The 222596-nt window shown below is 71.7% G+C and carries 232 protein-coding genes, 4 tRNA genes and 1 riboswitch (2 of these 237 only partly in view); of the genes, 166 read left to right on the top strand and 70 right to left on the bottom strand.

Annotated elements, in window-relative coordinates:
* The 13 genes from BM288_RS03580 to BM288_RS03520 all read left to right on the top strand — a co-directional run.
* A protein-coding gene (locus tag BM288_RS03580) for a hypothetical protein (RefSeq protein ID WP_092915898.1) crosses the window boundary here: on the top strand, positions 1–98 show its final stretch. Its footprint begins 1144 nt before the window's first position; 98 of the gene's 1242 nt are visible here — the last part of the coding sequence; the start codon falls outside the window, past its left edge; the stop codon is at positions 96–98.
* Between the two features lie 27 nt (positions 99–125).
* Positions 126–803 carry a hypothetical protein gene (locus BM288_RS03575; protein ID WP_092915896.1) on the top strand — a complete coding sequence of 226 codons (678 nt, stop codon included), beginning with the start codon at positions 126–128 and terminating at the stop codon, positions 801–803.
* Positions 800–1486 (top strand): hypothetical protein, encoded by a 687-nt coding sequence (locus BM288_RS03570; protein WP_092915894.1) that lies wholly within the window; start codon positions 800–802, stop codon positions 1484–1486. The genes BM288_RS03575 and BM288_RS03570 overlap by 4 nt, the downstream gene beginning before the upstream one ends.
* Entirely contained in the window at positions 1483–2217 is a 735-nt protein-coding gene (locus BM288_RS03565; RefSeq protein ID WP_092915892.1) for a hypothetical protein, read from the top strand. The genes BM288_RS03570 and BM288_RS03565 overlap by 4 nt, the downstream gene beginning before the upstream one ends.
* Before the next feature lie 233 nt (positions 2218–2450).
* Positions 2451–2825: a 30S ribosomal protein S12 gene (gene rpsL, locus BM288_RS03560; RefSeq protein ID WP_055787040.1), complete on the top strand. Its 375-nt coding sequence runs from the start codon at positions 2451–2453 to the stop codon at positions 2823–2825.
* On the top strand, positions 2825–3295 hold the full coding sequence (gene rpsG / locus BM288_RS03555; RefSeq protein ID WP_092915890.1) for a 30S ribosomal protein S7: 471 nt from the start codon (positions 2825–2827) through the stop codon (positions 3293–3295). The genes rpsL and rpsG overlap by 1 nt, the downstream gene beginning before the upstream one ends.
* Before the next feature lie 78 nt (positions 3296–3373).
* Entirely contained in the window at positions 3374–5488 is a 2115-nt protein-coding gene (gene fusA, locus BM288_RS03550; RefSeq protein ID WP_092915888.1) for an elongation factor G, read from the top strand.
* Positions 5489–5641: 153 nt separating this feature from the next.
* Positions 5642–6835 (top strand): elongation factor Tu, encoded by a 1194-nt coding sequence (tuf, locus tag BM288_RS03545; protein WP_092915886.1) that lies wholly within the window; start codon positions 5642–5644, stop codon positions 6833–6835.
* A 121-nt stretch (positions 6836–6956) separates the two neighbouring features.
* Positions 6957–7388: a DUF1801 domain-containing protein gene (locus tag BM288_RS03540; protein WP_092915884.1), complete on the top strand. Its 432-nt coding sequence runs from the start codon at positions 6957–6959 to the stop codon at positions 7386–7388.
* Positions 7381–7608, top strand: a complete 228-nt coding sequence (locus BM288_RS03535; protein WP_092915882.1) for an SCO4848 family membrane protein — start codon at positions 7381–7383, stop codon at positions 7606–7608. Before BM288_RS03540 ends, BM288_RS03535 begins: the two co-directional genes overlap by 8 nt.
* Positions 7609–7720: 112 nt before the next feature.
* Positions 7721–8083 carry a hypothetical protein gene (locus BM288_RS03530; RefSeq protein WP_092915880.1) on the top strand — a complete coding sequence of 121 codons (363 nt, stop codon included), beginning with the start codon at positions 7721–7723 and terminating at the stop codon, positions 8081–8083.
* Positions 8084–8354: 271 nt separating this feature from the next.
* Positions 8355–8612, top strand: coding sequence for a hypothetical protein (locus BM288_RS03525; RefSeq protein ID WP_092915878.1), 258 nt, complete (start codon positions 8355–8357; stop codon positions 8610–8612).
* A complete protein-coding gene (locus BM288_RS03520; protein ID WP_092915876.1) occupies positions 8605–8883 on the top strand; it encodes a hypothetical protein in 279 nt (92 codons plus the stop codon). Before BM288_RS03525 ends, BM288_RS03520 begins: the two co-directional genes overlap by 8 nt.
* Before the next feature lie 18 nt (positions 8884–8901).
* Here the strand turns inward: BM288_RS03520 and BM288_RS03515 are convergent, their stop codons facing one another.
* On the bottom strand, positions 8902–9693 hold the full coding sequence (locus BM288_RS03515) for an IclR family transcriptional regulator (protein WP_318255306.1): 792 nt from the start codon (positions 9691–9693) through the stop codon (positions 8902–8904).
* A gap of 52 nt (positions 9694–9745) precedes the next feature.
* On the opposite strand from BM288_RS03515, the gene hutH reads away from it, so the two are divergent.
* From hutH to rplQ, 40 genes are all read left to right on the top strand, one after another.
* Entirely contained in the window at positions 9746–11356 is a 1611-nt protein-coding gene (gene hutH, locus BM288_RS03510) for a histidine ammonia-lyase (RefSeq protein ID WP_092916233.1), read from the top strand.
* Positions 11356–12624 carry an imidazolonepropionase gene (hutI, locus tag BM288_RS03505; RefSeq protein WP_092915872.1) on the top strand — a complete coding sequence of 423 codons (1269 nt, stop codon included), beginning with the start codon at positions 11356–11358 and terminating at the stop codon, positions 12622–12624. Before hutH ends, hutI begins: the two co-directional genes overlap by 1 nt.
* A gap of 72 nt (positions 12625–12696) precedes the next feature.
* Positions 12697–13842 (top strand): type III polyketide synthase, encoded by a 1146-nt coding sequence (locus BM288_RS03500; protein WP_092915870.1) that lies wholly within the window; start codon positions 12697–12699, stop codon positions 13840–13842.
* Between the two features lies 1 nt (position 13843).
* The gene (locus BM288_RS03495; RefSeq protein WP_092915868.1) at positions 13844–14557 is read left to right on the top strand and encodes a methyltransferase domain-containing protein; all 714 of its coding nucleotides are present in this window, start codon (positions 13844–13846) and stop codon (positions 14555–14557) included.
* Positions 14554–15693 carry an FAD-dependent oxidoreductase gene (locus BM288_RS03490; protein WP_177220232.1) on the top strand — a complete coding sequence of 380 codons (1140 nt, stop codon included), beginning with the start codon at positions 14554–14556 and terminating at the stop codon, positions 15691–15693. Before BM288_RS03495 ends, BM288_RS03490 begins: the two co-directional genes overlap by 4 nt.
* Before the next feature lie 109 nt (positions 15694–15802).
* On the top strand, positions 15803–16009 hold the full coding sequence (locus BM288_RS03485; protein ID WP_092915864.1) for an antitoxin: 207 nt from the start codon (positions 15803–15805) through the stop codon (positions 16007–16009).
* Positions 16010–16383: 374 nt separating this feature from the next.
* A complete protein-coding gene (gene rpsJ / locus BM288_RS03480) occupies positions 16384–16692 on the top strand; it encodes a 30S ribosomal protein S10 (RefSeq protein ID WP_021010896.1) in 309 nt (102 codons plus the stop codon).
* 8 nt (positions 16693–16700) lie between these two features.
* On the top strand, positions 16701–17351 hold the full coding sequence (rplC, locus tag BM288_RS03475; RefSeq protein ID WP_092915862.1) for a 50S ribosomal protein L3: 651 nt from the start codon (positions 16701–16703) through the stop codon (positions 17349–17351).
* A 2-nt stretch (positions 17352–17353) separates the two neighbouring features.
* Complete coding sequence (gene rplD / locus BM288_RS03470; RefSeq protein WP_092915860.1) at positions 17354–18325, top strand: 50S ribosomal protein L4, sunset domain variant; 972 nt, start codon at positions 17354–17356, stop codon at positions 18323–18325.
* Positions 18325–18624: a 50S ribosomal protein L23 gene (gene rplW / locus BM288_RS03465; protein WP_092915858.1), complete on the top strand. Its 300-nt coding sequence runs from the start codon at positions 18325–18327 to the stop codon at positions 18622–18624. The genes rplD and rplW overlap by 1 nt, the downstream gene beginning before the upstream one ends.
* 18 nt (positions 18625–18642) lie before the next feature.
* Positions 18643–19482: a 50S ribosomal protein L2 gene (rplB, locus tag BM288_RS03460; protein ID WP_092915856.1), complete on the top strand. Its 840-nt coding sequence runs from the start codon at positions 18643–18645 to the stop codon at positions 19480–19482.
* A 12-nt stretch (positions 19483–19494) separates the two neighbouring features.
* Positions 19495–19776: a 30S ribosomal protein S19 gene (rpsS, locus tag BM288_RS03455; RefSeq protein ID WP_092915854.1), complete on the top strand. Its 282-nt coding sequence runs from the start codon at positions 19495–19497 to the stop codon at positions 19774–19776.
* A 27-nt stretch (positions 19777–19803) separates the two neighbouring features.
* Entirely contained in the window at positions 19804–20172 is a 369-nt protein-coding gene (rplV, locus tag BM288_RS03450) for a 50S ribosomal protein L22 (RefSeq protein ID WP_092915852.1), read from the top strand.
* The gene (gene rpsC / locus BM288_RS03445) at positions 20172–20915 is read left to right on the top strand and encodes a 30S ribosomal protein S3 (protein WP_092915850.1); all 744 of its coding nucleotides are present in this window, start codon (positions 20172–20174) and stop codon (positions 20913–20915) included. Before rplV ends, rpsC begins: the two co-directional genes overlap by 1 nt.
* Complete coding sequence (gene rplP / locus BM288_RS03440; RefSeq protein WP_092915848.1) at positions 20915–21334, top strand: 50S ribosomal protein L16; 420 nt, start codon at positions 20915–20917, stop codon at positions 21332–21334. The genes rpsC and rplP overlap by 1 nt, the downstream gene beginning before the upstream one ends.
* A complete protein-coding gene (gene rpmC, locus BM288_RS03435) occupies positions 21334–21651 on the top strand; it encodes a 50S ribosomal protein L29 (RefSeq protein WP_092915846.1) in 318 nt (105 codons plus the stop codon). The genes rplP and rpmC overlap by 1 nt, the downstream gene beginning before the upstream one ends.
* Positions 21651–21935, top strand: coding sequence for a 30S ribosomal protein S17 (gene rpsQ, locus BM288_RS03430; RefSeq protein ID WP_092915844.1), 285 nt, complete (start codon positions 21651–21653; stop codon positions 21933–21935). The genes rpmC and rpsQ overlap by 1 nt, the downstream gene beginning before the upstream one ends.
* A 26-nt stretch (positions 21936–21961) precedes the next feature.
* Positions 21962–22330: a 50S ribosomal protein L14 gene (gene rplN, locus BM288_RS03425; protein ID WP_092915842.1), complete on the top strand. Its 369-nt coding sequence runs from the start codon at positions 21962–21964 to the stop codon at positions 22328–22330.
* Between the two features lie 3 nt (positions 22331–22333).
* A complete protein-coding gene (gene rplX / locus BM288_RS03420) occupies positions 22334–22705 on the top strand; it encodes a 50S ribosomal protein L24 (RefSeq protein ID WP_092915840.1) in 372 nt (123 codons plus the stop codon).
* On the top strand, positions 22698–23258 hold the full coding sequence (gene rplE / locus BM288_RS03415; protein ID WP_092915838.1) for a 50S ribosomal protein L5: 561 nt from the start codon (positions 22698–22700) through the stop codon (positions 23256–23258). Before rplX ends, rplE begins: the two co-directional genes overlap by 8 nt.
* Before the next feature lie 82 nt (positions 23259–23340).
* Positions 23341–23739, top strand: a complete 399-nt coding sequence (gene rpsH, locus BM288_RS03410; protein WP_092915836.1) for a 30S ribosomal protein S8 — start codon at positions 23341–23343, stop codon at positions 23737–23739.
* Between the two features lie 6 nt (positions 23740–23745).
* Complete coding sequence (gene rplF, locus BM288_RS03405) at positions 23746–24282, top strand: 50S ribosomal protein L6 (protein ID WP_092915834.1); 537 nt, start codon at positions 23746–23748, stop codon at positions 24280–24282.
* Entirely contained in the window at positions 24282–24653 is a 372-nt protein-coding gene (rplR, locus tag BM288_RS03400; RefSeq protein ID WP_092915832.1) for a 50S ribosomal protein L18, read from the top strand. Before rplF ends, rplR begins: the two co-directional genes overlap by 1 nt.
* On the top strand, positions 24650–25375 hold the full coding sequence (rpsE, locus tag BM288_RS03395) for a 30S ribosomal protein S5 (RefSeq protein ID WP_092915830.1): 726 nt from the start codon (positions 24650–24652) through the stop codon (positions 25373–25375). Before rplR ends, rpsE begins: the two co-directional genes overlap by 4 nt.
* A complete protein-coding gene (gene rpmD / locus BM288_RS03390) occupies positions 25372–25560 on the top strand; it encodes a 50S ribosomal protein L30 (protein WP_092915828.1) in 189 nt (62 codons plus the stop codon). Before rpsE ends, rpmD begins: the two co-directional genes overlap by 4 nt.
* The gene (gene rplO / locus BM288_RS03385; protein WP_092915826.1) at positions 25553–26017 is read left to right on the top strand and encodes a 50S ribosomal protein L15; all 465 of its coding nucleotides are present in this window, start codon (positions 25553–25555) and stop codon (positions 26015–26017) included. The genes rpmD and rplO overlap by 8 nt, the downstream gene beginning before the upstream one ends.
* A 61-nt stretch (positions 26018–26078) precedes the next feature.
* On the top strand, positions 26079–27410 hold the full coding sequence (gene secY, locus BM288_RS03380; protein ID WP_092915824.1) for a preprotein translocase subunit SecY: 1332 nt from the start codon (positions 26079–26081) through the stop codon (positions 27408–27410).
* Positions 27411–27992 (top strand): adenylate kinase, encoded by a 582-nt coding sequence (locus BM288_RS03375; protein WP_092915822.1) that lies wholly within the window; start codon positions 27411–27413, stop codon positions 27990–27992.
* Positions 27992–28822, top strand: a complete 831-nt coding sequence (map, locus tag BM288_RS03370) for a type I methionyl aminopeptidase (protein WP_092915820.1) — start codon at positions 27992–27994, stop codon at positions 28820–28822. The genes BM288_RS03375 and map overlap by 1 nt, the downstream gene beginning before the upstream one ends.
* A gap of 71 nt (positions 28823–28893) precedes the next feature.
* Positions 28894–29148, top strand: coding sequence for an HPr family phosphocarrier protein (locus BM288_RS03365; RefSeq protein WP_092915818.1), 255 nt, complete (start codon positions 28894–28896; stop codon positions 29146–29148).
* Between the two features lie 31 nt (positions 29149–29179).
* The gene (locus BM288_RS03360; RefSeq protein ID WP_092915816.1) at positions 29180–30730 is read left to right on the top strand and encodes a PTS mannitol transporter subunit IIBC; all 1551 of its coding nucleotides are present in this window, start codon (positions 29180–29182) and stop codon (positions 30728–30730) included.
* Positions 30731–30737: 7 nt separating this feature from the next.
* Positions 30738–31169 (top strand): PTS mannitol transporter subunit IIA, encoded by a 432-nt coding sequence (locus BM288_RS03355; protein WP_092915814.1) that lies wholly within the window; start codon positions 30738–30740, stop codon positions 31167–31169.
* Positions 31169–32296 carry a mannitol-1-phosphate 5-dehydrogenase gene (locus BM288_RS03350; protein WP_092915812.1) on the top strand — a complete coding sequence of 376 codons (1128 nt, stop codon included), beginning with the start codon at positions 31169–31171 and terminating at the stop codon, positions 32294–32296. Before BM288_RS03355 ends, BM288_RS03350 begins: the two co-directional genes overlap by 1 nt.
* An 85-nt stretch (positions 32297–32381) precedes the next feature.
* The gene (locus BM288_RS03345) at positions 32382–33326 is read left to right on the top strand and encodes a BtaA family protein (RefSeq protein WP_143103000.1); all 945 of its coding nucleotides are present in this window, start codon (positions 32382–32384) and stop codon (positions 33324–33326) included.
* A gap of 77 nt (positions 33327–33403) precedes the next feature.
* Entirely contained in the window at positions 33404–33625 is a 222-nt protein-coding gene (gene infA, locus BM288_RS03340; RefSeq protein WP_092915808.1) for a translation initiation factor IF-1, read from the top strand.
* Positions 33626–33689: 64 nt separating this feature from the next.
* Positions 33690–33803, top strand: coding sequence for a 50S ribosomal protein L36 (rpmJ, locus tag BM288_RS03335; protein ID WP_092915806.1), 114 nt, complete (start codon positions 33690–33692; stop codon positions 33801–33803).
* A 151-nt stretch (positions 33804–33954) separates the two neighbouring features.
* Complete coding sequence (rpsM, locus tag BM288_RS03330; RefSeq protein ID WP_092915804.1) at positions 33955–34332, top strand: 30S ribosomal protein S13; 378 nt, start codon at positions 33955–33957, stop codon at positions 34330–34332.
* A 21-nt stretch (positions 34333–34353) separates the two neighbouring features.
* Entirely contained in the window at positions 34354–34752 is a 399-nt protein-coding gene (gene rpsK, locus BM288_RS03325; RefSeq protein WP_092915802.1) for a 30S ribosomal protein S11, read from the top strand.
* A gap of 99 nt (positions 34753–34851) precedes the next feature.
* Complete coding sequence (locus tag BM288_RS03320; protein ID WP_092915800.1) at positions 34852–35841, top strand: DNA-directed RNA polymerase subunit alpha; 990 nt, start codon at positions 34852–34854, stop codon at positions 35839–35841.
* A gap of 36 nt (positions 35842–35877) precedes the next feature.
* Positions 35878–36534, top strand: coding sequence for a 50S ribosomal protein L17 (gene rplQ, locus BM288_RS03315; RefSeq protein WP_092915798.1), 657 nt, complete (start codon positions 35878–35880; stop codon positions 36532–36534).
* 52 nt (positions 36535–36586) lie between these two features.
* On the opposite strand, the gene BM288_RS03310 is transcribed toward rplQ, so the two are convergent.
* A complete protein-coding gene (locus BM288_RS03310) occupies positions 36587–38515 on the bottom strand; it encodes a glycoside hydrolase family 15 protein (RefSeq protein WP_092915796.1) in 1929 nt (642 codons plus the stop codon).
* Positions 38516–38618: 103 nt separating this feature from the next.
* Between BM288_RS03310 and truA the strand changes: the two genes are divergently transcribed.
* The gene (gene truA / locus BM288_RS03305; protein ID WP_092915794.1) at positions 38619–39446 is read left to right on the top strand and encodes a tRNA pseudouridine(38-40) synthase TruA; all 828 of its coding nucleotides are present in this window, start codon (positions 38619–38621) and stop codon (positions 39444–39446) included.
* A 33-nt stretch (positions 39447–39479) separates the two neighbouring features.
* Here truA and BM288_RS03300 read toward each other — a convergent pair whose 3' ends face one another.
* Positions 39480–40124: an HAD hydrolase-like protein gene (locus tag BM288_RS03300; RefSeq protein WP_092915792.1), complete on the bottom strand. Its 645-nt coding sequence runs from the start codon at positions 40122–40124 to the stop codon at positions 39480–39482.
* 106 nt (positions 40125–40230) lie between these two features.
* Between BM288_RS03300 and BM288_RS03295 the strand changes: the two genes are divergently transcribed.
* The 4 genes from BM288_RS03295 to glmM all read left to right on the top strand — a co-directional run bounded on the left by BM288_RS03295 (position 40231) and on the right by glmM (position 44121).
* A complete protein-coding gene (locus BM288_RS03295) occupies positions 40231–41661 on the top strand; it encodes a DivIVA domain-containing protein (protein ID WP_092915790.1) in 1431 nt (476 codons plus the stop codon).
* 157 nt (positions 41662–41818) lie between these two features.
* A complete protein-coding gene (gene rplM, locus BM288_RS03290; RefSeq protein ID WP_092915788.1) occupies positions 41819–42265 on the top strand; it encodes a 50S ribosomal protein L13 in 447 nt (148 codons plus the stop codon).
* A gap of 20 nt (positions 42266–42285) precedes the next feature.
* The gene (gene rpsI / locus BM288_RS03285; RefSeq protein ID WP_092915786.1) at positions 42286–42765 is read left to right on the top strand and encodes a 30S ribosomal protein S9; all 480 of its coding nucleotides are present in this window, start codon (positions 42286–42288) and stop codon (positions 42763–42765) included.
* A 3-nt stretch (positions 42766–42768) separates the two neighbouring features.
* The gene (glmM, locus tag BM288_RS03280; protein WP_092915784.1) at positions 42769–44121 is read left to right on the top strand and encodes a phosphoglucosamine mutase; all 1353 of its coding nucleotides are present in this window, start codon (positions 42769–42771) and stop codon (positions 44119–44121) included.
* Between the two features lie 7 nt (positions 44122–44128).
* On the opposite strand, the gene BM288_RS03275 is transcribed toward glmM, so the two are convergent.
* Complete coding sequence (locus BM288_RS03275) at positions 44129–44674, bottom strand: CGNR zinc finger domain-containing protein (RefSeq protein ID WP_177220231.1); 546 nt, start codon at positions 44672–44674, stop codon at positions 44129–44131.
* A gap of 103 nt (positions 44675–44777) precedes the next feature.
* Between BM288_RS03275 and BM288_RS03270 the strand changes: the two genes are divergently transcribed.
* A complete protein-coding gene (locus BM288_RS03270; protein WP_092915780.1) occupies positions 44778–45731 on the top strand; it encodes an EamA family transporter in 954 nt (317 codons plus the stop codon).
* Positions 45732–45734: 3 nt separating this feature from the next.
* On the opposite strand, the gene coaA is transcribed toward BM288_RS03270, so the two are convergent.
* Entirely contained in the window at positions 45735–46667 is a 933-nt protein-coding gene (gene coaA, locus BM288_RS03265) for a type I pantothenate kinase (RefSeq protein WP_092915778.1), read from the bottom strand.
* 33 nt (positions 46668–46700) lie between these two features.
* Here coaA and glmS point away from each other — a divergent pair, with 33 nt between their 5' ends.
* The 8 genes from glmS (at position 46701) to BM288_RS03225 (ending at position 54667) form a co-directional block, all read left to right on the top strand.
* Positions 46701–48548 carry a glutamine--fructose-6-phosphate transaminase (isomerizing) gene (gene glmS, locus BM288_RS03260; RefSeq protein ID WP_092915776.1) on the top strand — a complete coding sequence of 616 codons (1848 nt, stop codon included), beginning with the start codon at positions 46701–46703 and terminating at the stop codon, positions 48546–48548.
* Between the two features lie 42 nt (positions 48549–48590).
* A complete protein-coding gene (locus BM288_RS03255) occupies positions 48591–48956 on the top strand; it encodes a holo-ACP synthase (RefSeq protein ID WP_092915774.1) in 366 nt (121 codons plus the stop codon).
* Positions 48956–50875, top strand: a complete 1920-nt coding sequence (tsaE, locus tag BM288_RS14555) for a tRNA (adenosine(37)-N6)-threonylcarbamoyltransferase complex ATPase subunit type 1 TsaE (RefSeq protein ID WP_092915772.1) — start codon at positions 48956–48958, stop codon at positions 50873–50875. Before BM288_RS03255 ends, tsaE begins: the two co-directional genes overlap by 1 nt.
* Positions 50872–51483, top strand: a complete 612-nt coding sequence (gene tsaB, locus BM288_RS03245) for a tRNA (adenosine(37)-N6)-threonylcarbamoyltransferase complex dimerization subunit type 1 TsaB (RefSeq protein WP_318255305.1) — start codon at positions 50872–50874, stop codon at positions 51481–51483. Before tsaE ends, tsaB begins: the two co-directional genes overlap by 4 nt.
* Entirely contained in the window at positions 51483–52073 is a 591-nt protein-coding gene (gene rimI, locus BM288_RS03240) for a ribosomal protein S18-alanine N-acetyltransferase (RefSeq protein ID WP_318255304.1), read from the top strand. The genes tsaB and rimI overlap by 1 nt, the downstream gene beginning before the upstream one ends.
* Positions 52070–53128: a tRNA (adenosine(37)-N6)-threonylcarbamoyltransferase complex transferase subunit TsaD gene (gene tsaD / locus BM288_RS03235; RefSeq protein ID WP_092915770.1), complete on the top strand. Its 1059-nt coding sequence runs from the start codon at positions 52070–52072 to the stop codon at positions 53126–53128. The genes rimI and tsaD overlap by 4 nt, the downstream gene beginning before the upstream one ends.
* Positions 53129–53273: 145 nt before the next feature.
* Positions 53274–53570, top strand: a complete 297-nt coding sequence (locus tag BM288_RS14395; RefSeq protein ID WP_177220230.1) for a DUF4190 domain-containing protein — start codon at positions 53274–53276, stop codon at positions 53568–53570.
* A gap of 98 nt (positions 53571–53668) precedes the next feature.
* On the top strand, positions 53669–54667 hold the full coding sequence (locus BM288_RS03225) for a DUF4190 domain-containing protein (protein ID WP_092915766.1): 999 nt from the start codon (positions 53669–53671) through the stop codon (positions 54665–54667).
* A 56-nt stretch (positions 54668–54723) separates the two neighbouring features.
* Here BM288_RS03225 and BM288_RS03220 read toward each other — a convergent pair whose 3' ends face one another.
* A complete protein-coding gene (locus tag BM288_RS03220) occupies positions 54724–55902 on the bottom strand; it encodes a class I SAM-dependent methyltransferase (RefSeq protein WP_092915764.1) in 1179 nt (392 codons plus the stop codon).
* Between the two features lie 162 nt (positions 55903–56064).
* On the opposite strand from BM288_RS03220, the gene groES reads away from it, so the two are divergent.
* The 3 genes from groES (at position 56065) to BM288_RS03205 (ending at position 58771) form a co-directional block, all read left to right on the top strand.
* Positions 56065–56361, top strand: coding sequence for a co-chaperone GroES (gene groES / locus BM288_RS03215; protein WP_092915762.1), 297 nt, complete (start codon positions 56065–56067; stop codon positions 56359–56361).
* A gap of 64 nt (positions 56362–56425) precedes the next feature.
* A complete protein-coding gene (gene rarD / locus BM288_RS03210) occupies positions 56426–57337 on the top strand; it encodes an EamA family transporter RarD (RefSeq protein WP_092915760.1) in 912 nt (303 codons plus the stop codon).
* Between the two features lie 162 nt (positions 57338–57499).
* The gene (locus BM288_RS03205) at positions 57500–58771 is read left to right on the top strand and encodes an ABC transporter substrate-binding protein (protein ID WP_092915758.1); all 1272 of its coding nucleotides are present in this window, start codon (positions 57500–57502) and stop codon (positions 58769–58771) included.
* A 275-nt stretch (positions 58772–59046) separates the two neighbouring features.
* Here BM288_RS03205 and BM288_RS03200 read toward each other — a convergent pair whose 3' ends face one another.
* From BM288_RS03200 to BM288_RS03185, 4 genes are read right to left on the bottom strand one after another with little or no spacing between them, the layout of a single operon-like run.
* Complete coding sequence (locus BM288_RS03200; protein WP_092915756.1) at positions 59047–59841, bottom strand: ABC transporter ATP-binding protein; 795 nt, start codon at positions 59839–59841, stop codon at positions 59047–59049.
* Positions 59838–60833 (bottom strand): ABC transporter ATP-binding protein, encoded by a 996-nt coding sequence (locus BM288_RS03195; protein ID WP_092915754.1) that lies wholly within the window; start codon positions 60831–60833, stop codon positions 59838–59840. Before BM288_RS03195 ends, BM288_RS03200 begins: the two co-directional genes overlap by 4 nt.
* Positions 60826–61842: a branched-chain amino acid ABC transporter permease gene (locus BM288_RS03190; protein WP_092915752.1), complete on the bottom strand. Its 1017-nt coding sequence runs from the start codon at positions 61840–61842 to the stop codon at positions 60826–60828. Before BM288_RS03190 ends, BM288_RS03195 begins: the two co-directional genes overlap by 8 nt.
* A gap of 1 nt (position 61843) precedes the next feature.
* Positions 61844–63220, bottom strand: coding sequence for a branched-chain amino acid ABC transporter permease (locus BM288_RS03185; RefSeq protein WP_092915750.1), 1377 nt, complete (start codon positions 63218–63220; stop codon positions 61844–61846).
* Between the two features lie 242 nt (positions 63221–63462).
* On the opposite strand from BM288_RS03185, the gene guaB reads away from it, so the two are divergent.
* On the top strand, positions 63463–64971 hold the full coding sequence (gene guaB / locus BM288_RS03180) for an IMP dehydrogenase (RefSeq protein ID WP_092915749.1): 1509 nt from the start codon (positions 63463–63465) through the stop codon (positions 64969–64971).
* A 234-nt stretch (positions 64972–65205) separates the two neighbouring features.
* On the opposite strand, the gene BM288_RS03175 is transcribed toward guaB, so the two are convergent.
* Positions 65206–66105, bottom strand: a complete 900-nt coding sequence (locus BM288_RS03175) for a hypothetical protein (protein WP_092915747.1) — start codon at positions 66103–66105, stop codon at positions 65206–65208.
* Positions 66106–66393: 288 nt separating this feature from the next.
* On the opposite strand from BM288_RS03175, the gene BM288_RS03170 reads away from it, so the two are divergent.
* The 14 genes from BM288_RS03170 to BM288_RS03105 all read left to right on the top strand — a co-directional run bounded on the left by BM288_RS03170 (position 66394) and on the right by BM288_RS03105 (position 79462).
* On the top strand, positions 66394–67332 hold the full coding sequence (locus BM288_RS03170; RefSeq protein WP_092915745.1) for a DUF4097 family beta strand repeat-containing protein: 939 nt from the start codon (positions 66394–66396) through the stop codon (positions 67330–67332).
* A complete protein-coding gene (locus BM288_RS14725; protein WP_177220229.1) occupies positions 67329–68123 on the top strand; it encodes a PadR family transcriptional regulator in 795 nt (264 codons plus the stop codon). Before BM288_RS03170 ends, BM288_RS14725 begins: the two co-directional genes overlap by 4 nt.
* 67 nt (positions 68124–68190) lie before the next feature.
* A complete protein-coding gene (locus tag BM288_RS03160; protein WP_092915743.1) occupies positions 68191–69315 on the top strand; it encodes a GuaB3 family IMP dehydrogenase-related protein in 1125 nt (374 codons plus the stop codon).
* Between the two features lie 38 nt (positions 69316–69353).
* Positions 69354–71138 carry a glycerol-3-phosphate dehydrogenase/oxidase gene (locus tag BM288_RS03155; protein WP_092915741.1) on the top strand — a complete coding sequence of 595 codons (1785 nt, stop codon included), beginning with the start codon at positions 69354–69356 and terminating at the stop codon, positions 71136–71138.
* Between the two features lie 24 nt (positions 71139–71162).
* Positions 71163–72005 carry an SURF1 family cytochrome oxidase biogenesis protein gene (locus BM288_RS03150; RefSeq protein WP_092915739.1) on the top strand — a complete coding sequence of 281 codons (843 nt, stop codon included), beginning with the start codon at positions 71163–71165 and terminating at the stop codon, positions 72003–72005.
* A gap of 54 nt (positions 72006–72059) precedes the next feature.
* Entirely contained in the window at positions 72060–72596 is a 537-nt protein-coding gene (locus BM288_RS03145) for a DUF3817 domain-containing protein (RefSeq protein WP_318255303.1), read from the top strand.
* Positions 72596–74167: a glutamine-hydrolyzing GMP synthase gene (gene guaA / locus BM288_RS03140; protein WP_092915737.1), complete on the top strand. Its 1572-nt coding sequence runs from the start codon at positions 72596–72598 to the stop codon at positions 74165–74167. The genes BM288_RS03145 and guaA overlap by 1 nt, the downstream gene beginning before the upstream one ends.
* Positions 74168–74217: 50 nt before the next feature.
* A complete protein-coding gene (locus BM288_RS03135) occupies positions 74218–74898 on the top strand; it encodes a hypothetical protein (protein ID WP_092915735.1) in 681 nt (226 codons plus the stop codon).
* Between the two features lie 93 nt (positions 74899–74991).
* On the top strand, positions 74992–75438 hold the full coding sequence (locus BM288_RS03130) for a YciI family protein (RefSeq protein WP_092915733.1): 447 nt from the start codon (positions 74992–74994) through the stop codon (positions 75436–75438).
* Positions 75439–75463: 25 nt separating this feature from the next.
* Positions 75464–75826, top strand: a complete 363-nt coding sequence (locus BM288_RS03125; protein ID WP_092915731.1) for a YciI family protein — start codon at positions 75464–75466, stop codon at positions 75824–75826.
* Positions 75823–77121 (top strand): RNA polymerase sigma factor, encoded by a 1299-nt coding sequence (locus BM288_RS03120; RefSeq protein ID WP_318255302.1) that lies wholly within the window; start codon positions 75823–75825, stop codon positions 77119–77121. Before BM288_RS03125 ends, BM288_RS03120 begins: the two co-directional genes overlap by 4 nt.
* 46 nt (positions 77122–77167) lie before the next feature.
* Complete coding sequence (locus tag BM288_RS03115) at positions 77168–78454, top strand: aminotransferase class V-fold PLP-dependent enzyme (RefSeq protein ID WP_318255301.1); 1287 nt, start codon at positions 77168–77170, stop codon at positions 78452–78454.
* A complete protein-coding gene (sufU, locus tag BM288_RS03110; protein ID WP_092915727.1) occupies positions 78454–78909 on the top strand; it encodes a Fe-S cluster assembly sulfur transfer protein SufU in 456 nt (151 codons plus the stop codon). The genes BM288_RS03115 and sufU overlap by 1 nt, the downstream gene beginning before the upstream one ends.
* Positions 78910–79000: 91 nt before the next feature.
* Positions 79001–79462, top strand: a complete 462-nt coding sequence (locus tag BM288_RS03105) for a DUF4395 domain-containing protein (RefSeq protein ID WP_092915725.1) — start codon at positions 79001–79003, stop codon at positions 79460–79462.
* Positions 79463–79520: 58 nt separating this feature from the next.
* On the opposite strand, the gene BM288_RS03100 is transcribed toward BM288_RS03105, so the two are convergent.
* Entirely contained in the window at positions 79521–80303 is a 783-nt protein-coding gene (locus BM288_RS03100) for an acetoin reductase (RefSeq protein WP_092915723.1), read from the bottom strand.
* A gap of 120 nt (positions 80304–80423) precedes the next feature.
* Here BM288_RS03100 and BM288_RS03095 point away from each other — a divergent pair, with 120 nt between their 5' ends.
* A complete protein-coding gene (locus BM288_RS03095; protein WP_092915721.1) occupies positions 80424–81413 on the top strand; it encodes a bile acid:sodium symporter family protein in 990 nt (329 codons plus the stop codon).
* An 83-nt stretch (positions 81414–81496) separates the two neighbouring features.
* Here BM288_RS03095 and BM288_RS03090 read toward each other — a convergent pair whose 3' ends face one another.
* Both BM288_RS03090 and BM288_RS03085 read right to left on the bottom strand, forming a co-directional pair.
* Positions 81497–81886 (bottom strand): iron chaperone, encoded by a 390-nt coding sequence (locus BM288_RS03090; protein WP_092915719.1) that lies wholly within the window; start codon positions 81884–81886, stop codon positions 81497–81499.
* An 82-nt stretch (positions 81887–81968) separates the two neighbouring features.
* Entirely contained in the window at positions 81969–82997 is a 1029-nt protein-coding gene (locus BM288_RS03085; protein WP_092915717.1) for a Bax inhibitor-1/YccA family protein, read from the bottom strand.
* Positions 82998–83090: 93 nt separating this feature from the next.
* On the opposite strand from BM288_RS03085, the gene BM288_RS03080 reads away from it, so the two are divergent.
* From BM288_RS03080 to BM288_RS03065, 4 genes are all read left to right on the top strand, one after another.
* Positions 83091–84125: a glycerophosphodiester phosphodiesterase family protein gene (locus BM288_RS03080; protein WP_092915715.1), complete on the top strand. Its 1035-nt coding sequence runs from the start codon at positions 83091–83093 to the stop codon at positions 84123–84125.
* A gap of 76 nt (positions 84126–84201) precedes the next feature.
* Complete coding sequence (locus BM288_RS03075; protein WP_092915713.1) at positions 84202–86589, top strand: ATP-dependent helicase; 2388 nt, start codon at positions 84202–84204, stop codon at positions 86587–86589.
* A gap of 66 nt (positions 86590–86655) precedes the next feature.
* Positions 86656–87111: an LpqB family beta-propeller domain-containing protein gene (locus BM288_RS03070; protein ID WP_092915711.1), complete on the top strand. Its 456-nt coding sequence runs from the start codon at positions 86656–86658 to the stop codon at positions 87109–87111.
* Positions 87108–88724 carry a DUF5671 domain-containing protein gene (locus BM288_RS03065; protein WP_092915709.1) on the top strand — a complete coding sequence of 539 codons (1617 nt, stop codon included), beginning with the start codon at positions 87108–87110 and terminating at the stop codon, positions 88722–88724. Before BM288_RS03070 ends, BM288_RS03065 begins: the two co-directional genes overlap by 4 nt.
* A gap of 15 nt (positions 88725–88739) precedes the next feature.
* Here BM288_RS03065 and BM288_RS03060 read toward each other — a convergent pair whose 3' ends face one another.
* The 5 genes from BM288_RS03060 to BM288_RS03040 all read right to left on the bottom strand — a co-directional run bounded on the left by BM288_RS03060 (position 88740) and on the right by BM288_RS03040 (position 92813).
* Positions 88740–88928 (bottom strand): hypothetical protein, encoded by a 189-nt coding sequence (locus BM288_RS03060; protein WP_092915707.1) that lies wholly within the window; start codon positions 88926–88928, stop codon positions 88740–88742.
* Between the two features lie 20 nt (positions 88929–88948).
* Positions 88949–89329: a VOC family protein gene (locus BM288_RS03055; protein WP_092915705.1), complete on the bottom strand. Its 381-nt coding sequence runs from the start codon at positions 89327–89329 to the stop codon at positions 88949–88951.
* A gap of 225 nt (positions 89330–89554) precedes the next feature.
* The gene (locus BM288_RS03050) at positions 89555–91225 is read right to left on the bottom strand and encodes a tripartite tricarboxylate transporter permease (protein ID WP_092915703.1); all 1671 of its coding nucleotides are present in this window, start codon (positions 91223–91225) and stop codon (positions 89555–89557) included.
* Entirely contained in the window at positions 91225–91770 is a 546-nt protein-coding gene (locus tag BM288_RS03045; protein WP_092915701.1) for a tripartite tricarboxylate transporter TctB family protein, read from the bottom strand. Before BM288_RS03045 ends, BM288_RS03050 begins: the two co-directional genes overlap by 1 nt.
* A complete protein-coding gene (locus tag BM288_RS03040) occupies positions 91767–92813 on the bottom strand; it encodes a Bug family tripartite tricarboxylate transporter substrate binding protein (RefSeq protein ID WP_092915699.1) in 1047 nt (348 codons plus the stop codon). Before BM288_RS03040 ends, BM288_RS03045 begins: the two co-directional genes overlap by 4 nt.
* Before the next feature lie 160 nt (positions 92814–92973).
* On the opposite strand from BM288_RS03040, the gene BM288_RS03035 reads away from it, so the two are divergent.
* Genes BM288_RS03035 through BM288_RS03020 form a run of 4 tightly spaced genes read left to right on the top strand, consistent with a single transcriptional unit; the run spans position 92974 to position 96801 of the window.
* Positions 92974–94569, top strand: coding sequence for an ATP-binding protein (locus BM288_RS03035; RefSeq protein ID WP_092915697.1), 1596 nt, complete (start codon positions 92974–92976; stop codon positions 94567–94569).
* Positions 94566–95255 carry a response regulator gene (locus BM288_RS03030; RefSeq protein ID WP_318255299.1) on the top strand — a complete coding sequence of 230 codons (690 nt, stop codon included), beginning with the start codon at positions 94566–94568 and terminating at the stop codon, positions 95253–95255. The genes BM288_RS03035 and BM288_RS03030 overlap by 4 nt, the downstream gene beginning before the upstream one ends.
* A gap of 44 nt (positions 95256–95299) precedes the next feature.
* Positions 95300–95809 (top strand): transporter substrate-binding domain-containing protein, encoded by a 510-nt coding sequence (locus tag BM288_RS03025; protein WP_318255298.1) that lies wholly within the window; start codon positions 95300–95302, stop codon positions 95807–95809.
* Positions 95806–96801 (top strand): cation diffusion facilitator family transporter, encoded by a 996-nt coding sequence (locus BM288_RS03020; protein ID WP_092915693.1) that lies wholly within the window; start codon positions 95806–95808, stop codon positions 96799–96801. Before BM288_RS03025 ends, BM288_RS03020 begins: the two co-directional genes overlap by 4 nt.
* A 16-nt stretch (positions 96802–96817) precedes the next feature.
* Here BM288_RS03020 and BM288_RS03015 read toward each other — a convergent pair whose 3' ends face one another.
* On the bottom strand, positions 96818–97540 hold the full coding sequence (locus BM288_RS03015) for a VIT1/CCC1 transporter family protein (protein WP_177220228.1): 723 nt from the start codon (positions 97538–97540) through the stop codon (positions 96818–96820).
* A 187-nt stretch (positions 97541–97727) separates the two neighbouring features.
* Here BM288_RS03015 and sucC point away from each other — a divergent pair, with 187 nt between their 5' ends.
* The 4 genes from sucC (at position 97728) to BM288_RS02995 (ending at position 100967) form a co-directional block, all read left to right on the top strand.
* Positions 97728–98894 carry an ADP-forming succinate--CoA ligase subunit beta gene (gene sucC / locus BM288_RS03010; protein ID WP_092915691.1) on the top strand — a complete coding sequence of 389 codons (1167 nt, stop codon included), beginning with the start codon at positions 97728–97730 and terminating at the stop codon, positions 98892–98894.
* A gap of 11 nt (positions 98895–98905) precedes the next feature.
* The gene (gene sucD, locus BM288_RS03005; protein ID WP_092915689.1) at positions 98906–99805 is read left to right on the top strand and encodes a succinate--CoA ligase subunit alpha; all 900 of its coding nucleotides are present in this window, start codon (positions 98906–98908) and stop codon (positions 99803–99805) included.
* A gap of 146 nt (positions 99806–99951) precedes the next feature.
* Positions 99952–100134: a hypothetical protein gene (locus BM288_RS03000; RefSeq protein ID WP_092915687.1), complete on the top strand. Its 183-nt coding sequence runs from the start codon at positions 99952–99954 to the stop codon at positions 100132–100134.
* The gene (locus tag BM288_RS02995) at positions 100134–100967 is read left to right on the top strand and encodes an MBL fold metallo-hydrolase (RefSeq protein WP_092915685.1); all 834 of its coding nucleotides are present in this window, start codon (positions 100134–100136) and stop codon (positions 100965–100967) included. The genes BM288_RS03000 and BM288_RS02995 overlap by 1 nt, the downstream gene beginning before the upstream one ends.
* Positions 100968–101058: 91 nt before the next feature.
* Here BM288_RS02995 and BM288_RS02990 read toward each other — a convergent pair whose 3' ends face one another.
* On the bottom strand, positions 101059–103278 hold the full coding sequence (locus tag BM288_RS02990; RefSeq protein ID WP_092915683.1) for an NADP-dependent isocitrate dehydrogenase: 2220 nt from the start codon (positions 103276–103278) through the stop codon (positions 101059–101061).
* A gap of 152 nt (positions 103279–103430) precedes the next feature.
* Between BM288_RS02990 and BM288_RS02985 the strand changes: the two genes are divergently transcribed.
* The 6 genes from BM288_RS02985 (at position 103431) to BM288_RS02960 (ending at position 112296) form a co-directional block, all read left to right on the top strand.
* Complete coding sequence (locus tag BM288_RS02985; protein ID WP_092915681.1) at positions 103431–105176, top strand: cell division protein PerM; 1746 nt, start codon at positions 103431–103433, stop codon at positions 105174–105176.
* A 10-nt stretch (positions 105177–105186) separates the two neighbouring features.
* Entirely contained in the window at positions 105187–105810 is a 624-nt protein-coding gene (purN, locus tag BM288_RS02980) for a phosphoribosylglycinamide formyltransferase (RefSeq protein ID WP_092916219.1), read from the top strand.
* Positions 105807–107603: a bifunctional phosphoribosylaminoimidazolecarboxamide formyltransferase/IMP cyclohydrolase gene (purH, locus tag BM288_RS02975; RefSeq protein ID WP_092915679.1), complete on the top strand. Its 1797-nt coding sequence runs from the start codon at positions 105807–105809 to the stop codon at positions 107601–107603. The genes purN and purH overlap by 4 nt, the downstream gene beginning before the upstream one ends.
* A gap of 34 nt (positions 107604–107637) precedes the next feature.
* The gene (locus tag BM288_RS02970; RefSeq protein WP_092915677.1) at positions 107638–108189 is read left to right on the top strand and encodes a P-loop NTPase family protein; all 552 of its coding nucleotides are present in this window, start codon (positions 107638–107640) and stop codon (positions 108187–108189) included.
* 385 nt (positions 108190–108574) lie between these two features.
* Positions 108575–110491, top strand: a complete 1917-nt coding sequence (locus BM288_RS02965) for an ABC transporter ATP-binding protein (protein WP_092915675.1) — start codon at positions 108575–108577, stop codon at positions 110489–110491.
* The gene (locus BM288_RS02960; RefSeq protein ID WP_092915673.1) at positions 110488–112296 is read left to right on the top strand and encodes an ABC transporter ATP-binding protein; all 1809 of its coding nucleotides are present in this window, start codon (positions 110488–110490) and stop codon (positions 112294–112296) included. The genes BM288_RS02965 and BM288_RS02960 overlap by 4 nt, the downstream gene beginning before the upstream one ends.
* A gap of 26 nt (positions 112297–112322) precedes the next feature.
* Here BM288_RS02960 and BM288_RS02955 read toward each other — a convergent pair whose 3' ends face one another.
* From BM288_RS02955 to BM288_RS14220, 3 genes are read right to left on the bottom strand one after another with little or no spacing between them, the layout of a single operon-like run.
* Entirely contained in the window at positions 112323–113813 is a 1491-nt protein-coding gene (locus BM288_RS02955; RefSeq protein ID WP_092915671.1) for an alpha-amylase family glycosyl hydrolase, read from the bottom strand.
* A 21-nt stretch (positions 113814–113834) separates the two neighbouring features.
* Positions 113835–114281, bottom strand: coding sequence for a GNAT family N-acetyltransferase (locus tag BM288_RS02950; protein ID WP_092915669.1), 447 nt, complete (start codon positions 114279–114281; stop codon positions 113835–113837).
* A 58-nt stretch (positions 114282–114339) separates the two neighbouring features.
* Positions 114340–115278 (bottom strand): 1-phosphofructokinase family hexose kinase, encoded by a 939-nt coding sequence (locus BM288_RS14220; protein ID WP_177220227.1) that lies wholly within the window; start codon positions 115276–115278, stop codon positions 114340–114342.
* A gap of 212 nt (positions 115279–115490) precedes the next feature.
* Here BM288_RS14220 and BM288_RS14215 point away from each other — a divergent pair, with 212 nt between their 5' ends.
* From BM288_RS14215 to BM288_RS02925, 5 genes are all read left to right on the top strand, one after another.
* A complete protein-coding gene (locus BM288_RS14215; protein WP_143102997.1) occupies positions 115491–116198 on the top strand; it encodes a hypothetical protein in 708 nt (235 codons plus the stop codon).
* Between the two features lie 104 nt (positions 116199–116302).
* The gene (locus tag BM288_RS02940; RefSeq protein ID WP_092915667.1) at positions 116303–117310 is read left to right on the top strand and encodes a hypothetical protein; all 1008 of its coding nucleotides are present in this window, start codon (positions 116303–116305) and stop codon (positions 117308–117310) included.
* Positions 117311–117387: 77 nt separating this feature from the next.
* Positions 117388–118851: a collagen-like triple helix repeat-containing protein gene (locus BM288_RS14390; protein ID WP_177220226.1), complete on the top strand. Its 1464-nt coding sequence runs from the start codon at positions 117388–117390 to the stop codon at positions 118849–118851.
* A 147-nt stretch (positions 118852–118998) separates the two neighbouring features.
* On the top strand, positions 118999–120582 hold the full coding sequence (locus BM288_RS02930) for a DNA polymerase Y family protein (protein WP_092915665.1): 1584 nt from the start codon (positions 118999–119001) through the stop codon (positions 120580–120582).
* A 151-nt stretch (positions 120583–120733) separates the two neighbouring features.
* Positions 120734–124150, top strand: a complete 3417-nt coding sequence (locus BM288_RS02925; RefSeq protein ID WP_092915663.1) for an error-prone DNA polymerase — start codon at positions 120734–120736, stop codon at positions 124148–124150.
* A gap of 27 nt (positions 124151–124177) precedes the next feature.
* Here the strand turns inward: BM288_RS02925 and BM288_RS02920 are convergent, their stop codons facing one another.
* The gene (locus BM288_RS02920) at positions 124178–124720 is read right to left on the bottom strand and encodes a TetR/AcrR family transcriptional regulator (protein ID WP_092915661.1); all 543 of its coding nucleotides are present in this window, start codon (positions 124718–124720) and stop codon (positions 124178–124180) included.
* A 58-nt stretch (positions 124721–124778) separates the two neighbouring features.
* Here BM288_RS02920 and BM288_RS02915 point away from each other — a divergent pair, with 58 nt between their 5' ends.
* Both BM288_RS02915 and nagB read left to right on the top strand, forming a co-directional pair.
* A complete protein-coding gene (locus tag BM288_RS02915) occupies positions 124779–125123 on the top strand; it encodes a VOC family protein (protein WP_143102996.1) in 345 nt (114 codons plus the stop codon).
* A gap of 40 nt (positions 125124–125163) precedes the next feature.
* Positions 125164–125943 (top strand): glucosamine-6-phosphate deaminase, encoded by a 780-nt coding sequence (gene nagB / locus BM288_RS02910; protein WP_318255297.1) that lies wholly within the window; start codon positions 125164–125166, stop codon positions 125941–125943.
* On the opposite strand, the gene BM288_RS02905 is transcribed toward nagB, so the two are convergent.
* The 4 genes from BM288_RS02905 to BM288_RS14210 all read right to left on the bottom strand — a co-directional run bounded on the left by BM288_RS02905 (position 125944) and on the right by BM288_RS14210 (position 131760).
* Positions 125944–127074 carry an N-acetylglucosamine-6-phosphate deacetylase gene (locus tag BM288_RS02905; RefSeq protein WP_092915657.1) on the bottom strand — a complete coding sequence of 377 codons (1131 nt, stop codon included), beginning with the start codon at positions 127072–127074 and terminating at the stop codon, positions 125944–125946.
* Between the two features lie 127 nt (positions 127075–127201).
* A complete protein-coding gene (locus BM288_RS02900; RefSeq protein ID WP_092915655.1) occupies positions 127202–130486 on the bottom strand; it encodes an ExeM/NucH family extracellular endonuclease in 3285 nt (1094 codons plus the stop codon).
* A gap of 123 nt (positions 130487–130609) precedes the next feature.
* Complete coding sequence (gene purU / locus BM288_RS02895; protein ID WP_143102994.1) at positions 130610–131458, bottom strand: formyltetrahydrofolate deformylase; 849 nt, start codon at positions 131456–131458, stop codon at positions 130610–130612.
* Between the two features lie 20 nt (positions 131459–131478).
* Complete coding sequence (locus BM288_RS14210; protein ID WP_143102993.1) at positions 131479–131760, bottom strand: DivIVA domain-containing protein; 282 nt, start codon at positions 131758–131760, stop codon at positions 131479–131481.
* A gap of 54 nt (positions 131761–131814) precedes the next feature.
* Here BM288_RS14210 and BM288_RS02890 point away from each other — a divergent pair, with 54 nt between their 5' ends.
* A complete protein-coding gene (locus tag BM288_RS02890) occupies positions 131815–133029 on the top strand; it encodes an MFS transporter (protein WP_092915651.1) in 1215 nt (404 codons plus the stop codon).
* Positions 133030–133053: 24 nt separating this feature from the next.
* Here the strand turns inward: BM288_RS02890 and BM288_RS02885 are convergent, their stop codons facing one another.
* Positions 133054–134187 (bottom strand): AI-2E family transporter, encoded by a 1134-nt coding sequence (locus BM288_RS02885; RefSeq protein ID WP_092915649.1) that lies wholly within the window; start codon positions 134185–134187, stop codon positions 133054–133056.
* Positions 134188–134296: 109 nt separating this feature from the next.
* Entirely contained in the window at positions 134297–135193 is an 897-nt protein-coding gene (locus BM288_RS02880) for a LysR substrate-binding domain-containing protein (protein WP_092915647.1), read from the bottom strand.
* A 182-nt stretch (positions 135194–135375) separates the two neighbouring features.
* On the opposite strand from BM288_RS02880, the gene BM288_RS02875 reads away from it, so the two are divergent.
* Complete coding sequence (locus BM288_RS02875; RefSeq protein ID WP_092915645.1) at positions 135376–138954, top strand: proline dehydrogenase family protein; 3579 nt, start codon at positions 135376–135378, stop codon at positions 138952–138954.
* Between the two features lie 173 nt (positions 138955–139127).
* On the opposite strand, the gene BM288_RS02870 is transcribed toward BM288_RS02875, so the two are convergent.
* Together BM288_RS02870 and BM288_RS02865 are read right to left on the bottom strand one after the other, a co-directional pair.
* On the bottom strand, positions 139128–139643 hold the full coding sequence (locus tag BM288_RS02870; protein ID WP_092915643.1) for a mycothiol transferase: 516 nt from the start codon (positions 139641–139643) through the stop codon (positions 139128–139130).
* A gap of 46 nt (positions 139644–139689) precedes the next feature.
* Entirely contained in the window at positions 139690–140460 is a 771-nt protein-coding gene (locus BM288_RS02865) for an SDR family NAD(P)-dependent oxidoreductase (RefSeq protein ID WP_092915641.1), read from the bottom strand.
* Positions 140461–140568: 108 nt separating this feature from the next.
* Positions 140569–140647: riboswitch (ZMP/ZTP riboswitch) on the top strand.
* Between the two features lie 38 nt (positions 140648–140685).
* Here BM288_RS02865 and glyA point away from each other — a divergent pair.
* Positions 140686–142032 carry a serine hydroxymethyltransferase gene (gene glyA, locus BM288_RS02860; protein WP_177220225.1) on the top strand — a complete coding sequence of 449 codons (1347 nt, stop codon included), beginning with the start codon at positions 140686–140688 and terminating at the stop codon, positions 142030–142032.
* The gene (locus tag BM288_RS02855) at positions 142029–142916 is read left to right on the top strand and encodes a bifunctional methylenetetrahydrofolate dehydrogenase/methenyltetrahydrofolate cyclohydrolase (RefSeq protein ID WP_092915637.1); all 888 of its coding nucleotides are present in this window, start codon (positions 142029–142031) and stop codon (positions 142914–142916) included. Before glyA ends, BM288_RS02855 begins: the two co-directional genes overlap by 4 nt.
* A 19-nt stretch (positions 142917–142935) precedes the next feature.
* On the opposite strand, the gene BM288_RS02850 is transcribed toward BM288_RS02855, so the two are convergent.
* Positions 142936–143430, bottom strand: a complete 495-nt coding sequence (locus BM288_RS02850) for an SRPBCC domain-containing protein (RefSeq protein ID WP_092915635.1) — start codon at positions 143428–143430, stop codon at positions 142936–142938.
* 64 nt (positions 143431–143494) lie between these two features.
* Positions 143495–144031, bottom strand: a complete 537-nt coding sequence (locus BM288_RS02845) for a gamma carbonic anhydrase family protein (RefSeq protein ID WP_092915633.1) — start codon at positions 144029–144031, stop codon at positions 143495–143497.
* Positions 144032–144199: 168 nt separating this feature from the next.
* On the opposite strand from BM288_RS02845, the gene BM288_RS02840 reads away from it, so the two are divergent.
* Positions 144200–145189, top strand: coding sequence for a carbohydrate ABC transporter permease (locus BM288_RS02840; RefSeq protein ID WP_404799681.1), 990 nt, complete (start codon positions 144200–144202; stop codon positions 145187–145189).
* Positions 145186–146127, top strand: a complete 942-nt coding sequence (locus BM288_RS02835; protein ID WP_092915629.1) for a carbohydrate ABC transporter permease — start codon at positions 145186–145188, stop codon at positions 146125–146127. Before BM288_RS02840 ends, BM288_RS02835 begins: the two co-directional genes overlap by 4 nt.
* Before the next feature lie 75 nt (positions 146128–146202).
* Here BM288_RS02835 and BM288_RS02830 read toward each other — a convergent pair whose 3' ends face one another.
* A complete protein-coding gene (locus BM288_RS02830; RefSeq protein WP_092915627.1) occupies positions 146203–147573 on the bottom strand; it encodes an ABC transporter substrate-binding protein in 1371 nt (456 codons plus the stop codon).
* A gap of 116 nt (positions 147574–147689) precedes the next feature.
* Between BM288_RS02830 and BM288_RS02825 the strand changes: the two genes are divergently transcribed.
* Complete coding sequence (locus BM288_RS02825; protein WP_092915625.1) at positions 147690–148073, top strand: A1S_2505 family phage non-structural protein; 384 nt, start codon at positions 147690–147692, stop codon at positions 148071–148073.
* A gap of 22 nt (positions 148074–148095) precedes the next feature.
* Positions 148096–148169, top strand: a tRNA-Leu gene (locus BM288_RS02820).
* Positions 148170–148202: 33 nt separating this feature from the next.
* Here the strand turns inward: BM288_RS02820 and BM288_RS02815 are convergent.
* Positions 148203–149039: an SDR family oxidoreductase gene (locus tag BM288_RS02815; protein ID WP_092916211.1), complete on the bottom strand. Its 837-nt coding sequence runs from the start codon at positions 149037–149039 to the stop codon at positions 148203–148205.
* Positions 149040–149199: 160 nt separating this feature from the next.
* On the opposite strand from BM288_RS02815, the gene BM288_RS02810 reads away from it, so the two are divergent.
* Positions 149200–150132 carry an aldose 1-epimerase family protein gene (locus tag BM288_RS02810; protein ID WP_092915623.1) on the top strand — a complete coding sequence of 311 codons (933 nt, stop codon included), beginning with the start codon at positions 149200–149202 and terminating at the stop codon, positions 150130–150132.
* 36 nt (positions 150133–150168) lie between these two features.
* On the opposite strand, the gene BM288_RS02805 is transcribed toward BM288_RS02810, so the two are convergent.
* Genes BM288_RS02805 through BM288_RS02795 form a run of 3 tightly spaced genes read right to left on the bottom strand, consistent with a single transcriptional unit; the run spans position 150169 to position 154819 of the window.
* The gene (locus BM288_RS02805) at positions 150169–152958 is read right to left on the bottom strand and encodes a multicopper oxidase domain-containing protein (protein WP_092915621.1); all 2790 of its coding nucleotides are present in this window, start codon (positions 152956–152958) and stop codon (positions 150169–150171) included.
* A complete protein-coding gene (locus BM288_RS02800; RefSeq protein WP_177220224.1) occupies positions 152955–154154 on the bottom strand; it encodes a hypothetical protein in 1200 nt (399 codons plus the stop codon). The genes BM288_RS02805 and BM288_RS02800 overlap by 4 nt, the downstream gene beginning before the upstream one ends.
* Positions 154151–154819, bottom strand: coding sequence for a helix-turn-helix transcriptional regulator (locus BM288_RS02795; RefSeq protein WP_206448400.1), 669 nt, complete (start codon positions 154817–154819; stop codon positions 154151–154153). The genes BM288_RS02800 and BM288_RS02795 overlap by 4 nt, the downstream gene beginning before the upstream one ends.
* A gap of 26 nt (positions 154820–154845) precedes the next feature.
* Here BM288_RS02795 and BM288_RS02790 point away from each other — a divergent pair, with 26 nt between their 5' ends.
* Entirely contained in the window at positions 154846–155163 is a 318-nt protein-coding gene (locus tag BM288_RS02790; protein WP_092915619.1) for a DUF2249 domain-containing protein, read from the top strand.
* A gap of 190 nt (positions 155164–155353) precedes the next feature.
* On the opposite strand, the gene BM288_RS02785 is transcribed toward BM288_RS02790, so the two are convergent.
* Both BM288_RS02785 and BM288_RS02780 read right to left on the bottom strand, forming a co-directional pair.
* Positions 155354–156046: a GyrI-like domain-containing protein gene (locus BM288_RS02785; protein ID WP_092915617.1), complete on the bottom strand. Its 693-nt coding sequence runs from the start codon at positions 156044–156046 to the stop codon at positions 155354–155356.
* Positions 156047–156062: 16 nt separating this feature from the next.
* Positions 156063–156135 (bottom strand) — tRNA-Lys (locus BM288_RS02780).
* Between the two features lie 297 nt (positions 156136–156432).
* Between BM288_RS02780 and BM288_RS02775 the strand changes: the two genes are divergently transcribed.
* The 10 genes from BM288_RS02775 (at position 156433) to pstB (ending at position 165756) form a co-directional block, all read left to right on the top strand.
* Complete coding sequence (locus BM288_RS02775) at positions 156433–157767, top strand: aspartate kinase (RefSeq protein ID WP_092915615.1); 1335 nt, start codon at positions 156433–156435, stop codon at positions 157765–157767.
* A complete protein-coding gene (gene ectA / locus BM288_RS02770; RefSeq protein WP_092915613.1) occupies positions 157764–158303 on the top strand; it encodes a diaminobutyrate acetyltransferase in 540 nt (179 codons plus the stop codon). Before BM288_RS02775 ends, ectA begins: the two co-directional genes overlap by 4 nt.
* Entirely contained in the window at positions 158300–159586 is a 1287-nt protein-coding gene (gene ectB / locus BM288_RS02765) for a diaminobutyrate--2-oxoglutarate transaminase (RefSeq protein ID WP_092915611.1), read from the top strand. Before ectA ends, ectB begins: the two co-directional genes overlap by 4 nt.
* A 40-nt stretch (positions 159587–159626) precedes the next feature.
* Positions 159627–160019 (top strand): ectoine synthase, encoded by a 393-nt coding sequence (locus BM288_RS02760; protein WP_092915609.1) that lies wholly within the window; start codon positions 159627–159629, stop codon positions 160017–160019.
* An 84-nt stretch (positions 160020–160103) separates the two neighbouring features.
* Positions 160104–160733 (top strand): hypothetical protein, encoded by a 630-nt coding sequence (locus tag BM288_RS02755; RefSeq protein ID WP_092915607.1) that lies wholly within the window; start codon positions 160104–160106, stop codon positions 160731–160733.
* An 84-nt stretch (positions 160734–160817) separates the two neighbouring features.
* Complete coding sequence (locus BM288_RS02750; protein WP_092915605.1) at positions 160818–161414, top strand: hypothetical protein; 597 nt, start codon at positions 160818–160820, stop codon at positions 161412–161414.
* 309 nt (positions 161415–161723) lie between these two features.
* Entirely contained in the window at positions 161724–162839 is a 1116-nt protein-coding gene (gene pstS / locus BM288_RS02745; RefSeq protein ID WP_092915603.1) for a phosphate ABC transporter substrate-binding protein PstS, read from the top strand.
* 108 nt (positions 162840–162947) lie between these two features.
* Complete coding sequence (gene pstC / locus BM288_RS02740) at positions 162948–163886, top strand: phosphate ABC transporter permease subunit PstC (RefSeq protein WP_092915601.1); 939 nt, start codon at positions 162948–162950, stop codon at positions 163884–163886.
* A 3-nt stretch (positions 163887–163889) separates the two neighbouring features.
* Positions 163890–164972, top strand: a complete 1083-nt coding sequence (gene pstA / locus BM288_RS02735; protein ID WP_092915599.1) for a phosphate ABC transporter permease PstA — start codon at positions 163890–163892, stop codon at positions 164970–164972.
* A gap of 4 nt (positions 164973–164976) precedes the next feature.
* Positions 164977–165756 carry a phosphate ABC transporter ATP-binding protein PstB gene (gene pstB, locus BM288_RS02730; RefSeq protein ID WP_092915597.1) on the top strand — a complete coding sequence of 260 codons (780 nt, stop codon included), beginning with the start codon at positions 164977–164979 and terminating at the stop codon, positions 165754–165756.
* Between the two features lie 195 nt (positions 165757–165951).
* On the opposite strand, the gene BM288_RS02725 is transcribed toward pstB, so the two are convergent.
* Genes BM288_RS02725 through BM288_RS02710 form a run of 4 tightly spaced genes read right to left on the bottom strand, consistent with a single transcriptional unit; the run spans position 165952 to position 170767 of the window.
* Positions 165952–166908, bottom strand: coding sequence for an NUDIX hydrolase (locus BM288_RS02725; protein WP_092915595.1), 957 nt, complete (start codon positions 166906–166908; stop codon positions 165952–165954).
* Positions 166905–169178 (bottom strand): RNA degradosome polyphosphate kinase, encoded by a 2274-nt coding sequence (locus BM288_RS02720; protein WP_092915593.1) that lies wholly within the window; start codon positions 169176–169178, stop codon positions 166905–166907. The genes BM288_RS02725 and BM288_RS02720 overlap by 4 nt, the downstream gene beginning before the upstream one ends.
* A gap of 60 nt (positions 169179–169238) precedes the next feature.
* Positions 169239–170096, bottom strand: coding sequence for a mycothiol synthase (mshD, locus tag BM288_RS02715; protein WP_092915591.1), 858 nt, complete (start codon positions 170094–170096; stop codon positions 169239–169241).
* Between the two features lie 29 nt (positions 170097–170125).
* Complete coding sequence (locus tag BM288_RS02710; RefSeq protein WP_092915589.1) at positions 170126–170767, bottom strand: winged helix-turn-helix transcriptional regulator; 642 nt, start codon at positions 170765–170767, stop codon at positions 170126–170128.
* Between the two features lie 130 nt (positions 170768–170897).
* Here BM288_RS02710 and BM288_RS02705 point away from each other — a divergent pair, with 130 nt between their 5' ends.
* The 5 genes from BM288_RS02705 to BM288_RS02690 are packed head-to-tail and all read left to right on the top strand — an operon-like array spanning position 170898 to position 173820.
* On the top strand, positions 170898–171170 hold the full coding sequence (locus BM288_RS02705) for a hypothetical protein (RefSeq protein ID WP_092915587.1): 273 nt from the start codon (positions 170898–170900) through the stop codon (positions 171168–171170).
* Between the two features lie 39 nt (positions 171171–171209).
* Positions 171210–171332, top strand: coding sequence for a hypothetical protein (locus BM288_RS14545; protein ID WP_274606950.1), 123 nt, complete (start codon positions 171210–171212; stop codon positions 171330–171332).
* A 3-nt stretch (positions 171333–171335) separates the two neighbouring features.
* A complete protein-coding gene (locus tag BM288_RS02700) occupies positions 171336–171953 on the top strand; it encodes a heme-binding beta-barrel domain-containing protein (RefSeq protein WP_092915585.1) in 618 nt (205 codons plus the stop codon).
* A gap of 8 nt (positions 171954–171961) precedes the next feature.
* Positions 171962–173047: a CAF17-like 4Fe-4S cluster assembly/insertion protein YgfZ gene (gene ygfZ / locus BM288_RS02695; RefSeq protein WP_092916207.1), complete on the top strand. Its 1086-nt coding sequence runs from the start codon at positions 171962–171964 to the stop codon at positions 173045–173047.
* Positions 173048–173073: 26 nt separating this feature from the next.
* Positions 173074–173820: a phosphoglyceromutase gene (locus BM288_RS02690; protein ID WP_092915583.1), complete on the top strand. Its 747-nt coding sequence runs from the start codon at positions 173074–173076 to the stop codon at positions 173818–173820.
* Positions 173821–173903: 83 nt separating this feature from the next.
* On the opposite strand, the gene phoU is transcribed toward BM288_RS02690, so the two are convergent.
* Positions 173904–174611 (bottom strand): phosphate signaling complex protein PhoU, encoded by a 708-nt coding sequence (gene phoU, locus BM288_RS02685; RefSeq protein ID WP_092915581.1) that lies wholly within the window; start codon positions 174609–174611, stop codon positions 173904–173906.
* 164 nt (positions 174612–174775) lie between these two features.
* On the opposite strand from phoU, the gene BM288_RS02680 reads away from it, so the two are divergent.
* Together BM288_RS02680 and BM288_RS02675 are read left to right on the top strand one after the other, a co-directional pair.
* Positions 174776–175924 carry a sensor histidine kinase gene (locus BM288_RS02680; RefSeq protein ID WP_092915579.1) on the top strand — a complete coding sequence of 383 codons (1149 nt, stop codon included), beginning with the start codon at positions 174776–174778 and terminating at the stop codon, positions 175922–175924.
* Complete coding sequence (locus tag BM288_RS02675) at positions 175921–176604, top strand: response regulator transcription factor (RefSeq protein ID WP_092915577.1); 684 nt, start codon at positions 175921–175923, stop codon at positions 176602–176604. The genes BM288_RS02680 and BM288_RS02675 overlap by 4 nt, the downstream gene beginning before the upstream one ends.
* A gap of 14 nt (positions 176605–176618) precedes the next feature.
* Here the strand turns inward: BM288_RS02675 and BM288_RS02670 are convergent, their stop codons facing one another.
* The gene (locus BM288_RS02670) at positions 176619–177083 is read right to left on the bottom strand and encodes a hypothetical protein (protein ID WP_092915575.1); all 465 of its coding nucleotides are present in this window, start codon (positions 177081–177083) and stop codon (positions 176619–176621) included.
* Positions 177084–177296: 213 nt separating this feature from the next.
* Between BM288_RS02670 and BM288_RS02665 the strand changes: the two genes are divergently transcribed.
* Positions 177297–177785: a CarD family transcriptional regulator gene (locus BM288_RS02665; protein ID WP_092915573.1), complete on the top strand. Its 489-nt coding sequence runs from the start codon at positions 177297–177299 to the stop codon at positions 177783–177785.
* Positions 177786–177958: 173 nt separating this feature from the next.
* Here BM288_RS02665 and BM288_RS02660 read toward each other — a convergent pair whose 3' ends face one another.
* Positions 177959–178441 (bottom strand): DUF1648 domain-containing protein, encoded by a 483-nt coding sequence (locus BM288_RS02660; RefSeq protein ID WP_092915571.1) that lies wholly within the window; start codon positions 178439–178441, stop codon positions 177959–177961.
* Positions 178442–178481: 40 nt separating this feature from the next.
* Between BM288_RS02660 and ispD the strand changes: the two genes are divergently transcribed.
* Positions 178482–179666, top strand: a complete 1185-nt coding sequence (ispD, locus tag BM288_RS02655) for a 2-C-methyl-D-erythritol 4-phosphate cytidylyltransferase (protein WP_092915569.1) — start codon at positions 178482–178484, stop codon at positions 179664–179666.
* A 97-nt stretch (positions 179667–179763) separates the two neighbouring features.
* Here ispD and BM288_RS02650 read toward each other — a convergent pair whose 3' ends face one another.
* A complete protein-coding gene (locus BM288_RS02650) occupies positions 179764–181293 on the bottom strand; it encodes an HNH endonuclease signature motif containing protein (protein WP_092915567.1) in 1530 nt (509 codons plus the stop codon).
* A 230-nt stretch (positions 181294–181523) separates the two neighbouring features.
* Here BM288_RS02650 and cysS point away from each other — a divergent pair, with 230 nt between their 5' ends.
* A complete protein-coding gene (gene cysS / locus BM288_RS02645) occupies positions 181524–182948 on the top strand; it encodes a cysteine--tRNA ligase (RefSeq protein ID WP_092915565.1) in 1425 nt (474 codons plus the stop codon).
* Positions 182945–183916 (top strand): 23S rRNA (guanosine(2251)-2'-O)-methyltransferase RlmB, encoded by a 972-nt coding sequence (rlmB, locus tag BM288_RS02640; protein WP_092915563.1) that lies wholly within the window; start codon positions 182945–182947, stop codon positions 183914–183916. The genes cysS and rlmB overlap by 4 nt, the downstream gene beginning before the upstream one ends.
* Here rlmB and BM288_RS02635 read toward each other — a convergent pair whose 3' ends face one another.
* Both BM288_RS02635 and BM288_RS02630 read right to left on the bottom strand, forming a co-directional pair.
* A complete protein-coding gene (locus BM288_RS02635) occupies positions 183917–185224 on the bottom strand; it encodes a DUF4032 domain-containing protein (RefSeq protein ID WP_092915561.1) in 1308 nt (435 codons plus the stop codon).
* Positions 185225–185350: 126 nt separating this feature from the next.
* A complete protein-coding gene (locus BM288_RS02630; protein WP_092915559.1) occupies positions 185351–186424 on the bottom strand; it encodes an ABC transporter ATP-binding protein in 1074 nt (357 codons plus the stop codon).
* 192 nt (positions 186425–186616) lie between these two features.
* On the opposite strand from BM288_RS02630, the gene BM288_RS02625 reads away from it, so the two are divergent.
* The 5 genes from BM288_RS02625 (at position 186617) to BM288_RS02605 (ending at position 191929) form a co-directional block, all read left to right on the top strand.
* Positions 186617–187516, top strand: a complete 900-nt coding sequence (locus BM288_RS02625) for a DsbA family protein (protein WP_092915557.1) — start codon at positions 186617–186619, stop codon at positions 187514–187516.
* Positions 187516–188544: a DsbA family protein gene (locus tag BM288_RS02620; protein WP_092915555.1), complete on the top strand. Its 1029-nt coding sequence runs from the start codon at positions 187516–187518 to the stop codon at positions 188542–188544. The genes BM288_RS02625 and BM288_RS02620 overlap by 1 nt, the downstream gene beginning before the upstream one ends.
* A 228-nt stretch (positions 188545–188772) precedes the next feature.
* A complete protein-coding gene (locus BM288_RS02615; protein ID WP_177220223.1) occupies positions 188773–189108 on the top strand; it encodes a hypothetical protein in 336 nt (111 codons plus the stop codon).
* A complete protein-coding gene (locus BM288_RS02610) occupies positions 189054–190199 on the top strand; it encodes a flavin-containing monooxygenase (protein ID WP_092915553.1) in 1146 nt (381 codons plus the stop codon). The genes BM288_RS02615 and BM288_RS02610 overlap by 55 nt, the downstream gene beginning before the upstream one ends.
* A 101-nt stretch (positions 190200–190300) precedes the next feature.
* Positions 190301–191929 carry a response regulator transcription factor gene (locus BM288_RS02605; RefSeq protein WP_092915551.1) on the top strand — a complete coding sequence of 543 codons (1629 nt, stop codon included), beginning with the start codon at positions 190301–190303 and terminating at the stop codon, positions 191927–191929.
* On the opposite strand, the gene BM288_RS02600 is transcribed toward BM288_RS02605, so the two are convergent.
* Positions 191929–192000: transfer RNA gene (locus BM288_RS02600), tRNA-Thr, on the bottom strand. The genes BM288_RS02605 and BM288_RS02600 overlap by 1 nt on opposite strands.
* Positions 192001–192044: 44 nt before the next feature.
* On the opposite strand from BM288_RS02600, the gene BM288_RS02595 reads away from it, so the two are divergent.
* Together BM288_RS02595 and BM288_RS02590 are read left to right on the top strand one after the other, a co-directional pair.
* The gene (locus BM288_RS02595) at positions 192045–192620 is read left to right on the top strand and encodes a GNAT family N-acetyltransferase (RefSeq protein ID WP_318255296.1); all 576 of its coding nucleotides are present in this window, start codon (positions 192045–192047) and stop codon (positions 192618–192620) included.
* Positions 192621–192638: 18 nt separating this feature from the next.
* Positions 192639–193637: a DMT family transporter gene (locus BM288_RS02590; RefSeq protein ID WP_092915549.1), complete on the top strand. Its 999-nt coding sequence runs from the start codon at positions 192639–192641 to the stop codon at positions 193635–193637.
* 3 nt (positions 193638–193640) lie between these two features.
* Here the strand turns inward: BM288_RS02590 and msrB are convergent, their stop codons facing one another.
* Positions 193641–194042: a peptide-methionine (R)-S-oxide reductase MsrB gene (gene msrB / locus BM288_RS02585; RefSeq protein ID WP_092915547.1), complete on the bottom strand. Its 402-nt coding sequence runs from the start codon at positions 194040–194042 to the stop codon at positions 193641–193643.
* 72 nt (positions 194043–194114) lie between these two features.
* Here msrB and BM288_RS14540 point away from each other — a divergent pair, with 72 nt between their 5' ends.
* The 3 genes from BM288_RS14540 to groL all read left to right on the top strand — a co-directional run bounded on the left by BM288_RS14540 (position 194115) and on the right by groL (position 196896).
* Complete coding sequence (locus tag BM288_RS14540; protein ID WP_318255295.1) at positions 194115–194567, top strand: DUF3263 domain-containing protein; 453 nt, start codon at positions 194115–194117, stop codon at positions 194565–194567.
* Positions 194564–195115, top strand: a complete 552-nt coding sequence (locus BM288_RS02575) for a LytR C-terminal domain-containing protein (RefSeq protein ID WP_092915545.1) — start codon at positions 194564–194566, stop codon at positions 195113–195115. The genes BM288_RS14540 and BM288_RS02575 overlap by 4 nt, the downstream gene beginning before the upstream one ends.
* 161 nt (positions 195116–195276) lie before the next feature.
* Positions 195277–196896 (top strand): chaperonin GroEL, encoded by a 1620-nt coding sequence (groL, locus tag BM288_RS02570; RefSeq protein WP_092915543.1) that lies wholly within the window; start codon positions 195277–195279, stop codon positions 196894–196896.
* 282 nt (positions 196897–197178) lie between these two features.
* Here groL and BM288_RS02565 read toward each other — a convergent pair whose 3' ends face one another.
* From BM288_RS02565 to BM288_RS02540, 6 genes are all read right to left on the bottom strand, one after another.
* Positions 197179–197469 carry a WXG100 family type VII secretion target gene (locus BM288_RS02565; protein WP_092915541.1) on the bottom strand — a complete coding sequence of 97 codons (291 nt, stop codon included), beginning with the start codon at positions 197467–197469 and terminating at the stop codon, positions 197179–197181.
* Between the two features lie 60 nt (positions 197470–197529).
* On the bottom strand, positions 197530–199140 hold the full coding sequence (locus BM288_RS02560; RefSeq protein WP_318255294.1) for a sensor histidine kinase: 1611 nt from the start codon (positions 199138–199140) through the stop codon (positions 197530–197532).
* Positions 199141–199836, bottom strand: a complete 696-nt coding sequence (locus BM288_RS02555; RefSeq protein WP_092915539.1) for a response regulator transcription factor — start codon at positions 199834–199836, stop codon at positions 199141–199143.
* A gap of 55 nt (positions 199837–199891) precedes the next feature.
* On the bottom strand, positions 199892–201544 hold the full coding sequence (locus tag BM288_RS02550; RefSeq protein WP_092915537.1) for a DNA repair helicase XPB: 1653 nt from the start codon (positions 201542–201544) through the stop codon (positions 199892–199894).
* Between the two features lie 303 nt (positions 201545–201847).
* Entirely contained in the window at positions 201848–203497 is a 1650-nt protein-coding gene (locus BM288_RS02545; protein ID WP_092915535.1) for a helicase-associated domain-containing protein, read from the bottom strand.
* A 24-nt stretch (positions 203498–203521) separates the two neighbouring features.
* A complete protein-coding gene (locus tag BM288_RS02540) occupies positions 203522–203839 on the bottom strand; it encodes a hypothetical protein (RefSeq protein WP_092915533.1) in 318 nt (105 codons plus the stop codon).
* Between the two features lie 94 nt (positions 203840–203933).
* On the opposite strand from BM288_RS02540, the gene BM288_RS02535 reads away from it, so the two are divergent.
* Complete coding sequence (locus BM288_RS02535; RefSeq protein ID WP_092915531.1) at positions 203934–204308, top strand: cold-shock protein; 375 nt, start codon at positions 203934–203936, stop codon at positions 204306–204308.
* Positions 204292–205122 (top strand): DUF3027 domain-containing protein, encoded by an 831-nt coding sequence (locus BM288_RS02530; protein ID WP_318255293.1) that lies wholly within the window; start codon positions 204292–204294, stop codon positions 205120–205122. The genes BM288_RS02535 and BM288_RS02530 overlap by 17 nt, the downstream gene beginning before the upstream one ends.
* Before the next feature lie 26 nt (positions 205123–205148).
* Here BM288_RS02530 and BM288_RS02525 read toward each other — a convergent pair whose 3' ends face one another.
* The 4 genes from BM288_RS02525 to serC form a co-directional block, all read right to left on the bottom strand.
* Positions 205149–205487, bottom strand: a complete 339-nt coding sequence (locus BM288_RS02525; RefSeq protein WP_092915528.1) for a HepT-like ribonuclease domain-containing protein — start codon at positions 205485–205487, stop codon at positions 205149–205151.
* Entirely contained in the window at positions 205487–205939 is a 453-nt protein-coding gene (locus BM288_RS02520) for a helix-turn-helix domain-containing protein (RefSeq protein WP_318255292.1), read from the bottom strand. Before BM288_RS02520 ends, BM288_RS02525 begins: the two co-directional genes overlap by 1 nt.
* 89 nt (positions 205940–206028) lie before the next feature.
* Positions 206029–206559, bottom strand: coding sequence for a GNAT family N-acetyltransferase (locus BM288_RS02515; protein ID WP_318255291.1), 531 nt, complete (start codon positions 206557–206559; stop codon positions 206029–206031).
* A 36-nt stretch (positions 206560–206595) separates the two neighbouring features.
* A complete protein-coding gene (gene serC / locus BM288_RS02510; protein ID WP_092915526.1) occupies positions 206596–207726 on the bottom strand; it encodes a phosphoserine transaminase in 1131 nt (376 codons plus the stop codon).
* A 70-nt stretch (positions 207727–207796) separates the two neighbouring features.
* On the opposite strand from serC, the gene BM288_RS02505 reads away from it, so the two are divergent.
* The 4 genes from BM288_RS02505 to BM288_RS02490 all read left to right on the top strand — a co-directional run bounded on the left by BM288_RS02505 (position 207797) and on the right by BM288_RS02490 (position 210469).
* The gene (locus BM288_RS02505) at positions 207797–208468 is read left to right on the top strand and encodes an iron-dependent transcriptional repressor DtxR (RefSeq protein WP_092915524.1); all 672 of its coding nucleotides are present in this window, start codon (positions 207797–207799) and stop codon (positions 208466–208468) included.
* A gap of 273 nt (positions 208469–208741) precedes the next feature.
* The gene (locus BM288_RS02500) at positions 208742–209434 is read left to right on the top strand and encodes a C40 family peptidase (protein ID WP_143102992.1); all 693 of its coding nucleotides are present in this window, start codon (positions 208742–208744) and stop codon (positions 209432–209434) included.
* Positions 209435–209535: 101 nt separating this feature from the next.
* Complete coding sequence (locus BM288_RS02495; protein ID WP_177220222.1) at positions 209536–210312, top strand: NlpC/P60 family protein; 777 nt, start codon at positions 209536–209538, stop codon at positions 210310–210312.
* A gap of 85 nt (positions 210313–210397) precedes the next feature.
* Positions 210398–210469, top strand: a tRNA-Arg gene (locus tag BM288_RS02490).
* 52 nt (positions 210470–210521) lie between these two features.
* Here BM288_RS02490 and BM288_RS02485 read toward each other — a convergent pair.
* On the bottom strand, positions 210522–210863 hold the full coding sequence (locus BM288_RS02485; protein ID WP_092915518.1) for a YciI family protein: 342 nt from the start codon (positions 210861–210863) through the stop codon (positions 210522–210524).
* A gap of 48 nt (positions 210864–210911) precedes the next feature.
* Here BM288_RS02485 and BM288_RS02480 point away from each other — a divergent pair, with 48 nt between their 5' ends.
* Positions 210912–211202: a DUF4287 domain-containing protein gene (locus BM288_RS02480; protein ID WP_092915516.1), complete on the top strand. Its 291-nt coding sequence runs from the start codon at positions 210912–210914 to the stop codon at positions 211200–211202.
* A 71-nt stretch (positions 211203–211273) separates the two neighbouring features.
* The gene (locus BM288_RS02475) at positions 211274–211669 is read left to right on the top strand and encodes a PNPOx family protein (RefSeq protein ID WP_092915514.1); all 396 of its coding nucleotides are present in this window, start codon (positions 211274–211276) and stop codon (positions 211667–211669) included.
* Positions 211670–211696: 27 nt separating this feature from the next.
* On the opposite strand, the gene BM288_RS02470 is transcribed toward BM288_RS02475, so the two are convergent.
* Positions 211697–212164: a DUF4870 domain-containing protein gene (locus tag BM288_RS02470; RefSeq protein WP_092915512.1), complete on the bottom strand. Its 468-nt coding sequence runs from the start codon at positions 212162–212164 to the stop codon at positions 211697–211699.
* Between the two features lie 208 nt (positions 212165–212372).
* Here BM288_RS02470 and BM288_RS02465 point away from each other — a divergent pair, with 208 nt between their 5' ends.
* The gene (locus BM288_RS02465) at positions 212373–212945 is read left to right on the top strand and encodes a hypothetical protein (protein ID WP_143102990.1); all 573 of its coding nucleotides are present in this window, start codon (positions 212373–212375) and stop codon (positions 212943–212945) included.
* Positions 212946–212968: 23 nt separating this feature from the next.
* Positions 212969–213604, top strand: coding sequence for a hypothetical protein (locus BM288_RS02460; protein ID WP_143102989.1), 636 nt, complete (start codon positions 212969–212971; stop codon positions 213602–213604).
* On the opposite strand, the gene BM288_RS02455 is transcribed toward BM288_RS02460, so the two are convergent.
* Positions 213585–214070: a nitroreductase family deazaflavin-dependent oxidoreductase gene (locus BM288_RS02455; RefSeq protein ID WP_092916193.1), complete on the bottom strand. Its 486-nt coding sequence runs from the start codon at positions 214068–214070 to the stop codon at positions 213585–213587. The two genes, BM288_RS02460 and BM288_RS02455, sit on opposite strands and share 20 nt — an antisense overlap.
* 130 nt (positions 214071–214200) lie before the next feature.
* Between BM288_RS02455 and BM288_RS02450 the strand changes: the two genes are divergently transcribed.
* The 3 genes from BM288_RS02450 (at position 214201) to BM288_RS02440 (ending at position 219512) form a co-directional block, all read left to right on the top strand.
* Positions 214201–215262 (top strand): lipid II:glycine glycyltransferase FemX, encoded by a 1062-nt coding sequence (locus BM288_RS02450; protein ID WP_177220221.1) that lies wholly within the window; start codon positions 214201–214203, stop codon positions 215260–215262.
* 105 nt (positions 215263–215367) lie between these two features.
* Positions 215368–219204 carry an ATP-binding protein gene (locus BM288_RS02445; RefSeq protein WP_092915504.1) on the top strand — a complete coding sequence of 1279 codons (3837 nt, stop codon included), beginning with the start codon at positions 215368–215370 and terminating at the stop codon, positions 219202–219204.
* Entirely contained in the window at positions 219201–219512 is a 312-nt protein-coding gene (locus BM288_RS02440; protein WP_092915502.1) for a hypothetical protein, read from the top strand. Before BM288_RS02445 ends, BM288_RS02440 begins: the two co-directional genes overlap by 4 nt.
* A 169-nt stretch (positions 219513–219681) precedes the next feature.
* On the opposite strand, the gene mscL is transcribed toward BM288_RS02440, so the two are convergent.
* From mscL to BM288_RS02425, 3 genes are read right to left on the bottom strand one after another with little or no spacing between them, the layout of a single operon-like run.
* Positions 219682–220077 (bottom strand): large conductance mechanosensitive channel protein MscL, encoded by a 396-nt coding sequence (gene mscL, locus BM288_RS02435; RefSeq protein ID WP_092915500.1) that lies wholly within the window; start codon positions 220075–220077, stop codon positions 219682–219684.
* Positions 220078–220127: 50 nt separating this feature from the next.
* A complete protein-coding gene (locus BM288_RS02430; RefSeq protein WP_092915498.1) occupies positions 220128–220472 on the bottom strand; it encodes an FmdB family zinc ribbon protein in 345 nt (114 codons plus the stop codon).
* A gap of 4 nt (positions 220473–220476) precedes the next feature.
* A complete protein-coding gene (locus tag BM288_RS02425; protein ID WP_092915496.1) occupies positions 220477–221076 on the bottom strand; it encodes a 5-formyltetrahydrofolate cyclo-ligase in 600 nt (199 codons plus the stop codon).
* A gap of 183 nt (positions 221077–221259) precedes the next feature.
* Here BM288_RS02425 and BM288_RS02420 point away from each other — a divergent pair, with 183 nt between their 5' ends.
* Positions 221260–222596, top strand: partial view of an LLM class flavin-dependent oxidoreductase gene (locus tag BM288_RS02420; protein ID WP_092915494.1) — the 5' portion only. The gene runs 937 nt beyond the window's last position; the window shows 1337 of its 2274 coding nt (coding positions 1–1337); its start codon is at positions 221260–221262; the stop codon falls past the right edge of the window.

Raw genomic sequence — 222596 nt, 5'->3', positions numbered from 1 at the left:
AGATCGAGGGCTGGGGCAACACCATCTACAACCAGGTGACCGGCGACGACCGCGAGAGCCTCCGCAACCGCAACCCGGTCGTCAAGACGGTCTGGTGATCGACCACGGCTGGTAGGGTCGCCGCCGTGACTGGATCCATCGAGCTGGCGACGACGGAGCCGGGCTGGCTGGCGATCCCGGACGAGCTGCCGCAAGCGGATCGCGCGAAGTGGGTCGATGAGTGCGTCGACGAGCTGCAGACCGCCTGGGGCGAGTTGTGGACGCCCGAGGCGGAGGGGCGAGTGCGGCAGATGCTGCTCGCGGGGCTCGAGGAGCGGCCGGATGCGGAGTTCGTCTTCGACGTCTGGCCGGTGTTCCGCACGGTGCGGGTGCGCGTGCAGATCGACATGTTCGCCTCTGCCACCCTGCCCGACTGGCAGGCGGAGGACTTCACCGTCCTCGCCTACGAGGATGCCCCCGTCGGTCCCGGCACCATGTGCGTGCGCATGCACGACCTGGGGACGGGCGACGGGGTCGAATCCACGCTGGTCGACTGGTGCGCGGTCTTCGACGACGGCGAGCGCGCGCTGGTGGTGCTGGTGGAGTCGACGCTGCCGCATCTGCTCGGCCAGATCCTGCCCGGACTCCACGGCATGATCAGCACGCTCAAGGTCACGCTGCCCGATGGCGCGCCCTTCCGGGCCGCCTCGCCCGCTGCGGTGCTCATCGATGACGACGCGATCTGGATGTCGCTGCAGCTCGAGGCCGCACGGCGCGCGGACGATGAGGCATCGTCCGCCGGCGACGGCGGCGAGGAGCGATGAGCGAGCGCGTGCACCGCGCTGAGGCGGTCGAGGACCCGCGCCCGCAGGAGGCTCGCCGCGAGCGCGTCTCCCTGCGTGCGGAGCTCGGTGCGGCCGCGGAGCCCGACTTCGCCCTCACGCTGCCGCGAGGGTGGGCGAGGACGGCGGTCGACGAGGCGGCTGAGGCGATGCTGGCGAAGCAGCTGCGCCAGCGGATGATGCAGGCGGGCCGACCCGACATCGAGGTCGCTGTCCGCCGCATGCTCCGTGAGAGCTTCGCGGCCATGCGCGGCAACGGCGCGGTCGCGGCCTTCATGCCGCTCGACAGCAGCGGCGACGGGCTCTTCGTGCCGGCCTCGATCATCGCCGTCATCCGTCGGGGAACAGCCGAGTCGCCGATCGATGCGTACGCGCAGTTCGCCATCCGCCAGTACGGTGCAGAACCGCTGATGGGCGACACGCGCACGATGCGCTTCGAGACGGAGTCGGAGCAGGAGGTCGAGGGCGAGCAGGTCGTGATCAGCACGACGCACTACCTCACGCCAGTACCCGGCACGCGACGGCGGCGGGCGCTCGAGCTGATGGCCACATACGGCCGGCCGCAGCACCTCTCCCGCGAGGCCGAGAACCCCAGAGCGCTGCATGCGCTGTTCGACATGTGCGCGTCCACCCTGCGGTGGGTGCGCCCGGAGGGAGACCATTGAGCGAGTCAGCGGAGCGGACCAGCGATGCGGTTCGGCATGCCCAGGAGGGCGACTTCAGCAAGGGGGTCGACTACGGGATCCTCGAGTGGCGGCAGCTGCGGCTGACGCCCTCGCTGCGCGGCGGGGCACGCGGGAAGCTGGCCCTCGGCGCGCTGAAGGCGATCGCGATGGTCGCGCCGCCCGCCGCGCTGCTGCTGCCGCTGGGCGGCGACGACTTCGGGAGCATGATGTCGGGCGACGGCTTCGTCGGCGACCAGCTGCAGACCATGGTGCTCGTGACGTTCTGGATCGGCGCGATCGGCCAGGCATGGGTGCTCGTCGACTGGTGGCGTCGCGGACGCGAGCGGAGCGGCGCGGCTGTTGCGATGGGCGTCCTCGCCGTGCTCTCTGCCGTGCTCGCGGTGCCGTGGTTCTCCGGCATGCTGCCGCCCACCTCGTTCGCAAGCCTGATGGCGCCGATCGTGGTGACCGGGCTGCTGGGGCTGGTCGTGGTCATCGCCCAGCTCGCGGCTTCGCGGCCCACGGTGCGCGACCGCAAGGAGATCGCACTGGCGAAGCGGGTGCAGGCGCTGCCCAGCGATGAGCAGCAGGCGCTGCGCGACGAGCGGGAGTCGATCCTGCAGGTGCTGCAGGAGCGGCAACTGGTGGACGCCGTCGGCGCGGAGCGTGCTCGCGCGACGCCGCTGGGGGAGTGGTGGACCCTCGATCGGGACGCCGCGCCGCACGGCTGACGCCCCTGCTTGACCAGATTTCCCCACACCGGTAGCATCGAGCGGGTGTGCGCACATGCGCGCCCTGCGTCATGCGCAGGAAGCGTACGAGTTCACTCGGGCTGCGGAGCCTATCCGCAGACCCCCACGGCATATCCGGGAGCGCGCGAGAGCGTGCGACGGATCACCGATGGAGCCGGCCCAGCCGGACCACCACATCGAAGAGCTGTCACCGTGCAGCAGGAAGAAGCAACGTGCCCACAATCCAGCAGCTGGTCCGCAAGGGTCGGTCGCCGAAGGTCACCAAGACCAAGGCGCCGGCACTGAAGGCGAACCCCCAGCAGCGCGGCGTCTGCACCCGCGTCTACACCACCACGCCCAAGAAGCCGAACTCGGCGCTCCGCAAGGTCGCGCGCGTGAAGCTCTCGAACGGCACCGAGGTCACCGCCTACATCCCCGGTGAGGGCCACAACCTCCAGGAGCACTCGATGGTGCTCGTCCGCGGCGGTCGTGTGAAGGACCTCCCCGGCGTGCGCTACAAGATCGTGCGCGGCGCGCTCGACACCCAGGCCGTGAAGAACCGCAAGCAGGCTCGTAGCCGCTACGGCGCGAAGATGGAGAAGAAGTAATGCCTCGCAAGGGACCCGCACCCAAGCGCCCGGTGGTTGCTGACCCCGTCTACGGCGCACCGATCGTCTCGCAGCTCGTCAACAAGATCCTGCTCGACGGCAAGAAGGGCCTCGCCGAGCGCATCGTCTACGGCGCGCTCGCCGGCGTCGGCACCAAGTCGGGCGAGGACGCCGTCGTCGTGCTCAAGAAGGGCCTCGACAACATCCGTCCGACCCTCGAGGTCAAGTCGCGCCGCGTCGGTGGCTCGACCTACCAGGTGCCCGTCGAGGTCAAGCCGCACCGCGCGAACACGCTCGCGCTGCGCTGGCTCGTCTCGTACGCCAAGGCTCGTCGCGAGAAGACCATGACCGAGCGCCTCATGAACGAGATCCTCGACGCATCCAACGGCCTCGGCGCCGCTGTGAAGCGCCGCGAGGACACGCACAAGATGGCCGAGTCGAACAAGGCCTTCGCGCACTACCGCTGGTGACCTTGATGCGGGCCGCCGTCCAAGGCGGCCCGCATCCACCAATACCAAACGCATCCATCCACTCATCGGAGGAACCCTGTGGCACAGGACGTGCTCACGGACCTGAAGAAGGTCCGCAACATCGGCATCATGGCGCACATCGATGCCGGCAAGACCACCACGACCGAGCGCATCCTGTTCTACACGGGCGTCAACCACAAGATGGGCGAGACGCACGACGGCGGCGCGACGACTGACTGGATGGAGCAGGAGCAGGAGCGCGGCATCACGATCACGTCTGCCGCCGTGACCTGCTTCTGGGACAACAACCAGATCAACATCATCGACACCCCCGGCCACGTCGACTTCACGGTCGAGGTCGAGCGCTCGCTCCGCGTGCTCGACGGCGCGGTCGCCGTCTTCGACGGCAAGGAGGGCGTCGAGCCCCAGTCCGAGACGGTGTGGCGCCAGGCCGACAAGTACGACGTGCCGCGCATCTGCTTCGTCAACAAGATGGACAAGCTGGGTGCCGACTTCTACTTCACGGTCGACACCATCATCAACCGCCTCGGCGCTCGCCCGCTGGTGCTGCAGCTGCCGATCGGCGAGGAGAGCTCCTTCGAGGGCATCGTCGACCTGGTCGAGATGAACGCGAAGACCTGGCGAGGCGACTCCAAGGGTGACGTGAAGATGGGCGCCGAGTACGCCATCGAGGAGATCCCGGCCGAGCTCAAGGAGAAGGCCGACGAGTACCGCACGGCCCTCATCGAGACCGTCGCCGAGACCGACGACGCCCTGATGGAGAAGTTCTTCGAGGGCGAGGAGATCACGGTCGCCGAGATCAAGGCCGCCATCCGCAAGATGACGGTCAACTCGGAGATCTACCCCGTGCTCTGCGGCTCCGCGTTCAAGAACCGCGGCGTGCAGCCGATGCTCGACGCGGTCGTCGACTACCTCCCCAACCCGCTCGACGTCCCGGCCATCCCGGGTCGCGACGTGCGCGACGAGGACGTCATCATCGAGCGCCACGCCGACCGCGACGAGCCCTTCGCGGCACTCGCGTTCAAGGTCGCCGTGCACCCGTTCTTCGGTCGCCTGACCTACGTGCGCGTCTACTCGGGCCACGTGGACTCCGGCGCCCAGGTCGTGAACTCGACCAAGGGCAAGAAGGAGCGCATCGGGAAGATCTTCCAGATGCACGCCAACAAGGAGAACCCCGTCGAGTCGATGAGCGCGGGTCACATCTACGCGGTGATCGGCCTCAAGGACACCACCACCGGCGACACGCTCAGCGACCCCGCCAACCAGGTCGTGCTCGAGTCGATGACCTTCCCGGCCCCCGTCATCGAGGTGGCCATCGAGCCGAAGACGAAGGCGGACCAGGAGAAGCTCTCCATCGCCATCCAGAAGCTCGCCGAGGAGGACCCGACCTTCCGCACCGAGAACAACCCGGAGACCGGTCAGACGGTCATCAAGGGCATGGGCGAGCTGCACCTCGACATCCTGGTCGACCGCATGAAGCGCGAGTTCAACGTCGAGGCGAACGTCGGCAAGCCCCAGGTCGCGTACCGCGAGACCATCAAGGGCACCGTCGAGAAGTACGACTACACCCACAAGAAGCAGACCGGTGGTTCCGGTCAGTTCGCGAAGGTGCAGATCAAGCTCGAGCCGATGGAGGTCACCGCGGAGACCACCTACGAGTTCGTGAACGCCGTCACCGGCGGTCGCGTGCCTCGTGAGTACATCCCCTCGGTCGACGCCGGCATGCAGGATGCGATGCAGGTCGGCGTGCTCGCCGGCTACCCGACGGTCGGCGTCAAGGCGACGCTGCTCGACGGTGCTGCGCACGACGTCGACTCCTCGGAGATGGCGTTCAAGATCGCCGGATCGATGGCGTACAAGGAGGCTGCCCGCAAGGCCCAGCCGATCCTGCTCGAGCCGCTCATGGCGGTCGAGGTGCGCACGCCCGAGGAGTACATGGGCGATGTCATCGGCGACCTCAACTCGCGCCGCGGGCAGATCCAGTCGATGGAGGACGCGCAGGGCGTGAAGGTCGTCAGGGCCGACGTGCCGCTGTCGGAGATGTTCGGCTACGTCGGAGACCTGCGGTCGAAGACCTCGGGCCGCGCCGTCTACTCGATGGAGTTCTCGAGCTACGCCGAGGTGCCCAAGGCCGTCTCGGACGAGATCGTCCAGAAGAGCAAGGGCGAGTGAGGCGCCGGGGCGGCCACGGCGGCGCCCCGGTCCGCACGCCAGCGACTTCGGTTTTCCCTGCAACCGCGGTCGAAGTACGATAGATCAACACCACCCCGAAGGATCGCCGCGGATGCGGCGGTGCACTCATGAGAACAGTCCTAGGAGGACATAGTGGCTAAGGCCAAGTTCGAGCGGACCAAGCCGCACGTCAACATCGGAACGATCGGTCACGTCGACCACGGCAAGACGACGCTCTCGGCAGCGATCTCGAAGGTCCTGGCCGACAAGTACCCGTCGGCGACCAACGTGCAGCGCGACTTCGCAACGATCGACTCCGCTCCTGAGGAGCGCCAGCGCGGCATCACGATCAACATCTCGCACATCGAGTACGAGACGCCGAAGCGCCACTACGCGCACGTCGACGCTCCTGGTCACGCTGACTACATCAAGAACATGATCACGGGTGCGGCCCAGATGGATGGCGCGATCCTCGTGGTCGCCGCGACCGACGGCCCCATGGCGCAGACCCGCGAGCACGTGCTGCTCGCCAAGCAGGTCGGCGTGCCGTACCTGATGGTCGCGCTCAACAAGTCCGACATGGTCGACGACGAGGAGATCCTCGAGCTCGTCGAGCTGGAGGTCCGCGAGCTGCTGTCGAGCCAGAACTTCGACGGCGACAACGCTCCGGTCATCCGCGTCTCGGCGCTCAAGGCGCTCGAGGGCGAGCAGAAGTGGGTCGACTCGATCATCGAGCTCATGGAAGCCGCTGACGAGAACATCCCGGACCCGGTCCGCGACCGCGACCGCCCGTTCCTGATGCCCGTCGAGGACGTCTTCACGATCACCGGCCGTGGCACGGTCGTCACGGGTCGCGCCGAGCGCGGCACGCTGAAGATCAACTCCGAGGTCGAGATCGTCGGCATCCGCCCGACGCAGAAGACGACGGTCACCGGCATCGAGATGTTCCACAAGCAGCTCGACGAGGCATGGGCCGGCGAGAACTGCGGTCTGCTCCTGCGCGGCACCAAGCGCGAGGACGTCGAGCGCGGCCAGGTCGTCGTGCAGCCGGGCTCGGTCACGCCGCACACGAACTTCGAGGGCACGGCGTACATCCTCGCGAAGGACGAGGGCGGCCGCCACAACCCGTTCTTCACGAACTACCGCCCGCAGTTCTACTTCCGCACCACCGACGTCACCGGCGTCATCTCGCTCCCCGAGGGCACCGAGATGGTCATGCCCGGCGACACCACCGACATGACGGTCGAGCTGATCCAGCCGATCGCCATGGAGGAGGGCCTCGGCTTCGCCATCCGTGAGGGCGGCCGCACGGTCGGCGCCGGCACGGTCACGAAGATCAACAAGTAGGACCAGCACGACACACGGAAGGGGCCCCGCGCACTGCGGGGCCCCTTCTGCGTGCGCGGACGGATGCGGCGGAGGGCCGGCCGATCTGGACGCCGCCCCCGATCCGGCAGAGGATGGTCGCATGGCAGAGCAGAAGACCAAGCCCACCGACGCATCCGTCGAAGCATTCCTCGATGCGGCCGAGCCGCCCCGGCGCGTCGAGGAGGGGCACCGGCTGGTCGCGATCATGCGCGAGGAGACCGGCGAGGAACCGGTGCTGTGGGGTCCGTCGATCATCGGCTTCGGCAGCTACCACTACGTGTCGCCCTCGAAGACTTCGCGTGCCGAGGGCGACTGGCCGAAGGTCGGCTTCTCGCCGCGCAAGGGGGCGCTCTCGCTCTACGGACTGAAGGATCTGCCTGAGGGCGCGGCGCTGCTGCCGCAGCTGGGCGGCTACACGGAGGGCGCCGGCTGCGTGTACGTGAAGCGGCTCGAGCAGGTCGACGAGGCCGTGCTGCGGCAGCTGATCCGCATCGCGCACGCGCGCGGCGAGGATCCGGCCCGAGATGCCTGACGCGGTCGGCATCGTCGGGGCCGTGCTGCTGCTGGTCGGAGCCGCCTTCAGCCTGCTCGTCTGGCCGACATTCCTGCGTCGTATCGCGAAGGATGAGCGAGCGAGGGATGCGCACGGCAGGCCGACGCGGTTCCTGACCGTGCACGTGGTGCTGATCACGATCGCACTGCTGATCGCGATCGCGCAGGCGGTGGCCGGCATCTGGTGGCTGATCGACTGACGGTCGCACCCGTGGGCGCCGCTTCGCTTTGGGGGCTGGCGGGTGACGGCAGGATCGGCTTGGCTGGCAGGTGCGCGGGCGACCGCCGCCCGCTCGGCACAGGAGGTGCGAGATGCCCGGGACCGACGACATCGCCGACGCAGGGCTCGCGGCGTTCGATCAGGAGCACGAGCTGGTGCAGCAGCCGGGCGAGCGACCCGACCGGGCTGCCGCCGAGGAGGCGGAGGCCGGCGGCGCCGCGGATGACGTCGCCGACGACTCGGTCGCCCCCGGCACCCAATCGCCCGCCAATGAGCCGGTCGGCTCCGAGGCTGGCGGGCCCGATGCCTTCGGCGTCGGCCCCACCGACACCGACCGCACGGGCGGCAACTGGGCCGACGCCGACGACGCGGGCGCCAGCGATACCGGCATCGCGCCGCCTCCCGGAGCGCAGCCGGGCAATGACGACCCGGCCGACGGGCGTGCTGAGCCATGAGCGGCATCGAGACCGCGGCCGCATCGGATCCGCCGGAGCAGGACCCTCCGGTGCGCGTGGATCCCACTGCGCCCGGTGCGCCGAGCGCGCCGGAGGCGCCGGTGGGGCCGCCGCCCGAGGCGCCCGAATGGCCCGCCGACCCTACGCAGCCGCCAGGTGGCTGAGCAACGCTGCCACGCCGCGTGACGGGGCGTGACGATCGACGACGCGGTGGGCTGCCGGGCCCGCCGCGTCGCCTCGTAACCTGTGGTCTGGCGACCCGAGGAGACCCATGAGCATCGCCACCGCATCCGCCGCCGCACCCGCCGTCGACGTCACCGCCGACGAGCGCACGGAGCGACTCGAGCAAGCCGAGCAGGCCTGGGGCGAGCGCCTCGCCGCCGACGCCGCGAACGGCCGCTGGCCTTCGCCGCCGCCGGCATCGCCCCGCAGCTCCGAGCGTCACCATTGCCCAGCGGCGCTCGGCATGGTGTGCTGTCAGAGGGCGGCGCACCGCCGCCGGGTCACGAGAGGGGTGCGAGATGGCTGAGCACGAACCGCAGGGCGACGACCGCCGCGACGACCGCCGCGATGAGGACCAGCCGGATGTCGAGCTGCCCGGTGCCGACGTCGACGGCAGCCAGGACTTCGTCGAGGACGCGACCGGCGCCTCCTACGACGAGCAGGCCGACCGAGCGCAGGCGGTCATCGACAGGACGCACGCGATGGATAAGCCCGAGCTGCAGCCCGACGACGCCTCCGAGGCTGCGCTGGCGGACGCTCCGCCGTCCGGACCCGACGCCGACGAGCGGCCCGTCTGAGTCGCGCGGCAGTCGAGCTCAGCCGCCGCCGAGCCGGCGGGTGAGCTCGGCTGCCGCGGCTGCGCACTGCGCGCCCAGCCCCTCCCAGTCGTCGGGCTCGAGTGCCGCCAGCCGGAAGGTCAGTCCGACGGCCGCGGCGGGATAGCCGGCGGCGTCGCGCGCGGCGGCCGCGACCGAGCCGTAGGCCGCATCCACCTCGCCGTCCTCCCTCGCCCAGCCGCGCCGCCGCACCCCGGCGAGCAGCGTCGTCAGGGCCGAGCGCGTCGCCGGACGCTCGCCCGCCAGGTCGCGGTCGTGGGGGATGAGCGCGCGCACCTGCTCGTCGCCCAGCGCTGCCAGCATCGCGCGGCCGGTCGCCGTGCGCACCGCGGGCAGCCGCACCCCGACGTTCGAGACGGTCGCGGGGGAGCGGCGCGCCTCGCCCCGCCCGGCGTAGGCGACATCGCTGCCGGCCAGCACCGCCAGGTGGCTCGTGGTCGGCACCGGCGCGGCGCGCACGAGGCCGTCGAGCAGGGGCTGCGCGAGCCGCTCGAGCCTGGTCGCCGCTGCCACCCGCGAGCCGATCTGCTGCACCCGGGCGCTCGCGCCCCACGCGCCCAGCTCCGGGTAGTGCACGAGGAAGCCCTCGTCGCGCATCACCTGCAGCAGCTGGTACGCGCTCGACCGGGGCAGCCCGAGCTCGCGCGCGATGGTCGCCGCGCGCACCGGGCCGGCCTGCTCGGCGAGCAGCGCCAGCACCCGCAGCGCGCTCCGGGCCGCCGGCATCCGTGCCATCCCCACGATCGCCTCCGAGTCTGAGATCTCAGACACGAGTATGACGCAGGCGGATGCGCGTGTCCGGTGCCGCAGGTGGAATGGGGGCATGACTGTGGTTCTCGGAGACTCCCCCCTCACCCGGCACGAGGTCGTGCAGGTCGCCCGCTTCGATGCGCGCGTCGAGCTGAGCGCCGCGGCGCTCGCGGCGCTCGACGCCTCGCGCGCCGTGATCGACGGGCTCGCCGCCGACACGAGCCCGCACTACGGCATCTCCACCGGCTTCGGCGCGCTGGCCAACACGGCCATCGCGCCGGAGGACCGCACCCGGCTGCAGCAGTCGCTGATCCGCTCGCACGCGGCCTCGAGCGGCGAGGAGATCGAGCGCGAGGTGGTGCGCGGCCTGATGCTGCTGCGGCTGCAGACGCTCGCGACCGGCCGCACCGGCATCCGTCGCGCGACCGCAGAGCTCTACGCCGGCATGCTGAACGCCGGCATCCACCCGGTCATCGGCGAGTACGGCTCGCTGGGCTGCTCGGGCGACCTCGCGCCGCTGTCGCACATCGCGCTCGCGGCGATGGGGGAGGGCACCGTGCGCGTGGACCGCCAGGGAGATGGCCCGCTCGAGCTCTCGACCGAGCTCCTCGACGCCTCCGAAGCACTCAGCAGGGCGGGCCTCACGCCCGTCGTGCTGGCCGAGAAGGAGGGGCTCGCCCTCGTCAACGGCACCGACGGCATGCTGGCGATGCTGTGCCTGGCGCTGGCCGACCTCGACAAGCTGCTCGACACGGCCGATCTCGCCGCCGCCATGAGCGTCGAGGGGCTGCTCGGCACCGACGCCCCCTTCGCGCCCGAGCTGATGGCGCTGCGCCCGCACCCGGGCCAGGCCGCCAGCGCCGCGAACATCGCCGCGCTGCTGGCCGACAGCCCCATCGTCGCCAGCCACAAGGGGCCGGAGGACACGCGCGTGCAGGACGCCTACTCGCTGCGCTGCGCCCCGCAGGTGCACGGCACCGCGCGCGACACCGCCGCGCACGCCGCCCGCGTCGCCGAGATCGAGCTGGCGAGCGCGATCGACAATCCGGTCGTGCTGCCCGATGGCCGCGTGGTCTCGAACGGCAACTTCCACGGCGCGCCCGTCGCCGCCGTGCTCGACTTCCTCGCCATCTCGATCGCCGACGTCGCCTCGATGAGCGAGCGCCGCAGCGACCGCTTCCTCGACCCGGCGCGCTCCTACGGCCTGCCGCCGTTCCTCGCCCACGACCCGGGCGTCGACTCGGGCCTGATGATCGCGCAGTACACGCAGGCCGGCATCGTCTCCGAGCTCAAGCGCCTCGCGGTGCCCGCCTCGGCCGACTCCATCCCCTCGAGCGCCATGCAGGAGGACCACGTCTCGATGGGCTGGGGCGCCGCCCGCAAGCTGCGCCGCGCCGTCGACGGCCTCGGCAGGGTGCTCGCGATCGAGATCATGACGGCAGCGCGCGGCATCGAGCTGCGCGACGACGCTCCCGGGCCCCGCACCGGGCGGGTCATCGAGGCGCTGCGCCGGCTGGTGCCGGGCGTCGGGCCCGACCGCTTCCTCGCCCGCGACATCGAGGCATCCGTCGCCTTCGCCGTCGGCGGCGGCGCCCTCATCGAGGCGGGGCTGGTCGACCGCATCGAGGCGTGGTCGGCGCGCGAGGGCGAGAGCTTCCAGGTCGGCATCGAGCGGGGTCAGTGATGGCGACCCTCATCACCGGCATCGGCGAGCTGACCACCAACGACGACGAACGCGGGCGGATGCGCGACGCGGCCGTCGTGGTCGACGGCGACGTGATCGCGTGGGTGGGTGAGGCATCCGCAGCACCGGCCGCCGACGAGCGCGTCGACGTCGACGGTCGCGCGGTGCTGCCCGGCTGGGTCGACAGCCACACGCACCTGGTGTTCGCCGGCGACCGCACCGCCGAGTTCGAGGCGCGGATGGCGGGCGAGGCGTACGCGGCCGGCGGCATCGGCGTGACCGTGGGTGCCACCCGCGCCGCGACCGACGACGAGCTCACCGCCAACCTCGACCGGCTCGCCGACGAGCTGCTGCGCGGCGGCACGACCGCCTTCGAGACCAAGACCGGCTACGGCCTGACCGTCGCAGACGAGCTGCGCAGCGCGCGCATCGCAGCCACCCGCGCCGACTCGGTCACCTTCCTGGGCGCGCACCTGGTGCCGCAGGACTGGGCCGAGCGCGGCGGGCCGGACGCCTACGTCGACCTGGTGACGGGCGAGATGCTGGCGGCGGTCGCGCCGCACGTCGAGGCGATCGACGTCTTCTGCGAGCGCGGCGCCTTCGACGAGGCGCAGTCGCGCCGCGTGCTCGAGGCGGGCAGGGCCGCGGGACTCGCGCTGCGCGTGCACGGCAACCAGCTCGGCCCCGGCCCGGGCGTGCGGCTCGCGGTCGAGCTCGGCGCCGCGAGCGTCGACCATGTCGCCTTCATCGACGACGAGGAGGTGCGGATGCTCGCGGAGACCTGGCACGGCGGCACCGGCACCGTCGCCACCGTGCTGCCAGCCTGCGACCTCTCGACCCGCATGCCGCTCGCCCCCGCGCGGCGGCTGGTCGACGCGGGCGCCGTGATCGCGATCGCGACGAACTGCAACCCCGGCACGAGCTACACGACCTCGATGGCGTTCTGCGTCGCGACCGCCGTGCTGCAGATGGGGCTGACAGTCGAGGAGGCCGTGCGCGCCGCGACGCTCGGCGGCGCCGTCGCCCTCGGGCTCGACGGCGACGAGTCCGCGGCCGCGCCGGTGCGCGCCGCCGGCTCCGGTGAGCGCGGCGTGCCCGACCCGGCCGCCTCGCGGGCCGGGCGTGCCCGCCTGCCGCTGGGACGCATCCGCCCCGGTGCCCGCGCCGACCTGCAGGTGCTCGATGCCCCGTCGATCACGCACCTCGCCTACCGGCCGGGCGTGCCGCTGACGAGCGCGGTCTGGCGCGCGGGCGCGCGGGTGGTCTGAGCGGAGCCGGGTCGAGCTGCGCTGCGCGCTTACGTCCGGCGAACCCACAGTGTGCCCCATTAGCCTCGGGCCATGACGGTGACGATGCGAGGCCTGTCCACAGCGGTGCCGTCGACCGAGCTCCTTCAGCCGCAGGTCGCCGAGGTCTTCGCGTCGCAGCCGGGTCTGAGCCGGCTCGCGCAGCGCATCGTGAGCACCTCGTTCGGGGTGTCCGGCATCGAGCGCCGCTACACCGTGATCGACGAGCTCACCCTCGATGGCCCGGCGCCGGCCGAGCCCGAGTTCTTCGACCGCGACTCCGGCCTGCTGCTCGACCCCGGCACCAGGCTGCGCAACGACCGCTACGAGACGCACGCGAGCCGGCTGTACGTCGAGGCCGGCCGGGCCGCGCTCGACGCGGTCGACGGCCTCGAGCCGGAAGACGTGACGCACGTCGTCACCGTCTCGTGCACGGGCTTCTACGCGCCGGGACCCGACTTCGTGCTGGCGCGCGACCTCGGGCTGCGAGCCGGCGTGCAGCGCTACCACCTGGGCTTCATGGGCTGCTACGCCGCGGTGCCCGCGCTGCGGCTCGCGAAGCAGCTGTGCGAGGCGGACGCGGACGCGGTCGTGCTGGTCGTGAGCGTCGAGCTGTGCACGCTGCACCTGCGCACCTCGAACGACCCCGACACGATCGTTGCGACCTCGCTGTTCGGCGACGGGGCGGGGGCGGCGCTCGTGACGGCCCGGCCGCCTGCCGAGGGTGAGCGCGCGCTGCAGCTCGACGCCTTCGCGACGCGCACGACACCGCAGGGCGAGGGCGACATGGCCTGGCGCATCGGAGACCACGGCTTCGAGATGGTGCTTTCGAACGCGATCCCCTCGATCATCGGCGAGCACGTCACGGGCGCGATCGCGCCGCTGCTGGCGAGCGAGCCGGCGCTCGGCGATGCGCTCGCTGAGGAGCGCGCCGGCTCGGCGATCGAGCACTGGGCCATCCACCCGGGCGGCCGCAGCATCCTCGACCGGGTCGAGTCGACGCTCGTGCTGAGCGAGGCGCAGCTCGCGCCCGCGCGCGAGACGCTGCGCGACTACGGCAACATGTCCAGCGCCACGGTGCTGTTCGTGCTCGAGCGCATCCTGCGGGATCCCGCGGCGGCCGACGGCGACCGGGTGGCGGCAATGGCCTTCGGCCCGGGGCTGACGGTGGAGTCGGCGCTGCTGACCATCCGCGGCTGAGATGCTGCTGAGCGGGCTGCGGCGGCGCGATCCCGACGCGCGCGAGACCATGGACGACCCGGCATGCGACCCCGTCATGCTCGCCCGCACCTACTCCCGCTTCGACCTCGTGAACGCGATCGTCTCCGGCCGCGGCGCGATGTACCGCCGGTGGATCCGCCCTCGGCTGCGCGCCGGATCGCGCGTGCGGCTGCTCGATGTCGGCACGGGCGGTGCCGATCTGCCCCGGCGCCTGCTGCGCTGGGCCGCGCGCGAGCCGGGCACGCTGGAGGCGGTCGCGATCGACCCCGACCCGCGCGCGATCGCCTTCGCGGCCGGGCTCCCGGCCATGCGGGGGCTGGAGCTGCGGCAGACGACGACGCGCGAGCTCGCCCTGGCTGACGAGCGCTTCGACGTCGTCATCTCCGGCCACGTGCTGCACCACCTCGCGCCGCGCGAGCTCGGCGCGATCCTCGCCGACTCCGAACGGCTCCTCGCACCGGGAGGCGTGGCCGTGCACGGCGACATCGCGCGATCCGCCATCGGCTACCTCGCATTCGCCGCCGGCACGCTGCCGTTCGAGGGCACGCTGCTGCGCCACTCGTTCATCCGCGCCGACGGCCTCGCATCCATCCGCCGCAGCCACACGGTCGCCGAGCTCGCCCGGGCGGTGCCGTCGGGCTGGCGCGTGCGCGGCGGCCATCCCTGGCGGCTGGAGCTCGTGTGGCCCGCGTGACCGAGCGTGTCGAGGTCGCCATCGTCGGTGCCGGCGCGGTCGGGCTGCTGCTGGGGTGCCTGCTGGCGCAGCGCGGCGTCGACCTGATCGTGCTCGAGCGCAGGCCCGCGGTCTCGCGCGCCTCGCGAGCCATCGGCATCCACCCGCCCGGCCTCGCGGCGCTCGATGCCGCCGGTGTCGGTGACGCGGTTCGGCGCGAGGCGGCGGGCGTCGAGGTGGGCATCGCGCTGGGCGGCGGGCGGGAGCTCGCGCGCGTCCCCTTCGGCGACCGGCGGATCCTCTCGCTGCCGCAGCACCGCACCGAGGCACTGCTGCGGGAGCGCCTCGCGCAGCTGGCACCTGGAGCCCTGCGGACTGGCGCCGAGCTCGTCGGCCTGCAGCAGTCCGTGTCGGGACAGGTCGAGCTCGAGCTCGCGGACGGCGCCCGGGTCGCGGCCCGCTGGGCGGTGGGCGCCGACGGCGTGCGCAGCACGGTGCGGCGGCTGCTGGGCATCGCGTGGCAGCCGCGGCCCGGCGTCGCGGCCTACGCGATGGCTGACGCGCCGGATCGCACCGGCGCGCCGGGCGCGGCCCTGCTGTGCCTCGAACCCGACGGCATCGTCGAATCGTTCCCGATGCCGGACGGGCAGCGACGCTGGGTCGCGCGGCTTCCGGGACCGAGCGGGCCGACGCGGATGGAGCCGCTGTCGCTGGCCGCGCTGCAGCGACTGCTGCGGGAGCGCCTCGGCGTGGCGCCCGAGCTGCCGGCCGCGGCGAAGCCGAGCAGCTTCGTGGCGCGGCAGCGGGTGGCGACCGAGTTCACGCGTGGTCGCGTCGCCCTCGTCGGCGACGCCGCGCACGAGATCAGCCCGATCGGCGGGCAGGGCATGAGCCTCGGATGGCTCGACGCCGTCGCCTTCGACCGAGCCCTCGCGAGCGCGGCCCCGCACGAACGCGACGGAGCAGCGCTCGAGGGCTACGCCCGCGAGCGGGGGCGCGCTGCTGCGCGCGCCGTGCGCCGGGCAGCCTGGAACATGCGCATGGGTGCGCCTGCACACGGGGCCGCTCGCGTCGCCAGGCTCGCGCTCGTGCGGATCCTCGGGCTGCCGCCGGCCCGGTCTCTGCTCGTGTCCTCGTTCACGATGCGCGGCCTGTGACCCGCAGTCGCAGCTGCGGTCGTCGATCGGGTCTGGTGCCCCTCGGGCGAGTGTGGTTCTGTGTGCGCGGAGGCCGCGAACAGCGCGGCGACGACCGAAGGAGTTGCACATGGGGTTCGAAGACCTCGTCAACAAGGGCAAGGACGCGCTCAACAGCGAGCAGGGCGAGCAGCAGAGCGACCAGGCCATCCAGGGAGCCGGCGACGGCTTCGACAAGCTGACCGGCGGCAGGTTCGCCGAGCACACCGACGGCGTGCAACAGCACGCCGACGGCTTCGTCGGCCAGCAGGACCAGCAGGACCAGCAGCAGCAGTAGTCGCGGCCACCGGAGGGGGACAGGACTACGGCCCCGTCCCCCTCTGCTGTGCCGGCACACGCCCGGCCGACCCGCGCGAACACGGGCGAGGAAGCGCGACACGCCCGGGTTGCACGAACATCCGCATCCGTGCGAGAATCGTCAGGTTGCAAACGCGGCGGTTCACGTCGCTCACTGCTCTGGCTGTGCACAGGTCGATCACGAACCTGGGCCGCGGGCAGCCCCAACAAGAACTTCACTGAATTCGAGCGCGGCACGGCCGTGCTCGGCATCGGTGCGCGCCCCTCGTGGGCATTGACAGAAGAACAGCGGTGCACTCGAGCAGTGCGTTGCGAGCAGCCTGAACGGCTGCGTCGACAGGAAGAGAGTCAGCCATGGCGGGACAGAAGATCCGCATCCGACTGAAGTCGTACGACCACGAGGTCATCGACTCTTCGGCGCGCAAGATCGTCGACACCGTGACCCGTGCGGGCGCGACGGTGGTGGGCCCTGTGCCGCTGCCGACCGAGAAGAACGTGGTCGTCGTGATCCGTTCGCCTCACAAGTACAAGGACAGCCGCGAGCACTTCGAGAAGCGCACGCACAAGCGACTCATCGACATCATCGACCCGACGCCGAAGGCTGTCGACTCGCTCATGCGCCTCGACCTGCCCGCTGACGTCAACATCGAGATCAAGCTCTAAGGAACGCCATGTCGAAGATCATGACGACTCGCGGCCTGCTCGGCAAGAAGCTCGGGATGACCCAGGTCTGGGATGAGCAGAACAAGCTCGTCCCGGTCACGGTGCTCGAGATCACGCCGAACGTGGTCACGCAGATCCGCACGCCCGAGAAGGACGGCTACGCAGCCATCCAGATCGCCGCCGGCCAGATCGACCCGCGCAAGGTCAACAAGCCCGCTGCCGGCCACTTCGAGGCCGCCGGCGTCACGCCGCGTCGCCACATCACCGAGGTCCGCACGGACAACGCCGCTGAGTACGAGCTCGGCCAGGAGCTGGCGGTCGACCTGTTCGCCGTCGGCCAGAAGGTGGATGTCGTCGGCACGTCCAAGGGCAAGGGCTTCGCCGGTGTCATGAAGCGTCACAACTTCGCCGGCGTCTCCGCCTCGCACGGTGCGCACCGCAACCACCGCAAGCCCGGCTCCATCGGTGCCTCGGCAACGCCGAGCCGCGTCTTCCGCGGCAAGCGCATGCCCGGCCGCATGGGCACGGACCGCGTGTCGGTGCTGAACCTCACGATCCACTCGGTCGATGCCGAGCAGGGTCTCATGCTCGTCAAGGGCGCCGTCCCCGGCGCTCGCGGCCGTCTTGTGTACGTCCGCAACGCTGTGAAGGGAGCCTGAGCATGACTGCACAGGTCGCCATCGTCAACGCCGAGGGCAAGCAGGCAGGCTCGATCGAGCTGCCCGCGAGCATCTTCGACGTGCAGACGAACGTTCCGCTCATCCACCAGGTCGTCGTGGCGCAGCTGGCTGCCGCCCGTCAGGGCACGCACGCGGTCAAGGGTCGCGGCGAGGTCTCCGGCTCCGGCGCCAAGCCGCACAAGCAGAAGGGCACCGGCCGCGCCCGTCAGGGCTCGATCCGCATGCCCCAGCACCGCGGCGGTGGCATCGTCCACGGCCCCGTGCCGCGTGACTACTCGCAGCGCACCCCCAAGAAGATGATCGCCGCGGCTCTGCTCGGCGCGCTCTCCGACCGAGCCCGCGGCGGCAAGCTGCACATCGTCGAGGCATTCGCCGGCGAGACGCCCAAGACCCGCGTCGCCGTCGAGATGCTCGGCGCGCTCGGTGTCGTCAAGAACGTGCTGGTCGTGCTCGACCGCTCGGAGGAGACCGCGTTCACCTCGGTGCGCAACCTCCCCGAGGTGCACGTGCTCACGTGGGACCAGCTCAACGCGTACGACGTGCTCGTGAGCGACGACATCGTCTTCTCTCAGCCGGCCTACGAGGCGTTCGTCGCCGCGAAGTCGGGCGGGAAGGCAGAGGTCGCAGCGGCACCCGTGGCCGAGCAGCCCGCCAAGGCCGAGAAGGCTGAGAAGCCGGCCAAGGCCAAGGCTGCGGACGTCGAGGAGGCGCCGGCTGCTGCCGCCGCTGACTTCGGCACCGACTCGCACGCCGCGCTGGAGGACGGCTCGGCACCCGAGGGCTTCGAGATCAAGGGCAACGCCAGCTCGATGAAGTTCCACCTCCCCGGCGGTCGCTGGTACGAGCAGACCGAGGCCGAGGTGTGGTTCCGCACCGCAGCGGCCGCTGAGGCCGCAGGCTTCACCGAGGCCGGCAAGGCCTCGAAGGCTGACAAGGCAGAGAAGGACAACTGATGAGCGGCTACAACAAGGACCCTCGCGACGTCATCATCCGACCGATCGTGTCGGAGAAGAGCTACGCGCTCATCGACATGGGCAGCTACACCTTCGAGGTCGACCCTCGTGCCACGAAGACGGAGATCAAGCTCGCCATCGAGAAGATCTTCGGCGTCAAGGTGGAGCGCGTCAACACACTGAACCGCGTCGGCAAGTCGCGCCGCACCCGCTTCGGCACCGGCAAGCGCAAGGACACCAAGCGCGCCATCGTCAAGCTGAAGTCCGGCTCGATCGACATCTTCACGGCTGTCGGCTGAGACTGAAGGAACGAGAACATGGCTATTCGCAAGTACAAGCCGACGACCCCAGGTCGTCGAGGCTCGTCCGTCGCCGACTTCGCTGAGATCACCCGGTCGACGCCCGAGAAGTCGCTGCTTCGCCCGCTGCCCAAGACGGGCGGCCGCAACAACACCGGTCGCATCACCACGCGGCACATCGGTGGCGGTCACAAGCGCCAGTACCGCGTCATCGACTTCCGTCGCAATGACAAGGACGGCGTGAACGCCCGCGTCGCGCACATCGAGTACGACCCCAACCGCACGGCGCGCATCGCGCTGCTGCACTTCGAGGACGGCACGAAGCGCTACATCCTGGCGCCGAACAAGCTCGGGCAGGGCGACGTCGTGGAGTCGGGCGCAGGCGCCGACATCAAGCCGGGCAACAACCTGCCGATGCGCAACATCCCCACCGGTACGGTCATCCACGCAGTGGAGCTCCGCCCCGGCGGCGGCGCCAAGATGGCTCGTTCGGCGGGCGCCTCGGTGCGTCTGGTCGCCAAGGACGGCCCCTACGTGCAGCTCCGCCTGCCGTCGGGTGAGATCCGCAACGTCGACGCGCGCTGCCGAGCGACGATCGGCGAGGTCGGCAACGCCGAGCAGTCGAACATCAACTGGGGCAAGGCCGGCCGCAAGCGCTGGCTCGGGGTCCGCCCGACCGTCCGCGGTGTCGCGATGAACCCGGTCGACCACCCGCACGGTGGTGGCGAGGGCAAGACGAGCGGTGGCCGCCACCCCGTCAGCCCGTGGGGCCAGGCAGAGGGCCGCACCCGTCGGCCCAACAAGCCGAGTGACAAGCTCATCGTCCGTCGCCGTTCGACCGGCAAGAAGAAGCGCTAGTAGGAGAGTCCGATGCCCCGCAGCCTCAAGAAGGGTCCGTTCGTCGACGACCACCTCCTCACCAAGGTGGTTCGCCAGAACGAGGCCAGCAGCAAGAACGTCATCAAGACGTGGTCGCGCCGTTCGATGATCGTGCCGGCCATGCTCGGTCACACGATCGCCGTGCACGACGGTCGCAAGCACATCCCGGTCTTCGTCACCGAGACGATGGTCGGCCACAAGCTGGGCGAGTTCGCGCCCACCCGTACCTTCCGTGGACACGTGAAGGACGACAAGAAGGGCCGTCGCCGCTAAGCGCGGTGACGGAAGAAGGAGAAGGCAATGGTTGAGTCGATCGCTCGCGTTCGTCACATCCGCGTGACCCCTCAGAAGGCCCGCCGTGTCGTCGACATGATTCGCGGCAAGCAGGCCGAGGAAGCCCTCGCGATCCTGAAGTTCGCCCCGCAGGGCGCCTCGGAGCCGGTGTACAAGCTCGTCGCCTCGGCGATGGCGAACGCCCGGGTCAAGGCCGATGCGACGAACGAGTTCCTCGACGAGCAGGACCTCTACGTGTCCCGCATCTTCGTCGACGAGGGCACCACGCTCAAGCGGTTCCAGCCGCGTGCACAGGGTCGCGCGTTCCGCATCAACAAGCGGACGAGCCACATCACCGTCGTGCTCGCGACGCCGACCACGGAGGACGAGAAGTAATGGGACAGAAGGTCAACCCGTACGGCTTCCGCCTCGGCATCACCACCGACCACGTGTCGCGCTGGTTCGCCGAGTCGACGAAGCCGGGACAGCGCTACGCCGACTACGTGGCTGAGGACGTCCGCATCCGCAAGATGCTGATCACCAGCCTCGACCGCGCCGGCGTCGCCCGCATCGAGATCGAGCGCACCAAGGACCGCGTCCGCGTCGACATCCACACCGCCCGGCCGGGCATCGTGATCGGTCGCCGTGGCGCCGAGGCCGAGCGCATCCGCGCCGACCTCGAGAAGCTCACCGGCAAGCAGATCCAGCTGAACATCCTCGAGGTCAAGAACCCCGAGGGCTCGGCCCAGCTCGTCGCACAGGGCATCGCCGAGCAGCTCAGCGCTCGCGTGGCGTTCCGCCGCGCGATGCGCAAGGGTCTGCAGTCGGCGCAGCGCGCCGGCGCCAAGGGCGTCAAGATCAAGGTGTCGGGTCGTCTCGGCGGCGCCGAGATGAGCCGCAGCGAGCAGTACCGCGAGGGCCGCGTGCCCCTGCACACGCTGCGGTCGAACATCGACTACGGCTTCTACGAGGCACGCACCACCTTCGGCCGCATCGGCGTGAAGGTCTGGATCTACAACGGTGAGCTCACCAACCGCGAGCTGGCTCGCGAGCAGGCGAACCAGAAGCCGCAGCAGCGCGAGCGTCGGGGTCCCCGTCGCGACGCAGCTCCGGCCGCAGCAGGAGCAGAGGCGAAGTAATGCTTATTCCCCGTCGAGTCAAGCACCGCAAGCAGCACCACCCGAACCGTCGTGGCCAGGCCACAGGCGGCACGGCCGTGTCGTTCGGTGACTACGGCATCCAGGCGCTCACGCCTGCGTATGTCACGAACCGCCAGATCGAGGCCGCACGTATTGCCATGACGCGTCACATCAAGCGCGGTGGCAAGGTGTGGATCAACATCTACCCCGACCGTCCGCTCACGAAGAAGCCTGCCGAGACCCGCATGGGTTCCGGCAAGGGTTCGCCCGAGTGGTGGGTCGCGAACGTCAAGCCGGGCCGCGTCCTGTTCGAGGTCGCCGGTGTCGAAGAGGAGCTCGCCCGCGAGGCGATGACGCGAGCCATTCACAAGCTGCCGCTCAAGGCACGCATCATCAAGCGCGAGGAGGCTGACGCATAATGGCGATCGGTTCCAAGGAGCTCATGCCCGCCGAGCTCGCCACCCTCGATGACGAGCGACTCGTCGTCGAGCTGAAGCGGGCCAAGGAAGAGCTGTTCAACCTGCGCTTCCAGTCGGCCACCGGCCAGCTGGAGTCGCACGGCCGCCTGCGCGCCGTCAAGCGCGACATCGCGCGGCTCTACACCGTGATCCGTGAGCGCGAGCTCGGCATCAGCGCCTCCCCGGCGCCCGTCGAGAAGCCTGCGGACAAGAAGAAGTCGAAGAAGGCCGACGAGGCCAAGGCTTCTGAGAATGACGAGAAGGCTGAGGACAACTGATGGCTACTGAGCAGCCCAAGGACGAGACCGTCCAGCGCGGCTACCGCAAGTCGCGCATCGGCTACGTCACCTCCGACAAGATGGACAAGACCGTCGTCGTCGAGGTCGAGGACCGCGTCAAGCACGCCCTGTACGGCAAGGTGCTCCGCAAGTCCTCGAAGGTGAAGGCACACGACGAGCAGAACGCAGCCGGCATCGGTGACCGCGTGATGATCGCCGAGACCCGCCCGATGAGCGCCACCAAGCGGTGGCGCGTCGTCGAGATCCTCGAGAAGGCCAAGTAGGCCTCGGCCTCGAAGGAGATCCAGACATGATTCAGCAGGAATCCCGCATCAAGGTTGCCGACAACACCGGCGCCAAGGAGCTCCTGACCATTCGCGTGCTCGGCGGCTCCGGCCGTCGCTACGCCGGCCTCGGTGACACCATCGTGGCCACGGTCAAGGACGCCATCCCCGGCGGCAACGTCAAGAAGGGCGACGTGGTCAAGGCCGTCGTCGTCCGCACCGTGAAGTCGACGCGCCGCGCCGACGGCTCGTACATCAAGTTCGACGAGAACGCAGCAGTCATCCTGAAGACGGACGGCGACCCCCGCGGCACTCGCATCTTCGGACCCGTCGGTCGCGAGCTCCGCGACAAGCGCTTCATGAAGATCGTGTCGCTCGCACCGGAGGTGATCTGACCCATGGCCAGCATCAAGAAGGGCGACCTCGTCCAGGTGATCGCCGGCGCGCGCGAGTCGCGCGGCGGTGACCGAGGCAAGACCGGTCGCGTCATCCGGGTCCTCACCGAGCAGGACCGAGTGGTCGTCGAGGGCGTCAACCTCGTCACCAAGCACATCAAGGTCGGCCAGACCAACCGCGGCACCCGCACGGGTGGCATCGAGACCCACGAGGCCCCGATCCACGTGTCGAACGTCGCGCTCGTCGACCCCGAGTCGAAGAAGCCCACGCGCGTCCGCAGCGAGGTCAAGACCGTCGAGAAGAACGGCGCGTCGATCCCGCAGAAGGTTCGCGTCTCGAGCAAGTCGGGCAAGGAGATTAAGAGCAATGACTGACACCGCTGTGCGCCTGCCCAGGCTCAAGCAGCAGTACCGCGAGACGATCGTGAAGCAGCTCCAGGAGGAGTTCGGCTTCACGAACGTCATGCAGGTGCCTGGCCTGACCAAGATCGTCGTCAACACGGGTGTCGGCGAGGCCGCACGTGACTCGAAGGTGATCGATGGCGCGATCCGCGACCTGACGCTGATCACCGGACAGAAGCCGAAGGTCACCGCTGCCCGCAAGTCGATCGCTCAGTTCAAGCTGCGCGACGGCATGCCGATCGGCGCGCACGTCACGCTGCGCGGCGACCGCATGTGGGAGTTCCTCGACCGTCTGCTGACGCTCGCGCTCCCGCGCATCCGCGACTTCCGCGGCCTCGAGCCCAAGCAGTTCGACGGCAACGGCAACTACACCTTCGGCCTCACGGAGCAGTCCGTGTTCCACGAGATCGACCAGGACAAGATCGACCGCGTCCGCGGCTTCGACATCACCGTCGTCACGACGGCGAAGACGGATGACGAGGGTCGCGCGCTGCTCAAGGCGCTCGGCTTCCCCTTCAAGTCCTGACCCCATCGGCGCCGCCGGCGCCGAGCTGAATTCAAGGTCGCTGTCCGCGGAACGGGCAGCGAAACCAGAACGGAGAACATCCATGACGATGACCGACCCGGTCGCCGACATGCTGACGCGTCTGCGCAACGCCAATACGGCGATGCACGACGAGGTCACGCTGCCGTCGTCGAACCTCAAGGCGAACATCGCTGAGATCCTCGAGCGCGAGGGCTTCATCTCGGGCTGGAAGGTCGAGGACGCACGCGTCGGCAAGACGCTGACGCTGAGCCTCAAGTACGGCACGAACCGCGAGCGCGCGCTCGCTGGCCTCAAGCGGGTCTCGAAGCCCGGTCTGCGCGTCTACGCGCGATCAACCGAGATCCCCCAGGTGCACGGCGGCCTCGGCGTCGCCATCCTGTCCACGAGCTCGGGCCTCCTCACTGACCGTGAGGCCGAGCAGAAGGGCGTCGGCGGGGAAGTCCTCGCCTACGTGTGGTGAGCTGACATGTCACGAATCGGACGTCTCCCCATCGACATCCCCTCGGGTGTCGAGATCTCGGTGAACGACGGCGTCGTCACCGTCAAGGGCCCCAAGGGCGAGCTCACGACCCGCATCGCGCAGCCGATCGAGGTCGAGGTCGCCGACGGCCAGGTGCAGGTCACCCGGCCCGACGACGAGCGCGAGTCGCGCTCGCTGCACGGCCTCACCCGCACCCTCATCGCCAACGACATCGTCGGCGTCACCGAGGGCTACTCCAAGTCGCTCGAGGTCGTCGGCACCGGCTACCGCGTGCAGGCGAAGGGCACGGGCCTGGAGTTCGCGCTCGGCTTCTCGCACCCGGTGAACATCGAGCCGCCCGCCGGCATCACGTTCGCCGTCGAGGGCAACAACAAGGTCACCGTCAGCGGCATCTCCAAGCAGGCCGTCGGCGAAGTGGCCGCGAATCTCCGCAAGCTGCGCAAGCCCGAGCCCTACAAGGGCAAGGGTGTGCGCTACGCAGGCGAGCAGATCCGCCGCAAGGCTGGAAAGGCTGGTAAGTGATGGGCATCGGTACCCGAGGCAAGAGCAAGTCGGCTGCCCGCGGCCGTCGTCACGCACGCCTCCGCAAGAAGATCGTCGGCACCGCTTCGGTGCCGCGCATGGTCGTCACCCGCTCGGCACGCCACGTGTTCGTGCAGATCGTCGACGACTCGCAGGGCATCACCGTCGCCTCGGCGTCGACCATGGAGGCAGACCTCCGTGCGCTCGACGGCGACAAGACGGCCAAGGCCAAGCGCGTCGGCGAGCTGCTCGCTGAGCGTGCGAAGGCTGCAGGCGTCGAGTCGGTCGTGTTCGACCGCGGCGGCAACCGCTACGCCGGTCGCGTCGCAGCGATCGCCGACGGCGCACGAGAGGCAGGGCTGGGACTGTGAGCGAAGAGAACAAGGACACGCAGGTGACGGACACCACGCAGCAGGCTGCAGCCGGTGCTCCCGCGGCTGAGGCCGGCCAGTCGGCCGACCACCGCGACGAGCCCCGCGAGCAGCGTCGCGGCAGCCGCGACCGCGGCACGCGCAACGAGCGCGGGCGTCGCGACGACCGCACGGAGAACCAGTTCCTCGAGCGCGTCGTGACGATCAACCGCGTCTCGAAGGTCGTCAAGGGCGGCCGCCGCTTCAGCTTCACGGCGCTTGTCGTCGTGGGTGACGGCGACGGCATGGTCGGCGTCGGCTACGGCAAGGCGCGCGAGGTCCCCACCGCGATCTCCAAGGGCGTCGAGGAGGCGAAGAAGAACTTCTTCCGCGTCCCCCGCATCGCCAAGACGATCCCGCACCCCGTGCAGGGCGAGGCCGCAGCCGGCGTCGTGCTGCTGCGTCCCGCTGCCGCCGGTACCGGCGTCATCGCGGGTGGACCGGTGCGCGCCGTCCTGGAGTGCGCTGGCATCCACGACGTGCTGAGCAAGTCGCTCGGCTCGTCGAACTCCATCAACATCGTCCACGCGACGGTCGCGGCACTGCGCATGCTCGAGGAGCCCCGCGCAGTGGCAGCCCGTCGTGGTCTCGACGTGGACCGCGTCGTGCCGGAGCGCCTGCTCCGTGCCGAGGCGGAGAACACCAAGCACGAGGCCGAGATCGCGAAGGCGGCATCCAAGTGAGCAAGCTGAAGATCACGCAGACGAAGTCTGTGATCAGCGAGAAGCAGTACCAGCGCGACACGCTGCGCTCGCTCGGGCTCAAGCGCATCGGCCAGTCGGTCGAGCGCGAGGACAACCAGCAGAACCGTGGGTACGTCAACACGGTTCGGCACCTCGTCAAGGTCGAGGAGATCCAGAATGACTGACAAGAACGAGTCGGCCGAGCTGCCGTCGCTCAAGGTGCACCACCTCCGGCCCGCGCCGGGCGCGAAGACCGCCCGCACGCGTGTCGGCCGCGGTGAGGCGTCGAAGGGCAAGACGGCCGGTCGAGGCACGAAGGGCACCAAGGCCCGCTACCAGGTGCGTCCCGGATTCCAGGGCGGCCAGCTCACGAGTGTCATGCGCACTCCGAAGCTGCGCGGCTTCAAGAACCCGTTCCGCACGGAGTACCAGGTCGTCAACGTGGGCCAGCTGGGCGAGTTGTTCCCCGAGGGCGGCGACGTCACGGTGGCCGCTCTGGTCGCCAAGGGCGCGGTCCGCAAGAACGAGCTGGTCAAGGTGCTCGCCGGTGGCGAGCTCTCGGTCGCGCTCACGATCGCGGTCGACAAGGTCTCGGCTGCGGCTGAGCAGAAGATCGTGGCCGCTGGCGGTTCGGTCAAGTAAGTAGGCTGAGGGGCGGTCCGTGCGCGGACCGCCCCGATTGCCATTCTCTGGAAGGCTGCACGTGTTCAGTGCCATCGCACGCATCTTCAAGACGCGAGACCTGCGTCGGAAGATCTTCTTCACGCTCGCCATCGTGGCGGTGTTCCGGTTCGGGTCGTTCATCCCCGCGCCGTTCGTCGACTACGGCAACGTGCAGGAGTGCATCGCCGCCAACCAGACCGCGCAAGGGCTGTACCAGCTCGTCAACCTGTTCTCAGGTGGCGCGCTGCTGCAGCTAAGCATCTTCGCGCTGGGCATCATGCCCTACATCACCGCGGCGATCATCACGCAGCTGCTGCGCGTCGTCATCCCCCACTTCGAGGCGCTCCAGAAGGAGGGCCAGCAGGGGCAGGCGAAGCTCACGCAGTACACCCGCTACATGACCATCGCGCTCGCCGTGCTGCAGTCGACCACGCTCATCACGGTCGCCCGCTCCGGCGCCCTGTTCTCGCAGACCGGCGGCCCCGCGCTGCCGCAGTGCCAGAACCTGCTGACGAACGACTCCTGGTGGTCGATCACGCTGATGATCTTCACGATGACGGCCGGCACCGGCCTCATCATGTGGTTCGGCGAGCTCATCACCGAGCGCGGCATCGGCAACGGCATGTCGCTGCTCATCTTCGTCTCGATCGCCGCGACCTTCCCCGGCGCGCTCGGTCAGATCTTCCAGACGCAGGGCCCGAACACCTTCGCGATGGTGCTGGTCGTCGGCATCATCATCATGGCGCTCGTCGTCTTCGTCGAGCAGTCCCAGCGGCGCATCCCTGTGCAGTACGCCAAGCGCATGGTCGGTCGCCGCATGTACGGCGGGCAGTCGACCTACATCCCGATCAAGGTCAACATGGCCGGTGTCATCCCGGTCATCTTCGCGTCCTCGCTGCTGTACCTGCCGATGCTGGTCGCGCAGTTCAGCACCCCGAACGACGGCACCGCGCCGCCCGAGTGGGTGCTGTGGGTGCAGGCGAACCTCACCTCCGGTGACGCGCCGCTCTACATGCTCGTGTTCTTCCTGCTCACGGTGGGCTTCACCTACTTCTACGTCGCGATCACCTTCAACCCCGAAGAGGTCGCCGACAACATGAAGAAGTACGGCGGCTTCATCCCCGGCATCCGCGCCGGCCGTCCGACGGCCGAGTACCTCGACTACGTGCTCACCCGGATCACGCTGCCGGGCTCGCTCTACCTGGGCATCGTCGCGCTCATCCCGCTGATCGCGCTCTCCACCGTGGGTGCGAACCAGAACTTCCCCTTCGGCGGCGCCTCGCTCCTGATCATCGTCGGCGTCGGTCTGGAGACCGTGCGGCAGATCGACGCGCAGCTGCAGCAGCGCCACTACGAAGGGCTCATCCGCTAGATGTCGAATCTCCTCATCGTGGGCCCGCCCGGTGCGGGCAAGGGCACCCAGGCAGCACGCATCGCCGAGGCGCTCGGGATCCCGGCCGTCTCCACCGGAGACATCTTCCGTCAGAACATCAAGGACCAGACCGAGCTCGGGCAGCGCGTCTCCGCGATCCTCGACGCCGGCGAGTACGTGCCCGACTCCCTCACCAACGAGCTGATCGACGACCGGCTCGCGCAGGCCGACGCCGAGCAGGGCTACCTGCTCGACGGCTACCCGCGCACCGCAGGCCAGGTCGAGTTCCTCGACGGCGTGAACCTCCGCCGCGGCGAGCAGATCGACGCCGTCATCCGCCTGGTCGCCGACACCGACGAGGTCGTCCGGCGGCTGGCTGCGCGTGCGCAGGAGCAGGGCCGCAGCGACGACACCGAGGATGTCATCCGGCACCGCCAGGAGGTCTACGAGCGCGAGACCGCACCGCTCATCGCGATCTTCGCCGAGCGCGGCCTAGTGGTCGAGGTCGACGGCATGGGCGCCGTCGACGACGTGACCGAGCGCATCCTCGCCGGCCTGGCCGAGCGCGCCATCACGGCCTGATGCGAGGCCGCGGTCACTCCAAGTCGCGGCGCGAGCTCGCCGCGATGCGTGAGCCGGGTCGCATCACCGCGCTCGCGCTCGCCGCAGTCGCGCAGGAGATCCGGGCGGGCGTCACCCCGCTCGAGCTCGACCGCCTCGCCGAGGGCGTCATCCGCGAGCACGGGGCCGTGCCCAACTTCCAGCTCGAGCCCGGCTACGAGCACACGCTGTGCGTCGGTGTCAACGACGTCGTGGTGCACGGCATCCCGGGCACCGCTCCGCTCGAGCCGGGCGACCTGGTCACCGTCGACTGCGGCGCCACCATCGGCGGCTTCCACGGCGATGCGGCGATCACGGTCGTCGTGCCCGGCGGCGAGCCGGAGCGCACCGCGGCCCGCCAGCGGCTGAGCAACGTCACCGAGGGGGCACTCTGGGCCGGCATCGCGGCGCTCGCCTCCGCGAAGCAACTCGGCGAGGTCGGCGCCGCCGTCGAGGACCACATCGAGGCCCACAGCGACTACGGCATCAACGACGACTACATCGGCCACGGCATCGGCACCGCCATGCACGAGGATCCGCCGGTGTTCAACTACCGCACGCGCGTGCGCGGGCCTGCGGTGAAGCCGGGGCTGTGCGTCGCGATCGAGCCGATCATCCACGCCGGGTCGACCGGCACCACCGTGGACGACGACGGCTGGACGGTGCGCACCGCCGACGGCACCGACGCCTGCCAGTGGGAGCACTCGGTCGCGGTGCACTCCGCAGGCATCTGGGTGCTGACGGCGCTCGATGGCGGGGCAGCGGGTCTGCAGCCGTTCGGCGTCGTGCCGGTGCCGATCGCGGATCGCTGACGGCGGGCAGTGCCCGGTGGTAGCGTGTTGCCACCTCGGGCCGACCCCGGCCCTGATCTCGAAGGAGCACCATGGCCGAGCGCACCGTCACCGTCGAGTCAGCGCACGGGCTGCACGCCCGTCCGGCCTCGCTCTTCGCCCAGGCCGCGGCCAAGGCCAGCAGCGCGGTCACGGTCACCAAGGGTGAGAAGCAGGTCAACGCGGCCAGCATCCTCTCGGTCATCTCGCTCGGCGTGAACAAGGGCGACTCGATCACGATCGCCTCCGACGACGAGAGTGTCCTCGACGAGCTCGAGCAGCTCCTCGCCACCGATCACGACGCCTGACCACCCAACCCGACGCAGCACGGAGTCGACGATGACCACCACGCAAGCAGCCTCGAAGTCCGGCGGCGCGCGCGTCGCAGTGCAGAAGTTCGGCACGTTCCTCTCCGGCATGATCATGCCGAACATCCCCGCGCTCATCGCCTGGGGCATCCTGACCGCGCTCTTCATCGAGGTCGGCCCGTTCCCGAACGCCGACCTGGCCACCATGGTGGGCCCGATCATCCACTACCTGCTGCCGATCATGATCGCCGGCACCGGCGGCCGCATGGTCTACGAGACCCGAGGCGCGGTGGTCGGCGCATTCGCGGTGATGGGCGCGATCGTCGGCTCCGACCTGCTGATCGACCGCATCAACGCCGAGGGCGAGGGCGGCCTCGGCTACGTGCACATGTTCATCGGCGCCATGATCCTCGGACCGCTCGCAGCCTGGGTGATGAAGCAGCTCGACAAGCTGTGGGACGGCAAGGTCCGCGCCGGCTTCGAGATGCTCGTCAACATGTTCTCGGCGGGCATCGTCGCGTTCCTGATGGCGCTGCTGGGCTTCTACCTCATCGCCCCCATCGTGAACTGGATCATGTCGGTCGTCGGCGGCGCCGTCGGCTGGCTGGTCGACACGGGCCTGCTCTGGCTCGCATCGTTCCTCATCGAGCCGGCGAAGGTCTTCTTCCTCAACAACGCCATCAACCACGGCGTGCTCACGCCGCTGGGCACCACCGAGGTGGCGACCGACGGCAGCTCGATCCTGTTCCTGCTCGAGGCGAACCCCGGTCCGGGCCTGGGCCTGCTGCTGGCGTTCTCGTTCTTCGGCGTCGGCGCCGCGCGCGCCACCGCACCGGGTGCCGCGATCATCCAGTTCGCCGGCGGCATCCACGAGGTCTACTTCCCCTACGCGCTCATGAAGCCCACGCTCATCATCGCGCTCGTGCTCGGCGGCGCGTCGGGCGTGGCCACGAACATGCTGCTCGGCACCGGCCTCGCCGGCCCGGCGGCTCCCGGCAGCATCTTCGCCGTCGCCGTCCAGGCAGGGCTGGTGGGCATCGGCAACCTGGTCGGCGTGCTGCTCTCGGTGGTGGTCGCGGCCGCGGTCACGTTCCTGGTGGCCGCGGTCATCCTGCGCGCTTCGCGCAAGCGCGACCTCGCGCGTGAGGACGCGGGCGACCTGTCTGCGGCCATCGCGAAGACCGAGGCGGCGAAGGGCAAGAAGTCCGAGCACCTCTCGAACCTCGCCGCCGGCGGCGCGGCGGCCGGCACCGCGGCCGACGCGGGCGGCACCGCGGTCGTGAGCGAACCCATCCGCAAGATCGTCTTCGCCTGCGACGCGGGCATGGGCTCGAGCGCGATGGGCGCGAGCGTGCTGCGCAACAAGCTCAAGAAGGCCGGCATCGAGGGGATCGAGGTCAAGAACGTGGCCATCGCGAACCTCGACGGCAGCGAGGATCTGATCGTCACGCACCAGGACCTCACGGCCCGCGCGCGGCTGCAGAACGACCGCGCGACCCACGTGTCGGTCGAGAACTTCATGAACAGCCCGAAGTACGACGACGTCGTCACGCTGGTCGGCGACTCGAACGCGACCGAATAGGAGCATCATGCCCGTTCTCTCCCTCGAGCAGATCACCACGACACCGACGGCCACCTCGAAGGATGAGGCGATCCAGGAGGCGGCCGACATCCTGGTCGCCGCGGGTGCGGTGACGCCCGACTACGCCGACGCCATGCGCGAGCGCGAGACGAGCGTGTCGACCTACATGGGCAACCTGCTGGCCATCCCGCACGGCACGAACGAGTCGAAGGAGTCGATCCTCGACTCCGGGCTGTCGGTGGCCCGCCACGACACCCCGATCGACTGGGACGGCAATCCGGTGAAGTTCGTCATCGGCATCGCCGGCAAGGATGGCGGGCACCTCGAGATCCTGTCGAAGATCGCCATCGTGTTCGCCGACGAGGACGAGGTGGCGAAGCTCGAGGCGGCGCCGGATGCCGCGGCCATCCTCGAGCTGCTCGGCGACGTCAACGAGTGATGCGCGCCGTCCACTTCGGCGCGGGCAACATCGGCCGCGGCTTCGTCGGGCTGCTCCTGCACCGAGCCGGCTACGAGGTGACGTTCGTCGACGTCAACCCCGAGCTGATCGGCATGCTGCAGACGGCGGATGCGTACCAGGTGCGCGAGGTCGGGCCCGACGCGGTCGTGCACACGGTCACCGGCTTCACCGGCATCGACTCGAAGGCTGACCCGACCGGCGCGGCGCAGGCGGTGGCGGATGCGGATGTCGTCACGTGCGCGGTGGGCCCGACGGTCATGCGGTTCATCGCCCCCGTGATCCGCGAGGGGCTCGCGCTGCGCTCGGGCGATCCGCTGGTGGTGATGGCGTGCGAGAACGCGATCGGCGCGAGCGACACCCTGCGCGAGCACGTGCTCGAGGGCGCCGAGGAGCTCGCGGCGAAGGCCGTGTTCGCCAACACCGCGGTCGACCGCATCATCCCGCCGCAGGATCCCGCCGGTCTCGACGTGGTGGTGGAGGACTTCTTCGAGTGGTCGATCGACCGCTCGCCGTTCGCCGGCTCGGGCGCAGCCCAGCCGGCCATTCCGGATGCGCACTTCGTCGACGATCTCGCGCCGTTCATCGAGCGCAAGCTGTTCACGGTCAACACCGGGCACGCGACCACCGCCTACGCCGGGTGGAACGCCGGCATCGCGACGATCGCGGAGGCGCTCGAGGACCGGGCCATCCGCGCCGCCGTCGAGGCGGCGCTCGCCGACACCTCGAGGCTGCTGCTGGCGAAGTTCGGGTTCGACGCCGACGAGCACGCCGCGTATGTCGCGCGCGCGATCGAGCGCTTCGAGAACCCGGCGCTGCCAGACACCTGCGAGCGCATCGGGCGCCAGCCGCTGCGCAAGCTCTCGCGTCACGAGCGCTTCGTGCAGCCGGCCGTCGAGCTGGTGGAGCGCGGCGAGCGCGCCGATGGCCTGGTCGCCGCGTACGCCGCCGCGCTGCGCTTCGACGCGGAGGGCGACGAGCAGGCGGTCGAGCTGCAGCGGCTGCTGCACGAACTGGAGCCGGCGGACTTCGTCGCGCACGTGAGCGGCATCGAGACGGGCCCGCTCGCCGAGACGCTCGCGGAACGCGTGGCGGCAGCGCGGAGCTGAGGCCCGCAGCGCTCCCAGCCGAGATGCGGCAGGATCGGAGCCATGGGGATGAGGCAGGCGCGCGCATGAGGCGGACGCGATGCTGATGCGCGGCACGCGCCGGCGCGGCCGCTCGAGCGCCAACCCGCGGCAGCGGCTGCTGCACGGCTGGGACTGGTCCGACCCCGGCATCGAGCTCGAGGAGCTCGCCCCCGCCAGCCGTGTGCTGGTCTCCGGCGGCGCCGGCGAGATGATCGCCGTGCTCGCCGACGCGGGCCATCGCGTCACCGTGATCGGCTCGAACCGGAACCAGCTGGAGTACGCGCGCCGACGCGTGGCAGGCGGAGCGTTCGAGCCCGGCGCCGCGGAGCGCCTGTTCGATCTGGGCCGCGGCATGATCCGCGCGGCGAGCCCCGCCTGGAGCCGCCGTCGCGTGCGGCAGTTCCTGCAGGAGAACGATCCGATCAGGGCGTCGCAGGCCTGGAAGGACCGGCTCGACAACCGCACCCTGGCATCCATCCTGAAGACGATGCTCGGGCCGGCCGGCGCGCTGTCCGCGCTGGTCCTGCGCGACTTCTCGACGCCCATCCCGCCCCACTTCGATGAGGCGATCCGCGGCCGTATCGCGCGTGCGCTGCGCAAGCATGCCCCGCGCGACAACCCCTACGCCTGGCGGCTGCTGCTGGGGGAGGAGCTGCCGGGCCATCGGCTGCCGCGCGTCGACGCCGATGCGATCGGCTGGGTCGATGCGCCGCTGCTCGACCATCTCGAGCGCGTCGAGCCCGGCACCTACGACGCCATCACGCTGTCGAACGTGATCGACGGGGCCGACGAGCGATGGGTGCGCGACCTTCGCAAGGCGGCGGTGCGGGCGGTCGTCCCGGGCGGCCCGATCATCGCGCGCTCGTTCGCCACCACCATGGACGACGACGCCGCCAAGCGTGCGCGGCGAGATCGTGCGATGCTGTGGGGCAGCATCGTGGTGCACCGGTCCGACGTCGCTGAGCGCCCCGACACGCCCGGCTTGCAAGTTCACTCACCTTCCGCGTAGAGTTGACCGTTGGTGTCGCGCGCCCTCTGCGCGCGTCACTCGCATGACCGGCAACCAGAAACTTGCAGAAGAAGGCTATGGCCAAAAAAGACGGCGTCATCGAGATCGAAGGAACGGTCGTCGAGGCACTCCCGAACGCGATGTTCCGCGTCGAGCTCTCGAACGGCCACATCGTGCTCGCACACATCTCCGGAAAGATGCGGCAGAACTACATCCGCATCCTCCAGGAGGACCGAGTGATCGTGGAGCTCAGCCCCTACGACCTCACCCGCGGCCGCATCGTCTACCGCTACAAGTAATCAGGCTGCTGGAAAGGAACGGCCCGCGCACCCGCGCGAGCACGAGGCCAGCGAGGAAGCAAACATGAAGGTCTACCCCAGCGTCAAGAAGATCTGCGACAAGTGCAAGGTGATCCGCCGGCACGGTCGCGTGATGGTCATCTGCGACAACCCCCGCCACAAGCAGCGCCAGGGCTGAGCCCCGGCGCTCGCGCTCCTCGGAGCGCGGCGCACAACTGCACAACAGCACCCAGCAGCGGTAAGAGCCCTCTCACGATGGCGACACCTTGGGGAGAGGCCCAGGCACCTCCGCTGCTCCATACCTCTCACCACTCCCTAGGAGACACACGATGGCACGCATCGCAGGTGTCGACATCCCGCGCGAGAAGCGCGTGGAGATCGCACTGACGTACATCTTCGGCGTCGGCCGCACCCGGTCGATCCAGACGCTCGAAGCCACCGGCATCGACCGCAACATCCGCGTGAAGGACCTCACCGACGAGCAGCTGCTCGCGCTCCGCGAGCACATCGAGGCTGCGTTCAAGGTTGAGGGTGACCTCCGCCGCGAGGTGACCGCCGACATCCGTCGCAAGGTCGAGATCGGCTCGTACCAGGGCATCCGCCACCGTCGCGGTCTCCCCGTGCACGGTCAGCGCACCAAGACGAACGCGCGCACCCGCAAGGGCCGCAAGCAGACGGTCGCCGGCAAGAAGAAGGCCGGCCGCTAGGCCGCGTGGAGGTAGAAGAACATGGCAGCTCCCAAGTCCGCGGTCCGCAAGCCGCGCAAGAAGGACAAGAAGAACATCGCAGCGGGCCACGCCCACATCAAGTCGACGTTCAACAACACGATCGTCTCCATCACCGACACCACCGGGGCCGTCGTCTCGCAGGTCTCCGGTGGCGGCGTCGGCATGAAGGGCTCGCGCAAGTCGACCCCGTACGCCGCACAGCTCGCCGCTGAGTCGGCCGCGCGCCAGGCGCAGGACCACGGCATGAAGAAGGTGGACGTGTTCGTCAAGGGCGCCGGTTCGGGCCGCGAGACGGCGATCCGCTCGCTCCAGGCCGCCGGCCTCGAGATCGGTGCGATCCACGACGTGACGCCGCAGGCGCACAACGGCGTTCGCCCGCCGAAGCCCCGCCGCAACTAAGTCGCTCCAGCCGGGCAGGCACCTTCTGCCTGCCCGGCCATCCGCCGTCACTGAACACGCGAGTCATATAGCGGACTCGCGACCGAAAGGAACCGACACGTGCTGATCGCCCAGCGCCCCACTGTCACCGAGGAGACCGTCTCCGAGCACCGCTCGCGGTTCACGATCGAGCCGCTCGAGCCTGGCTTCGGCTACACCCTCGGCAACTCACTCCGCCGCACCCTCCTCTCGTCGATCCCCGGCGCTGCTGTCACCAGCATCCGCCTGGACGGCGTGCTCCACGAGTTCTCGACGATCGCGGGGGTGAAGGAGGACGTCACCGAGATGATCCTCAACATCAAGCGCCTCGTCGTCTCCTCCGAGCACGACGAGCCCGTCGTCGCCTACCTCTCGCGCCAGGGCGCGGGCACGGTGACCGCGGCTGACATCACGGCGCCCGCCGGCGTCGAGATCCACAACCCCGAGCTGGTGCTCGCGACGCTGAACGACTCGGCGAAACTGCAGCTCGAGCTGACGATCGAGCGTGGCCGCGGCTACGTCTCGGCCGCGCAGAACCGCGACGAGTTCGCTGAGGCCGGGGTCATCCCGATCGACTCGATCTACTCGCCCGTGCTCAAGGTCACCTACCGCGTCGAGGCGACCCGTGCCGGTGAGCGCACCGACTTCGACTCGCTCGTCGTCGACGTGGAGTCGAAGCCGGCGATCTCGCCGCGCGACGCCATCGCGTCGGCCGGCCGCACGCTCGTCGAGCTGTTCGGCCTGACGCGCGACCTGAACGCGGAAGCAGAGGGCATCGAGATCGGGCAGGCACCCGCCGAGGCCATCGGCTCGGGCGAGCTCGCCACGCCGATCGAGGAGCTCGACCTGTCGGTCCGCTCGTACAACTGCCTCAAGCGCGAGGGCATCAACACGGTGTCCGAGCTCGTGGCACTGAGCGAGACGCAGCTGATGAACATCCGCAACTTCGGCCAGAAGTCGGTCGACGAGGTGAAGGACAAGCTCGTCGAGCTGGGCCTCTCGCTCAAGGACGCGGTGCCCGGCTTCGACGGCGCCCACTTCTACAGCGGTTACGACGAGGACGCTCGCTGAACGCGGGCCGACTGAACAACTAGAGGGATACGAATCATGCTCAAGCCCACGAAGGGACCCCGCCTCGGAGGCGGCCCCGCCCACGAGCGCCTGCTGCTGGCGAACCTCGCGGCCGCGCTGTTCACGCACAAGTCGATCAAGACGACCGAGACGAAGGCCAAGCGCCTCCGCCCCGTCGCTGAGCGCCTGATCACGTTCGCCAAGCGCGGCGACCTGCACGCGCGTCGTCGTGTGCTCGGCGTCATCGGTGACAAGGGCGTCGTGCACGAGCTCTTCACCGAGATCGCTCCGCTGGTCGCTGAGCGCGAGGGCGGCTACACCCGCATCACGAAGCTCGGCTTCCGCAAGGGCGACAACGCCCCGATGGCGCAGATCGAGCTCGTGCTCGAGCCGGTGCAGAAGAAGGCCTCGAAGTCGAAGGCGTCCGCTGCCGCCAAGTCGGCCGCCGCCGACCAGGAGGCCTCGGAGGCGAAGGCTGCAGAGGCCAAGGCCGCTGACGCCGAGGCCGAGGCCGAGGAGACCACCGAGGCCGCGGAGGCGACCGACGAGTCGCCCGCGCAGGACGCTCAGGTCGAGGCTGACGAGGCCGCCGCCGAGGCTGCGGACGCCGAGGCCGCCGAGGCGCAGGACGTGGCGCAGGACGCCGCGACCGGTGCCGCGTCGAAGGAGAACACGCAGCGCGACGGCAAGTAGTCGCAGCACGCACGGGGAGGGGCATCGCAGCACGCGGTGCCCCTCTTCTGCGTCAGCGCTCCGGCGTCGCCTCGTCCTGAGGCTGCGGCGAGACCGCGGGATCCGGCTCGCCCGGCTCGCTGAGCGAGCCGTGGGCCTGCTCGCGCTCGGCCTCCTTCTGCTCCGCCTCAGCCGACTCGGCCTGCGCGGCACCGGCCTGCTGCCGCTCGGCCTTCGCGATCTCCGTCGCCGCCAGCACGAGGCCGAGGTGCGAGAACGCCTGTGGGAAGTTGCCCCAGTGGCGACCGGTCGCGGGGTCGATCTCCTCGGCCAGCAGCCCGACGTCGTTCCGCATCGACACCAGCTGCTCCATCAGCCGCTCCGCGTCGTCGACCCTGCCCGCCTGCGCGTAGGCGGTTACGAGCCAGAAGCCGCACAGCACGAACGGGAACTCGTGGCCCTCGAGGCCGTCGACGCCGGTGGTGCGATATCGCAGCGGGACGCCCTCGACGAGCAGATCCTGCTCGATGCGCGCGATCGTGCCGAGGAAGCGCGGATCGGTCGCCTCGACGATGCCGATCGTCGGCAGCTGCAGCAGCGAGGCGTCGACCTCACTGGTGCCGTAGTGCTGGCGGAACGAGCCGGTGGACTCGTCGAAGCCGCGCGTCAGCACCTCCTCGCGCAGCGCATCCCGCAGCGCGATCCAGCCGGTCGGGTCGCCCTCGCAGCCGTCCTCCTCGATGGCCCGGACGCCGCAGTCGAAGGCAGCCCACATCATCGCCCGCGAGTGGGTGAAGAAATGCGGCTCGCCGCGCATCTCCCACAGCCCCTGGTCGGGCTCTTCCCAGTGGGTGGCGAGCTCGTTGAGCAGTGCCCGCTGCATGCGCCACGAGTCCTGGGTGTCGTCGAGGCCGATCTCGCGCAGCCGCTGCAGGGTGAGCATGACCTGTCCGAGCACATCGTGCTGCCGCTGGTCGGCCGCGCCGTTGCCGATGCGCACGGGTGCGGCGCCGCCGTAGCCCGGCAGGTGCGGGAGCTCGCGCTCGACGAGGTCGCGGCCGCCGTCGCGCCGGTACATGATGCGCATGTCCTGCGGGTCGCCCGCGATCGCCCGCAGGAGCCAGTTGCGCCAGAGGTCGACCTTCTCGGAGAGCCGCACGGCGAGCATCGCGTCGACGGTGAGCGACGCGTCGCGCAGCCAGGTGAAGCGGTAGTCCCAGTTGCGCTCGCCCCCGGGGGCCTCCGGCAGCGAGGTCGTGGGCGCGGCGAGAATGCCGCCGGTCACCCCGTCGGTCAGCGAGCGCAGCACCAGCACGCTCGTCTGCACCGCCTCGAGGTACGGCCCCTCGTAGTCGAGCTCGCGCAGCCACTCAGCCGACTCGGCGACCGTCGTCTCCACGATCTCCGACTCGCCCACCGGGCCGGCGAAGGGCCGCCACGAGTGGCGCCAGCAGAGGTCGAGCACGATCCGGTCGCCCTCCCGCACCGTGAAGGTCGAGCGGTGCCGGTGGCCGTCGGCGCGCGGCAGCTCCGGTCCGCGCAGCACCAGCCGGTCGGGGCCGGCGATCGCGACCAGGATCTCCGTGCCGTCCTCCCGCAGGCGGCGGAACCACGGCGGCACGCTGCCGTAGCCGAAGCGCACGACGAGCTCCTGCTCGAGCTCGACCTCGCCGGCGATGCCCTCGATGATGCGCACCACGTCGGCCCGGTCGTCGCCGGTGGGCATCGCATCCGTCACCGTGACGCTGCCGGTCGCCGTCGCGTGCGTCGTCTCGAGCACGAGGCTTCCCGGCAGGTAGCGGCGAGTCGACTCCGCCTCGGCGCTCGGCCCGATGCGCCAGTGCCCGTGCTCGGGGCCGCCGAGCAGCGCCGCGAAGCACGCGGGCGAGTCGAAGTGCGGCAGGCACAGCCAGTCGATCGAGCCGTTCCGGCCGACGAGCGCGGCCGTCGTCCGGTCGCCGATCAGTGCGTAGTCCTCGATGGCCAGGGTGTCGTTCGGCATGCCGCGAGGCTATCGGGACGCCTCGGCGGCGGGGGCAGGTCGCGTTCAGGATCGGCGCATCCCGTGGGCCGGCAGAGCGCTGCAGCGCACGTAGGCTGACGGCATGCCGCGCATCCGCCTCGACCTCGCGTACGACGGCGGCGGCTTCGCAGGCTGGGCCGCGCAGCCGGGTCTGCGCACCTGTCAGGGCGAGCTCGAGCGGGCGCTGACGACCATCGCGCGGGAGCCGGTGCGCGTGGCTGTCGCGGGCAGGACGGATGCGGGCGTGCATGCGAGCGGGCAGGTCGCGCACGCCGACGTGCCCGACGCACTGGTGCCCGGCGACCCCGACGCCGCGCAGCGGCTGGCGCTGCGCCTGTCGCGCCTGGCCGCGCGCGGGGGTGATCTCGTGGTGCGCGCCGTCTCGCCCGCGCCCGCGGGCTTCGACGCACGCTTCTCGGCCGTCTCGCGCTCGTACCGCTACCGCATCATGGCGAGCGCAGCGGCCGACCCGCTCGAGCGGCACACCGCCGCGCACGTGCCGCAGCCGCTCGATGTCGACGCGATGCAGCGCACCGCGGAGGCACTGGTGGGGCTGCGCGACTTCGCCGCCTTCTGCAAGCCGCGCGAGGGCGGGACGACGATCCGCGAGCTGCGCGCGTTCACGTGGCAGCGGGAGGGCGCGCTGCTCACCGCGGCACTGACGGCGGATGCGTTCTGCCACTCCATGGTGCGCGCGCTCGTGGCCGCATGTGTGCGGGTGGGGGAGGGCAGGCTCGGGCTCGCCCAGGCGGCCGCGCTGCTCGACGAGCGCAGCCGCTCTCCGCTCACCGGCCTCATGCCCGCGCACGGGCTGACGCTGGTCGCGGTCGGCTACCCGCCCGACGACCTGCTCGCACAGCAGGCCGAGCGCGCCAGGGCACGGCGCAGCGCATCCGACCTGGACGCCTGAGCGCTCTCCGGCGCTTCGCGCGAGCCGGCGGAGTCAGGCCGCGAGCACCAGCGCCAGCTCGTCGACCGACTCGACGATGCGGGTCGCGCCGGCGGCCTCGAGCTCGGCGCGGCCGCCGTAGCCGTAGGCGACCCCGATCGAGCGCATGCCCAGCTCGTGCGCCGAAGCGATGTCGTTGACGCGGTCGCCGACCATCACCAGCTCGGCGGCGGGCAGGCCGATGGAGCCGACAGCGCGCGCGATCACGCTCGCCTTCGAGTGGCCGACCTCGCCGTCGACGCGGCCGTGCACCCCGCGGAAGCGGTGGCGCAGCGCGTAGTGGTCGATGACGGTCTCGGCATCCGGCTGCAGCTTGTGGGTGGCCACCGCGAGCGGCCGGCCCGCGTCGTCGAGGGAGGCGATCAGCCCCTCGACGCCCGGGTAGAGCGTCGAGTCGACCAGACCGCCGGCAGCCTGGCGGGCGCGAAAGGCGAGCAGCGCCGCCTCGATCTCGGCGGGCGTCCGGCCCGCCTCGCCGAGCACGGTCACGAGCGGCGGCCCGAGCCATTCGAGCAGCTCGGCCTCGCCGGGCACCTGCCATCCGACCGACACGTGCATGTGCCGCAGGCTCGCGAGGAGCCCCGGCTTGGAGTCGGTGAGGGTGCCGTCGAGGTCGAAGATGATGCCGCTGGGAGTCATGTCCCACCATGATCTCAGGTATCTGATCGGGCTCGCCGGCTGTTCGCGCGCGGCTTAGACTGGAGCACGGTTGCCGAGGCGTTCGGCGGGAGTCGAGAGGCACGGCATGGCGGAGCAGCAGCAGGCGTTCGATCAGGTCTTCCGGGGCTACGACCGCGAGCAGGTCGATGCTGCGATGGCATCGCTGCGCGGCGAGCTCGATGAGCTGCGCGGCCAGGGCGAGACCGCCGCACTCGCGACCGAGGCGCGCGTGCAGCACCTGAGCGAGGACCTCGACGCCGCCATCGCGCGCGCCGATCAGGCGGAGGCCCGCATGCTGCGCCTGGCGCAGCAGGTGCAGACGCTCGACGAGGAGGGCGCCGACGACACCACCCCCGAGGGCGACGGCGAGGAGGGCCGGCAGACGCGCGTGCGCTTCGCCGAGATCCTCCGCGTCGCCGAGGATCAGGCCTCGACGCTCGTCACCAACGCCTCGACCTCGGCCGAGCGCATCCTCGACGACGCGAATGCCGAGCGCGACCGCATCCGCAAGGAAGCCCAGGAAGAGGCAGCCCGGGTGCTGCAGGAGGCGCAGCACGAGGCCGAACTCGCGCGCCGCCGCAGCGAGACCGAGCAGACCGCGCACCGTGCGCGCATCGAGACAGAGCTCGGATCACTCGGCGAGAAGGTGTCGCAGGCCGACCGTGAGGCGCAGGTGCTGCTGGGCGAGGCCGAGCGTGCCGCCGCGGCGATGCGCGCTCAGGCGCAGCGAGAGACCGACGACCTGAAGCTCGATGCAGACCGCATCGTGCGAGAAGCCAAGGCGCGCAGGGTCGAACTCGACGCCGCCATCACTCGCCGCCAGGACGACGCCCAGCAGGAGTTCCTGCGCCTGCACAGCCAGGCCGTCGCCCACGCCGAGCGCATCACGAGCGACGCCAACGACAAGGTCGCCTCCGCGCTCGCGCACGCCAAGCACGTGGCCGAGCAGTCGGAGGCCTACGAGCAGCTCTCGAAGGCGCAGGCCGCGCAGATCGAGGCGAGCGCGAAGGCCCGAGCGTCCTCGATGCTCGATGAGGCCCGGCAGCGTTCGCAGTCGATCGTCGACACGGTCACGAAGCACACGAAGGACGTGCTGCGCGACGCCGAGGACCGCACCCGCTCGCTGCGCTACCAGCAGACCCAGCTGAACGGCTTCATGGCAGAGGTGCAGTCGCTCATGCACGTCGCCGACGCCGCGGACCCGCGCACCTGGAGCGCTGCGGGCTCCGAGGCGGCCGCCGGCCCCGACGATGCGGTGGCGGATGCCTCCACGGCGTCGAGCGCGCCGGCCGCGGTGCCGTCCGTGGCCGCGGAGGACCGTGTGGTCGTACCCGACTCGCACACCGCATCCGCCCCTGACACCGACCCGCTCGCAGACCTCGCCATCGAGGTGGACGAGCCCGTCGAGGGCGAGCCGCTCGAGGACGGCGCCGAGCCGTCGACCACGAGCGAGCAGGTCGTCGACGTCGTCTGGCACGAGGAGGACGAGGAGTACGACCCGGCGATCGACCGCTGAGGTTGACCGACGGGGGATCGGGCGACTATGCTCGATCCTTGGTGCGCACAGCCTGTGCGCTCCCGAATGAGCCCTCCACCGGATCGTTCCCGCAGCATCGCTGCCGGAACACCTCGGAGTGGGATTCACGACCATCCATTCGATCAGTGAGGCATCAATGACTCGCACGTATTCGCCCAAGGCGGCGGACGTCCAGCACAACTGGATCGTCATCGACGCCACCGACGTGGTGCTGGGCCGTCTGGCCAGCCACGCAGCCGCCATGCTCCGCGGCAAGCACAAGCCGACCTTCGCCCCGCACATGGACATGGGTGACTTCGTCATCGTCGTCAACGCGGAGAAGGTCGCCCTGACAGGCCAGAAGCTGGCCAAGAAGGTCGCCTACAGCCACTCCGGCTACCCGGGCGGCCTCCGCGCGGTCGGCTACGAGGAGATGCTCGACCGCTACCCGGTCCGCACCGTCGAGAAGGCCATCCGCGGCATGCTGCCGAAGAACTCGCTCGGCCGCGCCCAGATCAAGAAGCTCAAGGTCTACGCAGGCCCCGAGCACCCCCACGCGGCGCAGCAGCCCACCCCCTACACGTTCGACCAGGTCGCCCAGTAGGGCGCGAGGAGACACCAGACATGGCGAAGATCGCAGACTCCATCGAGGCTCCTGAGAGCTTCTCGACCGAGACGCCGGCAGCTGAGGCTCCCAAGGCTCCTCGCGTCGTCAACATCGGCGGCCAGGCCGTCGGCCGTCGCAAGCAGGCAATCGCCCGCGTGCGACTGATCCCCGGCTCCGGCTCGTACACCGTGAACGGCCGCACGCTCGAGGACTACTTCCCGAACAAGCTGCACCAGCAGCTGATCAACGACCCGTTCACGCTCCTCGAGCTCGCGGGCAGCTACGACGTGATCGCCCGCATCTCGGGCGGCGGCCCCTCGGGCCAGGCCGGCGCGCTGCGCCTCGGCATCGCTCGTGCGCTGAACGAGATCGACGTCGAGAACAACCGTCCGGAGCTCAAGAAGGCCGGCTTCCTCTCGCGTGACGCTCGCGTCATCGAGCGCAAGAAGGCCGGTCTCAAGAAGGCCCGCAAGGCGCCGCAGTACTCGAAGCGCTGATCCATGTCGCGCCTGTTCGGCACGGATGGAGTTCGAGGCCTCGCGGGGCTCGACATCACGGCAGAATCGGCGCTGGCGCTTGCACAGGGCGCCGCACTCGTGCTCGGGCGACATGCCCGGCAGGAGGGGCGGCGCCCTGTCGCAGTCGTCGCGCGCGACCCCCGCGTCTCGGGTGAGTTCATCGTCGCGGCCGTCTCGGCAGGCCTGGCCTCCAGCGGCATCGACGTGCTCGACGCCGGCGTCATCCCGACGCCGGCTGCCGCCTACCTGGTGGCCAGCATCGGCGCCGACTTCGGCGTGATGGTCTCGGCGTCGCACAATCCGGCGCCGGACAACGGCATCAAGTTCTTCGCCACCGGTGGACGCAAGCTGCCCGACGCGGTCGAGGACGAGATCGAGACCGCGCTCGGCGGCGCCCCGCTGCGCCCCATCGGCGCGGAGGTGGGCACCGTGCGCCGCTTCGCCGACGCCGAGGACCGCTACCTCGTGCACCTGCTGGGCACGCTCGACGTGAGCCTCAAGGGCCTCCACGTCGCGCTCGACTGCGCGCACGGCGCGGCCGCCGGCGTCAGCCCGCAGGCGTTCGCCGACGCCGGCGCGACGGTGACCGTGATGGGCAACGACCCCGACGGCATCAACATCAACCGCGAGGTCGGCTCGACCCACCTCGAGCAGCTGCGCGAGCTGGTGGTCGCATCGGGCGCCGACCTGGGCATCGCCCACGACGGCGACGCCGATCGCTGCCTCGCGATCGATGCGGCAGGCAACGTCGTCGACGGCGACCAGATCATGGCGCTGCTGGCGCTGTCGGCCAAGCGCCGCGGGCTGCTCACCGACAACACGCTCGTGGCGACCGTCATGTCGAACCTCGGCCTGAAGGTCGCGATGGACGAGCACGGCATCGCGCTCGTGCAGACCGCCGTCGGCGACCGCTACGTGCTGGAGGCGCTCGGCGAGTACGGCCTCTCGCTCGGCGGCGAGCAGTCGGGCCACATCATCTTCTCGGCGCACGCCACCACCGGCGACGGCATCCTCACCGGGCTGCAGATCGCCGCGGAGATGGCGCGCACCGGCCGTTCGCTGCAGGAGCTCGCCGGCGTGATGCAGGTCTACCCGCAGGTGCTCATCAACGTCACCGGCGTCGACCGGCTGGGCCTGCGCGGCAATCAGCAGATCGCCGACGCCGTCTCGAAGGCGGAGACCGAGCTGGGGGAGCAGGGCCGCGTGCTGCTGCGCCCCTCGGGCACCGAGAAGATCGTGCGCGTCATGGTCGAGGCGAACGAGCAGCACCGCGCGCAGTCGATCGCCGACGAGCTCGCCGACCTGGTGCGCGCCGAGCTGAGCGTCTCGGCATAGCGACGGGCTAGCCGAGGTGCGCCGTGTGGCGCGCCCGGAACGCGGCGACGTTGGTGCGCGACTGGCAGGTGGTCGAGCAGAAGCGCCGGGAGCGGTTGCGCGACTGGTCGAAGAACATCCGCTCGCACCGCCCGTCGCCGCAGCGCTTGCAGCGGGAGGTGTCGTCGGTGCGCACGAGGTCGACGAAGGCCATCGCGGCGTGCACCGCGACGGCACTGTGCAGCGGCGCGCCGGGTGGCACGCCGTGCAGGTGCCAGTCGAAGGGTCCGTGCCGCACGAGCCTCGGCCGCGCCTCGTTCGCGTCGAAGATCGCATTCGCCATCCTGGCGGCCTCGTCCCGATCGGCATCCCAGAGCGCCTCGATCGTTGGCAGCTGCGCCCACGTGCCCTCCGCATCCGCCTTCGTGGCACCGCTGGCGCCCGGGAACGACCACTCCGAGCACAGCCGGCGAAGCTGCGACGCCGTCTCGAGGGCGCCCTCGCGATGCCGGTTGCAGAGCTCGGCAATGAAATCGAGCGTGTGCATGAGCTCTTGCGGGTGGTGCAGCGGCACGGTGCGTTCCTCTAGGCTCACGACTGTCAGGGCCCACGGTCGTGACACCCGTGCCCCGTCGTGGTGAGCACGATCGTAGCCCTTGAACTGCAAGCTGGTGGTCATGCCATCTCGTCGCCCGGTCGGGCTCGCCCTCGCGCTCGCGAGCGCTGCCTCCTTCGCGCTCTCGGGCATCTTCGCGTCTGCGCTGCTCGATGGCGGCTGGAGCGCCGGCGCGGTCACGCTCGTGCGCATCGCCGGCGGCGCGCTCGTGCTGCTGGTGCCGACCCTCTGGATGCTGCGAGGCAGATGGGATGCGGTGCTGCGGTCGTGGCGGGAGGTGGTGGTGCTCGGCGTGCTCGCCGTCGCGGTGTGCCAGCTCGCGTTCTTCAGCGCCGTCGCCTACATCGACCCCTCGCTCGCCCTGCTGATCGAGTTCCTCGGGCCGGTGCTGCTGGTGTTCTACAGCTGGGCCAGGACGCGTCGCGCGCCCGCGGGGCTGACGTTCGCCGGCGCCGCGGTCGCGCTGCTCGGCCTCGGCCTGATCTCGGGGATCGGCGGCGAGGCGCTGCATCCTGTGGGCGTGCTGCTCGCGCTCGGCGCGGCCGTCGGCAACGCGGGCTACTGGGCCTCGGCGTCGAAGGCCGACTCCGAGCTGCCGCCGGTCGCGCTCGCGGGCCTCGGGCTGATCGTCGGCGCCGTCGTCCTCGGCCTCGCCTCGGCGACCGGCCTGCTGCCCTTCGTCGCGACCGCCGCGCCCGTCGTGCTCGCGGGCTCGACGATGCCGTGGTGGCTGGCCATGGGCATGCTCATCCTGCTCGCGACCTCGCTCTCCTACGTGCTGGGCATCCTGGGCGCGCGCCGGCTGGGCGCCACGCTCGCGAGCTTCGTCGGCTACTCGGAGCCGATGTTCGGCATCCTCTGGACGGCGCTGCTGCTGGCCATCCTGCCCACCGGCATGCAGTGGGTGGGCGCCGCGGCGATCATCGCCGGGGTGCTGCTCGTGCGGTTCGGCCAGGTGCGGCGGCCGCGGCCCACGAGGGGGCCGGCGATCGTCGAGGGCATCCCGAGTCCCTGAGCCTCAGAGCTTGCGCAGCAGCACCGAGCGGATGGTGTGGTCGTCGGCCTTCCGCAGCACCAGGTCGGCGCGCGGCCGGGTGGGCAGGATGTGCTCGACCAGGTTGGGGCCGTTGATCGAGTCCCACACGTCCTCCGAATACATCCGCGCCTGCGTGCGCGTCATGTCCGCGAAGCGGTGGAAGTACGACTGCGGGTCCTGGAAGGCGCTCTGCTTCAGCGCCCAGAACCGGTCGATGTACCACTCGCGGATCGCGCTCGTGCGCGCATCCACGTAGATCGAGAAGTCGAACAGGTCGCTCACGGCGAGGTGCGAGCCGGCGGGCGGCGGCTGCAGCACGTTGAGGCCCTCGACGATGAGGATGTCGGGCCGGCGCACCACGACCTCCTCGCCGGGCACGATGTCGTAGGTCAGGTGCGAGTAGACCGGTGCCCGCACCTCGGCCTCGCCGGCCTTCACCCGCGAGACGAAGCCCAGCAGCGCCCGCCGGTCGTACGACTCGGGGAAGCCCTTGCGCTCCATCAGCCCGCGCTCCTCGAGCACCCGGTTGGGGTGCAGGAAGCCGTCGGTGGTGAGCAGCTCGACCCGGGGCGAGCCCTCCCAGCGGCGCAGCAGCTCCTCGAGCAGCCGCGCGGTGGTCGACTTGCCCACCGCGACGCTGCCGGCGACGCCGATGACGAAGGGGGTCGGATGCGCGGCCGTGCCCAGGTAGGCGTGCGTCTCCCGGTGCAGACGGGCGGCGGACTCCTGGTACAGGCTCACCAGGCGCGAGAGCGGCAGGTAGACCTCCGCCACCTCGCGCAGCTCGAGCCGGTCGCCGAGGCCGCGCAGTCGCCGCACCTCGTCCTCGGTGAGCGGGTTCGGCATGCGGGGGGCGAGCCGAGCCCAGTCGGCTCGCTCGATCTCGACGAACGGCGACTGGATCGGGTGCGACACGAGCGCGAGCCTACCGCCGGTACGATTGTCGCCATGTGTGGAATCGTCGGGTACACCGGGCAGCGCAGCACCGTCGAGGTGCTGCTCGAGGGGCTCAGTCGGCTCGAGTACCGCGGCTATGACAGCGCCGGTGTCTCGGTGCTCGACGGCGACCGCGTCGCGCTGCGCAAGAAGGGCGGCAAGCTGGCCGTGCTGCGCAGCAGCCTCGAGGATGCGCCGCTGCCCGACGAGGGCGCCGGCATCGGGCACACCCGCTGGGCGACGCACGGCGGCCCGACCGACGAGAACGCCCACCCGCACCTGGGCGACGACGGCAGGCTCTCGCTCATCCACAACGGCATCATCGAGAACTTCGCCGCGCTGCGCGCGGAGCTCGAGGCCGACGGCGAGACCTTCCTGAGCGAGACCGACACGGAGGCCGCCGCCAAGCTCGTCGGCCGCGCCTTCCGCGAGACCGGCGACCTCACGACGGCGATGCAGCAGGTGGTCGCGCGCCTCGAGGGCCAGTTCACGCTGCTCGCGGTGCACGCCGAGCAGCCCGGCGTGGTCGTCGGCGCCTGCCACAACTCGCCGCTGCTGCTGGGCTACGGCGAGGGTGAGCACTTCCTCGGCAGCGACGTGAGCGCCTTCGTGAAGTTCACGCCCGACGCCGCGGCCCTCGACAACGACCAGATCGTCACCATCACCGCCGAGGGCGCATCCGTCACCGACTTCGACGGCAACCCGGTCGAGCCCAAGCGCTTCGAGGTGAGCTGGGATGCGTCCGCCGCCGACAAGGGCGGCTGGTCGTCGTTCATGGCCAAGGAGGTCGCGGAGGGCCCCGAGGCCGTCGCGAACACCCTGCTCGGCCGCCTCACCGACGACGGCGTCGACCTGGGCGAGCTCGGCGTGCTCGACGAGGAGACGCTGCGGGGCATCCAGCGCATCGTCATCGTCGCCTGCGGCACCGCGAACTACTCCGGCCTGGTCGGCAAGTACGCCATCGAGACCTGGGCGCGCGTGCCGGTCGAGGTCGACCTGGCGCACGAGTTCCGCTACCGCGACCCGATGCTCGGCGAGCACACGCTGGTCATCTCCATCTCGCAGTCGGGCGAGACCATGGACACGAAGATGGCGGTGCAGCACGCGAAGGCGCAGGGCGCCCGCACGCTGTCGATCTGCAACACGCAGGGCGCCACCATCCCGCGCGAATCGGAGGCGGTGCTCTACACGCACGCCGGCCCCGAGGTCGCCGTCGCCTCCACCAAGGCGTTCCTCGCGCAGGTGATCGGCCAGCTGCTGTTCGGCCTGCACCTGGCGAAGGTGCGCGGCACCATGACCGACGAAGCCATCGCCGAGGTGGTGCGCGAGCTCAAGGAGCTGCCGGACGAGCTGCGCCAGGTGCTCGCCGAGCAGGCGTCGGTGCACGAGCTGGCGCACTGGATGAGCGACACCCGCGCGGTGCTCTTCCTCGGCCGCCACGTCGGCTACCCGGTCGCGCTCGAGGGTGCGCTGAAGCTCAAGGAGATCAGCTACATCCACGCCGAGGGCTTCGCCGGCGGCGAGCTCAAGCACGGCCCGATCGCGCTGATCGAGCCCGGCCAGGTCGTCTTCGTCGTGGTGCCCAGCCCCCGCAACCAGCCGGTGCTGCACTCGAAGATCATCAGCAACATCCAGGAGATCCGCGCCCGCGGCGCGCGCGTGATCGCGGTCGCTGAGGCCGGCGACGCGGCGGTCATGCCCTACGCCGACGTGGTGCTGCGGGTGCCGCTGACGCTGCCGATGCTCGAGCCGGTGCTGCAGGTCGTGCCGCTGCACATCTTCGCGCTCGAGCTCGCGACCGCGAAGGGCCTCGACGTCGACCAGCCGCGCAACCTGGCGAAGTCGGTCACGGTCGAGTGATGCGGATGCGGTCGGTCGCGTCATGATCGTCGGGGCTGCGCCGTGATCGTGGGCCTGGGCGTCGACGTGGTCGACCTGGCGCGCTTCGAGCGCGCCGTCACCCGCACCCCGAAGCTGCTCGAGCGGCTGTTCGACGCCGAGGAGCTCACCGCCGACGGCCAGCCGCGCTCGATCCACTCGCTCGCTGCCCGCTTCGCCGCGAAGGAGGCAGCGCAGAAGGCGATCGGCACCACCGCCGGCACCCGCTGGGTCGACTACGTCGTGCTGCAGGCCGCCGACGGCAAGCCGTCGCTCGAGCTGCGCGGCACCGCCGCGGAGCGCGCCGCCTCGCTCGGCATCGCGCGCCTGCACCTGTCGATGAGCCACGACGCCGGCATCGCCATCGCGACGGTCATCGCGGAGTCCTGATGCGCGTCGACGTCGACAGCGCGGCGATCACCGCGAACGTCCGCGCGCTGCGGGCGATCATCGGTGTGCCCGTCTGCGGCGTCGTGAAGGCCGACGGCTACGGCCACGGGGCGCTGCGCTCGGCGACCGCCATGCTCGACGGCGGTGCGGCGATGCTGGGCGTCGTCGACCTGCAGGAGGCGCTGGCGCTGCGCCGCGCCGGCATCGACGCGCCGCTGCTGGCCTGGCTGCACGGCGCGGGCACCGACTTCCGGGTCGCCGCCGCGCACGAGATCCAGGTGGCGGTCTCGTCGATCGCGCAGCTGGAGGCCGCGGCTGCCGCGGGCGCCACCATCCACCTGAAGCTCGACACGGGCCTGGGCCGCAACGGCATCGCCCGCGGCGATCGCGCGCGGGCGATCGCCCGCGCGATCGAGCTCGCGCGCGGCGGCGCGCGCATCCGCGGCGCCATGTCGCACCTGGCCGGCAGCAGCCGCGAGGCCGACCTCGCGCAGGTCGCCGACTTCGCGGCCGCGCTCGAGCAGGCGGCGCCGCTGGGCCTCGAGGTGCGGCACCTCGCGAACTCGCAGGGCGCGCTGGCGCTGCCCGAGGCCCGCTTCGACCTGGTGCGCATCGGCATGGCCGCGTACGGCATCGACCCGAACGGCCCGGCCGGTGGCGATGGCGCGGCCGCAGCTTCCCTGGGGCTGGTGCCTGCGATGCGGGTGACCGCCGCGTTCGTCGACGGCGTCGCGAGCTGCGGCCTCGACGACGGCCTGCTGCCCGCGCTCGGCGCACCGGTGCGCATCGGCGGGGAGACTGCTCGCGTCGTGGCGATCGACCCGTGCCGGCTGCGCATCGAGCCGGCGCTCACCGGCGAGGGCGTGCTGTGGGGCGATCCGGCGACAGGGGACCCGAGTGCGGATGCGTGGGCCGCGGCCGCGGGCACGATCGGCTACGAGACGGTCACCAGGATGGCCGCCGCGCGCCGCGGCAGCGCCGCTGCCGCAGATGCCGGCACCGCCGTCACCGCGGACGCCGCCACCGCGCCGCGCCGAGTGCTCGAGCTCGGCCTCGACGGCGAGCCCCAGCGGCTGCTGGGCGAGGTGATCGGCGTCAAGCGCGCCGAGGCGGGGCTCGGCATCTCCTACGGCGGCGAGTACGTGACCCCTGGCGAGACGACCCTCGCGCTCGTCGGCCTCGGCTACGCCGACGGCGTCACCCGCTCGGCGAGCGGCCGGCCGGCGGTGCTCGCGGGCGAGGCGCACCCGATCCGCGGGCGGGTGGCCATGGACCAGGTCGTGCTCGACATCGGCGACCGCCTCGCGAGCGTGGGCGACCCGGTCGAGCTCGCCCACGCATCCGCCCCCGAGCTCACCGGCATGATCGGTGCTCGTGTCGCGGTCGAGCTGGCCGGCTCGATCGCCGACGCCGACGAGATGGAGTCGCTCGGCTTCGCGATCGGCGCGCGGCTGCGCGCGGGCGACGCCGTGCTGCTGATCGGCCCGCTCGGCGCCGGCAAGACCACCCTCACCCGTGGCATCGGGGCCGCGTTGGGCGCGCGCGGCACGGTGCAGAGCCCCACCTTCGTGCTCGCCCGCACGCATCGCACCGCCGCCGGGCCCGCACTGCAGCACGTCGACGCGTACCGGCTGCTGACGGACGACGACGAAGAGGCCGAGCTCGACGACCTCGATCTCGACCTCGAGGGCGCCATCACGGTGGCGGAGTGGGGCGCGCCGCTCGAGCACGCGCTGGAATCGTGGCTCCGGGTGGAGATCGAGCGGCCCGTCGCCGGTGACGACGACGACGGCGACGGCGACGTCTCGCCCCGCACGGTGCGGCTCAGCGGGCACGGGCCGGCGTGGCCCGCCGGACGCGTGCGCGGCCTCGCGGCTGATCGCGCCGCTGATGACGACGAGAGGCAGGAGCGGGCATGACGCAGCAGGGCATGACGCAGCAGGGCATGACGCAGCAGGGCATGGTGCTGGCGATCGACACCTCGCTCGGCACCTCCGTGGCGGTGGTCGACGGCGATGCGGTCATCTTCCGCGAGCACGCCGCCGACACCCGGCGCCACGCCGAGCACCTGGGCGGCATGCTCGAGCGAGCGCTCGAGGGCCGTCGCGAGCGCATCGGGCTGGTCGTCGCCGGCATGGGTCCCGGCGCGTTCACCGGACTGCGGGTCGGCATCGCCGCGGCACGTGCGGTCGCGCTCGGGCTGGGCGTGCCCTGCCGCGGCGTGGCGAGCCACGCGGGCGTGACGAGCGGCAGCGCTCAGGTGACGACGGATGTGCGGCGCAAGGAGCGCGCCTGGAGCATCGTGATCGACGGGCTGGTCGCCGATGGCCCGCACCTGGCGCCGGCCGACGAGGTGCCGCCGCCCGCCGGCGAGCACGCGGGGCTCGAGCGCATCGATGCGGCGGCGGTGGACGCCGCCCTTCTCGTGCTGGGGGTGGCGCGCGGCGCCGCCGAGGTGGGGCAGGCGCTGTACCTGCGCGACGCCGATGCCGTGCCCTCCGCCGGCCCGAAGCGGGTGAGCCAGTGATGCCCGGCCAGGAGAGCGGTGTACCCGAGGACGCGATGACGCAGCATGCCGACCAGTCACCCCCCGCGACGTTCCGCATCAGGACGGCCACCGCATCCGACCTCGACGCCATCATGGCCATCGAGCGGGCGTCGTTCGGCGCCAGCGCCTGGGAGGCCGAGACCATGCGGGCCGAGATCGGCAGCGAGTGGGGCCGGTACATCGTGGCCGAGGAGATCGCCACGGATGGGTTCGCTGGCGAGCGGACAGCTGCCGAGAGCGCTGTCGCCGAGGGGGCCGACGCCGCGGACTCGCACCGGGCGCTCGGCTACGCGGGGCTGCGCTCGGTGGGTGTGGAGGGCGACGTGCAGACGATCGCGGTCGTCGAGGAGGCGCGCGGGCGCGGCATCGGGCGCGCGCTGCTGGCCGAGCTGCTCATCGAGGCCGAGCGGCGGGGCGTGCGCGAGCTCTTCCTCGAGGTGCGGGCCGACAACCCCGTCGCGCGCGCGCTCTACGAGTCGGTCGGCTTCGGCGAGATCGGTGTGCGCCCGCGCTACTACCAGCCGGAGGACGTCGACGCCGTCGTCATGAAGAAGGAGATGCTGCGATGAGCGCATCCGCTGCCCCGGTCGTGCTGGGCATCGAGACGAGCTGCGACGAGACGGGCGTCGGCATCGTGCGCGGCACCGCGCTGCTCGCCAACCGCATCGCCTCGTCGATGGAGCTGCACGCGCGCTTCGGCGGCGTCGTGCCCGAGATCGCCGCCCGCGCGCACCTCGAGGCGATGGAGCCGACGATCCGCGCGGCGCTCGTCGACGCGCAGCTGACGCTCGACGACATCGACGCGGTGGCCGTCACGGCGGGTCCCGGCCTGGCGGGCGCGCTCATGGTCGGCATCGGCGCGGCCAAGGGCCTCGCGACCGCGCGCGAGCTGCCGCTCTACGGTGTGAACCACCTGGTCGGGCACGTCGCGGCGGACGTGCTCTCGGGCGAGCCGCTCGAGCTGCCGACGATCGCGCTGCTGGTCTCCGGCGGCCACACCTCGCTGCTCCTCGTGCGCGATCTCGCGGGCGACGTCGAGCTGCTGGGCGAGACGATCGACGACGCCGCGGGCGAGGCCTTCGACAAGACCGCCCGGCTGCTCGGCCTCAGCTACCCCGGCGGGCCCTCGATCGACGCCGCTGCCGTCGGCGGCGACCCGCGCGCGATCGCCTTCCCACGCGGTCTCACCGCGCCGAAGGACCGCCAGAAGCACCGCTGGAACTTCTCGTTCTCGGGCCTGAAGACCTCGGTCGCGCGCCATGTCGAGCGCGCCCAGGCCGCCGGGGAGGCGCTGCCGACCGCCGACGTCGCCGCGAGCTTCCGCGAGGCCGTCGTCGACGTGCTGATCGCGAAGGCGCTCGACGCGTGCCAGGCGCACGGCATCCCGCGGCTGCTGCTGGGCGGCGGCGTGGTCGCCAACGCTCGGCTGCGCGACGTCGCGATCGAGCGCTGCGAGGCCGCGGGCGTGACCCTGCGCATCCCGCCGCTCGAGCTCTGCACCGACAACGGCGCGATGATCGCTGCGGTCGGCGCGATGCTCGTCGCGCGTGGCGATGCTCCCAGCCCCGCAGGCTTCGCCGCCGAGTCCACGCTCGAGGCGAACGTCGTGCAGGTCGTGGAGTGAAGCGCATGCCCAGGTCGGGCTGGCAGGATCGGTTGCGGAGCGTCGGGAGAGGCGGAGCCTGAGTCAGGCAGGATGGCAGCAGCCCGCGTGGCAGCAGCCCGCATGGGGCACAGCCCCGGCGGCCATGCCCGCGCAGCCGCACCCGATGCAGTGGACAGCACCGACGCATCCGGGACCGAGGACCGATCTGCTGGCTCTGCTCGCGATCGGTGCTGCGGCGCTCGGCACCACCGTCTTCGTCGGGCTCGGCTCGCTCGCGGCGATCGTGCTGGGCTTCATCGCGCTGGGCCGCATCAAGCGCACGGGTGACGACGGCAGGCTGCTGGCGATCTGGGCGATCGTGCTCGGCATCGTCACGATCGTGGCGCTCGTCGCCAGCACGATCATCGGCATCGGCGCGTTCATGACGATCGTCGAGCGGTTCGGCTCGCTGGGCGTCTGACGGCGTCCACCTCGCGCGCACGATTCATCCAGACTTCGCCTGCGCGCCGCGCGATACGGTGGTGCTCGCGCACCCGCGCGCCGCAAGGAGGTATCCCCGTGAGCGACCAGTTCCCGCCGGCCGACGACCGTTTCCGTCGACCCGATCAGGATCAGCCTGAGCAGCCGAGCGCCGCGTCGGCAGATGGTGCGCAGGCGGGCGACCCCGCGAGCGCGCCGCCGGCCGCCGACTTCGGCCAGCAGGCCGAGCAGGCGCCCTCGTTCGGCCAGTCGCAGGATGCCCCTGCCGCTCCGGCGGCGCCGTCATACGGCGATCAGAGCCAGTCGCAGGCGCCGTCCTACGGCCAGCCGCAGGAGGCGCCGGACTACGCCCAGCAGCAGCCGCACGGGCAGCCGGCCGCGCAGCAGGGCTACGGTCAGCCCTCCGCGCAGGAGCCGCCCGCCTACGGCCAGCAGTCCGCCTACGGCCAGCAGCCCGCCTCGGCCCCGTACGGCCAGCAGTCCGCCTACGGGCAGCAGCCCGACGTGTCGCAGCAGCCGTACGGTCAGCAGCCCGACGTGGCGCAGCAGGCCTACGGGCAGCAGCCCGGCTACGGCACCAGCGCCCCCTCCTACGGTCAGCAGCAGTACGGCCAGCAGGAGTACGGGCAGAGCGCCCCGGCCGACCAGGGCTACGGCCAGCAGCCCGCCGCCTACGGCCAGCAGCCCGCCGCCTACGGCCAGCAGCCGGCGTACGGCCAGCAGACCTCCTACGGCGATCCGGCGGCCGCCGGCTACGGCCAGCAGGCCGCGTACGGCCAGCAGCAGGGCTTCGCGCAGCCGGGCGAGAAGAAGTTCAGGGGCATCACGATCGCCGCCCTGATCTTCTCCGGCCTCGGCGTGCTCTTCACCTTCGTCAGCGGCTTCGGCACCCTGCCCGGCATCGTCGGCGCGATCCTCGGCTTCGTGGCGATGAAGAAGAACCCCGAGGCGAAGCCATGGCCGCTCATCGCGGCCATCGTGGGCATCGTGGCAGCGATCGCATCGCTCGTGGTGTTCACGGTGCTCGCGGTGCAGTGGATCAACTACTTCACGGCCCTCGGACAACTCGGCGTCTAGCGCTCCGGCACCGTCGACGCCCCTGCCAGCCGTGCTGGGCGGGGGCGTCGTCGCGTCTACGCCCGATCGGCGAGGATGGCCCGGTGCCGCCCGCCGACGCGCGTCGCGAAGAGCGTCGCGCGCTCGTCGCCGGCGAGCTTCAGCCGCTTGCGCAGGGTGGCCGGGTCGATGTCGGCGCCGCGCTTCTTGATCTCAAGCTCGCCGATGCCGAGCTCCCGCAGCCGCTGCGCGATGCGGCGCTCGTCCAGCGGCAGGGTCTCGCGCACCCGGAACGCCTGCGCGAGCGGCGTCGAGGCCTGCCGAGGCCCGCTCAGGTAGGCGATGCCGTCGCTGATGCTCGTCGCACCCAGCTGCTCGGCGAGCGTGCCGATGAGCTCGGCCCTGATCACCGCACCGGCCGGCTCGTAGAGCCACTCGGCGAGCTCACCGGGCTCGGGGTGTGCGGGCTCGCCGGAGAGCTCCGCCGCACCGCCGTCGCCGAGCACGAGCGCGCTGCGGGCGACGCCCTGCCGCGCGAGCGACCCCGTCCACACCACCGCCTCGACCGTCTCCAGCCCATCGGTCACCCACTGGTGCTCGGCCTCCGCGGGCAGCAGCGCGCGGTCGATGCCGGGCGCGAGCTTCACTCCCGCCGGCCGCTCGGCCGCGCGCGCGAAGACCCGATCGAGTGGCGGCGACCAGTCACCCGGGTCGCTCAGCCGCCTGCGCCCGTCGCGGCGTGCGGGGTCGAACCAGAGCGCCTCCCCGTCGACGGGTGTCTCGAGGGCGTCGCCGTGCACGACGGATGCGTGCCAGGCGGCCAGGTTGTACGTCGCGATCGCGGCCGTCACCTCGTCCCGCTCGACCGCGGTGACCTCGAGCCCGAGGGTGGCGAAGGCGAGCGAGTCGGCACCGATGCCGCACCCCAGGTCGGCCACCGAGACCATGCCGGCCGAGCGCATCCGCCCCGCATGGTGCGCGGCGACGCGCAGCCGCGTCGCCTGCTCGAGCCCCGCCTCGGTGAAGAGCATCTCGGTGGCGAACTCGCCGAACTTCGCGCGCGCCCTGCGGCGCAGCTTCGCCTGCGTGAGGACGGCGGCGACCAGCCGGGGGTCGTGCCCCTCGGCCCGCAGCCGGGTCACCTCGCGCACGACGTCGCGATCGTCGAGCCCGGTGCCGTCGGGACCCGCCTCGACGCGCTCGAGCAGCGCCAGCCCGTCGGCGGACAGCAGCGCGCGCAGCTCTTCGGCATCCATGGCTCCAGTGAAGCACCGCGGGCGCGTGCCGCGCCGCCCTGGCGTGCGCGGCACGCGAGCGATTGGCACTCATGTTGACCGAGTGCCAATCGAGCGCCTAGGCTTGGGCTGTTGTCCGGTGCATCCGGGCAGACCCCAAAGACTGAGAAGAAAGAGGCAACCGTGTCGGTTTCCATCAAGCCGCTCGAGGACCGCATCGTCATCCAGCAGGTCGAGGCTGAGACGACCACTGCAAGCGGTCTCGTCATCCCTGACACCGCCAAGGAGAAGCCCCAGGAGGGCGAGGTCGTGGCTGTCGGCCCCGGTCGCATCGACGACAACGGCAACCGCGTCCCGATGGACGTCTCCGTGGGCGACCGCGTGCTCTACTCGAAGTACGGCGGCACCGAGGTGAAGTACGGCGCCGACGAGTACCTGGTGCTCTCGGCGCGCGACGTGCTCGCCATCGTCGTCCGCTGACGCAGCACTGACATCTCGGCGGCGCCCCCTCGGGGGCGCCGCCTTCAGTCTTCCCGGAGGGACGATGGGCGAGCACGCCAAGGCAGGCCTCGGATACGCGCTGTTCGCGTACCTGTTCTGGGGCTTCCTGCCCGCCTATCTGCAGCTCACCCGCGGCATCGACGGCTTCGAGCTCATCGGCTGGCGAGTCATCTCCTCGGTCGTGGTGGCCTTCGCGCTCGTCGCCGCGACGCGTGGCTGGCCGCGCATGCGCACGGTGCTGCGCAGCCGCCGCGACACCTGGACGCTCGTGATCGCCGGCCACGCGGTGCTCATCAACTGGACGGCGTTCGTCGTCGGCGTGCTCAGCGACAAAGTGCTCGAGACCAGCCTCGGCTACTTCCTCAACCCGCTCGTGAGCGTCGTGTTCGCCGTCATCTTCCTCGGCGAGCGGCTGCGGCCCCTGCAGTGGGTGGCGGTGGGCCTTGGCGCGGTCGGCGTGGGCGTGATGATCGTCGGCTACGGCCAGGTGCCGTGGATCGGGCTGCTGGTGGCGTTCTCGTTCGGCACCTACGGCCTGATCAAGAAGCGCGTCAGCGGGTCGGTGGATGCGCTGTCGGGATTCACGATCGAGACCACAGCCGCGCTGCCGGCGTCGATGGTCATGCTCGGCGTGGCCTTCGCCGTCAACGGCGTGACCGTGGGTGCCAACGGCGCGACCGGGATCCTGGGCGCCGCGGGCTTCGGCATCGTCACCGCCATCCCGCTGCTCGCATTCGCGGCCGCGACCCGACGCATCCCGCTCACCTGGGTCGCCTTCGTGCAGTACCTGACGCCGATCATGACCTTCCTGTTCGGCGCGTTCATCATGCTCGAGCCGATGCCGCTCGAGCGCTGGATCGGGTTCATCCTCGTCTGGGCGTCGCTGGTGCTCTTCACCGCCGACATCGCCCGGCACCGCTTCCGCAGGCCCCGGCCGATCCCGCCGGCCGCGTAAGCGGGGCTGGCCTCAGGTCTCGCCCAGGATCAGCCCAATAGGGCTCGCGTGCGCCAAGACCGTTACCAGGACGTAACGCAGAACGCCGGAAATCGGCCCGTTCCTCGCCTACTGTTGCAACAACGCCCGCGTCAGCGAGCTACTCAGCAACCGAGGAGAACAATGCAGTCCTTCCTTCGCACCAAGGGGCACAGCCCCCGCCGGTACGCCGCGCTCGGCGCAGCGACCGCGGGCGTGCTGCTGCTCGCCGCCTGTGCAGGCGGCGGCACCCCCGCACCGTCCGGCTCCAACGGCCCCGACGAGGGCGCGTCCGACGACACGCTCTACGTGGGCACCGTGCTGCCGCAGACCGGCAACCTCGCCTTTCTCGGCCCGCCCGAGTTCGCGGCCGTCGATCTCGCAGCGCAGGAGCTCGAGGCAGCCGACTACCCGTACACGATCGAGGTCGACCACCAGGACTCCGGTGACACGCAGACCGACATCGCCACGCAGTCGGTCGGCACGCTGGTCTCCGCCGGCGCAGACGTCATCATCGGCGCCGCATCGTCGGGTGTCTCGTTCACCTTCATCGACCAGGTGATCGACGCGGGCGTCGTGCAGATCTCGCCCGCGAACACCTCGCCCGACTTCACCGACTACGAGGACGACGGCTACTACTGGCGCACGGCTCCCTCTGACGTGCTGCAGGGCCGCGTGCTCGGCAACCTGATGGTCGCCAACGGCGCCGCCTCGGTGGGCTTCATCACGATCAACGACCCGTACGGCACCGGTCTGCAGGAGAACGCCACTGCGGCGATCGAGGCAGCCGGCGGCACGGTCACGCACAGCGAGCTGTACAACCCGGGTGACACGAACCTCGCCACCCAGGTCGCAGCGGTGATGGCCGACAGCCCCGACGCGATCGGCATCCTCGCCTTCGCCGAGACGGCGCAGATCGTGCCCGAGCTCGTCACGCAGGGCTTCGACCCGGCCGGCATGTACTTCGTCGACGGCAACCTGTCGAACTCGTACAACTTCCCCGAGGGCACCCTTGACGGCGCGATGGGCACCCTGCCCGGCAACCCGGCCGACGAGACCTTCCGCGAGCGCCTGCTCGAGGTCGACCCCGAGCTGGAGGACTACTCGTACGCGCCTGAGTCGTATGACGCAGTCGTGCTCGCGGCGCTCGCCGCGGTGCAGGGCGGCAGCCCCGACTCCGACACCATCCGCGACAACATGCAGTCGGTCTCCGAGGGCGGCACGAAGTGCACGGCCGTCGCTGACTGCCTGCAGCTGCTCGCCGACGGCGAGGACATCGACTACGACGGTGTCTCCGGCCCGATCACCTTCTCCGATCAGGGTGACCCCACTGAGGCGTACATCGGCATCTACCAGTACGGTGCCGACAACCAGTACACCTTCGTCCGCACGGAGTTCGGCTCGCTCAACGAGTGATCTGACCCAGCACGCGAGAGGGCCCTGCTCCGGCAGGGCCCTCTTCGCTGTCTGCACGCGGGATGAGCCGAGCAGTTCATGGAGCATCCCGCAGTCCGGAACGCTCCGCAGCGGCCGCTGGAGCGACAGATGCGGCCGAGCGCGCACCATGCAGGCAACACCGCCACAACGCCACCAAGGCCGCACGGGCACTCGTGCACCCTCCCCAGCCAGCCCGCACGCAGCAGCGCCCCGCTCGCGGTGAGCGGGGCGCTGCTGCGATCAGGCGGTGCGGCTTACTCGGCCTTGGGCTCGACGGTCGCGTTCGAGGCCGTCTTCGCCTTCTCCTCGACGTCGGTCGCGAGTGTGCCGAGGTAGAGCTGGATCACCTTGGGGTCGTTCAGCATCTCGCGGCCGGTGCCCGTGTAGGCATCCTTGCCGTGATCGAGCACGTACGCGCGGTGCGAGATCTGCAGGCAGCGTCGGGCGTTCTGCTCCACCATCACGATGGTCACGCCGTGGCTGTTGATCTCGGCGACGCGCAGGAACGTCTCGTCCTGGCGCACCGGGCTGAGCCCGGCACTGGGCTCGTCGAGCAGCAGCACCGAGGGGTCCATCATGAGCGCGCGGCCCATGGCGACCATCTGCCGCTCGCCGCCGGAGAGGCTGCCGGCGCGCTGCTTGCGGCGCGAGACGAGTTCCGGGAAGAGCGCTCCGACGAACTCGAAGCGCTCCTTGAACATCTTCGGCTGCTGGAAAAGGCCCATCTCGAGGTTCTCCTCGATCGTGAGCGAGGGGAACACGTTGTTGTTCTGCGGCACCATGCCGACGCCCTTGCCGACCAGCTTGTCGGCTTTGAGCCCCGAAATGTCCTCCCCGTGCAGCAGGATCTCGCCGCCGCGCACGTTGACCTGCCCGAAGACGGCCTTGAGCAGCGTCGACTTGCCGGCGCCGTTCGGGCCGATGATGCCGATCAGGTCGCCCTGGTTGGCGACGATCGAGCAGCCGTTGAGGATGTTGACGCCGGGCAGGTAGCCGGCGACGAGCTCCTTGGTCTCGAGCACCGGGGTGCTCGTGGCGCTGTCGGTCATCGCTTGCCCTCCTCATCGTGGGCGTCTGCGCCCGGGTCAGCCGGCGCATCCGTAGTCGTCTGCTGACGGGCGGATGCGTCGACGTCGACGGGCACCTCGTCCCCGGCGTCCTCGTGGATCTGGGCGACCTGCTGGTTGGTCAGCGTGCCCAGGTCGGTGTCGTGGTGCGCGCCCAGGTAGGCGTCGACGACGGCCTGGTTCTGCATGATGGTCTCGGGCGGGCCCTCCGCGACGATCCGGCCCTCGGCCATCACGATCACCCAGTCGGAGATGTGACGCACCATGTGCATGTCGTGCTCGACGAAGAGCACGGTCATGCCGTCGTCCTTCAGGCCCTTGACGTGGTCGAGCAGCGACTGGGTCAGAGCGGGGTTGACACCGGCCATCGGCTCGTCGAGCATCACCAGCGTCGGCTCGCTCATGAGCGCGCGCGCCATCTCGAGCAGCTTGCGCTGGCCGCCGGAGAGCGAGGCGGCGTAGTCCTCGCGCTTGGCGTCGAGCTTGAAGCGCGCCAGCAGGCTGTCCGCCCGCTCGATGTTGGCCTCCTCCTGCGCCTTCCACAGCGGCCGCACGAGCGCGGCGAAGATGCCCTCCCCGCGCTGGTCGCGGGCGCCCAGCAGCATGTTCTGCAGCACCGTGAGGCGGCCGAGCGACTTCGTCAGCTGGAAGGTGCGCACCATGCCGCGGCGCGCCACCTTGTGGCTGGGCACGTGCGCGAGCGACTGGCCCTCGAACGACCAGGCGCCCTTGTTGGGGCGGTCGAAACCGGTGAGCAGGTTGAAGAAGGTGGTCTTGCCCGCGCCGTTCGGCCCGATCAGCGCCGTGATGGCTCCGCGCGGGATCTCGGCGTGCTCGACGTCGACGGCCGTGAGGCCGCCGAACTGCCGCACGACGCCGTCGGCGATGACGATCGGGTCGACCTTCTTGCAGCCGGGGCCGACCTCGCCGTCGACGAGCGGGTGCGTCGTCGGGGGAGTGGTGGTCTCAGACATGGAACGACAGCTCCTTCTTGTTGCCCAGGATGCCTTGCGGTCTGAATACGACGATCGCTATCAGCGCGAGGCCGACGAGCACGAAGCGCAGCTGGCCGGCCTGGGTGCCGGTCATGTCGCCGAAGGCGCCGATCGACTGCAGCCCGCTGAGCAGACCGCCGGTGAACGACAGCAGCACCCAGAACAGGATCGAGCCGAGCAGCGGGCCGATCACGGTGGCCGCACCGCCGAGCAGCAGGGCCGTCCAGATGTAGAAGGTCATGGCGGTGGCGAAGTTGTCGGGCTGCACCGCTCGGGGCAGCACGAACATGATGCCCGCGAGCCCGCCGATGACACCGCCGAGGATGAGGGCCTGCATCTTGTAGCCGTAGACGTTCTTGCCCAGCGACCGCACCGCATCCTCGTCCTCGCGGATGCCCTTGATGACGCGGCCCCACGGGCTGCGCATGAGCAGCCAGACGAGGATGAGCGCCACGATCACGAGGCCCCAGGCGAGGATGCGCACCCAGGTGTCGTAGGCGGTGGCGGTCCACGGGCCGAAGCCGTAGGTGCTGCCGGTGAGCGGGTTCAGCGCGTCGATGTCGCCCTTGTAGTCCTGCCCGCGAAGCCCCTGCGAGCCGCCGGTGACCGTGGAGTACTCGGAGGTGCGCATCGTGAAGCGGACGATCTCGGCCGCGGCGATCGTCACGATCGCCAGGTAGTCGCCGCGCAGCCGCAGCGTGGGGATGCCGAGCAGCAGGCCGAACGCCACCGCCGCGAGGATCGCGACGAAGACGGCGGCCAGGAACGACAGCCACACCGGCCAGCCGAGGCTTGCGGTGGGGTCGACCTGCATCGTGAAGATGGCGAAGGCGTAGGCGCCCACGGCCATGAACGCAGCCTGACCGAAGTTGAGCAGGCCCGCATAGCCGAAGTGCACGTTGAGGCCGATCGTGGCGAGGGCGAAGGCCGCCGTGGTGGGGGAGAGGATCTCGCCCGCGGCGTTGCTGAGAATCGCGAGGAAGTCCATGTCAACCAACCCTTTCCCTGCGACCGAGGATGCCCTGCGGTCGGAACAGCAGCACCAGGATCAGCACCAGCAGCGCCACCGCGTAGCGGAGGTCGGCGGCGATCCACAGCGTCGAGAGCTCGGTCACGAGCCCGACCACCACGGCGCCGACGAGGGCGCCGAACGCGCTGCCGAGGCCGCCGAGTGTGACGCCGGCGAACAGCAGCAGCAGCACGGTGAACCCGACGTCCCACTTGATGTTCGCGCCGATGAAGTACGTGTAGAGGATGCCGGAGCCGCCGGTGAGCAGGGCGCCGAGCACCCAGACGATGCGGATCACCCGGTCGACGTCGATGCCAGAGGCCGAGGCCAGCGAGGCGTTGTCGCTCACCGCGCGCGTGGCCTTGCCGAGCCGCGTGCGGGTGAGGAAGAGGCCGACGGCGACGAGCACCACGATCGCGATGACCATGCTGACGACGTCGCCCGTGCGCATCACGATCGGACCGACGTTCAGGATGTCGCCGCGCGGGACCGACAGGCCGAGGATGCCGCCGCCGATGAGGAACTGGAAGAAGTAGCGCAGCGCGATCGAGAGGCCGATCGTCACGATCAGCACCTGGACCAGGCCGACACCGCGCTTGCGCAGCGGCTTGAAGATCGCCCAGTCGTGCATATAGCCGAGTGCAGCCGACGCCACCAGGGTGATGATCACCGCGATCCAGACCGGCCAGTTGACCAGCGTCGTGGTGGCGTAGAAGACGATGCCGCCGAAGGTCAGCAGCTCGCCGTGCGCGAAGTTGCTGACGCCGGTGGTGCCGTAGATCAGCGTGATGCCGATGGCGCCCAGTGCCATGAGCAGGCCGAAGCCGAGACCCGAGACGGCGCGAGCCAGCACGGTCGACCAGAAGCTGTTGTCGGTGGTGCCGGTCGCGGCAGAGCCGCCGCCCGGATCGGCCGCGTCGCCGCCCGTGCCGCCGGTGTCGCCCGTGCCGGTGTCGCCGCCGGTGCCGGTGTTGCCGGTGTCGCCGGTGTCGCCGCCGGTGCTGCCGCCGCCGCCTGAGGCGGCGAAGGGGAAGAGGACGCCGATCTGCGAGGTGCTGGCCGTGGTGAACTCACGGCTCTCGAACTCCGGGCCGCGCAGCGTGACGCCGTCAGGCAGCGTCGCGGTGTCGATGGAGACCGTGTAGGTGCCGGGATCGGCCACGCCGACCGACCAGGCGCCGCTCGCGTCGGTCGCGACGGTCTCTTCGACGCCGTTGCCGGTGACCGTGATCTCGACGCCTTCGAGCGGGGTCTGCCCGTCGCGGATGATGCCCTGGAACGTGAACTGGTCGGTCGATTCGGTGGCCGGGAGCTCAGCAGCGGCGACAGCTGTCGCACCGCCTGTCGCCAAGGCCATGCCGGCGAGGGCGACGGCGATCGTTCGCCACAGCCCTCTCCGTCGAGGTCTGCTGGACGTCTTCACATGTCCTCCATGTCGTGGGGCAGCGCTGCCCGGGGAATGCCGCGTGCATCTTGCCCGTTACATCGGTGGTGACACAGTAGCGGCCACGCGAGCCGCTCCGCGTCCATTTGAGCGACACCTGAGGCGAGATTGCCTGCATGCGGCGGGACCGTTACCGAATAGATACGATGGAAGCGATGGAAATGCGCAACCCCTTCGGCCCGATCGGCCTGACCTACGACGACGTCATGCTGCTTCCGGGCCGCACGGATGTGATCCCCTCCGAGGCCGACACGGGCACCCGTCTGTCGCGCCGCATCCGCATTTCCATGCCGCTCATCTCGAGCGCGATGGACACCGTGACCGAGGACCGCATGGCGATCGCCATGGCTCGCCAGGGCGGCATCGGCATCGTGCACCGCAACCTCTCGATCGCCGACCAGGCCGCGATCGTCGATCGGGTGAAGCGCTCGGAGTCGGGCATGATCACCGACCCGCTCACCACCACTGCCGACGCGACGATCGAAGAGGTCGACCGCATCTGCGGCGAGTTCAAGGTCTCCGGGCTGCCGGTCGTCGACGCCGAGGGCATCCTCGTCGGCATCATCTCCAACCGCGACATGCGCTTCGTGGCGCGCGACGAGTTCGCGACGACGCTCGTGCGCGACGTCATGACGCCGGCGCCCCTGCAGACCGCGAAGGTCGGGATCTCCCGCGAGGAGGCGTTCGACTTCTTCGCCCGCACGAAGCTCGAGAAGCTGCCGCTCGTCGACGACGACGGCCGCCTGCACGGCCTGATCACCGTCAAGGACTTCGACAAGGTCGAGCAGTACCCGAACGCGACCAAGGATCCGCACGGCCGGCTGCGCGTCGGCGCCGCCATCGGCTTCTTCGGCGACGCCTTCGAGCGGGCCGTCGCGCTCGCGGCGGAGGGCGTCGACGTGATCGTGGTCGACACCGCCAACGGGGAGAGCCAGGGCGTGCTCGACATGGTCGCGAAGCTCAAGGGTGACTCGCGCTTCGACGAGATCGACATCATCGGCGGCAACGTCGCCACCTACGAGGGCGCCGCGGCGCTCATCGAGGCGGGCGTCGACGCCGTCAAGGTCGGCGTCGGCCCGGGCTCCATCTGCACCACCCGCGTCGTCTCCGGCGTCGGGGTGCCGCAGGTCTCGGCCATCTACGACGCCGCGCGCGCCGCGCACGACGCCGGCACCGACATCCCGGTGATCGCCGACGGCGGTCTGCAGTACTCCGGCGACATCGCGAAGGCGCTCGTCGCCGGCGCCTCGTCGGTCATGCTCGGCTCGCTGCTGGCCGGCACGAGCGAGAGCCCGGGCGAGCTGGTGCTCGTGAACGGCAAGCAGTACAAGGCCTACCGCGGTATGGGCTCGCTCGGCGCGATGCAGACGCGCGGGAAGAAGACCTCGTACTCGCGCGACCGCTACTTCCAGGCCGACGTGCCCAGCGACGAGCAGCTCATCGCCGAGGGCATCGAGGGCCAGGTGCCCTACCGCGGCCACCTCGGCACCGTCGCCTACCAGCTGGTCGGCGGCCTGCGGCAGTCGATGTTCTACACCGGCGCGCGCACGATCGCCGAGCTGCAGCAGAAGGGCCGCTTCGTGCAGATCACCGCTGCCGGCCTCAAGGAGTCGCACCCGCACGACATCCAGATGGTGGTCGAGGCACCCAACTACCGTCGCTAGCCCGTACCGTCAGAGGCCGGACGTGCTCGCGCGCGTCTGGCTTCTGCTCTCCCGGCCGCGCCGGCGCTCGGCGGGACCTGCCGTGAGCCCATCGCACACTCCGAGCGGTGGAAGTGCCCGCCGAGCGGTGGAGGTGCCTGCGAGGAGTGGCCTCGCGGAGCCCCCCCCGTCGCGGGCAGGTCCACCGCTCACCGGGTTCGCGTCCCACGAGGACCGCGCCGCTCCGCGCCGGGGCTACCAGCCAGGCAGGAGCGCACCCCGCACGGGCACGCGCGCGCCAGCGAGCATCCGCATCAGCCGCTCGGGGTGCTGCACGGAGTCCCACATCCAGTGGAGCGTGTCGATGTGCTCGCGCAGCGCATCCTCGCGCTGCTTCTCGCGGATCACCGCATCGACGGGCTGCACCCCGTTGGCCGCGGCGAGCACGCCGTACTTGACGGCGCCGTCGAACTCGCCGCCGAGCGGCCGCATCCCGGGCCGCTCCCAGAGGAAGTCGGGGAACCGCGGGCCGAGTCGCGTCATGACTCGAACCTGCAGCTGCGGGCTGGGTGCGCCCATGCGGTGGAAGGCGACCCGACTCCAAGATTCGCCCACGGACTCGGCGAGCGGGTCTGCGAACGCGACCACCCATGCCGCCCGCCGTTGCCCTCGCCGCCCCTGCCGCGCGAGGGCATCGGTGACCGCCTCGCGCCCGACGGCACCCGTTCGCAGCGCCCAGTCGAGGGCGCTCACCGCATCGACCTGGCGCCCGCGTCGCGCGATGTCTGCGAGCGCGTACGCGGGGGAGCAGTGGGCGATGCCGTCCGTCTCGACGACATCAGCGTCGTCGATCGCTGCATGCGAATGGCGGACGCCGTTCGCATACCCCGAGGTGGCGGTGCGCCCGATGGTGAACACGTCCTGCGGGATCCCGGCGGGGAGTCCAGCGAGGACGAGCGCGGACTCCCTCGCGAAGATCGCTCTCGGACGGGCGGCAGCGACGGCGCGCACGTCGAGCAGGTGCCGCTGGTGCTGCGGCAGGGCTTCGAGCGCCGCTCGGTCGACGTACCAGCCACGGCGGATGCGCGCGAAGGCGGGGTCGTGGAAGTGCCTGTGCTCAGCGTCGTCGTGAGCATCGAACAGGGGGAGCGTCATGCCGTGGAGGGTGCCCGAACGGGCCGGCGCGCGCTCGAGCGAGGAGCACTCCTGTGGATGGAGCGCATCCGGGTAACCGGCGGGAGGGGCCGCCTTCGACCGGTGGAGCTGCCCGCCAGCGGTGCAGCCGCGAGGGGCCCGCTCGCGGGCAGCTCCACCGCTCGAGCCGCGAGTTGCGCGGAGAAAGGGGTTGCGCTCGCGGAAGACGCGATATAGCGTGACTTGCCAAGAACGCGATATATCGCGAGTGGCGGCCAGCGGGGCCAGCGCGCAGGGCAGGAGAGCACGATGAACGAGCAGTGGGGCGGCGAGGCCGAGGGCTCGCAGTGGAGCGGCGGGGCCGACGGCTTCGGCGCGCAGGGGAGCGGCGACACGAAGCCGCGCAGCGCCTCGGGCGCGACAGCGTCGGGCGCCGACACGATCACCGAGCGCTGGACGATCGGCGAGGGTCAGAGTCGGGTCATCGACATCGACGCGGTGACCGCGCTGCGCGTGGGCATCGTCGGCGGCAGCGTCGACATCGTCGGCCACGACGAGCCGACCGCGCGGGTCGAGGTGCACCGCGTCGAAGGCCGCGACCTCACGGTCACGCTCGAGCAGGGCCGCCTCTCGATCTCCCACCCAAAGATGAGCTGGGACGACGTGTGGCAGTCGGTGAAGGCCCTCGTCGGCGTGCGCGCCCGAGTGGAGCTGAGCATCGTCGTACCTCGGCACGTGGCGCTCTCGCTCGGCCAGGTCAACGCATCCGCACTGGTCACCGGGCTGCGCTCGCGCGCGAGCCTCAGCACCGTCTCGGGTGCGATGCAGGTCGAGTCGCACGAGGGCGACCTCGACCTGAACACCGTCTCCGGCGACATCGAGGTCTCGGGCGGCTCCGGCCGGCTCTCGGTGCACGGCGTCTCGGCCGACGTGACGGCGTCCGGCGCGCTCCAGGTCATCGGCGTCGACACCGTCAGCGGCGACGTCGTGCTCGACGTTCACGGCTCGCCCCGCGGCATCACCGCGAACTCGGTCTCGGGCGACGTGACGGCGCGGCTCGACGCCGGTCAGGGCATCGCCGCGACCACCCGCACGGTCTCGGGCCGCAGCTCGATCGCCGGCATCGCGCTGCCGAGGCGCGGTGGCCGCCAGGTGGTCGACGGCACGAACGCCTTCGATTTCAGCGCCAACACGGTCTCGGGCGACGTCACCGTGGTGCTGCGGGACGCGCCGAGGGGGGACGCATGACCCCCGTCTTCGGCCACGGCGCGCTGCGGCTCTACCTGCTGAGCCTGCTGGCCGAGGCGCCGCGCCACGGCTACGAGCTCATGCAGGCGCTCGAGCACCGCTTCGGCGGCACCTATTCGCCCAGCGCCGGCACCATCTACCCGCGGCTGGCGAAGCTCGAGGAGGAGGGGCTGGTCACCAAGACGGCTGACGGGCGCAGGACCACGTACGAGATCACCGACACCGGCCGCGCCGAGCTGCGCGGGCGCGAGGGGGAGCTGCACGCGCTCGAGGGCGAGATCACGGATTCGGTGCGGCGGATGGCCGCGGACGTGCGGGCGGGCGTGAAGTCGGCGATGGAGGCGCTGCGCGCCGACCTCGCCGTGGCCGAGCGCGACGCGCGCGCGAGCGCACGCGCCTCGGCGCCCGGCACGAGCACGCCCGGTGCGCCGAGCGCGCCGAGCGCGCCGCGATCGCCAGCCGCCGGCCGGGGCAGCACATCGGCACCGCCACGACCCGGCGCACCCGACTCGACCGACGAGGCCACGCAGGCGTGGCTCGACGCCGCCGCGCACGCGGACGACGTGTGGCCGCGGAGGTCGGAGGGGGCGACTGCCTCGCACACGAGCGCGAAGGCCGCGGCGCGGATGGCGGTTCACGACGTCGACCTGGCGCTGAGCGACTTCCGGCAGCAGGTGCGCGAGGCGGCCAGGCGGGAGCGCGGCGAGCACATGACGAGCGAGCGCGCGGCGGCCGTGCGGCGCGAGCTGGAGGCGGCGCTGCTGCGCATCAAGAGCGCGCTCGGCGGCTGAGGGCGCCGATCGCCCGGCGGCCGCGAACCTGGGCGGCCGCCCGGATCGGCGGCGATAGGCTGAAGGAGTGACGGAGATCGAGATCGGCCGCAGCAAGCGCGCTCGTACGGGCTACGGGTTCGACGACATCAGCATCGTGCCGTCGCGGCGCACGCGCGACAGCGATCTGGTCTCGCTGCAGTGGCAGATCGACGCGTTCAAGTTCGAGATCCCCGTGCTGGGCGCCCCGACCGACTCGGTGATGAGCCCCGCGACCGCGATCGCGCTCGGGCGTGCCGGCGGCCTCGGCGTGCTCAACCTCGAGGGCGTCTGGACGCGCTACGACGACCCCGAGCCGCTGCTGGCCGAGATTGCCGGCCTGCCCGCCGACCTCGCCACCAACCGCATGCGCGAGATCTACGCCGAGCCGATCAAGCCCGAGCTGATCCGCGATCGGCTGGCGCAGATCCGCGACGCGGGCGTGGTGGTCTCCGGCAGCCTCAGCCCGCAGGCCGTGCAGGAGCACTACGAGACGGTGCTCGCCGCCGGCGTCGACCTGATGGTCATCCGCGGCGCGACCGTCAGCGCCGAGCACGTCTCCGCAGAGGCCGGCACGCCCCTCAACCTCAAGCGGTTCATCTACGAGCTCGACGTGCCCGTGGTGGTCGGGGGCGTGGTCACCTACACGGCCGCCCTGCACCTGATGCGCACGGGCGCGGCCGGCGTGCTGGTCGGCTTCGGCGGGGGAGCGGCCTCGACGAGCGAGCGCGTGCTCGGCGTCGCGGCTCCCATGGCGACCGCGGTCAGCGATGTCGCCGCCGCGCGCCGCGACTACCTCGACGAGTCGGGCGGGCGCTACGTGCACGTCATCGCCGATGGCTCGCTCGGCACCTCCGGCCAGATCGTGAAGGCGCTCGCGTGCGGCGCCGACAGCGTGATGCTGGGCACCGCGCTGGCGCGGGCGACGGATGCGCCCGGTCGCGGCTGGCACTGGGGCCCGGAGGCGCACAACCAGAAGCTGCCGCGCGGCAACCGCGTGCAGGTCGACCAGATCGGCCAGCTCGACGTGGTGCTGAACGGTCCATCGCCCGTCGCCGACGGCACGGCGAACATCATGGGCGCTCTGCGCAAGGCCATGTCGACGACCGGCTACAAGGATCTCAAGGAGTTCCAGCGGATCGACGTGGTCGTCGAGGCGAACCCACCGCGCTAGAGAAGCCCCGATCGGGGCGACGTACCGAAGGAGGATCCATGGCTGAGACCACCAACAGCGTGAGTCGGTCGAGGAAGCTCGGCCCCGAGGAGCGAGCGGACGCGATCGCGTCGATGCGCGACCGCGAGGTCGACGTGCTCGTGATCGGCGGCGGCATCGTCGGCACCGGCGCGGCGCTCGACGCCGTCACCCGCGGCCTGCGGGTGGGGCTGATCGAGGCGCGCGACTTCGCCTCCGGCACCTCGAGCCGCTCGTCGAAGCTCATCCACGGCGGCATCCGCTACCTCGAGCAGATGAACTTCGAGCTCGTGCGCGAGGCGCTCGTCGAGCGCGGCCTGCTGCTGCAGCGGCTCGCCCCGCACCTGGTGAAGCCGGTGGAGTTCCTCTACCCGCTCGAGACGCCCGTGATCGAGCGCGCCTACATCGGCGCCGGCATGGCCATGTACGACGCGTTCAGCTACACGGGCTTCATGAAGCCCGGCGTGCCGCTGCACCGCCACCTGTCGAAGAAGCGGCTGCAGAAGGAGCTCCCCTCCCTCGACACCGACAAGGTCATCGGCGGCCTCTCCTACTACGACGCGCAGATGGACGACGCCCGCTACGTCGCCACCGTCGCCCGCACCGCCTCCTTCTACGGCGCTCACGTCGCCAGCCGCGTGCGGGCCGAGGGCTTCCTCAAGGTCGGCGAGCGGGTGGTGGGCGTGCAGGCGCACGACTACGAGACCGGCGAGCAGTTCGAGATCCGCGCGAAGCAGGTCGTCAACGCCACCGGCGTCTGGACGGGCGACACGCAGGCGATGGTCGGCGCTCGCGGCGAGATCAAGGTGCGCGCCTCGAAGGGCGTGCACCTGGTGGTGCCGCGCGACCGCTTCCACTCGACGATGGGCATGATCCTCCGCACCGAGAAGAGCGTGCTGTTCGTCATCCCGTGGGGCCGGCACTGGATCGTCGGCACCACCGACACCGACTGGCAGCTCGACAAGGCGCACCCGGCGGCGACCGCCGCCGACATCGACTACATCCTCGACAACGTCAACCGGGTGCTCGCGACGAAGCTCACGCGCGCCGACGTCGAAGGCGTCTACGCGGGCCTGCGCCCGCTGCTGGCGGCGGGCGACGGCTCGTCGACCGCGAGCCTCTCGCGCGAGCACCACGTCGGCCACACGGTGCCGGGCCTGGTGATCATCGCGGGCGGCAAGTTCACCACCTACCGCGTGATGGGCAAGGACGCGATCGACGAGGTCGCCACCTCGCTCGATGGCAAGGTGCCCGAGTCGTGCACGGCCGACATCCCGCTGCTGGGCGCGGAGGGCTACAAGGCGGCCTGGAACAAGCGCTCCAAGATCGCGCGCGCCTTCGGCCTCCACAAGCACCGCATCGAGCACCTGCTGAACCGCTACGGCACGCTCACCGACGAGCTGCTCGACATGATCCGCAAGGACGAGTCGCTCGCCGAACCGCTGCCGGGTGCCGACGACTACATCGGGGCAGAGGTGCGCTACGCCTGCACCCACGAGGGTGCGCTGCACCTCGACGACGTGCTGGCCCGCCGCACGCGCATCTCCATCGAGGCGTGGGACCGCGGCGTCGCCGCGGCTCCGATCGCCGCGAGGATCATGGCGGATGCGCTGGGCTGGGACGACGCGCGCGTCGAGCAGGAGGTCAACACGTACAACAAGCGGGTGGCCGCCGAGCTGCAGAGCCAGGAGCTGCCGGACGACGAGTCGGCCGACCGCGCGCGGCTGGAGGCCCCCGACATCGTGCCGCTGAGCGCGCTGCCGACGGCCGACACCGTGCGCACCCGGCCGGAGCCCGCCGCCTGATCCGCCGATAGGCTGGGGGTGCCCATGAGCACCCCTCGCCCCACCTTCAAGCAGGTCGCCAAGCGACCCCGGTGGATCGGCGTGCTCGCGCTCTGCATCCTGGTCGCCGGCGTGTTCGCGCTGCTCGGCCAGTGGCAGATCGAGCGCGCCGTCGAGCAGGGCCAGAGCGACGAGCGCGACACCGAGACGGCCGTGCCGCTCACGCAGGTCGCCGAGCCTGCCGCGACCCTCACCACCGAGGCGGGCGGCCGCACGGTCGGCTTCTCGGGCACCTGGGTGGCGGAGGACTTCGACACCCTCGTCGGCCGCAAGCAGGATGACCGCACCGGCGCATGGGTGATCGGCCGCATGCTGATCGAGCAGCCAGACGGGCAGCCGGCCTCGCTGCCGGTGGCGATGGCCTGGTTCGCGGACGCCGCCGCGGCCGAGGCCCGCGTCGCTGAGCTCACGGCTGCTGCCGGTGCGGCGGATGCCTCCGGTGAGCTGGTCGGGCGCCTGATGCCCACCGAGGCACCCACGCAGGGCGACATCCGCGAGGGCTCCAGCGAAGCCATGTCGGTCGCCGCGCTCATCAACCGGTGGAGCGACTACAACGGCCTGGTCTACCGGACGTACGCGATCCTCGACGAGCCGTCGGCAGCCGCATCCGGAGCCCTCACCGCGAGCGCGCAGCCGATCATCTCGATGCGGCCGGTGAGCGACACGCAGCTGAACTGGCTGAACGTGTTCTACGCGGTCGAGTGGGTCGCGTTCATGCTGTTCGCCTTCTACCTCTGGTATCGGCTCGTGAGGGATGCGCACGAGCGCGAGATCGAGGCGATCGAGGATGCCGAGGCCGCGGCTGCCGCCGCATCCGCCGGTCGCTGAGCCGCTCCGCCCGAAGCGCAGAGCGCGTCGAAGGGCGCCGATAGACTGGCACCCGTGCCCCGCCCTATCGAACAGCTGCCGCAGATCCGCACCGCCATCACCTTCTACCGCGTCATGTCGTGGGTGACGGGAACGTTCCTGCTGCTGCTGGTGGCCGAGATGGTGCTGAAGTACTCGCCCACGCACGTCGAGGTGTTCGCCTTCGGCGCCAGCGGGCCGCTCGCGCTCGAGGCCGTCGTGCCCGGCGCCGGCTGCCAGTGGTACTCGCTGTTCGTGCCCGGCGGCATGGGCTGCGAGATCGTCTCGCTCGGCGAGGGGGGCATCAACATCTCGCTGATGATCCTGATCGTGCACGGCTGGATCTACGTCGTCTACCTGCTCGCGTGCTTCCGCCTCTGGAGCCTGCTGCGCTGGCCCTTCCCGCGCCTGCTCGCCATGGCGGCCGGCGGCGTCGTGCCGCTGCTGTCGTTCTTCGTCGAGCACCGCATGCACCGCATCGCGCTGGCCGACCTCGCCCGTCTCGAGGTCGAGAAGGCCGGCCGCGACAGCGCATCCGTCTCCACCTCCGCCCCCACCCCGAAGGAAGCCTGATGTCCGACACCGCTCAGCGGCCCGTGCTCGTGGTCGACTTCGGCGCGCAGTACGCGCAGCTCATCGCGCGCCGCGTGCGCGAGGCCGACGTCTACAGCGAGATCGTGCCCTCCACCATCACGGCCGACGAGGTGCGCGCGAAGGACCCGGCGGCGATCGTGCTCTCCGGCGGCCCCTCGAGCGTCTACGCCGAGGGCGCGCCGCGGCTCGACGAGGGCATCCTCGAGCTCGGCGTCCCCACCTTCGGCATCTGCTACGGCTTCCAGGTGATGGCCGCGCAGCTCGGCGGCACCGTCGCCCACACCGGCCGGCGCGAGTACGGCTCGACGGCGATGACGGTGGATGCTGCGGGCGCGCTGCTCGACGGGCAGCCGGGTGCGCAGACGGTGTGGATGAGCCACGGCGACTCGGTCTCGCAGGCACCGGAGGGCTTCACGGTGCTTGCCACCACCGCCGATACTCCGGTCGCCGCCTTCGAGGACCGCGAGCGGCGCATGGCCGGCGTGCAGTGGCACCCGGAGGTCAAGCACTCCGAGCACGGCCAGCAGGTGCTCGAGTCGTTCCTGCACGACATCGCAGGGCTGCCGGGCGACTGGGATTCGGGCTCGATCATCGAGGAGCAGGTCGCGCGCATCCGCGAGCAGGTCGGCACCGACCGCGTCATCTGCGGGCTCTCGGGCGGCGTCGACTCGGCGGTCGCGGCGGCACTCGTGCACGAGGCGGTCGGCGACCAGCTCGTCTGCATCTTCGTCGACCACGGCCTGCTGCGGCAGGACGAGCGCGAGCAGGTCGAGCAGGACTACGTCGCCTCCACGGGCGTGCGGCTCGTGACCGTCGACGCGCGCGAGCGCTTCATGTCGGCGCTCGCCGGCGTCACCGATCCCGAGACCAAGCGCAAGATCATCGGCCGCGAGTTCATCCGCGCCTTCGAGCAGGCCGAGCGCGACCTCGCGCTCGAGGCGGCGGAGGAGGGCGAGCCGATCCGCTGGCTCGTGCAGGGCACCCTCTACCCCGACGTGGTCGAGTCGGGCGGCGGCTCCGGCACCGCCAACATCAAGAGCCACCACAACGTCGGGGGCCTGCCCGACGACCTGCAGTTCCAGCTCATCGAGCCGCTGCGGGCGCTGTTCAAGGACGAGGTGCGCGCCATCGGCCGCGAGCTCGGCCTGCCCGAGGCCATCGTCGGCCGCCAGCCCTTCCCCGGGCCTGGCCTGGGCATCCGCATCATCGGCGAGGTCACCGAGGAGCGGCTCGACATCCTGCGGCGAGCGGATGCGATCGCTCGCGCCGAGCTCACGGCCGCCGGCCTCGACGGCGAGATCTGGCAGTGCCCCGTGGTGCTGCTGGCCGACGTGCGCTCGGTGGGTGTGCAGGGCGACGGCCGCACCTACGGCCACCCGGTGGTGCTGCGCCCGGTCTCCTCCGAGGATGCGATGACCGCCGACTGGACGCGCGTGCCCTACGACGTGCTCGCCCGCATCTCCAACCGCATCACCAACGAGGTCGCCGAGATCAACCGGGTCGTGCTCGACGTCACGTCGAAGCCGCCGGGCACCATCGAGTGGGAGTGACCGGGCAGTAGAGCGCCGGTCGCCGCCGCCGGGTCGGGCATCATGGCTCCATGGCGGGGCAGATGGAGCGCGAGCGAGCGGCGCGCGCTGCGGCCCTGTGGACGCTGCTCATCGGGCTCATCGCAAGCGCACTCACCGGCCTCTCGGGCGCGAGCTGGCTGCAGGGCGCGCTGCGCTTCGGCTGCGCGCCGGCGGCCTCCGGCGGCGGCCGCGCGGTCTGGCGCTGCGACGACACCATGGCGCTGCTCGTGCCCGCCATCGCGACCACCGTTCTCGGCGTGATGGCGGCGGCCGCCATGCTGCTGATCGTGCGTGCGAGCTGGCAGGATCCGCGCGGGCACGCCGCGGCGCTCGCCACGGCAGGGATGCTCGCCGTGGTGCCCGCGATCGTGCTGAGCGCCGCCCTCCTGTGGGACGCATCCGCGTGGGATGCCGCCTTCGCCTCCATCGAGGCGAGCCGCACGGTGCTGTGGCGCGAGTACGCGCTCCCGGCGCTGCTGGCGCTCGCCGCCGCAGGCATCGTGGCTGCGGTCGGGCTGCGGATGCGCGCCCGTGGCCGCCCGGGCAGGCTCGGGGTCGTGCTGGTCGCCGCCGCGCTCGCGCTGCTGCTGCTCGCGGCGGCGCTGACGAGCCTCGGGACCCTCTCGACGGGGCTGATCGCGGCTGGCGTGATCGGGTCGGCCTGGTACCTCGCGGCGGCCACCCCGCAGGGGCCGCGGGAGATGCACTGAACAAGTCTCGCCGCGATGTCGATCGAGGGGATTCCCGATCGACGTCTTGAGTGAGAGGGTCGAGCAGCGACCCCGCACACTAGGAGTAGGACCATGCAGTACATGCTGATCATGCGCTCGGACGACGCAGCCGTCGAGGCGTTCAAGGAGATGCCCTTCGAGCAGGTCATCGAGGCGATGGGGAAGTACAACGAGTCGATGATCAACGCCGGGGTGCTCGTCGCCGGCGAAGGCCTCAGCGACGCGAGCGAAGGCTTCGTCGTCGACTTCACCGCCGATCCGCCGCTCGTCACCGACGGCCCCTACGGCGAGACGAAGGAGCTGTTCAACGGCTTCTGGATCCTCGAGGTCGCCTCGAAGGAGGAGGCCGCGGAATGGGCGAAGCGCTGCCCGCTCGGCCCCGGCGCCAAGCTCGAGGTGCGCCGCGTCCACGGCGCCGAGGACTTCCCGGCCGACAACGAGTGGATCCAGAAGGAAGAGGGCTGGCGCGCGGAGCAGACCGCGAAGCAGGCTGCGCAGGCGCCCGGCGGCTCGGACTGACGCGCGGACAGCGAAGGAGCAGACCATGCAGTACATGCTGATCATGCGCGACGAGGATGCCGCCGCCGTCGAGCGCCGCGACGCCCCCTTCGAGCCGATGCTCGAGGCGATGGGTCGCTACAACGACGCGCTCGCCGAGGCCGGCGTGTTTGTCACCGCACACGGGCTCGCGAAGCCGGGCGAGGGCGTCGTGGTCGACTTCACGGCCGACCCGCCGCTCATCACCGACGGACCCTACGGCGAGACGAAGGAGCTCTTCAACGGCTTCTGGATCATCGACACCGACTCGATCGGAGTCGCAGCCGAGTGGGCCGCGCGCGCACCGCTCGGACCGGGCACAAAGCTCGAGATCCGTCGCGTGCACACGGAGGCGGACCTGCACCGGTGACCGAAGCGAGCGACGAGACGGCGCGCCGAGCGGAGGAGTCCGCCCGGCGCGCCGTCGTCGCCGTCTGGCGCATCGAGTCGGCGCGCATCGTCGCCACCCTCACCCGGTACACCGGCGACTTCGCGCTCGCCGAAGACCTGGCGCAGGATGCGCTGACGGATGCGCTGGACCAGTGGCCGGCGCAGGGCGTGCCCCGCAACGGTGCGGCCTGGCTCACCTCGGTCGGCAAGCGCAAGGCGATTGACGCCTGGCGACGGCAGGAGCGCTTCGCCCAGCGGGTCGCGGCGATGGGGCTCGACCTCGAGCAGGAGCAGGACCGGGCGGCGGATGCGGTGCCCTGGGATCCGGACGAGATCGACGACGACGTGCTGCGGCTCGTGTTCACCGCCTGCCACCCGGTGCTCAGCCAGCAGGCTCGCGTCGCCCTCACCCTGCGCGTGGTCGCGGGCCTCGAGACCACCGAGATCGCCCGCGCGTTCCTCGTGCCGGTCGCGACGATCCAGCAGCGCATCGTGCGCGCCAAGCAGGCGCTCGCCGACGCGAACGTGCCCTTCGAGACGCCGCCGCGCGCCGAGCGGCAGCAGCGCCTTGGCGCGGTGCTGGGTGTCATCTACCTGATCTTCACCGAGGGACACGCGGCAACCGCGGGCGAGGACTGGTTGCGACCAGAGCTCAGCCGCGAGGCGATCCGGCTCGCTCGGCAGCTTGTAGCCCTGCAGCCCGAGGAGCCGGAGGTGCACGGGCTGCTGGCGCTCATGGAGCTCACCGCCGCGCGCTTCCCGGCGCGCGTGGACGCGCACGGCGAGCCGGTGCTGCTCGCCGACCAGGATCGTCGCCGCTGGGATCGCGGCGCGATCCGGCGCGGCAAGGCGGCGCTCGCCCGGGCCGAGAGCTTCGGCCGCGGCCTCGGCCCGTACGCGCTCCAGGCGACCATCGCGCAGGCGCACGCCGACGCATCCGATCTCGCATCCACCGACTGGGCGCGCATCGTCGCCGCCTACGAGGGGCTCGAGCGGGTCGCTCCCTCGCCGATCGTGACCCTCAACCGGGCGGTGGCGGTGTCGATGGCGCCCGAGCCAGAGGGTGGGCCGGCGGCGGCGCTCGCGATCGTCGACGGGCTGGCAGGGGAGAAGGCGCTCGCCATGGGTCACCTGTTGCCCTCGGTGCGCGGCGAGCTGCTCGCCAGGCTCGGCCGCGCCGACGAGGCGCGCGACGCGTTCGCGCTCGCCGCCGAGCGCACGCAGAATGTCCGCGAGCGCGCGGTGCTGCTCGCGAGGGCCGCCGCCGGCCGCTGACAATCGCGCATATGGCAGCGACAGGCGCGGCTACTACCCTTGATGCGTGACGACCGCGATCGAGACTGCCCTGACCGAGGAGCGCGTGCAGCAGCTGCGCGCCGATTTCCCGATCCTCGCCGAGCAGCCCGGCGGCGTGCCGCTCATCTACCTCGACTCGGGTGCCACGAGCCAGCAGCCGCGCCAGGCGCTCGAGGCCGAATGGGCCTTCCGCACGCAGCGAAACGCCGCCGTGCACCGCGGCGCCCACACGCTCGCGGCGCTCGCGACCGACGACTACGAGAGCGCCCGCGAGCGCATCGCCCGCTTCGTCGGCGCCCGCCCGACCGAGATCTCGTGGGCCATGAACGCCACCGACGCGCTCAACTCCGTCGCGCTCTCGCTCGGCGAGGCGAACCGGGCATCCGCTGTCGACCCGGCCTTGGCGCTCCGCGAGGGCGACGAGATCCTGGTCACCGAGGCCGAGCACCACGCCAACCTGCTGCCCTGGCAGCGCCTTGCCGACGAGACCGGCGCGACGCTGCGCTGGGTGGAGGTCGACGACGACGGAGTGTGGACGACGGATGCGCTGCTCGCGCTGATCACGGAGCGCACGCGCGTCGTCGCGATCGCCCACGTCTCGAACGTCACGGGGCAGATCGCCGAGGTCGAGCCGATCGTCGCCGCAGCCCACGCGGCGGGCGCGCTCGTGGTGCTCGACGCCTGCCAGTCGGTGCCGCACCGTCCGGTCGACTTCCGCGCCCTGGGCGTCGATGCGGCCGCCTTCTCGAGTCACAAGATGCTCGGCCCCGGCGGCATCGGCGTGCTCTACCTGGCCGAGGCGCTGGGAGCGGCGCTGCCGCCGGCGCGCGTCGGCGGCTCGATGATCACCACCGTCACGATGACCGAGCACGAGCTCCTCCCGGCGCCCCAGAAGTTCGAGGCCGGCACGCAGCCGGTCGCGTCCATCGTGGGCCTCGCCGCCGCCGTCGACTACCTGGAGGCCGTCGGCATGCCGGCGATCGAGGCCCACGAGGTGGCACTCGGCGAGCGGCTGGCGGCCGGCGCCGCGGCCATGGACCGCATCCGTCTCGTCGGCCCGCGCCCCGGCGCCGAGCGCGCCGGCCTCGCGAGCGTCATCGTCGACGGCGTCCACGCGCACGACGCCGGCCAGCTGCTGGATGCCCACGGCATCGCCGCGCGCGTCGGGCACCATTGCGCCCAGCCACTCCACCGACGGCTGGGCACCGCGGCGACGACCCGCGCATCCGCCTACCTGTACACGACCGAGGCGGAGGTCGACCGGTTCCTCGACGTGCTCTCGGGCGTGCGCGCCTACTTCGGGGCGGCGTGATGGCAGACCCGCTCGCCGGCCTCTACCAGGAGCTCATCCTCGAGCACGCGAAGCTGCGCTCGGGGGAGGGCGAGATCGACCCCTTCGACGCCGAGCGGCACCTGAAGAACCCCACGTGCGGCGATGAGGTGACGCTGCGGGTGCGCCTGAGCGAGACGCACGGAGAGGCACGAGTGGATGCGCTCGGCTGGATCGGGCAGGGCTGCTCGATCTCGCAGGCCTCGGCCTCGGTGCTCGCCGAGCAGGCGCCCGGGCTGGCCGTCGCCGCGGTGCGGGAGCGCATCGAGGCGATGCGCGAACTGCTGCGCTCACGAGGCGCCGTCGAGCCCGACGAGGCGCTGCTGGGCGACGCGGTCGCCTTCGCCGGTGTCGCGAAGTTCCCGATGCGCGTCAAGTGCGCGATGCTCGCCTGGGTGGCGCTCGAGGAGGCGCTCGACGAGCTCGACCGCCATTGAGCGGGCTGAACAGACCCCTCTGGCACTGGTCGTGCGGGCCGAGTACCCTCATGACGATCGGACTCGTTGGCAGTCCTCTGGGGAGAACCTCATGGCCAGCAGCATCGGCGCGTGCCCGTTGCGCGCGCGAGTCGACCCGCGCCTGATTCGATTCAGCGCCGGGGCCACGGCCATCGTGCTCGTGGTCGTGCTGCTCCTGGTCGAGATCGCTCGGCCGCTGGCGCTCTTCCTCCTCGCCACGCAGGTCGCGGTGTTCGGGTTCACCGCGTTCGTGAGCTTCCAGTGGTCGGTGTGGGCGCAGCTGTTCGCACGCGTCATCTGGCCGCGGTTGACGGCACCGGCCGAGCTGCGGGACGCCAAGCCGCCGCGCTTCGCGCAGCTCGTCGGCTTCGTGCTCACCGCGGTGGCACTGATCGCGTTCGCGGTCGGCCTGGACGTCGCCGGCTACGTCCTGACCGCGATCGCCGTGGGCGGCGCAGCCCTCAACGCGGGCACGGGACTGTGCGTGAGCTGCCGGCTCTACGTGCGGATGCGCCCCGGTCGACCTGCCTGAGCAGGCGCCCGAGGCGCTCGCCAGATGGAGGCCGACGACGCGAGCCTCCACGCGCGGATCAGCGGAAGACCATGCCGCCATCGATGAGCGGCGTCTGGCCGGTCATGTAGTCGGAGTCCGGGCCCGCGAGATACGACACGAAGTTCGCGACGTCCTCGGGGGTGGACGCGCGGCCCATGGTGATGCCCTCGACGTACTTCTTGTAGGTGGCGCCGATCTCGGCCCCGGTGAGCTCGGCGAAGCCGCGGTCGATCTCCTCCCACATGCCGGTGCCGACGATGCCGGGGGAGTAGCCATTCACGGTGATGCCGTGCGCGCCGAGCTCCTGCGCGGAGGCCTGGATGAGCGCCCGCACCGCGAACTTCGTCGACGAGTAGAGGCCCAGCATCGGGAACGAGTCGTGTGCGGCGATCGACGTCGCGGCGATGATCTTGCCGCCCTTGCCCAGCTCCTTGAACTTCGCAGCGGCCACCTGGATGCCGAACAGCACGCCCTTGACGTTGATGGCGTAGATCTTGTCGAAGTCGGCCTCAGTGATGCCCTCGACCGGTGTGATCGGCCCGGCGATGCCCGCGTTGTTGACGATGATGTCGAAGCCGCCGAGCTCGTCCGCGGTGCGGTTGACGGCCGACTCGAGGCTGGCCTTGTCGGAGACGTCGCCGGCGATCGTGATGGTGCGGCGGCCGAGCGCCTCGACCTTCGCCTTGGTCTCCTGCAGTGAGTCCTCCGTCAGATCGAGCAGCGCGAGGTCAGCGCCATCCTTCGCCAGGCGCTCGGCGATGCCCTGCCCGATGCCCTGCGCAGCACCCGTGATGAGTGCGATCTTCCCGTCGATTGCCATGATTCCTCCTTGTGAGTGGTCCCGAGCGTCAGGCTACGCGCGGGGTCTCGTGCGAGCCAGGATCCATCGGGGCATGAACATTGTGGTTTGGTATCAGATAACAACGAGAGAGGCCGTTCTATGCCCAAGTCCGCCCCCGTCGGCGAGCGCGTCGGTCGCATCGCCGGCACCTGGTTCCCCGTCGTCGTGCTCATCGCGGGCGCGATCGCGCTGTTCGCCCCGCAGCCGTTCCTGGCACTCGGCGCGTGGATCAACCCGCTGCTGGGCATCATCATGCTCGGCATGGGCCTGACGCTGCAGCCGGTCGACTTCAAGGTGATCGCCAAGAAGCCCAAGGCGTTCGTCATCGGTGTCGTCGCGCAGTACGTGATCATGCCGCTGGTGGCCATCGCCCTCGCCACGGTCTTCCAGCTGCCGCCCGCGCTGCTCGTCGGGGTCGTGCTGGTCGGCTCGGCGCCCGGCGGCACCTCGTCGAACGTGATGGTCTACCTGGCCAAGGGCGACACGGCCCTGTCGGTCGCGATGACCACCGCCTCGACGCTGCTCGCGCCGGTGCTGACGCCGCTGCTGGTGCTCTGGCTCGCCGGCTCCTACCTGCCGGTCGACGCGTGGGGCCTGTTCCAGTCCATCATCTTCATCGTGCTGCTGCCGGTCATCGCCGGCCTGGTGCTGCGCATGCTGCTGCCGAAGGTCGTGCAGGCGATCCTGCCCTGGCTGCCGCTCGTGTCGGTCACCGGCATCACGCTGGTCATCCTCGCGGTCGTCGCGGCATCGGCCGCCACGATCCTCTCCGTGGGCCTGCTGGTCGCGCTCGTCGTCATCCTGCACAATGGCTTCGGCTACGGCCTCGGCTTCCTGGCCGCCAAGTCGGTCGGCCTCGATTCGAGCGCGCAGCGCGCCGTGGCGATCGAGGTGGGCATGCAGAACTCCGGCCTCGCCGCGGGTCTGGCGAAGACGCACTTCACGCCCGAGGCGGCTCTGCCGGGCGCCATCTTCTCGGTCTGGCACAACGTCTCCGGTGCCCTGCTGGCCTCCTTCTGGTCGCGCCGCCCCACGAAGGACGCGCAGCCGCAGGTGACCGAGGCGACTGAGGACGCCCCCGTCAGCTGACCCGCCGCAGCCCGAACGACCCTCGCCTGCGCTGGGCGGGGGTCGTTCGCGTCGTGGTGCCGGGCAGCGTGTGCGTCGTGTTGTCAGGACGCGTGCGGCTGGCCTTCCTCGAGGCGCAGGGCGACGATCGCTGCGGTGACCCTGCCCACCAGCTCGATCGGCAGCGGCAGCGCATGCTTGAGGACCACCGTGTCCTTGGCTTGCCGCAGCGGCGCGACCTCGGTCTCCAGCGCCTCCGGCAGCGTCGGCACCGGATAGAGCCCGATGTGGTGCTTCCAGCCCGCGAAGTGCAGGGCGTAGCGGCCGCCCAGCATGACCGCTGCGATGCCGTAGCGCATCCGCTCCTCCGGCACCTGCCCCTCGGGTGTCGGCACCCCGGCCAGGATGGCCGCGCGCACCTGCAGCAGCCGCTCGGCGACGTCCGGCGGGAAGCCGGCGATGTAGTCGTCGACGGAGGCAGGCTGCTCGCTCATGCGCACAGTGTGCCGCATGGAGGAGGGACAGCAGAAGGGGCTCCGGCCGAAACCGGAGCCCCTCCTTCGTGCAGTCGAGCTGCTAGTTGTTGCCGCGCAGGATCGCGATGATGCGCAGGATCTCGACGTAGAGCCAGATGATCGTCAGCACCAGGCCGAACGCCGCCGACCAGCCGTACTTCTTGTGCACGCCGCGCTTGACGCCCATCTCGATGCCCTCGAAGTCCATCACGAGGGAGTAGGCGCCGAGCAGCACCGCGAGGCCGCCGAGCAGCACGCCCCACGGGATGCCGAACAGCGGGCTGGGCGCGGAGCGCATGCCGAAGGCGAGGTCGGTCGCGCCGAAGAGCATCATGCCGAAGTTGACCAGCGAGAACAGTCCGTAGCCGATGATGGCGATGAAGAAGATCTTGTTCAGCTTCGGCGAGGTGCGGAAGACGCGGAAGACGTAGCCCGCGAGGGTCACGCCGATCACGCACGCGGTCGCGAGCAGCGCCTGGAAGATGATGCCGTCGAGCTGCATGCCGAACTCGAGCATGCCCGAGAAGCCACCGAGGAAGAGGCCCTGTGCCGCGGCGTAGCTGAGGATGAGCGCGGGGCTCGGCTCCTTCTTGAAGATGTTGACGAGGGCGAGCACGAAGCCGACCAACGCACCGCCGTAGGTCAGCACGAAGAAGGGCATCGAGGTGCCGCCCAGCCAGAGCATCGCGAGTGTGATCACGAAGCCGACCGCCGTCACGCCGAGCGTGAGCACCGTCTTCATGATCACGCCGTCGTACGTCAGCCGCTCGGTCTCGACCGGGCCGGCCGCGGGCGCGTTGAACTGCTGGTTCAGCTGCTCAGGGGTCGGTACGCCGGGCTGCTGGCCGTACGGTGTGCCGCCGTACTGCTGCGGCTGCCCATACTGCTGCTGGCCGTAGGGGGCCTGGCCATAGGGGGCCTGGCCATGCGGAGCCTGCCCGTACGGGGCCTGGCCATAGGGAGCCTGCTGCCCACCGGGCGTCGCCTGCGCGGCGCGCTGGGAGTTCTCGGTGAACGCGGGCGAGTTGCGGAACGCCGGGTTGCCTGCCAAGGGAGTTGCTCCTTCAGAAAGAATCGCGGCCGCCACCATGGGCGGACTGCGCTCAGACTACCGACAGATCCCCGGTTTTCGCTGTGGATGCGGGTCGTTCGCTGACGGCGTGCCGACGGATAGCCTGGCGCCGTGGACACCACGCGCGTGATCGCCCACCGCGGCGCCTCCGGTTGGGCTCCCGAGCACACCGAGACGGCCGTGCGCCTCGCCGCGCAGCTCGGTGCCGACGCCGTCGAGCCCGACCTGGTCGCGAGCCGCGACGGCGTGCTCGTCGTGCGGCACGACAACGAGCTGGGCGAGACGACCGACATCGCGAGCCGCCCCGAGTTCGCCGATCGCCGGCGCACGCAGACGATCGACGGCACCGAGCTCACCGGCTGGTTCGTCGAGGACTTCACGTGGTCCGAGCTCGCCACCCTCCGCACGCGCGAGCGCCTGCCGCAGCTGCGCCCCGCGAGCGCCCGCCGCGACGGCGCAGACCCCATCCTGCGCTTCACTGACCTGCTCGCCATCGCCGACGAGACCGGCCTCGACGTGGTCGCCGAGCTCAAGCACCCCAGCCATCACGCCGCGATCGGCCTCCCGCTCGATGCGATGCTGGCGGATGCGCTGGCGCGCACCCGCTGGATCGCACCGGGAGCGCTGACGGTCGAGTCCTTCGAGGAGAGCGCGCTGCACCAGGTGCGCGCGCTCGGCGTCGACGCCCGCCTGGTCTACCTGATGGAAGCCGACGGAACGGCACCCGACCTGCGCCTTGCCGACGATGCGGCCGGGCCCGACGCATCCGCCCCCACCTACGCCGCCCCCACCTGCGCCGCCCCCACCTACGCCGGTCCCACCTACGCCGAGCAGCGCACCGACACCGCGCTCGCGCGGCTGGCCCGGCGGGTCGACGCCATCAGCGTCGCGAAGTCCGTGCTGTTCGAGCCCGGCAGCGGCGGCCTGCGCACGAGCGACCTGGTCGAGCGGGCGCGCGCGGCAGGGCTGGGCACCATCACCTGGACGCTGCGGCCCGAGAACGCCTTCCTGGAGCCCGCGCACCGGCTCGGCGAGCACCCGGCCGCATGGGGCGACTGGCAGCGCGAGTGGATGCTGCTGGCAGAGCTCGGGCTGGAGGCGGTGTTCGTCGACCACCCCGAGCTGTGGCGGCGGATCGAGCGGTAGCGGAGCGGTCACGAGCGCCTCCACCGGCGCCCTCGGCCGACCGCGCGTGTGCGCGCTCGCCTAGAATCGAACCCATATGAACGATCTGTGGGGGTTGCACGATGACGGCTTCGGGGACGTCGCGAGGCCGAGCCCGATCGGCCCCCGCGGCGACGGCATCCCCGAGCATCTGCTCGCCGGGCTGAACCGGCCGCAGCGCGAGGCCGTCGAGCACCGCGGTCCCGCGCTCCTGATCGTCGCCGGTGCCGGCTCGGGCAAGACACGCGTGCTCACGCATCGGGTCGCCGGCCTGCTCGCCACCCGCGAGGCGTGGTCGAGCCAGATCCTCGCGATCACCTTCACGAACAAGGCTGCGGCCGAGATGCGCGAGCGCGTCGAGCACCTCGTGGGGGAGGAGGCGCGCGGCATGTGGATCCGCACGTTCCACTCCGCGTGCGTGCGCATCCTGCGGCGCGAGGCCGAGGAGTTCGGCTTCAAGGAGTCGTTCACGATCTACGACTCCGGCGACGTGCGCGCGCTCATCAAGCGGCTCATCAAGCAGCGCGGCGCCGACATCCAGGGCCTCACCCCCGGCAGCGTCTCGGCCCGCATCTCGAAGCTGAAGAACGAACTGCACGACGTCGACTCGTGGGCGCGCACCGTCAGCCTCGAGAACCCGCTCGATGCCGCCTTCCTCGAGCTCTGGCGCGACTACGACGCCGAGCTGCGGCGTGCCAATGCCTTCGACTTCGACGACCTCATCTCGCAGACCGTCTTCCTGCTGCGCGCCTTCCCGAGGGTGGCGGCGCAGTACCGCAAGCGCTTCCGCCACATCCTGGTCGACGAGTACCAGGACACCAACGCCGCCCAGTACGCCCTCATCCGCGAGCTCACGAAGCCGGTCACGCGTGCCGAGCTGCCCGAGCTTCGCGGCGACCTGCCGGGCGCCTCCTTGACGGTCGTGGGCGACTCGGATCAGTCGATCTACGCCTTCCGGGGTGCCGACATCCGCAACATCACCGACTTCGAGCGCGACTTCCACGATGCGCGCGTCATCATGCTCGAGCAGAACTACCGCTCGACCCAGAACATCCTCTCGGCCGCCAACGCCGTGATCGGCAACAACTTCGACCGGCGCGCGAAGAACCTCTGGACCGACTCCGGCGACGGCGCGAAGATCATCGGCTTCACCGGCTACTCCGGCCACGACGAGGCGCAGTTCGTCGCCGACGAGATCGTCGAGCTCACCAGCGGCGGCAGCATGTCCTACAGCGACGTCGCGGTCTTCTATCGCACGAACGCGCAGACCAGGGCGCTCGAAGAGGTGCTCATCCGCACCGCCATCCCGTACAAGGTGATCGGCGGCACGAAGTTCTACGAGCGGGCCGAGATCAAGGATGCGATGGCGTACCTGATCACGGTGGCCAATCCCGACGACGCGCTCAGCCTGCGCCGCATCATGAACGTGCCCAAGCGCGGCATCGGCCCCGCCACCGAGGCGGCGCTGCAGGCGCACGCCGACGAGCACCGGATCTCGCTGCGGGATGCGATGCGTCGCGTCGACGAGATCGCTCTCGGCCCGAAGGTCGCTGCGGCGATCAAGGACCTCGCAGCGCTGCTCGACGAGTTCAGCGCCCGGCCCGAGGCAGACCCCGGCGAGGTGCTGCGCGAGCTGATGAGCCGCTCGGGCTACACCGATCAGCTGCGGCGCTCGCCCGACCCGCAGGACGCGGCGCGGCTCGAGAACGTCGAGGAGCTCGTCGCGGTGACGCGCGAGTTCCGGCGGCAGAACCCGGCGGCCACCCTGCTCGACTTCCTCACCGAGACCTCGCTGGTCGCTGCCGCGGACGAGCTCGACGACTCCGGCGGGCAGGTCTCGCTGATGACGCTGCACACGGCGAAGGGGCTCGAGTTCGACGCTGTCTTCATCACCGGCATCGAGGAGGAGCTGCTGCCGCACCGCATGGCGGCGCAGGAGCCCGGCGGCGAGGCCGAGGAGCGGCGCCTGTTCTATGTCGGCATCACGCGCGCCCGGCAGCGGCTGCACCTCTCGCTCGCCATGACGCGGGCGCAGTTCGGCGAGGTCAACCCGGCGGCGCCGAGCCGCTACCTCGAGGAGATCCCAGCGGGTCTGATCGATTGGCGCACGCCGCCGTCGACCATGCGGGCGCCATCGGGGCAGCGCGCCGTGGGGCGGTGGCGCGACGAGCCGCGCGAGTCGTTCGTGACCGGGTACCGCGACAGCCCCAAGCCGTTGCCGAAGGCTCCGAAGAAGGAGTTCGCCAACATGATCACCGAGGTGCGCGACAACAGCGCCATGGTGCTCGAGCCCGGCGACCGCATCCGCCACAAGGACTTCGGGGAGGGCCGCGTGCAGGCGGTGACCGGCCTCGACAAGAAGCGGGTCGCCGAGGTGCTCTTCGACGGCGCCGGCCGCAAGCGGCTGCTGATCAAGATCGCGCCCATCGAGAAGCTGAGCCCCTAAGCGCGCTCGCGCACGCGCAGCAGCCCCGAGACTGGCGCACCGGTCGGTTCGGGGCCACAATGAGCCATGGACACCGCTTCCGGAAGACCCGACCGCACCGTGCTGGTCGCGATCGTCGCCGTGGTGGCGCTCGTCGTCGTCGCCCTGGTCGTGGTGTTCACGCGCGGCGGTGCGGCGCCGATCGACGAGGCCGCCCCCGCTGGCGTCGTGCAGCGCTACACCGAAGCCGTCATCGCCGGCGACGAGGAGGCCGCGCGCGCCTACCTGGTCCAGGAAGTGCGGGACGACTGCGAGCGGATCGAGGCCGGCATGCTCGACGAGATGCGCGTGACGCTGACGTCGACCACGGAGCGCGAAGACACCGCCGACGTCGACGTCTCGATCGTCACGACCAGCGGCGGGCTGCTCGGTCCCTCGGAGTATCGCGAGGACGCGAGCTTCGACCTGGTGCGTGAGGGCTCGGACTGGGTGATCGCGACGACCCCCTGGCAGTTCACCATCTGCACGCAAGCGGCGCCGTGAGCGCCGTCCAGGCTCCGGTGGCGCCGGCGCCCCGCAGTGCGCAGGGCACGGTGCGGCGGCTGATCGTCTACAGCATTCTGTTCGTGCTGGTGGTGATCGCCGCGACGGGCATCAGCGGCCTCATCGGACGGCTGCTCGAGACGCGGCCCCAGTTCGCCGAGGGCGCGGGCGGGCTGGCGCTCTCGCTCGCCTTCTCACTCATCGCCGGCCCACTCGCGGTGGTGCTCTGGTGGTTCCTGTGGCGACGGCTCGACGGCCCGGACCGCTCGTCGGTGGCCTGGGGCCTCTACCTCAGCGCCATCGCGGTCGTCTCGCTCGTCACCTTCACCACCGCGCTGCTGGGGACGGCGGCCGACCTGGTCAGGGGCACCTGGTCGCCCGAAGCGCTCGCGACCGGCATCAGCTGGCTCGTCGTCTGGGTGCTGCACCGCATGATGTGGGGCAACGACCGCAAGGGGCCGCTGCGCCTGACCGCCGTGCCGCTCGTGCTCGGCGCCGCCTACGGGCTCGTGGTCGCGGTCACCGGGGCGGTGCGCACGCTGGAGCCGGTGTTCGGCGAAGCGCTGCTGCCCGCGGATGCGCAGATCGGCTCGCGCTGGTGGTCGAGCGCGCTGCAGGCGCTCGTGTGGGCGGTCGGCGGCGCCGCCATCTGGTGGTGGCACTGGGTGCGGGAGCGCGCGCGCATGCTGCGGGACGGCTTCGCCGCTGTCGTGCTCGTGATCGTCGGCGTGCTCGGCGCGGCTGCCGTCACGCTGGGCGGGCTCGGCGCCTCCCTGTTCGTCGCGCTGCGCGCCGCGTTCGACCGGAGCGACCCGTGGCCCGTGCTGCTCGACCCCCTGCCCCTCGCCGTCGCGGCGGCCTCGGTGGGCGGGATCGTCTGGCTCTACCACGGCCGGATCGCGCAGCAGCGCTCCGATGCGGTCCGCAGCGCCGCGCGCCTCGTGGAGGCGGGCATCGGGCTGATTGCCGCGGCCTCCGGCATCGGTGTCGTCGTCAACGCCCTGCTCGCCTCGCTCACCGCACCGCTGGCCGGCGATGATGCGCGCACGCTGCTGCTGGGCGGCATCGCCGCGATCGTCGTGGGCGCGCCGATCTGGTGGGTCGCGTGGCAGCCGCTGCGGGTCGCGGCGGATGCGGGCACGACGGGTCGACGGGTCTACCTGGTCGCGGTGTTCGGCGTGAGCGCCGTGGTCGCGATCGTCGCGCTGCTCGTCGTCGGCTACCGGATCTTCGAGTTCGTGCTGGACGGCGGCGGAGGGGGACTGATCGAGCGCATCAGGGCGCCGTTCGGCCTGCTGCTCGCGACCGCGCTGGTCGCGGCGTACCACTTCGCCATCTGGAGGCGCGACCGCGGGACGGCACCGCCGAGCGCTCGCGCACGCATGATCGATCGCGTCATCCTCGTCAGCGCGGGTGAGGCCGGAGCGCTCGCCGAGGCGATCGAGTCGGCCACGGGCGCATCCGTCACCCGTTGGACGCGCGCCGGTGATGAGGCGGCCGCTGCTGCCGCGCCCGCGACCGTGGTCGAGGCGCTCGCGGGCGTGACCGGGCGGCGCGTGCTGGTCGTGGCCGGGCCCGGCGACCGGGTCGAGGTCATCCCGCTCGCCGAGTGAGCGGTCGCGCGAGGGCTACAGCCCCGGCGTCACGAGCAGCACCATCGCCACGAGCGTGACCGCGCCCACCAGCCAGATGACCGGCTGCAGGCGACGCCGCATCGTGCGCGGCGGCCGCTCGTCGTCGAAGCGCTCGAAGTACGGGTCGAGCTCCGCCGGGATGCGGTCGTGCTCTCGTGCTCGCTCGTCCCGCTGCTCCTGCATGCTCACCAGCCTGGCACAGCTCAGGTCTGCGCGCTGTAGTCCGGCAGCTCCTGCAGCGTCCAGCGATTGCCGTCCGGGTCGGCGAAGGTGACGAAGCGGCCCCACGACTGCTCGTCGACCTCGCTCGCGCCGACGCCGTTCGCGAGCAGCTCGGCACGCGCGGCGTCGGCGTCGTCGATCACCAGCTGCACGTTGTGCAGGCTGCCCGGCTCGCCCTCCAGCAGCCCCTCGCCGAACGCGATCGAGCAGGCCGAGCCCGGCGGCGTGACCTGCACGAATCGCAGCTCGGGGGAGACTCTGCGGTCGTGGTCGACGTGCCAGCCCAGCTGCTGCTCGTAGAACGCCTTCGCCCGGTCGGTGTCGCTCACCGGCACGAAGATCAGCTCGATGCGGTAGTCCATGCTCGCTCCCATCGTGGTGCGCGGTCGCCGTCGGCCGCGTCGTGCCCGACGCTACGCCGGGCCGCCCACGCGCGCGCGGGGGCTGAGACCGGAGGTCCTTTCGGGCCTTCGGTGCGACTCCAGTGCCGGCGCCCGTCTCGGGCGCCGGGCCCCGCAGACGACGGATGCCGCCCCGGGTGTCCGGGACGGCATCCGTCGTGTGGCCTCGATGCGGCCATCGTGGCATCAGCGGGACGGCGCCGGATCGTCGGGGTCGTCGTCCTCGCCGTCGCGCCGCACCCGCGGCAGCGCGGTGGTGGAGAGCCGGCCGCGGTCGAGCTCGGGGTGCGGCTCGTGCGACTCGATGTCCTCATCCAGCGCGCTGATGGCGACCGTGTCGACCGCCGGCAGGGATGCCTCGTAGCGCGCGCGGCGGCGCTTGAGCCACAGCGACAGGGCGATGATGACCACCATCAGGCCGTAGGCGATCCACGAGAACGGGCTGTGCACGAGGTAGGCGGGGTCCCCCTGCGAGATCTGCATGGCCTTGCGCAGCTGCTCCTCGGCCATCGGCCCCAGGATCGCGCCCACCACCAGCGGCGCGACCGGGAAGCCGAGCCGCCGCATGAAGAAGCCCAGCACACCCAGCACCAGCAGCACGCCGATGTCGAAGGTGGTGAAGTTCGCCGCGTAGGCGCCCAGCCCCGCGAACACCAGGATGCCCGCGTACAGGTAGGGGCGGGGGATCTGCAGCAGCTTCACCCACATGCCCACCAGCGGCAGGTTGAGCACCAGCAGCATCGCGTTGCCGATGAACAGCGAGGCGATGAGCGCCCACACGAGCACCGGCTGCGTCTCGAACAGTCGCGGCCCGGGCGCGATGCCGTAGGTCTGGAACGCGCTCAGGATGATCGCGGCCGTCGCCGAGGTGGGGATGCCGAGCGTCAGCAGCGGCACCAGCACACCCGCAGCCGCGGCGTTGTTCGCCGCCTCCGGCCCCGCGACGCCCTCGATGGCGCCCTTGCCGAACTGCTTGCGGTACTCCGGCTTCGCGAGGCTGCGCTCGGAGGCGTACGACAGGAAGGTGGCGACGTCGGCACCGCCAGCGGGGATCGAGCCGATCGGGAAGCCGATCGCCGCGCCACGCAGCCACGGCTTCCACGAGCGCGCCCAGTCGCTGCGGCGCATCCAGGTGCGCCAGCCGCGCGTGATCGGGATGATCGGCAGCTCGCCGCCGCGCAGCCGCGAGCCCACGTAGAGGGCCTCGCCGAGCGCGAAGAGGCCGACCGCGACCAGCACCACGTCGATGCCGTCGCCGAGCTGCGGGATGCCGAGCGTGAAGCGCGTCTGCCCGGTGAGCGTGTCGACGCCGATCAGGCCGATGAACAGGCCGATCGAGAGCGAGACCATGCCGCGCCAGGCGCTGTCGCCCAGCAGGGCGCCGACCGTCAGGAACGCGATCACCATCAGGGCGAAGTAGTCGGATGGGCCGAGGCTGACCGCGAAGCGGGCGACGGTGGGTGCCAGCAGCGTGAGCAGCACGGTGGCGATCGTGCCGGCCACGAAGGAGCCGATGGCGGCGGTGGCGAGGGCGGCGGCGCCGCGGCCGGCGCGGGCCATCTTGTTGCCCTCGAGCGCCGTGACGATGGACGCGGATTCGCCGGGTGTGTTCAGCAGGATCGAGGTTGTCGAGCCGCCGTACATGCCGCCGTAGTAGATGCCGGCGAAGACGATGAACGCCGCGGTCGGCTCGAGCGCGTAGGTGATCGGCAGCAGCAGCGCCACCGTCATCGCCGGGCCGATGCCGGGCAGCACGCCGACGGCGGTGCCCAGCAGCACGCCGAGCAGCGCGTAGAGCAGGTAGATGGGCTGGAGCGCGGTGGCGAAGCCGTCGAGCAGCAGGGACCAGGTGTCCATCAGAGGCCGATCCAGGAGGTGAGGGTGCCGGTGACGGGCATCGAGAGCCCGAGCAGCGTGCCGAAGAGGAACTGGGTCACGGCGCCGAGGCCGAGGCCGATGAGCGCAGAGACCCACCAGCGCTTCGCGCCCAGCGCCAGCGAGGCGCCCGTGAACAGCACGACCACGCCGAGCGGCCATCCCAGCCACGGGATCGTGATGATGAGCGAGAGGAACGCGAGCACGACGATGCCCGTCGAGCCCCACGAGGTGCCGTGCTCGAGGTCGACGTCCTCGCCGGCCTCGGAGGCGCCGAAGTGGCCGCGCAGCTGCTGGATGAGCACGGCGAGCGAGCTGAGCAGCAGCAGGCCGCCGACGACGTAGGGCACCACGCGTGCGCCGAGGGTGCCCGTCGAGCCGGGCGGCTCGCGGATGGTGGTGGTCGCGATCAGCACGGCGACCGACAGCACCACCAGGAGCCCGACGAAGACCATCGCCTCGATGCGGGCGGCGCGCGCCCGGGCCGACGCAGCCTGCGAGGCTGCGTCGGCCGGGGCGGTGCTCATTCGATCAGGCCGATCGTGCGCAGGGTCTCCTGGGTGAGCGTGATCTCGTCCGTCACGAACGAGTCGAACTCGTCACCGGCCATGAACGCATCCGTCCAGCCGTTGGTGGCGAGCAGCTCGGTCCAGGCCTCCTGCTCGTGCAGCTGCGTCACCAGGTCGATGAGGGCCTGGCGCTCCTCGTCGGAGATGCCGCCCGGGGCGATGACGCCGCGCCAGTTGGTGAGCGTCACGTCGATGCCCTCGTCCTGGATCGTCGGTGCGTCGGGCAGCAGCTCGGCGGGCTCGGCGCTCGAGACGGCCAGCGCGCGCAGGTCGCCCGAGAGCACCGACTCCGAGAACTCGCCCACGCCGGAGATGCCGGCCTGAACGGTGCCGCCGAGCAGCATCGTCAGCGCCTCGCCGCCACCGGAGTTGGCGATGTAGTTGAGCGTGTTGGGCACCTCTTCGGGCGCGACGCCCGCCTCGGTCAGCAGCAGGCCGGCGAGGATGTGGTCGATGCCGCCGGCCGAGCCGCCCGTGACGGCGACGCCCTTGCCCTCGGCGACGATCGCGTCGACGAGGTCCTGCAGCGTCTCGAACTCCGAGTCGGCGGGCACGACGATGACGAGCGGCTCCTCGGTGAGGGCAGCGATCGGCGTGGTGTCCTCGACGCGGTTGTCGGAGGCGTTGGTCTCCACCGCGCCGATCATCACGGAGCCCGTGATCATGAGCGTGTTCGGGTTGGTCTCGGTGGCGAGGCTCGCCAGGCCGACGGTGCCGCCGGCGCCGCCGATGTTCGTGACCGGGGCGCTGCCGACCAGGTCGGAGTCGGTCAGCACCTGGCCGATGGCGCGAGCGGTGGCGTCCCAGCCGCCGCCCGGGTCGGCCGGGGCGATGACGTTGACGGCGTCGATCGCGGCCGGAGCCGCCTCGCCGTCGGGGGCGTCAGAGCCGGCCGGTGCGCCGCTCGACGAGCAGGCGGCCAGCGTGAGGGCGGCGACGCCCGCGATGCCGATGCGGGCGATGGACTGCAGACGCGTGCTGCGCGTGGTGCGTGGGTGCATGGATCGCACTTCTCCTCCTTGAGCGCCCGGCACCATGCCGGGTCGCGATCACCGGCGACGCTAACTCGAACGAGACCGGCAGGTGCCGTTGTGGTCGATTCGGCCGTTTCGGTCGTTCTGGTCAGTGATCGGTCGGCCGCGCGCCGCCTAGCATTGAGGCATGCGACGGGGGATGACGCTGCGCACGCAGCTGGTGGTGCTGCAGAGCGCCATCATGCTCGTCGTCATCGTCGCCTCCGGCATCGCCGCCGCTTGGCTGCAGGAGCGCTCGCTGCGCGACGCCTACCTCGACCGGATGATCGGCGTCGCCTACTCGGTCGCGCAGCTGCCCACCGTGATCGACGCGTTCGACGACCGCTTCCCCTCCGAGGTCATCCAGCCGATCGCCGAGACCGTCAGGGAGGCATCCGACGTCACCTACGTCGTCGTCTCCGATCGGGGCGGCGTGCGCTTCTCGCACCCGAACGTCGAGCGCATCGGCGAGGTGGTCTCGACACCGCCGAACGCGGTGCTCACGGGCGAGCTGTTCGTCGACACGCAGACCGGCACGCTCGGCGAGTCCTGGCGCGCGAAGGTGCCGGTCTTCGGCCGCGACGGCGAGATCATCGGCCAGGTCTCCGTCGGCATCCTCGAGTCGGAGCTGCAGGCCGACTGGCTGAACAACATCTGGATCCTGGCGCTGTTCCTGGTGGTCGCCGCGGTCGTCGGCGTCGTGCTCGCCAGCTGGGCGGCCTCGCTCGTGCGCCGCCGCATCTACGGACTCGAGCCCGACGAGATCAAGTCGATGCTCGAGACCCGCAACGCCACGCTGCACGGCATCGGCGAGGGCCTCGTGGTGCTCGACGAGCGCGGCGCGATCGTGCTCTGCAACGATGCTGCGCTGCGGCTGCTGGGGCGCGAGGGCGATGACCTCGCCGGTGTGCCTGTGGCCGACGTGGTCGACGCTCGGATGGACGCGCTGCTGAACGACGCGGGCGAGCAGCAGCTGGTCCTCGCGGGCGAGCGCATGCTGGTGGTGCGCGCCGACCCGGTGGTCGTCGACGGCCGCGCGGTCGGCACCGTGCTCATCCTGCGCGACCGCACCGAGCTCGACGCGGCGCTGCGCGACCTCGCCGGCGCGCAGGGCATGACCGAGACGCTGCGCGCGCAGCAGCATGAGTTCGCCAACACCCTGCACACGCTCGGCGGGCTGCTCGAGCTGGGCGAGACCGACGCCGCGATGGCCGTGATCGAGCGCGCGGGCGCCGGGGGTGCGCTCGCGGCGCTCGAGCCGGCGTCGGGCATCCTCGAGCTCGAGGTGGCGGCACTGCTGCTGGCGAAGCGGGCGCAGGCGCGCGAGCACGGCGTCGAGCTGCTGGTGGCCCCGGATGCGTCACTGCGGCCCGCGCCGTCGCTCTCGGTCGCGGGCGACTGGCTGACGGTGCTGGGCAACCTGGTCGACAACGCGGTCGACGCCTCGCCCGCCGGACGCATCGAGGTGTCGATCGACGACGCCGACACCGACGCCGGCCGGGTCGTGACGATCGTGGTCGACGACGACGGGCCGGGTGTGCCGCGCTCGCAGCGCGAGTCGATCTTCGCCGTCGAGGTCTCCAGCAAGCAGCGCTCCGGCGGCCTCGTGCGCGGCTACGGGCTCACGCTCGTGCGCCGCGTCGCGCAGCGCCTGGGCGGCTCGGCCGTCGTCGAGGACTCTCCGCTCGGCGGCGCGCGCTTCGTCGCGCGGCTGCCGGTGGTGCCGAGCGAGGTGCTCGCGTGAGGCCGCTGCGCGTGCTCATCGTCGAGGACGACAAGGCCGTCGCGCTCGTCACCCGCGGCTTCGTCGAGCGGCACGGAGCGTTCGCGGTGGTGGGCGAGGCCGGCACGGGTCGCGATGCCCTGGAGGCGATCGAGGCCGTGCGGCCCGATCTCGTGCTGCTCGATGTGCACCTGCCCGACGCATCCGGCATCGAGGTGCTGCGCGTCGCACGGGCGCGCGGGTTCTCGGGCGAGGTGGTGGCAGTCACCGCCGCCCGCGACCTCGAGACGGTGCGAGCGGCACGCTCGTTCGGCGTGCGCCACTACCTGGTGAAGCCCTTCGGCATGGAGGCGATGCGCGAACGGCTCGAGTCGATCCGCGCCGAGCTCGTGCAGGCGCAGAGCCTCTCGACGCAGCCGCTCGACCAGCGGGCGGTCGACGCCATGCTGCAACCGAGCGAGCGGCCGGGGGGCGAGCGGCAGAAGCCGCCGTCCGCGGGATCGCAGCTCACGCTCGACCGTGTCGCAGCACTGCTGGAGACGGCCGACGGCAGCGTCAGCGCCACGGATGTGGGACAGGAGCTCGGCATGTCGCGAGTGAGCGCCCGTCGCTACCTCGAGCGGCTCGTCGTCGACGGCCGCGTGGAGGTCTCGCCGCGCTACGGCGGCACGGGCAGGCCGGAGCTGCGCTACAGCGCTCGGCGTTGAGTCTGCCGGATGCCTCGGTGTGCACCCGGGCGTACCCTGCAGGCATGCCAGGAGCACGGATGCGGCCGACGCGTCCGCGGCGCGTCGGCGCTGCCGTGGTCGCGGTCGGGATCGCGGGGGCGCTCGCGGCCTGCGGCATCACGATCCCCTCCGACGTCGAGGGCACGCTCGATGCCGTCACCGGCGGCGTGCTCGAAGTGGGCGTCACGCCCAACCCGCCGTACGTCGATGCGAGCGAGGAGCAGCCCACGGGCAGCGAGGTCGAGGTGGTGACCTCGTTCGCCGACTCGATCGGCGCGACGGTCGAATGGACCGAGGGCAGCGAGCAGACCCTCGTCGGGCTGCTGGAGGCCGGCGAGATCGATCTCGTCATCGGCGGACTCACCGACGACACCCCGTGGAGCGACCGGGTCGCCCTGACGCGCGCCTACGCGCAGGCGGAGCAGGCGGACGGTTCGAGCGCTGGGCTCGTGATGCTCGCGCCGATGGGCGAGAACGCCTTCCTCTCGGCGCTCGAGCGCCACCTCGACGCAGAGGCGCAGGGGGAGAGATGAGCCGGACCGGCAGGCTGGAGCTGCCCGAGCAGCAGGAGCGGTTGCTGCGCAAGGCGCGCAACCTCGAGTGGGCTGTGCTCGCGTACACGGCGGTCACGATCACGGTCGTCGCCCTGGTGATGGGCAACTCCCAGGCGATGCAGACGGCCTGGGTGGAGGACATCCTCTCGACGCTGCCGCAGATCGCCTTCCTGGTCGCCCTGCCGATCATCCGCCGCAAGCCCACGGCAAAGCATCCGTACGGCTACCACCGGGCGATGGGCGTCGGTCACCTCGTCGCGGGCGTCGCGCTGCTCGCCGTCGGCGCCAACCTCTGCTTCGAGGCGATCAGCGGCCTCGTGAAGCAGGAGCATCCGCCGATCGGCACGATGCAGCTGTTCGGCATGACGATCTGGCAGGGCTGGGTCATGATCGCGGTGATGGCGCTCATCGTGATCGGCCCGCTCATCTACGGCCCCATGAAGATGAAGCTCGCCAAGCAGCTCGACAACAAGCTGCTCTACGCCGACGCGGCGATGGCGAAGGCCGACTGGACGACGAACGCCGGCTCGATCGTGGGCGTGCTCGGCATCGGCCTCGGCATCTGGTGGCTCGACGGTGCGGCGGCGCTGTTCATCTCCGCCAGCATCCTCTGGGACGGCATCACGAACACCCGCGGCTCCGTGCTCGACCTGATGGACATGCGAGCGACGACCTACGACCAGAAGCAGCCGCATCCCGTGCACGGTCGCGTCGATGAGGTGCTGCGCGGTCTGCGCTGGGTGCATCACGCCGCGAGCCGCATCCGTGACGAGGGGCAGGTCTTCCACGTCGAGGCCTACGTCGTGCCGAAGCGCGCGAAGGTGAAGGTCTCGGATCTCGACCGCGCGGTCGACGACATCCTGGCGCTCGACTGGCGGGTGCAGGACGTGTCGGTCTCGGTGGTGTCGCAGCTCGATGTGCCGGACGAGGAAGAGGAGCGCGAGGAGCAGCGCGGACGCGGCAGCCCCTAGCGATCCGCGATGCCCGCTAGTGCACGGGGGTGTCGAGCAGCGACCCGATGGACCAGGTCGCGGCGAGCGCGATCACCCCGCCGATCAGCACGCGCAGCATCGCAGCACGCTTGCTCGAGGCGCCGATGCGCGCCGAGACGATGCCGGTCAGCAGCAGGGCGGCGACCGTGGCGGCCGCGATCGACCACGGCATCCAGGCGGCGGGGGCGAGCAGCGCTGCCAGCAGCGGGATGAGCGAGCCGAGCGTGAACGCCACCGCTGAGGAGGCGGCTGCCGCCCACGGGTTGTTGAGATCGTCGGGGTCGAGGTTGTACTCGACGTCGAGGTGCGCGCGTAGCGGATCCGCGTGCGTGAGCTCGACGGCGACGCGGTGCGCGGTGGCCGGCTCGAGTCCGCGCTCCTCGTACATGTGCGCGAGCTGATCGATCTGCCCGTCGGGGTTCGCCTGCAGCAGCGCCTGCTCGCGCCGGATGGCTGCGCGCTCGCTGTCGCGCTGCGAGGAGACCGAGACGTATTCGCCCACGGCCATCGAGAAGGCACCGGCGACCATGGCCGCGACGCCTGCGGTGAGCACGCCGCCGATCGCGGTGCCGGCGCCGGCGACGCCGACCATCAGCGCCGAGGTCGAGACGATGCCGTCGTTCGCGCCCAGCACCCCGGCGCGCAGCCAGTTGAGCTTCGACATCATCGACGCGACGGGCGGCGGCAGGTCCGGCCGGCGCTGCAGAGCGGGATCCATGGAAGTTCCTCCTGACCCCCATCGTCGGCTGTCGCACGGCCCGCCGCAAGCAAGGCGAGGCTCGTACGAAAGCCGCAAGAAAGCCGAATCTTGGCCCTTCGGCAGCCCGAAAGCGGGCGGGGAGGCATGCGCCGGGCGGCTAGGCTTGCCACGGCGAATCCCCCCAAACACACGGATTGGATGACGCGTGGATCTCTACGAGTACCAGGCAAGAGACCTGTTCGAGCAGCACGGGGTCCCCGTGCTGCGCGGCATCACGGCCGACACCCCCGAGCAGGCCGAGGCAGCAGCCACGGAGCTCGGCGGCGGTGTCGTCGTCGTGAAGGCACAGGTCAAGACCGGCGGACGAGGCAAGGCAGGCGGCGTGAAGCTCGCCAAGAGCCCCGCCGAGGCGAAGACCGCAGCGGAGGCGATCCTCGGCCTCGACATCAAGGGGCACACGGTGCGCCGCGTGATGGTGGCGGAGGGCGCCGCGATCAAGGAGGAGTACTACTTCTCCGTGCTGCTGGACCGCGCGAACCGCTCCTACCTCGCCATGTGCTCCTTCGAGGGCGGCATGGAGATCGAGCAGCTGGCCGAGGAGCGCCCCGAGGCGCTCGCGAAGATCGAGGTCGACCCCGCCGTCGGCATCGACGCCGCGAAGGCCGAGGAGATCGTGCGCGCCGGCAAGTTCCCGGAGGAGCTCGTCGCCAAGGTCGCGCCCGTGATCGTGAAGCTCTACGACGTCTTCGTCAAGGAGGACGCCACGCTCGTCGAGGTGAACCCGCTCGTGCTCACCGAGGGCGGCGACATCATCGCGCTCGACGGCAAGATCTCGCTCGACGAGAACGCCGACTTCCGTCAGGAGGGCCACGCGGCCCTCGAGGACAAGGACGCGGCCGACCCGCTCGAGGCGAAGGCCAAGGAGTCCGACCTCAACTACGTCAAGCTCGACGGCCAGGTCGGCATCATCGGCAACGGTGCGGGCCTCGTTATGTCCACGCTCGACGTGGTCGCCTACGCAGGCGAGAAGCACGGCGGCGTGAAGCCGGCCAACTTCCTCGACATCGGCGGCGGCGCATCTGCCGAGGTCATGGCTGCCGGCCTCGACGTCATCCTGAACGACACGGACGTCAAGAGCGTCTTCGTCAACGTCTTCGGCGGCATCACCGCGTGCGACGCGGTCGCCACGGGCATCGTCAAGGCGCTCGAGATCCTCGGCGACGAGGCCTCGAAGCCGCTGGTCGTCCGACTCGACGGCAACAACGTCGAGGAGGGTCGGAAGATCCTCGCCGACGCCGCGCACCCGCTGGTGACGGTCGTCGACACGATGGACGAGGCAGCCGACAAGGCCGCCGAGCTGGCTGCGGCGTAAGGGAGCAAGAGATGTCGATCTACCTCAACAAGGACAACAAGGTCATCGTCCAGGGCATCACCGGGGGCGAGGGCTCGAAGCACACCGCGCGGATGCTCGCGGCCGGCACCCAGATCGTGGGCGGCGTGAATGCACGCAAGGCCGGCACGACCGTCTCGCACACGGCGCAGGACGGCTCGGCCGTCGAGCTGCCCGTGTTCGGCTCGGTCGCCGAGGCCATGGAGGCCACCGGCGCCGACACCTCGATCGTGTTCGTGCCGCCGGCATTCGCCAAGGACGCCGTCATCGAGGCCGTCGACGCGGGCATCGGCCTGCTCGTGGTCATCACCGAGGGCATCCCGGTGCAGGACTCGGCCGAGTTCTGGGCGCACGCGAAGGCCAAGGGCACCACGCGCATCATCGGCCCGAACTGCCCCGGCATCATCACGCCGGAGGAGTCGCTCGTGGGCATCACGCCCGCCAACATCACCGGCAAGGGCCCGATCGGCCTGGTCTCGAAGTCGGGCACGCTGACCTACCAGATGATGTTCGAGCTGCGCGACCTCGGGTTCTCGACCGCCATCGGCATCGGCGGCGACCCGGTCATCGGCACGACGCACATCGACGCGCTCGAGGCCTTCGAGGCCGACCCCGAGACCAAGGCGATCGTCATGATCGGCGAGATCGGCGGCGACGCCGAGGAGCGGGCAGCCGACTACATCAAGGCGCACGTCACGAAGCCGGTCGTCGGCTACGTCGCAGGCTTCACCGCTCCCGAGGGCAAGACGATGGGCCACGCGGGCGCGATCGTCTCCGGCTCGTCGGGCACGGCTGAGGCGAAGAAGGAGGCCCTCGAGGCCGCCGGCGTCAAGGTCGGCAAGACGCCGACGGAGACCGCCCGCCTGATGCGGGAGATCATCGAGTCGCTCTGAGCTGATTCGTCCACGATGGGTCCCGGCCGCGGCCGGGGCCCATCGTCGTGTCCGGAGCCTGCACCCAGCCGTCGCCAGGCTCTGCCGACTACGGTTGCTGCACGATCCGACGAGCCGTCGTCGGTCGCGACGTCGAGGAGGCTGTCATGAGCGACCAGCACGAGCAGCAAGGGAACGAGGACGAAGGCACGAAGAAGCCCGGCGGCCTCGGCGAGGACGGCACGATCCCGCCCGAGGAGGACGGGCTGGGCGCGACCACGACCGACGAGCCGTCGACCTTCGAGCCCGAGGAGGACGAAGCCGCGGCGCCAGAGGTCGACGAGCGCTGATGGTCGCCGGCGCGGCGCACGCGACGATCCTGTGCGCGACGTGCGGCGTCGAGTCGGCAGAGCCGCTGCCCGAGACCTGCCCCATCTGCGCCGATGAGCGGCAGTGGGTGCCGAAGCACGGGCAGGCGTGGACGAGCACGGACGTGCACGCCCGCGACGGCATGCGCATCGACGTCGTCGAGGACGAGCCGAGGCTCTGGGCGCTCACTTCCGAGCCCGCCGTCGGCATCGGGCAGCGTGCGCTGCTGGTGCAGACCGACGCCGGCAACCTGCTCTGGGATCCGATCGGGACGATCACCGACGACGCGGTCGAGCAGGTGCGCGAGCTCGGCGGACTGGCGGCGATCGCCGCCTCCCACCCGCACATGTTCGGCGTGCAGTGCGCGTGGGCGGAGGCGTTGGACGCACGAGTGCTCGTGAGCGAGCGCGACGCAGCCTGGATCCAGCGCCGGCACGAGCGCATCGAGCTCTGGGACGGTGAGCTCGAGCCGCTGCCCGGCGTACGGCTGATCCGCTTCGGCGGCCACTTCCCGGGCTCGGCGATGGTGCTCTGGGCGGCGGGCAGCGGCGGGGACGGATCGCTGCTGGCTGGCGACACCATCCAGCCCAAGCCCGACCGCGCGAGCCTGAGCTTCATGCGCTCGTTCCCGAACAACATCCCCATGTCGCCCGGCGTCGTGCGTCGGATCGCCGACCAGCTCGCGCCGCTGTCGTACCGCCGCATCTACGGGAACATCCCCGGCCAGCTGATCGAGGACGGCCCGGCGGCGGTGGAGCGCTCGGCTTCGCGCCACATCGCCTGGTGCCGCGGCGAGCACGACGACCTGACCTGATCCACCCTCGTCGGACGCGGCGGCGCGTCATCGCGAGGGGTTGCAGAGACGACGAATGGCCCGGCCGGAGCCGGGCCATTCGCGAAGCTGATCAGCGCAGCGGCGCGAGGATCGCGTTGAGCGAGGCGCTCGGCCGCATGGCGGCGTCGGCCAGGTCGGTCTCGACTCGGTAGTAGCCGCCCAGGTCGACGGGGCTGCCCTGCACGGTCAGCAGCTCCTGCTCGATCGTGCTCGTCTGTGCGGCCATCGCCTCGGCGACCGGCCCGAAGGTCTCGGCCAGCGCGGCGTCGTCGTTCTGGGCCGCAAGCTCCTCGGCCCAGAAGCGCGCGAGCCAGAAGTGGCTGCCGCGGTTGTCGATCTCGCCGACCTTGCGCGAGGGCGACTTGTTCTCGTTCAGGAACGAGCCGGTCGCGGCGTCGAGCGTCTCGGCCAGCACACCGGCGCGGGCGTTGCCGGTCGTCTCCGACAGATGGCGGAACGACTCGGCCAGCGCCATGAACTCGCCCAGCGAGTCCCAGCGCAGGTGGTTCTCCTCGACGAGCTGCTGCACGTGCTTCGGGGCGGAGCCGCCGGCGCCGGTCTCGAACAGCCCGCCGCCGTTGAGCAGCGGCACGACCGAGAGCATCTTCGCGCTCGTGCCGAGCTCGAGGATGGGGAAGAGGTCGGTGTTGTAGTCGCGCAGCACATTGCCGGTCACCGAGATGGTGTCCTCACCGCGGCGGATGCGCTCGATGGAGAGCTTCGTCGCGTCGACCGGGCTGAGGATCTGGATGTCGAGGCCGTCGGTGTCGTGCTTCGGCAGCTCAGCCTCGACCTTCTTGATCAGCTCGGCGTCGTGCGCGCGGCCCTTGTCGAGCCAGAAGATCGCAGGCGTCGACGAGGCACGGGCGCGCGTGACCGCGAGCTTCACCCAGTCGCGCACCGGCACGTCCTTCGTCTGGCAGGCGCGCCAGATGTCGCCGGCCTCGACCTCGTGCGACAGGAGCACCTCGCCGGCCGCGTTCACGACCTCGACCGTGCCGTCGCGCTCGATGCGGAAGGTCTTGTCGTGCGAGCCGTACTCCTCGGCCTTCTGCGCCATCAGGCCCACGTTGGGCACCGAGCCCATGGTGGTCGGGTCGAAGGCGCCGTTGGCCTGGCAGTCCTCGATCACGACCTGGTAGATGCCGGCGTAGGACGAGTCGGGGATCACGGCGAGCGTGTCGGCCTCCTCGCCGTCCGGGCCCCACATGTGACCGGACTGTCGGATCATGGCCGGCATCGACGCATCCACGATCACGTCGGAGGGCACGTGCAGGTTGGTGATGCCGCGGTCGGAGTTCACCATCGCCAGGCGCGGGCCGTCGGCGAGGTTGTCCTCGATGGCCTTGCGCACGCCGGCTGCGGTCGACTCGTCGAGCTCGCCCAGGCCCGACAGGATCGAGGCGAGGCCGTTCTCGGCCGACAGGCCGGCGGCGTCGAGCTGCGCGCCGTACTTCTCGAACACGGTCGGCAGGAACGCGCGCACGACGTGGCCGAAGATGATCGGGTCGGAGACCTTCATCATGGTCGCCTTCAGGTGCGCCGAGAACAGCACGTGCTCGTCGCGGGCCCGCTTGACCTGCTCGACGAGGAACGCGTCGAGCGCCTTCGCGCTCATGAAGGTGGCGTCGACGATCTCGCCCTCGAGCACCGTCAGGCCGTCCTTCAGCACGGTGGTCTCGCCGTCGGTGCCCACGAGGCGGATCTGCAGCGTGTCGTCGGCCGGCATCGTCACCGACTGCTCGTTCGCGCGGAAGTCGCCGGCGCTCATGGTCGCCACCGCCGTCTTCGAGTCCTCGGCCCACGCGCCCATCGAGTGCGGGTGCTTGCGCGCGAACTCCTTCACCGAGCGCGGCGCGCGGCGGTCGCTGTTGCCCTCGCGCAGCACCGGGTTGACGGCCGATCCCTTGATCGAGTCGTAGCGGGCGCGGATGTCGCGCTCCTCATCGCTCGCGGGCTCGTCCGGGTAGTCGGGCAGCGCGATGCCGTGCCCCTGCAGCTCCGTGATGGCCGCCTTCAGCTGCGGCACCGATGCCGAGATGTTCGGCAGCTTGATGATGTTGGCCTCGGGCGTCTGCGCCAGCGCGCCCAGCTCTGCCAGCGCGTCCGACTCCTGCTGCTCGGCGGGCAGCAGATCGGCGAAGGCGCTGACGATGCGTCCGGCGAGCGAGATGTCGCGGCTCTCGACCTCCACGTCGGCCGCGGCGGCGAAGGCGCTCACGATCGGCAGGAAGGAGTGCGTGGCGAGCATCGGCGCCTCGTCGGTGTACGTGTAGATGATCTTGGCCATGCGGCTCGAACCCCTTGCAGTGAAGTTGATGGACGGCGGCCGAGAGTGCGTGCACAGGCCGCGCCGTACCCTTCCAACCTACCGCGAGCCCAGCCGGTGGCGCGCGGCGAGGCGACGACGACGAGGGCGGATGCCTCGGTACAGTGCCTGCCGTGCGTCGCGTGTGGGCCGGGATCGGCCAGGCAGTCGAGTCCGCCGCAATCGCGGCGGTCGGACTCGTCGTGTGCGCGCTCGCCGTGCTCGCCGTCTGGGGCTTCGACCAGGGCTTCGGCGGCGACCCGCTGCTGCAGTGGCGCCTGGCTGCCGACGCCTGGCTGCTCGGGCACGGTGCCGACATCGGCGTCTCCCTGGGCCGCGACGCCGTCGTCGCCATCGGCATCGAGGAGGCCGGACGCTCGTTCGTGCTCTCGCTCGGCGCCTGGGGCATCGGGCTCATCACCTTCTGGCTGCATTGGCGCAGCGGGCGTCGCCTCGCCTCGCTGCCGCTGATCGACACCGCGGTCGCGGTCGTGCTCGGTGCCGCGGCGACCGCGGTGATCGGCCTGCTGGTGGGCTCGAGCGCACAGCACTCGAGCGTCGCGCCGAACCTCGCGCACGCGGCGATCCTGCCCGCGCTCGTCGCGCTGCTCGGCATGGCCGGAGCGGTGGTGGCGGTGCACGGGCACGACTGGCTGGCCGCCATCGCGCGCAGCCTGACGATCGAGGATCAGTGGCTGCGACCCATCCGCGCCGCGATCCGCGCGGGCCTCGGCGGCGCGATCGGCGTGCTCGGCATCGGCGCGCTGCTGGTCGCCGTCGGCCTGTTCCTGCGCTTCACCGACGCGCTGCTGATGCTCGAGTCGCTCGGGGTCACGCCCGTCGGCGTGGTCGTGCTGTTCCTGCTGCAGCTGGCACTGGCGCCGATCGCGGTCGTCTGGGGCGCGTCATGGGCGATCGGGCCGGGCTTCATGATCGGCACCGGCTCGAGCATCTCTCCACTGGGCACCGACCTCGGCCCGGTGCCGGCGATGCCGCTGCTGGCCGCGATCGATCCGAGCGCGCAGCCCTGGATGGCGGTCGTCGTGGTGCTGCCGGTGCTGGCCGCGGTGCTGGTGGGCGTGCTCGCGCGACAGAGCCTCCTTGCGGGCAGCGAGGCCCGCCCGGTGCACTGGTGGGAGCTCGCGATCGCCGCCGTCGGCGGGGGTGTGCTGGCGGGGGCGCTGCTGGGCATCGCCGCCATGCTCGCCACCGGTGCTGCAGGCCCCGGAAGGCTCGGGACGACCGGTCCGGATGCGGTGCTCGTCGCCGCCTGGGGAGCCCTCGAGATCGGCGTGGGCCTGCTGATCGGCATGGTGGCCGGCGGCAGGGGCGCGGGTGCGCTCGCGGGCGGCTTCGCGGTGCCGCTTGCCGCGGAGCGCGAGGGATCGACGATCCGCGACTTCTTCGGCTTCGGCCGCGGGGACGACGCACCGGCGGAGCCGGCCGTCGACGAGCAGGAGACCGCAGCGATCGAGCCGCTGGCCGCAGAGCGGACGACCGGCGACGCGACCGGGTCACGGCCGGCCGCGCAGCCGGCTGCCGACGAGCTCGAGACCGCAGTGATCGAGCCCTCCGGCGAGGCGACCGAGTCGGCGCGGGTGGGCGAGCAGCACGGCGAGCCGGCCATGCCGCAGCCGGCGGAGGCGACGCAGCCGGTCGAGGCGACGCAGCCGGTCGTGTCGGTCTCGACCGAGGATCAGACCGGCACGCAGGCCGTCGAGCCGCTGGCCGACGAGGAGACGCTGGCCGACGAGGAGACGCTGGCCGACGTCGACCGCGGGGCCGACGACGAGGCGCCGGCCGACGGCGCGACGCCGGCCGACGGCGCGACGCCGGCCGACGAGGAGATCGACGCGGAGGCCGACCGCAGCCCTCGGTAGGATGGAGTCCGTGCTGCGTCTCGTCGTCCTCGTCTCCGGCAGCGGCACCAACTTCGCCGATCTGCTGCAGCGCACGAAGTCGGGGCGCGTGCCTGCCGAGATCATCGCCGTCGGCGCCGATCGCGAGTGCGGCGGCCTCGAGACGGCGCAGGCCGCCGGCATCCCGACCTTCGTCGAGCCGTTCACCGCGCCGCGCGAGGAGTGGTCGATGCGCATCGCCGACCGCATCGCAGGCTTCGAGCCCGACCTGGTCGTGCTCTCCGGCTTCATGCGGCTGCTCTCGAGCGCCGCCGTCGCCCGCTTCGAGCCCGCCATCCTCAACACCCATCCGGCGCACCTGCCCGAGTTCCCCGGCGCGCACGGCGTCCGCGACGCGCTCGCGGCCGGCGTCGCCGAGAGCGGCGCGACCGTCATCATCGTCGACAGCGGCGTCGACACCGGACCGATCCTCGCACAGCAGCGGGTGCCGGTGCTGCCCGGCGACACGCAGGATGTGCTGCACGAGCGCATCAAGCTCGTCGAGCGCGACCTGCTGGCGCGGGTCGTCACCCACATCGCCGATGGCACCATCGACCTCGCCGATCACGGCCTCGAGCACCGACTCGACCGATCCGACAGTGAAGGAACACAGTGAGCGGACCCCAGCACGACCCCAGCCTCTACCGCGACCGCGATCAGGTGCCCTTCCGTCGCGCGCTCATCTCGGTGAGCGACAAGAGCGGCATCGTCGAGCTCGCGCAGTCGCTCGCCGCCGCCGGCGTCGAGCTGGTCTCGACCGGCTCGACCGCGAAGATGCTGGCGGATGCGGGACTGCCGGTCACCGAGGTCGCTCACGTCACGGGGTTCCAGGAGGCGCTCGACGGCCGCGTCAAGACGCTGCACCCCGCCATCCACGCCGGGCTGCTCGCCGACCTGCGGCTGGAGCACCACGAGGCGCAGCTGGTCGAGCTGGGCATCGCGCCGTTCGAGCTCGTGATCGTGAACCTCTACCCGTTCGTGGAGACGGTGCGCTCCGGCGCGGCCGACGCCGACGTGATCGAGCAGATCGACATCGGCGGCCCCGCCATGGTGCGCGCCGCGGCCAAGAACCATGCGAACGTCGCGATCGTGACCGACCCGCGCGTCTATCCGCTGATCGCCAGGGCGGCAGCGACGGGCCTCTCGCTCATGCAGCGCCGCGCCCTCGCCCGCGATGCCTTCGCCCACACTGCCGGCTACGACCGCGCGGTCGCGCGCTGGTTCGCCGGCGAGCCGGTCGAGGAGCCGACCGCGGCGCCGAATGCGGCAGCAGCCGGTGCCGCGCTCGCCGCCGCTGCTCCCGCGGCGGCCGCTTCCGTCGCCGAGCAGTCAGCGACGGTCGAGCCGGGCGAGCGCGGCGCGGCGGCGGCGCCCGCGCCCGCACGCGCCGGCGCGCCGGGCACGGCTGCGCGGGCCGACGCATCCGACGCCCTGCCCGACACCGGCAGCGCCACCGGGCTGCTGAGGGCCGTGGGCGCCGCGAGCCTCGTGCAGGGGCTGCGCTACGGCGAGAACAGCCACCAGCAGGCGGGCCTGTTCGGGCTGCCGGGCGGGAAGGGCATCACGCAGGCCGAGCTGCTGCACGGCAAGCCGATGTCGTTCAACAATTACGTCGACGCCGATGCCGCCCTGCGCGCGGCGTTCGACTTCACCGAGCCGGCCGTCGCCATCATCAAGCACGCGAACCCCTGCGGCATCGCGGTCGCCGCGCCCGGTGCCGCTGACGCGATCGCCTCGGCGCACCAGCGCGCCCATGCGTGCGACCCGGTGTCGGCCTTCGGCGGCGTGATCGCCGCGAACCGCACGGTCACCGCGGCCATGGCCGAGACCGTGAAGGACATCTTCACCGAGGTGGTCGTCGCGCCCGACTTCGAGCCCGAGGCGCTCGAGCTGCTGACGGCCAAGAAGAACATCCGCCTGCTGCGCCTGCCCGCTGGCTACGTGCGCGAGGGCAGCGAGCTGCGGCAGGTCTCGGGCGGCGTGCTCGTGCAGCAGCCCGACACCTTCGAGGGCTTCTCGTCGCACACCTGGCGGCGCGTGTCGGGCTCGCACGTCTCCGATGCGGTGCTCGCCGACCTCGAGTTCGCCTGGCGCGCGGTGCGCTCGGTGAAGTCGAACGCCATCCTGCTCGCCTCCGGCCTCGCCTCGGTGGGCGTCGGCATGGGGCAGGTCAACCGGGTCGACTCCTGCCACCTCGCCGTCTCGCGCGCAGGGGAGCGGGCCGCCGGCTCGGTCGCCGCCTCCGACGCGTTCTTCCCCTTCGCCGACGGCCTGCAGGTGCTGCTCGACGCGGGCGTCACGGCGGTCGTGCAGCCGGGCGGATCGGTGCGCGACGAAGAGGTCATCGCGGCAGCGAACGCCGCCGGCATCACGATGTACTTCACGGGCGAGCGGCACTTCGCGCACTGATGCTCAGGCGCCGTCAGCGGGTAGTCTCGCTCGGATGAGCGCGGGCACCATCGACGACGTGCGGCGGGCGCGCCGCATCCTCTGCTTCGGCGCCACCGGCTCGGGCAAGTCGACGATGGCGGCGGCGCTGGGGGAGCGGCTCGGCCTGCCCGTCGTGCTGGTGGACGACCTGTGCTGGGAGCCGGGCTGGGTGCAGCCGCCGCGCGACGAGCTCGACCGGCGCATCCTGCCGGTGCTCGATCGCGAGGCCTACGTCATCGACTCGGTCTACCGCTTCCACAACGCCGCCGCGCTCGAGCGGGTCGACGCGATCGTCGGCCTCGACTACCCGCGCGCCACGTCGCTCGCGCGCCTCGTGCGCCGCACGGCCCGACGCATCCGCACCCGGGAACCGGTCTGCAACGGCAATCGCGAGACGGTGCGGCTGGCGCTCTCGAGCGACTCGATCCTGTGGTGGCACTTCCGCTCCTGGCGCTCGAAGCGCGAGCGCATCCGCCAGTGGCATGCGGATGCGTCGGCGCCGCCCCTGCTCCTCCTCCCGCGCCCCGCCGATGCCGACCGCCTGCTCGCGCAGCTGGAGCGCTGACGCGCGCTCGCACGCAGGAGTGGGGGACAAGGCAGAAATGATTGGGAGAACCCGATCACAGGGGTGGACGGGGCAGCGGGGATCTGCTTAGACTGAAAGGCTGCACGCACCACACCGGAGCGGCCGACCAAGGAGGATGCCATGAGCACGACGACGACCGCCCCGATCGCTGCCGCCGGCCTCTTCCCCGTCGGTTCTGCCCGCGCGGGCGTCCGGTAGCGGGGCCCGCCAGCCCGCCGCGAGCCCCGCTCGCCCCGTCGCAGCCGGTCCGCCCTGACCTGTCAGTGGCGCAACCGATCATCGACGAAGCACCACCACTCGCGACCCACCGGTCGCGCCGCTCCCACCGCTGACGCACGACGTCGGCGGCCTCGAAGGATCCCCAATGTCGACGTCCATCCCGGACCAGTCCCCGCCCGACCAGACGCCTGGCGACCACACGCCTGGCGACCAGACCGAGCCGATCGGCCACCTGAGCGCGCTCGCCCGGCTCATGCCGTACATCCGCCCCGTGCTGCCCCGGCTGCTGCTGGGCACGTTCGCCGCGCTGCTCTCGGCGCTGCTGAGCCTGGCGACGCCCATGGTGATGCGCGTGCTGGTCGACGGCCCGCTCGCCGAGGCCGATGCGGGAGCCGTCTGGCCCGTCGCGCTGCTGATCCTCGCGCTGGCACTGGGCGAGGCGTTCTTCGTCTTCATGCGGCGGTTCCTCGTCACGCTGCCGTCGACGCAGGTCGAGGCGACGATGCGCAGCGCGCTCTACCGCCAGCTGCAGGCGCTGCCGGTCGCCTTCCACGACCGCTGGCAGTCGGGGCAGCTGCTCAGCCGCGCCGTGCAGGACCTCGGCATGATCCGCCGCTTCAGCGCCTTCGGCGCACCGCTGCTGGTCGTGAACTCGATCACGCTCGTGGTCGGGATCGTCGTCCTGTTCGTCTGGAGCCCGATCCTGGCGTCGGTGTTCGTGGTGCTCTCCACCCCGATCGTGTTCGTCGCGGTGCGCTTCGAGCGCCGCTACTTCCTGGTCTCGCGCGCCGCGCAGGATCAGGCGGGCGACCTCGCGACCACCGTCGAGCAGTCGATCCACGGCATCCGCGTGCTGAAGGCCTTCGGCCGCGGCCGGCACGCCCTCGAGGGCTTCACGAACCAGGCGTCGACGCTGCGCGAGACCGAGATCGACAAGGCGCGCATGGACGGCTACCTATGGATGTGGCTGACGATCGTGCCGTACGTCTCCTACGCCGTCTGCCTGTTCCTGGGCGTCTGGCTGGCCGCGACCGGGCAGCTCTCGGTCGGCACGCTCGCCGGGTTCTTCGCGGTCGCGATGGTGCTGAACTGGCCGATCGAGTCGATCGGCTTCCTCTTCGCGTTCCTCATCGACGCGTCGAACGCGTCGCGCCGCTTCCACGAGATCATCGACTCCGAGAACACCATCACCGACCCGGCCGAGCCGCGCACGCTCACGCGCCCCAAGGGCCGCCTGGTGTTCGAGGATGTGCACTTCCGCTACCAGGATGCGCAGGAGCACGAGCGCGACCTCGTCGACGGCGCGAGCCTGACGCTGGAGCCCGGCGAGACGATGGCGCTCATCGGCGTCACCGGCTCCGGCAAGACGACGCTCACCGCGCTGCCGACCCGCCTCTACGACGTCACCGGCGGCCGCGTGCTGCTCGACGGCGTCGACGTGCGCGACCTCGCCCTCGAGGAGCTGCGCACGCACGTGGCGATGGCCTTCGAGGATGCGACGCTGTTCTCGGCATCGGTGCGCGACAACGTGCTCATGGGTGCACCGGATGCCTCCGAGGAGGCGCTCGACCGCGCCCTCGCGATCGCGCAGGCCGACTTCGCGCGCGATCTGCCGAAGGGTCTCGACACCGAGATCGGCGAGGAGGGCCTCTCGCTCTCCGGCGGTCAGCGGCAGCGGCTCGCGCTCGCGCGCGCAGTGGCGGCCGCCCCCGCTGTGCTGGTGCTCGACGACCCCCTCTCGGCGCTCGACGTCGAGACGGAGGCGCTCGTCGAGGAGGCGCTGCGCAACGTGCTCGAGACGACCACCGCGCTGATCGTCGCCCACCGTCCCAGCACGGTGCAGCTCGCCGACCGCGTCGCGCTCATGCGCGACGGGCGCATCGACGACGTCGGCACGCACTCCGAGCTGCTGGCGCGCAACGCCCACTACCGATTCGTGATCTCCAGCCTCGAGGAGGCGGCACGCGACCGGAAGACCATCGAGACCGTCACCGGCTCGATGGAGCAGATCCGGCCCGACGAGATCGATCCGCAGACGACCTCCGAGGAGGTGGCCCGATGACCGTGCAGGGAGTCCAGGGCGAAGACCGCACCGACTACACGAAGGCGGAGTCGAAGCAGATCCGCGCGCGCTCGCGCCGGCTGCTCGGCTCGCTGCTGAAGCCGCACCTGACGCGCGTCGTGCTCACGATGGTGCTCGTGGTGATCGCCGTCGCGGCGAACGTCGCAGGCCCCATGCTGATCGCCTACGGCATCGACACCGCGCTGCCGGCCATCATCGAGCAGGCCGACTGGATGCCGCTGTGGGGCGCGACGATCGTCTACATCATCGCCGCGATCGTCGGCGGCGTGCTGATGTTCGTCTACACGGTGAGCATCGCCCGCATCAGCCAGACGGTGCTGTTCGACCTGCGCCGCCGGCTCTTCGACCACGCGCAGCGCCTGAGCCTCGAGTTCCACGAGACCTACACCTCCGGCCGCATCATCGCGCGGCAGACGAGCGATCTCGAATCGATCCGCGACCTGCTCGACCAGGGGCTGAACGAGCTCGTGCGCGGTGTGCTGTTCATGGGCTTCACGGCGGTGGCGATCACCATCCTCGACCCGCTCTCGGGCCTCATCATCGCCCTCGCGCTCATCCCCGCGATCGTCCTGACCCGCTGGTTCCAGGTGCGCTCGACGAAGCTGTTCCGCGAGACCCGCACGACGAGCGCGCGCATGATCGTGCACTTCGTCGAGACGATGACGGGCATCCGCGCGGTCAAGGCGTTCCGCACCGAGCCGAAGGACCAGCGCGAGTTCGACCAACGCGTCGACGACTACCGCGACGCCAACTTCCGCACCATCAACATCTTCGGCATCTACGAGCCGGGCATCATGGCGATCGGCGCCATCACGCTCGCGACGCTGGTGCTGGTGGGCGGCCTGCGCGTCGTCGACGGCTCGCTCGAGATCGGCGCGCTGCTGGGCATCGCGCTCTACGCACGCAACTTCTTCCAGCCCATCCAGGGCATCGGGATGTTCTTCAACGGCTACCAGGCGGCCTCGGCCGCGCTCGAGAAGATCTCGGGCGTGCTCGAGGAGGAGCCGACCGTCAAGGAGCCGGCGCAGCCGAAGGCGCTGCCCGCCTCGCGCGGCCAGATCGACTTCGACGCGGTGCAGTTCTCCTACGGCGGCGAAGCAGCGGTGCTGCCCGACTTCGACCTGCACATCCCCTCCGGCCAGACGATCGCGCTCGTCGGCACCACCGGCGCGGGCAAGTCGACGCTCGCGAAGCTCATCTCGCGCTTCTACGACCCGACGAAGGGCTCGGTGCAGCTCGACGGCGTCGACCTGCGCGAGCTCACGAACGACGACCTGCGGCGCGCGGTCGTGATGGTGACGCAGGAGGCGTACCTCTTCTCCGGCACCGTGGCCGACAACATCGCGCTCGGCAGGCCCGGCGCGAGCGCGGAGGACATCGAGCTGGCGGCCCGTGCGGTCGGCGCGCACGAATTCATCGAGGCGCTACCCGACGGCTACGACACCGATGTGGCCAAGCGCGGCGGCCGTGTGAGCGCCGGGCAGCGGCAGCTGCTGTCGTTCGCGCGCGCGTTCCTCGCCGACCCGCGCGTGCTCATCCTCGACGAGGCCACCGCCTCGCTCGACATCCCGTCCGAGCGGCTCGTGCAGGAGGGACTGACGACGCTGCTGGCCGACCGCACGGCGATCATCATCGCCCACCGGCTCTCGACCGTCGCGATCGCCGACCGGGTGCTGGTGATGGAGCACGGCCGCATCATCGAGGACGGCAGCCCCGACGAGCTCATCGCGCAGGGCGGCAAGTTCGCCTCACTGCACCGCGCCTGGCGCGAGTCGCTGGTGTGATCGCCCGGGCATGACGTGCAGAGGCGCTACGGCCGCGTGAAGCGATCGAGCGCCACTGCCTGCCACGGCTCGAGCTGCAGCACGGCGACGCCGCCGGCGACCTCGACGACGGATGCGCAGTCGGGCACCACGACGTCGCAGTACGTGCCGTCGGCCAGGGCCACGGGCACCTCCACGGCGGCCGGCTCGTCGTCGAGCAGCACCGCGAACGCAGCCGTCTCGCCCCGCATCGAGGTGAAGACGTCGTCGACCGCGGCGGTCGCCGTCACCGGCGCGTCCACCACCCGGGTGCGCCAGGCGACCAGCTCGAGCGTGCCGGGCCAGCGGTGCTGGCACACCCAGGCGCGATCCTCCCAGCCCGGCCCCGCGACCACGTCCGGGTGCTCGTCTCCCGTGCACGAGGCATCCGCCACCGTGCCGTCGTCCTCGAGCGCCGGCCCCTGGTCGCGGTCGCTGAAGGCGTAGCCGGAGTAGAGCGTGGGCGGGCCGTAGTCGCTCGCGAGCATGACGGCCGTGGCGGCCGAGAACTCGCGGCCGTTCGCGTACGAGAGCGTCGTGCCGTTGCGCTCGGTGTCGTGGTTCGCGATGAAGGTGCGGGCACCCTCCTCGAGCAGGCCGTAGGCGCTGGGGGAGAGGTCGGCGAGCGCGCGGGTGGAGCCGCCGCGCACGAACTCGCCGACGCGGTCGGCCCAACCGAACTCCCACACGGTCGAGAAGGGCGTGTACTGCTCGGGGTAGACGGGCTCGCCCGCGCCGCGGATGACCTCGCTGATCACCGGCGTGCCCTCCGGCAGGCCAGCGACGATCGCGGCGACGTCGTCCGGGTCGATGTGCTTGGCGGCGTCGATGCGGAAGCCGTCGGCGCCGAGGTCGAGCAGGCTCTGCAGGTAGGCGCGGAGGTTCGCGCGCACGTGCTCGCTCTCGGTCGCCAGGTCGGCGAGGTTCTCGAGCTCGCAGTGCTGGATGACGTACGGCTCGGTGTAGGCGTCGATGTCGTCGTGCGGGGTGCGTCCGCAGTGGTGGAAGTCGGTGGCGTCGTACAGGCCCGGATACGCGTAGTGGCTGAACTGCGTGCCCGACCAGCCGGTGCCCGCCGGGACGCCCGCCATGTGGTTGAGCACCGCATCCGCGTACACGTCGACGCCCGCCTGCTCGCACGCGCGCGTCATGGCGGCGAACTGCTCGCTCGTGCCCAGTCGCGAGTCGACCATGTACGAGACCGGCTGGTACGACCACCACCACTCGGAGCCGTCGGCGCCCGCTACCCGGGCGCTCGCGCCGTCGACGTGCTCCTGCGGGGGCGAGGTGAGCACCCAGGCGACGCCGGCATCGCCGAGCGCGGGGCACTCGGCGGCGATCGCGTCCCAGCTCCACTGGAACATCGCGATGCCGGCATCGCGCCGTTCGGGAGCCGCGGCCGCGCAGCCCGTGATCGCCAGCACGGCCGCTGCTGCGACGACGGCAGTCAGCCGTCGCAGCACGCTGGTGCGCGCGGTGCGTTCGGCGCGAGCGCGCACGGAGCTGAGCCCGTCAGGCCGTCAGAGCGACTTGCGCCCGATGGACTCGCCGTACTCGTTCTCGCCGATGACCTCGAAGCCGACGGCCTGGAAGAAGTTGCCCGGCCCCAGGTCGTCCTCCTCCCACACCGCGTAGACGCTGTCGAAGCCCAGGCGCTTGGCCTCCTCAGCGACCTTATCGACGGTGAAGGTGCCGACGCCGCGGCGCTGCGCCTCGCCCGCGACGTACATGCGGAGGATGCTCGAGCGGTACTCCTCGCGGTCGACCTCGGGATCGAAGTTGGCCATCACGTAGGCGACCGGCTCGTCGCCGTCGAAGATGACGCGCTGCCAGGCGCTCTGCGTGTTGACGAATTCCTCGAGCTTCGCGTTGGCGGCGAGGAAGGCCTCTTGGCCTCGCTTCAGCGTCATGCCGTTTGCCGCGACGACGTTCGCGGCGGAGAGCTCTTCGAGGCGCAGGTTCGTCATGGGCACACCGTACCAGCGCTCGCGCCGCTGCCACATGGAAGTTGAGTGCCTCGTCAGGTCACCCGATGGGCGTGATGCGGATGCGCGCGGCCAGCCGCTCGGCGTCGACGATCGAGCCCGCCTGCGCGGCGAGCACGGCCGCTCCCGACCACGCGGTGGCCCTGGCGAGCTGCTCCTCGAGCGTCGCTCCCTCGGCGACCGCCAGCGCGAGCGCGGCGACAGCGGCGTCGCCCGCCCCGGTGGGATTGCCGTCGAGCACGTGGTCGAGCTGCGCGTGCCAGGCGCGGCCATCCGGCAGCACCGCGAGCATGCCCTCGACGTCGAGCGAGGCGAAGACCACGCCCGTGCCGTCGGCTGCCAGCCGGCGTGCAGCGTCGAGCGGGTCGGCGCCGCCCATGGCGTCGAAGAGCTCGTGCCGGTTGGGCTTGACGGCGGTGGCGCCCGCGGCCATGGCCTGCCGCAGCTGCTCGCCGCCGACGTCGACGATGACCGGCTTGCCGGCGGCGGCAGCGACCTCGACGACGCTCGCGCAGAAGCCGCCAGGCGTCTCCGGCGGCAGCGAGCCGGAGGAGACGAGGACACGGGCGGCAGGCGCTTCCGCGCGCACGATCGCGAGCAGCCGGTCCCAGTCGTCGGCGCTGATGGCCTCACCGCGCTCGTTGAGATTGGTGGTGCCCGCGGGTGTCACGATCGCCGTGGTGCGGCGCGTGGGGGAGTCGACCTCGACGAGGCGGTGCGCAATGCCGGAGCGGTCGAGGTCGTGCACGAACAGCACTCGCACGGGGCCGCCGATGGGCGCGATCACGACCGCCGGCTCGCCGTGCTGGTGCAGCACGCGGGCGACGTTGACGCCCTTGCCGCCAGCGCGCGAGAGACCGGTCTCGACGCGATGGCTGGTGCCGATCCGGAGCTCGTCCATCGTGTAGGTGATGTCGATCGCGGGATTCGTCGTCACGCAGAGGATCGGCGCGGACGGCGCGGCGCTGGCTGCCTGCATGGTGCCCTCCTCCCGCGTGTGCGTGCTCCTGCTCGATCTTCCCGCATCCCTCCATAGCGTGCGACCCGCAGCGAGGCGGCTGCGCGCGCCCGGGATCATCGTTACGGATTCGTGACCCCGGCAGCGGTGCACGACGGGGCGGTCATCGCCGCTGATCGTCGACACGCCGACCACGATTGACATCGATCGAACACACGTTCGATCATGGAGGGGTGAGCACACGGGTTCCGGCACGACTCGAGCGCCGCGCGGGTGAGGACCGCACGGCGACCGTCGAGGCGCTGCGCGCACGCCTGCGCGGCATGCAGCAGGCGTCGCCGCAGCACGCGGTGCCCTCGCTCGACGAGTCGGCACCAGCCGGGCTCGAGGAGGTCGTGCGCCGGCTGCGCTCCGGCGCCGCCCACAGCATCGAGTCGCGCAGCCTCGCACTCGTCTGCCTGGGCGCCGCCATGCCGGCCGGCGCGTGGGGTGCGATCGTCGGCATGCCGGATCTCGGCGTCGAGGCCGCCCGCGACCTGGGCGTGCCGATCGAGCGCGTGGCGCTCGTGCCCCATCCGGGCCGCTCGTGGCTCGACGTGGTCGCGAGCCTGGCGGAGGCGATGCCGGTGGTGCTCGCAGCCTCGCCCGGCAGCGTGAGCCCCACCGATGCCGCCCGGCTCGCGGCGCGATTGCGGCAGGCGTCCTCGACGCTGCTCGTGGCAGGACCCTGGCCGAACGCGGCCACAGTCGTGCGCAGCGTGCGCGCCGAGTGGCAGGGGCTCGATGCCGGCGACGGCAGGATCGCCGCCGGCAGCCTCGTCGTCGAGGCGGCCTCCGGCGGCGCTCCGCGGTGGGCGCGCATCCCGATCGGCGGCGATGGCGCACCGGCCGCCGCCGCGGCCGAGCCCGGGGAGGAGCTGCAGCACCAGCCGGCGGCATGACCGGAGGCCGTTCCTGAGAGATTCCCGAGTTTCATTGCCCTTCGTCGACGTCCGCCGTAGCGTGGCGGAGGAACGCCGACGAAGTCACGACTCGGGAGGCAGCCATGGCACTGGGCGCAGCGAGCAGCAGCTCCCGCCTGCTGCGCCTCGCGCTCGCCACCGGCGCCGCCACCCTCGGCGCCCTCTCCTTCTCCCTCCTGCTCGGCGCGTCGACTGCCAGCGCTGACGAGGGCGAGCGCCGAGACGGCTCGCTCGTCGGGCTCGTCGGCACTGCGCTCGGCGACGTGACGCAGCCGGTCGGCGACCTGCTCACGGAGATCACCGAGCCCGTCGGCGATGTCGCCGCGGCCGCCTCAGATGCAGTGGTCGACATCGCCGCACCCGTGACGGGAGTCGTCGCAACCGTCACCGCCCCAGTCGAGCCCGTGGCCCAACCGGTGCTGGCGCCGGTGGTCGAGCTCGTCGACGAGGTCGCCGACGATGTGGTCGCCCCCGTGGTGCGCGCCGTCGACGACACCGTCGCTGCCCTTCCGGTCATCAGCGACGTGGTGGGCGACGATCCGGTCGAGCGGATCACCGCGCCGGTGGTCGAGGCAGTCGTCGAAGGGGTCACCCCGCCGCAGCAGCCGGCACCGACGCCTGCGGCACCGACCCCGGCGGCGCCTCCGGCCGACGACGCGGCCGATGGCGACGCATCCGCCCCCGCCCTCGACGACGCGGTCGCCCCCGCAGCGATCGACGGCGCCGCCCTCGGCAATGCGGCCCTCGAGTCGACCCCCGCAGCGCGATCCGGTGCCCCGTCATCGCTCGAGGCGCTGGTCGCGGCAGCGCTCGTCGACGTGCGGCCGACCTCGACAGCAGAGGTGCCCACCATGCAGCCGGGCGATCCGCAGCCGCTCGATCGAGCGGTGCCGCTGTCGCCGGCCGCACCGCCGGCGATCGCACCCGCCGCGCCCGCCGCATCGAGCGGCGGCGCGAGTGGTGCTGCCTCGCCCGCAGCCGAGACCCATGCCCACCAGCTGCCCGCCCCCGCGAGCGGCCAGGCCGGTGCGATCGAGCACGACCGCACCCCCGCCTCGATCGTCGAGGAGCACACCGCCAGCCCTGATTGAGCGATCCGCGGCCGCGCCAGCGCGGCATGCAGCCGTCCCGGAGCGGGATGGCAGATCACTCAACGAAAGGCAGAGCGATGAACAAGCTCATGTGGCGAGCGCTGTGCACAGCAGCGGTCGCGGGCGGCCTGTGGGCCGCAGGCACTGGGATCGCCAGTGCAGCAGAGACCGACGGCACCGATGCCATCGGTTCGGGAAACCAGGCGGTGGTGGATGTCTCGCTGCCGGTGACGATCAGCGGCACAGCCCTCGGCGTGCTCGGCGATGCCGAGACGACGGATGCGTCCACGACGTCGACCGCGCCGGCGGCTGAATCGCCGTCGGCCGATGTCTCGACCTCCGGCATCGACGGTGTGCTCTCGGGCACGGCGGCGCTCGTGGCGGTCGACGTGCCGGTGACGATCGCGGGCAACGCGATCGGTGTGGCAGGCGACGCGACGAGCGAGAGCTCGACCGCGGAGTCGACGGCAGGCGCAGCGGGCGGCGACGAGGCGGCGGCAGCGTCGACCTCGGGCGACGACAGCCTGCTGGGCGGCACCCAGGCGCTGGCCGACGTGGCAGCGCCCATCAGCGTCGGCGGCAACGCCGTCGGCGTGCTGGGCGATGCCTGGAGCAGCGGCGCGATGACGGGGTCGGCCTCGTCGGCGGGTTCGTCGGCGGATGCGTCGTCCACGTCGGGCGAGGACGGTGTGCTCTCGGGCACGCAGGTCGTCGGTGCTGTGGTGGCGCCGATCGCGGCGGGCGGCAACGCTGTCGCGGTGCTCGGTGATGCGTCCAGCGATGGTGCGATGACCGAGTCGGGCACGGCCGGTGGTTCAGACATGCCGGTCACCTCTGGTGACGGCAGTCTGCTGGGCGGTACGCAGGCGGTGATCGACGCAGCAGCGCCGATCGCGGTCGGCGGCAACGCCGTCGGCGTGCTGGGCGACGCGACGAGCGAGGGCTCGAGCGTCGAGTCCTCCTCGGAGACCACGGGATCCAACGGCTCGACCACTGGTGACGGCGGCATCCTGGATGGGCTGCTCGGCGACATCGGCGTGCAGGTGCCGGTGGCTGTCGGCTGCAACGCGATCGGCCTCGTCGGCGATGCGACGACCAGCGACTGCATGACCGCCAGCACGCCCGTTGACCCCGGCTCGCCTGGTGAGCCTGGCGACCCCGGCGAGCCTGGTGACCCGGGTACGCCTGGTGAGCCTGGTGACCCGGGTACGCCCGGCGACCCCGGTACGCCCGGTGAGCCCGGTGACCCGGGCACGCCCGGTGAGCCTGGTGACCCGGGCACGCCTGGTGACCCCGGTACGCCCGGTGAGCCCGGCGACCCGGGCACGCCTGGTGACCCCGGCGATGACGGCAAGGTCGATGTCCCCAGCGGTGACACGCCGGCCGACGATCGCGCGAGCCTGCCGGTGACGGCCGACGCCGCTGCGGAGCTGCCGCAGACGGGCGCCGAGCTCTCCGGCATCCTGCCGCTGGCACTCGCGCTCATGGCGCTGGGTTCGCTCCTGATGATCGGCACGCGCCGCCTGCGCACGACGCGGTGATCCGTGGGAGGTGCGGGGCGTGTCACGGCGTCCCGCACTTCCGCCTGCCCGGCGTCGGTGCCGGCCGGATGCACGACGCAGGATCCCGGCCTTGGCGACACACCGCATCCACTTGCTTGATTCGAACGTGTGTTCGATCATGGATGCATGACCAGCGAGACCGTCGAGCACCCGGCAGCGGATGCGCCCCAGCGGAGCGCGCGCATGCGCGAGAGCCGCGTCGGCGTGCTGCGCGTACCCGACTGGCCGGTCGTCGTCGCGCGCCAGACCGGTGCCCTGCCGGCGGGCGGCGAGCAGGGGGCGCCGGGCGCGATCGTGCACGCGCTGCGCATCGTCGCCTGCGACGAGGGTGCGCGGGTCGACGGCGTGCGGGTCGGCATGCGGGTGCGCGACGCGCAGGCGGCAGCGCCCATGCTCGCGCTCGCCCAGGCCGACCCGGTGGGGGAGGCGCTCGCGTTCGAGCAGATCGTGCGCACGGTGCTCACCGTCGTGCCGGCCGCGCAGCCGATCGGCGACGGCGCACTGGCGTTCCGGATGCGCGGGGCCAGCAGGTTCTACGGCTCCGAGCCGCGCGCGATCGAGGCGGTGCGGGGCGCGCTCGCGCAGCTCGGCCTGGTCGCTGCGTTCGGTGTCGCCGACGACCGCTTCACCGCGGAGCTGGCGGCCGGCACCGCTGCCGGGACGCCCGGCGGCGAGGTGATCGTGCCCGCCGACCGCAGCCGCGACTTCCTCGGCCCGCTGCCGGTCGGGGTGCTCGGCGACGACGAGCTGCCGAGCATGCTGCACCGCCTCGGCGTGCACACGCTCGCCGGCTTCGCGCAGCTGCCCGACGACAGCATCCGCGATCGCTTCGGTGCCGCAGGGGTCATCGCGCTCGCCCGCGCCCGCGGGCTCGACGACCGCCGCATCGACGACACCGGGCTGGGGGAGGAGCGCGCGCTTCGGCTGGTCTTCGAGCCCGGCATCGAGGGGGTGGCGGAGCTGGCGCTCGCCGTGCGCGAGCCGGTCGATCGCTTCGTGCGGCAGCTGGCCGAGCAGCGGCTGGTGTGCAGCGAGATCCGCATCGTGCTGCGCGGCGAGGAGGGCCGCGTGAGCGAGCGGCTGTGGCGACAGCCCGGATTCCTGCGCGCGGGCGACATCGTCGACCGGATGCGCTGGCAGCTGACCGAGAGCGAGCTCGGCTCGGCGCTCGTCGAGGTGCAGGCGCTGCCCGAGCGGCTCGATGCGCAGGCCTCCCACATGCCGGGCCTGTGGGGCGGCGGCGGCATCGACGACCGCACGAAGCACGCGCTCGAGCGGCTGCAGAGCATGCTCGGCCGGGAGGCGGTGCTGACGGCGGCCACCGGCGGCGGCAGGCTGCTGGCCGAGCGCGGGGTGCTCACCCCCTGGGGCGATGCGGCACCGATCCCGTCGGCGGGGCCGTGGCCGGGCGCGCTGCCCGCCCCGCGGCCGAGCGTCGTCTTCCGCCCGCCGCTGCCGGTGCTGCTCACCGATGCCGCCGGCCTGCCGGTCGAGCCCGACGCGCTCGATGTGCGCGAGGCATCCCCCGCCGTCTTCTCGCCGCCCGCCGCCGCGCGCCGCCGGGTGGTGGCCTGGGCGGGGCCGTGGCCGATCCGCCGCCGGGAGCTCGGCGACACGGTGCACCGCGTGCAGCTGCTCGACGGCGAGGGTGAGGCGTGGGTGCTGCTGCACGCCGACGGCGCCTGGCTCGCGGAGGGCCGCTATGCGTGACGGTCGCCGCGCACGCTCGTCCGTCAGACGGCTCCCTGGTTCCGCAACGCGGTTTCGGCGGGTCTGCGACCAGGCGTCCGTCTGACCGGCAGGCGGCGCGGCACGAGGAGCGGGAAGGGCTGAGAAGGGAAAGAGGGGGAGAGGAGGAGCGATGGCCGGCTGGAACAACCCGGCGATGCCCTGGCGCGAGCTCGAGGGCATCCTCAGCGACCGCGACGTGGGCGCCGGCAAGACGGCCCACGCGACCGAGCTCGACGACGCCCGCCGTCCGCGCATCCGCGTGCCTGCCGAAGGCAGAGCCACCCCCTACGCCGAGCTGCACGCGCACTCGCACTACTCCTTCCTCGACGGCGCCTCGAGCCCCGCCGAGCTGGTCAACGAGGCGCGCAGGCTGGGCCTCGAGGCGCTCGCGCTGGTCGACCACGACGGCCTCTACGGTGCGGTGCGCTTCGCCGAGGCCGCCGCCGAGGCGCAGCTGCCGACCGTGTTCGGCACCGAGTTCACGCTCGGCCTCGAGACGCCGCAGAACGGCATCCCCGACCCCGACGGCAGCCACCTGGTGGCGCTCGCGACCGGACCGGCCGGCTACGCGGCGCTCGCCTCGGCGCTCACCGACGGCTACCTCACCAGCGACATCCACGGGCCGGGCGAGAAGGGGCGGCCGATCTTCGGGCTGGAGACGCTCGCCGAGGCCGCGCGCGGCGAGTGGATGATCCTCTCGGGCTGCCGCAAGGGAGGCGTGCGCCAGGCGCTCGACCGCTTCGGAGCCAACCACGAGGGCGCGGATGCGGCCGGTCACGAGCTCGACCGGCTCACGGCGCTGTTCGGCCGAGACCGCGTCGCCGTCGAGCTGAGCGACATCGGCGACCCGCGCGACTTCGAGCGCAACCGGGTGCTGGCCGGGCTCGCCGAGCGGCGCGGGCTGCCGGTGATCGCCACCACGAACGCGCACATCGCCTCACCGGCGAGCCAGCAGCTGGGCGATGCGGTGGCGGCGGTGCGTGCTCGCCGCTCGATCGACGAGATCGACGCCTGGCTGCCCGCCGGCGGCGTGCCGTCGCTGCGCTCTGGGGCGGTGATGGCCCGCCGCTTCCGCGCCTTCCCGAGCGCGGTCGACACCGCGGCCGCGCTCGGCCGCGAGCTGGCCTTCGACCTGCGCGCCGCCTCCCCGAAGCTGCCGAAGACCGAGGTGCCGGTCGGCCACACGCCCATCAGCTGGCTGCGGGCGCTCGTCGCCGAGCGGCTGCCGCGGGTCTACGCGACCGGCGGCGACGGCCGCCCGAGCAGCAGCATCGTGCGCGACCGGCTCGAGCACGAGCTGCGCCTGATCGACGAGAAGGGCTTCGCCGGCTACTTCCTGATCGTGTTCGAGATCGCCGAGTTCGCGCACGGCCGCGGCATCCTCTGCCAGGGCCGCGGCAGCGCGGTCGCGAGCGCGGTTTGCTTCATCCTCGGCATCACCGCCGTCGATCCCATCCGCTACCGGCTGCCCTTCGAGCGCTTCATCTCGATGATGCGCGAGGAGGAGCCCGACATCGACATCGACTTCGACGCCGACCGCCGAGAGGAGGTCATCCAGCACGTCTACGAGCGGTACGGCCGCCGCAACGCCGCGCAGGTCGCCAACGTCATCACCTACCGCCCGAAGTCGGCGGTGCGCGACGCCGCGAAGGCGCTCGGCTACGCCGTCGGCCAGCAGAACGCCTGGTCGAAGTCGGTGGAGTCCTACTCGAAGGTCGACGAGGGCTCGATCCCCGAGCCGGTGGCGCTGCTGGCGGGCGAGTTCCTGCACGCGCCCCGGCACCTCGGCATCCACTCCGGCGGCATGGTGCTCACCGAGCAGCCGGTCGGCACGGTCTGCCCGATCGAGCCGGCGCGCATGAAGGACCGCACCGTGCTGCAGTGGGACAAGGACGACTGCGAGTGGATGGGCCTGGTCAAGTTCGACCTGCTGGGCCTGGGCATGCTCGGCGCCATGTCGCACACCATGGCGCTCGCGGCCGAGCACACGGGCGAGGAGTGGTCGCTCGCGACCATCCCGCTCGAGGAGGCAGGGGTCTACGACATGCTCTGCGAGGGGGATGCGGTGGGCGTCTTCCAGGTCGAGTCGCGCGCGCAGCTCGCCACCCTGCCCAGGCTCAAGCCCCGCTCGTTCTACGACCTGGTGATCGAGATCGCGCTCATCCGCCCCGGCCCCATCCAGGGCGACGCCGTGCATCCCTACCTCCGCCGCCGCAGCGGCCAGGAGCCGATCAGCTACGCGCACCCGCTGCTCGAGCCGGTGCTCGAGCGCACCCTGGGCGTGCCGCTGTTCCAGGAGCAGCTGATGCAGATGTCGGTCGCGGTCGGCGGCTTCGACGCGGGCGAGGCCGACCAGCTGCGGCGCGCGATCGGCTCGAAGCGCTCGAAGGAGAAGATCGAGGCGCTGCGGGCGAAGCTCTTCGCGGGCATGGCCGCGAACGGCATCGATGAGGCGACCGGCGAGGCGATCTACCGCAAGATCGAGGCCTTCGCAGGCTTCGGCTTCGCCGAGTCGCACTCGCTCGCCTTCGCGAAGCTCGTCTACGCCTCCTCCTGGCTGAAGCTGCACTACCCGGCGGCGTTCCTCGCGGGCCTGCTGCGCAGCCAGCCGATGGGGTTCTGGTCGTCGCAGACGCTGGTGGCGGATGCGTCCAGGCACGGCGTCGAGACGCTGCGGCCCGACGTGGTGCACTCGGGCGTCGCTGCGGGGCTCGAGCGGCACGAGCCTGCCGCAGCCGGTGCGCGCACGCCGGGCGACGACGCGTGCTTGGCGCACGAGCAGCCGCCCGTGCCGCTGAGCGCGAGCGAGTCGCTGGCGCAGCGGGATCGGCATCGCCGCGACGCCGGCTTCGCGGTGCGGATGGGGCTCGCCGAGGTGCATGGCATCGGCGCGCCGGCCGCCGAGCGCATCGTCGCCGCCCGTGCGGCGCAGCCGCTGCGCGACATCCACGACCTCGCCCGCCGCGCCGATCTCGGCCGCGGCGAGCTCGAGGCGCTCGCGACCGCCGGCGCGCTCGACGGGCTGGGGGTCGGCCGCCGCGAGGGGCTGTGGCTGGCGGGACCGGCCTCGACCGAGCGAGAGGATCAGCTGGAGGGCTCGCAGGTGAGCCTGCAGGTGCCGCTGCTGCCGCTGCTGAGCGCCGAGGAGCAGGTGGCGCTCGACATCTGGGCGACCGGCGTCGCCCCCGACGACCACCCGGTGCGGCACGCGCGGGCAATGCTCGGGGGCCGCGGGGTGCTGCCGATCGCGGCGCTCGGCGAGGCCGAGCCGGGCAGGCGCGTGCAGGCGGCGGGCGTGGTGACGCACCGGCAGCGGCCGCGCACCGCGCAGGGCGTGACCTTCATGAACCTCGAAGATGAGACGGGCATGCTCAACGTGATCGTCTCGAAGGGGCTGTGGCTCAACCAGAAGCAGGTCGCCAGGCACGCGCCGGCGCTCATCATCCGGGGCATGCTGCAGCGCACCGAGGAGGGCGTCATCGCGCTGCTGGCCGACCGGCTGGAGCGCTTCGACGTGCCCAGCCGCGGCTCTCGCGACTTCCGGTAGGCCGCCTCGCCGGAGGCGCATCTCAGGCTAGAAGTCGCGGCCGGGCCGATCGGCCGAGCCATGCACGGCGAGCGACTGCAGCGCGTCCCGCGCATCATCGGCATCGGCACCCGCGCCGACGGCGTGCACAGCGGCGCGGAGGGCCGCGGCGAGTATGTCGGCGAGCACGGGCGACGCGGTGGGCGCCGCACTCCGCAGGGTCTCGACGAGCCGGTCGGCCTCCGCGCCCGGCGGCGGCGCGTCGAGCAGGTGCAGGAAGCCCTCGCGCACCGCGAAGTCGAAGCCCACGACGATCGCCGGCACGATGCGCGCGGTCGCCTCGTCGCCCGCCGCCGTCGCGAGGGCGCCCTCCACGCGGTCGAGCAGGCGGCGCTCCACGTCGTCGCGCACGAACGCGTAGAGCCCGAGCTTGCTGCCGAAGTGGTGGTAGAGCGCGCCCGTCGTGACGTCGGCGTCCGCCGCGAGCTCCGCGACGCCGACCTCTGCGAAGGGCCGGGTGCCGAACGCGGCGACAGCCGCGAGGGCGAGCCTCGCCTTCGGCGAGCTGGAGATCGGCATCCACTGGCGCACCAGGCCATCATTGCATTACGTTGTACATAATCTGATTACGACATGCATGGAGGAAGCGATGCGACTCGAGATCCTGTACGTGCCCACGACCGACCTCGAGGCCACGCTCGGGGTGTACCGCGACGGCCTCGGCTACACGGAGCTCTGGCGGGAGGGCGCATCGACCGTCGCGCTCACGAAGGACGGCAGCGAACTGCAGATCATGATCGACGAGGACCCGGACGCCGAGACCGGACCCATGTTCGTCGTCGACAGCGTCGTCGCGTTCCACGAGGCGCTGCCGGCGGGGCTCACGGTCGTCGACGAGCCTGCGCAGATCCCCGGCGGATGGCTCGCGTCGTATCGCGAGCCGGGCGGCTCGGTGCTGTACGCGATCGATCAGGCGACCGCCGCCGCGTCGTAGCGGGCCAGCCGCGGCCCGGCGTCGCGGCTAGGCTCGTCTGATGCGCGCTCCGATGACCCCGACGATCCGGCTGGCGATCGCGCGCTCGCCGCACGAGCTCGCGACGCTCGCCGCCGATGCCGTCGTCGAGGCGCTGCCCGGCGATCGCGCGCCCGTGCTGGGCGTCGCGACCGGCTCGTCGCCCAGCGGCGTCTACGTCGAGCTCGCTCGCCGGCAGGCCGCCGGCGAGATCGACCTGCGCGACGCGAGTGCCTTCGCGCTCGACGAGTACGTCGGACTGCCCGACGGCGACCCGCACAGCTACCGCACCGTCGTCCGCGAGCAGGTGATCGAGCCGCTCGGCCTCGACCCCGCGCGCGTGCACGTGCCCGACGGCACTGCCGCCGATCTCGCCGCCGAATGCGCGTCCTACGAGCAGCGCATCACGGCCGCCGGTGGCGTCGACGTGCAGATCTTGGGGCTCGGCCGCAACGGCCACATCGCCTTCAACGAGCCCGGCTCGGCGCTCGACTCCCGCACCCGCGAGGCGGAGCTCGCGCCGGAGACGATCGCCGACAACGCGCGCTTCTTCGACAGCCCCGACCAGGTGCCGCGCCGCTGCGTCACCCAGGGTGTCGGCACGATCCTCGACGCGCGCCGCATCGTGCTGGTCGCGCAGGGAGAGGCGAAGGCGGATGCGCTGGCGCACGCGCTCGAGGACGCCGTCTCACCCGCTTGGCCCGCGACCGCGCTGCAGCAGCATGCCGATGTCATCGTGATCGTCGACGAGGCGGCGGCGAGCCGCCTCTCGCCCGCGCTGCGGGAGTCCGCGCGGCGCTGACTATCGGCGCTCGCCGTCGCACCAGACGGCCGCGACCTCGAGCCGCGCATCGAGCGCGACCAGGTCTGCCCGCGCACCCACGCGGAGCATGCCGAGGTCGTCGCGACCCACCGCATCCGCCGGTGCACGCGTCGCGGCATCGAGCGCGACCCCGAGCGGGATGCCCGCGGCCACGAGCACCCGGATCGCGCGATCGGGCGTGAGGGTCGAGCCGGCGATCGAGCCGCCCGCCGCGAGCCGAGGCAGGCCGTGCTCGACCCGCACGTCGAGCGCACCGATGCGGTAGTCGCCGTCGGCCATGCCGGCCGCTGCCATGGCGTCGGTCACGAGCGCGATGCGGCCGGGCGCCGCCTGCAGCAGCAGCGCGAGCATCTCGGGCGCGACATGCTCGGCGTCGGCGATGACCTCGAGCGTGACGCGCGGATCGAGCAGCGCGGCGGCGAGCGGTCCGGGGGAGCGGTGGTGCATCGGCGGCATGCCGTTGCAGGCGTGCGTCAGCAGCGTCGCGCCCGCGTCGAAGGCGGCGCGCACGGTGTCGGCGTCGGCGCCCGTGTGGCCGACGGCGACGAGCACACCCGCGTCGGTGAAGCCGCCGATGGCGTCGAGCGCGTCGGGCAGCTCGGGCGCGATCGTCACCTGCAGCAGCCGCCCGTCGCCCGCTTCGAGCAGCCGCTCGACCGCATCCGGCGTCGGCACCTGCAGCGCAGCCGGATCGTGGGCGCCGCGATGGCTGTCCGCGAGGAACGGACCCTCCAGGTGCACGCAGAGCAGTGCGTCGTCGGCGGCGCACGCGGCGGCCGCCGCGGCGACGCGCGGCAGCAGCTGCTCGAGCGGCGCGGTCACGAGCGAGACCGCCTGGCGCGTCGCGCCGTGCGCCGTGCGGAAGGCGGCGATCGACTGCCACTCGGGATCGTCGTCGTCGAAGGCCGATCCGAGCGCGCCGTGGCAGTGGAGATCGACGAAGCCCGGCGCGAGCGTTGCATCCGGCAGCGCCAGATCGGGGCTGCGCGGCGGCGCTCCCTGGCCGACCGCGGTGATGATGCCGCGCTCGGACTCCACCCACGCATCCGGCATCAGCACGCCCTCGACCAGTGCACGCCCTGCGGTCAGCAGCAGGCGCGTGTCGGTCATGCCGCCAGCCTATGCGGCGAGCGGCCCGCAGACATGCGACAGGGCCCGCGCCCGAACGGATCGGTGCGCGGGCCCTGTGCATCAGTGATGCGGCGTCAGCAGTGCTGCATCGGCCGGGGCCATCGGCTCAGCAGCCCGTGCGCCACGCCTCCGGGTTGAGCGTCGGCAGGCCGCCGACGTTGTAGACCGCGACCGGCGTGAGCGCCGCGATCTGCTCCTCGACCGAGAGCGTCACGCAGGCGCCCACAGCCAGCAGCACCGGAGCGTCGTGGGCCCCGGCGATCATCGAGGCCGAGAGCGCGTCGGGGAAGTTGCGCCCCGATGCCACGGCGATCGACTGGCCGCTGCTGCGCGTGATGAACTCCGAGACCAGCATGGCGTTGGTCGCGTAGCGGTCGGAGCCGGCGAGGCGGGTCACCTCGATGCCGGTCGCCCGGTAGGCGCGCAGGGCGGCATCCGAGACCGACGGCTGACCGCCGAGCACGGTGGCCGACTGCACGCCGAGCGACTCGAGCGCAGCGATGGTCGCCGCATCGGCCTGTGCCTGCGGTGTCAGCAGCACGGGCACGTCGCCGATGGCCGAGGCGGTGCCGCTCGCGGAGACCGCGTCGGCGAACACCTGACCGCTGGCGATGAACGCGTGATCTGCGGCGCCGAAGTAGCGCTGCGCGATCATCGCCGCCGTCTCGTAGCGGTTCGCGCCCGCGATGCGCTCGACCGTCGCGCCCGGCACGATCTCGAGCACCCGCTCGACGACGGCGCTCGAGACCGACGGCGTGCCGCCGATGATCGTCACCGTCGGCGGCTGCAGCCGCTCGAGCTCCGCTGCGGTCACTGCCGGCAGTGTGCCGGCGCGCGTCAGCAGCAGGCTCGCGTCGATGCTGGCGGCGGCGGGACCGGCGGCCAACGCATCCGGGAACAGCTCGCCGGAGGCGAGCAGCACGTCGGTGCCCGGCGCGAACGTGTCGGCCGAGACGAGCGCGTTGGACTCGAAGCGGTTGGCCCCGGCGTACGACTCGACCGCTGGCTCACCCGTGGTCCACCTCTGGAGCTCGAGCCCGATCACGACCGCGTCATGGTCGCTCGCCCGGAAGGGGTCGGGCGCGAACAGGGCATCCTGCGCGGGCTGCTTGAACGCCATCGTGTAGTCGATGAGGCTCGGCTCGTCCGAGTTCGCGTGCCAGGCGGCGGCACCGACCACGAACGGCAGCGCTCCCGAGTCGGCGAGACCGTAGTCGAGGTAGCCGAGCTGGCCGTCGAAGACGTAGGTGTAGGCGTCCTCGCCCTGGAACTGCTCCAGCAGGTCGGTGAAGCCGGCCGCCTCGAGCGTGGTGATCGGGTCCTCGTGGTCGTAGGCGTTCAGGTCGCCGATGATGATCGAGCCGTCAGGGGCGACGCCGGTCGGGTCGCCGGCGAGCCAGTCGGCCAGCGCCGCTGCAGCCTCGGTGCGCACCGTGTTGCAGTTGCCCTGCTCGGGCTCACCCGTGTCGCCCTCGCACGCGGAGCCCTTCGACTTCAGGTGGTTGACGGCGACGGTGAGCGTGCGGTCGCTCGCGAGGTCGCGGAACGTCTGCGCCAGCGCCGGACGGTTCTTCGAGTCGTCGAAGCGGGGGTCGACGGTCGCATCGAGCACGGCGTGCGCGCCCTCCGGCGCGACGAGCGCCGGCTGGTAGATGAGTGCGGTCGTGATCGCGTCGGTGCCGAGCACGCCGGTGTCGATGCCGGCCCACTGCTCGATACCCGCCGTCGCGTTCAGGGCGGCGACGAGGGTGTCGAGCGCGACACCGTTGTTCTCGATCTCGAGCAGGCCGACGATGGCCGAGTCGAGCTCGTCGATGGCGGCGACGATCTTCGCCTCCTGGCGCTCGAACTCCTCCGCCGTGACCGCGCCGCGGTCGCCGAGCGTCGTGAAGTAGTTCAGCACGTTGAACGAGGCGATCTCGAGGTTCGCGCCCTCGATCTCGGGTGACGCCTCACGGGCGTTCACCTCGGTGAAGGTGCCGGCCGCGGTGGGCTGCATGCGCCACAGGTCGTGGCGGTACTCGAGCACGCCGGTGATGCCGGTGACCGTGTCGCCGCCGCGGAACGAGTTGGCGAGCGTGAACTCCTCGAGGTTGCCCGGGTGGATGGCCGGGTCGGGGTTCTGCGACGAGCGGCCGTCGTCGATCGTGATGCGGTTCGCGGCGTTGGCGGCGCGCACGGCGGCTGCCTCGTCGGAGCCGGGAGCGGCGACGGCAGTGGGCTGCATCTGGCGCTCGGTGCCGACGACGACCTCGCCGTAGCGGCCGTAGTTGAAGTACTCGAGGATCGCGAGCGACTGCGGGAGCGTGACGAGCATGCTCTCGCTCGACTCGTAGTCGGTGATCGGCAGCTCGAGGTCCACCGCGTCGGGCAGCGCGCCCGGGCCGCAGTCGAGGATGGTGGCGTTCGAGATCTGCGTCATGCCGTCGAACTCGGTGGCGATGCCCCACACGGTGAGCAGGTCGCCCTCGGCGACGTCTGCGGCGCCGGGCGCGTATACGAAGATGCCGTCGCTGGTCGCGGCGTCGCCGTCTCCTGCATCCTGCAGCGAGACGCCGTCGAGGCCGCCGACCTGCCAGTCACCGGTGACAGTGCCTCGCACGGTCACGGTCTCGCCGTCGAGCGGGCTGGTGTCGGTCGTCCCCTGCACGGCGCCGATCGCGACCGCGTCGGACTCGCAGCTGAGGTCGGCCGGCGGCTCCACGGCCTCGAACACCTCGTTGGCGGCGCCGGGCGTGTTCCACGCCTCGCCTACTGCGGGAGACGTGGCGAGGTCAGTCCTGCCGTCGAGCACGAGGCCTGCGCCGCCGTAGCTGTTGCGCACCCAGTCGGCCGGCGCGTCGGTGTCGGTGCCGTCGGGGATGCGGCTCGCGCCGCCGACGGTGTTGCCGCCGTCGTCGAAGGCGGCGCTCAGCACGGGACCGTAGGTGAGGTCTGCTGCCCCGCCGTCATGGATCGCGATCGAGTCGACGACGGTGAAGGCGACGCCGTCATCGATCGTGCCGTCGAGATTCGCGTCGACGGTGTCGCCGCTCGCGGCGGTGCCCTCGACGAGCAGGATCGAGATGGAGCCGTTCTGCAGACCGTTCGAGGGATAGCTGACGAGCCCGAAGCCGGACGCGTCGAGCGAGGGCGCGGCGGTCGCCTGCAGGAGCTTGCCCGCGTCGTCGTGCGGGTTGTCGCCCTTCACGACGAGCACCATGTGCCCGGTGAGGTCGGTTCCCGGTGCGGCGTAGAGCTCGACGTACTCGGCGCCACCATCGACCCCGGTGATGTTCACCGAGAACTCGTTGATGACCGGATGGTCGGCCGCCATCGCTGGGGTGGCGACAAGGCCTGTCAGGGCGAGCGCGGCGACCGTTCCGGTGCCGAGCAGTGTGCGTGCGTGCATAGGTCCACTCCGTCGGGGACAAGGGGGTCCGTTCAACCTAACCGGCTCCTGTGACATTCGCGAGGTCTGGACATGAACGCGCGATGAATCCGCGATGCCGCCCGAGAGGGCGGCCGATGCGGTTCAGCGGAAGATGATGGTGCGCTGCCCGTCGAGCAGCACGCGATCCTCGGCGAACCACTGCACCGCGCGTGAGAGCGTGCGCGACTCCTCGTCCTGCCCGATCGCGACCAGCTGCGCGGGGGAGTGCGCGTGGTCGACGCGCACCACGTTCTGCTCGATGATCGGCCCCTCGTCGAGGTCGCTGGTGACGAAGTGCGCGGTGGCGCCGATGAGCTTGACGCCGCGCGCGTGCGCCTGCCGATAGGGGTTGGCGCCCTTGAAGCCCGGCAGGAAGGAGTGGTGGATGTTGATGAGCCGGCCCTCGAGCGCGTCGCACAGCTCCGGCGAGAGGATCTGCATGTACCGGGCGAGCACCACCAGCTCGATGCCCTCCTGCTCGACCACCTCGAGCACGCGGGCCTCGAACGCGGCCTTCGTGGACGCATCCGTCACCGGAGCGTGCTCGAAGGGCACGTCGTAGAAGGCGGCGAGCGAGCCGAGCGATGCATGGTTCGACATCACCAGCGGGATGTCGACCGAGAGCTGGCCGGCGCGCTGGCGGAAGAGCATGTCGTTGAGGCAGTGCGCCGCCTTCGACACCAGCACCAGGGTCTTGAGCGGGCGGCCGACGTCGTCGAGCTGCCACTGCATGCCGTACCGCTCGACGACCGGCGCGAGCCGCGACTCGAAGTCGGCCTGCTCGGCGTCGGCCTGCACCTGCAGCCGCATGAAGAAGCGGTCGGTGTCGGCGGAGGAGAACTGCTGCGACTCGGTGATGTTGCCGCCGCAGTCGACGATGGCGCCGGAGATGGCGTGCACGATGCCCGGCCGGTCGTCGCAGACGAACGACAGGATCCAGTGGTTGCTCACCCGATCGAGTCTAGGCCGGGTCAGGCCTCGCGCTCGTGCTCGGCGAGGGCGATCGCGACGCGCTCGATCGCGACGTCCACCTCCTCGGTGGCGTAGGCGTCGCGGCCGCGCGCGGTCGGCAGGGTCGTCTCGCGCGCATCCTCGGCGAGCAGCTCGACCGTGCCCTCCGCATCGCCCTCGTAGGCGCGCAGGGTGCGGATGACGTGGTCGAGCCAGTCGTCGACGGCGTCGGCCGCGTAGCCGGCACGGAAGAGGCCGGCGGACGAGAAGCGCAGATCGACGACCTCGGCGGCGGTGAGCATGCGGCGACCGTAGCGAGCGAAACTGGCCGTGGACTCGGCATAGGCTGAGCGCTCGTGGGTGAGCAGACGACGAGCGGACAGCGGCAGGCGACGCCATTTCCGATGGCGGCGCTGCTCGTGCTGGCGCTGACGATCTTCGTGAACATCTCGGTCGAGATGCTGCCGATGGGCCTGGTGCTGCCGATGAGCCGCGACCTGAGCGTCTCCGAGAGCGCGATCGGCCTGCTGGTGTCGGTGTTCGCGTTCACCGTCGTCGCCTCCTCGACCACGCTCATCCGCCTCACCAGGCGCCTGCCGCGGCATGCGCTCGTGATCGGCGTGCTGCTGATCTTCACTGCCTCGTGCCTGGCGACTGCCGTCGTGCCCACCTACGAGTGGATCGTGGCGATGCGCATCATCGGCGGTCTCGCGCACGGCGTCTTCTGGACGGTGGTGGGCGCCTACGCCGCCTATCTCGTGCCGCCCGAGCAGCTCGGGCGCGCGGTCGCCATCACCAGCGCCGGCGGCTCGCTCGCGTTCGTGCTGGGCCTGCCGCTGTCGACGCTGCTGGGCCAGGCGGTCGGCTGGCGCTGGGCGTTCGCGGTGTTCGGTGTCGCGTGCCTGCTCGCGGCGCTCGCGGTCTGGAAGGTGCTGCCGCCGGTCGACCACATGAAGGATGTCGCCACCACCGAGACCGGATCGCTCGCGCTGCCGGTCGAGGGCTCGCGCGTGTCGATGAGCGGCATGGTGGTCGCGATCCTCTCCACGACGCTCGCGATGACCGGGCAGTACGCCTTCTACACGTTCATCGCGCCGTTCCTCGTGCAGCACGCCCAGCTGCCGGAGGAGTGGCTGAGCCCGGCGCTGCTCGCCTATGGCGTGATGGGCGCGATCGCGGTGCTGGCGCTGACCATCTGGCTCGGCGGTCGCCCGCTCGCAGGCGTGGTCGCCTGCATGATCGTGATGCTGCTGACGATGGTGGTGCTCGCGCTCTCGACCGTGCTGCCGCTCACCTTCGCGGCGATCCTGGTGTGGGGCCTCGCCATGGGAGCGCTGCCGCCGCTGCTGCAGACGCGGCTGCTCGAGGCCGCGCCCGAGCGGCTGCTGCAGCCGGCCATGGCCTGGTACACCACCGGTTTCAACACGGGCATCGGCGGCGGTGCGCTGCTGGGCGCGATCGCGTTCGACAGCTGGGGGCCGGGCTCGCTGCCCTGGGTGCTGTTCGCAGGCATCGCCGTCAGCCTCGCGCTCGTCGCCGTCAGCCACGTGCGCCGGCGGAACCGGGCCTGAGCGGGGCTGCCCCCGTTCCGTCCGCTACGCGATCTCCGGCCGTTTCTGCCGGAACATGCGCGCCGGTCGGTCCTCGCCGTCCCATACCTGCGTGATGCCCCAGGCGACGGCGGCGATCGGCACCGAGAGCACCGCGCCGACGATGCCGCCGAGCACCGTGCCGACGGTGAGGGCGATCAGGATGACCAGGGCGTGCAGATTGAGCGAGCGCCCCATGACCACCGGCTGCAGGAAGTTGCCCTCGATCTGGTTGACGAGGATCACGGCGCCCAGCACGATCACCGCCGAGAGCACGTCGGTGGCGACGAGCGCGACGAGCGTCGCGAGCGCACCCGCGACGGTCGCGCCCACGAGCGGGATGAAGGCGAGCAGGAACACGAGCACGGCCAGCGGCAGGGCCAGCGGCACCTGCATGATCCAGAGCACGATGCCGATGCCCACGGCATCCACCAGCGCGATCGTGGCCGTGCCCCGCACGTAGCCGCCGAGCGTCCCGACGGTGGTGGCGCCGATGCGCTTGGCGCGCGCGTACCGCTCGCCCTCGAACGGGCGCAGCAGGAACTCCCAGATGCGCGGCCCGTCCTTGAGGAAGAAGAACAGCACGACGATCATGAGCACGAGCCCGGTGACGAAGTTCGCGGCGGCGCTCACGCCCGCGAGGGCACCGGAGCCGAACTGCGCGCTGGTGAGGAAGTCGATCGCGGTGTCGCGCGCCTCGGTGATCTGCGCATCGGTGGGAGCGAACGGCAGGGTCGAGATCCAATCGAGCACGCGATCGAAGCCTTCGGTGGCCTGGGCGATGAGCTCGTCGAGCTGGTTGCGCACCGCGTTGACGATGAGCCACACCACGCCGCTGAGCACCGCGGCGATCGCGAGCAGCGAGATGATGGTCGCGAGCACCGAGGGCACGCCCCGGCGGCGCATCCACCGCATCAGGGGCGCGAACGCCGACGCGAAGATGAGCGCGAGCATCACGGGGATGATGACGAGCGTGAGCTGCGTCATCGCGAAGATCGCGCCGGTGACGACGGCGATCACGAGGATGATCTGCAGCGACCGCGTCGCGAGCCGGCCGAACGAATCGGCCCACAGCGACCAGGGCGCGCGGACCGGCCGCTGCGCGACCTCGGTCGTCTGCTTGCGTGTGAACAGGCCCACGGTTCCCCCTCGGGTAGGTCGCACCACGGTAGCGAGCGCCGTTTGAGCGTGGCCGGAGTCGCGCCCGGGACGGGGTGCCGGTCGGCGGGCCAGTGCGGCAAGCCGGACGCTAGTCGGCTGCGACCTCCGTGGGCACCGCGCCGCGCAGCGCCTCGCGCACGGCCGCGATCGCCGGTGAGCCGCTGGATGCCGCGCGCGCGGCGGTGAAGATCTCGCGCCGCGGGGCACCGGGCAGCGGGAGCGGCTCGAAGCGCACCTGCGTGCCGACCCAGGTGAGGTCGTTCACGATGCCCACGGCGTGGCCGGTCTCGACCAGCCGCATCTGCGCCTGCAGGTCGGCGGTGGCGAAGCGCACATCGGGCTCGAAGCCCGCCACCCGGCACTGCTGCTCGCCGAAGTGCCGCGAGGCCGCGCCGACAGGCTCCATCACCCAGGGGCGGGATGCGGCGTCGACCAGGGTGCGGATGTCGCTGCCCGGCGGCACGGCCAGCCGCAGCGCATCCGTCATCAGCACCTCGCGGTCGAGGCCCAGGTGCTGCGGCGCCGCGTGCCCGGGGTACTGCTCGGCGACCACCAGGTCGAAGTCGCCCACGTGGGTGTCGTAGAGGGCGGTCTCGGGCTCGCGCTGCACCATCTCGATGCGCAGCTCCGGGGCGCTCTCGCTGAGGATGCGCAGCATGCCGGGCACGAGCGAGAGCGCCGCCGACTGGAACACCGCGATGCGCACGGTGCCGATGGGCCGGCCGAGCGACGCCGCGACCGCGCGCTCGGCGGTCTCCAGCTCGTCGAGCACCCGCTCGGCGTGCTGGGCGAGCAGCTCGCCCTGCGGGGTGAGCGCCAGGCGCCGGCCCTGCTTGTGGGTGAGGGGCACGCCGACCTCGCGCTCGAGCGCGCTGAGCTGCTGCGAGACGGCGCTCGGCGCGTACGCGAGCGCTGCGGCGACCGCCGCGATGGTGCCGCGCAGCCGCAGCTCGCGCAGCAGTCGCAGGCGTCGCACCTCGAGCATTGCCGGCCTCCCAACGCGCGCACCGCGACACATCCGCAAAGCATCACTCAACGCGATGCATATCCATCGTGAACCGTCACTGTACCTGAACGATGGTTGCGGGCAGACTGGCCGCGACGCGCATGTCGGCGCGCACCCACCCACGCGGGCACGCCCGCGGCACGGCGAGAAAGGGCAGCAGCATGGGCGCAGCCGCCACCGAGAAGACCAGCGCGACGCAGGACACCGCGCAGGCCACGGCGCAGGCCGTCGCAGGCGCCGTCGATCCGGCCGAGCTCGCGAGCCTGCAGGCGCTCGCGCCCGAGATCGTCGCGCAGGTGCGCACGTGGCTCGAGGCCGCCGAGCAGATCCCCGCCGACGCGAGCGCCGAGCAGCTCGCCGGGGTGCTGAACGACCCCAAGGGCCTCGACTTCGCGGTCGCCTTCGTCGACGGCGTCGTGCGGCCCGAGGATGTGCACGTGGCCGCCCGCACGCTGCGCGAGATCGCCGGCGACGCACCCGCGTTCCTGCCCTGGCCGATGCGCCAGGCGCTCAAGCTCGGCGGCGGCGTCGCCCCGCTCGCCCCGCACATCGTGGTGCCGATCGCGCGCCGCGTGCTGCGCGAGATGGTCGGCCACCTCATCATCGACGCCACCGACGCCCGCCTCGGTGCCGCGATCAAGCGCATCCGCGCCACCGGTGCCCGCCTGAACGTCAACCTGCTGGGCGAGTATGTGCTCGGCGGCCGCGAGGCGAAGCGCCGCATCGACGGCACCATGGCGCTCATCGAGCGCGACGACGTCGACTACGTCTCGATCAAGGTCTCCGCCACCACCGCGCCGCACCAGCCGTGGGCCTTCGACGCCCACGTCGACCACGTGGTCGAGCGCCTGCTGCCCCTCTACCGCCGCGCGAACGAGACCGGCACCTTCATCAACCTCGACATGGAGGAGTACAAGGATCTCGAGATGACCATGGCGGTCTTCATGCGGATCCTCGGCGAGCCCGGCCTCGAGCAGTACCGCGGCGGCATCGTGCTGCAGGCCTACCTGCCCGACGCGCTGCCGGCCATGCAGCGCCTGCAGGAGTGGGCGGCCGAGCGCGTCGCGTCGGGCGGCGGCAACGTCAAGGTGCGCCTGGTGAAGGGCGCGAACCTGCCGATGGAGCGCGTCGAGGCCTCGATCCACGACTGGCCGCTCGCTACCTGGCACACCAAGCAGGACAGCGACACGCACTACAAGCGCGTGCTCACCTGGGCGCTCACGCCCGAGCGCATCGCCAACGTCGAGCTCGGCGTCGCCGGCCACAACCTCTTCGACGTCGCCTTCGCCTGGCTGCTGGGCAAGCAGCGCGGCATCGAGCGCGGTGTCGAGTTCGAGATGCTGCTGGGCATGGCGCAGGGCCAGGCCGAGGTGGTGCGCCGCGACGTCGGCGGCCTGCTGCTCTACACGCCGGTCGTGCACCCGAACGAGTTCGACGTCGCGATCGCCTACCTGATCCGCCGCCTCGAGGAGGGCGCGAGCCGCGAGAACTTCATGTCGGCCGTGTTCGAGCTGGCCACCTCGCAGCCGCTGTTCGAGCGCGAGAAGGATCGCTTCCTCGCCTCGCTCGCGGGCCTCGCCGCCGAGGCGCCCGCCACGCACCGGGTGCAGGACCGCAGCATCGACAGCACTGCGGATGCGTCGGCCCCGGCCGGGCAGGGCGGGTTCCGCAACGCTCCCGACACCGACCCCTCGCTGCCCGCCAACCAGGCGTGGGCGGCCGGCATCCGCGAGCGCGCGAAGGACTCGCGCCTGGGCGTCGACGCCGTCGAGGCGGCCACGCTGCGCGATGCGGATGCGCTGGAGACCGTGATCGAGACCGGCATCGCCGCGAACGAGGGCTGGCGCTCGCTCTCGGGTGACGAGCGCGCCGAGATCCTGCACCGCGCAGGCCGAGAGCTCGAGGCGCGCCGCGGCGAGCTGATGGAGGTCGCGGCCAGCGAGGCCGGCAAGACGCTCGACCAGTCCGACCCTGAAGTCTCCGAGGCGATCGACTTCGCACACTACTACGCCGAGCGCGCCCGCGATCTCGACCGCATCGACGGCGCCGTCGCGGTGCCCTCGCGCCTGATCGCCGTCACCCCGCCGTGGAACTTCCCCATCGCCATCCCCGCGGGCTCGACGCTCGCAGCCCTCGCGAGCGGCGCATCCGTCATCATCAAGCCCGCCCGCGCCACCGCGCGCACCGGCGCGACGATGGTCGAGGCGCTCTGGGCGGCCGGCGTGCCGAAGGACGTGCTGCAGCTCGTGCAGCTGGGGGAGCGCTCGCTCGGCGACCAGCTGATCGGCGACCCGCGCGTCGACCGCGTCATCCTCACCGGCGGCTTCGAGACCGCGCAGGCCTTCCGCCGCATCCGCGCGGATCTCAACCTGCTGGCCGAGACGAGCGGCAAGAACGCCATCATCGTGATGCCCTCGGCCGACTTCGACCTCGCCGCGAGGGACATCGTGGCGAGCGCCTTCGGCCACGCCGGTCAGAAGTGCTCGGCGGCCTCGCTCGCGATCCTGGTCGGCCAGGCCGGCACGTCGAAGCGCCTGCACAACCAGATCGTCGACGGCGTGCGCTCGCTCGAGACCGGCTACCCGTGGCACGCCACCAGCCAGATGGGCCCGGTCGTCGCGCCGGCCGAGGGCAAGCTGCTCGACGGCCTCACCAAGCTTGGCCCCGGCGAGTCGTGGATCGTCAAGCCCGAGCAGCTCGACGACTCGGGCAAGCTCTGGTCGCCCGGCCTGCGCGCCGGCGTGCAGCGCGGCAGCGAGTACCACCTGACCGAGTACTTCGGCCCGATCCTCGGCATCATGCGCGTCGACACCCTCGAGGAGGCCATCGCGCTCGTCAACGAGGTCGACTACGGCCTCACCAGCGGCATCCACTCGCTGGACCCCGACGAGATCGGCCGGTGGCTCGAGACCATCCAGGCCGGCAACCTCTACGTCAACCGCGGCATCACCGGCGCCATCGTGCAGCGCCAGCCCTTCGGCGGCTGGAAGCGCTCGGTCGTCGGGCCCACCACCAAGGCGGGCGGCCCGAGCTACCTGATGCCGCTGGTCGACTGGGTCTCGGCCGAGGCGCGCGAGACGGCGCCGATCGAGCTGCAGTCGGTGCAGACGCTCGTCGACGCGGTGGAGTCGGTGGCGTCGACGGCGGATGCGTCGGGCTCGGCCGCGACGGATTCCTCCGTCACGCGCGACGAGGCCGCAGCGCTCCGCCGTGCGGCCGGCTCCGACCAGCACGTGTGGGCCGGCGAGCTGGGTCTCGCCCGCGATGTGCAGCAGCTGCTCGCCGAGCGCGACATCCTGCGCCACCTGCCGATGCCGAACGTCGTCATCCGGCTGGCGGAGGGCGGCCGCATCGTGCAGCTGGCGCGCACGGTCGCCGCTGCGCTGCGCGCCGGTGCCGAGGTGCGCGTCTCGACTGCGATCGAGCCCGCTCCCGCGGTGCGCGCGGCGCTCGCTGCGGCGGGGGTTCCGGTGGAGGTGCAGGACGACGCCGCCTTCGCGCGGGCGGCGGCGCGCCTGCCGCAGGGACGCATCCGCTATCTGGCCGCCGAGGCGACGGTCGCCGAGGGCGTGCGCGCGCTGGCGGAGGCCGTCGAGGGCCGCCCCGACCTCGCGATCGTGTCGCACCCGGTGACGGAGGCGGGCCGTGTGGAGCTGCTGCCGTTCCTGCGGGAGCAGGCGGTCGCGATCACGGCGCACCGCTTCGGCACGCCCAACCACCTCACCGACCACCTCATCTAGCGGCTGCGGCTGCGGCAGCAGCTGCGAAGGGCCGGGGTCGCGCGATACCGGCCCCCTCGCCGTCTGCCGGCCGGACCCGCGACCCGGCTTGCTCGTTGCTGGCGGGCTGCGAGGGCGCTCCGCTCACGCGGTGCTGCGGCGCGTGCTCGCCGCACGTGGGGCTCCGGGCGCGCTCAGAGCACCAGGTGCTGCCGGCCGTCGAGCAGCTCGCGCGTCGCGTCGAGGTGGCCGGCGTGCGTCGCCGCGTCGAGGATCACGTGCAGCAGCACCGCGGCCAGATCGGGGAATCGCTCGGCGGGCCACTCCGGCTCGGGCCGACGAGGCGCGGCGCGGAGGTCGAGCGCGGCCACGATCTCGTCGGAGCGCGCGATCGCGTCGCGGTACTCCTGCACCACCGCATCCGTCGCCTCGTGCGCCTCGACTCGCCAGTCGGCGGGCCGGCCGTCGTCGAGCTCGGGGCGGTCTGCCGGCCAGTAGTCGAGCGGCTCGCCGGCCATCACTGTGTGCAGCCAGTAGCGCTCACCGCCGAGCGTCAGGTGCCGCACGAGTCCGATCGGCGACCAGCCCGACGGAAGCACGGCGCTGCGCAGCTGCGCATCGCTCAGCCCGTCGATCGCGGCGAGCACGTGGCGGCGCTGCGCGTCGAGCGCGTCGAGCAGCAGGAGGCGGATGCGGTCGTCGTCCGTCATGCGCCGAGCCAACCACACACGCCCGGCGGCAGTGCGACCGGCCGGCTCACCCCGCGGACCAGCCGCCGTCGTTCGGGATGATCGCGCCGCTCACGTTGCTCGCCGCGTCGGACGCGAGGAACGCCGCGAGGTTCGCCTGCTCGATCGGCTGCGCGACGCGCATCGCCGACTGGTGCACGGGCGTGATGGCAGCGAGCCCCTCCTGGTCGATGTGCTGCTGGATGTCGGCGGTCATGACGTTCGTCTCCACGCCGCCCGGGCAGATCGCGTTCGCGCGGATGCCCTGCTTCGCGTAGGTGTAGGCGGTGTTGCGCGTGAGCCCGATGAGGCCGTGCTTCGACGCGGTGTACGCCGCGCCCGCCGCGGCGCCGCGGATGCCCGCCTCGCTCGCGATGTTCACGATCGAGCCTGAGCCCTGCGGCACCATCACTCGCAGCGCAGCCCGGGTGAGGTAGAACGGCGCCGAGAGGTTCACCCGCAGCACGCGGTCCCACAAGGCGTCGTCCACGGCCGCAGCACCGGCGAAGTGATCCATGATGCCTGCGTTGTTGACGAGCACATCGAGCTTGCCGTGCCGCTCCACCGCCGCCGCGACGATCGCGTCGGCCACGGCGGCATCGCCGATGTCGCCGACGACGGCGGATGCGGTGCCGCCGCTGGCCTCGATGCTTGCGACGGTCTCGTGCGCGGTCTCGGCGATGTCGCTCACGACGACTGTCGCGCCCAGGCTCGCGAAGAGCTCGCATGTGGACTTGCCGATGCCGCTGCCGCCGCCGGTGATGATGGCGACTTTGCCGGTGAGATCAATGACGCTCATGGTGCTCCTTCGTGCAGATGTCGGTGAGAGCAAGGCTGGCCGGAGAGACGCGCGACCGCAACGCTCGGAATGCGAGCATCGGCCAAGCATCGGCCCGCGGGATACGATGGCTGCGGCCGTGACTGGCGCATTGGTGGAGCACCACCGGGGAGCGGCCGAGCAGCAGCCGCGCGCCTGGGCATCCGAACCAGCGACGCGCGCCAGCGCACCAGCGAAGGAGCACCCGTGACCGACCGTCTGCCCAGCACGTTCAACAGCCCCCTCAGCGAAGTCGATCCTGAGATCGCCGAGGTCCTGCAGCAGGAGCTGAACCGCCAGCGCGACTACCTCGAGATGATCGCGAGCGAGAACTTCGTGCCGGTCGCGGTGCTCGAGTCCGCCGGCAGCGTGCTGACCAACAAGTACGCCGAGGGCTACCCGGGCCGCCGCTACTACGGCGGCTGCGAGTACGTCGACGTCGCCGAGCAGCTCGCGATCGACCGCGCGAAGGCGCTCTTCGGCGCCGAGTTCGCCAACGTGCAGCCCCACTCGGGCGCCACCGCCAACGCCGCCGTGCTGCACGCGATCGCGCGCCCCGGCGACACGGTGCTCGGCCTCTCGCTCGACCACGGCGGCCACCTCACGCACGGCATGAAGATCAACTTCTCCGGCCGCCTGTACGACATCGTCGCGTACGGCGTCGACGAGACCACCAGCCAGGTCGACATGGAGGAGGTGCGCCGCCTCGCGATCGAGCACAAGCCCAAGGTGATCGTCGCCGGTTGGTCGGCCTACCCGCGCCAGCTCGACTTCGCCGCCTTCCGCGCGATCGCCGACGAGGTGGGCGCGCTGCTGTGGGTCGACATGGCGCACTTCGCAGGCCTCGTCGCCGCGGGCCTCCACCCCAACCCGGTGCCGCACGCGCACGTGGTCTCGTCGACCGTGCACAAGACCATCGGCGGCCCGCGCTCGGGCTTCATCCTCACGAACGACGCCGACATCGCCAAGAAGATCAACTCGGGCGTCTTCCCGGGCCAGCAGGGCGGCCCGCTCATGCACGTGATCGCCGCGAAGGCCACCGCCTTCAAGCTCGCCGCGAGCGACGAGTTCAAGGAGCGCCAGGAGCGCACGCTGCGCGGCGCGCACATCCTCGCCGAGCGGCTCATGCAGCAGGACGTGGCGGATGCGGGCATCACGGTGCGCTCGAACGGCACCGACGTGCACCTGGTCCTGGTCGACCTGCGCGACGCCGCCATCGACGGCAAGCAGGCCGAGGACCTCCTGCACGAGATCCGCATCACGGTCAACCGCAACGCGGTGCCGAACGACCCGCGCCCGCCGATGGTCACGAGCGGCCTGCGCATCGGCACGCCGGCGCTCGCGACCCGCGGCTTCGGCGACCAGGAGTTCACCGAGGTGGCCGATGTGATCGCGCTCGCGCTGCTGCCCGGCGCCGACCCCGAGCCGCTCCGCGCCCGCGTCGCGAAGCTCGCCGACGCCTTCCCGCTCTACGCGGGCGTCGGCCCGTCCGGCCAGCCGACGGCGGTGCACGACCTCGGCTCCTCCGTCTCCCAGGGCGGCGACCGCCGATGAGCGCACGGCTCCTCGACGGCAACGCCACCGCATCCGCCATCAAGGCGGAGCTGAAGGAGCGAGTGGATGCGCTGGCGGCCAAGGGCATGACGCCGGGTCTGGGCACGCTGCTGGTCGGCGATGACCCGGGGAGCCAGTCGTACGTGAAGGGCAAGCACCGCGACTGCGCCGAGGTGGGCATCGAGTCGATCCGCGTCGACCTGCCCACGGGCGCCTCGACCGCCGACGTGCGGAAGGCGATCGCCGATCTCAACTCGGCGGGCGAGGTGACCGGCTACATCATCCAGCTGCCGCTGCCCGACGGGCACGACGAGAAGGCGATGCTGGAGCTGATGGATCCCGACAAGGATGCCGACGGCCTGCACCCCACGAACCTCGGCCGGCTGGTGCTCGGGGTCGACGGGCCGATCGACTCGCCGCTGCCGTGCACGCCCGCGGGCATCGTGCAGATGCTGCGCCGCCACGACATCGAGATCGCGGGCTCGACGGTCGCCATCGTCGGCCGCGGCCTCACCGTCGGCCGGCCGCTCGGCCTGCTGCTGACCCGCAAGGGCATCGACGCGACGGTGACGCTGTGCCACTCGCGCACGCCCGAGCTCGCCGCCCAGGTGCGGGAGGCCGACATCGTCGTGGCCGCCGTGGGCGTGCCGGGGCTGATCAAGGCCGACTGGGTCAAGCCCGGCGCCGCGGTGCTCGATGTGGGCATCACGCGCGGCCTCTCGGCCGAGACCGGCAAGGTGAAGCTGCTCGGCGATGTCGACCCGGGCGTGAAGGATGTCGCGGCGTGGGTCTCGCCCGTGCCCGGCGGTGTGGGCCCGATGACGCGCGTCATGCTGCTCGACAACGTGGTGCAGATGGCCGAGCACCGGGTGCGCTCGCGCTGACCCGGATGCGACGGATGCGTCAGCCGGCGTACGCGTCGCGCAGCGCCGGGTAGTAGTCGTCCCAGGCGGGCATCGGCTCGCCGGCGATCGCGGCGACCAGTCGATCGAGGTACCACTCCCAGCCGGCGCCCACGTCGGGCAGCATCGACAGCGGCAGCTCGTGGTGCGAGAAGCGGATGAGCGTGCCGGAGCCGGGCTCGTGCCCGCCGTCGACGAGCTCGACCTCGAGGCTCCAGCTGCCCGAGTCGTCGGTGGTCTGCACGATCAGGTGCTCGGGCGGCGTGCACTCGAGGATCTCGACGGCGCTGGTCGACTCGCCGTCCTCGGCGGTCATCGACAGCACCACCTCGCCCGAGTCGGGCTCGCCGACGTAGTTCGCGAACCAGATGCCCAGCTCGCGCGACTCCGACAGGAACGGCCACACCGCGATGGCGTCGGCTCCCACCCTGCGCTCGAGCATCAGCTCGCACATCTCGCCATGCTCGGTGACGGTGCCCGTCCGTTGGATCGCCATCTCGGTCTCCTCCCCGTGGGGCCGAGCCTACGCATCCGCCCGCCTGGCCCGCCAGGGCATCGCCTCAGTGCCCGATGGCGCCGACGTAGACCTCGATGCGCTTCGCGTAGGTCTCGGCGTTGCGCTCGATGCCGCGCCGCTCGTCCTCGGTGGTCTCGCGCCGCACCTTGCCGGGCACGCCGGCGACCAGCGAGTGCTCGGGGATGACGGTGCCCTCGGTGACCAGCGCGCCGGCGGCGATGATCGAGCCGGTGCCGATGACCGCGCCGTTCATGACCGTCGCGTGCATGCCGATCAGCACGTCGTCCTCGACGGTGCAGCCGTGCACGACGGCGTTGTGGCCGATCGAGACGCGCGCGCCGATGGTGAGCGGGGAGCCGTGGTCGACGTGCAGCGAGCAGGAGTCCTGCACGTTGGAGTCGTCGCCGATCATGACCGGCTCCTCCTCGGCGCGGATGGAGGCGCCCGGCCAGATGCCGACGCGCTCGCCGAGCGAGACCTGCCCTGCGATGACGGCGCCCGGCATCACCAGCGCCGACTTCGGCAGGTGCGGCACGCGGTCGGGCAGCGGGATGATCGTGGCGCGGTCGTGGACAGTCATGGCGCCAGCGTACGCCGCGAGCGGCGGATGCGTCGGGCGGCCGTGCACCGCTGTGCGGCTCGTGCGGCAGTGGGGTACGTCGACCAGAAGTGAGGGATGCGCTTCTCAGAGAAGTGGGGTACACCAGAGAAGCGGTGCTCTCGGGCTCCGCCGACCGGAGGAGGCCCGTTGACGACGACGTCCGCACCGCCCGGCGCTCGGGAGCCCGGCGCGCCCGAGCCTGCAGCGCCGAAGCCGAAGCCCAAGCGCCCCCGGATGAGCCCGATGCGCCGGCGCGAGGCGCTAAACGGCTACCTGTTCATCTCGCCCTGGATCCTCGGCTTCCTCGTCTTCACGTTCGGCGCGATGGTCTACAGCCTCGTCATCTCCTTCAGCTACTACCAGCTCGCGACCGACACCGCCCGGCCGGCGGGCATCGCGAACTACCAGATGCTGATCGAGGATCCGAAGATCGCGACCGCGCTCGGCAACACGCTCTTCTGCGCCGTGCTCGCCGTGCCGCTCGAGGTGGCGCTCGCGCTCGGGCTCGCGATGCTGCTCAACACCGTGCGCCGCGGCGCCGGCTTCTTCCGCACCGTCTTCTACCTGCCGAAGATGACGCCGACGGTCGCCACCGCATCCGTCTTCCTGCTGCTGCTCAACGGCAGCAACGGCGCCATCAACCGCGGGCTCGCGGCGCTCGGCATCGACGGACCGGCGTGGCTGCTCGACCCCGCGTGGGTCAAGCCGTCGATCGTGCTCATGACGCTGTGGGGCGTGGCCGGCACGATGGTCATCTTCCTGGCGGCGCTGCAGAACGTGCCGAAGGAGCTCTACGAGGCCGCCTCGATCGACGGCGCCGGCTCGTGGCGGCGCTTCTGGAACGTCACGCTGCCGCTCATCTCGCCCGCGGTGCTGTTCAACGTGCTCGTGCTGACGATCGCGGCCTTCCAGATCTTCGACCAGGCCTTCCTGCTCTTCCACCGCACCACCGCATCCGGCTCGTCCGACGCCTCGCTGTTCTACGCGATCTACCTGTTCGAGCAGGCGTTCCGGCAGTTCAACTTCGGCTTCGCCGCGGCGATGGCTTGGCTGCTGTTCGTCATCATCCTGGTGATCTCGATCATCCAGATGCGGATCGGCAACCGATTCGTCTACTACGAGGGAGGCGAGCGATGAGCGCGCAGGCCGATGCCGCCGAGCCGCGGATGAGCTCGGCCGCGCTTGCTGCGGCTGCCGATTCGCCCGTGCAGCCGCGCGAGACGCGCCTGTCGGTGTGGGGCTGGGTCGGGCAGGTGGTGCGGTGGGTGCTGCTGCTGGCCTGCACCGGGCTGTTCCTGTACCCGATCGTGTGGCTGCTGGCTGCGAGCCTCAAGCCGCGCGGCGAGGTCTTCGACAACCGGCTCATCCCGCAGACATGGCAGCCGGAGAACTACGTCGAGGTCTTCGACCAGCTGCCGCTGCTGGCGTGGCTGGGCAACAGCGTGCTCATCGCCGTGCTCGCGGCGGGCTTCGTGACCGTCTCGAGCTCGCTCGTGGCGTTCGGCTTCGCCTACTTCCGCTTCCCGGGCCGCAACGTGCTGTTCGGCGTCGTGCTGGCGACCATGATGCTGCCGGGGGCGGTCACGCTCGTGCCGCAGTTCCTGATCTGGAACCAGCTGGGGTTCGTCGGCACGCACGTGCCGCTGTGGGGCGCGAACGTGTTCGGCTCGGCGTTCTACATCTTCCTGCTGCGGCAGTTCTTCCTCGGACTGCCGCGCGAGCTGTTCGAGGCGGCGCGCATCGACGGCCTGAGCGCGTGGGGGCAGTTCTGGCGCATCGCCTTCCCGCTCTCGGTGCCGTCGTTCGTGATCGTGTTCCTGTTCGAGTTCCAAGCCAGCTGGAACAACCTGCAGGGCGCGCTGATCTACCTCAACACCGGCTCGGCGACCGGCTACACCGTGCCGCTGGGCATCGCGAGCGCCATGACGAAGTACAGCCCCGAGTCGGGCGGCCACGGCGACTACCAGTACGTCATGGTGGCGGCGCTCATCGTCACGCTGCCGATGCTCATCCTGTTCGCGTTCGGGCAGCGCTCGTTCATCCACGGCATCGCCACCTCCGGCCGCACGGGCTGACGAGCATCCGCGCACAGCGACGGCGGGGACGGCCGAAGCCGCCCCCGCGGTCGCTGCTGCCGCGCGGGTACCCGATCAGCCGCCGCTGACCTGGTTGTAGGCGCTCATCGCGGCCTGCTGCGCCTGCGCGAGCGCGTCCTCGGGCGAGGCCTCGCCCAGCAGCGCCGACGTCATCGCGTTCTCGAGCTCGCCCTGCACCTGCTGGCCGGCGGGCGACGCGCCGACCGACGTGCCCTCGGCGGCCACGTCGTAGTAGGTGTCGATGCCCTCCTGGAAGCCGGGGTAGCCCTCGGCCGACGCGAACTCGTCGCGGATGAACTGGTCGCTCTCGGGCGAGCCGGTGAACAGCCCGGTGTTGATGCCGTTGCGGTCGGCCTCTGCCTCGGTCGTCTCCGCCCGAGCCTCGGCGGCCGCGCGCCACGCATCCGCCGTCGTCAGCTCGATCGCCCACGCGCACGCGGCCGACGGGTTCTGCGCACCCGCCGGGATGACGAACGACGAGCCGCCGGAAGCCGTGAACGGCTCGCCCTCGCTGTCGCGCAGCGGCACCGCGCCCAGCTCGACGTCGTCGGCGTAGGGCGTGAGCACGTTCAGGTACCACTGGTCGAACACCGCGGCACCGACGAGGTCGTTCGCGTAGCCGTTGCCGTCGCCGAAGATGTCGATCGCGGAGATGAAGCCGTCCACCTCGGCGAAGCCGCCCTGCGCCTCGTAGAGCTGCTGCAGGAACTCCACGGCCGCGACGTTCTCCTCGCGGTCGAGCGTCGGCGCGCCCTCCTCGTCGACGACGCCGCCGCCGAACGCGAGCAGCCACTGCTGCGCCTTCGAGACGCCCTGCGGGTCGAAGCCGACCCGGCTGACGCTCGAGCCGTCCATGACCGTCATCGCCTCGGCGGCCGCGATCATCGCCTCCGGGTCGCTCGTGTCGAGGTCGTCCGCGCTCACGCCGGCCTCCTCCATGACGCGCGCGTTCGTGAGGATCACCGGGGGCTGGTAGAACTGCGGCACCGCCCACATCTGGTCGTTCCAGGTCACGTCGTCGGCGACGTGCGGATACCAGTGCTGCTGCGGGTCGACCTCGTGCGCAGCGAAGCACGCGTCGAGCGGCATGATGAGGCCCTGCGCCGCGTAGGTCGGCACGAACTGGCGGTCGATCTGCACGACGTCTGGCATGTCGCCCGAGACCGCGAGCGTCGTGAACTTCTGCGCGTCGAACGCAGTCTGGTCGAGCTCGACCGTGACGCCCTCGAGCGCGGCTGCGGCATGGTCGAGCCGCGCCCGACCCACGTCGTCGGTGTTCTCGAATCCCCAGCCGCTGAGCGTGCCCTCCGGCACCGCACCGAAGTCCGTCTCGGCGGACGCTTCCGGTCCGCCCCCGCCCCCGCCGCATCCCGTCAGCAGCAGTGCTGCCGCGATGGCGCACGCCGCGCCCGTCCGTGCCCGCATGGCAACCTCCTCGTCCCTGGCGGTCGCGAACGCGACCGGCTCACGATGCGGACGGTACGCCCGTCTGTACCCCGATGGAAGCCGCTTCTCCTGAGAGTCGCGCGTACGCTCGCCGCATGGAGACCTCGCCAGCCCGCATCGACGCGCTCGAGCCGCACCAGGTGTTCGTGTTCGGCTCCAATGCCGAGGGTCTGCACGCCGCCGGCGCCGCCCGCACCGCGCACGAGCGCTTCGGCGCGGTCTGGGGGCAGGGCAGCGGCCTGCAGGGGCAGTCGTACGGCGTCGACACGATGCGCGGGCTCGGCACCATCGAGCGCGAGGTCGCGGCGCTGCTCGCATTCGCAGCCGCCCATCCCGAGCTCGAGTTCCTCGTCACCGAGATCGGCTGCGGCATCGCCGGCCACACGCCGGGCCAGATCGCGCCGCTGTTCCGCGCCGCGCCGGCCAATGTGCTGCTGCCGCAGCGCTTCGCGGCCGTGCTGGCGGGCGAGTCGGCGTAGCGTAGGGGCGGGCGCGCGCCCGGCCCCCATAGCCCAACTGGCAGAGGCAGCGGACTTAAAATCCGCCGAGTCTGGGTTCGAACCCCAGTGGGGGCACTCCGCGACAGCCGACTCAGCGCACCAGCAGACTCAGTGCACGAGCAGCTCGCGCAGGCTGATGGGCCTGCGGCCGGTGAGCAGCTCGACGTCGTCGCTGACGCGCGCGAACCTGCCCTCCGCGATGGCGGTGTAGGTGGTGATCCAGCCGTCGATCTGCCACGCGGGCGCGTCGAAGTGCACGCGCGAGCTGCGGGCCTCATCGACCGTCTCGTCGACGTAGCGGATGCGTCGTCCGGTGGCCGACGACAGGGTCTCGACGATCTCGGCGAACGAGAGCGCCTCCGGCCCGGTCATGTCGTAGATGCGGCCCGCGTGCGCTGCCGGGTCGCGCAGCACGGCGGCCGCGGAGCGTGCGACGTCGAGCTTGGCGACCGCCGCGACCCGCCCCTGGCCCGCGGGCGCCCGGAGGAGGCCGTCGGCATCCGGCAGCAGCGCCAGGAAGTCGAGGTAGAAGCTGTCGCGCAGCATCGTCCAGGCCATGCCGCTGGCGCGGATCGCCTCCTCGGTCGCGTAGTGGTCGCGGGCGTAGGTGAAGACAGCATCGGTGGCCGCCGTCTGGAAGGAGGTGTAGACGATGTGCTCGACACCCGCCGCGGCCGCCGCCGCCACGAAGTCGAGCTGCTGCTGCAGCCACCCCTCCTCCTCGCCGGCCGAGACCATCAGCAGCGTCGACACGCCTTCGAGCGCAGCCTGATCGCGGTCGCCGTACGAGCTCTGCATGACGACCGCGTCGGGCAGCTGGGGCGCACGCTCGGGCGCGCGGGCCAGCAGGCGCAGGGGAGTGCCGCCTCGTGCGAGCTCCTCCGAGGTGAGCCGCCCGACCGCTCCGGTGGCGCCAGTGATCGCCAATGCGGGTGCGTCAGTCATGCTCATCGGGCCTTCCGGTTCAGTGCTGGCGAGGCGCGCCAAGGAGCGAGCGTACGCGCCCGTCCGGCGCGCGCCCCGCGCACTCGGCCCGCTTCAGCCAACGCTGGGGGAGTGCTCGGCGGGTGGCGCTCAGCCAGCGGCGCATCGGTAGGCTCGCGGCATGCGACCGCCCACCGGAGAGCAGTTCATCATCGCCCGCAGCGTCGACGGCCGGCAGCTGCGCGCCGTCGTGACGGAGGTCGCGGCGGGGCTGCGCGAGCTGGTCTTCGACGGCGTCGACCTGGTCGAGCCGTTCCCCGAGCACGCCCGCCCCGCGAAGGCGCAGGGCATCGTGCTCGCCCCCTGGGGCGGCCGAGTCGCCGGCGGCGACTGGCGGCACGAGGGCACGACGCAGCAGCTCGCCATCACCGAGCGCGACAAGGGCAACGCCAGCCACGGCCTGCTGCGCTTCGCGCCCTACCGGCTGCTCGAGCACACCGAGTCGAAGGTGGTGCTGGCGGCGACCATCCATCCGCAGACCGGCTGGCCGTTCCTGCTCGACACCACGATCGCGTACGAGCTCACCGACGACGGCCTGCTGGTGACGCACGAGGCGACCAACGTCGGCACCGAGCGCGCGCCGTGGGCGTGCGGCGCGCATCCGTACCTCGCCGTCGGCGACACCGCACCGGGCGAGCTCACGCTCACGGTGCCCGCCGCCCGGGTGTTCAACGCGGAGGGGCTCATCCCCACCGAGGAGACCCTGGTGGATGCGATGGATGCGTCGGCGCCCGACCTGCGCGGCGGCCGCCGCCTGGCGGAGCTCGACATCGACGCGAACTACGCGGGGCTGGAGTTCGTCGGCGGGGTGGCCACCTCGTCGCTCCTCGACGCGGGTGGCCGCGGCGCGGAGCTGTGGCAGGACTCTGCCTACCCCTTCGCGGTGGTCTTCACCCCGAGCAGCTTCCCGGCGTCGTCGGGAGCGAAGCACGCGGCGGCGGTCGAGCCGATGAGCGCGCCCGCGAACGCGCTCAACAGCGGCACGGGCCTCGTCTGGCTCGAGCCGGGCGAGCGCTGGATCGGCCACTGGGGCATCGACCCGGTCGGCTTCTGACCGGCGTGTCCTGGCCGGCGCGACGCCGCCGCCGCGCTACTGCGCCACCTCGAAGACCCCCTGCGCCCCCCGATCCGCGTCGATCATCACGTGGCTCAGGAACGGGTAGTGGCCCGCCTCCGGGAAGACGAGCTCGACGAAGCCGCCCTGCGCCGGCTGCAGCGCGAGCGCCTGCGCGCCACCGTCGCCGCCCTCGCGCGCGTCGAGCAGGTAGTCGCCCTCGGCCCAGGTGGTGTCGAACTGCCCGCCCACGACGTGGAAGCTCGACGGCCGGGCGACTCCGGCATCCAGCAGCCACACCCGCACGCGCTCGCCGACCCGGGCGGCCAGCGGTGCGTGCTCGTACTGGCGGGCGTAGCCGTTGAACGCCACGATGTCGGGCTGGCCGGTCGCCAGCTGCGCGACGTCGACCTCGCCGTCCTGCGGTCCGAGGTAGAGCTCCGACTGCACGAGCACGTAGCTGCGATCCACCTCGGGCAGGCCTGCCGGCTCGATCACGACGGCGCCGAACATGCCGTTGGCGATGTGCGCGCTCATGGGCATCGTCGCGCAGTGGTACATCCAGATGCCGGCCCGCTCGGCGGTGAACGCGTAGGTCAGCGCCTCGCCGGGCCCGATGGTGCGCATCGGCTCGTCGGGCGCCAGCGCCCCGGCGTGGAAGTCGATCGAGTGACCGATGGTGCCGTCGTTGACGAGTGTGATCTCGAAGCGGTCGCCGACCCGGCCGTGCAGCGTCGGGCCCGGAGCGGTGCCCGGTACGGCGCCGTCGAAGGTCCACAGCGTCTGCCGCACCCCCGGCGCGACCTCGACCACCTGTTCGGTCACGGTGAGCGTCTCCCGGTGCGTGACGGGCCCGTCGGCCGGCGGCGGCAGCGGCGGCAGCGCGGCGTCGCGGGCGGTGAAGCCTGCGCCCGGCTCGGCCATCGGGTCGTAGACGGCGTCGGATGCGTCGTGGCCGTCACCGGCGCCGGATGCGTCGCCGCCGTCGCCGGCGCCGGCCGCCGAGTGATGGTGGGCCGCGTCGGGCGTCGCCGCGCCACCGGGCTCGCCGGTGACGACGATCGCGAGCGTCATGCCCATCTGCCGGTGGCCGATCACGGAGCACCAGCCCTCGGCGCCGGCGGTCACGATGCCAGCATCGATGCTCGCGTGCTCGCCCGGGGCCAGTCGCGGTGAGCGCACGCCGGTGTCGAGCACCAGGTCGTGCTCGATCTCGACATCCGCGTTCGTCAGCTCGATCACCAGCCGGGTGCCCGCCGGCACCTCGATGCGGCCGGGGGTGAAGCGCATGTCGGCGGCGCTCACCTCGACGGTCTGCACGGGTGCGGATTCGGCGGTGGGCTGTGCTGCCGCCGCCGCACCCGCCGGGGGAGCGGTGAGACCGAGGTCCTGCGGCTGCACGGCCGCCGCGATCACGACCGCGAGCACGACCGCCAGCAGCCCGGCGACGGCCTGACCGGAGCGCTGCCCGGCCGGTCGCTCGCCCTCCGGTGCGATGGGTCCGCGCCGCGACGCGGCCGCAGCCGCCGCAATGCCTGGAACTGGCGCAGCGCCCGCGACCGGCGCAGCGCCCGCCACCGGCGCAGCGCCCGCGCCCGCGGCCTGCGCCTGCTTGGCGCGCCGCTGCGCCCGCATCGCGATCACCAGCAGCGGCAGGAACGACCCCACCGCGACCAGGTACAGCATCGACGCGATCACCCGCATGAGGCTGCTCACCGGCAGCGCGCAGACCACCAGCGCGACGTTGGCGGTCGCGATCCGCAGCGGGCCGCCGCGATCGAGCGCCCGCGTGCCGGTGCGCACCGGCGTCGGTCCGCCGCCGAGCACCACCGGCACCAGATAGCTGAGCGCGCCGATGAGCACCTGCGCGACGAAGCCGGCTGCGGCGTACGGCACCACGGCATCCATCGCCGCTCGCACGGCGACGAAGTCGGCGCCGGTCGACCAGGCGTGGAGCGCCGTGCCGGCCAGCGCGAGCAGCGTGCCGACGCCCCAGAGCGCCGCCATGCCCGCCGAGCCGGCTGCGAAGCTGCGCGGCGGCGCCGTGCGGGCGGCCCGCACCATGCCGATCGCGATGAGCACGAGCCCCGCCGCGTAGCAGAGCAGGCCGAGCGCGAGCACGCCGCTCGCGCCGAGTGCGGCACCGGCCGTCGCGACGGCCGCCGCGACGGCGAGCACGGGCAGTGCGCGAGCGGCGGAGGGCCCGGCCTGCTCGTCGGCGCGCGTGCGCAGCATCGTCGGCCAGAGCGTCACGAGCGTGCCGGTGACCGTGAGCCCGACCCAGCCGAGCAGGTTGATGAGCGCGTGCGCGAGCACCAGCCGCTCGCGGTCGGCGCCGAAGCCGCCGGCCAGCCAGGTGCCCAGGCTCGCGCCGACGATCAGGAACGCCGCCGCGGCCACGTAGTAGCGCACCGTGCGGCCGAAGCGGCCAGCGAGCGCCCCGCGCAACCGGCCGACGAGGCTCACGGCATGCCAGGCGACGGCGGCGATGAGCAGCGCGGCGCCGGCGACCGTGACCGGCCAGACGGCCAGCGGCACCCCGATGACGACGAGCGCCGCGCCGGTGTTCGACAGCGCCAGCCGCCAGGTCTGACGGGACCGGTCGCTGCTCGACTGCTTGGATCGCAGCAGCGCGAACGAGAAGTACTGGCTCCACACCAGGATGGCGTGCGTCGCGGCGCCCAGCAGCAGCACGTGCAGCATCAGCCAGCGCGGCGCAGGCAGGTCGCGGTGCGCGATCGTGACGAGCACCAGCAGCAGCAGCCACAGCACCGTCGGCAGATCGCGCAGCGGCTGGAACCCGCGTGTGGTGGAGGCGGCCCTCATCGCACAGCGCCCGTGTTGGTGCCGGTGCGCGCACCGGTGACGATGCCTGCACCAATGCCGATCCGGATGCCTGGGGCCGGCTCGGCTGCTGATGATGCGGCGGCCTGCGCGGGCGCCCGCACTGCCGGGCCCGCGATCGCGCTGCCGACGGCGACGAGCAGGAACAGCAGCACCGCCACGATGTTGAGCACGCCGCCGAGCTGCCAAGCGGCCGGCCCGCCCAGGCCATCGCCGAAGCCGATGCGCAGCACGAGCCCGGCGTGCAGCAGCAGCATCGGCGCCCACATGACGGCCCGGTAGGGGAGCGGGATGCGCAGCACCGCGGGCAGGATCGTCGTGGCGTGCGCCATGATCATCGAGATCGTGAAGCCGAGGAACACGGCGTGCAGCACGGCGTCGTACGCGGGCTGGCTGACCGGGTGGCCGAAGAGCAGCACGCCGGCTGCCACGGCGAGCCAGCCGTAGCCCGCCAGCATGCAGGCGGCCATGAAGCGCGTGACGCCGCGCGCCGCGATGGTGCGTCGTGCGACATCGTGCCGCACGAGCCATACGGTGAGCGCGGCGAGCACCCCGCCGAGGAGCCGCGCACCGGCGTCGGCGTCGATGAGCGTGACCACCAGCGCCGCCGTCGTCGCCCACGCCGCCAGCAGCAGCCGTCCGCCGGCACCCGCGCCCATCGTGATGCGGGCGAGCTCGACGCGCTCGGCGGCGATCGTCAGCACGACGAACGCGATCAGCCACGGCATCAGCCGCGTGACCGGCAGGTCGCCCAGCCAGAGGATCGCGGCGGCGCACCCGAGCGCCGCCGCCAGCAGCTGGGTGAGCAGCGCCGCGTCGCGCTGCCTGCGCCACAGCGGCAGGTACAGCGCGGTGAACGCCGCCATGCCGGCGACCAGGACCAGCTTCGCCGCCGCCAGCGGCACGGCGTCGACCACGAGCAGCACCGCGCCCGCACCCAGCAGCGCCGGCGCCGCGAAGCCGATCCGGCGGCCCCACGCGGTCGCGCGCTCGAGGGCGATCAGCGTGCCGACGAAGCCGAGCACCAGCACCACGCCGTGCACGAGCGGCAGCCGCGCGGTGGTGACGGGCGCGGGCAGCCCGAGCAGCAGCAGCGCGGCGTCCAGCCCCGCCAGCAGCGCGAGCGCCGCCGGCAGCATCCACAGCGCGCGCAGCGGCAGCGCGCGGCGCGCGGTCACCGTGCGTCCAGCAGTCGCAGCGTGCACTCGCTCGGCCCGCTGAAGGGCTCGAGCGCCGTCGCGGTGCGCTCGGCGCCGAGCGCCTGCAGTGCGCCGTCGGCCATGCCCAGGTGCACGGCGCAGACGACCTCCGGATGCCGCGCCGCGGCCTCGAGCAGCGGGCAGCGGCGCAGCAGCACCGTCGTGCCGTCGCCCTGCGGATCGGGCGCGAAGCCTTGCTCGCGCATGAGGTCGACGACGGCTGCCCGCGCGGACGACTCGCCGCGCGGCGCATCCTCGTCGGCCGCCCGGGCCGCCATGAGCTCGCGCCCCCATGCCCGCCCGGCCTCGCGAGCCTCGGCGACCGGATCGTCGCTGACGCGCATCACCGTCGCGGCGAGCACGCTCGCGAGCGGCGCGTACGGCGTCGACGCCTCCGGCTCCGCCGCCTGCCACAGCCAGGCCGGGCGGCCCCGGCCGGCTGCCGGCGCCGCGCGCCTGGTGGCGAAGCCGTCACGGCGGAGCGCATCGAGGTGGCCGCGCACGGTGTTCTCGTGCAGGCCGGTGGCCAGCGCGAGCGCGGCGAGGGACACGGGCGCGTGCTGCGCCTCGAGCGTGCGCAGCAGCCGTTCGCGCGAGGCGGAGTGCAGTCGTCCGCTGATGCTGCGGCGAGAGGTATTTTCCACGGTACTTATTGTAGTAAATTCTGGGCATGGCCGATATCCAGATCCACCGCAGCCTCGACGACGCGAACGAGGCCCCCGCCGCCGCCCACGCCTGCGCGTGCGGCGAGCACGACGACACCATGCCCGAGCTCGATGTGCAGACGATCCCGCACGCCGTGCGCCACGCCGCCATCTTCGGCGCACTCGACGCGCTGCAGCGCGGCAGCGGGATGATCATCTCCGCGACGCACGATCCCGTGCCGCTGCTGACGCAGCTCGGCCAGCGCCACCCGGATGCCTTCGAGGTCGACTACCTCGACCGCGGCCCGGAGCGCTGGCGCATCCGGCTCGTGCGCGTCGCGTAGGCGACTGCCGCCGGCTGCCGCACTGCGCCAGCTCGTGTGTCACGGGCGACTGAGCCGGGCGCGCGAGCGTGCGATCCTGCATCCCCGGCAGCCCTTCGAGGTGATCGTCGCGGCGACCGAGTGGGAGCCCGAGTGCGCCGACGACCATCTGGCGCAGACGACGCGGCTCGCACGGCTCATGCGCGAGGAGTCAGCCCTGCTGAGGCTGCTGCTCGCCGACCTGAACTGCCATGCCAGCCAGCCGGAGCTCGCGCCGCTGCCCCACGACGGGCGCAGCCACCGGCTGACGCAGGATCGTGCGCAGCCTCGCCGGCTCCACCCGGCGGGCGTCGCTGAGGTAGATCTCGTGGTGCCGGCCGCTCATGCGGAGCCCCTCGGCCTCGAGCCACGCGTGCATCCGCTCGAGCACCGGCCCCTCGTCGTCGAAGGCGCCCACGTGCAGCGTCTGCACGCAGCGGCCCTCCTCGAGCGGCGCGAGCCGGATCTCGTCGAGCCGCACGGGCGCGCCCTTCGTGCGCACCGCATCCGCCGCCTTGTCGACGAGCGCGCGATCGATCCAGTCGGGCACCAGCATCAGCAGCGTCCAGTCCCACCGCGACTTGTCGCGGGCGACGGTGAAGGCATCCATGTCGGCCGCTGACCACAGGCCCTCGAACGGCATGACGACGTAGTCGCGGCCGAGCTCGCGCCTGCTCGCGAACTTCAGCGCGTAGGCGAGCGGGTAGAGCGCCTCGAGCGCCTCGCGGTAGGCGGGCGCGGCGTTCGGGTCGCCGTGCCCGTCGATCATCAGGTACTGCAGCGGCGGCACCTCGACCAGCCGGAACTCGCCCCGCTTCGCGCGATAGGCGTCGAGCTGTCGCTTCAGATCGACCTTCTCGGTCATGCGGCATCACCTCGCGTGGGCCCGGTGGGGCTCGAACCCACGACCGACGGATTAAAAGTCCGATGCTCTACCGACTGAGCTACAGGCCCGCGCATCCAGGGTAACGGCGCGAAGGGGGCACGGGGACACGCCCGAGACACGCCGCCGGCGCGGAATCGTTGCCCGCTCGTCATCTGCGGCGGTGCGATGCCTCTTCATATGCGCGCGCCCACGCGCGTAGCACGACGCGATCCCGGTGCCCCAAGGGCGAACACGGTTGCGATCGATCGAGATCTCGGTAGCGTCGATGACCGTTCGCTGAGTCCCGGCTGCAACGCCTGGATGACTCGCACGCGCCGACCGGCTCGCGCCCACTGGCACCCCCCGATCATCGACCGAGGAGATGCATGCCCCTGATCGTGCAGAAGTACGGCGGTTCGTCCGTCGCCGATTCCGACCGACTGCGCATGGTCGCGCGTCGCATCGCAGCCACCCGCGAGGCCGGCCACGACGTGGCGATCGTGGTCTCGGCGATGGGCGACACCACCGATGAGCTGCTGCAGCTGGCACGAGGGGTCTCCTCCGAACCGGTGGCGCGCGAGCTCGACATGCTGCTGACCGCCGGTGAGCGCATCTCGACCTCGCTGCTGGCGATGGCGCTGCACGAGCTCGGGCACGAGGCCGCCTCGTTCACCGGCGTGCAGGCCGGACTGCGCACCGATCAGGCGTTCGGCGACGCGCGCATCCTCGACGTGCAGCCCGCGCGCATCGCCGACGCCATCGCGGCGGGCGTGATCCCGATCGTCGCCGGCTTCCAGGGCGGCAACGACGACGAGGACGTCACGACGCTCGGTCGCGGCGGCTCCGACACGACCGCGGTCGCGCTCGCCGCCGCACTCGGCGCCGAGGTGTGCGAGATCTGCACCGACGTCGACGGCCTCTACACCGCCGACCCGCGTGTGGTGCCGCACGCGCAGCGGCTGCCGTACCTCTCGACCGAGGAGGCGCTCGAGCTCACCGCGCACGGCGCGAAAGTGCTGCACCGCCGCTCGGTGGAGATCGCTCGCCGCCACGGCGTCAGCCTGCACGTGCGCTCGAGCTTCGGGGAGACCGAGGGCACCTGGATCTCCGACGACCCCGTCGCCACCGCCCTCGCCGCCGATCCGCTCTCAAGCGACCCCCACGCATCCGTCCACCAGCACGCCGACCTCGAGGAGAGCCCCGTGGAGCAGCCCATCATCAGCGGAGTCACGCACACCGACGACCAGTCCATGCTGACGGTGGTGGGCGCGCCCGACGTGCCCGGCACCGCCGCCGCCATCTTCGCCGTCATCACCGGCGCCGTCGCGACCGTCGACATGGTGGGCCAGACGCACACCGCCGCCGACACCGGCCTGATCGACTTCTCGTTCGCGCTGCCGATGGAGGACGCCACCCGTGCCGCCAAGGCGCTGCAGCGCGAGCAGGACCGGCTGGGGTTCGCGACCCTCACGCTCACCGACGACGTCGGCAAGGTCTCCGTCGTCGGCGACGGCATGCGCTCGACCCCGCAGGTGTCGGCGCAACTGTTCGAGGCGCTCAGCGCCGAGGGCATCACGGTGCACCTCATCGCGCAGAGCGAGATCCGGCTGTCGGTGGTCGTGCCGCTAGAGCAGCTCGAGCACGCGACCCGGGTGCTGCACGGCGCGTTCGGGCTCGATGCGGTCGAGCTCGCCGTCGTGCACGGCGAGGCGGCCGCATGATCGGCACCATCGCCTTCCGCGCCCCGCGACCCGACGAGGGCGCGCAGCTGTGGGAGCTGGCCCGCGACAGCGAGCGGCTCGACCTCAACACGCCCTACGCCTACATGCTGTGGGCGCGCGACTTCCGCGAGACCACAGTGGTGGCGGATGTCGACGACGAGCTCGTCGGCTTCGTCACCGGGTTCCTGCGGCCCGAGGATCCGACCACGCTGATGATCTGGCAGGTCGCGGTCGACGAGTCGCAGCGCGGCCGCGGGATCGCCGGCCGGATGCTCGACGAGCTCGCCTCGCGCACCGGGGCGGCCGCGGTCGAGACCACCATCACCCGAGCCAACGAGGCATCGGTGCGGCTGTTCGCGTCCTTCGCCGAGCGACGCGGCGCCGAGCACACCGTCACCGACCTGTTCGCACCCGAGCACTTCCCCGGCACCGAGGGCGAGTGGGAGGCTGAGCTCCTGCATCGCATCGCCCCGCTGCGGCCCGAGCCGCGCGAGGAGACCGAGGCGCTCGACGCACTTGAGGAGGCAATCCGATGAGCACCACCACCACAACTCCGGCCGAGACGCCTGCAGGCGGCATCGGCGACACCAGCGCTTTCGAGCGTCGCGAATCCGCGGTCCGGTCCTACGCGCGATCGTGGCCCGCGGTGTTCGCGAGCGCCTCAGGCGCCGAGCAGGTGAGCGAGCAGGGCGAGACCTACCTCGACTTCTTCGCCGGCGCAGGCGCGCTCAACTACGGGCACAACCACCCGATGCTGCAGCAGGTGGCGATCGACTATCTCGCCAGCGGCGCCGTCGTGCACTCGCTCGACACCCACACGCCCGCCAAGCGCGCGTTCCTGGAGGCGTTCGAGCGGCACATCCTGGCGCCGCGCGGGCTCGAGCACCGGGTGCTCTTCCCCGGGCCGACCGGCACGAACGCGGTCGAGGCGGCGCTGAAGACGGCCCGCAAGGCCACCGGCCGGCGGGACATCGTCTCGTTCACCAACGCCTTCCACGGCATGACGCTCGGCTCGCTCGCCGTCACCGGCAACGCCAAGAAGCGCGCCGCCGCCGGCGTGCCGCTGCCCTTCGGCGTCACCGCCCCCTATGAGGAGCCGGGGATGGACGCGATCGCCTGGCTCGAGCGGGTCTGGTCCGACAGCGGCTCCGGCATCGACCTGCCCGCCGGCGTCATCGTCGAACCCGTGCAGGGGGAGGGCGGCCTCCGCGCCGCGAGCCCCGAATGGCTGCGCCGCCTCGCCGACCTCTGCAAGCGCTTCGACGTGGTGCTGATCCTGGACGAGATCCAGGCCGGCTGCGGTCGCACGGGCACCTTCTTCGCGTTCGAGGAGGCCGGCATCACGCCGGACATCATCACGCTGTCGAAGTCGCTGTCGGGCCTGGGCATGCCGATGGCACTGACGCTGATCCGCCCCGACCTCGACGTCTGGCAGCCCGGCGAGCACAACGGCACCTTCCGCGGCTTCGCACCCGCCTTCGCGACCGCGACCGCCGCGATCGAGACCTTCTGGGCCGACGGCGCCTTCGCCGAGTCCGTGCAGGCGAAGGCGGCGCTGCTCGACGCGGGCCTGCAGCAGATCGCCGAGCACTCCGGGGCGACGCTGCGCGGACGCGGGATGCTGCGCGGCGTGCGCTTCGAGGATCCGGCCGTCGCCGGCCGCGCCGCAGCCGCCGCGTTCGAGCGCAAGCTGCTGGTCGAGACCTCCGGCTCGAACGACGAGGTCATCAAGCTCATGCCGCCGTTGACCATCACCGATGAGCAGCTGCAGCGCGGCATCGCGCTGCTCGACGAGGCCGTGCGCGCCGCTACGGCGTGACGCACCGCCCGGCATCCAACCGAACGACGAGAGGAACTCCATGAAGGTCATCCACATCGACGAGCTCGACGGCACCGCCAACGACGTCGACCACGACACCTGGCGCAGCCGCCGCTTCGTGCTCGCCGACGCGGGCGTCGGCTTCTCCTTCCACGACACCCTGCTGCGCGCGGGCACCGAGACCGAGATGTGGTACGCCAACCACATCGAGTGCGTCTACGTCTACCAGGGCACGGGCACGCTCGTGAATCGCGAGACGGGCGAGGAGTTCCCGCTCAAGCCCGGCACGATGTACCTGCTCGACAAGCACGACAAGCACACCGTGCGCGCCGAGACCGACATCCGCTGCGCGTGCGTGTTCAACCCGCCGGTCACCGGCCGCGAGGTGCACGACGAGAACGGCGTCTACCCGCTGCTGACGGCCACGGCCTGAGCCGCCTCGACCGCCGCACAGGGCGCCGCCGGGCTGCATGCTCGGCGGCGCCCTCGCACGTGCCGCGTGGGAGGATCGTTGCCGATGGCTGACGACTTCCACCGCCCCACGCGCTTCTCGAACGACTGGTTCGAGCGCGTGGAAGGCGACGTCGACCCGGTGGTGCGGCTGCAGCTCGCGAGCGAGACGGCGAATGCGCTGCTCGCCCGCGTGCGCGCCGGCGCCGACCCGGAGGTGGCGGAGCGCATCCTGCGGGTGGCGCGCGAGGACGGCATCGACATCGTCGCCGAGCTGTGGTCGGGCGCCCGCCCGCATTCGCTGCCGGGCGCGCTGTGGCGGGTGCACGTGCTGCATGCGCTGGTGACCCAGCGCGCCGAGGAGGCCGCGCACATCTACCAGGCGGGGGCGGATGCGCTGCCCACGGCCGCACCGGTGGTCGCGGGAGTGCCGGCGCCGGCCACGCCCGCCGAGCTGCGGACGCTCTCGGAGACGATCCTGCGCGGTGTCTTCGCCGGCGACTTCGCGCTCGCGCTCGAGCGCGCCGCCGCGTTCGCGATCGTCACGGCGGCGGGCGCCGTGCAGCTCGCCCACCAGGACGAGACGACGCACCCCGATCGGGCGAGCGCGCGCACGAAGCTCGCGGCCAGGCTCACCGACATCGCCGAGGATCTGCGCATCTGCGCTCGGCTGTGGCGGTCGGACTCGCTCGCCTGAGGGTCGCCTGAGCGAGCCGCCCGGTCGGCGGCGTAGGCTCGGCGGAGCCGTCAGTCGCGGCCGTCGCACGATTCGGAGACTCGCATGCCCAAGCCTCGCCGCACCCTCGCAGCCGCCCTCGTGATCGGGGCGAGCGCCATCGCGCTGACGGGCTGCTTCCCGCTGCCGCCCGCACTGCCGGAGGCGCCGAGCGCGCCCTCGAGCACCCCCGCGCCCGCCCCGGAGACGTCGGCGCCGGAGGTCTCGGAGACCGCCGCGCCGACGGAGCCGAGCCAGGAGCCCGCAGCCGGCGACTACCCGTACACCGTCGACGACGGGCTCGGCGACACCTGGTCGTTCGACGTCACCAACCTGATCGCCGACCCGCCGATGCAGTCCGGTGAGGCCGAGCCGGGCACCTTCTTCGTCGGCGTGGTGATCTCCGCCGAGCACGTCGAGGGCGACGTCGGCTTCAGGACCTGCTTCGACATCTTCATCGAGGGCGACGACGGCCAGACCTACGACTGGCGCGACACGATCGGCGTGACGGCGGAGAACGACGTCTACTTCGCCGACGACACGTCGTTCGCGGACGCGGTCGCCGCGGTGCAGCTCCCCGAGGGCGTCGAGCCCGAGCGGGTCATCATCCGCTCCGCGTACGGCCACCCGGAAGTGCCGGACACCGTCATCGACGTCAACTGACATTCCTGCGTTCGCAGTGAGCGCATCCGCCCGCGTGTCGGCCCGAGCCTCGTTAGTGTGGACGAGCCGGGCCGCGTAACCCCGGGCTCCAATATTCGCCGCTGCGAGCGGCCTCTCGCCGTGAGGCGTTCGCGGCCCGGCACTCAGCTTCCCGGGCGCCGCGCGCTGCCGCCGCCCGTGTTCACCCGCTGTTCACCTGCGCGGGGCCTTCGCGAAACCCGGCTTCCCTAGCGTGAATTCCGGCGCGCTCGTTCGTGCCGATTCCAGGGCGCTCCAGGCCCTGCATCACAGCACTCCGAAGGGAACACCGTGAAGTTCACGAAGCTCGGCCGCGCAGCGGTCGTCGCCGCCGCAGGCGCTCTCCTGCTCAGCTCCTGCGCCGCCAACGAGCCGGCCGCCGACGAGCCTGCCGGCACCGACGCGTCCGCCGCTCCCGGCGGCTCGTCGTTCTCGGGCGACCTCGCCGGCGCCGGCGCATCGTCGATGGGCGCAGCGCAGGAGGCCTGGATCGCGGGCTTCCAGACGGCCAACCCCGACGTCAACATCACGTACGACCCCGCCGGCTCGGGCGCGGGCCGCGAGCAGTTCATCGCCGGCGGCGTCGGCTTCGCCGGCTCGGACGCCTACCTGAAGGACGAGGAGCTCGCGGGCTCCTTCGGCGCGTGCGTCGCCGACACCCTGCCCGTCGACCTGCCCGTCTACATCTCGCCCATCGCGGTGATCTTCAATGTCGAGGGCGTCGAGTCGCTCAACCTGGACTCGGCGACGATCGCGCAGATCTTCTCTGGCCAGATCACGAAGTGGAACGACCCGGCGATCGCCGACCAGAACCCGGAGGCGACGCTGCCGGACGCCAACATCACGGCCGTGCACCGCTCGGACGACTCGGGCACCACCGAGAACTTCACCGAGTACTTGGCAGCGACCGCTGAGTCCGACTGGAGCGAGGGCGTCTTCGAGACGTGGCCCGCGAGCTACCGCGGCGAGGGCGCACAGGGCACCTCCGGCGTCGTGCAGGCCGTCACCGAGGGTGTGAACACGATCGGCTACGCCGACGCGTCGCGCGCCGGCGACCTCGGCACCGTCGCCCTGCAGGTGGGCGAGGAGTACGTGCCGTTCACCTCCGAGGCAGCCGCCGCCGCCGTCGACGCGTCGCCGCGCGTCGAGGGCCGCCACGAGGGCGACATCGCGGTGGACCTCGACCGCACGACCACCGAGGCCGGCGTCTACCCGCTCGTGCTGATCTCGTACGCGATCGCCTGCACCGACTACACCGATGACGCACAGGCAGAGCTGGTCAAGGGCTACCTCTCGTACATCGCATCGGCCGAGGGCCAGGAGGCGGGCGCCGCGAACGCGGGCAACGCTCCCATCTCGGACTCGCTGCGCGACGAGATCCTCGCCGTCGTCGACAGCATTCAGTAATACTGGACACGCACACCGCACGCCCGTAGGGCTGCACCGTCCGGCCGGGGCGCACCACCGCCCCGGCCGGACCTCGTTCACAGGTCCTCCGACTCCGCAGGGAGCTCAATGACTACCGCTGCACCGGCCGCACCCAGGGCCGCAGTGAAGAACCGGCCCGCCGACATCGTCTTCAAGGCCGTCTCGACGACCGCAGGCGTGCTGATCCTGATCGCGCTCGGCGGCGTCGCGCTGTTCCTGGTCGTCCAGGCCGTGCCCGCGATCATCGGGCCGATCCCCGAGGAGGAGGGCGCCAACTTCTGGGCGTGGGTCTGGCCGCTCACCTTCGGCACGCTCTGGTCGGCCTTGCTGGCCATGGTGATGGCCGTGCCGCTGGCAGTCTCGATCGCGCTGTTCATCACGCACTACGCGCCGCGCAAGCTCGCGCAGTTCCTCGGCTACCTCATCGATCTGCTGGCAGCTATCCCTTCGGTCATCTACGGCCTCTGGGGCATCGCGGTGCTCGCCCCGTTCTTCCAGCCCGGCTACATCTGGCTCGCCCAGAACCTCGGCTGGCTGCCGCTGTTCAGCCCGCCCGCGTCGGGCACCGGCCGCACCATCCTGACCGCATCCGTCGTGCTGGCGGTGATGGTGCTGCCGATCATCACGGCCCTGTGCCGCGAGATCTTCCTGCAGACGCCGCGGCTCAACGAGGAGGCCGCGCTCGCCCTCGGCGCCACCCGCTGGGAGATGATCAAGATGGCCGTGCTGCCCCACGGGCGCTCCGGCATCATCGCCTCCTCGATCCTCGGCCTCGGGCGCGCGCTGGGCGAGACGATGGCGGTCGCCATGGTGCTCGCCTCCTCCGGCGTCGTGAGCCTCGTGCTGATCGGCTCGCAGAACCCCTCCACGATCGCCGCCAACATCGCGCTCCGCTTCCCGGAGGCGCACGGCATCACCGTGAACATGCTGATCGGCTCCGGCCTGGTGCTGTTCGCCATCACCCTGCTGGTCAATGCCATCTCGCGCTGGATCATCGCGAAGACGACCGTCGACGGAGGTCGCTGAGCCATGACCACCACCATCGCCCCCAACCGCACCGCGCAGAACCCGCTCACCGCGGGGCAGCTGGCGCCCTGGGCCCCCTGGGCGCTGCTCGGCGTCTCGGTGCTGATCGGCGCCGCCATCGCCGGCCTGATCGCCGGTGCCTCCGACAGCGACTTCAGCGTCGTGATCGTCGCGCTGTTCGGCTTCGTGCTCTACCTGGTCTCCGTCACCGTGGTCAGCCAGCTCATCGAGGGCGGCCGGAAGGCAGCCGACCGCCTGGTCACCGGGCTCGTCGTCGGTGCCTTCCTGCTGGCGCTCATCCCGCTGATCTCGCTCATCGTCACGGTCGTCGTCAACGGCGCGGCCCGCTTCGACCTGCAGTTCTTCACCTGGACGATGCGCAACGTCGTCGGTGAGGGCGGCGGCGTGCTGCACGCCATCGTCGGCACCGTGCTCGTCACGCTCTGGGCGGCGATCATCTCGGTGCCGGTGGGCATCTTCACCGCCATCTACCTGGTCGAGTACGGCAGGGGTGCGCTGTCGAAGGCGATCACCTTCTTCGTCGACGTGATGACCGGCATCCCCTCGATCGTCGCGGGCCTGTTCGCGTACGCGCTCTTCGCGCTCTTCGCCGGCGAGGGTGTGCGCAGCGGCCTCGGCGGGGCCGTCGCGCTCAGCCTGCTGATGATCCCGACCGTCGTGCGCTCGACGGAGGAGATGCTCAAGCTCGTTCCGAACGACCTGCGCGAGGCCTCGCTCGCGCTCGGCGTGCCGAAGTGGCTCACGATCTGGAAGGTCGTGCTGCCCACCGCGCTCGCCGGCATCGTCACCGGCGTCACGCTCGCGGTCGCCCGCGTCATCGGCGAGACCGCGCCGCTGCTGATCATCGCCGGCTTCACCACGAACATGAACTACAACGTGTTCGACGGCCGCATGATGACGCTGCCGGTGTTCGCCTACAACCAGTACATCAGCCCAGGGGTGCAGGAGCAGGCCTACTTCGACCGCGCGTGGTCGGCGGCACTCGTGCTCATCCTCATCGTCATGATCCTCAACATCGGCGCCCGCGTCATCGCGCACTTCTTCGCGCCGAAGTCTGGAAGGTAACGCAATGTCCAAGCGCATCGAGATCAACGACCTCGACATCTACTACGGCGACTTCAAGGCCGTCGAGGGTGTCTCGGTCGACATCGAGCCCCGCGCGGTCACCGCATTCATCGGTCCGTCCGGCTGCGGCAAGTCGACCGTGCTCCGCTCGCTCAACCGCATGCACGAGGTGATCGCCGGCGCGTGGGTCGACGGCGAGGTGCTGCTCGACGGCGCCAACCTGTACGGCCCGGGCGTCGACCCGGTGAACGTGCGCCGCCAGATCGGCATGGTCTTCCAGCGCCCCAACCCGTTCCCGACTATGACCATCCGCGAGAACGTGCTCGCCGGCGTGCTGCTCAACAACCGCCGCATGTCGAAGAGCGACCAGGACGACCTCGTCGAGCGCTCGCTGCGCGGCGCCAACCTCTGGAACGAGGTCAAGGACCGCCTGGGCGTGCCCGGCTCCGGCCTCTCCGGCGGCCAGCAGCAGCGCCTCTGCATCGCCCGCGCCATCGCGGTGAGCCCCGACGTGCTGCTGATGGACGAGCCCTGCTCGGCCCTCGACCCGATCTCGACGCTCGCGATCGAGGACCTCATCGAGGAGCTCAAGACCGAGTACACGATCGTGATCGTGACGCACAACATGCAGCAGGCCAGCCGCGTGAGCGACAAGACGGCGTTCTTCAACATCGCCGGCACCGGCAAGCCGGGCAAGCTCATCGAGTTCGACGAGACCGCGAAGATCTTCTCGAACCCGAGCGTGCAGTCCACCGAGGACTACGTCAGCGGAAGGTTCGGCTGATCAGAGATCAGCCGCTGCCTGGTCCGCGACGCGGTGCGCCGCGCAGCTGACGGCCCGCAGCAGTGCCGGCCGGCGATGCGTCGCGAACGGAGGATCGATTCGCGATCCGTCGCAGGATGAGGAGAGAACGTCCTCTTCTGGGAACATCTCCTCAGCTCAGAACGGCGGCGTCGGGCGCTCGCGCGCTCCGGCGCCCTATCGCTCGCGGGGGCTGTGCGTCTCGAGGGCGACCAGCGCGGGTGTCTCGCCGGCCGAGACGTGCAGCACGGTGAACTCGGCCGTGTGCAGCATCGACGCGCGGTGCGTGCGCTGCGATTCCAGCGCATCCGTCGCGTGCACGACCGCGGTGACGATCTCCGGGATGACCGGCGCGTGCGAGCAGAGCACGATGCCGCGGCGCTTGCGCACCGCCTTGCCGACACGCCGCTCGACCTCGTCGCGCGGGTGGAGCTCCGGGTGGTCGTGCGCCTCCTGGCTGATGGCGCTCGAGACCTTCGGCTCGATGCCCAGCAGCTGCCGCAGCGGCGCCACCGTCTGCATGCAGCGCACCGCGTTCGAGGTGATGATGCGCTCGGGCGCGAACGCCGCGATGCCGCCCGCGACGAGCCGCGCCTGACGCTCGCCCCGCGAGGTCAGCGTGCGCGACGCATCCGACCCCTCCCAGCTGAACGGGTCGGCGGCCTTCGCGTGCCGCTGCGCGATGATCGGGAAGGTCTCGGCGTGGCCGGCTGCCAGCCGCTCCTCGAAGCGCTCGATGACCGTCACGTCGTGCTCGTAGGTGCAGCGGCGCTTCGCCTTCGCCAGCGGCAGCCACTCGAGCGCGAGGATCTCGTCGTTGGGGGAGAAGGCGGCGGCGCTGACGGCGTCGTCGTCGACCTTCGCCTGCCAGTAGTAGACGACCTTGTCGCGGCCGTCAGGCAGTCGGTACTCGGTCGTCCCCAGCGGTGCGCCGAGGCTGATCGTGAGCCCGGTCTCCTCCTCGATCTCGCGAGCGGCGCACTCCGGCAGCGTCTCGCCGGGGTCGAGCTTGCCCTTCGGCAGCGAGTGGTCGCGGTGCTGGGTGCGCTCGACCAGCAGCACCTGCACCTTGCCGCCCACCTCGCGCCAGACGAGGGCGCCGGCGGCGAGCACCGGCGGTCGGTTCGCGCTCACCGGGTCGACCGCTTGCGCCGCTGGATCTGGATCATGCGGTCGCGGTGCAGGTCGTCGAGCGGCGTGCCGTCCTCGGTCTGGAAGTGCCGCGTCCAGCTGCCGTCGGGCTCGCCCCACCAGGAGGCCGTCTGCGGCGACATCGCCTTGTCGAAGTGCTGCTGGATGTCGCGCATGTGCTCGCTCGAGGTGAGCTGGATGAGCGTCTCGACGCGGCGGTCGAGGTTGCGGTGCATCATGTCGGCCGAGCCGATGAAGACCTCCTCGTCGCCGTCGTTCCAGAACGCGAACACGCGAGAGTGCTCGAGGTAGCGGCCGACGATCGAGCGGATCGTGATGTTCTCGCTCAGCCCCGGCACGCCCGGCTTGATCGTGCAGATGCCGCGCACCCAGATCTCCACCTCGACGCCCGCGCGGCTGGCGCGGTAGAGCGCGTCGGTGATCTGCTCGTCGACGATGGAGTTGACCTTCAGGCGGATGCGCGCCCGGCGGCCGGCGCGGGCGGCCTCGGTCTCGCGCTCGAACCGGCTCAGCAGCCCCTTGCGCAGGTGCCTGGGGGCGACCAGCAGCCGCTGGTACGACTTCTCCTTCGCATAGCCGGAGAGCTCGTTGAACAGCCGCGTGATGTCGCGGCCGACCTGGTCGTTGTCGGTGAACAGCCCGAAGTCCTCGTAGATGCGGCTGGTCTTCGGGTTGTAGTTGCCGGTGCCGATGTGGCAGTAGTGACGCAGCCGGCCGTTCTCGCGCCGCACGATCAGCATCAGCTTGCAGTGCGTCTTCAGGCCCACGATGCCGTAGACCACGTGCACGCCCGCGCGCTCGAGCTGCCGCGCCCAGCGGATGTTGTTCTGCTCGTCGAAGCGCGCCTTCACCTCCACCAGCGCCAGCACCTGCTTGCCGGCGGCGGCCGCGCGGATGAGCGCGGCCACCACGGGGGAGTCGCCGGAGGTGCGGTAGAGCGTCTGCTTGATGGCGAGCACGTCCGGGTCGTCGGCGGCCTGCTCGAGCAGCGCCTGCACGCTCGTCGCGAACGACTCGTACGGGTGATGGACGAGCACGTCCTTGCGCGTGATGGCGGCGAAGAGGTCGGGGGAGTCGTCCTGGTCGGTGGGCAGGAACGCCGCCGCCGTCACCGGCACGCGCTTCGTGTACAGCAGGTCGGGCCGGTCGAGCTTCGCCAGCTGGAAGAGCCCGGTGAGGTCGAGCAGGCCGGGCAGCTTGTAGACCTCGGAGTCGGTGATGCCGAGCTCGTCGACGAGCAGCTCGAGCGTGACGTCGTCGATGTCCTCCGACACCTCGAGGCGGATGGGCGGGCCGAACTTGCGGCGCGAGAGCTCATGCTCGAGCGCCTTGATCAGGTTCTCGGTCTCGTCCTCGTCGATCACCACATCCTCGTTGCGGGTGACGCGGAAGACGTGGTGCTCCACGATCTCCATGCCCGAGAACACCTCGTCGAGGTTGTTCGCGATCAGCTCCTCGAGCGGCAGGAAGCGCTGCGCGCCGTCGACGCGCGAGAGCTCCACGAAGCGCGGCAGCACCGCGGGCACCTTGAGGCGCGCGAACTGGTCCTCGTCCTCGCCCGGCACGCGCACGCGCACGGCCAGGTTGAGCGAGAGCCCCGAGATGTACGGGAACGGATGCGCGGGGTCGACCGCGAGCGGCATCAGCACGGGGAAGATCTCGTCGTCGAAGCGCTTGCCCATCGACTCGCGCTCGGCGTCGGTCAGGTCGCTCCAGCGCACGATCCTGATGCCGGCGGCCCGCAGCTCGGGCTCGAACGACTGCTGCGCGGTGCCCGCATGCCGCAGCTGCAGGTCGTGGGCGCGCTCGACGATCTCGTCGAGCAGCTGCTGCGCGGCCCTGCCGACGTTCGTCGGCACCGCGAGGCCGGTCATGATGCGGCGCTTCAGGCCGGCGACGCGCACCATGAAGAACTCGTCGAGGTTGGAGGCGAAGATGGCCAGGAAGTTCGCCCGCTCGAGCAGCGGCGTCGTGGGGTCCTCCGCCATCTCCAGCACCCGCTGGTTGAAGTGCAGCCACGAGAGCTCGCGGTCGAGGAAGCGGTCGGCGGGCAGGCCATCCTCGGTCTCGACCCCCTGCATCTCGGCCGACCAGGCGACCTCCAAGTCGAAGTCGTCGCCGTCGAAGTCGGCCTCGTTGGCGTCGTGGAAGGTCTGCTCCTGCTCGAGCGTGCGCGGGGCGCGCTCGATGCGCGGCAGTTCGCCCGTCGCGCTCTCCGTGACGTTCGTCTCGCTCGCAGTGCCGTCGCTCATGGCGTCATTCTGCCAAGTTCGCGTGCACGGCGGGTGCAGGGTTCGCGGCGGCCGCCGGAATCACGCATGCGCGGCATGTCGCCAGCGCACGTCGATGGCCCACTGCGTGAAGCCCGCGCGCCGGTACAGCGCGAGCGCCGGCGCGTTGTCGCCCTCGACGTAGAGGTGCGCCGTCGTGGCACCCAGCGCGCGCATGCGCACGAAGGTGGCCTCCAGCATCCGTCGCCCGAGGCCGGCGCCCTGCCGCCGCGGCGAGACGCCCAGCACGTACAGCTCCGCCACCTCGCCCTCGGGCTTCACCCAGGTGAAGGCGTCGAGGGCGCCCTCGCCCGGCGCCACCACGAGGTTGGCGTCGTGGTGCCAGGGCTCGGCCATGCGGGCGGCGAGGTCGTCTGCCGACATGCGGCCCTGCTCGGGGTGGTCGGCGAACGCCTCGGCGTTCAGGGCGAGCAGAGCGGATGCGTCGTCGGGCTCGTACGCGCGCGTCCCGTCGGGCAGGCAGTCGTCGGCCGCCGCCGTGGCGGCCGCCGGCACGGCCGCCCGCAGCTGCAGCAGCGTGCGCACGCGCCGCATGCCGAGCCGCTCGGCGATCGCGGTGGCGGCCGGGTGGTCGCCGTGCGCCCAGGCGTCGAAGGCGCCGAGCTCGTCGGCGATGCCGCGGGCGAGCGCGGTCCCGAGGCCATGGCCGCGCTGCTCGGGGTGCACGGCCAGCTCCACCTCGGGCAGCGAGCCGTCCTGACCGGCATCGCTGATGACGGCCAGCGCGGTCGCGTCGCCGATCGCGCGCCGCTCGCCGCGCCGCAGCTCGACGAGCGCCTGGTCGTTGAACGGCGGCATGCCGTCGGCCTGGGCGCACGCGGCGCCCAGCTCGGTCGCGAGGCGCACGGCCTCGACCGGCTCGATCCGTGCGGGGCTCACCGGGCGTCCTGGTTCATCGCCCCACCGTCTCACGCATCCTGCTGCTCGAAGCGGTAGCCGACGCCGCGCACCGTGCCGATGAGCGACTCGAGGTCGCCGAGCTTCGCGCGCAGCCGCCGCACGTGCACGTCGACCGTGCGGGTGCCGCCGAAGTAGTCGTAGCCCCACACCTCGCTCAGCAGCTGCTCGCGCGTGAAGACGCGCGCAGGGTGCGCGGCCAGGAACCGCAGCAGCTCGAACTCCTTGTAGGTCAGGTCGACGGGCCGGCCGTCGACCTTCGCCTGGTAGCTCGCCTCGTCGATGGTGAGGCCGCTGGTCGGCGCCGGTGCCGCCGCGCGCGCGCTGGCGAGGCAGAGGCGGATGCGCGCCTCGATCTCCGCCGGACCGGCCGTGTCGAGCACGATGTCGCTCGCGCCCCACTCGGGCGTCACGGCCGCGAAGCCGCCCTCGCCCAGCACCAGCAGCACCGGGGCGGCGTCGTGCTCGAGCAGCCGGCAGATGGCCTTCGCAGCGACGAGCTCGCCGACCGCGTCGACGATCAGCAGGTCGCCGGCAGGGGCGTGCGCGACCGCCTCCGCCGTCGCCGGCAGCGTGCTCACTCGGTGCTCGAGCAGCTCGAGGCTGGGCAGCACGCCCCGGTCGCGGCGGGTGAAGATCACGACGTGCGCCATCCAGCCTCCTGCCGAGTCGATCCTACTTCGCGCCGAACGCGCGCCCCGCGCGCCCCACGCACGAGCGTGCGCGCGACCTCGAGCACATGCGGCGGTGCGGCGTCGAGGCAGGTGCGCCATGATGGGGCACATGCGCAAGGCGATGTCGTGGCAGTGGGCGAGCGTGTGGCCCGTGTGGCTGCTGGCCGCGCTCGGCGCCGTGCTGGTCGCCGTGCTGCAGCCCACCGACGGCATCGTGTGGCTGCCGATCGTGCTGGGCGTGTGCACGCTGACCGCCTTCGCGATCCAGCTCGGCGGCCCCACCGTGCCGGGCCTGGTCGACCGGCTGGCGGCCGCGCTGTTCGGCGCCATCGTCGTGCTGGCGATCGCGAGCGCCGTGCTGGTGCCGTTCACCGGCCTCTAGCCTCCGCCACGCGCGGCGCGGAGCGGTTAGGATCGAGACATGGATGCCATCCCCGTCGTCGCCCTCGAGATCTTCTTCCTCGGCCTGCTCGGCCTTGCGATGCTCGCCATCCTCGGCGTCTCGTTCGTCGTGGTGCGCAACCTCTTCCGGGGTCAGCGCTAAGCGATGCTCGAGCTCGACCCCACGCTCCCTGCCGAGCTGGGCCCGCTGCAGTGGCTCATCGGCACCTGGGAGGGCACCGGCGTGCTCTCCTTCCCGGTCGGCGAGCGCACCGTCGAGCAGGAGTTCGGCCAGCGCGTCTCGTTCTCGCACCACGGCCAGCCCTACCTCAGCTACGAGGCCTACGCCTGGCAGCTCGACGACGAGCTGACGCCGCTGGCGGCCGAGAGCGGCTTCTGGCGCCTGGCGCGCCCCGCGCACGACGCCGACGCCGGCCCGGGCATGCTGCCGCCCGAGGGCGAGCCCGCCTACGGCGACGCCGAGGCGGTCGAGGCGCTGCGCCGCCCCGACGGCGGCTTCGAGATCCAGGCGCTCATCTCGCACCCCACCGGCGTCGCCGAGCTCTACCTCGGCACGATCGCCGGCCCGCGCATCGACCTCGCCACCGACGCCGTGCTGCGAGGTGCGAGCGCGAAGGAGCACAGCGCATCCACCCGCATGTACGGGCTGGTCGAGCAGCACCTGCTGTGGGCGTGGGATCTCGCCGCGCTCGGCCAGGGCCTGGAGAGCCACGCCTCCGGCCGCCTCGCCCGTGTGTCGCCGAGCGAGGCGAACGAGGCATGAGCGCCGCCATGAGTGCCCCAGAGACCGCACGCCGCATCGCCGCGGCGCTGCCCGACGCCGTGCTCGACGAGGCCACCGGGCTGCCGCTGCACGTCGGCAACCCGATCGCCGAGCAGCGCCGCCTGCGCGCCGGCAGTCTTGTGCTGCTGCCGCGCGACGTGTTGCGGCTGAGCGGCCCCGACACGCTGCCGTGGCTCGACTCGATCACCAGCCAGGCCATCGAGCAGCTCGCGCCGGGCGCCTCGACCGAGTCGCTCGTGCTCTCGCCCGAGGGGCGCATCGAGCACGTCATGCGGCTGCATCAGACGACGGATGCGCTCTGGATCGTCGTCGACGCGGGCACCGGTGACGCGCTGGAGACCTGGCTGACGCGGATGCGCTTCTACAAGCAGGTCGAGATCGAGCGGCCCGAGGTGGTCGTCGTGGGCACCGCAGGCGAGCCGTCCGCCGAGCTCGCCGGCGCCCCGGCCTGGGTCGACGGCTGGCCGGAGGTCGCGCCCGGCGGCGTGCGCTACGGCGAGCCGACGGGCGAGCCGTGGCGCTGGTCGGAGCTGATCCTCACGCCCGCCGAGGCCGAGGGCATCGCGAGCGACCGCTTCGTCGGCTCGATGGCGGCCGCGGCGCTGCGCATCGCTGCGGGCAGGCCGTCGCTGGCGGAGGTCGACGAGCGCACCATCCCGCACGAGCTCGACTGGCTGACCACTGCGGTGCACCTGGCGAAGGGCTGCTACCGCGGCCAGGAGACGGTCGCGAAGGTGCACAACCTCGGTGCGCCGCCGCGTCGCGTGGTGCTGCTGCACCTGGACGGCAGCGAGAACGCGCCGGTGGCGCACGGCGACGAGGTGCTGGCCGGCGAGAAGCCCGCCGGTGCCGTCACCTCGGCTGCCATCCACGACGAGCTCGGCCCCATCGCGCTCGCGGTCGTGAAGCGCTCGACGCCCGCCGACGAGGATCTCGTCGTGCGCACCGCCGATGGCACGGCCGTCGCAGCGGGCCAGCAGGTGCTCGTGCCGCCCACCGCGGGTCACGCGAACCGTCCGCCGCGCCTGCCGCGCGTGGGCGCCGTCAAGCGCCCCGCCGTACCGCCCGCCTGAGCAGGCGGCACGGCTAGGCTGGCGGCATGACTGAGCGCACCCTCATCCTGCTCCGCCACGGCCAATCGACCTGGAACGAGTCGAACCAGTTCACCGGCTGGGTCGACGTCAAGCTCACCGAGAAGGGCGAAGGGGAGGCGAAGCGCGCGGGCGAGCTGCTGCGCGAGCACGACCTGCTGCCCGACATCCTCTACACCTCGCTGCTCACGCGTGCCATCGCCTCGGCGAACATCGCCCTCGATGCCGCCGACCGCGACTGGATCCCGGTCAAGCGCTCGTGGCGCCTCAACGAGCGCCACTACGGCGCGCTGCAGGGGCTGAACAAGGCCGAGACGCTCGAGAAGCACGGCGAGGAGCAGTTCATGCTCTGGCGGCGCTCGTTCGACACCCCGCCGCCGCCCATCGACGACGACAGCGAGTACTCGCAGGCGCACGACCCGCGCTACGCCGACATCGACGGCGAGGTGCCCAGGACCGAGTGCCTGAAGGACGTCATCGAGCGCTTCCTGCCCTACTGGGAGTCGGACATCACGAAGGACCTCGAGGCCGGCAGGACGGTGCTGGTCGCCGCCCACGGCAACTCGCTGCGCGCGCTCGTGAAGCACCTCGACGGCATCTCCGACGACGACATCGCCGCCCTCAACATCCCCACCGGCATCCCGCTGCTCTACCGCCTGGGCGAGGACAACATGCCGCTGGGCCCGGGGGAGTACCTCGACCCGGAGGCCGCCGCCGCCGGCGCGGCCGCCGTGGCGAACCAGGGCAAGCACTAGCCGGTTTCCGGCGCCCGAGACGGGCGTGGGCGCTGGCGTCGCGGGGGAGGTCCGAACGGACCTCCCCTCTCGGCTCCAGCGCGCTACTCGGCGGGCGCGGCCGGCTGCACCGGCTCCGGCATGGCGTCGGCGTGCCCGTCGTCGTCGGCTCCCACCCAGTCGCCGGTCGCGAGGTACTGCACCTTCTTGGCGATGCCGACGGCGTGGTCGGCGAAGCGCTCGTGGTAGCGGCTCGCAAGGGTGGCATCGACGGTCGTGTGCGCCGCGCCCTCCCAAGCGGTGCCCAGCACGTGGGTGAACACGTCGCGGTGCAGGTTGTCGACGTGCTCGTCCGACTCCTGCAGGCGCTCGGCGAGCGTGAGGTCCTGCGTCTCGAGCAGGTCGCGCAGCATCTTCGCGATCTCGATGTCGCGCGCGCCCATCTCGGCGAAGGTCGGCTGCAGCGACTCCGGCACCACCTGCATCGGGAAGCGGTAGCGGGCCAGCTGCGCGATGTGGCGGGCGAGGTCGCCCATCCGCTCGAGCGAGGCGGAGATGCGCAGGGCCGAGACGACGATGCGCAGGTCGCGGGCGACCGGCGATTGGCGCGCGATGATGTCGATCGCGAGCTCGTCGAGCGCGTTGGCCTTGTCGTCGATGACCGGGTCGCTGGCGATGACCTGCTCGGCGAGCTGCACGTTCGAGTCGCCGAACGCCCGCACGGCGGCCTCGATCGAGACGACCACGTGGTTGGCGATGTCGACGAGGCGCTCCTGCACCTCGGCGAGCTCCTGCTGGAATACGTCGCGCATTGCTTCTGCTCCTGTTGCTGCGCCCGGGGCTGCATCGGGACCGGGCACGGGTCGAACCCCGAGTGTTCCGCTCCCAGGTTACCGGCGGGTGTCCGACCGCTGAACGTCGGGTGCACCGCGCCGATTGCGCAGATCCGCCCGCTTCGCACCGATACGCTCGGGGGGTGGATGCGTCTTGGTACGTGCTCCTCGCCATCCTGCTCGGGTTCGCGATCGGAGCGGCCTCCGTGCACCTGCTCGGCCTCGCCGCCCAGCGCGGGCGGCAGGTGATGGCGATCGCGAGCGAGCCGATCCCCGACGGCATCACCGCGATGGTGCACGTGCTCGAGTCGGCGGGCGTCGTGCTCGACGGCTCCAACCAGGTCATCGTCGCCTCGCCCGGGGCGCACGCCCTCGATCTGGTCGAGGGCAGGACGCTGCGCGCGCACGAGATGGCGGATGCGGTGCGTCGGGTCTGGAGCACCGGTGCGGCCGAGGTGCTCGACATGACGCACCGTCGCGGCCGCCTCGGCGGCGGTCACGACGTGCAGCTGCGCGTGCGGGTGGCGCCGCTGGGCAACCGCTTCATGCTGGTGCTGGCCACCGACCGCACCGAGGAGCTGCGGCTCGCGGGCGTGCGCCGCGACTTCGTGGCGAACATCAGCCACGAGCTGAAGACCCCGATCGGTGCGCTGCAGGTGCTGGCGGAGGCCATCGAGGCCGGCGCCGAGGAGCCGGAGCGGGTGCGCTCCTTCGCGCAACGCATGCAGGTGGAGGCCGATCGGCTGGGGCGCATGACCAAGGAGCTCATCGACCTCTCGCGCATCCAGGCGGACGACCCGCTCGACCACGCCGAGCGGTTCCCCATTGCGCAGGTGGTCGATGTCGCGGTCGACCGCAACCGGGTGCTGGCCGACGCCAAGCGCATCCGCATCATGCCCCGCGTGCTCGAGGAGGCCGACGTGCTCGGCTCCGAGGAGCTGGTGACGATGGCCGTGCAGAACCTGATCTCGAACGCCGTGCAGTACTCGCCCGAGGCGACCCACGTGGGGGTCGGCGTGCGCGTGGTGGACGACGTGGTGGAGGTCGCGATCACCGACAAGGGCGTCGGCATCCCCGCCGATGAGCAGGAGCGCGTGTTCGAGCGCTTCTACCGCATCGACCCGGCGCGCAGCCGGGTGACGGGCGGCACCGGCCTCGGCCTCAGCATCGTGAAGCACGTCGCCGCCAGCCACGGCGGCGAGGTGTCGCTCTGGTCGCGCCCGGGTCAGGGCTCGACGTTCACCCTCCGGCTGCCTGCCGCGGCCGCCCCCGCTCACAAGGAGACTCCATGACGCGCATCCTGATCGTCGAGGACGAGCCGGCGCTCGCCGAGCCGCTGGCCTACCTGCTCGAGCTGGAGGGATACGAGACCGCGCACGCCGAGGACGGCGACGCCGCGGTGCGCATGTGGGAGCAGGAGGGCGCCGACCTGGTGCTGCTCGACCTGATGCTGCCCGGCCGCAGCGGCACCGAGGTGTGCCGGCACATCCGGCAGCGCTCGCAGGTGCCGATCATCATGGTGACCGCGAAGGACAGCGAGATCGACACGATCGTCGGGCTCGAGCTGGGTGCCGACGACTACGTCACCAAGCCGTACTCGTCCCGGGAGCTCGTGGCGCGCATCCGTGCCGTGCTGCGCCGCCGCGCGGTCGACGAGGAGGACGAGGACGACTCGGTGGTGGAGATCGGCCGGGTGCGGCTCGACTCCGACAGCCACACCGTGCGCGTCGCAGGCGACGAGGTGGCGATGCCGCTGCGCGAGTTCGAGCTGCTCGAATACCTGATGCGCAATGCCGGCCGCGTGCTCACGCGCGGGCAGCTCATCGACCGCGTGTGGGGCAGCGACTACTTCGGCGACACCAAGACGCTCGACGTGCACATCAAGCGGCTGCGCGCGAAGATCGAGGAAGACCCTTCGAGCCCGACGTGCGTGGTCACGCTGCGCGGGCTCGGCTACCGCTTCGAGCGCTGAGGGCGCTCGCGGGATTACTCAGCGGTCGGCGCGAGCGTCTCGTAGCCGAGCGCCTCGCTCGAGATCATCGGCACGCCGAGGCCGGCCGGCTGGGCACCGTCCGCCTGGAACGACACGTTGCGCAGCGAGCCGAAGGGCAGTTCGCCCGTCTGGGGGAAGATCAGCTGCTCTTCGTCGGGGAAGCCGAACGTGGTGACGCCCTCGGAGACTCGCACCTGCTGCGCCTCGTCGTCGACGCGCACCTCGACGACGGTCGCCTCGCCCTCGTTCGTGAAGGTGACGGCGAGGTTCAGAGCGTCGCCGTCGGGCTCGCCGATGAGCATGGCGTTGTGGATCTCGACCGTGCCCGTCGAGCCCGAGACGCCGTCGGAGGCGTCGTAGTCGATCGTGGTCGCCTGCGGCGTGAGGATGTTGCATCCGGTCGCGGCGATGGCGACGACGACGGCTGCGACTGCTGCTGCGGCGAGACGAGGCTGCACGGGGACCCTTTCGACAGGTGACGCTGATGGCCCGCTGGTGTGCGTGGCGCGGTCGCGATCGAGTCTACTACCGGCGGCCTCGTGTGCGCGCGAGACTGGACGGAGGGCGGTTGCGACATTCGCGCGGGGCGTGATTCAAGCACCTCCGGAGGGCCTTGGCGAGCGACACGCTGTGATAAAATCAAGGTTCTGGGCTAGGACGAGGAGCATTCGATGAACTTTGAGGTCGGAGAGACTGTCGTCTACCCGCACCACGGTGCCGCGACGATCACCGAGGTCAAGGTGCGCAAGATCAAGGGCGTCGAGATGACGTACCTGAAGCTCAACGTCGCGCAGGGCGGCCTCACCATCGAGGTCCCCGCCGCCAACGTCGATATGGTCGGCGTGCGTGACGTCATCGGCGAGGAGGGCCTCGACAAGGTCTTCGAGGTGCTGCGCGCCGACTTCACCGAGGAGCCCACCAACTGGGCCCGCCGCTACAAGGCGAACGTCGAGAAGCTCGCCTCGGGTGACGTCATCAAGGTGAGCGAGGTCGTCCGCGACCTCTCGCGCCGCGACCAGGACCGTGGCCTCTCGGCCGGCGAGAAGCGCATGCTGGCGAAGGCTCGGCAGATCCTGGTGAGCGAGCTGGCGCTCGCGGAGAAGACCGATGAGGATGCTGCTTCGGCGCGCCTCGACGAGGCGCTCGCCCCCGCGAGCTGACCCGCAGAGACTGCGCGAAGGCGCCCGAGCCGCGAGGCCGGGCGCCTTCGTCGTCTCATGGGCTTGCCGGTGGCCGACCGCGCCGCTGCAGCCGTCTCCGTGGCGCTGCCGTCGTCCATGCGGCGCTGCGCCGCCCCCGTGTCGCTGCCGCCGTTCCGCGGCGCTGCCGCCGTCTACGCTGCGCGCAGCATCCGCACGACGCCGATGGCGAGCACGACGAGCATGCCGGCGCCGCCGATCCACAGCACCGGTGCGACGGGCATGCCGACCAGGCTCAACGCGATGCCCGTGAACAGCATGGCGATCGGCACCATCATCCACACCAGCATGCGCTCGCCCTCTCGGTAGAGGCGCTGCGCGTTCTCCTCGGTGACCGGCACGGGCAGGTTGAACCAGCGCGGCTTCGTCGACAGCCACGCCATCGCGGCAGGCAGCAGGACGGACACGGCCACCAGCGCGAGCACGCTCGACTTGTCGCCCCACGCGTCAGGGGTGCCGGTGACGTCGAAGTGCGTCGGCACCGTCTGCGGCATCGCCGGGTAGAGCAGCAGCACCCAGCCGGCGACCGCGACCGCGGCGACGAGCGCGAGGATGCGCACGGCGCGAGTGAGCGCATCCGTCGTGTACGTGCGGGCGGGCCGCTGCGACCGGGGCATCGCACCAGGCTAGCCAGCCGCGCCGCCATAGGCTGTCGCTGTGACCGAGACCGCACTGATCGTCGTCGCCGCCGGCAGCGGCACGCGCCTCGGCCGCGGCGTGCCGAAGGCGTTCGCGCAGCTCGCCGGAGCGACCGTGCTCGAGCACGCGCTGCGCGACCTCGGGTGGCTACCCGCGCGCATCGTCGTGGTGGTGCCGAGCGGGTACGAGGCGGATGCGTCCACGATCGCCGCGCGCGCAGGCGTCACGGCTCACGTGGTCACCGGTGGTGCGACGCGCGCCGACTCGGTGCTGGCGGGGCTCGCCGCGGCGGGTGAGGTGCGCTTCGTGCTCGTGCACGACGCCGCCAGGGCGCTCACGCCGGCGACGCCGTTCGACCGGGTCCGCGCTGCGCTGGAGGCGGGTGCTGTGGCGGTCGTGCCGGTGCTGCCGGTCGTCGACACGGTGCGCGTGGTGGATGCCGTCCGCGCAGTCGACGTCGCGGCGCCGGCCGGTGCCGACGAGGCCCTCGGCGCGATCGTCGACCGCTCGACGCTGCGTGCGATGCAGACGCCGCAGGGCTTCGATGCGCAGGTGCTGCGCCGTGCCTACGAGGCGGCGGGGGATGCCCGTGCGGACTCGACCGATGACGCGCAGCTCGTGCAGGCGCTCGGCGAGCCGGTGGTGGCGGTGCCGGGCGACGAGCTCGCCTTCAAGATCACCACCCCCGCCGATGCGGAGCGGGCTGAGTCGCTGCTGTCGCAGAAGGAGCGCGAGATGGACCTCAGGACCGGCATCGGCGTCGATGTGCACGCCTTCGGTGGCGACGGCGCGCTCTGGCTCGCCGGCCTCGAGTGGGAGGGGCAGGGGCTCGCGGGCCACTCCGACGGCGACGTCGTCTGCCACGCGATCGTCGACGCGCTGCTGAGCGCGGCCGGGCTCGGCGATATCGGTGGGCTCGTCGGCGTCGACGATCCGCAGCACGCGGGCGCGCGCGGCGAGGTGTTCGTGCGGGCGGCGCTCGAGCGGCTCGGCAGCGAGGGCTGGACGCCGGTGAACGTCGCGGTGCAGGTGCTCGGCAATCGCCCGCGCATCGGCCCGCGCCGCGACGAGGCGCAGCGGGTGCTGGGCGCGATGCTCGGCGCGCCGGTCAGCGTCAGCGGCACCACCACCGACGGGCTGGGCGCCACCGGTCGCGGTGAGGGCGTGCAGGCGATCGCGACGGCGCTCATCCGCCGCCGGTAGCCGCAGCGCACGCGAGAGCGCCCGTTGTCAGCGCGGCCGGGTCGGCGTGGCCGGGTCGGCGTGGCCGGGTCGGCGTGGCCGCTGTCGGCGGCCGGTGTCAGAAGGGTACGTCGACCAGTGGTGGTGCGTTGGGGAGGCTGGGCTGGGTGCAGGCGATGGTGCCCCAGATGACGTCGTCGGTGTCGGTGAAGGCTGGGCCCTGGGGTTCGGGCTCGCTGCGCAGCACCACGCCGAGCGGGCTGGTGAACTCGAGCACCCCGTCCTGGAGCTGCTGGACGGTCCAGGCGGTGGCGTGCTTCATCGTGTGGTGACGCCGGCACAGGTGCGCCAGATTGCCGATCGTGGTCACGCCGCCTGCCGCCCAGTCGTGCGTGTGGTCGACGTCGGCGCGGTAGACCGGGTTGTTGCAGCCGGGCCAGCGGCAGCGGCCGTCGCGGGCGCGCAGCCAGCGCCGCATCGCCCGGTTGGGCCGGTACGTGTCGACCGTCACGGGCACACCGGTGACGGGGTGGAGGAAGAGCCGCTCCCAGGTGACCGTCTCGGCGGCGAGCATGCGGACGGTGTCGACATCGACGAGGATCTCATCATCGAGCAGCGCCGGGAACAGCTCCTGCCCGGCACCGTCGCCGCCCCGCTCGCGCAGCAGCGAGGTCGCCGGGATCGTCAACGCGACCGTGGCGGTGATGCCGTTCACCCCGTGCACGCCATTCGTGTCGTCGGGCACCTCGCCGCGGGTGAGCAGATCCAGCACGACATCGGCCCGGTACTGGTCGAACGTGCGCGGGTCGTCCTTCGGCTTGCGGCGGGCCGCGTCGGTGGCGCGGTTGTAGGCGGCCTTCGCCGCCACGGCTATGCATCGCACGCCCAGGAACGCCATCCCGTCGCCCTCGTCCTGCAGGAACAGCTCCCGCGTCTCGCGTGCCCGATCGTGCCGCTGCTGCAGCGGCTCGGACAGCGCCCGATCGACGATCCGCCTCGCACGCGAGCGCAACTGCCCGGGCGTGACCGTCTCGGCGATCGCGACGAGCTCCTGCTCGACCCTCGCCCGCTCGTCGGGCTGCACGTTGCTGTCGAGCCGCAGCGTCTCGGTCGCCTGCTCGATGGTGCGCAGGTGCCCGCTGTTGATGCGGCCGGCCCGGTGCGCGTCGTGCGTGAGCGGCAGCTCCGTCACCGTGCGGGCGGCGGCGATCATGCGCCGCTCCATCGTCCGATCCGACAGGCGCAGCTCCACCGCCAGGTTCGAGGCAGTCTCGCGCAGGTTCGTGTCGAACACGCCCGGCTCATCGGCCAGCCGCGCGAAGCGCGCCGCCAGCAGCTCCCGCTCGGCCGCCTCCAGCCGGGCCCGCTGGGCCTGCAGGGCGCGGGCACGGCCGACGAACTCGAACTCGGCGCGGAAGCGCGCGGCGTGCTCCGACTCGATCGGGCCTGGGAGCGCCGGCAACGGCATCCGGCCCGCGACGACCTCGTCGAGCTGCTCATCCGTGAGCGCCATCAGCCGCTCGGTCCAGTCGCGATCGTACGCGTCCAACGACTCCTGCAGCTCATCCGCAGAACGGCCGTACGGGTCGATCGCGCCGGCACGGACAGCAGCGATGTACTCCTCCGCATCCATGCCGTCCTCGAACATGCAGGCATTCAATCAGCGGCCACTGACATGGGAACAGGGAGTCGGACGGGGTGTGGAGAACTCGGTCTCGACAGGGGAGCGGAGCGCCCTGGTCGGCCAACCGGCAGTGCGGGCTCGGTCGGCCTGCGCCGCTGCTCGACCGGCCGTCGCGCGCGGGCGGCAGCGCGGGCTCGGTCGGCCTGCGCCGCTGCTCGACCGGCCGTCGCGCGCGGCAAGTAGCCTATGGAACCGTGACCGTGCGCATCTACGACTCGAAGCAGCAGGCCGTCGTCGACCTCCAGCCGCTCAAGGCCGGCGAGGTGTCGATGTACGTCTGCGGGCCCACCGTGCAGTCGAGCCCGCACATCGGCCACGTGCGCAGCGCCGTCGCCTACGACCTCTGGCGCCGCTGGCTCGCCTACCGCGTAGGCCGCGTCACCTTCGTGCGCAACGTCACCGACATCGACGACAAGGTGCTGGTGAACGCCGTCGACGAGCCCTGGTGGGCGCTGGCCTACCGCATCGAGCTGGAGTTCACGGCGGCCTACCGGGCCGTCGGCGTGCTCGCGCCGACCTACGAGCCGCGGGCCACCGCATCCGTGCCCGAGATGCACGCGCTGATCGCCCTGCTCATCGAGCGCGGCCACGCCTACGAGGCGCTCGACGGCTCGGCCGACGTCTACTTCGACGTGCGCTCCTGGCCGCAGTACGGCGCGCTCACGCGGCAGTCGATCGACAAGATGGAGCCGGCCGCCGACGCCGACCCGCGCGGCAAGCGCGACCCGCGCGACTTCGCGCTCTGGAAGGCCCGCAAGGACGGCGAGCCCGAGTCGGCCACGTGGGAGTCGTCCTGGGGCGCGGGCCGGCCCGGCTGGCACATCGAGTGCTCGGCGATGGCGCGCAAGTACCTCGGCGACGCCTTCGACATCCACGGCGGCGGGCTCGACCTGCGGTTCCCGCACCACGAGAACGAGCTCGCGCAGTCGACGGCGGCGGGGCTCGGCTTCGCGAGCGTCTGGAGCCACAACGGGCTCGTCAACGTCGACGGCGAGAAGATGTCGAAGTCGCTCGGCAACTCGATCTTCGCGGCCGACCTGCTCGGCAGCGTCCGCCCGATCGTGGTGCGCTACCTGCTGGCCGCCTCGCACTACCGGTCGACGATCGACCTGCGCACCGCGAACGGCAGCCTCGAGGGCGGCTCGCTCGCCGAGGCGGAGGCCGCCTTCGGGCGCATCGAGGCGATGCTCGAGCGGGCGCGCCGGGTGGGCGAGCTGCCCGAGACGGACGTGCCGGATGCGTTCGGCGCGGCCATGGACGATGACCTCTCGACGCCGCAGGCGGTGGCGGTGCTGCACGAGACCACGCGCGCCGCGAACGCCGCGCTCGACGCGGGCGACAAGGGCGCCGCGCTCGCCCGCGCGGGGGAAGCGCTGGCGATGCTGCGGGTACTGGGACTCGACCCCGAGGACGCCGTGTGGCATTCTGGAGTGTCGGGCACCTCCGGTGCAGCGCAGACCGCCGCCTTGGCCAGCCTCGTCGAGACGCTGCTGGCGGAGCGCCGCGAGGCCCGCGCGGCGAAGGACTTCGCCGCCTCCGACCGCATCCGCGACGCGCTCGCGGCAGCCGGCATCCTCGTCGAGGACGGCAAGCAGACCACGACCTGGAGCATCGCATGAACAAGCCGCAGCGCCCCGCGCGCAAGAAGGGCCCCCAGAAGGGCACCGGCGGGAACGGCCGCAAGTCGCTCGAGGGCAAGGGGCCGACGCCGAAGGCGGAGGACCGCTCGTGGCACCCGGCCGGCAAGCGCAAGGCCGCCCGTGAGCGCTACGAGGCCGTCGCGGGCAAGAGCCGCCGGCCCGAGCCGCCGCGCCACCGCAAGCCCTCGTCGGCGAAGGACGACTCCGAGCTGGTCACCGGCCGCAACTCGGTGCTCGAGGCGCTGAAGGCGAAGATCCCCGCCACCTCGCTCATCCTCGCCTCCCGGCTCGAGATGGACGACCGCGTGAAGGAGATCCTCTCGCTCGCCACCAAGCGCGGCGTGCCCGTGCTCGAGGTGATGCGGCCGGAGCTCGACCGCATCTCGGGTCACGACACCGTGCACCAGGGCGTGGCGCTCAAGGTGCCGCCGTACCAGTACGCGCACCCCATCGACCTGCTCGAGACCGTGCGCGGCCGTGGCCAGAACCCGCTGTTCATCGCCCTCGACGGCGTCACCGATCCGCGCAACCTGGGCGCGATCATCCGCTCGGCCGCCGCCTTCGGCGCGCAGGGCGTGATCGTGCCGCAGCGTCGCTCGGTGGGCGTGACGGCGAGCGCGTGGAAGACCAGCGCCGGCGCCGCCGCGCGCGTGCCCGTCGCGATGGCCTCGAACCTCACGGCGACCCTCAAGGAGCTCAAGGGCGAGGGGATGTTCGTGATCGGCCTGGACGGCGACGGCGACGTGCCGCTCCACCGGCTCGAGCTCGCCGACGGGCCGCTCGTCGTGGTGGTCGGCAGCGAGGGCAAGGGCATCTCACGCCTGGTGGCGGAGACCTGCGACGCGATCGTGTCGATCCCCATCGAGTCGATGACGGAGTCGCTGAACGCCGGGATCGCGGCATCCGTCACCCTGTACGAGGTGGCGAAGATCCGCTCGGCCCGCTGATCAGACCAGGTCGCGCCAGTCGGGCTCGTCGGCGTCGTCGCCGGGCTGCTCCTGCAGCGTGACGATCGGCATCGTCATGGTGGTCGGCACGTTCAGCAGCGCCGCCTCGTCGCGCTTGAACGCCAGCTGCGTCTCGATGTAGCTGGAGGTGGCCTCCTCGAGCGTCACCTCGCACTGCTGCTGCTCTGACAGGAACCAGCGGTGCTCGAGCACCTCGTGGAAGACCTCCGGGCCCTCGAGCTTGCCGCGCAGCTCGAGCGGCACCGCGGCGACCACACGCGCGAACACCTGCTCGAACCACTCGTTGGCGAGCGCCTCGTCGCCCACGTTCGGTCGCGCGTCGTGCTGCACCGCGACGTACTCGTCGAGGTCGTTGAGCATGCGCCTGGCCTGGTTCTCCTGCGCGTCGATGCCGGTGAGGGACTGCAGCCGCCGGTGGTGGTGGCCGGGGTCGACGACCTTCGGCTGGATGGCGACGGTGGTGCCGCCGTCGCCGGTGCGGATGGCGAGCTCGCCGATGTCGAAGCCGAGCGCGTTGAGCCGCTCGATGCGGTCGCGGATGCGCCAGCGCTCGTCGGCTGCGATCACCTGGTCGCTGTGCAGCTCGTGCCACAGCGAGCGGTACTGCTCGACGATCGAGCCGGCCACCGCGATCGGGTCGATGGTGGGGTCGAGCCGGTCGCCGGCCGCCAGGTCGAGCAGCTCGCCGGCGATGTTCACCCGCGCCACCTCGAGGTCGTCGGCGCGGCGGCCGTCCGAGAGGCCGCCGGACTCGATGGTGCCGGTCTCCGCGTCGACCAGGTAGGCGGCGAAGGCGCCCGCGTCGCGGCGGAAGAGCGTGTTCGACAGTGACACGTCGCCCCAGTAGAAGCCCACCAGGTGCAGCCGCACCAGCAGCCCGGCGAGCGCATCGACGAGCCGCTCGGCCGTCGCCTCCTGCATCGACGAGGAGTACAGCGCGCGGTAGGGCAGCGAGAAGCGCAGATGACGGGTCACGAGCGCCGCCGCCAGCGGGTTGCCGTCGGCGTCGGTGCGCTCGGCGATCACCGCGAGCGGCTCGACGCACGGCACGTCGAGGCGCTGCAGCCGGCGCAGCATGGCGTACTCGCGATTCGCCATCTCGGCGGTGGTCTCCTTGATGGCGACCACGCGGCCGCTGAGGCGTGCGAAGCGCACGAGGTGCCGCGAGATGCCCTTCGGCAACTGCACCACGTCGTCCTCGCTCCACTCCTCCAGCGGCAGATCCCACGGCAGATCGAGCAGGCTCGCGTCCATCAGCGCCGAGGTGATGCGCAGGTCAGAGGGCATGCCGCCATCGTAGGCGCGCACGCCGCCGCCGTGACGGGCGCGTGCGGGCCGGCCCGACGCATCCGTCTGCGCCCTGTGCACGACGAAGGGCCCCGACCGAGGCCGGAGCCCTTCGCGGCGGGAGAGTCAAAGGCGGGTGCCGGACTCCTTGTCGAACACGTGCAGGTGCGTCTCGTCGGGCGTGATGTAGACGGTGTCGCCGAGCTTCGCGTGGTTGCGGCCGTCGACGCGCGCGACGATGTCGACGCGCTTGCCCTCGACGTCGGCGTGGCCGTAGAGGTAGCCGTCGGCGCCGAGCTCCTCGACCAGGTCGACCTCGACCGGCAGGCCGTCGCCCTGCTCGGCGACCGAGACGTCCTCGGGGCGGACGCCGACGATGATGCCGTCCTTGACGCCCGCCATCTGGTCGCGCGAGATGGGCACGAGGTGGTCGCCGAAGTGCACGCCGCCATCGCTCGTGCGCAGCTCCATCAGGTTCATGGCGGGGCTGCCGATGAAGCCGGCGACGAACACGTTCGCCGGCTCGCCGTAGAGGTCGCGCGGGGTGCCGACCTGCTGCAGCACGCCGTCCTTGAGCACCGCGATGCGGTCGCCCATGGTGAGCGCCTCGGTCTGGTCGTGCGTGACGTAGACGGTCGTGACGCCCAGGCGCCGCTGCAGCGACGCGATCTGCGTGCGCGTCTGCACGCGCAGCTTGGCGTCGAGGTTGGACAGCGGCTCGTCCATCAGGAACACCTGCGGCTGGCGCACGATCGCGCGGCCCATGGCGACGCGCTGGCGCTGGCCGCCCGAGAGCGCCTTCGGCTTGCGGGCCAGGTAGGGCTCGAGGTCGAGCAGCTTCGCGGCCTCCTCGACGCGCTTGGCGCGCTCCTCCTTGGCGACGCCGGCGATCTTGAGCGCGAAGCCCATGTTCTCGGCCACCGTCATGTGCGGGTAGAGCGCGTAGTTCTGGAAGACCATCGCGATGTCGCGATCCTTCGGCGGCATGTCGGTGACGTCGCGGTCGCCGATCATGATGCGACCGTCGTTGACCTCTTCGAGGCCGGCGAGCATGCGCAGGGTGGTGGACTTGCCGCAGCCGGAGGGGCCGACCAGCACCAGGAACTCGCCGTCGGCGATCTCCAGGTCGATCTGGTCCACCGCGGGCTTCGTGCTTCCCGGATAGACCCGGGATGCCTTGTCGAACGTCACAGACGCCATTGTCGTTTTCCTTCCATCGGCAGGTACGTGCCGAACGATCCGTTGTGTCAGGACGGGCGGCTTCGCCCGCAGTCATGATCTTCGCACAGCAGAGCGGACGGTCGACATAGCGATCGCCGCTACCCTGGATCGCGGCGTGTGATCCGATCGCGCCCGGTTGCCGATCCCCGGCCGACTTCAGGACAAGGACGCATGAGCGAGAAGCTGACGAAGAACGAGCGCCGCGCGCAGGCGCGCGAGCAGGCGCGGAAGATGCAGGAGGAGCGCCGCCGCAAGGAGCGCGTCAAGAAGGGCCTCACGGTGGGCGGCATCATCATCGCCGCGGTCGCCGTCGTCGCGGTCGTCGCGATCGTGATCGTCAACAGCATCCGGCCGGAAGGCCCCGGGCCCGAGAACATGGCCTCGAACGGCATCGTCATCGGCCAGGACTTCGTCGCCGAGACCACCGCGGCCACGCCTGCGGGCGGTGAGCCGACGCCCACTGAGAAGCGCCAGGACATCATCCAGATCGAGATCTACCAGGACTACATGTGCCCGGTCTGCGGCGCCTTCGACGACGCCAACCGCGCTACGCTCGAGCAGCTGCTCTCCACCGGCGCCGCCACCGTCGAGGTGCACCCGATCGCGATCCTCGACGGGCAGTCGCTCGGCACGAAGTTCTCGACCCGCTCGGCATCGGCCGCCGCATGCGTCGCGGAGTTCGCCCCGAACAGCTTCTGGGACTTCAACAGCGCCATGTTCGACAACCAGCCGGAGGAGCGCACCGCGGGCCTGACGAACGAGGAGATCGTGGGCATCGCCGAGCAGGCCGGCATCGACACCTCCGGCGGCCTCGCCGACTGCATCAACGACGGCCGCTTCGCGAGCTGGGTCGAGAGCGCCACCGCACGCGCGGCGACGCAGCCGCTGCCCGGCACCGACGGCGTGGTCGCCGACCGCACCCCGACGGTGATCGTCAACGGCGAGAAGTACATGGGCGGGGTCGACGACGCGGCAGGCTTCCAGGCCTTCGTGACGGCGGTCGCCGGTCAGCAGACCGGTGAGTCGACCGAGGAGCCTGCCGAGACGCCGGCTCCCACCGACGAGGGCTGATGCCGCGCGCCGCCCGGCCGGCCGGCGCTGCGCTGCTCGCGCTCGCGCTGCTGGCCGGGTGCGCGCTGAGCGGCTGCACCCCGGCGCCGCCGCCGCCGATCACCACGATCGGCGAGCTCGGCGCCGCCTACCTCGACGCGGGCGGCGAGTGCGCCGAGCTGGTCGAGCAGTACCGTGAGTCGGATGACGCGCCCGTGGTCGCCACCTGCGGCGCCGACACCGAGCTGCTGCTCGCCGCCGATGCCGATCAGGCGCAGGCCATCGCGACCGAGCGCCAGCTGCAGGAGCAGACGGTGCTCGTCTCGGGGCGCTGGCTCATCCGCGACCCGCAGCTCGAGACGCTGCAGCAGGCGCTCGGCGGCCAGATCGTCACACTCACGCCCGCCGACGGCCCGGCGAACATGGCCGACGCGATCGCCTTCGACGCCGACGGCGTCGTGCCCGCCGAGCCCGTGCCCGCCGACGGCGTGCCTGCGGAGCCGGCCGACGCATCCGCCCCGCACGACGTGCTCGTGGTCATCGACGCCGACTGCGAGTACTGCGACCGGCTGCTGGCAGCGAGCGGCGCGCTGCTGACCGAGCTCGCCGACAGCGGCGAGGCGCGCGTGGCCTATCTGCCCGTCTCGCTCGGCGACACGATCGACAGCGGCTACGCCTCGACGCTCGGCGCCAACGCGCTCGCCTGTGTCGCCGACGCGGCCCCCGAGGCGTACCGGCCGTTCCAGACCGCGCTGCTCGCGCACCTGCAGCAGCACCCGTTCGAGGCGAGCGAGGTGGCCGCGCTGGCCGCCGAGCACGTGCCGGCGGATGCGAGCGCCGCGGTAGGGGAGTGCGTGCAGTCGGCGCAGTTCGCGTGGTCGGTGCGGCAGGCGACGGTGCGCGCGATCGATCAGCCGCTGCAGGGCGTCGAGCCGCTGCGCGGCGTGCCGACGGTGATCGTGGACGGCGTGACGTTCGCGGGCGATGTGGGCGATGCGGATGCGCTGGCCGCGTTCGTCGCGGACCCTGCGGCGCCGCCGCAGCCGTAGCCGCAGCCGCATCGGACGCCTGACGGGCCGCCCTCGTCGAGGCTCGCGTCCTCGTCGAGGCTCGCGTCCGCGTCGAGTGTTGACTTGTTGCGCTCTCGGGCCGCCAGCAGCGCAACAACCCAACACTCATCGCGGCGCACGCATGGGCAGCATTGCCCATGCGCGAGGCAGGCCGATGGGCCATCCAGCCGATGCGGCGGGGTCAGGGCCGCGCCTAGCGTCAGGAACATGCTCGAGTTCAGCGTCGCAGCCGGATATGTCTCCACGCTGCTGTTCGCCGTCGCCACGCTGCCGATGATCGTCAAGGCGATCGCCACGCGCGACCTCGCGTCGTACAGCCGCAGCAACCTCCTGCTGGTCAACGGCGGCAACCTCGTGCATTCGATCTACATCTACTCGCTGCCTCCCGGGCCCATCTGGCTGCTGCACGCCTGCTATCTCGCGACCTCGGTCGTGATGCTCGTGTGGCACCTGCGGTTCGGTGCGGCGACCGACCGGAGGAGCGCATCATGGCGATCCAAGAAGGAGAGGGCGCTGCTGGCGTCCGCGACGTCGACACCCTGATCATCGGCGCGGGCCAGGCCGGCCTCGCCACTGCCCACGCACTGGAGCGGCGCGGGGGCGACTGCCTCGTCGTCGACGCCGAGCGCCGCGTCGGCGACAACTGGCGGCACCAGTACGACTCGCTGTCGCTGTACACGCCGAACCGCTTCAATGCGCTGCCGGGCATGCCGTTCCCGGGCGACCCCCGCGGGTTCGCGCACAAGGATGAGGCCGCCGCCTACCTTGAGGCGTACGCCGCCCACCTCGAGCGCCCCGTGCAGCTCGACTGCCGGGTGCACCGCCTGGCGCGGCACGGCGACTGGTTCCGGGCCGAGACGGCTCAGGGCGTCATCGACTGCCGCAGCGTCGTCGTCGCCACGAGTCCGCTCGGGCGCGCTCCCGCGATCCCGGCCGCAGCCGCCGAGCTCGATCCGGCCATCCTGCAGCTGCACTCGAGCGAGTACCGGCGGCCGAACCAACTGCGCGAGGGGCCGGTGCTGGTCGTCGGCGGCGGGCACTCGGGCTGCGACATCGCGCTCGAGCTCGCGCGCACGCATCCGACGACCCTTGCGGGGCGCGATCCCGGGCAGGTCCCGGTGCCGTGGGACAAGCCCATCGTGCACCTCGCGGTGCCGATGGTGATGGCGATGTACCGGTGGGTGCACGTGCGCCGAGCGCCGCACGGGCGCCGGCTGCGCGAGCACGTGCTGCACCACGGAGCCCCGATGCTGCGGGTCAAGCGCGCGCACCTCGCGGAGGCGGGCGTCACCCGCACCACTGCCCGGATGGTGGGCGCGAGGGACGGGCAGCCGCTGCTGGCCGACGGCACCGTGGTGGAGGCTGCCAGCGTCGTCTGGGCGACCGGCTTCCGGCACGAGTTCGGCTGGCTCGACCTGCCCGTGCTGGATGCGGAGGGCTGGCCCCGCGAGTACCGCGGCGTCGCGGCCGACGTCGACGGGCTGTACTTCTGCGGCCTGGCCTGGCAGCACTCGATGGCCTCGATGGTGATCTTCGGCGCGGGGTCGGACGCCGCGCACGTGGCCCGGCGGATCCTGGCCCGATCGGCGGTGCCGGCACGGCGGCCTCGACCCGCGGCGGCCGGGGCACGCTGATCGGCCCGCCCAGCGTGCACGCTGATCGGCCCGCCCAACGGGCACGCTGATCGGCCCGCCCAACGAGCACGTTGCGGGAGTACCCTCGCAGCGAGGGCACCATGGCTTCTGATCGGCGCAATGCGGCGCGGGTCTCGGACACGCGCGATGGTGAGGTGCGGCCTCGAGACGACGTCGATCGCGAGCCACGCGAGCCACGCGAGCCTGCAGCACTGCTGGCGGAGGGCGTCGCCGCGCACTTGGCGGGCGAGCCGGAGCGGGCGGTGCGGCTGCTGCAGGCCGCCCATCAGGCGTTCGTCGACGAGGGCGCGACCGCGGAGGCGCTGAGCGCCGCCTACCGGATCGCAATGGTGCACGGCACGACCGGCGACCGCTCGCAGTTCAGCGGCTGGGTGGCGCGCGCCGAGCGACTGCTGGCCGAGCTCGCCGATGGCGCCCCTGCGGCGCGCGGTTATGTCGCTGTGCTGCAGATGCATCGCGCGATCGCGGCCGGCAGCTTCGAGAGCGTGCGCGAGCTCGCCCAGGAGGCGGCGGCGATCGGCAGGCAGCACGGGCGGCACGACTTCCTCGCGCTCGGATTGACGGCGCAGGGGCGGCACAGCGTCACCTCCGGCGACGTCGCGCTGGGGCTGTCGCTGCTGGACGAGGCGATGTCGGTGGTGCTCGCGGGACAGGTCGACGGGCTGGCTGCCGGACTCGTCTGGTGCGCCGCCATCGAGGGCTGCCAGCAGATCGGCGCGATCGACCGGCTCTGCGAGTGGACGGCAGGGCTCGATGCCTGGTGCGCCGACGAGCCCGGGCTCGCGATGTTCGCCGGGCGGTGCTCGCTGCACCGCGGGCAGGTGCTCGCCCTGCACGGCGAGTGGTCGGCCGCGATCGCGTCGCTCTCGGCCAGTGGCCATCGCGCGGAGGAGCGCGGGCAGCTGCCGGCGGCGGGCGAGGCCCAGCGCGAGCTCGGCGACCTGCTGCAGCTGCAGGGCGACGACGCTGGCGCGGCAGCGGCATATCAGCGCGCCACGGAGCTCGGCTGCGACCCGCAGCCGGGGCTCGCGCTGCTCTGGCTCGGGCACGGGCGACGGGATGCCGCCGCGGCGGCGATCCGGCGCTGCCTGGCCGAGTCGCCCGCGCCGGCGCTGCGGTGCGCGCTCATCGGGCCGGCGATCGACGTGCTGCTCGCGGTGGGCGACATCGACGAGGCGGCCGAGCTGGCTGCCGAGCTCGACGGGCTGGCCGAACTGGCCGGATGCCCGCCGGTGACGGCCGCCGCCGCGTATGCCAATGCCGGCGTCGAGCTCGCCCGCTTCGATCCGGCCGGTGCGCTGCCCTACGCGCGCAGGGCCGTGCGGGAGTGGAGCGGCATCCGCTGCCCGTTCGAGTCCGCGCGATCCCGCGTGCTGCTGGCGCGAGCACTCCTCGGCGCGGGCGACGCGGCCTCGGCCGATCGGGAGCTCGCCGCGGCGCGGACGGCGTTCGCGTCGATCGGCGCGATCCCGTCGGCAGTGGACGCCGATGCGCTGCTGCACCGGCGCGACCACGCGGACGGCCTCACCGAGCGCGAGATCGAGGTGCTGCGGCTGGTCGCCCGCGGGCGCAGCAACCGGCAGATCGCCACCGAGCTCGTGATCAGCGAGCGCACGGTCGCCCGCCACCTGAGCAACCTGTTCGTCAAGGTCGGCGCGGCCTCGCGCACGCAGGCCGCCGCCTACGCCTTCGATCACAGCCTGACGTGAGCCCCCTGTCAGGATTGAACTGACGACCTACGCTTTACAAGAGCGTTGCTCTACCACTGAGCTAAGGAGGCGCGGCCCGCTTCAGCCGGGCGCCCAGCCATTCTAGGCTGGCCCGGTGCCCAGCCCCACCTCCGACCGCGCGAGCGCCGACACGGCGACCGTCGCCCGGCTGCGCCCGTGGCGACCCGAGCGCGACGCGGCGGCCGTGCTCGCCGCGTTCAGCGCATCCGCCGACCTGCACCGGCAGGCGCCGCCGATCGCGACGCTCGCCGATGCGCAGGGCTACCTGGCCGCGATCGCCGCGGACGCGCTCGCGATCGAGCAGGGCGGCGAGGCGGTCGGATGCGTCATGGCCGCCGAGCGCGAACCGCGCCACGGCACGGCGTGGGTGTCGTACTGGCTGGCGCCGCACGCGCGGGGGATGGGGCTCGCGACCCGCGCGCTCGACACCCTCTCGCGGCAGCTGTTCGCCGACGGCCTCCACCGGCTGGAGCTCGGCGCGCGGGCGAACAACCCGGCCTCGATCGCTGTCGCCGAGCGCGCCGGCTACCTGCGCGAGGGCGTCGAACGGGAGCGACTGCGCTACCTCGACGAGCACGGCAGGCCCGAGCGCTTCGACATCGTGCGCTTCGCGCGCCTGGCGACCGACCCGGCGCCCGCGCTCGAACCGCTGGGGGCCGCTCGCGGCTGACCGGCCTAGGCTTGCCGGGTGAGCGAGCAGACGGGACCGATCGAGCTGCCCGCGACGAGCAGCGCGGCGAGCGGCGCCGCGGATCACCGCCGGCCGGTGCTGTGGACGCTCGTGGCGGTCGCCGCCGGTGCAGGCCTCGCTACCCAGGGCCGCATCAACGGCGAGCTGGGCGCCAGGCTCGACCACGGCATCCTCGCCGCCCTCATCTCGTTCGCGGTCGGGTGTGCGCTGCTCGTGCTCGTGCTGGCGGTCGCGCCCAAGGCGCGGGCCGGCCTGGTGCGGCTGGTCGCCGTCATCCGCGACGGCTCGATGCCGTGGTGGTACATCTCGACCGGCCTGATCGGCGCCCTGCTCGTCGCCACCCAGGGCCTCGTCGTCGGCACGATCGGCGTCGCCCTCTTCACCGTCGGCGTGGTCGCGGGGCAGACGATCAGCGGCCTCGCCGTCGACCGGCTCGCCTTCGGCGGGCTGGCGCGCAAGCCCATCACGGTGCCGCGCGTCGCAGGCGCGCTGCTGGCGCTCACGGCCGTCGCCCTGGCGCTGGTGGGCACCGGCCGGCTCGACGGCATCTGGCTCGCCGTGCTGCCGTTCGTCGCGGGACTGCTGCAGTCGCTGCAGCAGGCGATGGGAGGGCTCGTGCAGCGGCACTCCGGTTCGGCGATCGCGCAGGCCACCCAGAACTTCGTCGTGGGCACCGTCGCGCTCGCCTTGGTCGTGGCCGTGCAGACCGTCGCCGGCAAGAGCTGGCAGCCGCTGCCGGCCGAGCCGTGGCTCTACGTCGGCGGCACCCTCGGCGTGGTGTTCGTCGCGCTGGTCTCGGTGGCGGTGCACCACCTGGGCGTGCTCGCGCTCGGCCTCGCCGTCATCTGCGGCCAGGTCGTCGCCTCGGTGGTGCTCGACCTGGTCTTCCCGGCCGACCACCCGGTCTCGACGTGGTCGCTCATCGGGGCGGCGCTGACGATCGTGGCGGTCGGCGTCTCGTCGATCCGTGCGCCGAAGCGGCGCGCTGCCGCGTGAGCCTCAGGACTCGGGCGTGAAGTTCAGCGCCAGCGAGTTCATGCAGTAGCGGTCGCCCGTGGGGGTCTGCGGAGCGTCGTCGAAGATGTGGCCCAGGTGGCTGCCGCACTTCGCGCAGCGCACCTCGGTGCGCACCATGCCGAGCGTGCGGTCCTCGATCAGCTCGACCGCGTCCTCGCGCACCGTCTCGTAGAAGCTCGGCCAGCCGCAGCCGGCGTCGAACTTCGTCTCATCGCGGAAGAGCTCGTTGCCGCACGCGCCGCAGGTGTAGACGCCCTGCCGGGCCTCGTCGAGCAGCGCACCCGTCCAGGGCCGCTCGGTGCCCGCCTCTCGCAGCACCTTGAAGGCTTCGGGCGAGAGAGCCTCGCGCCACTCGTTGTCGGAGCGTTCGATGCGTTCGTTCATGCCTTCAGCCTACGCCTCGGCCCTCGCGTTTCGCGGCGGGCGCAACCCGCCTGCGGCCGTAGGATCGAGGGCATGCCGACCGACCCGCGCGCACGCAGGACGGGCACCGCCGATGAGGCGGCAGCCCTCGCCTTCGTGTCGGCGGATGCGTCAGCGTACGCGGATGCGTCAGGGTACGCGGATGCGCCCACACCGGCGGGTGCGTCGGCGCACGCCGACGAGCTCGCTCACGATGCTGCGCCTGCTCACGATGCTGCGGCTGCTGACGATGCTGCGTCTGCTGACGACGCGGTGTCTGCGCACGACCTCGCCGCGGCGCGCGAGGCGCGCATCCGCCGCATGCTCGACTTCGAGGCGGGCTGGACGAGCCACGGGGGCGCGAAGGCGCGCGCGATCCGCGCGGAGTTCGGCTGGACCACCACGCGCTACTACCAGGTGCTCGACGGGCTGCTGGAGACGCGGGAGGCCGTGCGGCACGACCCGATGCTGGTGCGCAGGCTCCTTCGCCTCCGCGAGGCTCGATGAGCCGCAGGCAGCGGGTCGGCGTGCACCGCTCCTCCTCCACCAGCCGGTGGCCCCGCTGGGTGATCCTGCTCGCCGCGCTCGCAGTGGCGATCGTGCTCGCCGCCCTGGGACTGTTCGCGCTCGACATGCTGCGGCCGCGAGCGCCCGAGCCGACCCCCACGCAGGCGCCGGAGACGATCAGCGATCCCGCCGCCATCGACCCGTCGCTCGACGCTTCGATCACCGTGCTCGACACCTCCGGCGAGGACGGCTTCGCGGCCGGCGTCGGGCAGGCGCTGGCCGATGCCGGCTGGCAAGTGGTCGCCACCGCCGGCAGCTCCGAGCCCAGCGAGACGACGATCGTCTGGTTCGACAGCGAGGAGCTCGCGCCGATCGCGCGAGGGCTCGTCGAGCAGCTCGGCGCCGGCCAAGCCGTGCTGTCGGACGGCAGGCTCTCCGGCACGCCGATCACGATCGTGCTGGGGCCGGACTCGCTGGAGACGGCGCCGAGCGCCGAGCCTCGCGACGACGGCGACCTGACGCACAGCCCGACGCCGGAAGCGCCCTGAGCCCACATCGCTCGGCGGCATGAGGCCGCGCGCTCGGCGGCGTGCGCCCGGCGAGCTCGGCGGCTTGCACTCGACCGCGTCGAGTGCCAGACTTGGGCCTGGCACTCCCACCGTTGGAGTGCCAGTTGAACGTCACCAGCGTCCAGGAGGGACGAGATCCAATGGCAAAGATGATCGCATTTGACGAGGAGGCCCGCCGCGGGCTGGAGCGTGGACTCAACACGCTCGCCGACGCGGTGAAGGTGACCCTCGGACCGCGCGGCCGCAACGTCGTGCTCGAGAAGAAGTGGGGCGCCCCCACCATCACGAACGATGGCGTTTCGATCGCCAAGGAGATCGAGCTCGAGGACCCCTTCGAGAAGATCGGCGCCGAGCTCGTCAAGGAGGTCGCGAAGAAGACCGACGACGTCGCCGGCGATGGCACCACCACCTCGGTCGTGCTCGCTCAGGCGCTCGTCCGCGAGGGCCTGCGCAACGTCGCGGCCGGTGCTGACCCGATCAGCCTCAAGCGCGGCATCGACAAGGCCGCTGCGGCCGTGAGCGCGCAGCTGCTCAGCAACGCCAAGGAGGTCGAGACCAAGGCGGAGATCGCCGCGACGGCTTCGATCTCGGCTGCTGACGAGGAGATCGGCGCGCTGATCGCCGAGGCCATCGACAAGGTCGGCAAGGAGGGCGTCGTCACCGTCGAGGAGTCGCAGACCTTCGGCACCGAGCTCGAGCTCACCGAGGGCATGCGCTTCGACAAGGGCTTCCTGTCGCAGTACTTCGTGACGGACCCGGAGCGCCAGGAGACGGTCTTCGAGGACCCGTACGTCCTGATCGTCAACTCCAAGGTCTCGAACATCAAGGACCTGCTCCCCATCGTCGACAAGGTGATCCAGGCGGGCAAGCAGCTCGTCATCATCGCCGAGGACGTCGAGGGCGAGGCGCTCGCGACGCTGGTCGTGAACAAGATCCGCGGCATCTTCAAGTCGGTCGCCGTCAAGGCTCCGGGCTTCGGCGACCGCCGCAAGGCGATGCTCGCCGACATGGCGATCCTCACGGGCGGCCAGGTGATCTCCGAGGAGGTCGGCCTCAAGCTCGAGAACACGACGCTCGACATGCTCGGCCGTGCGCGCAAGGTCGTCATCACCAAGGACGAGACCACGATCGTGGAGGGCGCCGGCGAGGCCGACGCCATCGCGGGCCGCGTGCGTCAGATCCGCCAGGAGATCGACAACACCGACAGCGACTACGACCGCGAGAAGCTGCAGGAGCGCCTCGCGAAGCTCGCCGGTGGCGTGGCCGTCATCAAGGCGGGTGCCGCGACCGAGGTCGAGCTCAAGGAGCGCAAGCACCGCATCGAGGACGCCGTGCGCAACGCGAAGGCTGCTGTCGAGGAGGGCATCGTCGCCGGTGGTGGCGTCGCGCTCATCCAGGCTGCGAAGACCGCGTTCGACGGGCTCGAGCTCACGGGCGACGAGGTCACGGGCGCGAACATCGTCAAGGTGGCTGTCGACGCTCCGCTGAAGCAGATCGCGCTCAACGCCGGCCTGGAGCCGGGCGTCGTCGCCGAGAAGGTGCGCGGCCTCGAGGTCGGCTTCGGCCTCAACGCCGCCACGGGCGAGTACGTCGACATGCTCTCCGCGGGCATCTCGGACCCGGTGAAGGTGACGCGCTCGGCGCTCGCCAACGCCGCGTCGATCGCCGGCCTCTTCCTCACCACCGAGGCAGTCGTGGCCGACAAGCCCGAGAAGGCGCCGGCCATGCCGGCAGACCCCACGGGTGGCATGGACTTCTGAGTCCGAAGGACTCAGGGTCGAGCAGCGGACGGCCGTAGGTCGCCCGCGCATCGAGAACCAGCGGTTCAGACGAAGGGCCCCAGTCTCGCGACTGGGGCCCTTCGCCGTTCCCGGCCGTCCGCCGCGTCCCGGCCGTCCGCCGCGTCCCGAATCGAGGACCGGTCCGCGTCTGTCTCGGTGCACCGCCGTCGCGAGCGGAGGACGCATTCGCGATCCGTCGCCAGCGGAGGACAGAACGCCCTCTGCCCGCGACCTCTCCTCTGCTCAGGACATGCGCGAAGCTCAGGCCGCGAACATCCGCAGGTTGCCCTGCTCCACCTCGTCGTACTGGCGGCCGGCCTGCGCGAGCGCCTCGTTGATCGCGGCGAGCGACTCCTCGACGCGCACCTGCGTCGCGCGCCAGTCCTGCACCACGCCCTGGAAGGCGACGGATGCCTGGCCGCTCCACGAGTCCTGCAGCGCCTGCAGCTGGCTGTGCATGGCCGAGACCTCCGACTGCAGACGTGTGGCGGTGCCCCGCACCGCGACGCTGGCTCCGTGGATGGCATCGGCGTCGACGACGTACCTGCTCATGATCCCCTCACTCCTGCGCGGAGCATCCGCGCTCGTGGGGAAGGTAGGCGAGATGCCCGATCAGCCGTGGCTGCGCAGCCGCGCCTGTGGATTGCTGCCGGTGCTGACGGTGGTATCGGGGCGCAGCTGCTCGCTCAGCCTCATCAGTGCGGCATCGTCGGCCAGCGGGATGGCGATGCGGAACGTGGCGCCGCCGCCCGGGGTCTCGACCACGTCGAGCCTGCCGGAGTGCGCACGCGCGATGCCCTGCACGATCGCCAGCCCCAGGCCGGTGCCGCCGGTGTCGCGAGCGCGCGAGGTGTCGGCGCGGAAGAAGCGCTGGAAGACCCGCTCGCGCAGCTCCTCGGGGATGCCGTCGCCATGGTCGACCACGAGCACGACCGCCTCCCGGCGACGCGTCGAGACGCCGACGCCCAGCTCGATCGGCGTGCCGTCGGGCGTGTAGCGGGTGGCGTTGCCGATCAGGTTCGAGATGAGCTGCCGCAGCGCGTGCTCGTCGCCCAGCACGACCGCGGGCGGGGTGAGCGGTGGCGGCGTGAAGACGCCCGTCTGGGGCGCACCCGCGTCCACCACCCCGGCGACGGGACCGTGCGCATCCGCGTCGATGGGCACCACGGTGATGCGCCGGTCGGGGGTGCCGACGCGGGTGTCGCTCGCAGCGTCGTTGACGAGCGGCACCAGATCGAGCGGCTGCAGATCGAGCGGGCGGCGCTCGTCGAGGCGGGCGAGCAGCAGCAGATCCTCGACCAGCCGGCCCATCCGCTTGGCCTCGCCCTCGATGCGCTCCATCGCGTTCTTGACGTCCTCGGGCCGGGAGATCGCACCCATGCGGTAGAGCTCGGCGTAGCCGCGCACCGCCACCAGCGGCGTGCGCAGCTCGTGGCTGGCGTCACCGACGAACTGGCGCATGCGCGCGACCGACTCGTCACGCTGCTCGATGGCGGCCTCGATGCGGTCGAGCATGGTGTTGAGCGAGAGCTGCAGCGAGCCGACCTCGGTGCGCGGGTGCTCGCCGGTGAGGCGGGTGTCGTAGTCACCGTCGGCGAAGCGCTGCGCCTCGGCGGCGGTCTTGCGCAGGCTGCGCAGGGTCGAGACGGCGAGGATGCGCGTGAGCGCGGCACCCAGCACCACCGCCAGCAGCGAGAAGCCGACGAAGACGAGCAGGAAGTTGGTGCTGGTCGACTCGGCCGAGGTCATGTCGACCGCCACGATCGACACCAGCAGCTCGCCCGTGCCGCTCACCGTGCTCGGCGCGACGATCGTGCGCCAGCGGGTCATGCCGTCGATCGACGTGAGGGTGAAGGCGCGATCCTGCTCGGCAACCGTGCCGAGCGAGATGCCGGTGAGGTCGGGGTTGGAGGCGCCGGGGAGCTTGTTGTCGCACAGCACGGTGCCCGAGGGATCGGCGACGCCCAGGTAGTAGGTGTTGGGCATGCGCTGCGCGAGGTCGCACTGCTCGGGCGAGTCGGATCGGGTGATCTCCTCGCTCGTGAACGCCCGCATGGCCTGATCGAGCTCCTGATCGATGTCGGCCACCTGCGCGTCGCGGATGATCGACAGCGTGCCGATGCCCGCGAGCGCGAGCCCGAAGGTCATCACGACCACGATCAGCGTGGTGATCCGCCCGGCCAGCGACATGCGGCCGAGCAGACGCGTCAGCAGTGCGCGCACCTACGCCTTGGGCGTCTTCAGCATGTAGCCGAACCCGCGCTTGGTGACGATCATGGGCTCGCTCACGCGGTCGTCGATCTTGCGGCGCAGGTAGGAGATGTACGACTCGACGATGCCGACATCGCCGTTGAAGTCGTACTCCCAGACGTGGTCGAGGATCTGCGCCTTCGACAGCACGCGGTTGGCATTGAGCATCAGGTAGCGCAGCAGCTTGAACTCGGTGGGGGAGAGCTCGATCTCGTCGCCCGCGATCGACACCTCGTGCGTGTCCTGGTTCATGACGAGCTCGCCGACGCTGATCGAGGCGTCGTCGGTCTCGGCCATCGTGCGGCGCAGGATCGCCTTGATGCGGGCGATGATCTCGTCGAGCGAGAAGGGCTTCGTGACGTAGTCGTCGCCACCGACGGTGAGGCCGGTGATCTTGTCCTCCGTGTCGTCCTTCGCGGTGAGGAAGAGGATGGGGGACGTGAACCCGGATGCGCGGAGCCGCTTGGTCACGCCGAAGCCGCTGATGTCGGGGAGCATCACGTCGAGCAGGATCAGGTCGGGCTCGTCGTCCAGCACCGCCGAGATGGCGGCGGCGCCCGCGCCGACGGCGCGCACGTCGAAGCCGGCGAAGCGGAGGCTGGTGGACAGCAGGTCGCGGATGTGGGGTTCGTCGTCGACGACGAGGATCTTGGCGCTGGGCTCAGTCATGGGTCCAGTCTCTGATCGTTCGCTGAACGGTTCCTGGGAGCCTCGTGCACGCGGGTCAGACGGCCACGTGGTCGGCCAGGCCGAGCTCGTGCTCGTCGAGGATCGTGTAGGCGTAGCCCTGCTCGGCGAGGAAGCGCTGGCGGCCGAGCGCGAACTCCTGATCGACGGTGTCGCGCGCGACCACGGTGTAGAAGCGGGCGGTGCGGCCGCCCTTCGGCCGCAGCAGGCGGCCGAGGCGCTGCGCCTCCTCCTGGCGCGAGCCGAACGAGCCCGACACCTGCACCGCGAGCGAGGCATCCGGCAGGTCGACCGAGAAGTTCGCCACCTTCGAGACCACCAGCACCCGCTCGGTGCCCTCGCGGAACGCCTGGAAGAGCTCCTGCCGCTCGGACACCGGCGTCTCGCCGGTGATGAGCGGGGCGTCGAGCGCCGCCGAGAGCTCGTCGAGCTGGTCGAGGTACTGGCCGATCACGAGCGTCGGCTCGTCGGGGTGCTGCGCGAGCACCCGCTTGACGGTGTCGATCTTGCGCGGGCTGGAGGCGGCGATGCGGTAGCGGTCGCGATCGCCGCTGGCGGCGTACTCGAGCCGCTCGTCCTCGTCGAGGTCGATGCGCACCTCGTAGCACTCGGCGGGCGCGATGAAGCCCTGCTGCTCGATCTCCTTCCAGGGCGCGTCGAAGCGCTTGGGGCCGATCAGGCTGAAGACGTCCGACTCGCGGCCGTCCTCGCGCACGAGCGTGGCGGTCAGGCCGAGCCGTCGGCGGGCCTGCAGGTCGGCGGAGAGCTTGAATACCGGCGCGGGCAGCAGGTGCACCTCGTCGTAGACGATCAGCCCCCAGTCGAGCGCGTCGAGCACGCCCAGGTGCGCGTACTCGCCGCCGCGCTTGACGGTGAGGATCTGGTAGGTCGCGATGGTGACCGGCTTGATCTCCTTCGACTGGCCGGAGTACTCGCCGATCTCGTCCTCGGTGAGGCTCGTGCGGGCCAGCAGCTCGGCCTTCCACTGGCGCGCCGAGACGGTGTTCGTCACCAGGATCAGCGTGGTGGTGTCGGTGGCGGCCATCGCCGCCGCGCCGACGATCGTCTTGCCCGCGCCGCAGGGGAGCACGACGACGCCCGAGCCGGCCTCGGCGAAGTGCGTCACCGCATCCGCCTGGTACGGCCGCATCGACCAGCCGTCCTCGAGCAGGTCGATCTCGAGCGGGGTGCCGGGGGTGTAGCCGGCGAGGTCCTCTGCCGGCCAGCCGAGCTTGACGAGCTCCTGCTTGAGCTCGCCGCGCGCCCAGTCGACGATGCGGATGCCGCCCTCGACCGGGCCCGCGAGCAGCGGCTGGATCTTCTTCGACCGCCGCACCTCCTCGAGCACCGGGCGGTCGTCGCTGCGCAGCACCAGTCCCTCGTCGTCGCGCTCGATGACGAGGCGGCCGTACCGGCCGATGGTCTCGCGGATGTCCATGGCGACGCCGGGCGGGACGGGGAACTTGGCGTGCGTGTCGAGGGTGCCGACGATCTCGTCGGCGGTGTGGCCGGCGGCGCGCGCGTTCCACAGCCCCAGCCGCGTGACGCGGTAGGTGTGGATGTGCTCGGGCGCGCGCTCGAGCTCGGCGAACACCTGCAGGGCCTGGCGAGCCGCGGTCGCGTCGGGGTGCGCGACCTCGAGGAGCACAGTCCGGTCGGACTGCACGATGAGCGGGCCTGGCTGAGTCATAGCGTGCCAGTCTACTCGCGCTTCGGGACGGTGGCCCTGGAGCGGCTGACGCCGGGGGCGAACGGTGTGCGGCGCGGCTGCTGTGGCGGGCCATGGCCGCGAGGTCGACCCGTTCGTGATTCGTCGACCCGTTTCGCCCTCGCCGACCCGGTGCAGCGGGTCGCGGGCGGCGGAACGGGTCGGCGGGACGGCGGATGCGCGGGTGAGGCGGATGCGCGGGGTCGGCGGGTGCGCGGGGACGCGGAGGCGCGGGTGAGGCGGATGCGCTGGGTCGGCGGGCGTACGGCGCCGGCCCCCCGCGCGTCAGCTCAGGGCGCCGAGGCCCGCCACCTTCGTGATCGCGCTCAGGGGCAGGGTGCGCTCGACGTCGCGGTTGGCGTCGCGGGCGCGCAGGCGGCCGTTCGCGACCGCGAGCGGCACGAGCTCGATGTCGACGGGATCGGTCGCGGTGGTGACGGTCAGGCGCACCGGCATGCGGTCGCGGATGGCGCCCTGCAGCTGCCGCTCGAGCCAGGCGCGCTCCTGATCGCCCACCTCGAAGCCGGCGTCGCGCAGCCGGTCGACGAGCCGGTGCCGCTCGTGCACCGGGCGGGGCGCGCGCTCGATCGCGGGCCGCACGAGCTCGCCCGTGTCGTCCTCGTGCACGGCGGGGTAGCGCTCCTCGAGCAGCGCGGCGAGCGCCTCCTCGGCGCTGAGTCGGAAGGTGACGCGGTGCGGCCCGGTCTGCAGCGGGCCGGCGCTGACGAGCGCCCGGTCGACGGCGATGGTGCGGATGAGCTGCTCGTCGTCGCTGCGGGCCTGCGAGCGGGCGCCGCCCTCGGCGAGCGGGTCGATGCTGCGCACCCGCAGCGAGCCGAACTTCGCGGCGGTGTCGCGCACCAGGTAGGCGACCGGCTGCGGCAGGCCGGTGAGCGAGACCTCCGCCAGGAAGGCCAGCATGCCCTCGACGTCCTCGCCGGCGACCAGGCCCGCGGCGATCGACTGCGCGGTGAGCCGCCAGTGCGAGGCGATGCCGGCGCGCTCGATGCGGGCGAGCCGCCGCAGGCGCGACTCGACGGTGGCCTCGAGCGGACCGGGGGCGACGGCCGAGAGGTCGGGCTGCAGGTAGACGGATGCGGTGGCCGGCGGCACGTGGGCGGCGAGCGCCTCGAGCGCGGCGGCCGGGCGCCGCTGCAGGTCGGCGGCGAGCGTCGTGGGGGTGCCGCGATCGGCGAGGCCGAGGCGCTCGGCCTGCCGGTGCTGGCGCTCGCGGACGGCGAGCACGGCGGCGTCGGCGAGCGGGAACTGCGTGCGCGGGTCGCCGGCGATCGCCGCCGCGTCGGGGGTGGCGACGAGCCACGCCTGCGCGAGCCTCGCCCAGCGCTCGGGCACCGGGGAGGCGAGCCAGGCGTCGGCGTCGACGGTGGCGCGCATGCGGCCGTCGCGGCGGTCGATGAGGCCGGCGAGCAGCGCGGGTTCCAGCCGTTCCTCCAGCTGGGCGGGGTCGCCGTCGACGGCGGCGGCGAGCTCGCGCCCGACGGCGGCGGGCAGCTGCGAGCGGCTGCGCAGCGTGACGGGCGCATCGGCGACGCGGTGCACGAGCTCGGAGACCTTGATGGTCTCGTCGATCGCCGACTGCGGGGCGGTGGCGCTCTCGGCGGGCTCGGCCTCCGCCGAGCGTCCGCCGGCTGGCATCGCCGTCGCCGCGAAGGAGCGCACGCGCGGCAGCGCCTCGCCGTCGACGCTGAGCAGCAGGGCGTCGAGCCGGGGCGTCGAGCCGCCGTCGCGCAGCACGGCGAGCTCGGCACCCGACCGCCACTTGAGCGCGGCCGCGATGGACGCATCCGTCATCAGATGCTCGGCGAGGTCGAACGTCGACGACAGCTGCGGCGGCGCCTGCCGCTCGACCACCAGCAGGTCGAGCGCCTCGTCGGGCATCGCCTGGATGCGGGCGGCGAGATCGACGACGTTCACGGATGCGGCTTCACGGTCGCCCGGTCACGCCCGGTGGGTGCTGGCCTTGTCGCGCGCGCTCATGATGACGAGCACGACGACCAGCACGATCATGATCGGCAGCGCCACCAGCGGCAGCCAGAACGCGTACTGCCATGCGATGCCCGCGAAGAAGTCGTTGCCGTCGCGGAAGGCGACGTGCAGCAGGGTGGCGGCGAAGCCGAGCACGGCGATCGAACCGAAGACGACGACGGCGACGGCGAGCGCGCGCTCGAGCGCGTCGCGGCCCGATCGTGTCTCGGCGACGGGCTGCGGTGCGCGCTTCCTGGGGCGCTGCGTCGGGTTGCTGCTGGCCTTCGGCATCCGACCAGGATATCGCGGCTCGGGGGCTCAGCCGACGCCACTACGCTGGAGCGAGCGGCAGGGCGCCGCCATCGATCTGCAGCAGGAGGGTGCCATGCCGACGGGCAGGGTGAAGTTCTTCGACGAGGCCAAGGGCTTCGGCTTCATCGCCGGCGATGACGGCGGCGAGGTGTTCCTGCACGCCTCGGCGGTGCCGGAGGGCGTGCTGATCAAGCCGGGCGCGAAGGTCGAGTACGGCGTCGCCGACGGCCGCCGCGGACCGCAGGCGCTGTCGGTGCGCGTGGTCGGGCCGACCGCCGTGCGCGCCGCGCGCCGCGACACCGAGGACATGGCGATCATCGTCGAGGACCTCGTTCGGCTGCTCGACACGATCGGCAACGACCTGCGCCGCGGGCGCTACCCGAGCGCCGCGCACGGCTCGACCGTCGCGCAGATGCTGCGAAGGGTCGCCGATGACCTCGACGCCTGAGTCCGACGCCGCCGCTCCCGAGGCGGTCGAGCCCGACGCTGCCCAGCCCGGCGCCGCCCCGACGCCGGAGCACCACGAGCACCACATCCCCGAGCCCGAGGCGGGCGAGGGGGAGTGGCCGGAGTCGGCGGCGACCGAGCCGTCGCACGCGGCGCCGCTCGATCACGCGACGGCGCACGACCACGCGACGGCGCACGACGAGCAGCCCCACGCATCCGCCGCTCACCCCGAGCAGCCGGCGCCCGAGCCGACGACGCCCACGATGCAGGAGCTCGAGCTGGCACTCGCAGCGCTCGACGAGATCGCGCCCGCCGGCGCGGTCGGCGAGGTGCAGGGTGCGCTGGCCGAGGGCGGCGCGCACGGCCAAGCGCAGGTGGTCGCCATCCGTCACGCCTCGACGCTCGCCGGCTATCCCGACTGGTCGTGGACGGTGCTGCTCTCGCGCGGCCTCGAGGGCGGCCCGACCGTGCTCGAGGTGGCGCTGCTGCCCGGCGAGACCTCGCTGATCGCCCCCGCATGGGTGCCGTGGTCGGAGCGACTGGCCGACTACCTCGCCGCGAAGGACGCGGAGGGCGCGGACGGGGACGCGGACGAGAACGACGAGGACGACGAGTTCGAGTCGGATCTCGAGGCCGATCTCGAGGACGACTTCGATGACGACTTCGACGTCGAGGACGCGGACGCCGATGAGGCCGACGCCGACGAGGACGACACCGACGGCGACGAGGACGAGGACGACGCCGACTGGGACGACGAGGACGACGGCGACGAGGACGACGACGCGGCAGGGATTTCCGGCGAAGACCGCGGGTGATCTGAGACTCTCCGTTCTGCGCTGCGTCAGTCTTCGTCGTCGCGGATCGTCCTGATCGCCGCTGCCTCTTGCGGGAGGTCGACCTCGAGCGTGCGCCACAGGACGTCGTCGTCGATCACCGCATACTCGTGAGCGACGAGGTTGCGCAGGTCCTTCATCTGCCTCCAGCGCACCGCGGGGTGCGCGGCGGTGAACGGATCGCCGAGACGGGCGACGGCGGCGCCGATGCGGATGAAGACCGCTTCCGCCGCCAGCTGCACGAGCTCGTCGTCGTCGAAGCGCGCTCTTCCCAGTTCGACGATGCGCGCCCCGGTCGCCGCGAACTCGAGCAGGTCGTCGAGCGCCTCCCGAACGCGAGCGTCCATCACAGCGGCACGGCCTCATCGAGGATGCGGGCATGCTTGGGCCGCAGCCCGCCTTCGCTGACGATGTCGACCTCGACGCCCAGCAGGTGCTCGAGGTCCTGACCGAGCCCCGCGATGTCGAACAGCGAGGCGGCGGCATCGAACGCGACGAGCAAGTCGAGGTCGCTGCCCGGCCGGTCGGTGCCGCGCGCGACCGAGCCGAAGACCCGTGCGCTGTTGGCATGGTGCTTGCGCAAGAGCTCCTCGACCGCGGATCGCTGCGCGGCGAGCGCGACGCTTGGTCGCGGTCTCGCAGCGGAAGCCAGTCGCTCCAGCATCTTCGATGATGGGCGTCTGCTGCCGCGCTCGTAGGCTGCGATGTTGGGCTGCGCAACTCCCGAGCGCTCCGCCAACTGGCGCTGCGTCAAGCCCGCGCGCTCACGGAGCAGCCGCACCTGCTCCTGCTCGTTCATGCCGGCCTCCTCGATATCTCCATGATATCGAGGACAGCGCCGCCCGCGGCTGCGAATCCACAGCTTCTGGGGGCGGGTGGGAGACGTGCTCAGAGCGCGCGCTCCCAGCGCACCTCGCCGTCCTGCCACCGCTCGGTGCGCTCGAGCCCGAGCCTTGATGCGACCCGCATCGACGCCTCATGCTGCGGATGCACGTGCGCGACCACCGTGCGCACCTCCTGACCGGTGAGCCAGTCGACCATCGCCGCGGCAGCCTCGACGGCGAGGCCCCGCCCCTGGTGGGCGACACCGACGACCCACGCCACCTCGGCCACCCGGGCGCCGCTCTGCTCCTCGACGGATGCCTGCACGTAGCCGACCGGCTCGCCCGATGCGCGGAGGCTGATGACCCAGTTCAGCCACCACTGCGCGCCGTCGGACGACTGTCCGACGACCTGCGCGGTGTAGCGCCTCCGCAGCTGCTCGAGGCTCGGTACCTCCCCGCCCGTGTACTCGTAGAGGGCGGCGTCGCCGAGCACCGGCACCAACGCATCCGCATCGTCGACGCGCAGCGGATCGAGCGACAGCCGCGCGGTGCGCAGCCGTTCGATGCGCGGCCACGCCGCCGGACGAATCAGCACTCCGTCACTCGCGCGCCGTCGGCGTGTGCACGCCGCTCAGCGCGCGTCGAGCAGGAAGTCGAGGCAGCGGGTGAGCTGCACGACATCGCTCGGCTCGATCGCCGCGAAGGTCGCGACCCGCAGCTGGTTGCGCCCGAGCTTGCGGTACGGCTCGGTGTCGACCACGCCGTTGGCGCGCAGCGCCTTCGCCAGCGCTGCCGCGTCGACCGAGTCGTCGAAGTCGATCGTGACGACCACGTTCGAGCGGTGCTCGGGATCGATCACGAACGGCGTAGCCTCGGCTCGGCCCTCGGCCCACGCGTAGAGCGTCCCGGACGACTCGGCCGTGCGCGCCGCCATGGCGCGCAGCCCGCCGCCGGCGAGCATCCACTGCACCTGCTCGTCGAGCAGCAGCAGGGTCGTGAGCGCCGGCGTGTTGAGCGTCTGGTCGAGCCGCGAGTTCGTGACTGCCTGCTGCAGCGAGAGAAAGTCGGGGATGTAGCGATCCGACGCGGCGATGCGCTCGATCCGCTCGATCGCCGCCGGCGAGGCGAGCGCCAGCCACAGGCCGCCGTCGGAGGCGAAGTTCTTCTGCGGCGCGAAGTAGTAGACATCCGCTTCGGCGGCGTCGACGGCCAGACCGCCCGCCGCACTCGTGGCGTCGACGACCGTCAGCGCATCCGCCCCCCACCCGTCGGTGCTGCGCGCTCGCACCACCGGGTGGAAGACGCCGGTGGAGGTCTCGTTGTGCGGGTAGGCGACCACGTCGACCTCGACGCCGTCGGCGACCGGCTCGAGCAGCGGTCGCGAGCCGGGCTCGGCGGTCGCGATCGACGGCGCCTCGAGCCAGGGCGCGGCGGCGGCCTTGCCGAACTTGGCGCCGAACTCGCCGAAGGTCAGGTGGTGCGAGCGGCGCTCGATGAGGCCGAAGGCGGCGGCATCCCAGAAGGCGGTCGAGCCGCCGTTGCCCAGCAGCACCTCGTAGCCCTCGGGCAGTGAGAAGAGCTCCGCCAGCCCCTCGCGCACCGTGCGCACGAGCGACTTGACCGGCGCCTGCCGGTGGCTGGTGCCGAGCAGCTCGAGGCTCGAGGTCAGGCGCGCGACCTGCTCGGGGCGCACCTTCGAGGGGCCGCAGCCGAAGCGGCCGTCGGCGGGCAGGAGGTCGGTGGGGAGAAGGATGTCGCTCACAGGACGATCCTATGAGCGCAGGACAATAAGGTGGGGGCATCCGGATGCGTGACAAGAGGGAGAGCTGCGGGTGACCGATCTCGTCGACACGACTGAGATGTACCTCCGCACGATCCTCGATCTCGAGGAGGAGGGCATCGTCCCTCTGCGCGCTCGCATCTCGGAGCGGCTGAACCACTCCGGCCCCACCGTCTCGCAGACGATCGCCCGCATGGAGCGCGACGGCCTCGTGGTGGTCGCCGCCGACCGGCACCTCGAGCTGACCGAGGAGGGCCGCGCGCTCGCGACCCGCGTGCTGCGCAAACACCGGCTGGCCGAGCGGCTGCTGGCCGATGTGATCGGGCTCGACTGGAGCCTGGTGCACGACGAGGCCTGCCGCTGGGAGCACGTGATGAGCGAGCAGGTCGAGCGCCGGCTGCTCGCGCTGCTCGGCAACCCGACCGAGTCGCCCTACGGCACACCCATCCCCGGGCTCGAGGAGCTGGGGCTCGCGCCGGCCGCACCCTTCCTCGCAGGCGTCGTGCCGGCGACGGATGTCCGGGGCGAGTCGGTCGTGCGGCGCCTGGGGGAGCCGATCCAGTTCGACATCGAGGGGCTGGCAGAGCTCCAGGCCGCGGGCGTGCTGCCGGGCGCGCGGGTCGTGGTGGCGGAGGCCGCCGGCCGCATCCGTCTCACCGTCGTCGACGGCGCGGCGATCGACCTGCCGGTCGAGCTCGCGCAGCACGTCTACCTCCAGGCCTGAGCAGGCGCCGCACGCGCAGCGGCTGCGAGCGCGTTCAGGCCGCGTTCAGGCAGTGCGCAGGCTCGCCGGTACGGTGCCTGTCGATTGTGACGAATTGGTAACGGTCGGGTAGTGTCGCCGGGTCAGCCTCGCACGCAGCGGTGCGGGGAACTGCATGAATGTCCTGGGGGATCACCGATTTTGAAGCAGCACACCACGGCCGTCGCGGTCGCGAGCGGCCCTGCTCGCACCATGTCAGGAACGGTGCGCCGCGGCGCCAAGAGCCTCGGGGTCGTGAGCATCGCAGCGGCGCTGGTCGGCGCATTGTCGCTGCCGGCCGCCGCGTTCTCGCAGCAGAGCCCGGAGTTCTCGCAGCAGCAGCTCGACAGCATCATCGCCGAGAACTCGCAGACCGTCACGGTCGCCGCCGACGCCCGCGTCGAGGCGATCGCGCGCGACGGCATGTCGGGCACCACGCCTGCGGAGCTCGAGGAGCTCCGCACGGCAGCGCAGGAGGCGGAGGAGGCCCGCCAGGCCGAGCTCGCCGAGGCGCGCGAGGCTGCCGCCGCGAACGCGGCCGGCACCGACGCCGCTGCTTCCGGCACCGCAGCCGCCGCCGCGACCGTCAGCATCCCGGCCAACAGCGGCATCGTCGGCATCGCGCAGTCGCAGCTCGGCGCCCCCTACGTCTGGGGTGGCTCGAGCCCGTCGACCGGCTTCGACTGCTCGGGCTTCACCGCCTGGGTCTACGGCCAGGCCGGCTATTACCTTCCCCACTCCTCCGGCGCGCAGGGCGGCTACGGCACAGCCGTGCCCGCCTCGCAGGTCGCCGCGGGTGACCTGCTGGTGTGGAGCGGCCACGTCGCCGTGTACGCCGGCAACGGTCAGATCATCCACGCCGCGACCAGCGGCAAGCCCGTCAAGTACTCGAACTACTCGGCGATGGTCGCCGCGTTCGGCACGCCCGACGTGCGCCGTTTCGGGTGAACCTGCGAGTCTGGTGACAAATCGGTAACGATTTGGTAACGTGGCTCGATGTGTCGCCCAGCGGCACGTTCTACGCAACGAGAGTTTTGGAGCATGAACCTGTGACGACTTCTACCGAGTTGACCGGCACCGAGCCCGGCAAGAAGCGCTTCAACCGCGCTTCGGTCGTGCGTGGCGCCCGTCGCGTCGGCGTGATCGCCGTTGCCGCCGCCCTTGCCACCCCGCTTGCGCTGCCGGCCTTCGCCTCCACCTCCGACACCAGTTCGCAGGAGTCGCTGTCGGCGCTCGTCGCCCGCGACGCGCAGCAGGTCTCCGGCGTGGTGACCGCTGGCGAGAGCACGCTCGCGGATGTCCGCCTCGACGTGCAGGCCACGACGCGTGCCGAACTCGAGCAGATTCGCGCAGAGCTCGAGGCGGCCGTCGAGGCTGAGCGCGAGGAGCAGGCGCAGGCAGCTGCCGCGGCCTCCAGCGCCAGCTCCAGCTCCAGCTCCAGCAGCTCGTCGAGCTCGTCCTCCTCGGCCGCCGCAGCCTCGGGCGCTGGCGCGGCCGGTGTCTCCGGCAGCGCCGTGGCGAACGCCGCGCTGGCCCAGGTCGGCGTCGCGCAGGACTGCACCGCGCTCGTGCGCAAGTCGATCGCCGCGGTCGGCCTCGGCTACTCGGGCATGGGCAACCTGTTCAACTACGGGCCCACCATCCCCATGTCGGCGGCCTCGCCCGGCGACATCATCTACTACTCCAACGGCGGCACCGGCAGCGCCCACGTCGCGATCTACATCGGCGGCGGCCGCGCGGTGCACGGCGGCTGGAGCGGCTACAACACGGTGGTCGCGGGTGTGAACATCGGTGGCTCGGCCCCGGTCTTCATCGACATCACGTGAGCTGAACCCACGCGCTGAGCGCCCGTCCCCGCACCGGGGGGCGGGCGCTTCGCACGTCCGGCCCGCGTTAGACTCGTCGGGCCCTGCCTCTGTAGCTCAATGGAAGAGCATCTCCGTCCTAAGGAGCTGGTTGGGGGTTCGAATCCCTCCAGGGGCACCGATCGTTCGGCGCCGCGCGGTCACGACTCCGGGTGTCACGACTCCGGGTGTCACGACTCCGGGTCGTGCATGAACTCCCGCACCTCCTGCGCGCACCGGCAGCCCTCCGCGATCCTCGCGGCCCATTCGAGCGCCGCCTCGCGGTCAGGCAGATCGAGCACCGCGAAGCCCCCGGTGAGCTCCTTGGTCTGCGGGTAGGTCCCCTCGGTCACGGTGCCGTCGCCGGCGACCATCACGGGCGGCACGCCCTCGTCGATGCCGCCGCCGAAGATCCACACGCCGACCGCCTTCGCCTCCCGCACGACCTCATGCGAGGCATCCGACACCGCATGCATCTCGGCGTCGGGCATCTGCATCGCGGGGGCCGGGAACGAGATCAGGAACTTCGTCATGGGCCAGATCTTCCTCCTGCCTGTGCCCGAGCGGAATAGGCTCTCGCCATGTCGTTCCAGGCGTACCTCGACGCGATCGAGGACAAGACCGGTCTCACCCCGCGCGAGCTCGTCGAGCAGGCGAAGCAGCGCGGCTACGACGACGCCTCCGTGAAGGCTGGCGTCATCCTCGAGTGGCTGCAGGCCGACTACGGCCTCGGTCGCGGGCACGGCATGGCGCTCGTGCACGTGATCAAGAAGGGGCCGCAGATCGACGCGAAGCATGTCGGCTCGACCGGCGCGCACCGCGACGAGAGCGACACGCTCTGGCTCGACGGCAAGGCCACGAAGCCGGCCTGACCGCGGGCAACACCGCCCTGGCCCGGTCGCTTGCGACGGCGGTGACGGTCCCGCAGGAGCATGATGGCGTCATGCGACGCGCCTGGCTCTGGTTCATCAAGCACACGCTCAACAAGCTGACGAGCAGGGCGGCGCGCGCCTCGGTCGGTCCGTTCTCGCTCGTGCGGCACGTCGGGCGCACGAGCGGCAAGACCTTCGAGACGCCGATCATCGTCGCGCCGGTGCCCGAGGGCTTCGTCTGCGAGCTGACCTACGGCGACGACGTCAACTGGTATCGCAACATCGTCGCGGCGGGCGGATGCGTCCTGGTCGTCGACGGGGTCGAGCACGAGATCGTCGCGGTCGAGCCGTACGGCACCGACGCCGGCCTGCGCGCCTTCGGCGGCGCGAGGGCGCTGGTGCTGCGGCTGCTGCGCCGGCACGACTTCCGGCTGCTGCGCACCGGAGGCGACGACCGCGGACGCTGAGGGCGCGCCCGCGGCCGCGAGCGTGGACTACTTGATCCAGCGGTAGTTCCAGGGGTACCGGTAGGAGCCGCCGTCCTTGACCTTCATCCCTCCCTTGATGCAGAAGATGATGTGCGCGATGTAGATCGCGAAGAGCAGCACGGTCACCAGGATCCACGCGAACAGCCCGAGCACCGGGATGAACCCGAGGATGACGTTCGCGATGTTCAGCACGATGACGACGCCGGCGATGTTGATCGACCAGTTGAGAGCCTCCTTGCTCTCGACCGCCACGCGCTGACCGCGATCCTTGAACATCATGAAGATGATCAGGGCCGGGATCACCGCGATCACGTTGAGAAAGTGCGAGAGCATCGCCCACTGCGCGTCCTCCGCCGCGCTGAGCGGAGCGGAGGCTGCGGGTGCCGGCTGGCCGCCGCCCGCTGCGGGTGCTGCGTAGGGCTGGGCGCCGTCTGCTGGGGGTCCTGCGTACGGCTGAGCGTTGGGGTCGGTCATGATCCGTGCCTTTCGACGTCATGGAAGCGCAGCGCCACGAAGCGGCGTCGCGACGCCAGTTGAGCAGGCGCCGCTCACAGGTCGCTCACGCGGGCGGCGGATGAGCCAGCGGAGCGGAGAACGGCGGCGTGTGAGCCGGCTGTGAGCGGTACCTGGTTGCTTGGAGCAGTCAGCATCTGGCGTGCTCAAACCCGGAAAGGGATCCTCCATGTCACGACCCATCGCCCGGCGCTCTTGGCGCGGAATCGTGCTGGGAGCCGTGCTCCTGTTCGGCGTCTCCGCATGCGCCACCTCCGGTGCCGCGCCGTCGGCCCCGCCGCCGTCCACCAGCACGGCGGTGCCGACTGAGGATTCCGCCGACGCCGACGCCGAGGTCGCCGCCGAGGTCGAGGTGGAGTCCGCCGCCGACGCTGCAGCAACCGTCGAGACGGAAGCCGGCTCATGCGATGACGCCGAGTTCGGCGACGTCGCAGCGCGCCCCGATCCGCTCGCAGAGCTGGGGATCCCCTTCTACCCGTGCACCCGCGAGATGACTGCGATGCCCGGCACCGACCCGCTGTTCGTGGGCGAGTACGTCACGGATCACGAGCTGATCATCGTGGAGGCGGCGATCGTCGCGCAGTTCGACGCCTCCGACTGGGAGATCACCGACAGCACGGTGGAGGGCGACAACGCGATCAGGACGGCGCAGATGCCGGGCTACTCGCTCGTCGTCGTGGTCGGCCCCGAGCGCACGAACCCCGACAGCAGCAGCATCCACTACACCTTGCGCGCCTCATGAGCGGCGAGCGAAGGAAGGCGATCATGCACCACGAATCCATCCGCAGACATGTACGCGTCGTGCCCGTCGCCAGCCTGCTCCTGCTCGCGCTCGCGCTGGCAGGATGCAGCGCCGGCGCAGGCGATGACGGCGCACCCGCCAGCTCGCTCGATGCCGGTGCTACGGCCCCCGGCGGCGCGACGACCCCCGCAGAGTCCGACACCGACAGCGACGACACCGACCCGCAGACCGACGAGGGCGAACAGCCCGCGCCCCCGCTCGATCACAGCAGCGCCCTGGCGGCGGGCATCGCCGGCGAGACGGCCATCACCTGCGAGTACACCTACGACGAGCAGGAGCTGGCAACGCTGAGGGCGTTCGCGGGGGGCGGCGAGGTGATGCCTGGTGCGACCGTCTACCTCGACGGCAGCACGGTCTACTGGGATCTGCCGGAGCCGGGAGGCGTGCTGGGGCACCTTCTGAGCTACGAGGGCGAGGTGTACACCTGGATGGAGCCCGATGCCACGGGCGCGTGGGCACCGTCGGAGGACCCCGAGGGGGAGCGCGCACTCCTCACGGAGCGGATGGAGCGGAACGCCAGCGAGTGCGCCGCCTACACCGGCCCGGCATCGATCTTCGAGGTGCCGGAGGAGATCACGTTCAGCGGCTTCCCCGGGTGAGGGGACGCTCCCGCAGCGCGAGCTCGACCATCGGCAGTCCGTCCACCGGCCGCCCGGTCGCCTTCTCGATCGCGCCCCGCAGCAGCTCCCAGTCGCGGGGACGCGCGGCGCGGTAGCGACCCAGTGCCTGCGCCGACTCCTCGTCGGACAGCAACCGGGCGGTCGCTGGAGCCCGCCGCAGCGATCCCGTGCTGACGAAGCACTGCGGGTGCGCCTTGAGGTTGCGGTACCACTGCGCCCGCTCGCCGAAGCCGCTCACGATCACGATCCGGTCGGGTGAGGGCCGCTCGACCACCTCGAGGCAGACGTAGCGGCGCAGGCCGGAGCTGCGGCCGCGGTGCTCGAGCATCAGGATGCGGCTGCCGAGCAGCCAGCCGAGCCCAGCCTTGTACAGGGCGATCGGCGCGCGCACGAGCGAGCGGGTCCGCAGCACCCGCGCGCCGATGGCCGAGAGCGACAGATCCATACCGGCGACGGTACTCCGGCTGGCTCGACGCCCCGCCCAGGCGGTGCGCGCCGGTACCATCGAGGGCGGTGCCGTGTGCACCTGCGCGAGCCAGCGCATCCGCCCCCACCGACCACCAGAGAGCGAGCGCATGAGCACCTCGAGCGAGCCGAAGCCGGCGAAGGCGACCGACGGGACCGCCTGGGATGCGCAGGTGCTCGAGGGGCAGTCGCGCGCGCACTACATGCAGTCGGATGCGTGGGCCAAGACCCGCGAGGCGAGCCCCTGGAGGGCGCTTAGGGATGTCATGAGCGTGCCGACGGACGACGGACGCAGCCGTGAGCTGCCGATCCAGCTGTTCGAGCGGACCGCGCCGCTGGCCGGCAAGATCCTCTTCCTGCCGCGCGTCTCGGGCATCGACGCGGCCGCGATCGACGCGATCACCGCGCGCGCCAAGGCCTACCCGAAGCGCTGGTTCGGGCTGAAGATGGAGACCTTCCAGACCGAGGACCCCGAACTGATCGCCGCGTTCGAGCGCAACGGCTGGGTGCCGGCCGCCTCCAGCCAGTACCAGCACGCGGTCGCCGTCGACCTCTCGGGCACGCTCGACGAGGTGGCCGCCCGCTTCAAGAAGCGCGCCCGCAACTCCTACCGCGCCGCCGAGAACAAGTTCGGCGTGACGGTCGAGAAGGTGCCGATGACCCCCGAGAACGAGGCGGAGATGCACCGCCTCATCGGCGAGACGAAGACGCGCTCGGGCGGCTACTTCCGCCACCCCGAGTACTTCCAGCGCATCTGGGACGTCTACAAGACCGTCGGCCAGGGCCACTTCTACGTCGCGCACTACGAGGGCGAGGTGCAGTCGATGGCATTCGTGATGCGCTTCGGCGACACCGCCTGGTACAAGGATGCGGGCTCGATCCGCGAGAACGCGAAGATCTTCGCGCCGTACCTGATGCAGTGGAAGATCATGCAGGACCTGCACGAGCAGGGCGTCACGCTCTACGAGCTCGCGAACATCCCCGACCCGGCCGAGTGGGAGACGAGCGACATCAAGGGCCTCTACACGTTCAAGACGGCGTGGGCGAAGGAGCCCGTCAAGTACATGCCGACCTACGAGCTGCCGCTGAGCCCGCGCTACGCGCTGTGGCAGAAGGCCGGCCGCTGGCTGCGCGCGGTCTACACGCGGCGCACGCGCGACGCCTGGTTCTAGGAGACCTGGTCGGGCAGGCCCGGCGGCGCAGGAAAAGCCGCGCGATTCTGCGGGTTCTCGCAGTGTCACCCGGCCGCGCCGCCTGCCCTTGACTATCCTCGCGGTGTGCGTGATGACGAGACCGAGAACCAGGGCGACCGGCCTGTCGGCGGCGCGCAGACCGGCGACGACCTGGTCGGCGACGCCGCGACGGACCGCGCTGCGACGGATCGCACCGCGACAGACCGCACCCCGACGGACGGCGACGCGATCGATGACGCCGCCTTCGACGAGACCACCGGCGCGGCCGGGCCCGACCGCGAGCTCATGACCCCCGCATCCGTCCCCGCCCCCGAGATGCAGCCCGCCAAGCGCGAGGGCGAGTGGGAGGCCTGGGCAGCTGCGCTCCGCAGCGTCGGCGGCCGCAGCCCGCTCACCGACTTCATCGACACCACCGCCACCCGCATCGAGCTCTCCACCACGCACCCCGGCGGCCTGGCCCAGTTCATCACCGGACGGCCGACGGCGCTCTCGAGCCTGATCCGCGACGACCTCGCCCTGCGCGCCGCCCGCTCCGCCGCCGCCGCGATCGCCTCGAAGGGCATCGAGCTCGCCGCCGCCCGCTCGATCGACGCGGTGCACCTGGGCATCGGCATGGCCCGCTTCCCGCACAAGACCGCGGATGGCGTCGACCGCGAGGTCTACGGACCGGTGCTGCTGCGCCCGCTCGTGGTGCGCCGCCGCGGGCGCGACTTCGAGCTGCAGCTGCTCGGCCGCCCCTTCGTCAACCCGCGGCTGGCGAGCATCCTGCGCGGCCACCACGGCGTGCGGCTGGACGAGCGGCAGCTCATCCAGCTCGGCTCCGGCCACGGCACCTTCACCCCCAATGCGGTGCTGGATGCGCTGCGGCAGGCAGCCGCGCACGTCCCCGGGTTCACGGTGGAGGCGAGGCTCCTCGCCTCGACCTACGCCGACGTGGGCGAGCCGATGGCCGCCGATCTGCAGCAGCAGGAGCACGACGTGCTCGACGCCGTCCGCGGCGACGAGCAGGCCGCCTGGCGCCTGCGCGAGGGCCGCGCCGGCACCGACGAGACGCCGCAGGACCAGCGCGACCCCGAGGTCGACCGGCTGGTGCTCGACGCCGACGGCGAGCAGGATGCCGTGATCGCCGAGGCCGCCGCCGGCAACTCGCTCGTCGTCGAGGCGCTGCCCGGCACGGGCCTCACCCAGACGCTCGTGAACGTGATCGCCGCGCTCGTCGGCGACGACAAGCGCGTGCTCGTGGTCAGCCCCCGCCGTGCCACGCTGCGCGACATCGGCGACCGGCTCGCCGCCACCAAGCTGGAGGGGCTCGCCGTCTCGGAGGCGACGCTGCGCCGCGACCTGATCGCCGCGATCCGCCGCATCGAGGGCTCCGCGAAGCCCGACACGAACGAGATCGACGAGGCGATGCTGCGCCTGCGCAAGGTGCTGCTCGACTACCGCGCGGCGCTGCAGCGCGTCGACCCCGACCTGCACGTGAGCGTGCTCGACGCGCTCAAGGAGCTCTCGCGGCTGGCCATGCTGCCCTTCGCCCCCTCCACCCGCGCGCGCCTGAGCGAGCAGGCCACCCGGCAGCTCGCCACCGACCGTCCGCGCGTGGCCGCCACCATGCGCAAGGCCGCCGACCTCGGCCAGTTCAAGTACGGCCCGGGTGACACCCCCTGGTACGGGGCGTCGTTCGCGACCAGCGGCGACGCATCCGCTGCCTTCGACGACGCGAAGGCGCTCGCCGGCGGCGATCTGCACGCGCTGCAGGCCGAGGCCAAGAAGGTCATCGGCGACACGAAGCTGCGGCCGGCCGCGTCGCTTGCCGAGCTCGGCATCCAGGTGGCGCTGCTGACCGACGTGCGCGCGACGCTCGATGTGATGACGCCGTCGATCTACGACCGGCCGCTGGGCGAGCTCATCACCGCCACCGGCCCGCGCCGCGAGGCGATCCAGTCGCTCGGCGGCATGCAGCGCCGGCGGCTGCGCAAGCTCGCCGAGGAGTATGTGCGGCCCGGCAGCAGCGTGCCCGACCTGCACGATGTGCTCGTCGCCGCGCAGCAGCAGCGGCGGCTGTGGGCGAAGTGGGCGCCGGATGGCTCGATCCCATCGGTGCCGGCGGGCCTCGCCGCCCTCGACGCGCGGCTGCGCGACGTGGCCGCGCGCCTCGACAGCCTCGACGCGGCGCTGAAGCCCGAGACGAAGAGCATCGACCTGTCGATGGGCGACCTCACCGAGCGCGTCGCCGAGCTGGCAGCGCCCAGCGACGCGCTGCAGAACATCCAGGAGCGGGCCGAGCTGATGGCCTCGATCGAGCGCCTCGAGCTCGACGCGCTGCTGACCGACCTCGCCGACCGGCACGTCGCCGACGACCAGGTCGAGCACGAGCTCGATCTCGCCTGGTGGCAGTCGGCGCTGCAGACGATGCTCGCGAAGGAGCGCGCCCTCCTGCGCGGCAACACCGACGTGCTGCGCCGCCTCGAGCAGGACTTCGCGCTCGTCGACGAGGCCCACGTGGATGCCTCCAGCGCCCGGCTCGCGCACCAGATCGCGCAGCAGTGGCGGCTGGCCGTCGACGACCATCAGAACGAGGCGGATGCGCTGCGGCAGCTCATCAAGGCCGGTCCCGTCGACGCCGACGAGCTGCAGCGCGTCGCCGGCCACCTGACCCGCTCAGTGGCGCCCGTGTGGCTCGCCTCGCCGTACGACCTGCACCGGGTGCCCAAGCGCATCCCCTTCGACGCGGTCATCATCGCCGACGCCGGGGCGATCACGATCGCCGAGGCCGCGGGCGCCATCAGCCGCGCCCGCCAGGTGATCGCGGTGGGCGACTCGGCCACGCAGACGCCCTCGCCCTTCGACGTCGGCATCTCGACGCTCGGCATCCGCCCCAGTGCCGAGCTCGCCACCCCCGACGAGCTGCACGCCGAGTCGGCGCTCTCGCGCCTGGGGGCGGTGCTGCCGAAGCTGCACCTGACCCGCTCGTACCGCACCGGCGGCGCCGACCTGGTCACTGCCGTCAACGAGCGCTTCTACGAGGGCCGCATCGAGGCGCTGCCGTGGGCGGGCGCCTACCTGGGCCACGCCTCGCTGACGGCCTCGATCGTGCACGGCGCGCACGGCCTGCCCGAGCAGGGCGCCGCGACCGTCGAGAGCCCCGACGCCGAGGTCGAGCGGGTCGTGCAGCTGGTCACGCAGCACGCGCGCTCGCGCCCGCAGGAGTCGCTCATGGTGGTCACCGCCAACGAGAAGCACGAGGTGCGCGTGCAGCAGGCGGTGATGGCGGCGCTCGCGCACAACTCGGCGCTCACCGACTTCGTGGTCGCCGACCGCGACGAGCAGTTCGTCATCGTCGACGTCACGCACGCGAGCGCGCTCAGCCGCGACCGGGTGATCTTCTCGGTCGGCTACGGGCACACCAAGCACGGCAAGAACGTCGACTTCGGCACGCTCGGCCACGAGGGCGGCGAGCGGCTGCTGGCCGTCGCGATGACGCGGGCGCGCAAGTCGCTGCAGATCGTCGCCTCCTTCGACGCGGCGGAGCTCGACCCGGCGAAGCTCGAGCACGGAGCGGCGCAGCTGCGCGAGATCCTGCTCGATGCGGCCGCCGGCCAGCGCCCGCAGTCGTACTACGGCGGCGACCCGCTCATGGTCGACCTGGCGACGCGGCTGCGCCGGCGCGGGCTGCGGGCCGACGTCTCCTACGACGGCCAGCTGCCGCTCGTGGTGGCCAACGGCGGCGTCTGCGCGGCGATCGAAGCCGACCACGACGACGGCGACCGCACGCTGCGCGAGGCGCTGCGGCTGCGGCCCGAGGTGCTGCGCCGCTTCGGCTGGCACACGATGCGCGTGCACGCCTTCGAGCTGTTCACCGACCCCGAGGGCGTGGCCGACCGCATCGCCGAGCTCGTCGGGGCGGATGCGTCGACGTCGTGACCGACGACCGTCCCGCCGGCGACGGCTCGGCTGCGGCCGCTGCCGGGGCCGGCGAGGCGGCAGCCGCGCACGATGCGGCCGACAGCGGACCGACGCGCGGCGAGGAACCGGTCGGCGATGGCGAGGCAGCCGGCGACGACCGCAGCGAGGATGCGCCGGCCCCGCAGGTGATCCGCCGGCGCGGCCGCCGCGTGAGCACGGAGCCGTCGCCCGGCTACACGGGGGAGCCGCCCACCGAGCGCAAGCAGTCGAGCGAGAACGACGCGCGCATCTGGGGCGACCTGCCGCCGCACTGGGGCAAGCGCTAGACCGGAGTCCCGCTAGCTGCCGCGCGGCGCACGTGCTGAGCAGAGGAGTTGTCCCGAGCAGAGGACGATATGTCCTCGTTCGGCGACGATCTGCCGATTCCATCCTCTGCTCAGCACGCGCCGCAGATGTCTGTGGCGCGGGTGGCTGCGCTGCGTGGTGCGCAGCGCGTCAGGCGCGCGGCGCGGTGCCCGGCGCCTGCTGCGCACGCAGCAGGTCGCGGATGTCGTGGAGGATGTCGACGTCGGTCTCGACCGGCTCGTCGGCGCTGATGCCCTTGCGGCGGTCGCTGCGCTCCTTGAGCTTCGCCATCGGCAGCACGAGCACGAAGTACACGACTGCGGCGACGATGAGGAAGTTGATGATGGCCGCGATCAGCAGGCCGATCTTGAAGATGCCGACCTCGGCGCCCGCGATGTCGTCGGCGTTGAACGCCTCGGCGAGCAGCGGGTTGATGATCGCCTCGGTGAACGCGGCCACGATCGCCGTGAACGCGGTGCCGATGACGACGGCGACCGCGAGCTCGACCACATTGCCCTGCATCAGGAACTTCTTGAAGCCCTCCATGGGGTCCTCCTCGAGAGTGTGCTGGTTGTGAAGGGGTGAGAACGGCGCGGTCAGGCGACCGTGCCGGCTCCGCCGCTGGATGCGGTGGAGGTCTTCGCAGCAGGCTGGGATCCGCTGGAGGTCGTGGCGGCAGACGAGCCGCTCGAGGCCGTGGTGGCAGAGCCGCTCGAGCTCTTCGCAGCGGAGGAGCCGCTGGCGCCCGCGCCGGCCTTGGCCGCTGCGCGCGAGTCGGTGCGGTAGAAGCCCGAGCCCTTGAAGCTCACGCCGACCGAGCCGAACTGCTTGCGCAGCGCGCCGCCGCACGTCTCGCAGATCGTGAGCGACGGCTCGTCGAAGCTCTGGCGGGCGTCGAAGGCATTGCCGCAGGCGGTGCAGGCGTAGGCGTAGACGGGCATGAGGTCAGCTCCTCGTGGCTAGGTGAAGGATCCCGGACGGCGTGACCACGCCGTCGACAGGCTGGTCGTAGCCGGCGTGCGGGACGCTGTCGAAGAGCTCCTCGTCATGCACCACTGCGTAGACCAAGGGACATTCTGCCATGGCCGCGATCGTCTTGTCGAAGAACCCGCGCCCGCCGCCCAGCCGCGAGCCGTCGCGCCCGACCGCCGTCGCGGGGATGAGCATGAGGTCGACCGACTCCAGCTCCGTCGGCGCGAGCGCGTCGCTCGCGGGCTCGGGCATGCCGAGCGTCGCCTCGATCGTCTCGGTGCCGTCGTGCTCGGCCCAGTCGAGCAGGCCGTCCTCGCGGATGATCGGCAGCAGCACCCGGATGCCCTGCTCGGCCGCCCAGGTCAGGAAGGCCCGGGTGTCGGGCTCGTCGGGCGTCGAGAGGTAGGCCGAGATCGTGCGGGCCTCGAGCGAGCGGGTGAGCGCCTGGAGCTGCGCGGCGAGCGCCGGCGCCCGCTCGGCGGAGAACGCCGGCCCGCGCTCGGCCCGCTCGGTGCGCAGCTTCCGCCGCAGCACACGCTTGGCGTCCTCGATGGCGGCTTCGTCGTCGTTCACGGCCTGGAATCTAGCGCGTCGGGGTGAACAAGGAGCACAGCCGCTCCGCGAGCGGGGCGTTTGCCTGGGTGCGGCCAGGGGCGGATGCGCGATGCCGAAGGCAGGATGCGCGGATGCTGTGCGGGCGGATGCGCGGCGCCCACACCCGGGGAATGCTCGGCATCGCGGTCGGTTGAGTCAGATATGGACTATGGCCACGAGATCGAGTTCGGCGTCTTCATCACCCCGACGAATCAGCGGCCGCAGCAGCCGGTGCAGCTCGCCCAGCTGGCCGAGCGGGTGGGCTTCGACCTCGCGACCTTCCAGGACCACCCGTACCAGCCCGCCTTCCACGACACGTGGACCCTGATGAGCTACGTCGCCGCGGTGACCGAGCGCATCCGCCTCTCACCGAACGTCGCGAACGTGCCGCTGCGGCAGCCGGCCGTGCTCGCCCGCAGCGCCGCGAGCCTCGACCTGCTCACGGGCGGCCGCGTCGAGCTGGGCCTGGGCTCCGGCGGCTTCTGGGACGCGATCGAGGCGATGGGCGGCACGAAGCTGACGCCCGGCCAGGGCGTCGACGCGCTGGGCGAGGCGATCGCGATCATCCGAGAGATCTGGAGCACGGGCGAGCGAGGGGGCGTGCGCGTCGACGGGCAGCACCACCGTGCCGCCGGAGCCAAGCGCGGGCCGCGACCCGCGCATCCGATCCCCCTCCACATCGGCGCGTACAAGCCCCGCATGCTGCGGCTGACCGGGCGGCTCGGCGACGGCTGGCTGCCGAGCCTGGGTTACATGCAGCCGGGCGACCTCGCGAAGGGCAACGCCACGATCGACGAGGCAGCGGCGCGGGCCGACCGCGAGCCGGGCGAGATCCGCCGGCTGCTGAACATCGGCGCCGACTTCGCCGACCCGGCACAGACGGGGCAGCTGGTCGAGCTCGCGATCGAGCACGGCACGAGCACCTTCATCCTCAGCACCGATGACCCGAGCACGCTGCAGCGCTTCATGGCCGAGGTGGCGCCGGCGGTGCGCGAACAGGTGGCGGCCGAGCGGCGCGCGCGCGGCACCGCGGTCGCGTCGCGATTATCGGCCGCAGCGATCGCGCTGCGCGCCGAGGCGCTCGACTACGAGGCGATCCCCGAGAGCCTCAGGGCGACGGCGGTCGAGCCCGGCTCGTGGGAGTACCCGGAGCGCCGCAACACCTACCTGCGAGGCGGCGCGCCCGGCGTGCTGCTGCGCCCGACGAGCCCGGCGCAGGTCGCCGACGCGCTCGCCTACGCCCGCTCGCAGGGCGCGGCCCTCGCGGGGGAGGGCGCGGGCCGGGTGCCGCTGAGCATCCGCTCGGCCGGGCACGGCATCTCGGGCCGCTCCACCAACGACGGCGGCATCGTCGTCGACCTGGGTGCGCTCGACCGCATCGACGTGGTGGATGCCTCCCGGCGGCTCGTGCGCATCGGCGCCGGTGCCACGTGGGGCCGGGTCGCGACCGTGCTCGACGGGCACGGCTGGGCGATCTCCTCGGGTGACTACGGCGGCGT

Source organism: Agrococcus baldri, assembly GCA_900114805.1.
GTDB classification, from domain to species: domain Bacteria; phylum Actinomycetota; class Actinomycetes; order Actinomycetales; family Microbacteriaceae; genus Agrococcus; species Agrococcus baldri.
The sequence above is the reverse complement of the archived record's forward strand: the minus strand, read 5'-3'. Positions and strand labels throughout refer to the sequence as shown.

Excerpts from the sequence above, each read along its gene's own strand:
- BM288_RS02720 (WP_092915593.1), bottom strand. The coding sequence starts at position 169,178 with ATGAGCGACGGCACTGCGAGCGAGACGAACGTCACGGAGAGCGCGACG.
- tsaD (WP_092915770.1), top strand. The coding sequence starts at position 52,070 with ATGAGCGCATCCGCTGCCCCGGTCGTGCTGGGCATCGAGACGAGCTGC.
- BM288_RS03050 (WP_092915703.1), bottom strand. The coding sequence starts at position 91,225 with ATGGACACCTGGTCCCTGCTGCTCGACGGCTTCGCCACCGCGCTCCAG.
- BM288_RS02915 (WP_143102996.1), top strand. The coding sequence starts at position 124,779 with ATGCGACTCGAGATCCTGTACGTGCCCACGACCGACCTCGAGGCCACG.
- BM288_RS02470 (WP_092915512.1), bottom strand. The coding sequence starts at position 212,164 with ATGACCGACCCCAACGCTCAGCCGTACGCAGGACCCCCAGCAGACGGC.
- BM288_RS02790 (WP_092915619.1), top strand. The coding sequence starts at position 154,846 with ATGGCCGATATCCAGATCCACCGCAGCCTCGACGACGCGAACGAGGCC.
- BM288_RS03525 (WP_092915878.1), top strand. The coding sequence starts at position 8,355 with ATGAGCATCGCCACCGCATCCGCCGCCGCACCCGCCGTCGACGTCACC.
- BM288_RS03075 (WP_092915713.1), top strand. The coding sequence starts at position 84,202 with ATGAACGATCTGTGGGGGTTGCACGATGACGGCTTCGGGGACGTCGCG.
- ygfZ (WP_092916207.1), top strand. The coding sequence starts at position 171,962 with ATGAGTGCCCCAGAGACCGCACGCCGCATCGCCGCGGCGCTGCCCGAC.
- BM288_RS03125 (WP_092915731.1), top strand. The coding sequence starts at position 75,464 with ATGCAGTACATGCTGATCATGCGCGACGAGGATGCCGCCGCCGTCGAG.
- BM288_RS03055 (WP_092915705.1), bottom strand. The coding sequence starts at position 89,329 with ATGGACTACCGCATCGAGCTGATCTTCGTGCCGGTGAGCGACACCGAC.
- rpsC (WP_092915850.1), top strand. The coding sequence starts at position 20,172 with ATGGGACAGAAGGTCAACCCGTACGGCTTCCGCCTCGGCATCACCACC.
- BM288_RS03295 (WP_092915790.1), top strand. The coding sequence starts at position 40,231 with ATGGCGGAGCAGCAGCAGGCGTTCGATCAGGTCTTCCGGGGCTACGAC.
- BM288_RS03025 (WP_318255298.1), top strand. The coding sequence starts at position 95,300 with ATGCCAGGAGCACGGATGCGGCCGACGCGTCCGCGGCGCGTCGGCGCT.
- rpsQ (WP_092915844.1), top strand. The coding sequence starts at position 21,651 with ATGGCTACTGAGCAGCCCAAGGACGAGACCGTCCAGCGCGGCTACCGC.
- BM288_RS03035 (WP_092915697.1), top strand. The coding sequence starts at position 92,974 with ATGCGACGGGGGATGACGCTGCGCACGCAGCTGGTGGTGCTGCAGAGC.
- hutH (WP_092916233.1), top strand. The coding sequence starts at position 9,746 with ATGACTGTGGTTCTCGGAGACTCCCCCCTCACCCGGCACGAGGTCGTG.
- BM288_RS03175 (WP_092915747.1), bottom strand. The coding sequence starts at position 66,105 with ATGACGCTCCCCCTGTTCGATGCTCACGACGACGCTGAGCACAGGCAC.
- BM288_RS03085 (WP_092915717.1), bottom strand. The coding sequence starts at position 82,997 with ATGGTGGCGGCCGCGATTCTTTCTGAAGGAGCAACTCCCTTGGCAGGC.
- BM288_RS03365 (WP_092915818.1), top strand. The coding sequence starts at position 28,894 with ATGGCCGAGCGCACCGTCACCGTCGAGTCAGCGCACGGGCTGCACGCC.
- BM288_RS03090 (WP_092915719.1), bottom strand. The coding sequence starts at position 81,886 with ATGAGCGAGCAGCCTGCCTCCGTCGACGACTACATCGCCGGCTTCCCG.
- BM288_RS02900 (WP_092915655.1), bottom strand. The coding sequence starts at position 130,486 with ATGCACGCACGCACACTGCTCGGCACCGGAACGGTCGCCGCGCTCGCC.
- BM288_RS03485 (WP_092915864.1), top strand. The coding sequence starts at position 15,803 with ATGGGGTTCGAAGACCTCGTCAACAAGGGCAAGGACGCGCTCAACAGC.
- BM288_RS02925 (WP_092915663.1), top strand. The coding sequence starts at position 120,734 with ATGGCCGGCTGGAACAACCCGGCGATGCCCTGGCGCGAGCTCGAGGGC.
- BM288_RS03375 (WP_092915822.1), top strand. The coding sequence starts at position 27,411 with ATGTCGAATCTCCTCATCGTGGGCCCGCCCGGTGCGGGCAAGGGCACC.
- rplV (WP_092915852.1), top strand. The coding sequence starts at position 19,804 with ATGGTTGAGTCGATCGCTCGCGTTCGTCACATCCGCGTGACCCCTCAG.
- BM288_RS03205 (WP_092915758.1), top strand. The coding sequence starts at position 57,500 with ATGCAGTCCTTCCTTCGCACCAAGGGGCACAGCCCCCGCCGGTACGCC.
- BM288_RS02830 (WP_092915627.1), bottom strand. The coding sequence starts at position 147,573 with ATGCGGGCACGGACGGGCGCGGCGTGCGCCATCGCGGCAGCACTGCTG.
- BM288_RS02995 (WP_092915685.1), top strand. The coding sequence starts at position 100,134 with ATGGTCGCCGGCGCGGCGCACGCGACGATCCTGTGCGCGACGTGCGGC.
- BM288_RS02615 (WP_177220223.1), top strand. The coding sequence starts at position 188,773 with ATGCTCGAGTTCAGCGTCGCAGCCGGATATGTCTCCACGCTGCTGTTC.
- BM288_RS02625 (WP_092915557.1), top strand. The coding sequence starts at position 186,617 with ATGAGCGAGAAGCTGACGAAGAACGAGCGCCGCGCGCAGGCGCGCGAG.
- BM288_RS03060 (WP_092915707.1), bottom strand. The coding sequence starts at position 88,928 with ATGCAGGAGCAGCGGGACGAGCGAGCACGAGAGCACGACCGCATCCCG.
- nagB (WP_318255297.1), top strand. The coding sequence starts at position 125,164 with ATGCGCGCTCCGATGACCCCGACGATCCGGCTGGCGATCGCGCGCTCG.
- phoU (WP_092915581.1), bottom strand. The coding sequence starts at position 174,611 with ATGCGCGACGTATTCCAGCAGGAGCTCGCCGAGGTGCAGGAGCGCCTC.
- BM288_RS02465 (WP_143102990.1), top strand. The coding sequence starts at position 212,373 with ATGTCACGACCCATCGCCCGGCGCTCTTGGCGCGGAATCGTGCTGGGA.
- BM288_RS14390 (WP_177220226.1), top strand. The coding sequence starts at position 117,388 with ATGAACAAGCTCATGTGGCGAGCGCTGTGCACAGCAGCGGTCGCGGGC.
- rpsM (WP_092915804.1), top strand. The coding sequence starts at position 33,955 with ATGGCACGCATCGCAGGTGTCGACATCCCGCGCGAGAAGCGCGTGGAG.
- BM288_RS02755 (WP_092915607.1), top strand. The coding sequence starts at position 160,104 with ATGGCTGACGACTTCCACCGCCCCACGCGCTTCTCGAACGACTGGTTC.
- guaB (WP_092915749.1), top strand. The coding sequence starts at position 63,463 with ATGGAAATGCGCAACCCCTTCGGCCCGATCGGCCTGACCTACGACGAC.
- BM288_RS02950 (WP_092915669.1), bottom strand. The coding sequence starts at position 114,281 with ATGACGAACCTGCGCCTCGAAGAGCTCTCCGCCGCGAACGTCGTCGCG.
- BM288_RS14210 (WP_143102993.1), bottom strand. The coding sequence starts at position 131,760 with ATGCTCACCGCCGCCGAGGTCGTCGATCTGCGCTTCTCGTCCGCCGGC.
- BM288_RS02870 (WP_092915643.1), bottom strand. The coding sequence starts at position 139,643 with ATGACGGACGACGACCGCATCCGCCTCCTGCTGCTCGACGCGCTCGAC.
- BM288_RS03495 (WP_092915868.1), top strand. The coding sequence starts at position 13,844 with ATGCTGCTGAGCGGGCTGCGGCGGCGCGATCCCGACGCGCGCGAGACC.
- BM288_RS14395 (WP_177220230.1), top strand. The coding sequence starts at position 53,274 with ATGCAGTGGACAGCACCGACGCATCCGGGACCGAGGACCGATCTGCTG.
- BM288_RS03570 (WP_092915894.1), top strand. The coding sequence starts at position 800 with ATGAGCGAGCGCGTGCACCGCGCTGAGGCGGTCGAGGACCCGCGCCCG.
- BM288_RS02610 (WP_092915553.1), top strand. The coding sequence starts at position 189,054 with ATGGCGATCCAAGAAGGAGAGGGCGCTGCTGGCGTCCGCGACGTCGAC.
- rplF (WP_092915834.1), top strand. The coding sequence starts at position 23,746 with ATGTCACGAATCGGACGTCTCCCCATCGACATCCCCTCGGGTGTCGAG.
- rpsS (WP_092915854.1), top strand. The coding sequence starts at position 19,495 with ATGCCCCGCAGCCTCAAGAAGGGTCCGTTCGTCGACGACCACCTCCTC.
- hutI (WP_092915872.1), top strand. The coding sequence starts at position 11,356 with ATGGCGACCCTCATCACCGGCATCGGCGAGCTGACCACCAACGACGAC.
- BM288_RS02850 (WP_092915635.1), bottom strand. The coding sequence starts at position 143,430 with ATGGCGATCCAACGGACGGGCACCGTCACCGAGCATGGCGAGATGTGC.
- BM288_RS02675 (WP_092915577.1), top strand. The coding sequence starts at position 175,921 with ATGACGCGCATCCTGATCGTCGAGGACGAGCCGGCGCTCGCCGAGCCG.
- BM288_RS02450 (WP_177220221.1), top strand. The coding sequence starts at position 214,201 with ATGAGCACCTCGAGCGAGCCGAAGCCGGCGAAGGCGACCGACGGGACC.
- BM288_RS02555 (WP_092915539.1), bottom strand. The coding sequence starts at position 199,836 with ATGACTGAGCCCAGCGCCAAGATCCTCGTCGTCGACGACGAACCCCAC.
- BM288_RS03535 (WP_092915882.1), top strand. The coding sequence starts at position 7,381 with ATGCCTGACGCGGTCGGCATCGTCGGGGCCGTGCTGCTGCTGGTCGGA.
- BM288_RS02930 (WP_092915665.1), top strand. The coding sequence starts at position 118,999 with ATGACCAGCGAGACCGTCGAGCACCCGGCAGCGGATGCGCCCCAGCGG.
- rplE (WP_092915838.1), top strand. The coding sequence starts at position 22,698 with ATGACTGACACCGCTGTGCGCCTGCCCAGGCTCAAGCAGCAGTACCGC.
- rpsJ (WP_021010896.1), top strand. The coding sequence starts at position 16,384 with ATGGCGGGACAGAAGATCCGCATCCGACTGAAGTCGTACGACCACGAG.
- BM288_RS03200 (WP_092915756.1), bottom strand. The coding sequence starts at position 59,841 with ATGACCGACAGCGCCACGAGCACCCCGGTGCTCGAGACCAAGGAGCTC.
- rplD (WP_092915860.1), top strand. The coding sequence starts at position 17,354 with ATGACTGCACAGGTCGCCATCGTCAACGCCGAGGGCAAGCAGGCAGGC.
- msrB (WP_092915547.1), bottom strand. The coding sequence starts at position 194,042 with ATGAACGAACGCATCGAACGCTCCGACAACGAGTGGCGCGAGGCTCTC.
- BM288_RS03350 (WP_092915812.1), top strand. The coding sequence starts at position 31,169 with ATGCGCGCCGTCCACTTCGGCGCGGGCAACATCGGCCGCGGCTTCGTC.
- BM288_RS02845 (WP_092915633.1), bottom strand. The coding sequence starts at position 144,031 with ATGACTGTCCACGACCGCGCCACGATCATCCCGCTGCCCGACCGCGTG.
- BM288_RS03355 (WP_092915814.1), top strand. The coding sequence starts at position 30,738 with ATGCCCGTTCTCTCCCTCGAGCAGATCACCACGACACCGACGGCCACC.
- BM288_RS02550 (WP_092915537.1), bottom strand. The coding sequence starts at position 201,544 with ATGACTCAGCCAGGCCCGCTCATCGTGCAGTCCGACCGGACTGTGCTC.
- BM288_RS03105 (WP_092915725.1), top strand. The coding sequence starts at position 79,001 with ATGGCCAGCAGCATCGGCGCGTGCCCGTTGCGCGCGCGAGTCGACCCG.
- BM288_RS02460 (WP_143102989.1), top strand. The coding sequence starts at position 212,969 with ATGCACCACGAATCCATCCGCAGACATGTACGCGTCGTGCCCGTCGCC.
- BM288_RS14725 (WP_177220229.1), top strand. The coding sequence starts at position 67,329 with ATGACCCCCGTCTTCGGCCACGGCGCGCTGCGGCTCTACCTGCTGAGC.
- BM288_RS02905 (WP_092915657.1), bottom strand. The coding sequence starts at position 127,074 with ATGACCGACACGCGCCTGCTGCTGACCGCAGGGCGTGCACTGGTCGAG.
- pstC (WP_092915601.1), top strand. The coding sequence starts at position 162,948 with ATGACTACCGCTGCACCGGCCGCACCCAGGGCCGCAGTGAAGAACCGG.
- BM288_RS03345 (WP_143103000.1), top strand. The coding sequence starts at position 32,382 with ATGCGCGGCACGCGCCGGCGCGGCCGCTCGAGCGCCAACCCGCGGCAG.
- BM288_RS02700 (WP_092915585.1), top strand. The coding sequence starts at position 171,336 with ATGCTCGAGCTCGACCCCACGCTCCCTGCCGAGCTGGGCCCGCTGCAG.
- BM288_RS02665 (WP_092915573.1), top strand. The coding sequence starts at position 177,297 with ATGAACTTTGAGGTCGGAGAGACTGTCGTCTACCCGCACCACGGTGCC.
- BM288_RS02940 (WP_092915667.1), top strand. The coding sequence starts at position 116,303 with ATGGCACTGGGCGCAGCGAGCAGCAGCTCCCGCCTGCTGCGCCTCGCG.
- rplR (WP_092915832.1), top strand. The coding sequence starts at position 24,282 with ATGGGCATCGGTACCCGAGGCAAGAGCAAGTCGGCTGCCCGCGGCCGT.
- BM288_RS02565 (WP_092915541.1), bottom strand. The coding sequence starts at position 197,469 with ATGAGCAGGTACGTCGTCGACGCCGATGCCATCCACGGAGCCAGCGTC.
- BM288_RS02710 (WP_092915589.1), bottom strand. The coding sequence starts at position 170,767 with ATGGCGCACGTCGTGATCTTCACCCGCCGCGACCGGGGCGTGCTGCCC.
- rplM (WP_092915788.1), top strand. The coding sequence starts at position 41,819 with ATGACTCGCACGTATTCGCCCAAGGCGGCGGACGTCCAGCACAACTGG.
- rpsK (WP_092915802.1), top strand. The coding sequence starts at position 34,354 with ATGGCAGCTCCCAAGTCCGCGGTCCGCAAGCCGCGCAAGAAGGACAAG.
- rarD (WP_092915760.1), top strand. The coding sequence starts at position 56,426 with ATGGGCGAGCACGCCAAGGCAGGCCTCGGATACGCGCTGTTCGCGTAC.
- BM288_RS03045 (WP_092915701.1), bottom strand. The coding sequence starts at position 91,770 with ATGAGCACCGCCCCGGCCGACGCAGCCTCGCAGGCTGCGTCGGCCCGG.
- BM288_RS02520 (WP_318255292.1), bottom strand. The coding sequence starts at position 205,939 with ATGAACGAGCAGGAGCAGGTGCGGCTGCTCCGTGAGCGCGCGGGCTTG.
- BM288_RS02650 (WP_092915567.1), bottom strand. The coding sequence starts at position 181,293 with ATGTTCGAGGACGGCATGGATGCGGAGGAGTACATCGCTGCTGTCCGT.
- BM288_RS03360 (WP_092915816.1), top strand. The coding sequence starts at position 29,180 with ATGACCACCACGCAAGCAGCCTCGAAGTCCGGCGGCGCGCGCGTCGCA.
- BM288_RS14540 (WP_318255295.1), top strand. The coding sequence starts at position 194,115 with ATGCCGACCGACCCGCGCGCACGCAGGACGGGCACCGCCGATGAGGCG.
- BM288_RS03000 (WP_092915687.1), top strand. The coding sequence starts at position 99,952 with ATGAGCGACCAGCACGAGCAGCAAGGGAACGAGGACGAAGGCACGAAG.
- rplQ (WP_092915798.1), top strand. The coding sequence starts at position 35,878 with ATGCTCAAGCCCACGAAGGGACCCCGCCTCGGAGGCGGCCCCGCCCAC.
- rplC (WP_092915862.1), top strand. The coding sequence starts at position 16,701 with ATGTCGAAGATCATGACGACTCGCGGCCTGCTCGGCAAGAAGCTCGGG.
- BM288_RS02960 (WP_092915673.1), top strand. The coding sequence starts at position 110,488 with ATGACCGTGCAGGGAGTCCAGGGCGAAGACCGCACCGACTACACGAAG.
- BM288_RS03095 (WP_092915721.1), top strand. The coding sequence starts at position 80,424 with ATGCCCAAGTCCGCCCCCGTCGGCGAGCGCGTCGGTCGCATCGCCGGC.
- BM288_RS03195 (WP_092915754.1), bottom strand. The coding sequence starts at position 60,833 with ATGTCTGAGACCACCACTCCCCCGACGACGCACCCGCTCGTCGACGGC.
- rimI (WP_318255304.1), top strand. The coding sequence starts at position 51,483 with ATGCCCGGCCAGGAGAGCGGTGTACCCGAGGACGCGATGACGCAGCAT.
- map (WP_092915820.1), top strand. The coding sequence starts at position 27,992 with ATGCGAGGCCGCGGTCACTCCAAGTCGCGGCGCGAGCTCGCCGCGATG.
- BM288_RS03185 (WP_092915750.1), bottom strand. The coding sequence starts at position 63,220 with ATGGCCTTGGCGACAGGCGGTGCGACAGCTGTCGCCGCTGCTGAGCTC.
- BM288_RS14545 (WP_274606950.1), top strand. The coding sequence starts at position 171,210 with ATGGATGCCATCCCCGTCGTCGCCCTCGAGATCTTCTTCCTCGGCCTG.
- BM288_RS02605 (WP_092915551.1), top strand. The coding sequence starts at position 190,301 with ATGGCTTCTGATCGGCGCAATGCGGCGCGGGTCTCGGACACGCGCGAT.
- rlmB (WP_092915563.1), top strand. The coding sequence starts at position 182,945 with ATGAACAAGCCGCAGCGCCCCGCGCGCAAGAAGGGCCCCCAGAAGGGC.
- groL (WP_092915543.1), top strand. The coding sequence starts at position 195,277 with ATGGCAAAGATGATCGCATTTGACGAGGAGGCCCGCCGCGGGCTGGAG.
- BM288_RS02620 (WP_092915555.1), top strand. The coding sequence starts at position 187,516 with ATGCCGCGCGCCGCCCGGCCGGCCGGCGCTGCGCTGCTCGCGCTCGCG.
- BM288_RS03040 (WP_092915699.1), bottom strand. The coding sequence starts at position 92,813 with ATGCACCCACGCACCACGCGCAGCACGCGTCTGCAGTCCATCGCCCGC.
- mscL (WP_092915500.1), bottom strand. The coding sequence starts at position 220,077 with ATGGAGGGCTTCAAGAAGTTCCTGATGCAGGGCAATGTGGTCGAGCTC.
- tsaE (WP_092915772.1), top strand. The coding sequence starts at position 48,956 with ATGCGCGTCGACGTCGACAGCGCGGCGATCACCGCGAACGTCCGCGCG.
- BM288_RS02865 (WP_092915641.1), bottom strand. The coding sequence starts at position 140,460 with ATGAGCGTCATTGATCTCACCGGCAAAGTCGCCATCATCACCGGCGGC.
- BM288_RS02970 (WP_092915677.1), top strand. The coding sequence starts at position 107,638 with ATGAGCGCGGGCACCATCGACGACGTGCGGCGGGCGCGCCGCATCCTC.
- BM288_RS03015 (WP_177220228.1), bottom strand. The coding sequence starts at position 97,540 with ATGGATCCCGCTCTGCAGCGCCGGCCGGACCTGCCGCCGCCCGTCGCG.
- BM288_RS02630 (WP_092915559.1), bottom strand. The coding sequence starts at position 186,424 with ATGGCGTCTGTGACGTTCGACAAGGCATCCCGGGTCTATCCGGGAAGC.
- BM288_RS02540 (WP_092915533.1), bottom strand. The coding sequence starts at position 203,839 with ATGCCGAAGGCCAGCAGCAACCCGACGCAGCGCCCCAGGAAGCGCGCA.
- BM288_RS03150 (WP_092915739.1), top strand. The coding sequence starts at position 71,163 with ATGAGCACCCCTCGCCCCACCTTCAAGCAGGTCGCCAAGCGACCCCGG.
- BM288_RS02815 (WP_092916211.1), bottom strand. The coding sequence starts at position 149,039 with ATGACTGACGCACCCGCATTGGCGATCACTGGCGCCACCGGAGCGGTC.
- rplO (WP_092915826.1), top strand. The coding sequence starts at position 25,553 with ATGACTGACAAGAACGAGTCGGCCGAGCTGCCGTCGCTCAAGGTGCAC.
- BM288_RS03500 (WP_092915870.1), top strand. The coding sequence starts at position 12,697 with ATGACGGTGACGATGCGAGGCCTGTCCACAGCGGTGCCGTCGACCGAG.
- rplN (WP_092915842.1), top strand. The coding sequence starts at position 21,962 with ATGATTCAGCAGGAATCCCGCATCAAGGTTGCCGACAACACCGGCGCC.
- BM288_RS02875 (WP_092915645.1), top strand. The coding sequence starts at position 135,376 with ATGGGCGCAGCCGCCACCGAGAAGACCAGCGCGACGCAGGACACCGCG.
- BM288_RS02835 (WP_092915629.1), top strand. The coding sequence starts at position 145,186 with ATGAGCGCGCAGGCCGATGCCGCCGAGCCGCGGATGAGCTCGGCCGCG.
- rpmC (WP_092915846.1), top strand. The coding sequence starts at position 21,334 with ATGGCGATCGGTTCCAAGGAGCTCATGCCCGCCGAGCTCGCCACCCTC.
- BM288_RS02805 (WP_092915621.1), bottom strand. The coding sequence starts at position 152,958 with ATGAGGGCCGCCTCCACCACACGCGGGTTCCAGCCGCTGCGCGATCTG.
- BM288_RS03170 (WP_092915745.1), top strand. The coding sequence starts at position 66,394 with ATGAACGAGCAGTGGGGCGGCGAGGCCGAGGGCTCGCAGTGGAGCGGC.
- BM288_RS02575 (WP_092915545.1), top strand. The coding sequence starts at position 194,564 with ATGAGCCGCAGGCAGCGGGTCGGCGTGCACCGCTCCTCCTCCACCAGC.
- BM288_RS02525 (WP_092915528.1), bottom strand. The coding sequence starts at position 205,487 with ATGGACGCTCGCGTTCGGGAGGCGCTCGACGACCTGCTCGAGTTCGCG.
- BM288_RS02750 (WP_092915605.1), top strand. The coding sequence starts at position 160,818 with ATGCCCAAGCCTCGCCGCACCCTCGCAGCCGCCCTCGTGATCGGGGCG.
- BM288_RS14220 (WP_177220227.1), bottom strand. The coding sequence starts at position 115,278 with ATGCAGGCAGCCAGCGCCGCGCCGTCCGCGCCGATCCTCTGCGTGACG.
- BM288_RS03520 (WP_092915876.1), top strand. The coding sequence starts at position 8,605 with ATGGCTGAGCACGAACCGCAGGGCGACGACCGCCGCGACGACCGCCGC.
- BM288_RS03190 (WP_092915752.1), bottom strand. The coding sequence starts at position 61,842 with ATGGACTTCCTCGCGATTCTCAGCAACGCCGCGGGCGAGATCCTCTCC.
- sufU (WP_092915727.1), top strand. The coding sequence starts at position 78,454 with ATGGCAGACCCGCTCGCCGGCCTCTACCAGGAGCTCATCCTCGAGCAC.
- BM288_RS03220 (WP_092915764.1), bottom strand. The coding sequence starts at position 55,902 with ATGGATGCCGAAGAGCTGCGCGCGCTGCTGTCCGCCGACGGGCTGGCG.
- BM288_RS02785 (WP_092915617.1), bottom strand. The coding sequence starts at position 156,046 with ATGACCGAGAAGGTCGATCTGAAGCGACAGCTCGACGCCTATCGCGCG.
- BM288_RS02485 (WP_092915518.1), bottom strand. The coding sequence starts at position 210,863 with ATGACGAAGTTCCTGATCTCGTTCCCGGCCCCCGCGATGCAGATGCCC.
- BM288_RS02810 (WP_092915623.1), top strand. The coding sequence starts at position 149,200 with ATGCGACCGCCCACCGGAGAGCAGTTCATCATCGCCCGCAGCGTCGAC.
- BM288_RS03310 (WP_092915796.1), bottom strand. The coding sequence starts at position 38,515 with ATGCCGAACGACACCCTGGCCATCGAGGACTACGCACTGATCGGCGAC.
- BM288_RS03155 (WP_092915741.1), top strand. The coding sequence starts at position 69,354 with ATGGCTGAGACCACCAACAGCGTGAGTCGGTCGAGGAAGCTCGGCCCC.
- BM288_RS02990 (WP_092915683.1), bottom strand. The coding sequence starts at position 103,278 with ATGGCCAAGATCATCTACACGTACACCGACGAGGCGCCGATGCTCGCC.
- glmM (WP_092915784.1), top strand. The coding sequence starts at position 42,769 with ATGTCGCGCCTGTTCGGCACGGATGGAGTTCGAGGCCTCGCGGGGCTC.
- BM288_RS03020 (WP_092915693.1), top strand. The coding sequence starts at position 95,806 with ATGAGCCGGACCGGCAGGCTGGAGCTGCCCGAGCAGCAGGAGCGGTTG.
- pstB (WP_092915597.1), top strand. The coding sequence starts at position 164,977 with ATGTCCAAGCGCATCGAGATCAACGACCTCGACATCTACTACGGCGAC.
- rpmJ (WP_092915806.1), top strand. The coding sequence starts at position 33,690 with ATGAAGGTCTACCCCAGCGTCAAGAAGATCTGCGACAAGTGCAAGGTG.
- BM288_RS02475 (WP_092915514.1), top strand. The coding sequence starts at position 211,274 with ATGCGACGCGCCTGGCTCTGGTTCATCAAGCACACGCTCAACAAGCTG.
- BM288_RS02530 (WP_318255293.1), top strand. The coding sequence starts at position 204,292 with ATGACCTCGACGCCTGAGTCCGACGCCGCCGCTCCCGAGGCGGTCGAG.
- rplP (WP_092915848.1), top strand. The coding sequence starts at position 20,915 with ATGCTTATTCCCCGTCGAGTCAAGCACCGCAAGCAGCACCACCCGAAC.
- BM288_RS03530 (WP_092915880.1), top strand. The coding sequence starts at position 7,721 with ATGCCCGGGACCGACGACATCGCCGACGCAGGGCTCGCGGCGTTCGAT.
- BM288_RS02825 (WP_092915625.1), top strand. The coding sequence starts at position 147,690 with ATGGAGACCTCGCCAGCCCGCATCGACGCGCTCGAGCCGCACCAGGTG.
- rpsH (WP_092915836.1), top strand. The coding sequence starts at position 23,341 with ATGACGATGACCGACCCGGTCGCCGACATGCTGACGCGTCTGCGCAAC.
- BM288_RS03270 (WP_092915780.1), top strand. The coding sequence starts at position 44,778 with ATGCCATCTCGTCGCCCGGTCGGGCTCGCCCTCGCGCTCGCGAGCGCT.
- BM288_RS02880 (WP_092915647.1), bottom strand. The coding sequence starts at position 135,193 with ATGCTCGAGGTGCGACGCCTGCGACTGCTGCGCGAGCTGCGGCTGCGC.
- BM288_RS02480 (WP_092915516.1), top strand. The coding sequence starts at position 210,912 with ATGTCGTTCCAGGCGTACCTCGACGCGATCGAGGACAAGACCGGTCTC.
- BM288_RS03070 (WP_092915711.1), top strand. The coding sequence starts at position 86,656 with ATGGACACCGCTTCCGGAAGACCCGACCGCACCGTGCTGGTCGCGATC.
- BM288_RS02775 (WP_092915615.1), top strand. The coding sequence starts at position 156,433 with ATGCCCCTGATCGTGCAGAAGTACGGCGGTTCGTCCGTCGCCGATTCC.
- truA (WP_092915794.1), top strand. The coding sequence starts at position 38,619 with ATGCCGCGCATCCGCCTCGACCTCGCGTACGACGGCGGCGGCTTCGCA.
- BM288_RS02760 (WP_092915609.1), top strand. The coding sequence starts at position 159,627 with ATGAAGGTCATCCACATCGACGAGCTCGACGGCACCGCCAACGACGTC.
- BM288_RS03130 (WP_092915733.1), top strand. The coding sequence starts at position 74,992 with ATGCAGTACATGCTGATCATGCGCTCGGACGACGCAGCCGTCGAGGCG.
- BM288_RS02705 (WP_092915587.1), top strand. The coding sequence starts at position 170,898 with ATGCGCAAGGCGATGTCGTGGCAGTGGGCGAGCGTGTGGCCCGTGTGG.
- BM288_RS03300 (WP_092915792.1), bottom strand. The coding sequence starts at position 40,124 with ATGACTCCCAGCGGCATCATCTTCGACCTCGACGGCACCCTCACCGAC.
- BM288_RS03540 (WP_092915884.1), top strand. The coding sequence starts at position 6,957 with ATGGCAGAGCAGAAGACCAAGCCCACCGACGCATCCGTCGAAGCATTC.
- BM288_RS02660 (WP_092915571.1), bottom strand. The coding sequence starts at position 178,441 with ATGCCCCGGTCGCAGCGGCCCGCCCGCACGTACACGACGGATGCGCTC.
- ectA (WP_092915613.1), top strand. The coding sequence starts at position 157,764 with ATGATCGGCACCATCGCCTTCCGCGCCCCGCGACCCGACGAGGGCGCG.
- glmS (WP_092915776.1), top strand. The coding sequence starts at position 46,701 with ATGTGTGGAATCGTCGGGTACACCGGGCAGCGCAGCACCGTCGAGGTG.
- BM288_RS02535 (WP_092915531.1), top strand. The coding sequence starts at position 203,934 with ATGCCGACGGGCAGGGTGAAGTTCTTCGACGAGGCCAAGGGCTTCGGC.
- rplX (WP_092915840.1), top strand. The coding sequence starts at position 22,334 with ATGGCCAGCATCAAGAAGGGCGACCTCGTCCAGGTGATCGCCGGCGCG.
- rpsI (WP_092915786.1), top strand. The coding sequence starts at position 42,286 with ATGGCGAAGATCGCAGACTCCATCGAGGCTCCTGAGAGCTTCTCGACC.
- BM288_RS02430 (WP_092915498.1), bottom strand. The coding sequence starts at position 220,472 with ATGCCCGTCTACGCCTACGCCTGCACCGCCTGCGGCAATGCCTTCGAC.
- guaA (WP_092915737.1), top strand. The coding sequence starts at position 72,596 with ATGTCCGACACCGCTCAGCGGCCCGTGCTCGTGGTCGACTTCGGCGCG.
- sucD (WP_092915689.1), top strand. The coding sequence starts at position 98,906 with ATGTCGATCTACCTCAACAAGGACAACAAGGTCATCGTCCAGGGCATC.
- BM288_RS02690 (WP_092915583.1), top strand. The coding sequence starts at position 173,074 with ATGACTGAGCGCACCCTCATCCTGCTCCGCCACGGCCAATCGACCTGG.
- infA (WP_092915808.1), top strand. The coding sequence starts at position 33,404 with ATGGCCAAAAAAGACGGCGTCATCGAGATCGAAGGAACGGTCGTCGAG.
- rpsG (WP_092915890.1), top strand. The coding sequence starts at position 2,825 with ATGCCTCGCAAGGGACCCGCACCCAAGCGCCCGGTGGTTGCTGACCCC.
- BM288_RS02965 (WP_092915675.1), top strand. The coding sequence starts at position 108,575 with ATGTCGACGTCCATCCCGGACCAGTCCCCGCCCGACCAGACGCCTGGC.
- tsaB (WP_318255305.1), top strand. The coding sequence starts at position 50,872 with ATGACGCAGCAGGGCATGACGCAGCAGGGCATGACGCAGCAGGGCATG.
- BM288_RS03100 (WP_092915723.1), bottom strand. The coding sequence starts at position 80,303 with ATGGCAATCGACGGGAAGATCGCACTCATCACGGGTGCTGCGCAGGGC.
- BM288_RS02635 (WP_092915561.1), bottom strand. The coding sequence starts at position 185,224 with ATGCCCTCTGACCTGCGCATCACCTCGGCGCTGATGGACGCGAGCCTG.
- pstA (WP_092915599.1), top strand. The coding sequence starts at position 163,890 with ATGACCACCACCATCGCCCCCAACCGCACCGCGCAGAACCCGCTCACC.
- BM288_RS03135 (WP_092915735.1), top strand. The coding sequence starts at position 74,218 with ATGGCGGGGCAGATGGAGCGCGAGCGAGCGGCGCGCGCTGCGGCCCTG.
- ectB (WP_092915611.1), top strand. The coding sequence starts at position 158,300 with ATGAGCACCACCACCACAACTCCGGCCGAGACGCCTGCAGGCGGCATC.
- BM288_RS02455 (WP_092916193.1), bottom strand. The coding sequence starts at position 214,070 with ATGGATCTGTCGCTCTCGGCCATCGGCGCGCGGGTGCTGCGGACCCGC.
- rplB (WP_092915856.1), top strand. The coding sequence starts at position 18,643 with ATGGCTATTCGCAAGTACAAGCCGACGACCCCAGGTCGTCGAGGCTCG.
- rplW (WP_092915858.1), top strand. The coding sequence starts at position 18,325 with ATGAGCGGCTACAACAAGGACCCTCGCGACGTCATCATCCGACCGATC.
- BM288_RS02855 (WP_092915637.1), top strand. The coding sequence starts at position 142,029 with ATGAGCGCACGGCTCCTCGACGGCAACGCCACCGCATCCGCCATCAAG.